This window comes from Oerskovia sp. USHLN155 (assembly GCF_037145535.1).
Taxonomy (GTDB): domain Bacteria; phylum Actinomycetota; class Actinomycetes; order Actinomycetales; family Cellulomonadaceae; genus Oerskovia; species Oerskovia rustica.
Map to the genome: position 1 here is coordinate 55,814 of NZ_JBBCXG010000007.1, position 229,959 is coordinate 285,772.

Below are 229,959 nucleotides of genomic sequence, written 5' to 3' on the forward strand. Positions count from 1 at the left end.
GCAGGAGACGACCATGTCGACGACGACCCAGCAGGCCGAGCCCTCAGGCCCCACCCCGCGCCTCGCGGTCCTCGGGACCGGGGTGATGGGGGAGACCGTCCTCGCGGGCGCGCTGCGCGCGGGGTGGCCCGCGTCGGAGGTGGTCGCGACCGTGCGGCGCCCCGAGCGTGGCGAGGAGCTGCACGAGCGCCACGGCGTGACCACGACGACCGACAACGGCGAGGCGGTGCGGGGCGCCGGGCTGGTCGTGGTCGCGGTCAAGCCCAAGGACGTGGCCGCGCTGCTCGGGCAGGTCTCGGAGCACCTGGGCGAGGGCGCGGTCGTGGTGAGCGTCGTCGTCGGGCTGACGACGCGCTTCTACGAGGACCGGCTTCCTGCCGGGACGTCGGTCGTGCGCGTCATGCCCAACACGCCGTCCGTGATCGGCGCCGGGGTCAGCGCGGTCAGCGGCGGCTCGGCAGCGAGCGACGACGACGTGACGCTCGTCGAGCGGCTCCTCGGGCAGACCGGCCTCGTGGTGCGGGTCGCGGAGAAGGACCAGGACGCGGTCGGTGCGCTGTCGGGCTCGGGCCCCGCCTACGTCTTCTACGTCGTCGACGCGCTCGCCGAGGCCGGCGTGCTGCTCGGCCTGACCCGGGCCGTGGCGCTCGAGCTCGCCACGGCGACCGTGCTCGGCTCGGCCCGGATGCTCGACGAGACGGGGGAGCACCCCGTGATCCTGCGCGAGAAGGTCTCCTCGCCCGGCGGAACCACGGTCGCGGCCCTGCGCGCGCTCGACGAGGGCGGCGTCCGGGCCGCGTTCCTGTCCGCGCTCGAGGCCGCCCGTGACCGGTCGCAGGAGCTGGCCGCCGCCCTCGAGGAACGGTCGTGACCGGGGAACCGGGGCGGGCCCGTCCCCCGGCGATGTCCGACGTCGCGGAGCTCGCGGGCGTCTCGCACCAGACGGTGTCACGGGTCCTCAACGACCACCCGAGCGTGCGACCGCAGACGCGCGAGCGGGTCATGGATGCGATCGCGACGCTCGGGTACCGGCGTAACAGCGCGGCCCGTGCGCTGGTCACGGCCCGTTCGGGGACGATCGGCGTCGTGACGACGGGCTCGGCGCTGTACGGGCCGACGAGCACGCTCATCGCGGTCGAGGGGGCGGCACGCGAGGAGGGCTACTTCGTGTCGGTGGCGACGATCCGCAGCTATGACGCCGCGACCATGCACACGGTCCTCGAGCACTTCATGGCACAGGGGGTCGAGGGGATCGTGGTCATCGCGCCCCAGACGGACGTGGCCGCCGCGGTGGACTCGTTCCGCGCGCCGGTGCCGGTCATCCTCATCGCGGCGCGCGAGCCCGGAGAGGTGCCGACCGTCGAGGAGCGGGTCGGTGCGGCGAGCATCCTGCCCATCGCGGTGGACCAGCGCCTCGGGGCGCGTCTGGCCACCGAGCACCTGCTGGACCTGGGGCACCGGACGGTCGTGCACCTCAGCGGCCCTCTCGACTGGTTCGACGCGCGGGAGCGCGCCACGGGCTGGAACGACGCCCTCGCCGCGCGGGCGGTCCCGGAGCAGGAGCGGGAGATGATCCGGTGCACGTGGTCGTCGGACGCGGGGTACGAGGTCGGGCGAGAACTGGCCGCGCGTGTCCTGGCCGGGGACGGGCCGACCGCGGTCTTCGCGGGGAACGACCACCTGGCCCTCGGTGTCCTGCAGGCGTTCTGGGAGGCGGGGGTCGTGGTCCCGCGCGACGTGTCGGTCGTGGGGTTCGACGACGTCGAGGGGGCGGCGCACTTCATCCCGCCGCTCACGACGGTCCGCCAGCCCTTCGCCGAGCTGGGGCGCCGGTGCATGGCGCTGCTGCTCGACGCCTTCGCGGGCGTGACGCCCGAGTCGACGCAGATCCCCCCGATCCTCGTGGTGCGGTCGAGCTCGGGGCCCGCCCCGACCGGGGCGGCCTCTGCGTAACGGTCCGGTCTCGGACCGGGCAGGTTCTTGACACGTCCAGATGTGAGCGCTAACAATGATCTCGTTCGACACGGAAGTTAGCGCTCACATCCTTGCGAGGTCGCAAGGGAGAACGACTGGAGAGACACACCAATGGCGGTGGAGCAGGCAGTGCAGCCCCCCTCGTACGTGATCGGCGTCGACTACGGGACGCTCTCGGGACGAGCGGTCGTGGTGCGCGTGAGCGACGGGGCCGAGATGGGCAGCGGGGTGCACGAGTACTCCCACGCCGTCATGGACACCGCGCTCGTCGCGGGACCCTTCGAGGGCACCGCCGGCCTGCCCCTCCCGCCCGAGTGGGCCCTGCAGGTGCCCTCCGACTACGTCGACGTCCTGCGCACCGCCGTCCCGGCCGCGCTGCTCGCGGCGGGGGTCGACCCCGCCGACGTGATCGGCATCGCGACCGACTTCACGGCCTGCACCATGGTCCCCACGACCGCCGACGGGACCCCGCTGTGCGAGCTCGAGCGGTTCGCGGGCCGTCCCCACGCCTACGTCAAGCTGTGGAAGCACCACGCGGCCCAGGCGCAGGCCGACCGCATCAACGCCCTGGCGCACGAGCGTGGCGAGCAGTGGATCTCACGCTACGGCGGCCTGATCTCGTCGGAGTGGGAGTTCGCCAAGGGGCTCCAGCTCCTCGAGGAGGACCCCGAGGTCTACGCCGCGACCGACCACTGGGTCGAGGCCGCCGACTGGATCGTGTGGCAGCTCGGCGGCGTCTACGTGCGCAACGCGTGCACCGCGGGCTACAAGGGCATCTACCAGGACGGCCGCTACCCCTCGACCGAGTTCCTCGAGGCGCTCAACCCCGAGTTCGCGGGCTTCGTGGCCGACAAGCTCGAGCACACGATCGGTCGGCTCGGCGAGGTCGCGGGCACGCTCACGGCCAAGGCGGCAGCCTGGACCGGACTGCCCGAGGGCATCGCGGTCGCGGTCGGCAACGTCGACGCGCACGTCACGGCTCCGGCCGCGCAGGCCGTCGAGCCCGGGCAGATGACCGCGATCATGGGCACGTCCACGTGCCACGTCATGAACGGCGAGGAGCTGCACGAGGTGCCCGGCATGTGCGGGGTCGTCGACGGCGGGATCGTCTCGGGCCTGTGGGGCTACGAGGCGGGGCAGAGCGGCGTCGGGGACATCTTCGGCTGGTTCGTCGACACCGCGGTCCCCGGCTCGTACGCGCAGGCGGCGGCGGACCGTGACCAGTCGGTGCACGAGTACCTCACCGATCTCGCGGCCGGCCAGGAGATCGGCGAGCACGGCCTCGTCGCGCTCGACTGGCACTCGGGCAACCGTTCGGTCCTGGTCGACCACGAGCTGTCGGGCCTGCTCGTCGGGCAGACGCTCGCGACCCGACCTGAGGACACCTACCGCGCGCTCCTGGAGGCCACGGCGTTCGGGACCCGGACCATCGTCGAGGAGTTCCAGCGCGCCGGCGTCCCGGTCGTCGAGCTGGTCGTCGCGGGCGGGCTGCTCAAGAACCGCCTGCTCATGCAGGTCTACGCGGACGTGACGCGACTGCCGCTCAGCACGATCGACTCCGAGCAGGGGCCGGCGCTCGGGTCGGCGATCCACGCGGCCGTCGCCGCGGGCGCCTACCCCGACGTGCGCGCCGCTGCCCAGGTCATGGGACGGCGCACGGTCGCGGCCTACCTCCCGATCGAGGAGAACGCGGTGCGCTACGACGAGCTGTTCGCGCTCTACTCCGGGCTGCACGACCACTTCGGACGGCTCGAGACCCCCGGTGCCGACCCGGTCATGCACCGCCTCAAGGCGATCCGCCGCGAGGCGCGCTCGCTGCGCGCGGGCGTGGCGCCGTCGGGTACCGGCGCGCAGGGCGTCGCTCTCGAGGGGGTCCCCGCATGAGCACCACCACCAGCCCGACGGCGGAGCTCGCCCCCGCGGTCCGCGCGGCGGTCGAGGCCTCGCGCGAGCGGGTCGCGGCCCTGCACCGCGAGCTGACCCGCTACGAGCTCGTCGTCTGGACCGCGGGGAACGTCTCCGAGCGCGTCGAGGGCGCCGACCTGTTCGTCATCAAGCCGTCCGGCGTCGCGTACGACGACCTGACCCCCGGGTCGATGGTCGTGTGCGACCTCGACGGGAACCTGGTCGAGGGGACGCGCGCACCGTCGTCGGACACCGCGGCGCACGCGTACGTCTACCGGCACATGCCGCACGTCGGGGGGGTCGTGCACACGCACTCGACGTACGCGACCGCCTGGGCCGCGCGCGCCGAGCCCGTGCCGTGCGTCCTGACGATGATGGCCGACGAGTTCGGCGGCGAGATCCCCGTAGGACCCTTCGCGCTGATCGGCGACGACTCGATCGGCAAGGGCATCGTCGACACGCTCCGCACCTCGCGGAGCCCCGCCGTCCTGATGCGCAACCACGGCCCCTTCACGATCGGCAAGGACGCGCGCGGCGCGGTCAAGGCCGCAGTGATGTGCGAGGAGGTCGCGCGGACCGTGCACGTCGCGCGCCAGCTCGGCGAGCCGCTGCCCATCGCGCAGGGCGACGTCGACTCGCTCTACGACCGCTACCAGAACGTGTACGGCCAGGCGCCCGCGGGCGGTTGACCCGCGGGCCCCGCCCACCCCACGACCAGAACCACCGCGTGCTATTTCAGTGAGGAAACGACGCACATGAAGAACCCCTTCGACACCAGGGAGATCTGGTTCCTGACCGGGAGCCAGGACCTCTACGGCGAGGAGACCCTGCGCCAGGTCGCCGCGCAGTCCCAGGAGATCGCCGCGGCGATCGACGCCTCGAGCGACGTCCCGGTACGTATCGTCTGGAAGCCCGTGCTCAAGGACTCGGACGCGATCCGGCGGGCCGCGCTCGACGCCAACGCGGACGACGCGTGCGTGGGGCTCGTCGTGTGGATGCACACGTTCTCCCCGGCGAAGATGTGGATCCGCGGGCTCGAGGCCCTCGGCACCCCGCTGCTCCACCTGCACACGCAGGCCAACGTCGAGCTGCCCTGGTCCGAGATCGACATGGACTTCATGAACCTCAACCAGGCCGCCCACGGCGACCGCGAGTTCGGGTACATCCAGTCGCGGCTCGGGGTCTCGCGCAAGACCGTCGTGGGTCACGTGAGCAACCCGGACGTCACCGCGAGGATCGGGACCTGGGCGCGCGCCGCGACGGCCTGGGCCGAGGTGGGCTCGCTGCGGCTCGCCCGGTTCGGCGACAACATGCGCGGCGTGGCCGTGACCGAGGGCGACAAGACCGAGGCCGAGGTCCGGTTCGGCGTCTCCGTCAACACGTGGGGTGTCAACGACCTCGTCGAACGGGTCGACGCGGTCGACGAGAGCGACGTCGACATCCTCGTCAAGGAGTACGTCGGGATGTACGACGTGGCCCCCGAGCTGCTCCCCGGTGCCGAGAGGCACGCGTCGCTGCGCTACGGGGCGCGCATCGAGCTGGGCCTGCGCTCCTTCCTCGAGGAGGGCGGGTTCGGCGCCTTCACGACGAACTTCGAGGACCTGGGCGGGCTCCGCCAGCTCCCGGGGCTCGCCGTCCAGCGCCTCATGGCCGACGGCTACGGGTTCGGCGCGGAGGGGGACTGGAAGACCGCGCTGCTCGTGCGCGCCGCGAAGGTCATGGGCCACGGGCTGCCCGGCGGCGCCTCGCTCATGGAGGACTACACCTACGACATGGTGCCCGGTGCCGAGCGGATCCTCGGGGCGCACATGCTCGAGGTCTGCCCGAGTCTCACGACGGCGCGGCCCCGCCTCGAGGTGCACGCGCTGGGGATCGGGGGCCGCGAGGACCCCGTGCGGCTCGTGTTCGACACCGACGCGGGTCCCGCACTCGTCGTCGCCCTGAGCGACATGCGCGAGCGGTTCCGCCTCGTGGCCAACGTGGTCGAGGTCGTGGCGCCGGAGTACGACCTGCCCAGGCTGCCCGTGGCACGTGCCCTGTGGGAGCCAGCGCCGAGCTTCGCGGTCTCGGCCGAGGCGTGGCTCACCGCGGGAGGCGCGCACCACACCGTCATGACCACGGCGCTGGGGCTCGAGGCCTTCGAGGACTTCGCCCAGATCGCCGGCACGGAGCTCGCCGTGATCGACGAGTCCACGACCACCCGGTCCTTCGCGCGAGAGCTGCGATGGAACCAGGCGTACTACCGGCTCGCGCAGGGCTTCTGAGGACGGACCTGCTCGTAGACCGGACGCAGTGTGGGGGGACCCGGGCGATGGGGAACACTTACCGCCCGGTAGCCCCGGTAGCCCCGGTAGGCCGAGTGCTCGTGTGAGCGCTCACCACGCACGACCGACCATCCAATCGACTGACAGGGCCCAGGCCCGCAAGAACCGTTCGACGCCCACGGCGGGCGCAGCGGGACATCTCAAGGAGGAGATCATGTTCAACAAGACCACGGCACGCGTGCGGTTCACCGGGATCCTCGCAGGCGCAGCGGTCCTCGCGCTCGCGGCCTGCAGCGGCGGCAGCACCGACTCGGCGGACGGCACCGCCGGAGCGGGCGGAGGCGGCGAGAACATCCGCGTCGGCTTCTCCCAGCTCGGCGCGGAGAGCGGCTGGCGCACCGCCAACACCGAGTCGGTCAAGGCCAACCTCACGGCCGAGAACGGCATCGACCTGACGTTCGTCGACGCGCAGCAGAAGCAGGAGAACCAGATCAAGGCCCTCCGCGACTTCATCGACCAGGACGTCGACGTCATCGCGTTCTCCCCGGTCATCGAGACCGGATGGGACGAGGTCCTCCAGGAGATCAAGGACGCCGAGATCCCCGTCGTCCTCGTGGACCGCACGGTCGACACAACGGTCGAGGACCCGTTCGTCACCTGGATCGGCGCCGACTTCACGGCAGAGGGAGTCACCGCGGGCGAGTGGGTCGCGGAGAACGCTCCCGACGCCAAGGTCTTCGAGCTCCAGGGCACCATGGGCTCGGGCGCCCAGACCAACCGTCAGGAAGGCTTCCGCTCGGTCGTCGAGGACCAGATCGTCGGCGAGGCGACCGGCAACTTCACGCGCGCCGAGGGCAAGGCGGCCACCGAGGCAGCGCTCCAGGCCTACCCCGACATGAACCTCATCTTCGCCCACAACGACGACATGGGCCTCGGCGCCATCGAGGCCATCGAGGCCGCGGGCAAGGTCCCGGGCAAGGACATCCAGATCGTCACGGTCGACGGGGTCAAGGACGGCCTGACCGCGCTCCTCGACGGCAAGTTCAACTTCGTGGTCGAGTGCAACCCGGCCTTCGGCGACCAGCTCCTCGAGCTCATCAAGCAGGTCGCGGCCGGCGAGGACGTCGAGAAGGAGACCATCGTCGTCGACCAGGCGTTCGACCAGACCATCACGCAGGACGTCATCGACGCCCGCTCGTTCTGACGCGCAGCACCTGACGGCCCGCCCGGCCGCCGCCCTCCGCGGTGCGGCGACCGGGGCGGGCGCACACACCGCGCGGCAGGGACGAGCCCCTCGTCCCTGCCGGCCGGTGCCTGAGCTCCAGCCCCTTCCCCAGGACGGAAGAACACATGTCAACGACGACCGCCGCGTACGCGGCGCCCGTGGTGGAGATGACCGGGATCACCATCGAGTTCCCGGGCGTCAAGGCTCTCGACGGCGTCGACCTCACCCTCCGCCCCGGCGAGGTCCACGCCCTCATGGGCGAGAACGGCGCCGGCAAGTCCACTCTCATCAAGGCCCTCACGGGGGTCTACCAGATCGACGCGGGCCGCATCGTGGTCTCCGGTGCCGAGCACCGGTTCACGCGGACCCGCGACTCCCAGGACGCGGGCATCAGCACCGTGTACCAGGAGGTCAACCTCTGCTCGAACCTCTCGGTCGCCGAGAACATCATGCTCGGGCACGAGATCCGGTTCGGTCCTTTCATCAACTGGCCCGCGACGCGCCGCAAGGCCCGCGAGCACCTCGCCCTCCTCAACCTGGACATCGACCCCTCGTCGGCCCTGTCCTCCCACTCGATCGCCGTGCAGCAGCTCTGCGCGATCGCGAGGGCCATGGTCGTCGACGCGAAGGTCCTGATCCTCGACGAGCCCACCTCGAGCCTCGACAAGGCCGAGGTCGCCGAGCTCTTCGACGTGATCCGCTCGCTGCGGGACAAGGGCGTCGCGATCCTCTTCGTGTCGCACTTCCTCGACCAGATCTACGAGATCACCGACCGCCTGACGATCCTGCGCAACGGACGGCTCATCTCCGAGCACCTCACGAAGGAGCTTCCGCGCATGGAGCTCATCTCCGCGATGATCGGCAGGTCCGGGGAGGCCCTGGCCGACGTCGAGGAGCGCGCGCACCGCGTCGCCTCCGAGCACGACGAGGAGCCTCTGCTCCGGGCCGTCGCGCTGGGACGCGACGGCTCGGTCGAACCGTTCGACCTCGACGTGCACGCGGGCGAGATCGTCGGCGTCGCGGGCCTGCTCGGCTCGGGCCGCACCGAGGTCGCCCGCCTCCTCTACGGTGCCGACAGGGCGGGCAGCGGAAAGCTGACCTTCGACGGCGCGACGCGTGGCGCGGCCCCCCTGACCTCGATCAAGCGAGGCGTCGCGTTCTCCTCGGAGGACCGCAAGAAGGAGGGCATCATCGGGGACCTCACGGTCCGCGAGAACATCGCCCTCGCGATGCAGGCGAGCCGCGGCCCGTGGCGCCCCGTCCCGGCCAAGGAGCTGGACGCGGTCGTCGACCGCTACATGAAGGCGCTCAACGTCTACCCGGCGAACCCGAACATGCTCATCAAGAACCTGTCGGGCGGCAACCAGCAGAAGGTCCTCCTGGCCCGCTGGCTCGCGACCGCACCGCGCCTCATCATCCTCGACGAGCCCACGCGCGGCATCGACGTGGGGGCCAAGGCCGAGATCCAGCGGCTCGTCGCCGAGCTGGCAGGCGACGGGATGGGCGTGGTCTTCATCTCGTCCGAGCTCGACGAGGTGCTGCGCCTGAGCCAGCGCGTCGTCGTCATGCGTGACCGCCAGAAGATCGGCGAGATCACCAACGGCCCGGACGTCACGTCCACCACGATCCTCGAGACGATCGCAGCGAGCGGGAGCGCATCATGAGCACGACCACCACGACTCCGACGACGCCGTCGGCGTCGCCGCCCGTGTCCGGCGGTCCCGCACCGCGTGCCGCCCAGGGCGCGCTGCGCCGCGTGACGCACCACCACCTGTTCTGGCCCGTCGTCGCGCTCGTCGTCATGCTCCTCGCGTGCGGCCTGCGCAGCCCCGGCTTCCTCGACGTGACGATCATGGACGGCCACCTGTTCGGCCAGCTGATCGACATCATGCGCGCGAGCGCGACCCCGCTCCTGCTCGGCATCGGCATGTGCCTCGTGATCGCGACGGGCGGGATCGACCTCTCGGTGGGTGCCGTCATGGCGATCTCGCTCGCGGTGTCGCTGACCTACATCGACGCGAGCGGCACGGGCGGGACGGTCGGCACCGCCCTGACCGCGGTCGCGATCGGCCTCCTGGTCGCCGCGGTGATCGGCGCCTTCAACGGCTTCCTGGTCACGGTCCTGGGCATCCAGCCGTTCATCGCGACCATGATCCTCATGGTCGCGGGTCGCGGCATCGCGATGCTCATCACCAAGGGCCAGATCACCACGACCACGAGCCCGCCCTTCAAGTCGATCGGCTCGGGCTTCGTCCTGGGCATCCCGACCCCCGTGGTCATCGCCGCGGTCGTGTTCGCGCTGGTCGCGCTGCTGGTGCGTCGGACGGCCCTCGGCATGCTGGTCGAGTCGATCGGCATCAACCGCGAGGCCAGCCGCCTCGCGGGCGTCCAGTCGCGCAACATCACGTGGTTCGTCTACCTGCTGTGCGGCCTCCTGGCCGGGCTCGCGGGCATCGTCTACGGCGCCCCGACGATGGCGGCCGACGCCAACAACATCGGCCTCATGAAGGAGCTCGACGCGATCATGGTCGTCGTCCTGGGCGGCACCAAGCTCGACGGCGGCAAGTTCAGCCTCGCGGGCGTGGTCGTCGGGGCGCTGCTCCTGTCGACGCTCGAGCGGGCCGTGGTCATCTTCCACATCAGCTCGCAGATCACGCCGCTGTTCAAGGCGCTCGTGCTGATCGTCGTGTGCATCGCGGCGTCCGAGCGTCTGCGCTCGCTCCTCACGTCCCGACGACCGAGGAAGCGACCCATGCCGAGCGCGGGCGCGGCGACGACGAGTGCGAAGGGGGCAGCAGCATGAGCACCGTCCAGACGGCGCCCCGGGCGTCGAGGAATCCCCAGCAGGGCAAGGGGCCGCGCGGAGGCCACGACACGGGCTTCGTCGCCCGCCTCATGACCAACCCCGTGGTCCGCAGGCTCTCGGACCGCCGGCTCCTGCCCGTCACGGGCACGCTCGTGGCCCTCGCGGTCATCCTGGTCGTGGGCCAGGTCCGCTACAGCACGGACCGCCGCGACTTCCTGAGCATGCGGCTCTTCTCCAACCTGCTGGTCGACAACTCGTACCTGATCGTCCTGGCGATCGGCATGACGTTCGTGATCATCACGGGTGGGATCGACCTGTCGGTCGGTGCCGTGGTCGCCCTCGTGGGCCTGGTCGTGGCCAAGCTCCTGATCGCGGGGGCGCCGCTCCCCGTGGTCCTGATCCTGGGCGTGCTGATCGGCACGACGTTCGGCCTGCTGATCGGCGTGATGGTCCAGTACTTCGACATACAACCCTTCATCGCCTCGCTCGCCGCGATGTTCCTCGCGCGCGGCCTGGCCAACGTCGTGAGCGTCCAGTCGCTCGCGATCAAGGACGAGGGCTTCGCGGCCCTGGCCTCGTGGAAGATCAAGTTCGGCGAGGGGCGTGAGGCCTGGAGCATCAACCTGAGCATGGTCGTCGCGTTCGTGGTCCTGTTGATCGCGATCTACCTGCTGCACTACACGCGCTTCGGCCGCACGGTCTACGGGCTCGGCACGGGCGACAACGGCACGGCCGTGAACCTCATGGGTCTCAAGGGCAGCTCGACCAAGGTGTGGGTCTACGTGATCAGCGGCACGTGCGCCGGGATCGCGGGCATCCTGTTCGCCCTCTACACCAAGTCGGGCTTCAACCTCACGGGCATCGGCATGGAGCTCGACGCGATCGCGGCGGTCGTGATCGGTGGCGCGCTCCTGACGGGTGGCGGCGGGTTCGTCCTGGGGTCGGTCGCGGGCGTGCTCGTCTACGGGCTGATCCAGGTGCTCATCGCCCGCGAGGGCCTGGACTCCTGGTGGACCAAGGTCTTCATCGGCGTGGTCCTGCTCGCGTTCGTCCTGCTGCAGCGGGCCATGACGTTCCGTCAGGGACGAGGGGCCGCCACCTAGCACCTCCCAGCACCACCGCCTCGCGCGGGTCGGCCATGGAGCCGGGCCCCGTGCGAGGCGTCACAGCGCGGACCGTCGAGGGTGACGGGCCGAGAAGGACCCGGAGGCCACCCCCTCCCGGTCGAGCAGGTCCCGGCTGGTACCCGGGACGGGCTCGGACGACCGGGAGGGCGTGGCTGCCGGGCGCACCCCGTACAGCAATGGAGCGCACGGGATACACCCGGCATCGCTCCCTTCCTCGTCGCAGCAAGGTTGGAGCAACGTGATCATCTCTGATTCCCCTGCCCGCAGCACGACCCGTGGTCGGACGTCCCGTCCGTCCCGCAGCCGGACGGCACGACCGTGGGCGGCCTCCGTCGCGGTCCTCGCGCTGGGGGCGACCACCGCCCTCGCGGTCACCCCGTCGGCCTTCGCGGCCGCCGAGCCGGTCCTGCCGGCCGGGGCCTGGGTCGACCAGTTCGACGCGGCCGAGCTCGGCTCGGCCTGGGACGTCGTCAACCCGGTCCCCTCGGCGTGGTCGCTCGCGACGACGCCCGGGTCGCTGACCCTGACGTCCCAGCCGGGCGACACCTACCAGGAGGCGAACACCGCGAAGAACGTCTTCATGGTGGACGTCCCCGTGGGCGACTTCACGGTCGTGACCAAGGTGTCGGCGCCGGTCGGCAAGGTCTACCAGGGCGCGGGCCTCATCGCGTGGAAGGACATGGACAACTACGTCCGTGCAGGTCTGACGTACGTGGGCAGCCTGTCGCCCTCGGCGCGCGCGATCGAGCTCGACAACGAGACGGGCGGGAAGTTCACCGCTGCGTCGTTCACCGACCGTGCGGGCTCGACGGGGGAGACGCTGCGCATGCAGCGCACCGGTGACACGCTCGCGGTGTCCTACTGGGACGCCACGGCGGGGGACTGGAAGCCCGCAGGCTCGACGACCGTGACGTTCGACGTCACGCAGGTCGGTCTCTACGCCCTCGCGGCGCAGGACGGCTCGACGCACGCCGCGACGTTCGACTACGTCGCGGTCGACGCGGCCGAGGGTCAGGACGTCGTCCCGGCGGGCACGTTCTCGCTCGTCGGTCCGGTCGACCACAAGCACCTCGTCCTGACGGACACGGGCCTGTCGTTCGTCGCGCAGCGCCCGGCGTCGCCGCTGGGCCTGGTGGCCACGGCGGTCGCCGGCGGGCCCGACGGCGCCGCGACGCTCGCGCAGGCGGGCACCGGTCTGCCGGTGGTCGTCGCGAGCGACGGGCGCCTCGCGCTCGGGGCCGCGGGCGCCGCCCCGGCCCAGGTGCGGCTGACCGACGTGGGCGGCGGCAGGCTCGCGCTGCGCGTGCCTGGCGCCGCTGCCGGGGAGTTCGCGGGAGTACGCGCCGCGGACGGAGCCCTGGTGCTCGGCGCCGAGGACGCGGCCGTCAGGCTCACGCTCACCGCGCTGTCGTCGGCCGAGCACACGCTCGCGATCGACGCCGCGGGCGAGAGCGTCGAGATGAGCGACGACCTGTACGGCATCTTCTACGAGGACATCAACTACGCCGCGGACGGCGGGCTGTACGCCGAGCTCGTGCGCAACCGCTCGTTCGAGTTCAACTCGTCGGACAGCTCGTCCTTCACGGGGCTCACGGCCTGGGAGCGGGTCGACCGCAACGGCGGCACCGCGACCACGACGGTGGTGACCGACGCGCAGCGCCTCAACGACAGCAACCGCTACTACCTCCGGCTCGACGCGACCGCGGCCGGCGCGGGCCTGCGCAACGCGGGCTTCAACACGGGCCTCTTCCTCGAGAAGGGCGAGAAGTACGACTTCTCGGTCTGGGCGCGCTCCGCCGTCGGGCAGGACCTGACCGTGCAGGTGGAGAACGCCGCGGCGGGGACCACCTACGCGACCGGGAAGGTGACCGTCGACGGCACCGACACCTGGAAGAAGTACTCGGTGACCCTCACCGCGACCGGGACCACCTCGGCCGGGCGCCTCGCGGTCCTCGCGGGTGCCGCAGGCACCGTGCGCCTCGACATGGTCTCGCTCATGCCGCAGGACACCTGGGTCGGGCCGGTCAACGGCAAGACCCACCTGCGCAAGGACCTCGCCGAGAAGATCGACGCCATGAACCCGCAGTTCCTGCGGTTCCCGGGCGGCTGCGTGACCAACGCGGGCACGTTCGACACCTACCTCGAGAGCAACGGCACCGACCGTCGGCGCACGTACCAGTGGAAGGAGACCATCGGGCCGGTCGAGGAGCGGGCCACGAACTGGAACTTCTGGGGCTACAACCAGTCGTACGGGATCGGGTACTACGAGTACTTCACGTTCGCCGAGGACCTCGGCGCGACGCCCCTGCCCGTCCTGTCGGTGGGCGCCAACGGCTGCGGCAGCACCATCCCCGAGATGAAGGACGACGTCCGGATCCAGCGCTGGGTCCAGGACACCCTCGACCTCATCGAGTTCGCCAACGGTGACGTCACGACCGAGTGGGGCGCTGTGCGCGCGGAGCTCGGCCACCCCGAGCCGTTCGGCCTGAAGTACCTGGGCCTCGGCAACGAGGAGAACACCAAGACGTTCGAGGCGAACTTCCCGAAGTTCAAGGACGCCGTGCGCGCCGCGTACCCCGACGTCCAGATCATCTCGAACTCGGGGCCGGACGACACGGGCCAGCGGTTCGACGAGCTCTGGGAGTTCAACCGTGCGCAGGAGGTCGACCTGGTCGACGAGCACTACTACAACGACCCGAGCTGGTTCCTCGAGAACGCCGACCGCTACGACGACTACGACCGCGAGGGCCCGCACGTGTTCCTCGGCGAGTATGCGTCGCGCGGCAACACGTTCTTCAACGCGCTGTCCGAGGCCGCCTTCATGACGGGCCTCGAGCGCAACTCCGACGTCGTCGAGCTCGCGTCCTACGCGCCGCTGCTCTCCAACGAGGCGTACGTGCAGTGGTCGCCCGACGCGATCTGGTTCGACAACGACGAGTCGTGGGGCACGCCCAACTACTACGTCCAGGAGCTGTTCGCGAACAACGTGGGTGACGAGGTCGTCCCGTCGGTGCACGGGGCCGACGCCTCCGCCGAGCCCGCACTGGACGGGGGCGTCTTCCTGTCCACGTGGTCGACCAGCGCCTCGTACGACAACGTCGTGGTCACCGACAACGCGAGCGGCGACGTCCTGTTCCAGGACGGGTTCGACGACGCCACCCGGTGGTCTCCCGTGACCGGGACGTGGGCCGCGCAGGACGGCGTCTACACGCAGTCCTCGACGTCCGTGACCGACGCGCGCTCGATCGTCACGGGCGCGTACGCCAAGGACTGGAAGAACTACACGCTCGAGCTCGACGCCCGCAAGATCGCCGGGTCCGAGGGCTTCCTCGTGGGCTTCGCCGCGGGCGGCCCGAACGACTACTACTGGTGGAACATCGGCGGCTGGAACAACACCCGCTCGGTTCTCCAGCGGGCCGACGGCGGCAGCGCCGCCGAGGTCGCCGCGGTCGAGAACATGAGCGTCGAGACGGGGCAGGGCTACAAGGTCAAGGTCGTGGTCCAGGGCAGCACCATCGAGCTCTACCTGGACGGCCAGCTCCAGATCTCGTACGAGCAGCCCGCCGCGAAGTCGCTCTACCAGGTCGTCACGCGCGACGAGGAGTCCGGCGACCTCGTGGTCAAGGTCGTCAACCCGACCGCGACCGCGGCGGACACGGCCGTGACGGTCGCGGGCCAGGAGATCGCGGCCCAGGCCACGGTCACCGAGATGGTCGGCGCGCCCACGGACACCAACACGAAGGCGAACCCGCGGGCGATCGTGCCCGTCGATCGGACCTGGGACGGGGCGTCCAACGCGTTCGACTACACGTTCCCGGCCTACTCGGTCACGTTCCTGCGCCTGCAGGCCGCCGGCACCGAGGCCGAGCCGGTGGACCTCGCGGTCACGGCCAAGGCCCAGTGCGTCGCGGGCCGCGCGAACCTCTCGGTGCGCGCGGTCAACGGCGAGGACGAGGCCGTGACCGTGGCGCTCACGACGCCGTTCGGGACCAAGACGTTCGCGTCGGTCGCACCGGGCAAGAGCGCGTCGCAGACGTTCAGCTCGCGTGCGGTCTCGGTCCCCGCGGGCTCCGCGACGGTCGTGGGGACGATCGGCACAGGACCCGGTGCCCGCTCGACGACGTTCGACGTCGAGTACCCGGCCACGACCTGCGGCTGACGGCCCGCACGACCAGCAGCACCTTCACGACGACCACGACCCAGCAGGCGGGGGACCGCCGGGCCACCCCCGTGGTCCGGCAGTCCCCGCCAGGGGGCGCTCAACGACGAGACGGCGAGAGGCCACGATCCACATGACCACCCGACACGACCCGGCGCAGACCGCGCCAACGGCCCGACGGAGGGCCACCCGCAGGGCGAGAGCCGCCCTCGGGGCAGCACTGAGCATCGCTCTGCTCGCCCCGATGGCCCTGGCGGGGCCGGCAGCGGCTCTGACCTCGGCCCCAGCACGCCCGACGACGGCGCTCGCCCCGGCCACGGCGCTCGCGGCCGGGGTGCCCGTCCCCACGACCGACGGCCTGAAGCTCTGGTACAGGCTCGACGAGCTGAGCGGCACGGTCGCCCACGACGCCTCGGGCTCGGGCCGTGACGGCACGCTCGTCGGCGGCGGAGACTGGACCGACGGGCAAGGCCTGACGTTCGGCGGCTCGAGCTACGTGGACCTGCCCGACGACCTCCTGGCCGGCTGGTCGGCCGTCACGGTCAGCGCCGACGTGTGGATCGACGCGTCGCTGAGCGGCAACTACTTCTTCTACAACCTGGGCAACACGGCCGTGGGCTCACCGCAGTCGGGCAACGGCTACCTCTTCTCCTCGGGCAACGCGACGTACCGCGCGTCCGTCTCGAACGCCGCGTGGGGGGCCGAGCAGAACACGGCCAAGTCGCCGTCCGCGGCCCTCGCGCGCGGCGTCTGGAAGACCGTCACCTACACGCAGGGCGCCGGCACGGGACGCCTCTACGAGGACGGCGCGCAGGTCGGCGTCAACACGGCCGTGACCCACACGCCGGGCTCGATCGGCAACGGGAAGACGACCGCGAACTACCTCGGCAGGTCCGCCTACGCGGCCGACAACCTCTTCAAGGGGCGCATCAAGGACTTCCGCCTCTACGACCGCGCGCTCACGGCCGCCGAGGTCGCCGACCTCAGCACCGCGAACGCCGCGGCGTCGCTCTCCGCCGACGCGGGCGCCCTGACCCTCGGGGACACGAGCGCCGTGGCCAAGAACCTCACGCTGCCCGCGAAGGGCGCGGGCGGCTCGACCGTCACCTGGGCGACGTCGGACGCGAGCGTCGTGACGTCGTCGGGCGTCATCACCCAGCCCGTCGGGCAGGCGCACACCGCGACCCTGACCGCGACGCTCTCGCTGCGCGGCCAGAGTGCCACCAGGACGTTCGACGTCACCGTGGTGCCCGGCACGGGCGACCAGGGCGTCGTCGACGCCGCGGCCGCCGCGCTCGAGGTCAAGAACCTCGACGACGTCCGCGGCAACCTCACGCTGCCGACCACGGGAGCCGAGGGCACCACGGTCACCTGGGCGACCACGGTCCCCACGGTCGTCACGCCGTCGGGCGAGGTCACGCGCCCCGCGCACGGCCAGGCCGACCGGACGGTCACGCTGACCGCGACCGTGAGCAAGGGGCAGGCCACGGCCACGCGCGCGTTCGACGCGACGGTCCCCGCGCTCCCCGAGCAGCAGGACTTCGCGGGCTACCTGTTCTCCTACTTCATCGGTGAGGGCTACGCGACCGGCGAGCAGGTCTACTTCGGCCTGAGCAAGGGCAACGACCCGCTCAGGTACCGGAACCTCAACGACAACCAGCCCGTGCTGACGTCGAGCCTGGGGGAGACGGGCCTGCGCGACCCCTTCGTCATCCGTTCTCCCGAGGGCGACAAGTTCTACCAGATCGCGACCGACCTCAAGATCCACGGCAACGGCAACTGGGACGCGTCCCAGCGCACGGGCTCCAGGTCGATCATGGTGTGGGAGTCGACCGACCTGGTGAGCTGGACCGACCAGCGCCTCGTCCAGGTCTCCCCGGAGACCGCGGGCAACACGTGGGCCCCCGAGGCCTACTACGACGCGACGATCGGCGCGTACGTCGTGTTCTGGGCCTCCAAGCTCTACGAGGAGGACGACCCGGGCCACACGGCCAACACGTACAACCGCATGATGTACACCACGACCCGCGACTTCTACACGTTCACCGAGCCGCAGGTGTGGGTCGACCCGGGCTACTCGGTCATCGACTCGACCGTGATCGAGCACGACGGCGAGTTCTACCGCTTCACCAAGGACGAGCGCAACAACACGTCCACGACGCCGTGCTCCAAGTTCGTGCTGGGCGAGAAGGCGAGCGAGCTGCGCTCGCTGAGCTACGACTTCATCACCGACTGCATCGGCAAGGCCAACTCGCTCGGCGGCGGCATCAACCAGGGCGAGGGCCCGACCATCTTCAAGTCGAACACCGAGGAGAAGTGGTACCTGTTCATCGACGAGTTCGGCGGCCGCGGCTACGTGCCCTTCGAGACGACCGACCTGAACGCCGACGAGTGGAAGATGTCCACGGGCTACGAGATGCCCTCGCGCCCGCGCCACGGCACGGTCCTGCCCGTGACGCAGACCGAGTACGACGCGCTGCTCAAGGGCTACCAGCCGGACGCGTTCGTCGAGTCGGCCGAGGACGTCACGGCCGTCGTGAGCGTCGGTGACGCACCGGTCCTGCCGGCCACGGTCGCCACGCGCACCGCAGCCGGCACGACCACGCAGACCGCGGTCACGTGGGACGCGATCGACCCCGCGAGCTACGCGCAGGCCGGGACCTTCGAGGTCACGGGCTCGCTCGGCGCCGGCGTGAGCGTGCGTGCCAAGGCCGTCGTGACCGTGGTCGAGGGCGACGTCCCCGTCACGGGCCTGGTGGTCTCGCCCACCTCGACGCAGGTCACGGTCGGATCGGCACGCTCGCTCACCGCGACCGTGACCCCCGCCAACGCCACGGCCCGCACCATCACCTGGACGAGCGCCGACCCGTCGGTCGCGACCGTCGTCTCCGACGGGCCCTCCGCAGGCACCGTGCGCGGCGTCGCGGCGGGCAGCACGACCGTGACCGCCACGACCGCGGACGGGTCGCGCACCGCGACCGTCGCGATCGACGTGACGAAGGAGATCCCGGGCCTGGTGGTCCAGTACCGCCTGGACGAGACGAGCGGCACGCAGGCCGTGAACTCGGCGCCGAGCAGCGCCGTCGGTCCCGCGACCGTCGTGGGCGGGGCCGCCCGCAACGGCACGGACGGCGTGCGCCTCGACGGGGTCGACGACCACGTCAGGCTGCCCGACGACGTGCTCAAGGGCCTGACGGAGATCACCGTCTCGCTCGACGTGCGCATCGACACCGCCCAGTCCACGCCCTACTTCATCTACGGCCTGGGCAACACGAGCGGGTCGAGCGGCAACGGCTACCTCTTCACGACGGGGGACGCGTACCGCACGGCCATCGCCTCGGGGAACTACACGACCGAGCAGAACACGACCAAGGGCTCGAACCTCGCCCGCGGCGTGTGGAAGCACCTGACGTACACGCAGTCGGGCACCACGGGCACTCTCTACGAGGACGGGATCCAGGTCGCGAGGAACACCGACGTGACGACGACGCCCGGCTCGATCGGGAACGGCACCACGGTCGCGAACTACATCGGCCGCTCGCTCTACTCGGGCGACAAGTACCTCAAGGGCGACGTCCGCGACTTCCGCGTCTACGACCACGCCCTGAGCGCCGAGGAGGTCAAGGACCTCGGTCAGGACCACTCGGCCGTCACGGGGGCCGAGCTCGCCGAGCTCGAGGTCGCCGCGATCGTCGACGGCGGGTCCAGCACGGTCACGCTCCCGGTGGTGCCCGGCACGGACCGCTCCGCGCTCGCACCTCGCCTGGTCGTGTCCGACCGTGCGACCGTGACGCCCGCCAACGGCTCGGTCCAGGACCTCACGCAGCCCGTGACCTACACCGTGACGGGCCCCGACGGGGCCGCGCGCACGTGGACCGTCCAGGCCAAGGAGATGCGGAGCCCGGTCCTGCCAGGCCTGTACGCGGACCCGAACATCGCGGTCTTCGACGGCGTGTACTACATCTACGCGACCACGGACGGCACGCCCGGCTGGGGTGGCAAGGACTTCTACGTGTGGAAGTCGACCGACCTGGCGAGCTGGGAGCGCTCGGCCGAGCCGTTCCTCACGCTCGACGGCGCAGCGGGCGACGTCCCGTGGGCCACGGGCAACGCGTGGGCGCCGACCATCATCGAGCGCGACGGGAAGTACTGGTTCTACTTCTCGGGCCACAACCCGACCTACGACCGCAAGACGATCGGTGTCGCGGTCGCGGACAGCCCCGAGGGGCCCTTCACCGCGCAGCCGACGGCCATGATCACCAACGGGGAGGCCGTCACGACGGGGCAGGCGATCGACCCGGCGGCGTTCGAGGACCCGCAGACCGGCACGTTCTACCTGTTCTGGGGCAACGGCAGCAACGCGCCGCTGTACGCCGAGCTGAACGACGACATGGTCTCGGTCAAGCAGGACACCATCACGAAGCTCGGTGGCCTGACGAACTTCCGTGAGGGCCTGTTCCTCAACTACCGCGAGGGGATCTACCACCTGACCTACTCGATCGACGACACGGGCTCGGAGAACTACCGGGTCGGGTACGCGACGTCGACGAGCATCGACGGGCCGTGGACCTACCGCGGCGTGATCCTCGAGAAGGACGTGTCCCAGGGCATCCTCGGGACCGGCCACAGCTCGATCGTCCAGGTCCCCGGGACCGACGAGTGGTACATCGCGTACCACCGCTTCGCGATCCCCGGCGGCGACGGGAACCACCGCGAGACGACCATCGACCGCCTCACGTTCGGTGAGGACGGGCTCATCCAGAAGGTCGTCCCGACCCTCGAGAGCGTGCCGCCGCTCGACGTGACCGAGCCCGCCCAGGTCGAGGTCGACGTCACGGTCGCGCCCAAGTGCGTGGCCGGCAAGGCCGCGCTCACGGTGCTCGTGCGGAACGCCGAGGAGGTGCCCGTCGACGTGGTCGTGACCACGCCGCTCGGGACCAAGACCTTCCTCCAGGTCGCGCCGGGCAAGCTCGCGTCGCAGACGTTCTCGGCCCGCGCGGTGACGCTCGCGGCCGGGAAGGTCAAGGTCACGGCCCAGGCCGTGCTCGACGGCGCCCCGGTCACCACGGCCTACGACGTCACCTACGCAGCGACCAGCTGCGGCTGACCTGCTGGTCGCCGCCTCGACGTGAGCAGACGCCCCTCCTGAGGGCCGATCAGGGGCGTCTGCTCACGTCGAGGTCAGGGCGCCGACGGCGCCCGCCCTGCCCGCACCACCCGCCCTGCCCGCACCACACGCACCACCGCACCACGACCCGAAGGAGCACATCGTGAGAAGAACCAGGGGGCGTCTCGTTGCGGCGAGCGTCGCCGTCGCCCTGACCACCGGGCTGACGACCACCGCCGTGGCAGCCGCCGATCCCGCCCCGCCGGAGGCCGGGCTCGTCGCCTGGTACAAGCTCGACGAGACGAGCGGCACGTCGGCCGCGAACTCGGCACCGGGCTCGACCTTCGGGGCCGCCACGGTCGCCGGGGCCGCGCGCAGCGCGAACGGCATCACGCTCGACGGGACCGACGACCACGTCAGGCTCCCCGACGGCCTGCTCAAGAACCTGACGTCGGTCACGGTCGACCTCGACGTGCTGGTCGACACGGCCCAGGCGACGCCCTACTTCATCTGGGGCATGGGGAACACGAGCGGCTCGAACGGCAACGGCTACCTGTTCACCACGGGCAACGCCTACCGGACCGGCATCGCGTCGGGCAACTGGTCGACCGAGCAGAACACGACCAAGGGGTCGAACCTCGCGCGCGGGGTCTGGAAGCACCTGACCTACACGCAGACCGGAACGACCGGGACCCTCTACGAGGACGGTGTCCAGGTCGCGCAGAACACCGCGGTCACCACGACCCCCGCCTCGATCGGTGCCGGGACGACGACCGCCAACTACATCGGGCGCTCGCTCTACTCGGGCGACAAGTACCTCAAGGGCCAGGTCCGCGACTTCCGCGTCTACGACCGGGCGCTGCCTGCGAACGACGTCGCGGCCCTCGCGCAGAAGACCTCGGCCGCGGCCGCGGGAGCCGACGCCGCCGCCCTCGACCTGGGCGACACGAGCGCCGTCACGAGAAACCTCACGCTCCCGGTCACGGGCGCGCAGGGCTCGACCATCGCGTGGGCGACCTCGCACGCGGACGTCGTGACGCCGTCGGGCAGGGTCACCCAGCCCGCCGCCGGACAGCCCGCCGCGAGCGTGACCCTGACGGCCTCGGTCACGCGCGGCGCCGTGACGCTCCCGCGGACCTTCACCGTGGTCGTCCCCCCGGCGCTCGACGACGCCCAGGCGGCCGCGTGGGACGCGCAGCACGCCGTCGTGACCAACATCGCCGACGTCCGCGGCAACCTCACGCTCCCGACCAAGGGGGCGCAGGGCTCGACCCTGACGTGGACGTCCTCGGCGCCCGGCACCGTGAGCGAGACGGGAGTGGTGCACCGCCCCGCGCACGGCGCGGGCGACACCGAGGTGACCCTCACGGTCACGGCGACCAAGGGCACCGCGACCTCGACCCAGCCCCGGACCGCGACGGTCCGCCAGGCCCCCGAGGCCCAGGAGCCCGCGGCGTACTTCTTCCCCTACTTCAAGGGCGAGAGCACGGCCGACGGTGAGGAGATCTACTTCGCCGCGAGCCAGGGCAACGACCCGCTCAGGTGGCAGGAGCTGAACGACGACAGGACCGTCCTGCGCTCGGGCCTGGGGGAGAAGGGCCTGCGCGACCCGTTCGTCATCCGTTCGCCCGAGGGCGACAGGTTCTTCCTCGTCGCGACCGACCTCAAGATCTACGGCGGCAACAACTTCGGCAACGCGCAGGAGCGCGGCTCGCTGAGCCTCATGATCTGGGAGTCGACCGACCTCGTGCACTGGTCCGACCAGCGCATGGTCAAGGTCTCGAGCGACTACGCGGGCAACACCTGGGCCCCCGAGGCGTTCTACGACGAGGCCGCGGGCGAGTACGTCGTGTACTGGGCATCCGCCCTCTACCCGACGACCGACAGCAGCGACCGCAAGATCGCCACGAGCTACCAGCGCATGATGTACGCCACGACGCGTGACTTCGTGACCTTCAGCGAGCCGCAGATCTGGGTCGACAACAAGCGCGGCACGGGCCTCGGCATCATCGATGCCTCGGTGACGAAGGTGGGCGACACGTATTACCGCTTCATCAAGGACGAGAAGTACATGACGGTCCGGAGCGAGAGGTCCACGGACCTGCGCGCCACGAGCTGGGACCTCATCACCGAGAACATCGGCGTGGGCCAGCCCAACGGCTACGGCGGCACCTTCACGGCGGGCGAGGGGCCCACGGTCTTCAAGTCCAACACCGAGGGGAAGTGGTACGTCTTCATGGACCAGCCCAGCTACCACGGCGGCAAGGGCTACGTCCCGTTCGAGTCGACCGACCTCGACTCGGGGGTCTGGACCAAGTCCGAGCCCGCGACCCTGCCCGTGAGCCCTCGCCACGGCACGGTGCTCCCGGTCACGCAGGCCGAGTACGACCGCCTGCTCTCGCACTACCAGCCCGACGCGTTCGTGGCCTCGGCCGCCCCGGTCACGGTCACGACGGCTGCGGGCACCGCGCCCGTCCTGCCGACGACGGTCGCCGCGACGTACGGCGACGGTGCGACCAAGGACCTCGCGGTCACGTGGGACGCGGTCGACCCCGCGTCCTGGGCGCAGGCCGGCACCTTCGCGGTCAGCGGGTCGTTCGGCCCGTCGATCACGGCGCGGGCCACCGCCACGGTCACCGTGACGGCCCCCGTCGACCCCGAACCCGACCCTGACCTCGCGGTCGAGGTCTCGGCCACGGCGAAGTGCGTGGCGGGCAAGGTCGCCGTGTCGGTGCGAGCGGTGAACGGCGAGGACGTGCCCGTCGACCTCAAGGTGACCTCTCCGTTCGGGTCCAAGACGTTCACCGGCGTGGCTCCGGGCAGGTCGGCGTCCCAGGCGTTCGCGACGCGCGCGGGCTCGGTCGAGACGGGGGTCGTCACGATCACCGCGAGCACGACGGGCGCCTCGCCCGTGACCGCGACGATCGAGGCCTCGTACCCGGCCCTCGCGTGCGGGTGATGCGCTGACCCGACGACTGCCGTGGGGCGAGGTGTCCTGCCTCGCCCCACGGTCCGCCCCTGGTCGCGCGATGGAGCGCCGGGGACGCTGCGCCCGGCCTGCCACGACGTCTCCTTGCGTCGCGGCGGGCCGGGCGTCGTCGTCCCCCCGCCCGACGGCGCAGCGCACCCGGGAGCGCGGGTGCGCTGCGCCGTCGGGCACAATCGGGGCATGAGCGCTGGTGCGGTGAGACGGGGCCGTCGGCCTGCGGGGGAGGACACCCGGGCGTCGATCGTGGCCGCGGCGCGCGAGGAGTTCGCCGCCAAGGGGTTCGACGCGGTGAGCATGCGCGGCGTGGCCCGGGCGGCCGGGGTGGACCCCGGGCTCATCCGGCACTACTTCGACGGCAAGGGTGAGCTGTTCGCGGCCTCGCTCGTCCCGGCGGGGGCGGACCCGCAGGCGCTCGCGGGCCGGTTCGCGCAGGGCGGGCTCGTCGGGCTGGGGGAGCGGCTGGCCCGCACGGTCCTCACGGTGTGGGACGCCCCGGACGGCCAGGTCCAGCTCCGGCTCGTGCTGTCGGGGATGCTCTCGGCGGACGAGCACGTGCAGGAGCTGCCGCGCTACCTCCAGCGGACGGTGTTCGACCAGGTCGCGGCACTCCTGCCGCGCGCGGTCGCGGCCCGTCGGGTGAGCCTGGTCGCGAGCCAGGTGCTCGGGGTGCTCGTCGCGCGTCACCTGCTGCGGATCGAGCCCGTGGCGTCGATGCCGGCCGACGAGCTGGCGCTCTCGATCGCCCCGACGCTCCAGCGCTTCCTCGAAGGGGTGGACGAGGGTCTTGCGCCGGGTCCGCACGAGGAGCACAATTCCTCACATGGGGAATAACGAGCCCGTCATCAGCGTCCAGGGCCTGCGTGTCGACCGCGGCGGGACCACGGTGCTGCACGCGCTCGACCTCACGGTGCCCGAGCGACAGGTCGTCGGGCTCCTCGGACCGAGCGGCAGCGGCAAGACCACGCTCCTGCGCACGCTCGTCGGGGTCCAGGTGGTCACGGCAGGGACCGCGCACGTGCTCGGGCGGCCCGCGGGGGACCCGACGCTGCGCCACCAGGTCGGGTACGTGACCCAGTCGCCCAGCGTCTACTCCGACCTCAGCGTGACCGAGAACCTGCGCTACTTCGCCTCGATCCTCGGGGTGGGGCCCCGCGACGTCTCGCGCGTGATCGACGCCGTGGACCTCGCTCGGCACGCACGCCGCCGGGTCGGCACGCTGTCAGGGGGCGAACGCTCGCGCGTCTCGCTCGCGGCCGCCCTCCTGGGCGAGCCGCGGCTGCTCGTGCTCGACGAGCCCACCGTCGGCCTCGACCCCGTCCTGCGCCGCGACCTGTGGGACCTGTTCGCCCGGCTGCGCGACGCCGGCACGTCGCTGCTCGTGTCGTCGCACGTCATGGACGAGGCGACGCGCTGCGACCGGCTCCTGCTGCTGCGCGACGGCCGCCTGCTCGCGGACGACACCCTGCCCGGGCTCCTGGAGCGCACGGGCGCGCACGACGTCGAGCACGCGTTCCTGCGCCTCGTCGAGGACGCGTCCGTGCCCGACGGCGCCGCACCCCTCAGGAGTCCGCGCCACCTCGGAGGGGAGGCGTCATGAGCACGCACGACGCACGCAGCGCCGCCGCTGTCGCGACGGGCGCGCCCCAGGGCGAGGGGGCGCGCACACCGGTGCAGCGGGCACCGAGCGCGGTCAGCCCGCGAGCGACCCTCGCGACCGCGGGCAGGGTGCTACGCCAGATCCGGCACGACCCGCGGACCATCGCGCTGCTCGTCGTGCTGCCGTGCGTGCTGCTGGGCCTCATCGCGTGGATGTTCGACGGCACACCCGTGCTCGACCAGTTCGGGCCGATCCTCGTAGGCCTGTTCCCCATGATCATCATGTTCCTCGTCACGAGCGTCACGACCCTGCGCGAGCGCCAGTCCGGGACGCTCGAACGGCTCATGACCATGCCGATCGGCAAGGGGGACTTCGTGGGCGGGTACGCCCTGGCGTTCGCGCTGCTCGCGACCGTGCAGGCGCTCGTCGTCGTCGCGTTCGCCGTGTGGGTCTGCGGCATGGACGTGTCCGGGCCCGTGTGGGTCGTCGTGCTCGTCGCGGTGCTCGACGCGATCCTCGGGTCGTGCCTGGGGCTCGCGGCCTCGGCCCTGGCCCGGTCGGAGTTCCAGGCCGTCCAGCTCATGCCCGTGATCCTCTTCCCGCAGCTCATCACGTGCGGGCTCCTCATGCCCCGCGACGAGATGCCTGCGGTGCTCGAGGCGATCAGCCGCGTGCTGCCCCTGACGTACGGCGTCTCGGCGCTGCAGGACGTCGCCGCGGGCGGGACCTTCGCGGACGTGAGCGGCGCCGTCGCCGTCATCGTCGCGTTCATCGTCGGCGCGATCGTGCTGGGCACGCTGACGCTGCGGCGCCGCACGGTCTAGCGGCCGAGCCGGGCTCGCGGTTCTCACCCGCTGCCCCCTTCCGGAGGGCCGCGCCCACGTGGGAGGATCGGCGCGCTCGGGGGCGAGAAGCGACGAAGGAGTTCGCGGGTGCGACGCATGGCCCCACGGGTAGGCACCCGTGTGTTCGCAGGGACGACAGCGGCGCTGCTGACGGTCGTCGGCCTGATCCTCGGTGCGCTGCCCGCGACCGCGGGCCCCGTGAGCTCGTCGGGCGCTCCCGACCATCAGGGCGTGGGCCTCGAGGTGGACGTCTCCGGGATCACCAGCCGGTCGCAGGTCGAGGCGGACCCCGGGACCGCGGTCGCGGGTGGGGAGCTGGTCGTGCGCGGGTACGGGCTGGTGCCCTTCGCGACGTACGACGTCGACCTCCGCTCGGCCTACGCCCCGCCCGTGCGGCTCGCCACCGTGGTCGCGCTCGCCGACGGCACGTTCGAGCTCTCGACGCGGCTGCCCGGTGCGGTGCGACCCGGGACGCACGTCGTCCGCGTGACCGACCCCGTGACGGGTACCTTCCTCGACACGGCCGGGTTCGAGGTGTCAGGACCGACGGGCCCTGGCACGGAACCCGGCGGCGGCACCGGTCCTGGCGGCGGCTCCGGTCCCGGCGGCGGGCCCGGCACAGGTCCGGATCCTGGCGCGCGCCCCGGCGGCGCCGAGCTGGCGGCCACGGGCCCACTCCCCGGGGCGGGTGGCGTCCAGGCGGGAGTCCCGGCGGCCGGCGACCTGGCGTTCACCGGCACGGCGGTCGTGGGCGTGCTCGCCGGCGCCGGTGCGCTGGTGGTCACGGGCGTCGTCGCGGTCACAGGTTCCCGACGACGACGGCGACGCGCGCGCTCGACCTGAGCGCCGCCGTCGGGCCGTTGGGGCGGGCGACGCCACCTGGGCAGCGCCGCGGCCGGACGCCTCAGGGGCGGGCCGCGAACCGTTCGAGCAGCTCGGCGTGCCCCGAGACGATGAGCAGGTCGTTCGCCGAGATACGTGTGGTCGGCTCCGCGTACACGAAGTCCTGCCCCGGGGACTTCACGCCGATGATCGTCACGCCGTAGCGTTCGCGGACCTTCGTCTGCTCGATCGTGAAGCCCTGCGTCTCCTTCGGGGGACGCATCTTGACGATCGTGAAGCCGTCCTCGACCTCGATGTAGTCGAGCAGCTTGCCCGAGACCAGGTGCGCGACGCGGCTGCCCGCGTCGGCCTCGGGGAAGACCACGTGGTGCGCGCCGATGCGCTGCAGGATGCGGCCGTGCTCGGCCGAGATGGCCTTGGCCCAGATCTGCGGGGTCCCGAGGTCCACCAGGTTGCCCGTGATGAGCACGCTCGCCTCGAGCGAGGTCCCCACGCCGACCACGGCCACGGGGAAGTCACGGGCGCCGAGCTGCTCCAGCGCGGTCGGGTTCGAGGCGTCGGCCTCGACCAGGGGGATCTGGCCCGACCACTGCGCGATGAGCTCGGGCGAGCGCTCGACCGCGAGCACGTCCTGGCCGAGCCGGTCGAGCGTCGCCGCGATCGCGGACCCGAACCGGCCGAGGCCGATCACGAGCACGCCCGCGTTCTTCTCGGGGGCCTTCTTGTCGGGCACCTGGGGGCCTTTCGTCGGGAGGGTTCTGAGAGGTTCTGAGGGATCTGTGCGGGGACCGGCCCGCGCCGGTCAGCCGATGATCGGGCGTTCCTCGGGGTAGCGGATGACGCGGCGCCGGTCGCGCAGCGCGAGCGCCGCCGCCAGCGTCATGGTCCCGGTCCGGCCGATGAACATCAACACGACGAGCACGTACTTGCCGGCGGTGGGCAGGTCCGCGGTCACGCCCGTCGAGAGTCCGACGGTCGCGAACGCCGAGATCGTCTCGAAGAGGATCACGTCGAGGGTCCAGCCCGTGATCTCCAGGAGCAGGAGGCTCGCGACGAGCACCGCGGTGGCGCCGATGAAGGACACGGCGACCGCGAGCCGCAGGGTCTCGCGCGGGACACGTCGCCCGAAGGCCTCCAGGTCGCGGTCACCGCGGGCCTCCGAGACGATCGCGAGCAGCATGACCGCGAGCGTCGTGACCTTGATACCGCCCGCGGTCGAGGCGCTGCCGCCTCCGACGAACATGAGCGCGTCGGTGATGAGCCAGCTCGACTCGTGCATGCCGTTGATGTCGATCGTCGAGAAGCCCGCGGACCGGGGCATGACCCCGGCGAAGAGCGAGGCGAGGATCTTCTCGTTGAGGCTCAGCGGCCCCAGGGTCTTCTCGTTGGTCCACTCGAACGCCGCGAACAGGACCACCGCCACGACGACCAGGACCGCGCTCGTCGTGAGCGTGAGCTTGGTGTGCAGGCTCCACCGCGCGGCGCGCCTGCGGTTGCGCATGATGTTGAGGATCACGGGGAAGCCGAGCGACCCGATGAAGACGCCGACGATGATCGGCATGAGCAGCATCCAGTCGCCCACGTAGGGCGTCAGGCCCTCGGCCGTCGGGATGAAGCCCGCGTTGTTGAACGCCGAGATCCCGTAGAACAGCCCGTGCCAGGCCGCCTCGCCGAACGTCTCCTCGAGCACGATGAACCGAGGCAGGAGCAGGAGCGCGATGGTCAGCTCGATGGTCGTCGAGGTGATGATGACGACCCGGACGAGCGAGCCGACCTCCCCGAGGCGCGTCGTCTTGGTCTCCGAGGCGGTGAGCAGCTTCTGCGTGAGGCCGATGCGGCGCGACACGGCCATGCCGAGGATCGAGGCGAGCGTCATGACGCCCAGGCCGCCGATCTTGATGCCCACGAGGATCACGACCTGCCCGTACGTGGACCAGTACGTCCCGGTCGGGACGACCACGAGGCCCGTGACGCACACGGCCGACGTCGCCGTGAACAGCGCGTCGATGAACGGCGCCGACCTCCCGGACGTCGTGGCCCACGGGGCCATGAGGAGCAGCGTGAACAGCGAGATCACGGCCGCGAAGACCGTCACGGCGAGGCGGGCGGGGGAGTGGCGGGCGAGGCGGTCGACCAGCTCGCGACCTGCGAAGAAACGCCCGGAGACGCCCTGGGCCATCGGTCCTCCGTCTCCCTGTCCGTGCGTCCTCGTCCGGGTGGACGGGTGGCGCCGGGTCCCCTGCGGGACCGAACCGGGCGCCGTGCGTGCCGATGTGTCGCCCAACTCTGCCACAGGAGCACGGGTGCCCACCGGCTGAACCGCGGGGCGCCGTCGGGCCGCTGGGGGGATACCGTGTCTCCTGCCCGCCACCGAGGCCGCCGCGCGCGGTTGCGGGACCGTGCGCCGGGCACCGGCCGCACGGACCGACGACCCGGACGACCCGCCGGACCGAGGAGCGCACGTGACCGAGCCAGACACCGTGCCGTTCGTCGCGCAGGTCGTGTGGAGCCCGGACCTGCTGGGCTACGACTTCGGGCACGGGCACCCCATGTCCCCGACGCGGCTCGACCTGACGATGCGCCTCGTGCGGGCGCTGGGGCTGCTCGACGCGCCGGGCGTCGAGGTCGTCGGCACCTCGCCCGCGTCCGACGAGGTGCTCGGCCTCGTCCACGACCCCGCCTACGTCGCCGCGGTCCACGCCGCCTCGGAGCACGGTGTCGAGAACCCCGCCCTGGGCCTGGGCACCGAGGACGACCCCGTCTTCGCGGGCATGCACGAAGCCGCGGCCCGCATCCTGTCCGGCTCGTACGAGGCCGCCGGCGCCGTGTGGTCGGGCCGTGCGCTGCACGCGGTCAACATCGCCGGGGGCATGCACCACGCCCAGCGCGGTGCGGCGTCGGGCTTCTGCATCTACAACGACGCCGCGGCAGCGGTCCGCCGGCTGCTCGACGACGGGGCCGAGCGTGTCGCGTACGTCGATCTCGACGCGCACCACGGCGACGGGGTCGAGCAGGCGTTCTGGGACGACCCGCGGGTCCTGACCGTCTCGGTGCACCAGAGCGGCGCGACGCTGTTCCCCGGCACGGGGCACGCCACCGACACCGGTGGGCCAGGGGCCACGGGGACCGCGGTCAACGTCGCCCTGCCTCGCCGCACCGACGGCGAGCGCTGGCTCCGGGCCGTGGACGCCGTGGTGCCGCCCGTGCTCCGGGCGTTCCGGCCCCAGGTGGTCGTGTCGCAGCACGGGTGCGACGCGCACGGGCACGACCCGCTGAGCGACCTCGACGTGAGCGTCGACGCGCAGCGTGCGGCCGTGCACTGGGTCCACGAGCTCGCGCACGAGCTCGCGGAGGGCCGCTGGGTAGCCCTGGGCGGGGGCGGGTACTCGGTCACGTCGGTCGTCCCGTACGCCTGGTCGAACGTCGTGGCCGAGGTCGTGCACGCGCCCGTCGCCCCCTCGACGCCCGTCCCGGGCGCGTGGCGGGACCACATCAGCGCGGTCGCGCACCGCGAGACGCCCGCGCTCATGGGGGACGGCGACGTCGACTTCACGCCGTGGGGCAAGGGTTACGACCCCGAGGACGAGGTGGACCGCGCCGTGGTCGCGACCCGCAAGGCCGTCTTCCCGCTCCTGGGGCTCGACGCGCACTTCGACTGACCTGCGCCTCGCCGGGTGCACCCCCGTGCGCGCGGCCCGACGACGTCACCCGGCGTCGATTTCGGGCCACCCGCCGGGAGCAGGTAGTCTAGGAGACGGACTTTTTCTCGTGTTGGTCGGTTCCCGATCAGCCGTGGACCACCATGATCGGGGCGATCCCGATCGCACACCGATCCAGCATTGTGAGGACCCATGGGCTCCGTCATCAAGAAGCGCCGCAAGCGTATGGCCAAGAAGAAGCACCGCAAGCTGCTTCGCAAGACGCGCCACCAGCGTCGCAACAAGAAGTAGCAGCGCTGCGCGGTCACGCGCAGGTTGTCGCGAGAGCCCGGAACCCCCAGGGGTGCCGGGCTCTTCGCATGCCTGGAGCACGCCGGCCGGGTGGCTGGCTCGCCGAGCGTGCAGCCCGGGTGGTCCTGGGAGGCCCGTGGCAGCCTGAACTGCACGCTCGGCGGGGCGCCCGGGCCGGGCGAGGGGGCCTCAGAGCCCGGCGCGGCCCTTGATCGAGCGTCGGATCGATCGCAGCACGAGGCCCAGGACCCACGCGGCCCCGGCCCAGCTCGCGGTCTTGAGCCCTCGGCCCGCGACCCGCCGCCGGCGCCCTCGGAACTCGCGGATCGGCCAGCCGACGTCCTTGGCGTGCCGGCGCAGGCGCGCGTCGGGGTTGATCGCGCACGGGTGGCCGACGGCCTGCATCATGGTCACGTCGTTGAGCGAGTCGCCGTACGCGTAGGACGCCGACAGGTCGATCCCGTGCCGTTCCGCGAGCTCCCGGACGCCCGCGGCCTTCGCCCGCCCGTGCATCATGTCGCCCACGAGCCGCCCGGTGTACAGGCCCTCCTCGTGCTCGGCGACCGTGCCCAGCGCCCCCGTCGCCCCGAGACGACGCGCGATGAGCTGCCCGATCTCGAGCGGGGTCGCGGACACGAGCCACACCTGGTGGCCGGCCGCGATGTGCTCGTCGAGGAGCTTCTGGGTGCCGGGGTAGATGCGCAGCGCGAGGACCTGGTCGTAGACCTCCTCGCCGATCGCGACGACCTCCGCGACCGAGCGGCCCGCGACGAGGTCGAGGGCCCGGGTGCGGACCTGGTCGATCTGGCGCTTGTTCTCCCCGAGCAGGAGGTAGCGCGCCTGGTGGAAGGCGAACGTCACGAGGTCCGGGGTGGAGAAGAAGCCCCGCTGGTACAGCGCCCGCGCCAGGTGGAACGAGCTGGCGCCGCGGATGATGGTGTTGTCGACGTCGAAGAAGGCTGCCGTGGGATGGGTGGACCCAGGAGCAGACGTCGGCATGTCGTCCACTCTATCGGCGCTCGCAGACCCTCGCCGACGGCGCCCACCGGGCAGGGTCGCCGGCCGGGCGGCGTGAGGGGGTGTCCGAGATGCGTAGGCTGGGGTCGTGAGCCCCGCAGATCCCGCCGCAGGACAGGTTCCTGAGACCGCCGCCGGACGTGACGCAGACCAGGCCGCGAGCGCGCCCGCGCGCGTCGTGCTCTACGGCCGCGTCGGGTGCCACCTGTGCGAGGAGGCCCGCGAGGTGGTCGGGGCGGTGTGCGCCGACCAGGGCGTGGGCTGGACCGAGGTCGACGTGGACTCCGACCCGTCCGGCGCCCTCGCGGCGCAGTACGGTGACTACGTCCCCGTCGTGACGGTGGACGGCGTCCAGCAGGGGTTCTGGCAGGTCGACGGAGCGAGGCTCGCCAGAGCGCTCTCGAGGCGACGCGCCACCGGCTGACGTTCCGTCCCCGGGCGCCGAGCCTGGGATGATCCGAGACAGCAGGACAGCGAGAGCGTCAGCGACGACGACACGACGAAGCATGGGTGGTTCGGGTGGCAGAGACCCTGGGTGATACCGGTATTCCTGGCGCGACCGTGGCGCGACTTCCCGCGTACCTGCGCGCGCTGCGCGACCTCGAGGGGCGAGGCGTCGAGACGACGTCGTCGACCGAGCTCGCGGAGCTCGCGGGCGTCGGGTCGGCGCAGCTGCGCAAGGACCTGTCGTTCCTGGGGTCCTACGGCACGCGCGGGGTGGGCTACGTCGTCGACTCGCTCGCGACCTACATCACCTCGGCCCTGGGGGTCGAGGACGAGCACCGGATCGCGATCGTCGGCATCGGTTCCCTCGGGCACGCGCTCGCGAACTACTCGGGCTACGGCACGCGCGGGTTCGAGGTCGCGGCTCTGCTGGACGCCTCGCCGGACGTGGTCGGCACCGAGGCCGCGGGGCTCGTGATCGAGCACGTCGACGCGCTCGAGGAGGTCTTCGCCCGCGAGAACGTGACGATCGTCGTCCTGGCGACTCCGGCGCACGTGGCGCAGGACGTCGCCGAGCGGGTCGTCGAGGCCGGTGTCCGGGAGATCCTGAACTTCGCGCCGCGTGCGCTCCAGCTCCCAGAGGACGTGATCGTGCGGTCGGTCGACGTGGGCAGCGAGCTGCAGATCCTGGCGTTCCACGCGCAGGCGCGCGCGCTCGCGAACCGCGGCAGGGGCGAGGAGGGCCAAGGAGCCGAGACGCGGAGCGCGGGCGCCTAGCCCGACCGCTCGTCACAGCACAGGAGCCGGGGGCCCCGGGCGGGGGGGCGGGGCGCGGGGGCCCCCGGCGCCGCGCCGCGCCGCGGGGGCGCCTCGCCCGCCCGCTCCACCCCCCACCGGCGCCGGCGCCCGGTCCGGGGCCGCCGGCTCCTGGCGTACCGGTCCGCGTCAGGGACGCGGAGGCCGGTCAGGGGCGGAGGCTCAGGCCTGCTTGATCGCCGAGAGGTCGAGCGCGATCTTGATCTTGTCGCCGACGAGCACGCCGCCGGCCTCGAGGGCCACGTTCCAGGTCAGGCCGAACTCCTTGCGGGAGATCTCGGTCTCGGCCTCGAACCCGGCGCGCGAGTTGCCGTACGCGTCGACGGCGGTGCCCGTGAACTCGGTCTCGAGCTTGACCGGCTTGGTCACGCCGTTGATGGTCAGGTCGCCCGCGATGACGAAGTCGTCGTCGTCGGCCTCGACGGCGGTCGAGACGAAGTTCCAGGTGGGGTTCTTCTCGGCGTCCCAGAAGTCGGCCGACTGGAGGTGGCCGTCGCGCCCTGCGTCGCCGGTGTTGACGGACTTGGCGTCGATCGCCGCGACGACGTTGGACGACTCGACGTCGTCACCGATGTTCAGCGTGCCCTCGGCGATCGCGAGCGAGCCGCGGACCTTGGAGATGCCTGCGTGGCGGACCGTGAAGGTCGCCTGCGAGTGCGAGGGGTCGATCGCGTAGGTGCCTGCGGTCAGTCCGGCGGGAAGGGTCGTGGCCATGGGTGTTCTCCTGTGGAAGTCGTGGTGCGTGTGCGTCAGGCGCGCCGTCCGACGAGCCATTAGTTGAAGATTCAACTTCATACGATCGCATCAACGCAAGCCCCCGTCCCTCTATTCCCTGGTGAGCGAACCTGTTCCCGGATGGGAGACTGGGGCGGTTGTTCGGACGGTGGGGGCGTGGCGGATGAAGGCGGAGATGACGGTTCAGCAGGACAGGCGCGCGGTCGCGCCGCAGGACGCACCCTGGCTCGACGAGGGCCAGCAGCACTCGTGGCGCCAGTACCTCGACGGCACGGCGCGGTTCGTCGAAGCCCTGAGCAGGGACCACGAGGAGCACTCGGGCCTCACGCTCGGCGAGTACGAGCTGCTCGTGCGGCTCTCCGAGGCCCGCGACCACACCATGCGGATGTCGGCCCTCGCCGACGGCCTCGCCCGGTCCCGGTCCCGCGTCACGCACACCGTCCACCGCATGGAACAGCGCGGGCTCGTCCGCCGGTCCGCGAGCGAGACCGACCGTCGCGGTGTGAACTGCGTCATGACCGACGCGGGCTACGCCGAGCTCGTCGCCTCCGCGCCAGGCCACGTGCGGGCCGTTCGCCGCTTCATGGTCGACGTCCTGACCCCCGAGCAGTTCCGCAACCTCGGCGAGGCCATGGCTGCGATCGCCGAGGCCTGCCGGGTCGTGGACGAGCGCGAGAACCAGTAGTCCGGGACTTCCCGGCGCCCGGCGGGCCTGTGTCCGGGAGCACGCCGCCCCGGTGCACCGCGCGCGGAAGAACTTTGGGACACTGGTCCCCATGGTCGCAACCACGGTCCACCTCATGCGTCACGGTGAAGTCTTCAACCCGGACGGCATCCTCTACGGTCGAATCCCCGGCTACCACCTCTCGGAGCTCGGGCACACGATGGCGCGTCGCGTCGCGGGACACCTGTCGGGCAAGCCTGCAGAGGGCTCGCCCGCGCTGCCCGACGACGTCGCCCCCGAGCCCTTCGACGTCGCCCTGGTCATCGCGTCCCCGCTCCAGCGGGCGCAGGAGACCGCGACGCCCGTCGCGGAGGCCTTCGGGCTGCCGCTCGGGACGGACGAGCGCCTCATCGAGGCCGGCAACCACTTCGAGGGGATGAAGTTCGGCGTGGGCGACGGCTCGCTGCGCCACCCGGGCCACTGGCCCTACCTGTGGAACCCGATGCGTCCGTCGTGGGGCGAGCCCTACAAGCAGCAGGTCGCGCGCATGCACGCCGCGATCCACGACGCCCGTGCCCAGGCCGAGGGGCGCGAGGTCGTGCTCGTGAGCCACCAGCTCCCGATCTGGATCTCCCGCCTGGCCTTCGAGGGCAAGCGCCTGTGGCACGACCCGCGCAACCGCCAGTGCTCGCTCGCGTCGCTCACGTCGCTGCGCTTCGACGGCGACCGCCTCGTCGGCATCCACTACACCGAGCCGGTCGCGGACCTGCTGCCCGGTGCCGCGAAGGTCTCGGGCGCGTGAGGCACCAGCGGCTTCTCAGGTTGTGCCCAGGCAGGTGGGAGACAGTGCTGCCATGATCCGCCCCTTCCGTGCCCGGCCGGGTCGCGCCCGCGCGACCTCCGGGATCGTCGCTCTCGTCTCGCTCGGCCTGGTCCTGTCCGCCTGCTCCCAGGAGTCGGGGGCCACGAGCCCCGACGACGTCGTGGGCCAGGGCTACGTCTCGGGCGACGGCTCGGTCAAGACGTGGGACGTCTCCGACCGGGACGAGCCCGTGGTCCTGACCGGCACGGACTACGAGGGCGGCGCGGTCGACACCTCGCAGTGGCTGGGCGACGTCGTCGTCATCAACACCTGGTACGCCTCGTGCGCCCCCTGCCGGGCCGAGGCGCCGGACCTGGTCGCGCTCGCGAAAGACCGCGCGGCCGACGGGGTGCACCTGCTCGGCATCAACAGCACCGACGACGCCGGGGCCGCGCTCGCGTTCGAGCGCACGTTCGAGGTGCCCTACCCCTCGATCGAGGACACGCGCGGCGAGGCCATCGCGACGCTCGAGGGCTCCGTCCCGCTCCAGGCCGTGCCGACGACCGTCGTGCTCGACCGCGAGGGCCGGGTCGCCGCGCGCGTCATCGGGCGCGCCGAGGGCTCGACGCTCGGCGCCCTCGTCGACGACCTGCTCGCCGAGAGCGCCTGACGCATGGGTCCCCTCTCGTTCGCCGGCGACGTCGGCAGCACGTTCGCCACGACCGCGTTCAGCGGCTCGATGCTGCTCGCCGTGCCCGTCGCCATCCTCGCGGGGCTCGTGTCGTTCGCCTCGCCCTGCGTCCTGCCCCTCGTCCCCGGCTACGTCGGCTACGTGAGCGGGCTCGCGGCCGCCAACGCCGGGGCGACCGGCGCGCGTGCGGGTGGCGGAGGAACCGCCCTGAAGACGGCCCGGACCACCGGGCGGTGGCGCGTCGTGACCGGCGTGGGCCTGTTCGTCGCGGGCTTCACGCTCGTGTTCGTGCTGCTCATGGTGGCTGCGGGCGCCGTGGGCGTGTACGTCAAGGAGTGGGAGGACGTCATCACGCGTGTCCTCGGGGTCGTCGTGATCCTCATGGGCTTCGCGTTCATGGGCGCCATGCCGTTCCTCCAGCGGGACCGTCGCCTCCACGTGAGCCCCACCGCCGGACTGTGGGGGGCACCCCTGCTCGGCATCGTGTTCGGCCTCGGCTGGGCGCCGTGCATCGGCCCGACCCTCACGGCCGTCGTGGCGCTCTCGCTCGACGAGGCCACGGCCGGCCGCGGCGCGATCCTGGGGATCGCCTACAGTCTCGGCCTGGGCATCCCGTTCCTGCTCATCGGGATCGGGCTCGAGCGCTCCAAGAAGGCCGTGGCCTTCCTCCGCCGCCACCGCGTCGCGATCATGCGCATCGGCGGCGGCATGCTCATCCTCATCGGCCTGGCCCTCGTGACGGGCGTCTGGGGCACCTGGACCGCGCGCCTCAGCGGGCTCATCACCGGCTTCGAGACGGTGATCTGATGAGCGACAAGGACCTGTACCGCCCCGAGGGCATCGACGACGCCTACAGCCACCCCGAGCCCGAGGCGAGCACCGCCGAGGAGGAGACCGCGCCCGCGCGGGGAGCGGCGCCGTCGGGCCGGAAGAGGCGCACGAAGACCGCCGATGCCGACACCCCCGGCGGCCCCACCCCACAGCTCCCCGCGCTCGGCCTGCGCGGCACGCTGCGCTGGACGTGGCGCCAGGTGACCAGCATGCGCGTCGCGCTCATGCTGCTCATGCTGCTCGCCGTCGCCGCCGTCCCCGGCTCGGTGCTGCCCCAGCGCCCCCAGGACCCGGCCGCCGTCCTGACGTACCTCCAGGACAACCCCGGCACGGGCGAGTGGCTCGACCGGCTCGGGTTCTTCGACGTCTACGCGTCGGTGTGGTTCTCCGCGATCTACATCCTGCTGTTCGTCTCGCTCGTGGGCTGCATCCTGCCGCGCACCAAGGCGCACCTGCAGGCCGTGCGCAACCGCCCGCCGCGGACACCACGCCGCTTCGACCGCTTCCCGGCCAAGGCCGAGACGTCCAGCACCGCGACGCCCGACGAGGTCGTGGACGCGGCGGTGAAGCACCTGCGTGGTCGGCTGCGCTGGCTGCCGACGTTCCGCGTCGACGTCGGGACAGAGCCCGCCGATCCGGCCCGTGGCCTGCCCGAGCGGCGCACGGTCGCGGCTGAGCGCGGCTACCTGCGCGAGACCGGGAACCTCGTCTTCCACCTGTCGCTGCTCGGGCTGCTCGTGGCGGTCGCCACGGGCCAGCTCCTGCACTTCCGCGGCCAGGCGATCATCACCGAGGGGCGCGGGTTCGCGAACGCGGTCGTCGACTACGACACGTTCGAGAACGGCTCGCTGTTCAGCCCCTCCTCGCTCGTCCCGTTCTCCATGACGCTCGACTCGTTCGACGCGCAGTTCGCGATGGACGCCGTGGCGTTCGCGCAGTCGCGCGACTTCACGGCCCACGTCACGGTGCGCGACCCCGACGGCACGTCCCAGCAGGAGCAGATCAAGGTCAACCACCCCATCGTGGCGGGCGGCGCCAAGATCTACCTCCAGGGCAACGGCTACGCGCCCGAGATCACCATCCACGACGCCGAGGGCCAGGTCGCGTTCGCCGGTCGCGTGCCCTTCCTGCCCGAGGACACCATGTACACCTCGCGGGGGGTCGTGAAGGTTCCCGACACGTCGCCGGGCCTCGACCAGATCGGGCTGGTCGGGTACTTCCTGCCCACGGCCGAGGTCGACGAGGTGGGCGCGCGCTCGACCTTCCCGCAACCGATCAACCCCCTGCTCGTCCTCGAGGTCTACCGGGGCGACCTGGGGCTCGACGAGGGCCTGCCGCAGAACGTGTACCGCCTCAACACCGACACGCTCACGCCCTCGGTCGACGCCGAGGGGGAGCGTGTCCGGGTGCTCGTCGCCCCGGGTGAGACCGTCGACCTGCCCGACGGCCTGGGCACCATCACGCTCGCCGAGGGCGAGGTCCCGCGCTACGTCGCGCTCGACCTGCGCCACGACCCGGCGCTCGTCTGGATCCTCGTCTTCGCGCTCGGTGCGCTCGGCGGGCTCGCCGTCTCGCTGTTCACGCCGCGCCGTCGCGTCTGGCTGCGCGTGTGGAGCGAGGAGCCGCCCGACGGCGCCACGCCCGCACGGCGTACCGTCGTGAGTGTCGCGGGCCTCGCCCGCGGTGACGACGCGGGCCTCCAGGGCGAGGTCGACCGCGTGGTGGAGTCGCTGCCCGGCACCCCGCCCACGACCGACCCACCCGCCGAGCGCCCCGCTGCGCCACGCACCCCGTCCTCCCCCCGCTCGACCGGTCAGGCTCGCACCGACCGACCACGAAAGGCTGACCGATGACCGTTGCCGACCTGAGCTCCGACCTGGTGTGGGCGGCCGCGACCGCCCTCACGGTCGCGTTCGTCGCGTTCGCGATCGACCTGTCCCGGTTGGGGGCCAAGGAGCCGGAACCGGCGTCGACGGCCGCGACCGACACGACCACCGACGCCCCGGTCGCCGTCGCCGTGGCCACCCCGCCCAAGCCGGTCTCGCGCAAGGCCGCGGGCATCGGCATCTCCACGGGCTGGCTCGGGACGATCCTGCTGCTCGCGGCGATCGTGACCCGCGGCATCGCGGCGGGCCGTGCGCCCTGGGCCAACATGTACGAGTTCACGCTCGTCGGCGCGTTCGTCGCGATGGCGGTCTTCCTCGGCGTGAGCCTGCGCCGCGACGTGCGGTTCCTCGGTGCGTTCGTCACGGGGCTCGCGGTGCTGTTCCTCGTGGTCGCGCAGAACTCGTTCTTCCTCGCGGCGACCGGGGTCAGCCCGGCCCTGCAGTCGTACTGGCTCGTCATCCACGTGGGCGTCGCGATCATCGCCACGGGCATCTTCACGGTCGCGTTCGTCATGTCCTCGATCCAGCTCCTGCGCGACTCGCGCGAGAACGGCAACGGCTTCCTGGGCCACCCGGCCTGGCGGTGGCTCGACACGACGCCGAGGCCCGCGCAGCTCGAGGCCCTGAGCTTCCGGCTCAACGCGGTCGCGTTCGTGCTCTGGACCTTCACGATCATCGGTGGCGCGATCTGGGCCGAGCACGCCTGGGGCCGCTACTGGGGCTGGGACCCCAAGGAGGTCTGGAGCTTCGTCGTCTGGGTCGTGTATGCGGCCTACCTGCACGCCCGCACCACGCGCGGCTGGTCCGGGCGCCGCGCGGCGTACTTCGTGCTCGTCGGCTACGCGTGCGTCCTGTTCAACTTCACGGGCGTCAACCTGATCTTCAACGGCAAGCACTCGTACTCGGGCATCACGACGCAGGAGTGAGCGCGTCGCGACGCCGCCGCACGCCTGCCCGCAGGGGCCGTCCCGTTCGCGGACGGCCCCTGCGGGCGTTCCCGGGCCCCGCACGAGCGGCGTCCCGTGAGGCTCACGGGACGCCGCTCCGCGGCCGGGTCCCCGGTGCGCGCAGGTGCGAGGGCTAGGCTCTGCCCTCGTGACTGACACCCAGGGGGACGACCGGCCGATCGACGGCGCCGACGGTGCAGGGGACGGGAACCGGGCGACGGCCGGCGGGAGCGGGGTCCGGCACGTCCGGACGCGGCGCGAGCACCGCGCCCTGCGGGCGGTCGGGCTCGTCACGACGGCGGTCCTCGCCTTCGGCGCCTCGGGTGCGACGGCCGTGCTCGTCAGGACGCTGGGGAACGTCGAGCAGGTCGACAACAAGGAGCTCGTGGCCCCCGAGACCGAGCGCCCGCCGGCTCCGGTACCGGACCCCGAGGACCCTCTCGCAGGGCTCCCCGTGAACCTGGTGCTGATCGGTTCGGACGACCGGTCCGGGGCGAACGCCGAGATCGGGGGAGCCGAGGAGGGCATGCGCTCGGACACCACGATGCTCCTGCACATCTCGGCCGACCGCTCGCGGGTCGAGCTGGTCTCGGTCCCGCGCGACCTGAGGATCGCCATCCCGTCGTGCACGGTCACGGGGGGCGGGACGACGCGGGCGTCGTCCCAGGCGACGTTCAACGAGGCGTTCTCCCGGGGCTGGGTCGGCGGCAAGGACCTCGCGTCGGCGGCGACGTGCACGCAGATGACGGTCGAGCAGATGTCAGGGGTGCGGACCGACGGCTTCATGGTCGTGGACTTCGCAGGCTTCCAGACCATGGTCGACGCCCTCGACGGGGTGCCGATGTGCATCCCCGAGGACATGGACGACAAGGAGTCGAACCTTCACCTCACCGCAGGGACGCAGACCCTGACGGGGGCTCAGGCGCTCGCGCTCGCACGAGCCCGGCACGGCCTGAGCGACGGGTCCGACACCTACCGCATGGGTCGTCAGCAGGCGCTGCTCGCGGCGATGACGAAGTCGGTCCTCTCCCAGAACATCCTCACGGACCTGTCCAACCTGCTTCAGTTCCTGGATGCCGCGACGAGCTCGCTCTCGATCAGCGGAGGGGTCGACCTCAAGGGGCTCGCGTTCTCGCTGCGGTCGGTGCGCCCCGACGCGGTGACGTTCCTGACGATCCCGTCCGGCCCCCAGCCGGGCAACGTCAACCGCGTGGTCCTGACGGCGGAGGCGGAGGACGTGTGGGCGCGGGTCGTGGCGGACCAGCCGGTCGTCCCGGAGGTGGAGGCGCCGCCCGCGCCCCAGGAGCCGTCCGCGCCGACCGGAGCCGACCCGGTCGTCCCACCGGTACCGACGACCCCGGAGCAGGCGGCGCCCGTCGACCCGCTGGCCGACCGCAAGCCTGGTGTGGCGATCACCTCGGCGGACGCCCAGGCTGCCTGCTGAGCGCGCGCGACGCTTGTCCCAGGCGTCGCGCAGGTCGTCGCTGCCGGAGACCGGCGTGCGGCCTCGCCCGGTGGGTGACTAGGAGGGGTCCGTGCTGCCCGACGACGGCGTGCCGGGCGCCCCGTCCGTCTCGCCCGACGGGTTCTCACGCGGGGCGTCGTCGTCCGACGTGCCGTCCGTCTTCCCTGAGGCGCCACCGGGGGTCGGGCCCGTCGTCGGGCCCTGGTCCGTGCCCTCGCCGCGCGCGTCGCGGCGCCGCTGCTGCTCGAGCTTCCACAGGAAGTCCGGGTCGTCGTCCGGGGCCAGCGGTGCGGCCGGGCGTCGTCGTGCTCCTGGGCGAGCACGCCCCGGGGCCGGGGCGCCGCCGGCGGTCGCGTGCCGGGCGCGCTGCGTGTGCGAGACGATGATCCAGGCGAGCGGCCCGACGAAGGGTAGGAAGATGATCATCACGATCCACAGGCCCTTGGGGATCCCGCTCCGGTCGTTCTCGTCGCTCGTGGCGCAGTCGGAGAGGGCGTAGACCGCGAGGCCTACGGCGAGCAGGGTCAGCAGGACGCGGGACATGACCCCAGCCTATGCGTCCTGGCAACCCGGAGGCACGAGAGGGCGCGGTTCTGTGCACCCAGCTCGGGCGCCTACCCTGGACGGGTGCCTATGGTCATCTACTCCGCGCTGCGCCTGGCGATCTTCGCGGTCCTCTTCGTCGTCCTGTACGCCCTGAACCTGGGCCACTGGGTCGTGTGCGCGGTCATCGCGGCCGTCCTCGCGTTCCTGGTCTCCTACCTCGCGCTGCGCGGCCCGCGCGAGCGCGCAGCGCAGTACCTCGCCGACCGCGCCGCACGGCGCAAGGCGACCGGCGAGCAGTTCTCGCGCGAGATCGAGGACGACGCGGCGTTCGAGGACGCCGTCGTGGAGGCGGCCGAGACGGCCGGAGCGGCCGACCCCGCAGAGTCGGCCGACCCTGCCGACCAGCATGCCGACCGCACGGGTCGCGCCCAGGCGCCGAACGCCTAGAGCGCGAGCCCCAGCCCCAGCAGCACCCCGTACCCGAGCTCGAACATCCCGGTCCCGGCGAGGACCGGGACGAGCAGCGGGCCGCGGGCGCCGGCGACCACGGGCAGCGTCAGCAGCACCGCGGGCAGCAGCAGGAGCAGCACGAGCAGCGACCACGGTGCGGCGAACGCGCACACCACGCCCAGCAGGAGCGGGACCCAGATCATGGCGACGTACGCGCGCCGGGCCCGGAAGTCGCCCAGGCGCACGGCGACGGTGCGCTTTCCCGCGAGCACGTCCGTGGGGATGTCCCGCACGTTGTTGATCATCAGGAGCGCGCACGCGAGCAGGCCCACGGCCACGGCCCCGACCCCCGCCACCCACGTCACCCGGTCGGCCTGCGTGTACGTGGTGCCGAGGACCGCGACGAGCCCGAAGAACACGAATACACCGACCTCGCCGAGGCCCCGGTACCCGTAGGGGTTCTTGCCTCCGGTGTAGAACCATGCGGCGACGATCGCGAGCGCCCCGACGGCCAGGAGCCACCAGTGCCCCGTGAGGGCCACGAGGCCCAGGCCCAGCACCGCGGCGACGCCGAAGCACGCGAACGCCGCGTTGCGCACCTGGGACGCGAGCGCCGCTCCCGACGCGGTGAGCCGCATGGGCCCGACCCGGTCGACGTCCGTCCCGCGCACCCCGTCCGAGTAGTCGTTCGCGTAGTTCACCCCGACCTGGAGCGCGAGCGCGACGCCCAGCGCCAGGAGGGCAGGCCAGAACGCGAAGGAGTCGACCTGGGCGGCAGCGCCCGAGCCGACGAGGACGGGTGCGGCCGCCGCGGGGAGGGTGCGCAGGCGTGCGCCTGCGACCCATTCGGCAGAGGTGGCCATGGTGCTCCGTTCAGTGGGTGCGTGGTGCTGTGCGGGTGGCGAGGTCGGTCACGGCCGCCCGGTCGATCTTGCCCGGCCCGCGGCGGGGCAGGTCCGCCACGACGAGCAGGTCGCGAGGTGCGGCGGGCGGTCCCAGCGTAGTCGCGACAGCGTGGCGGGCACGGGCCATCAGGTCGGGCGCGTGCGCACCGTCCCTGCCCGGCCCGGCCGCCGGGCGCACCTCCACGACCGCGACGACCCGCTGCCCCCACTCGTGGTCGGGGACACCGACCACGCAGACCTCGCCGAGGCCGTCGACGTCCGCGAGCGCACCCGCGAGCACGGCCTCGACCGCGGCCGGGGCCACGTTGACCCCGCCCGTCACGATCACGTCGTCCGCACGCCCGAGCACCGTGAGCGCCCCGTCGGGCGCGAGCGAGCCCAGGTCGCTCGTGCGCAGCCACCGGGTCCCGTCGGGGTCGGTGCGGAACGTGGCGGCCGTGAGCGCCTCGTCACCCAGGTACCCCGTGGCCAGCACGGGGCCCGAGATCTCGACGACCCCCGCGGCTTCCGGCGGGAGGCAGTGCCCCGTCGACCCGTCGACGACCCGCACCCGCACGCCCGCGAGCGTGACGCCGTCGTATACGCAGCCGCCGCTCGTCTCCGTCATGCCGTACGTGGTCACGACCAGGGCCCCCGCCTCGCGCGCGGACGTGAGGAGCGCGGGCGAGGCCGCGGCGCCACCGAGGAGGATCGCGTCGAACGAGAGCAGCGCGTCGAGCGCGGCGGCGCTCCCAGGGCCGGGGTGCAGGAGGCGGTGGAGCTGGGTCGGGACGAGGGAGACGTACCGACGGCCTGCGTCCATGCGGGCCGCGGCGGCGGCGAACCCGTGCGCGGTGAACGGGGAATCGAGGTCCGCGGTCACGAGCCTCGTCCCGGCGACGACCGACCGCAGCACGACCTGGAGCCCGGCGACATGAGCAGGGGGCAGAGCCAGGAGCCACTGCGCGTCCCCGCCGAGACGTTCGTGCGTCGCCCGCGCGGACGCGACGAGCGCGTCCGCGCTCAGGGCGACCTCGCGGGGCAGCCCGGTCGAGCCCGACGTGCGCAGCACGAGCGCGGTGCCGTCGGGCAGCGGACCCGAGAACGCGAGCGGGGAGGGTGCGATCGCCGGCCCGCGCCCGCTCAGTGCGGCCGAGACCGCGGCCCGCAGGTCCGCGACGTCAGCAGGTGCGGTTCCCTCGGCGCGTGGCATCCCTCCAGCGTAGATCGCGCCGTAGTGTGACGAGGAACCAGCGGGACCGACGAGCGTGAGGGCACGGATGGACAGGGTGAGGATGTCGCGAGCCTGGTGGGCAGCGACGGTGGTGACAGGACTGCTGGTGCTCTCCGGTTGCGGCAGCGGCGCGTCGACCGACGCCCCGACGAGGACCGTCCCGGCCGCGGTCGACGCGACCAAGGCCTCTCCGCCCGCGCCCGTCGTGCCTGTCGCGTGGCCGCTCACGGGAGTCCCCACCGAGACCGTGGACGAGCGTCCGGCCGTGGCCGTGAAGATCGAGAACCTTCCTGCGGCCCGCCCGCAGACCGGGCTGGACCAGGCCGACATGGTCTGGGAGGAGGTGGTCGAGGGCGGGATCACCCGGTTCGTCGCGGTCTTCCACTCCCAGGTCCCGGAGACCGTCGGGCCCATCCGGTCCGTGCGCCCCATGGACCCGTCGATCTTCGGCCCGACCGCGGGCGTCCTCGTGTACAGCGGTGGGCAGCCGCCCTTCGTCGCGGCGGTCGGCGACGCAGGCCTGCAGTCGATCGTCCACGACGAGGGCGACGACGGCTTCTTCCTCAAGAAGGGCAAGAGGGCGCCGCACAACCTGTACGGCACCATGGCCGACTTCCTCGCGCAGGCAGAGGGCGACCGCAAGGCGCCGCCCGCCCAGTTCGCGCACACCCGGACCCAGGGGCAGGGCACGGCCACGGTGGCCGGCGCGCCCTTCGCGCTCCTCGACGTCAGGCTGACCCACTCGAGCCGGGCCCAGTGGCAGTGGGGGACCGCGGAGAACGCGTTCCTCCGGAGCGAGGGCACGACCCCCGCCGTCTCGTCCGGGGGAGAGCGTTTCTCCGCCGCGAACGTGGTCGTGCTGAGCGTCGAGATGGTCAACACGAAGTTCGTGGACCCGGCGGGGACTCCCGTGCCGGAGACCAAGCTCGTCGGCACGGGGGAGGGGCTCGTGGCGAGCGGAGGCAAGCAGGTCGCGGTGACGTGGTCCAAGGACGCGGTCGAGTCGCCGTTGGTCCTCACGGGGCCCGACGGCGCCCCCGTCCTCCTGGAACAGGGCACGACCTGGGTCGAGCTCGTCCCGCGCGGGTCCGGGAGCTACGCGGTCAGCTGACGGTCGTCACGGGGCGCTCACCCGTCCAGGCGTCCAGGCGTCCAGGACGTCCTCGAGGGCCGGGAGCCGGTCGAAGCCACCGCCGGCGACGAAGTGTCCGCCTCCCTCGACGACCGTCAGGTCGGCGTCGAGGACGCGGGCGAGGGTCTCGGTGAGGCGTCGCGGGACGACAGGGTCGTCGTCTGCGACGACGACGTGCCGACGCCGGCTGCGGGCCGCGACGGCGTCCGGGGCGAGGGGACGCTCGACGAAGTGGTCGACCTCGGGGATGCCGGGGACCTCCTCGACGAAGCCGGCGACCAGGGCGAGACCGCCGAGCCGCCACTCGTCCTGCCGGGCGGCGAGGTGCTGGAGGATGGTGACGCAGCCCAGGCTGTGCCCCACGAGCACGGTCCCCTCGTCGAGGGGACCGATCGCGTCGGCGAGGACGTCGAGCCACGTGTCGAGGTCCGGCGCCTGCGAGCGTGGCAGGTCGGGCACGAGGACCTCGACGCCGTGAGGCGTGTAGCGGTCGCGGACCGCTCCGAACCAGTGGTTGTCGGACGAGGCCCCCAGGCCGTGCACGACCACGATCCGGGTCACGGGCGGGGGAGCGTCCAGGGGCTGCGCGGCGGGCAGGTCGGTCGTCGCGGCGTCGTCGTCGAGAACGGTCATGCTCGGAACGGTATCGCCTGTCGCGTCGGCCGCGGGCCGCCCGCCGCAGGCCGGGGTCGCGACCCACGGGTCCGCAGCTCATCCTCCCGGGGGAGGACCCGCTCACCCCTGAGGCTGACCACGAGGGCGCGAGGTCGAGCCGGTGGGCCGATGTGGTCGCCGGGGGGTACGCGGGAACGTAGAGGCATGGCAACGATGAACCCCACCCAGAGCCCGTTCGAGCCCACGTCCACGGTCACCCCGTTCCCGCCCTCGATCGCCCCCACCCGCCCTGCCCTGCGCTCCGAGGACCAGGACGACGACGAGACCGGCGCACGTCCGGCCGCGTCCGTCGGACCGGTCGTCGTCTCGATCGTCCTGCTGTTCGGGCTGGCGGTCGCGGTGGCCTTCGCGGGCCGCGGCATCGTCGAGATGCTCGCCACGTTCGCGTCCGGGTCCTGACCCTCGTCCCGGCCGCGCGGTCCGGCGACGGACGTCCCCGTCCCGTGCCGTCCGACCCGGCCCTCGCGTCAGAAGTAGTACGGGAAGTCGTCCCACTGCGGGTCCCGGCGCTCGAGGAACGCGTCGCGCCCCTCGACGGCCTCGTCGGTCATGTACGCCAGGCGTGTGGCCTCGCCGGCGAAGACCTGCTGGCCCGCGAGCCCGTCGTCCGCGAGGTTGAACGCGAACTTGAGCATGCGGATCGCCTGCGGTGACTTGGTCGCGACGATCCGTGCGTACTCGAGCGCGAGCGGTTCGAGGTCCGCGTGGTCCGCGACCTCGTTCACCGCGCCCCACTCGTAGGCGTCCTGGGCCGAGTACTCGCGGGCGAGGAAGAAGACCTCGCGGGCGCGCTTCTGGCCGACCTGCCGAGCGAAGAGCGCCGACCCGTAGCCCGCGTCGAACGAGCCCACGTTGGCGTCGGTCTGCTTGAACCGGGCGTGCTCGCGGCTCGCGATCGACAGGTCCGCGACGACGTGCAACGAGTGCCCGCCGCCCGCGGCCCAGCCGTTGACCACGGCGATGACGACCTTGGGCATGGTCCGGATGAGGCGCTGGACCTCGAGGATGTGGAGCCGCCCGGCCTTGGCGGGGTCGATCGCGTCGGCCGTCTGGGCGTCCTCGCTCGTCGTGTACCGGTAGCCGTCGCGCCCCCGGATGCGCTGGTCGCCGCCCGAGCAGAACGCCCAGCCGCCGTCCTTGGCCGAGGGGCCGTTGCCCGTGAGGAGGACCGTGCCGACGTCAGAGGTCATGCGTGCGTGGTCGAGGACCCGGTAGAGCTCGTCCACGGTGTGCGGGCGGAACGCGTTGCGCACCTCGGGCCGGTGGAACGCGACGCGGACCACGGGCAGGTCGCGCTCGTGCGCCTGGCCGTCGCGCGTGCCTCGTTCGACGCCGCGGTGGTACGTGATGTCGGTGAGCCCCTCGAACCCGGCGACGGTGCGCCAGGCCTGGGGGTCGAACGTCTCGGACACCTGTGCGGGGATGCTGCTCACGACCGTCACCCTAGCCGCCCGGGCCGAGGAAGAGGGGCCCGGGCCGCGGTCGTGGGGGCCGGATACGGGCGCCAGCGGCGGTCCTCGTGCCCTACGGTGTGGTGGTGAGGACCTTGGGGTCTTGACGGCAATGCGCGCAGTCGTGTAATTCGGTGGAGCCCTTTCTGTGCTCAAGATCATGTCGCAGGTCCTCGTGGGGGATCGTCGGCCTCGAAACCTCCCGAAGGAAGTCACTGATGGCTCCAGAGACCGAGAAGCACGTCCCCCGCAGGCAGGCCCGGGGCACGCAGCGCCGCGACACCATCGTGTCGGCCGCCGCCGAGCTGATCCTGCGCGACGGTCCGTCGAGCGTGACGCACAGGTCCGTGGCCGCGCAGGCGGACGTCCCCCTCGCGGCGACGACGTACTACTTCTCGGGCCTCGACGACCTGCTCGCGGCGGCGGGGCAGCGCATCGTCCGGGACTGGGCGGACCGCGCCCAGGCGATCGGCCACGCGGTCGCGGACGCGGTCGCCGACGGCGGGGTCGACGCGCTGAGCACGCGGTCGCGCGCACTCCTGCTCGTGGACGCCGTGCTCCCGCCGGGGGACCACGGAGAGCTGCTCGGCTTCTACGAGCACGTGGTCAGCGCGGGACGCAGCCCGGTGCTCGCGACCGCGTTCGCGCAGGGCCGAGGAGAGCTCGACGTCGTCGTCGACGAGCTGCTCGCGCAGCTCGGTGTCCGGTTCTCCGCGGTCCTGCTGATCGCGGTCGTGGACGGCGCGGCGGTCACCGCGCTGTGCGAGGGGCGCAACGTCCGCGACCTCGCCGTGGACTGCGTCACCGAGCTGCTCGGCACCTCCTGACGCGCGGCTCGCGCGGCCCCTGGGCCCGGTGCGGAGATAGCCTGTGACCGTGCCTTCCACGTCCCTCTCGACCCCGAGCCCTCGTCTCGTCGCCTGGTCGACGCCCCTGCGCACCCGCTTCCGCGGCCTCGACGCGCGCGACGGTCTGCTCGTGCGGGGCGAGGCCGGCTGGGCCGAGTTCTCGCCCTTCTGGGAGTACGACGACGCCGAGTCCGGCGCGTGGTTGCGGGCGGCGCGGGAGGCGGCGGACGTCGGCTGGCCGGCGCCCGTCCGGTCGAGCGTGCCGGTCAACGTCACGGTCCCGGCGACGGACCCCCAGCGCGCGCACGACATCGTGACGTCGTCCGACGGCTGCCGGACCGCGAAGGTCAAGGTCGCGCAGCGCGGCGGGGACGGTGTCGTCGAACCCGTCGACCGGGAGATCGCGCGCCTCGAGGCCGTCCGGGACGCCCTGGGGCCGGGCGGTCGGATCCGGGTCGACGCCAACGGTGGCTGGGAGCTCGACGAGGCCCTGCGGAGACTGCCCCTGCTCGACCGCGCCGCCGGCGGGCTCGAGTACGTCGAGCAGCCGTGCGCGAGCGTCGAGGACCTCGCCGCGGTGCGCCGCGCGACGTCGGTCCTGGTGGCCGCCGACGAGTCGATCCGCCGCGCCGAGGACCCCTTCGCGGTGCTGCGGGCCGAGGCCGCGGACGTCGTCGTGCTCAAGGTCCAGCCGCTCGGCGGTGTCCGGGCCTGCCTCGACCTGGCCGAGCGGGTCGGGCTGCCCGTGGTCGTCTCGTCCGCGCTCGAGTCCTCGGTCGGGCTGGCTGCCGGGCTGGCGCTCGCGGCAGCCCTTCCCGAGCTGCCCTTCGCATGCGGTCTCGCGACGTCCCAGCTCCTGACGCGCGACGTGGTCGACGAGCCGCTGCTGCCCGTGGGCGGTGAGATCGTGGTCCGTCGCCCGGAGCCGTCGGCCGCCGCTCTCGCGCGTGCGTCCGCGGACCAGGTCACGGCCGACCGGTGGGTCGAGCGGTACCGGCGCGTGGGCGCCCTCCTGGACGGAGCAGCGGCATGAGCGCCGCCGCGTCGGTCCCCCCGGCCCTGCCCCCTGCGGTCGCGGCGGCCCGCGAGATCGTCGCGGGCCTCGTCGCGGACGGGGTGCGTGACGTCGTCGTGTCGCCAGGGTCCCGCAGCGCGGCGCTCGCCTACGCGTTCGCCGCGGCCGACGCGGCGGGCCTGCTCACGCTGCACGTGCGCATCGACGAGCGGGCGGCCGCGTTCCTGGCCCTGGGCCTGTCGCGCGGGTCGCGGACGGCCGAGGGACCGGGCGGGCTGCTCCCCGTCGCCGTGGTGACCACGTCGGGGACGGCCGCCGCCAACCTGCACCCGGCGGTGCTCGAGGCGCACCACGCGGGGGTCCCGCTCGTGCTGCTCACGGCCGACCGGCCGCACGAGCTGCGCGGCACGGGGGCGAACCAGACGACGGACCAGGTCGGGCTGTACGGGTCCGCGGTCCGCCAGGCGGCCGACGTCCCGGCACCGGACGGGCGGCAGGGGGAGCTGGGGGACCTGCGCGCGGTCCTCGTCCGGGCGCTCGCCGCGGCCCGGGGGACCCGTTCCCGCTATCCGGGCCCGGTGCACCTCAACCTGGCGTTCCGTGAGCCCCTCGTTCCTCCAGCGGCGCTGGGAGCGATCCCGGCCGGTGCCTCCGCGAGCCACCCCTCGCCCGACCGGACCCTCGTGGCGGGGGTGCGCGACGACGTCGGGCCGTGGCCGCTCGACACGTCGCCGGCCACCGTCCTCGTCGCGGGCGACGGCGCGGGGGCGGACGCGCGACGGCTCGCCGAGGCGCGGGGCTGGCCCCTGCTCGCCGAGGCGTCGTCGGGGGCCGCTGCGGGCAGCCACGCGATCGCGGCGCACCGGCTCGTGCTGGGCGTGCTGGGGGAGCAGGTCGAGCGCGTCGTCGTCATGGGGCGCCCCACGCTCTCGCGCCCCGTCCAGCGGCTCCTCGCGCGCGCGGACGTCGAGGTGCTCGTCGTCGCGCCCGGCGGAGGGCCCTGGCCCGACGCGGCGCGCTCGGCGAGCACGATCCTGCCCGGCGTCCCGGTCGAGTGGTGGTCGGGGCCCGCGGGCGACCCGACCTGGCTGGACCTCTGGCGCGGCGCGGGGGAGGCAGCGCGCAAGGTCGTCGCCGACCGGGCGTCGGCCGCAGGCCCGACGACGCCGCTCGCGGTCGCGGCAGCGGTCGCCGAGGCCTCGGGCCCCGACGACGTGCTCGTGGTCGGGTCGAGCAACCCGGCGCGCGACCTCGACCTCGTGGTCGACTGGGACGTCTCGCCGCTCGTGCTCGCCAACCGCGGGCTCGCGGGCATCGACGGGATGCTCTCGACGGCGACGGGGGTCGCGCTCGCCGCGGCGCGCGCGGGTCGGCGCACGCGCGCGGTCGTCGGTGACCTCACGTTCCTGCACGACGTGGGAGGCCTCCTGCGCGGACCGCACGAGCCGGCCGCCGACCTCCAGGTCGTCGTGGTCAACGACGACGGCGGCTCGATCTTCGCGACGCTCGAGTACGGGGCGCTCGCCGAGGACGCCCCCGAGACGGCGACGGCGTTCGAGCGCGTGTTCTCGACGCCGCACGGCGCCGACCTGGCCGCGGTCTGCGCGGGGTACGGGGTCCGGCACCGGCTCGTCGCGGGCACAGCGGACCTCCGGGCCGAGCTAGCGCGCGCGCCCCGGGGGGTCGAGGTCGTCGAGGTCCGCGTCGAGCGTGCGGGACGCCGGGCCGAGGGCGCGGCGCTCGCCGCCGACGTCGCCGAGGCCGTGCAGCGCGCGCTGCCGCGGGGACACGGCGGCCGCGACCGCGCAGGACGGGACTCCTGAGAACCCTCCCAGGAGCGGTCGGGAACTCGCAGCGAACTCACAGGGACGTTCAAGGCACGTTCCAGCGCCGGGGTGTGAAGTAGTCCTCAGAACGAACGAGGAGGGAACACCCCATGACCGAGAACACCCCGCAGGTCCCCGAGCCCCAGGCTCCCCGCGACGGCGACACCCAGCGCATCGAGGCGCAGCCCACGCAGCAGCTCCCCGTCACCCCGACGGCCCCGGTCACCCCGGCGCCGCAGGCCCCCGGGCAGCAGCACTTCGCGGCCCCGCACCCGGCCCCCGTGCCCGCGCCGCCGGCGCAGCACGCGCCGCAGCAGCACGCGCCCTACGGCGCGCAGACGCCGTACGCCCCGCACGCCCCCTGTGCCGCGCAGGGGCAGCACGGCGCCCCGACGAGCACCGCGTACTCCGCGGCCGGCATGCCGCCCGCACCGCACGCCCCGGAGCAGGCTCCGGTCGCGACCAGGCGCAGCAAGACGTGGATCCCCGTGGTCGGCGCCGCAGCCGCGGCCGCGGTCCTCGCGAGCGCCGGCACGGCCGGGCTGCTCGGCGTCCTCGACGGCAACGGCTCGACCCGCAGCTCGCTCGCGTCGGTCGGGGAGACCAAGGAGAACTCGACGGTCCCGGTCTCGGACTCGACGTCGGAGAATCCGAACTGGCAGGCCGTGACGAGCGCCGTCGCACCGTCGGTCGTCTCGATCCAGGTCACCACGGCCGCGGGCGGTGCCGAGGGCTCGGGCGTCGTGATCGACACCGAGGGCCACGTCCTGACGAACAACCACGTCGTCGAGGGCGCGCAGGACGACACCGTCCAGGTCACGCTCAGCGACGGTCGTCTCTACGAGGCGAAGATCGTGGGTCTCGACCCGACGACCGACCTCGCGGTGGTCGAGCTCGTCGACCCGCCGAGCAACCTCACGCCTGCTTCGTTCGGTGACTCCGACGACGTCACCGTGGGCGAGTCGGTCCTGGCCGTCGGCAACCCGCTCGGCCTGGCCAACACGGCTACGACCGGCATCGTGTCCGCGCTCGACCGCCCGGTCGCCGCGTCGGGCTCCGACGGCGGCAGCACCGTGGTCACGAACGCGATCCAGATCGACGCCGCGATCAACCCGGGCAACTCCGGCGGGCCGCTGTTCAACGCGCAGGGAGAGGTCATCGGCATCACCTCGTCGATCGCGACCACGTCGAACCAGTCCGGTTCGATCGGTCTGGGCTTCGCCATCCCGGTGAACCTCGCGAAGAACATCAGCGCCCAGCTCATCGAGAACGGCACGGCCGAGCACGCGTTCCTGGGCGTGAGCATGACGGACGCGACGGCCACGGCCGACGGCGTCACGCGCCGCGGTGCCGAGGTCAAGTCCGTCTCGGACGGCTCCCCGGCCGCAGAGGCCGGCATCAAGACCGGTGACGTGATCGTCGCGATCGACGACAATCCCGTGAGCGGCGCCGAGTCGCTGACCGGGTTCGTGCGTGAGCGTGCGACCGGTGACGTCGCGAAGGTCACGCTGGTCCGGGACGGCAAGACGGTCGACGTCGACGTGACGCTCGCCGCGAAGCCGACGACCACGGACGGTCAGAGCGGCTCGGGCCAGCAGGGCTCGGGCTCCGACCAGGGTGGTTCCGGCCAGCAGCTCCCGGGCTCCGGCCAGGACGGTTCGAGCCAGGACGGCTCGGGCCAGGGCCAGTCCGACCAGACCAGCCCGAACAACCTGCCCAACCCCTTCGACTGGTTCAACGGTCAGGGCTGAGGCAGCACGAGCCGGACCCGGTGGCGTCGGCGGTGACGGTGGGAACCTCCCCCCGTGCCCGCCGTCGGCCGACGCCACTGCGGTCCTTCGACCGTCCCCCGGTCCGCGTTCCCCCCTGTCGACCGGCGGGACCACCGAGGTGAGGCCCTGTTCCCCTGCGGGTGCCCCTCGGATGCCCCGGTCCGTACGGTTCGCCGTACGGACCGGGGCATCGTCGCGTCCGGGGCCGGGCCGCGCGGGCCCTGAGACTCGGCGGGGCCGGGCTGCTCCAGGCCTACTGGTCGCGGACCGGCAGCGCCTCGTCGTCCGGGGTGGGCTGGGCGGGCACGGCCGGCCCGTCCCACGGAGACGTGAGGACGGGGTCGGCGTCGAGCAGCGCGAGAGTCTTGGTGGACCGCACCTCGGTGGTCGTGTACCCGAGCCCGTCGGCCACGTCGCGGGGCAGGACGTCGGCGAGCGTCACGCGCGTCGCGCGGAACTCCTGGCCCCAGGCCTCGACGGCGGCGACGAGCTGACCGGCGACGGTCGTACGGTCGGCGGCGGGGTCGACCGCGATCTCGTCGATCTCGACGACCGCGCCGTTGGCCGTGAACGTCAGGCGCTGGCTGGCCAGGAGGTAGCCGACGACGCCGGTCGTGTCCTCGGCGACCAGCAGCAAGGTGTCGAGCGCCCGCAGCAGGGGCCCGACGACGCGGTCGTGCGTGGCCCGGTCCGGTGCGTCCGGCTGGAGGCGGACGACGAGGAGCCAGAGGTCCTCGCGGTCTGCGGTCGTGGCGCGGCGTACGGCGACGTCGCTTTGCGTGGGGGCCAGAGTCATCGTCGTCGCATCGGTCACCGGGTGAACTTAACAGGCGGAACCGAACACTTCCGGGACGTGTCCGTCGAACGGTCCATTCGTCGCGTACTTCACGAAACCACGGGTGGAGTCCGGCGTCCTGGCGCCGTTCCAGCGGTGGCTACGCGTCCAGCGTGCGGACGCCCGTCTCACTCCCCGAGCGCGTACCGCATGGGTTCGAGCTTGGCCTCGGACTCCGCGAGCTCGGCCGCAGGGTCGGAGGCCGCGACGATGCCGCAGCCCGCGAAGAGACGCACGTGGTGCGGGTCCCGGGAGGACAGCTCGGCCGAGCGCAGCGCGATGCCCCACTCGCCGTCGCCGTCCGCGCCGAACCAGCCCACGGGGGCGGCGTAGCGAGCACGGTCCATGCCCTCGATCTCGCGGATGAGGTCACGAGCCGCGAGGGTCGGCGTCCCGCACACCGCGGCCGAGGGGTGCAGCGCGGCCGCGAGCGCCAGGCTCGTGGGTGCCGGTCGCCCGTCGGCCCCGGCCACGAGGACCCCCGTGACGTCGGAGGCCAGGTGCAGCACGTTGGGCAGGTGCAGCACGAACGGCGCGTCGGGGACGTTCATCGACGAGCAGAAGGGTGCGAGCGCGTCGGCCACCGACGCGACCGCGTACTCGTGCTCCTCGAGGTCCTTGGACGAGCGGGCCAGGTGGGCGGCGCGCAGCAGCGAGTCGTCGTCGGCCTCGGCCCCGCCCGACCGGCGGATCGTCCCGGCCAGGACGCGCGAGGTCACGAGGCCCTTCTCGCTGCGCACGAGCAGCTCGGGGGTCGCGCCGACCATGCCGTCGACCGAGAACGTCCAGCACGCGTCGTACGCGGTCGCGAGACGTCCGAGCATCCAGCGGGGGTCCACGGGGTGCTCGGCGGTCGCGACCACGTCCCGTGCGAGCACGACCTTCTCGAGGTCGCCCCGGCGGATGCGCTCGACGCCCTCGGCGACGACCGCGGTCCAGTCGTCCGCGCTGAGCGAGCCGTCGACCGTGGTCACGCGGCCGGGTGCGGCCACGGGCGTGCGGTGGGCCGGGTCGAGGACGGACGCGACGTCGTCGGGCAGGGCGTCGCCCTCCGAGATGCTCGTGACCCACGCCGTGCCTCCGGGACCGCCCCTGCGACCGACGACGACGCGCGGGACCAGGATCGTGCCGCCCGGGCGGGCGTCCCCCGTGGTGCCGGACGCGTCGTCGAACGCGAACGACCCGAACGCGACGAGCCCGCTGCCGGGCAGGGACACGTCGTCGTGCACGACGGCCGCACCCAGGACCTCCTGCCACGCGGCCTCGGCGTCGGCGAAGCGGCCGGGCCCCCAGGCCTCGAGCCGCAGGGTCTCGCCCCAGCCGACGATGCCGTCGCCGCGCCGCACCCAGGCGAGCGGCCGGGCGTCGGGCAGGAGGTCTGTCAGGGCCGTGAGGTCGTCCGGCAGCCCGTCGGGCAGCCTCGTCGTGCGCACGACGAGGCGAGGGACGGCGGGGGAGCCGGGGGAGCCGGTGCGGGGGGACCCTGCCGGGGCGGTGCCGAGGTCGTCGGGGCCTGCCGGGAGGTGGGAGTGCTCAGTCATCGTCTCCAGCGTAGGCGTGAAACGATGGGCGGCATGTCGCGAGCCAGCCTGGACAAGAAGCCCACCGAGGTCGCCTCCATGTTCGACGGGATCGCCCGTCGCTACGACCTCACGAACGACCTCATCTCCCTGGGGCAGGACCGGCGGTGGCGCAAGCACACGGTCGACGCCGTCGCGGCGCTGCCGGGTGAGCGTGTCCTGGACCTCGCGGCCGGGACGGGCACGTCGAGCGAGCCGTTCGCGGACGAGGGCGTCGAGGTCGTGCCGTGCGACTTCTCGGTCGGCATGCTCCAGGTCGGCAAGCGCCGACGCCCCGACATGCCCTTCGTCGCGGGGGACGCCACGGCGCTGCCCTTCGCCGACGCCTCGTTCGACGCCGTGACGATCTCGTTCGGTCTGCGCAACGTCGTGGACACGAGCGCCGCCCTGCGCGAGATGCTGCGCGTGACACGCCCGGGCGGGCGCCTGGTCGTGTGCGAGTTCTCCGAGCCGACGTGGAAGCCGTTCCGCGTGCTCTACACCGACGTCTTCATGCGGATGCTGCCGGTCGTGGCGGGGGCCGTGACCAAGGAGAAGGGCTCCTACGAGTACCTCGTCGAGTCCATCAAGACCTGGCCCACGCAGCCCGAGCTCGCGCACCTCATGCTCGACGCCGGCTGGGAGGGTGTCGCGTACCGGAACCTCAGCGGCGGCCTCGTCGCGCTGCACCGCGGGATCCGCCCCGCCTGACACGCCACACCGAGCGAGGTGCGCCCCGACACGCGGGTCGCGCCTCGCTCCGTGCTGCCCTCCTGCCCCTGCGAGCAGGGTGTTCGTCGCGCAACGAAGGGTTGCCTTGCTACACAATCGCGAGCATGTGTGGCTAGAGTGGCGATGTCCATTGTGAGCGACTTCACAAGGGTGTTACTGAGGCATGCCCGAGGGCGGATCGAGGTGAGAACGTGCGTGACAGGACCGACGACGCGGACGTCATCATCGTGGGTGCGGGCCCTGCAGGTGCCACCGCGGCCCACTACTGCGCCGCCGCCGGACTGAGCGTCCTCCTCCTCGAGAAGGCCTCCTTCCCCCGGGACAAGATCTGCGGCGACGGCCTCACGCCGCGCGCCGTGGGAGAGCTCGTCCGCATGGGGGTCCCCACGCGCGCCGAGGACGGCTGGATCCGCAACAAGGGCCTGCGCGTCGTCGCGAGCGGTCGCCGGTGGGAGCTGCCCTGGCCCGAGCTCAAGGCGTACCCCTCCTACGGGCTCGCCCGCTCCCGCATGAACCTCGACCAGACCCTCGCCGAGCACGCCCAGCGCACGGGCGCCAAGCTCCTCGAGCGCACCAACGTGACCGGCCCGATCCTCGATGAGCGCACCGGCCGGGTCGTGGGCGTCACGGCACGCCCCCTCGACGAGAACGGTCGCCGCGCGGGCGACGAGTACGAGCTGCGCGCCCCGGTCGTCATCGCGGCCGACGGCGTCTCGTCCCGCTTCGCGCTCGCGCTCGGCCTCGAGAAGCGCCAGGACCGGCCCATGGGGGTCGCCGTCCGCACCTACTTCAAGACCCCGCGGCACGACGACGCCTGGATGGAGTCGCACCTCGAGCTGTGGGACGGGCCGGCCGGGAGGTCGAACCTGCTCCCCGGCTACGGCTGGATCTTCGCGCTCGGCGACGGCACCGCGAACGTCGGCCTCGGGTCGGTCAACTCGACCCCCGCCCGCCAGTCCGCCGCGAACGTGGACTACAAGGACCTGTTCGCCAGGTGGATGGCCAACGCCCCCGCCGAGTGGGAGTTCACGCCGGAGAACCAGCTCGGCCCCGTGCGCGGCGCCGCGCTGCCCATGGGCTTCAACCGCAAGCCGCTCTACTCGCGCGGCGTCGTGCTCGTGGGTGACTCGGGCGGCATGGTCAGCCCCTTCAACGGCGAGGGCATCGCGTACGCGATGCAGGCCGCGCGCGTCGCCGCGGACGTCGTCGCGCAGTCCCGGGCCCGCAGCACCGACGCTGCCCGCGAGCGCACGCTCGCGACCTACCCCGAGATCATGCGCCGGGACCTGGGGGGCTACTACACGCTCGGCCGGTACTTCGTGCGGCTCATCGAGCACCCCGAGATCATGCGGCTGTGCACCAAGTACGGGCTGCCTCGACCGCTCGTCATGCGCTTCGTCCTCAAGCTGCTGTCCGACTGTTACGAACCCCGCGGTGGCGACGTCGTCGACCGCGTCATCGCAGGCCTGACGAGGGTGGTGCCATCGGCATGAGAGTCCTCGGTGCGACGGCAACGACGCCGTCCTCGCTGTACCTGCAGTCACCACCCTCACCCCCCTCGGACCCGGGCCCCCGCCGTCTCACGCGGTCGCCCGCCGGCAGCACTCTCGACACGCCCCCGCGCACCCCCCGGAGAGCAGACCGATGACCAACCCGTACGTGCCCGTCCTCGTCCTGATGGGTATCGGCGCCGTCCTCGCTCTCGGCGGAGTCGCCGCGAGCGCCGTGATCGGCCCCAAGCGGTACAACCGCGCCAAGCTCGACGCCTACGAGTGCGGCATCGAGCCCACTCCGCACGCGATCGGCGGAGGGCGCTTCCCGATCAAGTACTACCTCGTCGCGATGACCTTCATCATCTTCGACATCGAGGTGGTCTTCCTCTACCCGTGGGCGGTGGACTTCACGGTCCTTGCCACCTTCGGGCTCGTCGCCATGCTGAGCTTCCTCGCCCTGATCACCGTGCCGTTCGTCTACGAATGGCGCCGTGGCGGGTTCGAGTGGGACTAGCCGGAACCAGTTAGGGAGAACGCAGATGGGGATCGAGGAAGCTCCCTCGGGCTTCTTGCTCACGAGCGTGGAGAACCTCGCGGGGTACTTCCGCAAGGCGTCGCTGTGGCCGGTGACGTTCGGCCTGGCGTGCTGCGCCATCGAGATGATGGCGGCCGGCGCGTCGCGCTACGACCTGTCCCGCTTCGGCATGGAGGTCTTCCGCGCGTCGCCGCGGCAGGCCGACCTGATGATCGTCGCAGGTCGCGTGAGCCAGAAGATGGCGCCGGTGGTGCGCCAGGTCTACGACCAGATGTCCGAGCCCAAGTGGGTGCTGTCGATGGGCGTGTGCGCGTCGAGCGGCGGAATGTTCAACAACTACGCGATCGTCCAGGGCGTCGACCACATCGTGCCGGTGGACATCTACCTGCCCGGCTGCCCGCCGCGCCCGGAGATGCTCATCAACGCGATCCTCGCGCTGCACGACCAGATCCAGGCCGAGCCGCTCGGTGTGAACCGGCGCGAGGCGGCCAAGGCCGCCGAGGCCGCGGCGCTCGAGGCGACCCCGACGTTCCAGATGAAGGGACTGCTGCGGTGACGAGCACCAACGACGGACCGGGCGGTCGTCCGGCCGACGACGTCGCACGCGAGAAGGTCGCCAAGGGAGACGTGCCCGGCGACGAGCTCGTGGCGGGACCCGAGGCGGGCGGCCGCGAGCCGCTCGAGGTCGTCGAGGTCCGCACGGGCATGTTCGGGGCCAAGGGCTCGGGCGACACCTCCGGGTACGGCGGGCTCGTGCGGCCCGTGGTGCTGCCCGGGCCGAGCGCGCGCCCGTACGGCGGCTGGTTCGACGAGGCCGTCGACGTCCTGACCGAGGTCCTCGCCGAGGGCGGCGTGCGGTTCGAGGACGCGGTCGAGCAGGTCGTGGTGGACCCTCCGGGGCGCCACGCCGAGCTCACGCTGCACGTGCGCCGCGACCACGTCGTGACGGTCGCCCGCGCGCTGCGCGACGAGCAGGACCTGCGCTTCGAGCTGAGCATGGGCGTGAGCGGCGTGCACTACCCGCACGACGTGGGCCGCGAGCTGCACGCCGTCTACCACCTGACGTCGGTGACCCACGGGCGCAGCCTGCGCCTCGAGGTCTCCGTCCCGGACGCGGACCCGCACATCCCGTCGACCACGTCGGTCTACCCGTCCAACGACTGGCACGAGCGCGAGACGTGGGACTTCTTCGGCATCGTGTTCGACGGCCACCCGGCCCTCGCCCGCATCGAGATGCCCGACGACTGGCCCGGCCACCCGCAGCGCAAGGACTACCCGCTCGGCGGCATCCCGGTCGAGTACAAGGGCGCCACGGTGCCCCCGCCGGACCAGAGGAGGTCGTACTCGTGAGCACTTCCACCCCCCACGCCACGAAGGCGCCGTACGGGGACTTCGACCCGAGCATCCCCAGCTACGAGGCTGCGGGCGGGGACTGGGCGGACATCGCCGCCGAGGCCACCCAGCTCGGCGAGGAACGCATCGTCGTCAACATGGGCCCCCAGCACCCGTCCACGCACGGCGTGCTGCGGCTCATGCTCGAGATCGACGGCGAGACGGTCACCGAGGCCCGCTGCGGCGTCGGCTACCTGCACACGGGCATCGAGAAGAACATGGAGTACAGGACCTGGACCCAGGGGGTCACGTTCTGCACCCGCATGGACTACCTCGCCCCCCTGTTCCAGGAGACGGCGTACTGCCTCGCGGTCGAGAAGCTCCTCGGGATCACGGACGACGTGCCCGAGCGCGCGAGCATCATCCGCGTCCTCATGATGGAGCTCAACCGGATCGCCTCCCACCTGGTCTGCCTGGGCACGGGCGGCAACGAGATGGGCGCGACGACCGTCATGACCATCTCCTTCACGGCGCGAGAGGAGATCCTGCGGGTCTTCGAGGCCGTCACGGGCCTGCGCATGAACCACGCGTACGTGCGTCCGGGCGGCGTGGCGCAGGACGTCCCGCCGGACGTCGTGGCGCAGATCCGCAAGGCCGACCCGCTGATCCGCGGCTACCTCGGTCAGCTCGGCGACCTCATGCTCGCCAACCCGATCTTCAAGGGGCGCCTCCAGGGCGTCGGGCACCTCAACCTCTCGGGCTGCATGGCGCTCGCGATCACGGGCCCGGTGCTGCGCTCGACGGGCCTGCCGTACGACGTGCGCAAGGCCGCCCCGTACTGCGGCTACGAGACCTACGACTTCGACGTCCCCACCTCGGACGAGGCCGACTGCTACTCGCGGGTCGTGCTGCGCCTCGAGGAGTGCTACCAGTCGCTGCGCATCGTCGAGCAGTGCCTCGAACGCCTCGAGGCCACGGCGGGTCAGCCCGTCATGGTCGCCGACAAGAAGATCGCGTGGCCCGCTCAGCTCGCGGTCGGCGCGGACGGCCAGGGCAACTCGCTCGACCACATCCGCGAGATCATGGGCACCTCGATGGAGGCCCTGATCCACCACTTCAAGCTGGTCACCGAGGGTTTCCGGGTCCCGGTCGGCCAGGTGTTCCAGTCGGTCGAGCACCCTCGTGGCGAGCTCGGCGTGCACCTGGTGTCCGACGGCGGCACGCGCCCCTACCGGGCCCACTTCCGTGATCCTTCGTTCAACAACCTGCAGGCGGTCGCCGTGATGTGCGAGGGCGGCCAGGTCGCCGACGTCGTCGTCGCGGTCGCCTCGCTCGACCCGGTGCTGGGAGGGGTGGACCGATGACGCTCGAGGCTCACAGGTCCGGATACGACGAGGCGACGTACGCGCGTCTCGCCACGGACACCGCGGCGATCGTCGCCCGGTACCCGGAGAAGAGGTCCGCGCTGCTGCCCATGCTGCACCTGGTGCAGTCGGAGGACGGCTACGTCTCGCGCGACGGCATCGCGTTCTGCGCCGAGCAGCTCGGCATCACGGCCGCCGAGGTGTCGGCCGTCGCGACCTTCTACACGCAGTACAAGCGCCACCCCAACGGGACGTACACCGTGGGCGTGTGCACCAACACGCTGTGCGCGATCATGGGCGGCGACGAGATCTTCGACGAGCTCTCGGAGCACCTGGGCGTCGGGCACGACGAGACGACCGACGACGGGGCCATCACCCTCGAGCGGGTCGAGTGCAACGCGGCGTGCGACTACGCACCCGTCGTGATGGTCAACTGGGAGTTCTTCGACAACCAGACGCCCGCGGGCGCCACGCAGCTGGCTGACCGGCTCCGGGCGGGCGAGGACGTCGCCCCCACGCGCGGCGCCGCCTCGGTCTGCACGTTCAAGCAGATGAGCCGCGTGCTCGCCGGGTTCTCGGACGGCCGCGCGGACGAGGGCGTCGGGGCCGGCGGGCCCACGCTCGCCGGGCTCCGCCTGGCCCGTGAGCACGACTGGACCGCGCCCGCCGGTGCGGCTCCGGAGCAGGTCGACGGGTCGGCCACGGACGCGGGCGCGGCGGCCGCGGAGGGCGCCTCCGCCGTCGGGCAGGAGCAGTCCAGCGCCGAGCGCAGGCCCACCACGCCCGCCGACGCCACGGGCGCCACGCCCGACGCCTCGAAGGGGAAGCAGCCGTGAGCGAGAAGACGATCGACCCGCTGACCCCGATCCTCAGCGAGACCTGGGACGCGGACCGCTCCTGGACCCTCGACGCCTACGTCGCCGGCGGCGGCTGGAAGGGCCTCGCGAAGGCCCTCGCACAGCCGCCCGCGGACGTCGTGCAGGTCGTCAAGGACTCGGGCCTGCGCGGCCGAGGCGGCGCCGGGTTCCCCACGGGCATGAAGTGGGGCTTCCTGCCCGCGCCCGACGGCGGACCCCGCTACCTCGTCGTCAACGCCGACGAGTCCGAACCGGGGACCTGCAAGGACATCCCGCTCATGCTCGCGAGCCCCCAGCTCCTGATCGAGGGCGTGGCCATCACGTCGTACGCGATCGGGTGCGACCACGCGTTCATCTACGTGCGCGGCGAGGTCCTGCACGTGTACCGCCGCCTGCTGCGGGCCGTCGAGGAGGCCTACGCGGCCGGGTACCTGGGCAAGGACATCCAGGGCTCGGGCTTCGACCTCGACGTCACGGTCCACGCGGGCGCCGGGGCGTACATCTGCGGCGAGGAGACCGCGCTGCTCGACTCGCTCGAGGGCCTGCGCGGCCAGCCGCGCCTCAAGCCCCCGTTCCCCGCGGTCGCGGGCCTGTACGCGAGGCCCACCGTGGTCAACAACGTCGAGTCGGTCGCGAGCGTCCCGGCGATCGTCACCGAGGGCGCCGACTGGTTCAAGAGCATGGGCACCGAGCGCTCGGCGGGCCACGGGCTGTTCTCCCTGTCGGGCCACGTGGTGCGTCCGGGCCAGTACGAGGCGCCGCTCGGCGTCACGCTGCGCGAGCTCCTCGACATGGCCGGCGGGATCCGCGGCGGCAACCGCCTCAAGTTCTGGACTCCCGGCGGGTCCTCGACGCCGCTGTTCACCGACGCGCACCTCGACACCCCGCTCGACTACGAGTCGGTCGCGGCGGCGGGCTCCATGCTGGGCACGCGCGCGCTGCAGATCTTCGACGAGACCACGTGCGTGGTGCGGGCCGTGAGCCGGTGGATGGACTTCTACGCGCACGAGTCGTGCGGCAAGTGCACGCCGTGCCGCGAGGGGACCTACTGGCTCAAGCAGATCCTGCGCCGCATCGAGACGGGCTCCGGCACCGAGGGCGACCTCGACGTCCTGCTCGACACGTGCGACAACATCCTCGGCCGCGCGTTCTGCGCGCTCGGGGACGGCGCCACCTCGCCCGTCACGAGCAGCATCGCGCTGTTCCGCGAGGAGTTCGAGGCGCACATCACCGGGCGCGGCTGCCCGTTCGACCCGTCGGCCGCGGCCCTGTTCGACTACACGCCCCGGCGTGCCCCGCAGGCCCTGACAGCAGGAGCGCACTGATGACGACCACGACGCCCGGCCCGTCGAGCGCGGTCGCGGCGGGAGGCGCGAAGCCCCCCGCCCGCCCCGACGACGTGTCGTTCACGATCGACGGCATCGAGATGGCCGTGCCCAAGGGCACCCTCGTCATCCGTGCCGCCGAGCAGGTCGGCATCCAGATCCCGCGGTTCTGCGACCACCCGCTGCTCGCCCCCGCGGGCGCGTGCCGCCAGTGCCTCGTCGAGGTCGCGACCCCCGACCGCGAGGGCAACGTCCGCCCCATGCCCAAGCCGCAGGCCTCGTGCACGCTCGAGGCGACGCCCGGCATGGTCGTCAAGACCCAGCACACGTCCGCGGTGGCCGACAAGGCGCAGCACGGCGTCATGGAGCTCCTGCTCATCAACCACCCGCTCGACTGCCCGGTGTGCGACAAGGGCGGCGAGTGCCCCCTGCAGAACCAGGCCATGAGCAACGGGCGCGCGACGAGCCGCTTCGTCGACGTCAAGCGCACGTTCCCCAAGCCCATCGCGATCTCGACCGAGATCCTGCTCGACCGCGAGCGCTGTGTCCTGTGCCAGCGCTGCACGCGGTTCTCCGCGGAGATCGCAGGCGACGCGTTCATCGACCTGCAGAAGCGCGGCGCGCAGCAGCAGATCGGCCGCTACGACGCGCGGGTCCTGGGCTTCGCCGACGGTGAGACCGAGCAGACCGCCCCCGCGGGCGCACTGCCCTACGGCGCGCAGTCCGGCTTCGAGGCCCCCGTCGGGGCCGCGCTCGAGGACGAGTCGGGTCGCCCGTTCGCGTCCTACTTCAGCGGCAACACCGTGCAGATCTGCCCGGTGGGCGCGCTGACGGGCGCCGCGTACCGGTTCCGGTCGCGGCCCTTCGACCTGGTCTCGACCCCGGGCGTGGGAGAGCACGACGCCTGCGGGTCCGCGATCCGCGTCGACCACCGCCGCGGCGTGGTGCTGCGACGCCTGGCGGGCGAGGACCCGCTCGTCAACGAGGAGTGGATCACCGACAAGGACCGCTTCGCGTTCCACTGGCAGGACGCGCCGGACCGACTGACCCACCCGCTCGTGCGCGACCGCGAGGTCGACGCCGAGGGCCGGGTCACGCGCGGCGAGCTGCGCCCCGCGAGCTGGGCCGAGGCCCTCGAGGTCGCGGCCGACGGGCTCGCGCAGGCCCGCGCGGCGGGTGGCGTCGGGGTGCTCCCCGGTGGTCGCCTGACGGTCGAGGACGCCTACGCGTACGGCAAGTTCGCACGCGTCGTCCTGGGCACCAACGACGTCGACCACCGCGCCCGCGTGCACTCGGCCGAGGAGGCCGACTTCCTGGCCCACCGCGTCGCGGGCACGGGCCTGGGCGTGACGTTCGACGAGCTCGAGAAGGCCCCCGCGGTGCTCCTCGTGGCCCTCGAGGCCGAGGAGGAGGCGGGCGTCACGTTCCTGCGCCTGCGCAAGGGCGTCCAGAAGCGGGGCCTGCGGGTCTTCTCGCTCGCCCCCTTCGCGAGCCGGGGCGTGCAGCGCCTCGACGGCACGCTGCTGCGGGCCGCTCCGGGCACCGAGGCCGAGTGGCTCACGGTGCTCGCCTCGGGCGCGCAGACGCTGTTCGGCCATGACGGGGCCGTAGGCCCCGACGTACCCGAGTCGGTCGACGAGCCCGCCGAGGTCGCGGCCCTGCGGGACGCGCTCGCGCAGCCCGGCGCCGTGATCCTGGTCGGCGAACGTCTCGCCGGGGTGCCCGGCGGGTACTCGGCGCTCGTGCGCCTCGCCGAGGGCACCGGGGCACGCCTCGCGTGGGTCCCCCGCCGGGCGGGGGAGCGCGGCGCGGTCGAGGCAGGGACGCTGCCGGGTCTCCTCCCGGGCGGACGCCCCGTGCCCGACGCCGCAGCGCGGGTCGACGTGTCCGTCGCCTGGGGTGTCGAGCACCTTCCGGAGGCGCCCGGCCGCGACACGAGCGGCATCCTCGACGCCCTGTCCGTGGGCCAGCTCGACGGCGTGCTCGTCGGTGGTCTGCACACCGACGACCTGCCCGACCCCGACCACGCCCGCAGGGCGCTGGGCGCCGCCGGGTTCGTCGTGTCCCTCGAGGTCCGCGCCTCGGACGTCACGGAGCTCGCGGACGTGGTCCTGCCCGTGGCACCACCGGTCGAGAAGGCCGGGGCGTTCGTGAGCTGGGAGGGCCGCGTGCGGACCTTCGAGGCCGCGCTCGCCACGACCGCGATGCCCGACCACCGCGTCCTCGACGCGCTCGCCGACGCAGCGGGCGTCTCGCTCGGTACCCGCACGCTCGGCGAGGTCCGGGACGAGATCGACCAGCTCGGCACCTGGGACGGCGAGCGCTCGGCGGCGCCCGTCGAGCCCGCCGCCGAGCCGCCGGCCGTCGCACCGGGCACCGCGGTGCTCGCAGGGTGGCGCCTGCTCCTGGACGCCGGACGCGGGCAGGACGGCGAGCGGTTCCTCGCCGGCACCGCCAAGCGGCCCGTCGCCCGGCTGTCCGCGACGACCGCCGCTGCGGCCGACCTCTTCGAGGGCGACGTCGTGCGGGTCTCGACCGACCGCGGGTCGATCGAGCTGCCGGTCGTGATCACCGACATGGTCGAGCACGTCGTGTGGCTCCCGCTCGGCTCGCAGGGGTCGAAGGTCCACCGCGACCTCGGGATCACCCCGGGGACGCTCGTCCGCATCGAGCCCGCCGCCGGGTCCGCGTCCGTCGCACGGGCCGCGGAGTCCGCAGAACCCACCCAGCGCACCGACGGGGGAGCATCATGACAGGCCTGCTGAACCTGGTCTCCGGGGCGGTCCTGGTCTCCGAGACCCCGGGCGTGCCCGGGATCAAGGCCGACTTCTCGCAGGACAACGGCTGGACCTACCTGGTCAAGGCCGTGCTCATCATCGTGTTCCTGCTCACGAGCGTGCTCATCGCGATCTGGTTCGAGCGCAAGGTCGTGGCCCGCATGCAGGTCCGCCCCGGACCCAACGTGCACGGTCCCTTCGGCCTGCTCCAGTCGCTCGCGGACGCCATGAAGCTGCTGCTCAAGGAGGACCTCACGGTCTCCGCGGCGGACAAGTTCGTGTACATCCTGGCGCCCATGATCGCGGTGTTCTGCTCGCTGCTGACGTTCGCCGTCATCCCGTTCGGGCCGAACGTCACGATCCCGTTCACCGACTACTCGACGCCCGCGCAGCTCACCGACTTCCCGGTCGCGGTGCTCTACATCCTGGCGTGCGCCTCGGTGGGCGTGTACGGGATCGTCCTCGGCGGCTGGTCGTCGGGCTCCACCTACCCGCTGCTCGGCGCGGTCCGCTCGACGGCCCAGGTCATCAGCTACGAGCTCGCGATGGGCCTCGCCCTGGTCAGCGTCTTCATCATGGCCGGCTCGATGTCGACCTCGGAGATCGTCGACTCCCAGACGAGGGTCTGGTGGGCGCTCATCCTCATCCCGAGCTTCATCATCTACATCATCGCGATGATCGGTGAGACCAACCGCCTGCCGTTCGACCTCCCGGAGGCCGAGGGCGAGCTCGTGTCGGGCTACATGACCGAGTACTCGTCCATGAAGTTCGCCTGGTTCTTCCTCGCCGAGTACATCAACATGATCAACGTCTCGGCCGTGGCGACCACGCTCTTCCTGGGCGGGTGGCGCGCCCCCTGGCCGCTGTCCGCGATCAACGACGGCATGTTCAACGAGGGCTGGTGGCCCATCCTCTGGTTCCTCGCCAAGGTCTGGGCCTTCATGTTCGTGTTCGTGTGGGTCCGCGGGACGCTCCTGCGCCTGCGCTACGACCAGTTCATGAAGTTCGGCTGGAAGATCCTCATCCCGGCCGCGCTCGCCTGGATCGTCGTGCTCGCGGTCGTCCAGGGCATGATCCGCTTCGGCGACGTCGACAACCGCACGATCCTGATCGCCGCCGGCGCGCTGTTCGCCGTCGCGCTGCTCGCGATCTTCCTGTGGCCCGCGCGCAAGGACCCCGGAGGGGGAGCCGACAAGGCCGGGGGAGCGACGCCGTCGGGCACCTCGCCCTACCGCAAGGCGGCCACCGCCTCGCCCGAGCCCTTCGACGCCTTCGCGGGCGGATTCCCCGTCCCGCCGCTGCCCGGCCAGTCCCTGCCCAGCGCCTCGCGCCGAGCCCGGCGCCTGGTCCCCGAGGGCAGCCCGCCACCCGGCGGCGGCCCCGCAGCTCCCGACGCCCAGGACGAGGAGGCCCCCCGTGGCTGACTACGAGTCGTTGATCCCCCAGCGCAAGGGGCTCGGCGGGCTGCTCGCACCCGTCGCCGGATTCGGGGTCACGTTCTCCTCGATGTTCAAGCCGACCGTGACCGAGCAGTACCCGTTCGAGAAGGTGCCGACCAAGCCGCGCTACCACGGTCGCCACCAGCTCAACCGGTACGAGGACGGCCTCGAGAAGTGCATCGGGTGCGAGCTGTGCGCCTGGGCGTGCCCCGCGGACGCGATCTACGTCGAGGGCGCGGACAACTCCGCGCTCCCCGACGGCGCGCACCGCTCGCCCGGCGAGCGGTACGGCAGCGTCTACCAGATCAACTACCTGCGCTGCATCTTCTGCGGGCTGTGCATCGAGGCGTGCCCCACGCGGGCCCTGACGATGACCAACGAGTACGAGCTCACCGGACCGACCCGCGAAGGGCTCATCTGGGAGAAGGAAGACCTCCTCGCGCCGCTGCGCGAGGGCATGCTCGCCGCCCCGCACCCCATGGTGCCCGGGACGACCGACACCGACTACTACCGGGGAGAGGTGACCGGGCCCGTGCCCGAGCAGATCGACTGGGTGCGCGAGCACCGGCCCGACGACCCCACCCTGCCGCCCGTCGAGGACCCCGCCGCCGCACGGCGCCCCGAGGTCCGGAAGGTGGTCCGGTGACCGTCAGCGGGGGAGAGGTCGTCCTGTTCTGGGTCCTCGCCCCTCTCATGGTGCTGGCCGCGCTCGGCCTGCTGTTCGCCCGCAAGGCGGTGCACGCCGCGATCTGCGTCGTGTTCGTCATGATCAGCCTCGCGATCCTCTACATCGCGCAGGAGGCGGCGTTCCTGGGCGTCGTGCAGATCGTGGTCTACACGGGCGCCGTCATGATGCTCTTCCTGTTCGTGCTCATGCTCGTGGGCGTCGACGCGTCGGACTCGCTCGTCGAGACCATCCGCGGCCAGCGCGTCATCGGTGTGCTGCTCGGGCTGGGCCTCGGCTCGATCCTGGTGGGCGTCATCGCGCAGGCGACGTTCCCGCCCTCGGTGGGGCTCACGGCGGCCAACGCCGAGTCCAACCCGGTCGCGCTCGCCCGCATCCTGTTCGCCGACTACGTGTTCGCGCTCGAGGTCGTCGGCATCCTGCTCGTGACCGCGGCGATCGCGGCGCTCGTCCTGACGCACCGGCGCCGGCTGGTGCCGCGCGTCGGGCAGCGGCAGATCTCCGACGCCAAGGTCGCGGCGCTCGCCGAGGGCGGGCTCCTGACCCCCCTGCCGGCGCCGGGCGTGTACGCGCAGAACAACGCGATGGACACCCCCGCGCTCGACCCGCAGGGGCGGCCCATCGAGCACTCCGTCTCGCGCATCCTGCGCATCCGTGGGCAGGAGCGCTCCGCGGGTCACATCCTCGCCAGGGAGCGGGCCGTGCTCGTCGAGCACGAGCCCGAGCTGACGGCCCGGCGCTTCCCCGAGCTCACGGCGCCCACCGACGAGGAGGCCGCCGCGGACCTGTCGGGCGAGGCTCCGGTGCCCGCGGCCGTGCCCGGGGCGTTCCCGACCGACACCACGTCCGGGGCGACCGGGCCGACGACCGATCCGGCGACCGGGCCGACGACCGGGCCGACGACCGAGCACGGGAAGGAGAGCTGACATGGAGCTGACCAACTACCTGGTGCTCGCCGCGATCCTCTTCGCGATCGGCGCGACGACCGTGCTGCTGCGACGCAACGCGATCATCGTCTTCATGGGCATCGAGCTCATGCTCAACGCCACCAACCTGACGTTCGTGACGTTCGCCCGCATGCACGGGGACCTCCACGGCCAGGTCATCGCCTTCTTCGTGATGGTGGTGGCCGCGGCCGAGGTCGTCGTGGGGCTCGCGATCATCGTGGCCATCTTCCGTACCCGCCGCTCGGCCTCGGTCGACGACGTCAACCTGCTGAAGAACTGAGAGGGCAGGCATGCCAACGGTGACTCTGCTTCCTGCCCTCGCGCACCTGGTGCCGGCCTCGCTGCCGACCCAGGAGATCGTCCCGGCCTCGACCGTCGTGCCCGGGCCGTTCCTGCTGGCCCCGCTGCTGATCCTGCTGCCGCTCCTGGGGGCCGCGATCCTGCTGCTCGCGGGGCGTCGCAGCGACCGCTGGGGCGCGTGGTTCGGGGTGCTCATGTCGGGCGGCGCGTTCGTCGTCGCACTCGTCGTGTTCTTCTCGATGCTGGGCCTGCCCGCCGACGAGCGGGTGGTCGACCACCGGCTCTTCGACTGGATCGCGGCGGGCGGGCTCGACGTGGGCGTGGGCCTGCGGATCGACCCGCTGTCCATGACGTTCGTGCTGCTCGTGACGTTCGTCGGCACGCTCATCCACGTCTACGCGGTCGCGTACATGGAGCACGACACGGACAAGCGCCGGTTCTTCGCCTACCTCAACCTGTTCGTCGCGGCCATGCTGGTCCTGGTCCTCGCGGACTCCTACCTCGTGCTGTTCGTCGGCTGGGAGGGCGTGGGCCTGGCCTCGTACCTGCTCATCGGGTTCTGGAACCACGAGCGGGCCAACGCCGTGGCCGCCAAGAAGGCGTTCATCATGAACCGCGTGGGCGACCTCGGCCTGATCGTCGCGCTCATGCTCATGTTCGCGGGCTTCGGCGCGGTCGACTTCGCGACGGTCTTCGCCGACGCCCCGGAGGCGGGCACTGCCCTGCTGACCGCGATCGCCCTCGCGCTCCTGGTCGCCGCGTGCGGCAAGTCGGCGCAGTTCCCGCTCCAGGCGTGGCTCGGTGACGCCATGGCGGGCCCCACACCCGTCTCGGCGCTCATCCACGCGGCCACCATGGTCACCGCGGGCGTCTACCTGGTCGTCCGCTCGGCGCCGATCTTCGACGGAGCCCCGACGGCGCAGCTCGTCGTGGTCCTCGTCGGTGCGGTCACGCTCCTGTTCGGGGCGATCGTCGGCTGCGCCAAGGACGACATCAAGAAGGTCCTGGCCGCCTCGACCATGTCGCAGATCGGCTACATGATGCTCGCGGCCGGGCTGGGGCCCATCGGGTACGCGTTCGCGATCTTCCACCTCGTGACGCACGGCTTCTTCAAGGCCGGGATGTTCCTCGGCGCGGGCTCGGTCATGCACGGCATGGACGACGGGGTCGACATGCGTCGCTTCGGTGCGCTGTCGAGGTACATGAAGGTCACGTGGATCACGTTCGGCCTGGGGTGGCTCGCGATCCTGGGGATCCCACCCTTCTCCGGGTTCTGGTCGAAGGACAAGATCATCGAGGCGGCGTTCGTGCCGATCGACGGTCAGGAGTGGCGCGCGTGGGTCTTCGGCGGCGTCGCGCTGCTGGGCGCGGGCATCACGGCGTTCTACATGTCGCGCCTGTTCTTCATGACGTTCCACGGGCACAAGCGCTGGAACGACGGGTCGGGCAGCCCCACGGGGCCGCTCTCGACCGACGGGCCCGTGCAGCATCCGCACGAGTCACCCGTCCTCATGACGGCGCCCATGATCGTCCTCGCGGTGGGCTCTGTGGCCCTGGGCGGGCTGCTCGCGATCGGCAACGTGTTCGTCGACTGGCTCTCGCCCGTGACGGGACACGCCGAGCACGCCGAACCGGTGCTGCCGGTGTGGTCGCTCATCACGCTGACACTGGTCCTCGTCCTGCTGGGCGTGCTCCTGGCCTGGCGCCAGTTCGCGGTGTCCCGTGTCCCGATCGTCCCGCCGCACGGTTCGGTCCTGACCCGCGCGGCCCGCAAGGACCTCTACCAGGACCAGGTCAACGAGGCCGTGTTCATGCGGCCCGGGCAGTACCTCACGCGGTCCCTCGTCTACGGGGACCGGCAGATGGTCGACGGCGGCTGGATGGGTCTTGCCGGCCTCGTCGGCGCGACAGGGGAGAAGTTGCGCGGCATGCAGAACGGATTCGTCAGGTCGTACGCGGCGACGATGCTCGCCGGCCTGATCGTGATCGTCGCGGTGGTCCTCGCCGTGACCACCGGAACAGGGAGCTGAGGGACCGATGACCACCGAGATTCCCTGGCTGACACTCCTGATCGTCCTGCCGCTCGTCGGTGCGGCCGCGGTCTGGGGGCTGGGCGCCACGTCGGCACGCAAGCACCTGCGGACCGTGGCGGTCGTGTTCGGTCTCGCCGAGCTCGTGCTCCTGGGCCTGGCGATCAGCGCGTTCGACACCTCGGACGCGGGCACGTACCAGCTCACCGAGACGCACGCATGGATCCCGCAGCTCGGCGTGAGCTACGCGGTGGGGGCCGACGGCGTCGCGCTCCTGCTGGTCGGGCTGGCAGTCCTGCTCGTCCCGCTCGTGATCCTGGCGGCGTGGCGCGAGCAGGACGGCGACCTCGCCAAGCTCCGCCACTACCTGGGGCTCGTGCTGCTGCTCGAGGCGTTCATGGTCGCGGTCTTCGTGGCCCGCGACGTGTTCTTCTTCTACGTGCTGTTCGAGGCCATGCTGATCCCGGTGTACTTCATGATCGGCGGTTTCGGGGGCGGGGCGCAGCGGCGCTACGCGGCCGTGAAGTTCCTGCTGTTCTCGCTCGCGGGCGGGCTCGTCATGCTCGTCGCGGTCATCGCCCTGTACCTCAACGGGCCGGGCGGCGAGCAGGGCTTCCTGACGCAGAACCTGGTCGACCACTTCGCGGCGAACCCGCTGGCGGTGAGCACCGAGAGGCTGCTCTTCCTGGGCTTCTTCCTGGCCTTCGCGATCAAGGCGCCGCTCTTCCCGGTCCACACCTGGTTGCCCGACGCCGCCGAGCACGCCCCTGCGGGCACCTCGACGCTGCTCGTGGGCGTCCTGGACAAGGTGGGCACGTTCGGCATGCTGACCCTGTGCCTGCCGCTCTTCCCGAACGCGAGCCAGTGGGCAGCCCCCGTGGTCGTGGTGCTCGCGGTCGTCTCGATCCTGTACGGCGCGCTCATGGCGATCGGCCAGAGCGACATCATGCGGCTCATCGCGTACACGTCGGTGTCGCACTTCGGATTCATCGTCCTCGGGATCTTCTCGTTCACGTCGCTCAGCGTCTCCGGGGCCTCGTTCTACATGTTCAACCACGGGATCTCGACGGGCGCGCTGTTCCTGCTCGCCGGGTTCCTCGTCGCGCGGCACCCGTCGCGCTCGCAGCGCCTGGCCGACTACGGCGGGCTCCAGCGGGTCACGCCGGTCCTCGCGGGGACGTTCCTCGTGGCGGGTCTCTCGGCCCTGTCGCTGCCCGGCCTGTCGACGTTCGTCTCGGAGATCATGGTGCTCGTCGGGACGTTCTCCCGCAGCCACCCCGCAGCTCTCGTGGCCGTCCTCGGCGTGGTCCTCGCCGCGCTGTACGTCCTGCTGACCTACCAGAAGGTCTTCACGGGCAAGGCCCCGCAAAACCTCGTGGGGACCCCGGACCTCGGGGCGCGCGAGAAGTGGGTCGTCGCCCCCCTGGTCGTGGCCCTGCTCGTCCTGGGCTTCTACCCGGCTCCCGCGCTCGACCTGGTGCGCGAGCCCGCGGACGCGACCATGACGGCCGTGGGGGTCGAGAACCCGCCCACCACCCCTGATCTCCTCAGCGTTGAAGGGAGCGACTCGTGACCCCCGCAGCCGCCTTCGTGGCCCCCGTGATCGAGTGGGCCTACCTGGTCCCGGTCCTCGTCGTCCTGGGCGCCGGTGTCGTCGGGGTGCTCGTCGAGGCCTTCGTGCCCGACCGCGCCCGCCGCGTCGTGCAGGTCGTGCTCGCGCTCGCCGCGCTGGCCGGGGCGCTCACGTCGATCGTGCTGCTCTGGCCCGACGTGCTCGCGCAGAACGGCGTGCGGGTCCTGGGCGGCGCGCTCGTCGTCGACCCTTTCGGGCTCGCGGTGCAGGGGATCGTCGTGGTCCTCGCGCTCCTGGCGACGCTCGTGATCGCGGACCGCACCTCGACCAAGCAGGACGCGTTCGCGCCCACGGCCGCGGCCGTGCCGGGCTCGGCGTACGAGGACCTCGCGCGCCGTCGTGGCCTCGAGCAGACCGAGGTGTTCCCGCTCGTGCTCTTCGCGGTCGGCGGCATGATGATCTTCCCCGCGACGGGCGACCTGCTCACGATGTTCGTCGCGCTCGAGGTGCTCTCGCTCCCGCTGTACGTGCTCACGGCGCTCGCGCGGCGCCGTCGGCTCCTGTCGCAGGAGGCGTCGTTCAAGTACTTCCTCCTGGGAGCCTTCGCGTCGGCGATCTTCATCTTCGGCGTGGCGCTCGTGTACGGCTTCGCCGGATCGGTGCGGCTCGCGGACGTCCGCGGCGCGCTCCTGGAGGGCGGCGGCCTCGACGGGATGACGGGTCTCGTGCTGCTCGGCCTCGTCATGGTGCTCACGGGGCTGCTGTTCAAGGTCGGCGCCGCCCCGTTCCACTCGTGGACGCCTGACGTCTACCAGGGCGCCCCCACGCCCGTCACGGGCTTCATGGCGGCCTGCACCAAGGCGGCGGCTTTCGGGGCGCTCCTGCGCGTGCTGTACGTCGTCGGGCAGGCGCTGCCCGCCGACCTCCAGGAGAAGCTCGTGATCGCGCTGTGGGTCGTCGCGATCCTCACGATGATCGTCGGGACGGTGATCGGTGTCATCCAGACCGACATGAAGCGCCTGCTCGCGTACTCGTCGATCGCGCACGCGGGCTTCCTGGTCGTGGCGCTCGTCGGGTTCGGGGAGCTGAGCGGGTTCGGGGTCCGGGCGCTGCTGTTCTACCTCCTGGCGTACGGTCTGGCGACCGTGGGCGCGTTCGCGGTCGTGACGCTCGTGCGCGAGCGTGTCCCGCAGCCCGTCGTGGTTCCCGCCGAGGCGGAGCTCGCGACGGTCGGCGCGGTGTCGGGCGCCGGGACGGGCGGGTCGGCAGGCCCCTCCAGCACCTCGCCCGACGGCGGTGTCGTCCTGGGCGAGGCCACGCACCTCACGGAGTGGGCCGGGCTGGGCAAGCGGAGCCCTTGGCTCGCGGGCGCGTTCGCGCTCTTCCTGCTGTCGATGGCCGGGATCCCGCTCACGGCGGGCTTCATCGCGAAGTTCACGGCCTTCCAGTCGGCGGTCGCGGTGGGCGCCTGGCCGCTCGCCCTGATCGGTGTGCTGGCCTCGGCAGTCGCGGTCTTCTTCTACGTGCGGGTCATCGTGCTGATGTTCTTCACGCCCTCCCCGCGGGCGGCGGCGGAGGGTACGTCGGAGGCCCCCTCGGATGCGGCGGAGGTCGCAGGCCCGGACCTGGGGACGACCGGAGGGACCGCAGGACCGGGGAGCGCCGTGGCCGCGCTTGCGAGCCGTGTCACGGTCGTCCGGTCGGAGGGATTCACGACGATCGCGATCACGATCTGTGTGATCGGCGTCATCCTTCTCGGCGTTTTGCCCTCCTCGGTTCTCGATCTGGCCTTCGAGGCGGCTAAGTTCAGACCGTGACCACTGTGCCACCCGTCTCCACGACGGCGATCCCCCTGACCGATCCGGAGCTCGCCGCGACGCTCACCGCCCGCCTCACGACAGTCGAGGCGAGGCTGAGCGACGCCGTCGCGCACTCCGACGGGCTCGCGGACTCCGCGTCCCGCCACCTCGTCAACGCCGGCGGCAAGCGCCTGCGCCCGCTCCTCGCGCTGCTGTGCGCGGAGCTCGGCGACGGCGCCAGGCCCGAGGTGGTGGAGGCGGCCGTCGTCGTCGAGCTCACCCACCTGGCCTCGCTCTACCACGACGACGTGATGGACTCCGCGCCGGTGCGCCGCGGTGCTCCGTCGGCGCACGCCGTGTGGGGCAACTCCGTCGCGATCCTCATCGGCGACCTGCTCTTCGCCCGCGCGGCGTCGACGGTCGCGGCGCTGGGTCCCGAGGCCGTGCTCATCCAGGCGCGCACCTTCGAGCGCCTGTGCCTCGGCCAGCTCCACGAGACGACGGGTCCCTCGGCGTCCGACGACCCCGTCGAGCACTACCTGGGCGTCCTCGCGGACAAGACCGCGTCGCTGCTGGCGACCTCGGCCCGTCTCGGCGCGATGTTCGGCGGGTGCGACCAGGCCGTCGTCGAGGTCGTCGCGGAGTACGGCGAGAAGCTCGGCGTCGCCTTCCAGCTCGCCGACGACGTGCTCGACCTCGCGTCGTCGGGGGCCGAGTCCGGCAAGACCCCGGGCACGGACCTGCGGGAGAAGGTGCCGACCATGCCGGCACTGCTGCTGCGCGCCCGTGTCGCGGCCGGGTCGGGCACGGTGGCCGACGCCGCGCTGGTCGACCTCCTGGACTCGGACCTGTCGGGGGACGAGGAGCTCGCGGCCGCGGTCGCGGCCCTGCGGGCCCACGAGGTCCTCGGTGAGACCAGGGCGCTCGCCGTCGGGTGGGCGCGCGCAGCGATCGACGAGCTCGAGCCGCTGCCCGCCGGGCCGGTCAAGGAGGCCCTGGTCGCCTTCGCCCAGGCGCTGGCGGACCGCGCGGCCTGACGGCCCCGTCGGGGCACGGAACACGACGGAGGGCGGTGCGCAGGACCCACGGGTCCGGCGCACCGCCCTCCGTCGTCCCCGGTGCGGGGTGCGCGACACCCCGCGGACTGCGACCGCTCCGTCGTGGGTGTCCGGGAAGAGGGACCCAGCGTCTCGGTTCGTGGACGTGCTGCGGGGTGCCCCCCGCTTCTCGGACGGCACGCCGTGACGTCGCGACGGGCACCGCTGCCTGCTGCGATACCTCGCGGCAACTACTGCCAGTAGAGAGATGGGGAGTTCTCTCCATCCAGTGGATGACAGAGCTTCCTCCGCGTGCCGCTATCCTTTCACCCGCGACGGGTAGGGGCACCTGGCAGGAGGGGCCCTGGGGACACCGGTGGCACCACTCGCACCCACGGAGATTCTGTGACCTTTCTAGCCCGGCTCCACGACAAGCGACGGTCGATCGCCTCGGTGAGCACCGTGTCGGTCTTCTCAGCGCTCCTCGTCGCCTTCGCGGTCACGTACGACGGTCAGGCGACGGCCGACGTCGAGCTCAACGACTCCGGTGTATGGGTCACCCGGACCTCGGGCGGTGCGCTGGGGCGGTTCAACTTCGAGTCCCAGGCGCTCGACGGCTCGATGCTCGCAGGTTCCGCGTCGTTCGACGTGCTGCAGAACGCGGGCAAGGTGCTCCTGGTCGACGACGGCGCAGGCTCCGTGAGCCCCGTGGACGTGGCACGCCTCAAGCTCGTCGGCTCGGTGCGTCCCCCGACGGGGGCGGAGGTGGCGATGGGCGGCTCGAGCGTCGCGGTCCTCGACGGCGAGGAGGGGCTGCTGTGGGTGCTGCCGTTCGCCGGCGCGACCTCGTTCGACCCCGAGACCACCAAGCCGGTCGCCGAGGTCGGCGGCAAGGGCGTCGTGCAGGTGTCCCAGGACGGCACGGTCTACGCGCTGGTCCCGGCGACGGGCGAGCTGACGAAGGTCTCGACCGCGGCCACCGGCACGTCGCAGGAGGTCACGACCTCGAAGGTGCCGGTCGCGAAGGGGGACGAGGTCGAGCTCACGACCGTCGGGTCGGCGCCCGTCGTCCTGAACCGGACGCAGTCGGAGCTCGTCCTGCCGAGCGGTGACGTCGTCCCGCTCGAGGACGGGTCGCAGGCGCGGCTCCAGCAGCCGGGCCCCCAGACCGCCGACGTCGCCGTGGCGACCGCCTCGGGTCTCGTGCTGCAACCGGTGGACGGAGGGGACTCGGTCACGCGTGCGGCGTCGGGGGTGCCCTCGGCGCCCATCCAGCTCAACGGGTGCACCTACGGCGCCTGGTCGCAGACCGGCCAGGTGCTGCGCGACTGCGACGGCACGGACAACGACCTCGACAAGCGCCTCGAGGGCGTGGACCCGCAGAGCCGCCTGGAGTACCGGGTCAACCGCAAGGCGATCGTGCTGAACGACCTGTCGGCGGGCACCGTGTGGATGGCCGCCGAGGAGTACCAGAAGGTCGACGACTGGGACCTCGTCCTTCCCGAGCAGGCGGAGGGCGAGGAGTCCGACGCCGAGCTGACGACCCCGGAGCAGGTCGACCAGTTCGTCCTGGACCGCTCGCAGCCCAACCAGCCGCCGCTGCCCCAGGACGACGTCTTCGGTGCACGACCCGGACGGACCACCCTGCTGCCCGTGCTGGGCAACGACATCGATCCGGACGGCGACGTCATGACGGCGACGCTTGCGGGCGAGAGCCCCGACGGCGCCCAGGTGCAGTCGGTCCTGGGTGGCGCTGCGCTGCAGGCGATCGTCCCGGAGGACGCAGGGAAGGGTGCCTCCTCGTTCCGGTACGCGGTCTCGGACGGCCGCGGTGGCGTGGCCGAGGCGAGCGTGCGGCTCAACGTCTCGCCGTGGAGCGAGAACGCGCCCCCCGAGCAGACCGGTGAACCGGTCCTCGTGGTCGAGCAGGGCAAGACCGCCGAGATCAAGGTGCTCCCCTTCTTCCGCGACCCGGACGGCGACGACCTGTACCTCGCGGCGGCGACGGCGACCTCGGCGGGCGACGAGGTGCGTTCGCGCCCGGACGGGACCGTGGTGTTCCGCGACGGCGCGGGCTCGACGGGACGCAAGACGGTCACCGTGACCGTCGCCGACGGCATGGGCGGGGTCTTCGAAGGAGTCCTGCACGTCGACGTGTCGGGTGCGGGCCAGCTGCCGCCCGTCGCGGTGGCGGACCACGTCGTGGTGCCCGCCGGCCAGCCGGTGCTGGTCGAGCCGCTCCTCAACGACTACGACGCGAACGGTGACGAGCTGCGTCTCGCGAGCGTCTCGGAGTCCGCTCCCGCGCAGATCACGCCCAACTACGGGTCCGGGACGTTCCAGTTCCTCTCGAACGAACCGCGGTCCTACGACCTGACGTACCAGGTCTCGGACGGCCCCAACGCGACGACGGGGCTGGTCCGCGTGGACGTCCTGCCCGCCTCGGCGGCCGAAGGCCCGCCGATCGTGGTCTCGGACACCGCGCTGCTGCCCTCTGGCGGCAAGACGCTGGTCGACGTGCTCGCCAACGACACCGATCCCGGCGGCGGCGTGCTCGTGGTCCAGTCGGTCAGCGTCCCCGACGACGCGGGGGTCTCGGTCGCGGTCCTGGCCCACCAGATGCTCCGGATCACCGAGATCCGCCGTCTCGACGCACCCGTGACGATCGAGTACACGGTCTCCAACGGGACCCAGACCACGGTCGGGCAGGTCCGCGTCGTGCCCGTGCCGTCGCCGACCAGGCTGCAGCCGCCGAACGCGGTCGCCGACGAGGCCACGGTGCGCGTGGGGGACGTCGTCACGATCCCGGTCCTCAAGAACGACACGCACCCGGACGGGCTCGAGCTGTTCCTCCAGGACGAGTTCGAGCAGGGCGTCCCACCCGAGCAGGGTGAGCTCTTCGTGTCCGAGGGACAGGTGCGGTTCAAGGCGGGTGCCGAGGCAGGAACCGCCTATGCCATCTACCGGGTCCGGGACAAGAACGGCCAGGAGGACTCCGCCCAGCTCACGATCCACATCCGGGACGGCAAGGAGAACTCGCCGCCGCAACCGCAGACGCTGCAGGCTCGCGTGCTCACCGGTGCGACCGTCCGGATCGCGGTCCCGCTCGACGGGATCGACCCTGACGGCGACTCGGTCCAGCTCACGGGCGTCGCGACCCCGCCGGCCAAGGGCACCGCGGAGGTCACGGACCGCTTCATCGACTACAAGGCCGCCGACGGCGCGACAGGGTCGGACTCCTTCACCTACTCGGTGCTCGACGCGCGAGGCATGGTCGCCACGGGGACGGTCCAGGTGGGCATCTCCGCGCCTCCTGCCACGAACCAGAGCCCCGTCGCGGTCGACGACCTGGTCACCGTGCGCCCCGGCCGGACCGTCGCGGTCCCTGCGCTCGCCAACGACACCGACCCCGACGGGGACCAGATCTCCCTGGTCCCGGCCGCGCTCGAGGCCGACAAGTCGCTCGACGCCGAGGTCGTGGGTAACGACCGCGTCGTCCTGACGAGCCCCACCGAGGCGGGCAGCACGACGTTCTACTACGGGATCCAGGACTCCAAGGGGGCGCGCGCCGCGGCGGCGATCACGGTCCTCGTGGACCAGGACGCTCCGCTGCTGGCCCCCGTCGCCCGTGACGACACGGTCCCGATGTCCGCGGTCCTGGGGCAGACGAGCGTCGAGGTCGCGGTGCTCGACAACGACGACGACCTGGACGGCGCCGCCTCCGAGCTCACGGTCAGCACCGACGCAGGGACGGCGAAGGCCAACCCCGACGGCACCCTGAGCGTGACGTTGACCGAACAGCGCCAGGTCCTCACGTACGTCGTGACCGACGTCGACGGCCTCTCCTCCAAGGCGTTCGTCCACGTCCCCGGTCTGACCGAGCAGGTCCCCGTCCTGCGTCCCGGCATCGTGCCGCTCGAGGTCCCCTCGGGCGAGCCGCTGCCGATCGACATCACCGACTACGTCCTGGTCAAGGAGGGGAGCACCCCTCGCCTGACCGACGAGAAGAAGGTCGTGCCGCTCAACGGCACCGCAGCGGTCACGGACGCCACGAACCTCGTCTACACCTCCGACCCCGAGTACGTGGGAACGGCGTCGGTCACGTTCGAGGTCACCGACGGCTCCGGACCCGACGACCCCGAGGGGCACAAGGCGTTGCTGACGCTGCCGATCTCGGTGCTGCCCCCCGCCAACCTGCCTCCCGAGCTCGGTGCGCCCAACGTCGACGTGGCGGCCGGCGAGGAGGGATCGGTCGACCTCGGCCGGTTCGCGACCGACCCCGACGGTGACTCGCTGACGTACAAGGTGGGCGCGGTGCCGGCCGGACTCACGGTCAGCGTGAGCGGCTCGACCGCGACCGTCCAGGCCACCCCGGAGGTCGCCAAGGGCACCACGCTCTCCGTCCCGATCTCGGTGACCGACGGTGGGCACCCGCCCGTCGACGGGTCGCTCACGGTCAAGGTCGTGGCGTCCACGCGCCCGTTGGCCAAGGCCAACGACGACACGGTCGAGAAGGCCCACCAGGGCAAGGCGGTGCCGGTCGACGTCCTCGCCAACGACAGCAACCCGTTCCCGGAGACCCCGCTCAAGATCACCGCGGTGACCGTCGACACGGGCGAGGGCACGCCCGCGATCAACGGCGACAAGATCACCGTCACGCCCAAGGACACGTTCTTCGGCGTCATGGTCGTCCGGTACCGCGTCCAGGACGCGACCAAGGACCCCGACCGCGAGGTCGAGGGACGCATCCAGATCAACGTCCAGGGACGCCCCGACGCGCCGGGCAAGCCGACCGTCGAGGAGGTCCGGTCCAAGACGGTCGTCCTGAGCTGGGAGCCGCCTGCCAACAACGGGGCCGAGATCACGGGGTACACCGTGAAGTCGAACAACGGCTACAGCAAGGCGTGCGGCACCACGACGTGCACCCTCGACGGCCTGACGAACAACGTCAGGTACACCTTCACGGTGGTCGCGACGAACGAGGTCAACGACTCGGACGCGTCGGTCCCGTCGGCCGAGGCGCGTCCGGACGAGAAGCCCGACCCGCCGGCGCCCCCGACCGTCGAGTTCGGTGACAAGTCGCTCAAGATCTCGTGGGTCAACAAGACGTACACCGACCGGTCGCCGATCCAGTGCGTCAACCTCCGGATCTCGCCCTCGGTCGGAGGCAAGGACCAGGCGTGCGTGACCGGCACCCAGTTCGAGTGGACCGGCCTGAAGAACGGCACGTCCTACACGGTCGAGGTCCAGGCCGTGAACGCCGCAGAGCTCAACGGCGCACCGGATCCCTCGGACTGGTCCGGCCCTTCGGCGGCCATGGTCCCCGCAGGCGTGCCGTTCGCGTCCGCCGCTCCTCAGGCCGAGCGGCGCACGTCGTCGGTCAACGGTGGCGTCCTCGACGTCACCTGGTCCAAGCCGGACGACGAGAACGGCGACGCGGTCTCCGTGTATTACGTCGACCGGTACAAGAACGGGGCCAAGGACGGGGGGACCGTCACCGTCACCGGCGCGACCAGCCTCCCGGTGAGCGGCCTCGACAACGAGGCGTCGTACACCTTCACCGTCACAGGGCAGAACAAGGCGGGGCGGGGGGCCACGAGCGCCGCGTCCGCGGCAGTGATCCCGTTCGGGATCCCGGGGGCCCCGGGCAGACCGGGAGTCTCGGAGTCGAAGGGTGACATCACCGTCACGTGGCCTGCGGCCGACGCCAACGGCAGCCCGGTCTCGAGCTACACCGTCACGGCGAGCAACGGCACGGCCAAGACCGTGGGCGCAGGGACGCTGTCGGCCGGGTTCGACCTGCCCACGGGTGCCTACACCTTCACGGTCACGGCCAAGAACGCTGCGGGCGACTCCCCGGCGAGCGTCGCCTCGGCCGCGATCAACGCCTACACGGTGCCCGCACCGCCGTCCGTGTCGGGACGGAAGAACGGTGCGACGAACCTGATCTTCGACCTGTCGGGTCCCGCGGACAACGGTGGCAGCCCCGTCACGAGCTACCTGTGGAGCTCGGGCGAGGGGGGCACCAGCATCTCCGTGGGCAACGGCTACAGCCAGACGCACAGCCGGTCCGCGAAGGCCTGCAACCCGGCCGGTTGCAGCGGGAGCAGCAACACCGTCACGCTGACCACGGACCCCCAGCCCAACATCAAGGTCGTCCGTGGCTCGAGCGCGGGGGGCGGCATGAACTACTTCCGCGTGGCCTACACGAACCTGCCGGCCGGGAACTACGGGTTCGTCTGCCGGGACCAGCAGCCTGACGGCTCCTGGACCACGATCGGCGGTGGCTACGTCTACTCCTTCAGCCTGAGCGGCTCGGGGACGACGCCCGACTTCGGCTGCTGGTACGGCTGGCCGGGTCGACTCGTCAGCGTCAACCTCAGCGGCGCGGGCGACCAGGCCTGGGTGACCCCCGTGCCGTGGTGACCAGGCAGGCGCCCGACCCGACTCCGACCTTCTGCACGACCTCACGAGAGAGCAGCACCCCATGACCTCCATGACCCCCGAGCAGGCCGCCTGGTTCGCTCAGACCTTCGACCGTCTGGTCTCCAACGTGGGCCAGGCCGTCCTGGGCAAGGCCCACGTGGTGCGCCTGGTCCTGACCTGCATGCTGTCCGAGGGCCACATCCTCCTGGAGGACGCGCCGGGCACGGGCAAGACCTCGCTCGCCCGCGCGCTCGCCGCGAGCGTCCAGGGCACCCAGAACCGCATCCAGTTCACGCCGGACCTGCTGCCGTCCGACGTGACGGGCGTGACGATCTACGACCAGAAGACGGCGAAGTTCGAGTTCCACCAGGGACCGATCTTCGCGTCGATCGTGCTCGCGGACGAGATCAACCGGGCCTCGCCCAAGACGCAGTCCGCGCTCCTGGAGGTCATGGAGGAGGGGCAGATCACGGTCGACGGCGTGACGCACTCGGTGGGGCGCCCGTTCATGGTCATCGCGACGCAGAACCCGATCGAGCAGGCCGGCACGTACCGCCTGCCCGAGGCGCAGCTCGACCGCTTCCTCATGAAGACCTCGCTCGGCTACCCGGACCACGCGGCCACGGTCGAGATCCTCCAGGGCGCCTCGGTGCGGGACCGCAGCGCGACCCTGCAGGCGCTCATCACGACGCAGGCCGTCGCGGAGATGGCGGACCTCGCCGCGGGCGTCCACGTCGACGGCGCGGTGCTCGAGTACATCTCGCGCCTGGCCGAGGAGACGCGCAACGCGGCGGAGTGCCGTGTCGGGGTCTCCGTCCGTGGGGCGCTCGCCCTGGTGCGTTGCGCCAAGGTGTGGGCGGCCGCGCACGGGCGCAACTACGTCCTGCCCGACGACGTCAAGGAGCTCGCGCTACCCGCCTGGGCGCACCGCCTGGTCCTCGACCCCGAGGCCGAGTTCGCCGGCGCGACGAACGAGGGCGTGCTCGCGCGCATCCTCGCGGACGTCGCCGCGCCGCAGGAACGTCGGTCGGCCTGACGCGATGACCACGACCGAACCCGCTGTCGCCGCGCGCAGCAACCCGACCGGACCGGGCGCCTCGGCCGACGCCCCGGCGAGCGGCTCCGGCCCGACGACGTCGCGCCCCGGCCAGGCCCCGGCCCCGGCGCCGGGCGCACCCTCGGGACGCCGTCGACGGAAGGCCAGGGCCGCGTCGGACGACGGCTCGGCGGCACCCGCACGTCCAGGGTTCGTGACGCCGTCGGGCGACGGTGGGGAAGGACCGGGCCGGCGCCTGCGCGCGCTGCTCGTCCCGGTGACCGGGCAGGTCGCCAAGGGGTTGTCCATGGCGGCCTCGGTCGTGAGCCCCTTCGGGTGGGCGGTCCTCGTCGGCCTCGTCGCGGCGTGGTGGACCGGACTGGTTTTCTCGTGGGTCGAGCTGCTCGCGGTCGCGATCGTCGCGACCGTCGCGATGCTCGGCGCGGTCGCGTTCGTCCGCGGGACCTTCCGGTACTCCGTGCAGCTCGACCTGGGGCAGCGGCGCGTCACGGTGGGGGACCGGGCCGTCGGCACGCTCGAGGTGAGCAACCAGTCCCCGCGCCCCTTGCTGCCCGCCGTGATGGAGCTGCCCGTCGGCGCCGGTGTCGCGTCGTTCCCCGTGCCGCGACTGCGGTCGGGGGCGAGCCACGAGGAGATCTTCACGATCCCGACGCACCGCCGCTCGGTCATCCCCGTCGGCCCGGTGCGCTCGGTGCGCGCGGACCCGCTGGGCCTGCTGCGCCGCGAGGTGGTCTGGACGAACCCCGAGGAGCTGTTCGTGCACCCGCGGACGAAGAACCTGTCGGGCTCCTCGACGGGCTTCCTGCGCGACCTCGAGGGACGTGTCACCCAGGACATCTCCAACTCCGACGTGTCGTTCCACGCGCTGCGCGACTACGTCCCCGGCGACGACCGTCGTCACATCCACTGGAAGACCACCGCCCGCACGGGGCAGCTCATGGTCCGGCAGTTCGAGGAGACGCGGCGTTCGCACCTCGCGGTCGTGCTCTCGACCCGTGCCGAGGACTACGCGCACCCCGACGAGTTCGAGCTCGCGGTGAGCTCGTGCGGTTCGCTCGGCCTCCAGGCCATCAAGGAGGACCGCGGGCTGACCGTCCTCGTCAACGACGGCAGCCTGCGCGGTGACAACCGGGTACGGCTCCTCGACGACCTGGCTCGGGTCGAGACGAGGTCGTTGCGCACGAGCCTCGTCGACCTGGCTCGCGTGGCCGGCACGAGCGTCACGGACGCGTCGGTCGTCGCGCTCGTCGTGGGGAGCGCCGTCTCGCCCACCGAGCTGCGCGCCGCCTCGGCCCGGCTTCCCCAGGACGTACGGGTCATGGCGATCCAGTGCGTGCCGGGCGCGAAGGTCAGCCGCCACCGGATCGCCGAGCTCGTCGTGCTCACCATCGGGGAGCTCGGCGACCTCCCCCTCGCGCTGCGGAGGCTGAACGACTGATGACCGAGAACGACACGCGGGGCCGACTGGCCCCGCCGACCGGTCCCGGTGCGGAGCCCGGCCACACGGACGGGACCGGCACACGGTCGAACCTGACCACCGCACGCTCGTCGACCCGCCTGCGTGGCACCGACGGGCCGCGCGCGCTGCGGGCGACGGGGGCGGTCGACGCCCTCGCGCTCGTCGTGATGCTGGGGGCCGCCGTGGTCGGCCTCGGCCCGGCGTGGGGCTCGACGGCCTACCTCCTGCCCGCGCTCGGGGGCCTCGTGCTGGGGTTGGGCGTCGCCTGGCTCGGCGCCTGGCGGCGCTGGGGCACGGTCACCGTGACCGCCGTGGCCATGGTGGCGTACCTGGTCCTCGGCGGACCGTTCGCCCTGCCGGGCACGACGGTCGCGGGGGTCCTGCCGACCCTCGAGACGTTCCGCGGTCTGCTGCTGGGGGCGATCACCGGGTGGAAGGAGATCGTCACCTCGGTGCCGCCGCTCCAGTCCTTCCCGGAGCTGGCCGTCGTCCCCTTCCTGCTGCTCTTCCTGACCGCCCTCGTCGCCGGCACGCTCGCCTGGCGCGTCCGTGCGGGGCAGTGGGCGCTGGTCCCCGTCGTGGTCGCGTTCGTCGGGGTGGTCCTGCTGGGCACGCTCGTGCCCGCGTTCCCCCTCGCCCAGGGGCTCGTGCTCGTCGTCGTCGGGCTCCTGTGGGGCTCGTGGCGCGCGACCGAGGCGCGCCTCGGGGAGCGTCAGGTCCTGACGGCCGCGAGCGTCGTCGCGACGCGGCGCCTGCGCTGGCACCGGGCGCGCGGCGGCGCCGCGATGCTCGCGCTCGGTGCGGTCGCCGCGGTCGTGCTCGTCCCCGTCGTGACCCCGGACACCGAGCGGATGGTCCTGCGCGAGCAGATCGTCCCCCCGCTCGATCTCCACGAGTACGTGAGCCCGCTCGCGTCGTTCCGCAAGTACGCCAAGGAGATGACGGACGACGAGCTGTTCACGGTCGACGGACTGCCCGCCGGAGCTCGTGTACGTCTAGCGACCCTCGATACGTACAACGGCGTGGTCTACGACGTCTCGAGCGGTGCGGGCTCGGGGGTCTTCACGCGCGCCGGCGACCAGATCGCGACGGTCGCGAAGGGCACCCCGACCGACCTGACGGTCACCATCGGCGACTACCGGGGCGTGTGGCTGCCCGACGTCGGGGCGCTCGCGGGTGTCCGGTACACGGGGGAGCGCGGTGAGGCGCTGAGCACCACGACGTACTACAACTCGGAGACCGGCACGGGCGTCGTGACCGCAGGCCTGCGCCCCGGTGACACGTTCCGGCTCGACGCGATCGTCGCACCGACCCCCTCGGTCGAGGACCTGGAGTCCTCGCACATCCTCGACGCGGAGCTCCCGAGGCCGCGCAACGTCCCGGACTCGGTCGGGGGCAAGGCCGCGCAGTTCATGGCCGAGGAGACGGACCCGCTGGTCCAGCTCAAGAACCTCGAGGTGGGGCTCGAGGCGAGCGGGATCTTCTCGAGCGGGCTCGAGACCCAGCTTCCCTCCCGACCGGGCCACTCGGCCGAGCGCATCGACACGCTGCTCGCGGCCGACGAGATGATCGGCGACGACGAGCAGTTCGCGGTGGCGCTCGCCCTCATGGCGCAGTCGGCGGGCATCCCGGCCCGCGTCGTCATGGGCTTCTACCCGGACCCGGAGGCATGGGAGGCGGGTACGCCGTTCGTGGCCACGGGGGCCGACGTGCACGCCTGGGTCGAGGTCCCGTTCGCGGGCTACGGCTGGGTCCCGATCGACGCGATCCCCGAGGAGGACAACAAGATCGAGCCCGAGCCCAAGAGCGACCAGGTGCCCAAGCCCCCGGTCCTCGAGGACCCGGAACCGCCCGAGGAGCCGGCCGACGCCGAGGCCGGGACGGTCGACGACGAGGAGAAGAAGGACGACGCCGAGTCGAGCGCGTTCGACTGGGGCCGTGCCGCGCTGGTCGCGGTCGCGGTGACCGTCCCGCTCCTGGTCCTCGCCCTGCCCCTGCTCCTGGTCCTCCTGCTCAAGTCGCGACGCAGGAAGAGGCGACGGTCGGCCGACCGTCCGGTCGACCGCATCAGCGGCGGCTGGCGCGAGGTGCTCGACGCCGCCACGGACCTGGGCGCTCCGGTCCCCGCGGGCGCGACCCGCCGCGAGGGCGCGGGCACGCTGGCCGAGGCGTTCCCTGTGGCCGCCGCGCCGACCGTGACGCTCGCACGCTCGGCCGACGCGACGGTGTTCGGCACCGGCGACCCGAGCCCTCAGCAGGTCGACGCCTTCTGGAGCGAGGTGGACTCGGTCCTGGTGGGCATGAGGTCCACCAGGCCGCGCGGGCAGCGCTTCCGCGCGGCGGTGTCGCTACGATCCCTGCGGGGTGCTCGACCGGCATGGGTCTCCTCCTGGGTCCCGGCGCTGCGTCGATCGGCCCGGTCGTCCGCCCGGACCGTGACGAGACCACCGACCGGTTCCGGCCCGAAGCCAGGGGAGTCCTGATGTCCGAGCAGCTGAGCTGCAGCGCCTGCGGTACGGCACAGCCGGCGGGTTCGTCGTTCTGCGCCGTCTGCGGGACGAAGATGCCCAGCACGGCGGTGCCGTACGGCGCGCCCGTCGGCGGCGCACCGTCGTCGGGCCGCGAGCCGTCGATCGCGATCACGACCGAGCGCGACGTCGCTGCGGCGACCCAGCGCGCGGTGCCGTTCCTGCGACGGACGGACGCTGCCGCGCCGCAGACGGGGCTCGACGGCGCGCCGGTGGCCGGCACGGGACGCAGGTTCGTCGCGTTCCTCGTCGACGCCGCCGCGGTCTCCCTGGTCTTCGCGGCCGTGCTGCTCGGTGGTGGCGCGGTGGCCGGGGTGTCTCCGACCGCGCTGGCCTCGGTCACGACCCCGGCCGAGGCCCAGGAGCTGCTCGGCCGCCTGCTGTTCGCGTACGCGGTGGCCGGAGCGGTGTCGCTCGCGTGCTGGGTCGGCATCTGGTTCTGGGAGGGGCGCACGGGCCGGACGCTCGGCAACCTCGCGACCGGCGTCCGGTCCGTCCGGGCCGAGGACCGGTCGCCCCTGGGCTTCGGGCGGGCAGCGCTCCGCTGGATCATCACCTTCCTCGGGGCCCTCGCCCTGGGGATCGGCGAGCTGCTCGTCGTCCTCTCCCCGGCCTTCGACAGCTCGGGACGGAACCAGGGATGGCAGGACAAGGCCGCCAAGGCGCTCGTGCTCGACGTCCGAGGACTCCACGACGGGAACGCCGAGGTCGGCGCCGTCGGGCAGCCGAGCACCCACCAGGTCGCGACGCCCCCGAGCGGGTACCGCGGCCCCTCGCCGTCGGGGCCCCTCCCCGCCGGGTCGTTCGCCGCGCAGACCGCCGGCCAGGCGCCGGGGGCCGGTGCTGCCCCCGTCGGTGACCCGTGGGCCTTCCCGCAGCAGCCGCAGCAGCCGCAGCAGCCCTCGGTCACGCCCGTGGGCGGGCTGATCACGGGCGTGCCAGGCGCTGCGTCACCCTCGGGCTCCGCGCCGGTCACGCCGTCCCCGGCCCCCGTGCCCCTCGTGGTCCCTCCGACCACGACGACGCCGGCGCCTGCCCACGAGGAACCCGACTGGGACTCGACGCGCCTGAGCGCCCGGGAGATCCGGCACGAGGCGCACGAGGCGACACCCACGCCCGGGGCCGTGCTCGAGCTCGAGTCGGGTCAGCGGGTCCCCCTCTCCGGCCCCGCGCTCGTCGGACGCAACCCGCAGGCGTCGGGGGGCGAGGCCAGGACCCTCGTCCGGGTCGAGGACCCGACGCGGTCGGTCTCCAAGACGCACGTCGAGCTGGGGTTCGACGCCGGCGGCCTGTGGGTGCAGGACCGCGGGTCGACGAACGGGACGGTCCTCCTCCGTCCCGGCGGGGCGCCCGTGGCGCTCGACCCGGGTGTGCGCGTGCCCGTGCCCGTCGGCTCGGTGATCACCGTCGGGGACCGGCGCATCGTCGTCCACCCGGGGTCCGGCGCATGAGCCGATGGCCCGCCGGGGTGAGCCTGGTCTGGGGCGCGAGCTCGCACCGGGGGGCACGGCGGCTCCTCAACGAGGACAGCTTCCTCGCCGACAGCTCGGTCTTCTTCGTCGCCGACGGCATGGGCGGGCACGACGCCGGCGAGGTCGCGAGCTCCGCGACCATCGACGCCCTCCGTCCGCTCGGCGCGCTGGCCACGGTCTCGCCCGAGGACGTGCGTGACCGGCTCGTCGTGGCGCAGGACGACGTCCGCGCCATCAGCACCGAACCCGGCCGGGGCGCCGGGACGACCGTGACCGGCGTCGTCGTGGCCCAGATGGAGGGCATGCCGTACTGGCTCGTGGTCAACATCGGTGACTCGCGGACCTACCAGATGTCGCACGGGGTGCTCGAGCAGCTGAGCGTGGACCACTCGGAGGTCCAGGAGATGGTGGACGCGGGGTTGCTCACGGCGACCGAGGCGTTGACCCACCCGCGACGCCACGTCGTCACGCGCGCCGTCGGGGCCTCGCTCCCGCCCGAGCCCGACTTCTGCTGGGTGCCCATCGCCGCGCGGGACCGGATGCTCGTGTGCTCCGACGGCCTGACGGGCGAGCTCTCGGACGAACGGATCACGGAGATCCTGCTCGCTCAGCCGGACCCCCAGGCCGCAGCCGACCGTCTGGTCAACGAGGCCATCGTCGCCGGAGGGCGGGATAACATCACTGTCGTCGTCGTCGACGCGACCGGGGCCTGGGGGGACACCAGCGACGGTTCCACGGCCCCCCGCGAGAACCTGGGGTACGCCGACGAGGACACCTTGCCGCGAGAGATTCGCCTTCAGATGGGGGACAGGTCGTGAGACTGCGCTACGACACCGGGAGCGCGTTCGGGTTCGTCCGGGGCGGTGCGATCGTCGTCCTCCCGGAGGGGGCGACGAGCGAGCTCGTCGGACGCCTGTGGGACGGCCTCGACGCGGCAGGAGACACCGACGTCGAGGTCATCGAGGTCATCCAGCTCCTGACCGTGGTCCTCGGGGCGACCTTGCGGACGATGCCGCCGTTCGCCGTCGCGGTCGTGTCGGGGCGGCGCGCCCAGGTCGCCGTCCGTGGCGAGGTCTCCGTCACGTTGAGCACGTCCTCGGCCCGGGTCCACGTGGACGGCGACGACGTGACCACCTGGTCCGAGCGTCTCGTGGACGACGTCGAGGAGGTCTCCGTCCAGCTCGGGGTCGAGGACGCCCCTGCTCTGGAGGCGGGCCCGGGACAGGTGGCGCTCGTCGGCCTCCCGCTCCACGAGGGCGTGGTGCTGGTGTCGCGGATCGTCCGGCACCTCGTCGGGACGTCCGCCGTGCCCACGGCCACCCCCCGTGGTGAGCACACAGGGACGCCGGCCGCCGTCGAGGCCCGTGCCGTCCCTGGTGCCCGCCCGGCGTCCGCGTTCGAGCCGGTCCTGGTGGGGAGCGCGGTGCCGACCGAGGACCTGGACCCGCCCCTCGCCTCGGTACCGAGCCTCTTCGCCGTCGACGTCGTCCCCGACGAGGACGCCGCCCCGGTCGCCCTGGTCGCAGCGGTACCGGGCCTCGACGCAGCAGCCGAGGAGGTCGTACCGACGCGCTCACCGGTCGACGAGCGGTCGGCAGAGACGATCGTCTCGATGGAGACGATCGCGCCCGAGCTCACGGTCGTCCCCCCGGCCGACGACCTCGACGCCGACGACGGCCTCGAGCACATCGACGACCTCGACGACCTCGACGACCTCGACGACGCGGTGGCGGCCGTCGACGACGGCTACGGGCACCTGTGGGAGTCCACCGTCCTGCGGACCGTCGAGGATGCAGCGATCCGCACCGACGAGGAGGACGAGGTCGACGCGGCTCCCGCCCCGGCTCCCGCCCCGGCTCCCGCCGCCGTGCCGTCGGTCGAGGACGCGACTCCCGTCCCCGCGCCGCCCGCCGGTACTCCCCAGCCCGTCGCCAGCATGATCGACGGGATCCCTCGGGAGTGGACCGGGTCGACGCCCGCCGCGTCGGTGCGCGCGGCCACGGTCACGGGCGACCAGGCCCAGCGACCGGGCCCGCCCGTCGACCTCGCGCACCTCGTCGGGCAGTCCTCGACGGTCGGGTACGAGATGGCCGCCGGGGAGGACCAGGAGGGAGACGACCACGACGGGCACACCGTCTTCTCCTCGGTCATCGCCGACCTCCGCGCCCAGGTGTCCGGTGCCGGAGCGGCCACCGCCGTCCCTGCGCCGCCCGCACCCCTCGAGCTGCCCGGAGCGGCCGCACCGCTCGGTGTCGTGCCCGTCCCTGCCGTCGGCGCTGCGGCAGGTCCCGCACCGGTCGGCAGCCCGGCCGCAGGGCCGACCTTCGCGCCGCCCGCTCCTCCGGGCTCCCAGCAGATCCTGGCCCGCACGTGCGTGGACGGTCACGCGAACCCCCCGTCGCGGGAGAACTGCGGGAGCTGCGCGCACGTCCTGGTGGGGGATGCCCACCTCGTGACCCGACCCTCGCTGGGCCGCTTCACGCTCTCCAACGGTCAGGTCGTGGAGCTCGACCGCCCGGTGGTGCTCGGACGCCGCCCTCGCACGACGCGAGCGCAGAGCAACGACCTGCCGCGCCTGGTCGCGGTGCCGAGCCCGGAGCAGGACATCTCGCGCTCGCACGTCGAGATCCAGCTCGAGGGCTGGCACGTGCTGGTGTGCGACCTCAACACGACCAACGGCACCACGCTCCTGCGCCCCGGTCAGCCGCCTCGGCGCCTGCACCCCGGGGAGCCCACGATGGTCGTGTCGCACGACGTCGTCGACGTGGGTGACGGCGTGACGTTCACCTTCGAAGGGTTGCTATGAGCAGCAAGCGTGCCCCGTCGCCGCCGCCGCTGATCGACGGGTACGAGTACGTGTCGGTCGTCGGTTCCGGCGGGTTCTCCGACGTCTTCCTCTACCAGCAGCAGCGCCCCCGGCGTCGGGTGGCGATCAAGGTCCTGCTGCACGAGTGGTCGAGCGAGTCGCAGCGTGCCGCGTTCGACGTCGAGGCCGACCTCATGGCGACCCTCTCGACCCACCCGTCCATCGTGACCATGTACGAGGCGAACGTGACGTCCGACGGACGCCCCTACCTCGCGATGGAGTACTGCTCGCGGCCCAACCTGGGGGCCCGCTACCGGTCCGAGCGGCTCAGCGTCGCCGAGGCGCTGCGTGTCGCCGTGCAGATCGCGGGAGCGGTCGAGACCGCGCACCGGGCCGGGATCCTGCACCGGGACATCAAGCCCGCGAACATCCTCGTGACCGAGTACGGCCACCCGGCGCTCACCGACTTCGGTATCTCCTCGACCATGGACGACGCCTCCCGGGCCGAGGGCATGTCGATCCCGTGGTCGCCCCCGGAGTCCTTCGCCGAGGACCCGTGGGCGGGCAAGGAGACGGACGTCTGGGCGCTCGCCGCCACGACGTTCACCCTGCTTGCCGGGCGGGCGCCGTTCGAGCTGCCAGGAGGGTCCAACTCGAGCGCGAGCCTCATCACGCGCATCGAGTCGACGCCGCTGGCTCCGACCGGACGTACCGACGTGCCGCCCTCGCTCGAGCGGGTGCTCGGCACCGCCATGGCCAAGAACCCTGCCTCGCGCTACCCGACGATGCTCGCCTTCGCGCGGGCGCTCCAGCAGGTCCAGAACGAGCTCTCGCTCGCGGTGACCCCCATCGACGTGCTCGCCGACGCGGGGATCACGCAGGAGGAGGAGGCCGACGACGACGGCGGTACGCGGCTGCGCGCGGTCGTCTCGATCGACCCCCGTGGAGGAGGTGCTGGCGGGGCCTACCCGACCGGCGCTCCGTCGACGACGAGCGGCACCGCCCCGGTCCAGCGGCACGTGACCGTCGGAGCGTCGACGGGCGGTTCCGCTCCCGTGGCGCAGGCTCCCGCACCGCATGCTCCTGCGGCGCCCGGTGCCTACGCCGGGCAGCCCGGGGCGGGGGCTCCCGCCCAGGTCGGGTACTACGCGCCCGCACCCGCGCGCCCGGCCCAGGCTCCGGCGTCGGGCCCCGGGTACGTCCCGCCGCGCCCCGCTGCCGGCCCGGGGAGCACCGGGACCGGGACCGCCGTGTGGGGGCCGCCGACCGACGACACCGTGCACCGCGCCCCGGGCGCCTCGCCCGAGCCCGAGCAGGCACGACCGCGGACGCGGCGTGCCCTCTGGACGTTCCTCGCAGGCGCCGGGATCCTCGTGCTCGTGGTGGTCGGGATCTACGCGCTCCTCCCGGACGGGACCGCGACCGACACGGACACGGGGGGCGGTACGACCTCGGCGGACGAGCCGGACGACGTGCCGAACGACAACCTCGGTGACCTGGTCCCGCCCCCCGAGGACCTGCAGGCGCAGTACGACGTCACGAGCGGGAGCGCCTTCTTCACCTGGTCGGCCCCCGAGGACGTCGAGGTCGGCGACACCTACGCGTGGCAGCACATCGACCCGACCAAGGAGACGTGGTCGGCCCCGGTGCCCGCGGGGAGGGAGTACGTGAAGGTCCCCGCAGGGGAGACCGACACCGTCTGCGTCGAGATCCGTACCGTCCGGGACGGGAAGCCGTCCGTCCCGGTGAAGGGCTGCGTGAACCCATGAGCGACCTGGCGATCGAGTTCTGCGGCGAGTGGTTCCGCCCCGTCCCCGGCGGGACGTTCGACATCGGGCGCGACGGCGACCTCGAGATCGAGGACAACCCGTACCTGCACCGGCACTTCCTGCGCATCTCGCACGAGAACGGCATCTGGTGGCTGGCGAACGTCGGCTCGCTGATCTCCGCGACCGTCTGCGACGCCGGCGGCGGCGTCCAGTCGTGGCTGTCGCCCGGCAACCGCCTGCCGCTGGTGTTCCCGTCGATGTCGGTCGTCTTCACGGCCGGGCCGACCACCTACGAGATGCGGGTCCGGCTTCAGGGCGCGCCCTACCAGGAGATCCGCTCCGAGGAGCCGTCCGACGGCGCGACCACGATCGGGGCCATCCCTTTCACGATCAGCCAGAAGCAGCTCATCCTGGCGCTCGCCGAGCCCGTGCTGCGGCGGGACGGGACGGGACTCTCCGAGATCCCGACCTCCGCCGACGCCGCACGCCGCCTCGGCTGGGCCACGACCCGCTTCAACCGCAAGCTCGACAACGTGTGCGAGCGGCTGGACCGCATCGGCGTCAAAGGTCTGCGCGGTGGAGTCGGGGCGCTCGCCACGAACCGTCGTGCACGGCTCGTGGAGTACGCGGTGGCCTCACGCCTCGTGACGACCGAGGACCTGCCCCTGCTCGACCTGGTGGACGAGAGCTCCTGAACCCCGTCCACGCACCTGCTACGAAGGACACGTCCCTGTGCGTCTCAAGATGACTCTCGTGCGCCACGACGGCACGAGCGACGACATCGTCGTCACGGCCGACGCCGGAAGCACGGTCGGCGACGTCGCCCGCGCGATCGCCGTGCGCGACCCCCGGAACATGGGGTCGCTGGTCGACGTCCCACCGCTCACCCTGCGCGCCCAGCTCCCCGCGCAGGAGCAGTCGGTCGTCCTCGACCCCGACGTCCCCATCGCGGAGGCGTGGCTCGGTTCCGGTGCGGTCGTGCACCTCCTGGACGCGGCCCGCGCCGCCAGCACGATGCAGGACGTCCAGAACGTGCTGGCCCGCGTCCGGGTCGTGGCCGGGCCGGACGCCGGGCTGCAGCGCGACCTCGTCGCGGGGCGCTACGTCGTGGGACGGGAGCCGGGGTGCGACCTCGTCCTGTCCGACCCCCTCGTCTCGAAGAAGCACGCCCGGATCGACGTGTCCGACCGTACCGAGGTCGTCGACCTGGGCTCGGCCAACGGGATCGTGGTCGACGGCGGTCTGGTCACCCGGCTGCGCGTCGACCGGCAGCAGACCCTCGTGCTCGGCGACACCGTCGTCGTGGTCGACCCGCTCGGCAGCGCCGCCGGCGGTCCGGTCGCAGGTCCCGTCCCGTTCAACCGCTCGCCCAAGGTCGAGCCGCGCTACGCGGGGGAGAAGTTCACGGCGCCCAGCGCCAACCGTGAGGAGGAGCCCCAGACCTTCCCGGCGCTGGCCCTCGTCGCCCCGGTGGTGATGGGCCTCCTGATGTTCTTCGTCACGCAGCGCCCGACCGCGCTCCTGTTCATCCTCATGAGCCCCCTCATGCTCGTCGGCAGCTACGTGACCGAGCGTCAGCGGCGCCGTCGTCGCCTGGAGCGCGACGTCAAGAGGTTCGACGAGCGGCTCGAGGGCCTGCGGTCCGCGCTGCGCGACGAGGAGGTCGCCGAACGGTCGGCGCGGCTCCAGGAGGCGCCGGCGACCCCGCTCACGCTGGCCGAGGGGCTGCGTCGCGGTCCGCTGCTGTGGACGCGCCGCCCCGAGCACTGGTCCTTCCTCAACGTGCGGCTCGGGCTCGGCTCGATGCCCTCGCGCAACGAGGTCGAGACGCCGGGGCGCGGTGAGATGGTCCCTGAGCTCCAGGGGCGCCTCGACGAGCTGGTCGACCGGCACGAGCTCGTCTCGGGCGTCCCCGTCGTCGAGAACCTGCACGACGCCGGTGCGCTGGGGCTGGCCGGGGCCAAGAACCTCGTGGAGCCCGTGGTCAACTCCGTGCTCGTCCAGCTCACGGTGCTGCACTCGCCCACCGACCTCGTGGTCTGCTCCCTCGTGACGCCGACCTGGTCGCGCTCGCTCGAGTGGCTCAAGTGGATGCCGCACACCTCGGCTTCGACGAGCCCGATCGAGGGCAACCACCTCGCCGACAGCGCCAGCAGCGGCGCCGTGCTCCTGGCCCAGCTCGAGGAGCTGATCCGGACCCGGCTCAAGAGCCAGCGCGCCACGCGTCGAGGCGCGGCCCGGACCCGCGACGCCGCGCTCGAGCGCGGTGCGAGCGTCGGCGAGGGCGGTGGCGGACCCGTCGAGGGGACGAGCTCGCCGCTGCCCGCGGTCGTGGTCCTCGTGTCCTCCGAGGTCGACGTGGACCGTGCACGCCTCGCACAGCTCGCCGAGACGGGGCCCGACGCGGGGGTGTTCCCCGTGTGGGTCGCCGACAGCGTCCGGGGGCTGCCGGCCGCGTGCCGCACCTACGTCGAGGTCGGTCCCGACCGCACCTCGGTGGGCATGGTGCGGCTCGGCCTGTCGGTCGACGACGTCGTGCTCGAGACGGTCGACGCGGCCGACGCGGTCGAGTACGGCCGTCGCATGGCACCGGTGTTCGACGCGGGGGTCGTCGACGAGGACGCGAGCGACCTGCCGCGCGCCGTCTCCCTGCTGACGCTCCTCGGCCCCGACATGGCGACGTCCGGCGAGGCCGTGATCGACCGGTGGAACCAGAACCTCTCGATCACCGACCGCACGCCAGGCGCCGTCCCGAGGCGACGCCGCGCCGGGGGGCTGCGGGCGCTCGTCGGCTCGGCCGGGTCGGAGGCGATGCAGCTCGACCTGCGCACGCACGGCCCGCACGCGCTCGTGGGCGGGACGACCGGCTCGGGCAAGAGCGAGTTCCTCCAGGCGTGGGTGCTCGGCATGGCGGCCGAGTACAGCCCGGACCGGGTCACGTTCCTGTTCGTGGACTACAAGGGCGGCTCCGCGTTCGCGGACTGCGTCCAGCTCCCGCACTGCGTGGGGCTCGTGACCGACCTGTCGCAGCACCTCGTGCGGCGCGCACTGACGAGCCTGCGGGCCGAGCTCCACCACCGCGAGCACCTGTTCAACCGCAAGAAGGCCAAGGACATCCTCGAGCTCGAGAAGCGGGGCGACCCCGACGCGCCGCCGGCCCTGGTGATCGTCATCGACGAGTTCGCGGCGCTCGTCTCCGACGTGCCCGACTTCGTGGACGGCGTCGTCGACATCGCGCAGCGGGGGCGCTCGCTCGGGATCCACCTCATCATGGCGACCCAGCGCCCGGCGGGCGTCATCCGCGACAACCTGCGGGCGAACACGAACCTTCGCGTCGCCCTGCGGATGGCCGACGAGTCCGACTCGTCCGACGTCGTCGGGACCCCCGACGCGGCCCACTTCGATCCCGGGCTCCCGGGGCGTGGGCTGGCCAAGACGGGCCCCGGCAGGGTGCGCCCGTTCCAGTCGGCCTACGCAGGCGGCTGGACCTCGGACGAGGCGCAGCCGCTGCGCATCGAGGTCGCGGCACTGCGGTTCGGCGGCGAGATCCGCTGGGACGCGCCGCAGCCCGCGGTCGTGCCCGAGGAGACGGACCTCGGTCCCAACGACCAGCAACGCCTCGTGGCGTGCATCGGGGCGGCGAGCCGGCACGCCGAGATCCCGAGCCCGCGTCGCCCGTGGCTCGACTCGCTCGCCGGGGTCTACGACCTCGCCCGCCTGCGTCAGCGCACCGACACCGAGCTGTTGATCGGCGTCGCCGACCTGCCCGAGGTGCAGGCCCAGCGGCCGACGTACTTCCGCCCGGACGCCGACGGACACCTCGCCGTGTACGGCACGGGCGGTGCGGGCAAGAGCACCGCGCTGCGCACCCTGGGCATCGCGGCGGGGATCACGCCCCGGGGCGGAGCGGTCCAGGTCTACGGCCTCGACTTCGCGGGCGGCAGCCTGCGGATGCTCGAGTCCCTGCCTCACGTCGGGTCCGTGATCATGGGCGACGACGTCGAGCGCGTGGTCCGCCTGCTCCGTATGCTGCGCGCCGAGCTCGACCGCCGCGGCCCGCTCTTCGCCGACGCCTCCGCGTCGAGCGTCACCGAGTTCCGGGCGCTCACGGGCAGGACGGACGTGGCGCGCATCCTCGTGCTCGTCGACGGCTTCGGCGCGTTCCGCGACGACTTCGAGCAGGGTGCTGGCCGGGCCGTGTGGTTCGACGTGTTCCGCGACGTGCTCGCCGAGGGGCGACAGCTCGGCATCCACGTGGCGCTCACGGCCGACCGTGCGGGCGCCGTGCCGACCGCGGTCCGCTCGGCCGTGCAGCGCAACGTCGTGCTCCGCCTCTCGGACGACGGGTACGGCCTGCTCGACGTGCCCGGCGACGTGCTCACCCCGTCGTCTCCGCCCGGCCGCGCGGTGGTCGACGGTGCGGAGACCCAGGTCGCGGTCATCGGCGGGACGACCTCTGCCGCCGAGCAGGCGCGTTCCTGCGTGCGGCTGGGTGACTCGATGCGTAAGGCCGGGGTGCTCCAGGCACCGAGGATCGGCGCGCTCCCGCAGGAGTACACGGCCGACATGCTGCCGGACGAGGTCGACGGACAGCCCGTGCTGGGGATCGGCGACGAGACGCTCGACGCCCTCGGCTGGGCCCCCGAGGGGACGTTCCTCGTGTCGGGGCCTGTCGGCAGCGGTCGGACGACGGCGCTCGCGGCGCTCGCGAGGTCCCTGGTCCGGGCCGCCCCGAAGACCCGGATCGTCCTCGCGGCGCATCCCGGTTCCTCGCTGGTGTCGGCGGTGCCCTGGGACCGGGTCGCGCAGAGCGTCGACGAGGTCGTCGCCCTCGCCCAGGACGTCGCCGAGGACCTGGCGGCGGGACCCGTCGCCGTCTTCGTCGAGGGCGTCGACGAGTACCTGCAGTCACCCGCGGACGCACCGCTCGTCGCGCTCATGAAGGCGGCCCAGCGCGGCTCGTGCCTCGTGGTCGCGGAGGCCGAGTCCTCCCGCTGGGGCTCGCCGTGGCCCCTGCTCGCCGAGATGAAGAACGGTCGCCGTGGGCTGCTGCTGCAGCCCGAGGCGCTCGAGGGCGACTCGTTGCTCAAGACCTCCCTGCCGAGGGTCTCCCGTGCGGAGTTCCCCCCTGGCCGGGGCTACTACATCGCGCGCGGAAGCACTACCCGGGTACACGTCCCGATGGGCTGACGCACGCGTGGGGAGTTCTCCCCATACCCAGGCGACCGCACCTTCGGTACGGTTGCGACGACAACGGGCCGCGAGGCCGACGATGGATCAAGAGAGCGGGAATCGACATGGCGAACGTCAACGTCACCTACAGCGAGATGCGGGACGCAGCGGGCCGTCTGGAGATCGGCAAGGGGCACCTCGACGAGATCCTCGCGGATCTGATGAAGCAGGTCACGGCGCTCGTGTCGTCCGGCTTCGTGACGGACCAGGCCTCGACGCAGTTCATGGCCTCCTACGACCAGTTCAACCTCGGCGCGAAGAACGCGGTCGAGGGACTCGTCGAGATGCACACGTTCCTCGCGCGCGCCGCGGACTCGATGGAGGAGCTCGACGCGCGTCTCGGCTCCGCGATCGCCCGGTGACGACTGCTGGACCCTCGGACGGCCGCCCCGACGTCGGGGCGGCCGTCCTGCCGTACCGGGAGTCGGGCGGCGGGTACGGCCGGGCGGCGACGTGGGTCGCGGTGCCGACGGCCGTCGCGTTCCTCGTGGACACCGTGGTCCGTGGCTGGTGGGACGCGCTCGTGTGGCCCATGATCGGCGTGATCGTCGGATTCTTCGTGCTGTTGACGGTGTACTCCACCCGGCGGTACCAGAAGATCGTCGTCGACCACACGGGTCTGCGGGCCGGCAGGGACCACTTCCCCGCCACCACGATCGACCCGGGCGTGGTCGCGCACGTCGCCGCTCAGGGTCCGCTCCACGAGGGCGAACGCCTGCCGGACGGCACGACGGTCGTCGGGGGCAAGCTCGTCGGCGGGGCCTACGCCCCCACCCTGGGCGCCGGGCTCCTCCTGCTGCGCCTCACGGACGGAAGCTGGATCCGAGTGCAGTGCAACAAGCCGCAGCAGGTCGCCGCTGCCCTGCAGGTCTGCCTCGCGGGGGCGGCCGGCGCGCAGGTCTGAGCGACCGAGGGCCGTCTGGCTGGTGGGTCAGACGAGGCCGCCGCCCCACCAGGAGAGCACCCCGGCCCACACGAGAAGGGCGTCGTCGTCGCCGTCGAGGTCGCCGATCGTGAGCGAACGGTTGGTGCCCTCGGTGCGGATCGAGGCGAGCTCGTCGGGTCCGCGCCACACGCGCGCTGCGGTCGGCAGGCTCGGATCCAGGTCCCGTGGGTCCGTGGACGCGGTGGCGGCGCGGACCGCCCCGACGGGCACGAGCTCACCGACGCGTGCCCGGCGCTGTGGCTTCACGATCTCGGCGACGGGTGAACCGTCCGCGAGGGTCACGTCGCGCACGCTCCAGCCACCCTCGTCCCGACGACGCCACCCGGGGGTGCTCCGCAGGAGTACCTGACCCTCGAGGTCGAGCAGCTCGACGACACGCAGGTCCTCGCCGGCCACGGACGTGTCGGTGACGAGCTCGTCCACGATTCCCCAGGCGAGCTTGCCCTTCGAGACGGGCTTCGCCGGGAGGCGGCGGACGAAGGCGAAGGGGGTGTCGTCGCCGATCAGATAGATGTCACCGGTCCAGCCGAGCGGGGCGACGGAGCCACGCGCCCGGGGGGCGGGGACCTCGAGGGCGCGCGGGAGGAGCGCCGCGGTCCCTGACTGGCTCCGGTGCAGGGGACTCTCGGGAGCGCGGGGGACGCCGACCGCTGGCCGTGGGGGGCCGACGAGGGCGCCGGGGGCGCGGAGTCGGCGTGTGGCGTCGCGGACGGTCTCGCGGGCGTCCGTGATGCCCGCCCGGGCGTCGTCGAGACGGGAGAGGGCGGCTCGGCCACGGTCGGCCAGCTGGTCCGGGACGAGGGAGTCCAGCCGGGGAAGGCGGCTCCAGCGTGAGAAGCGTGGTGCCGAGGGCCCGCGATCAGGGTCGGCAGGCTCGCCGGCCGGGGCTTGCTCCTCGTCCTGCGGGCGGGGGATCGGGGCGGCCCCGTCGTCGTCGTTGTGCGCCACGGGGCCCAGGGTACTGGAGCAGGTTCCGGAGGGCGCCGGGCCGGTCGGCCGATCCCGCGTCGGGACTGACGTGCCAGCGCCGCTCCGAGACGCCGGCGCGGACCGGGGACAACTCCCCATGGTCGGGGGGGTCCTGCGTCTGGCAGCATGGCGACGCGCGGTGGAGAGCCGCGCGGACGAGAGGACATGACGATGACGCTTCGCGTCGACACCGAGGCCATCGATGCGGCGGCGATCTCGCTCGGAACCACCGCGGGGACGCTGGGGGACCTGGCAGGCGACATCGCTCAGCAGGCAGCAGCTGCCTCGGCAGCAGGGGGCCACCCGCACGTCGTTGCGGGCGCGAGCGAGTTCGGAGACTACTGGGGCGCTGGTCTCGGCGCCCTGGCGGTGGCGCTGGGTGAGCTCGCGACGCAGTTCGGCGACGCTGCGGCGGCCTATGCGGAGCAGGACCAGGTGCTGGCCAACGGTGCGAGGGAGCTCCGATGACCTACTTCGTCGACGCACCGGCGCCGTCCGCTCCCCGGCTCGCCCCGGTCGAAGGTGACCCGGAGGGGGTACGTACTGCCGCCCGCGGCCTCGACACGGTGCACGACGGCCTCGGCGACGCGCTGCGTGCGCTGCGAGCCCGAGCCCGTGCACTCGGCGACGACTGGGTCGGGGTCGCCGGCGAGGCGGCACCCGTCGCTGTCGAGGGTGTCGCGCTGCTCGTCGAGAACGTGCAGGGGGCGATGAGCACGGGAGCCGGCGCGCTGCGGACCTATGCCGACGCGCTCGAGACGGCGCGCGCGACCGTCGCCACGGCACAGGGGTTCGCCGACGACGCGGCCGCGTCGTGCGGCTCGGCGCTGCGGACGATCGACACGACGGCGAGTCCCGACATGGCCTTCTACACCGGCCAGCAGCGCCAGGCGGCGATCTGGGACGCGCAGGTGGCGTTCCAGGCGCAGACCGCCGCGGCGGACCGGGCTCGGGAGACGCTCGAGGCCGCGGCGCTCGCGTGCCGCCGCGCGCTCGAGGACACCCGTTCGGTGCTGGTGCGGGGGCACCGGGAGTCGTTCGAGGACTACGTCAACGGCATCGTCACCAACGGTCTGAGCCGGCTTCCCGGCATGGCCGGGCACGAGGGGACTCTGGGCTCGACGGTGTGGGCGGCGACGGCGGCAGGCGGGGTCGCCTACTCGGGCTTCTACACGGCGAAGTACGGCGCGGCGCTGTGGATGCACTGGGCCAGGGACAAGATGCTGACCCAGAACTCGGTCTCGAGCCTGATCGTCAAGGCTCTGAGCCCGCGGCTCGACGCTCTCGGGCTCCGGCTGGGCCTCGGCGCCGGTGTCGGCGCGAACACGTTCAACGGGCTCAACGCCTTCGGACGGGTCATGTTCGGCACGTCCGGGGTGACCGGGACGGTCGGTGGGGTGACGCCGTGGGCAGCCGGTCGGGCGGCTGCCGCGGCCGCTGACACCGGCGCTCTGCGCGCCGGCCTCAGTGCAGGCGCGAAGGCTTCGGGCGTCCTGCGTGGCCTGGGCGTGGTCGGTGCCGTCGGCGCGACAGGCATGAGCCTCGTGAACGTGGCCTCCCAGGGCAACCCGATCGATGCGTTCCAGGAGAACGGCATCGACTACGTCGCGGACGTCGCGGAGCTCGGTTTCAACGTGAGCCTCACGGCTGCGATGATCGCCCCGAACCCCGTGACGATCGGTGCCGCCGTCATCACGGGAGCGATCTACGGCACGACCGAGATCATCGCGCACTGGGACGAGATCGAGGACCTCGCCGCGAACGGCGCGGAGATGGTCGCTGACGGATGGAACGCCACGACCGAGGTCGTGGGCGACGCGGTGGACGCCGGCGTCGAGAAGGCAAAGGAGTTCGGCTCGTGGCTCAACCCGTTCGACTGACCGAGGGGCTTCCCGCGGCGATGGACCGTCGCCGCCGGCGCTTCCTGCTCTTCCCCGACCACCTCGCGGTCCTGGGCCAGCTGGCCCAGGAGGGCGTGGCGGAGGAGGGGCTGGAGGTCGCCGTCGAGGCGCTGCGTGAGGCCGGTGTGATCGGTGCCGACGGCGCGGTCGACCCTGCGGCCGCGGAGCTCGCCCAGGCGCTGGCGGGGAGCTCGCTCCTCGTCGACGTCGAGACGAGCAGCGACGACGGGATCGTCTACCACGGCCTCGCCTTCGCCTCGATCGGCGGCGTGGCCGTGTGCTGGGCGCGCTCGGGCTGGCCCGGGACGGCGCAGGCCGAGTACCTCCCGGTCGACGTCGGCATGGTCGTGCCGTGGATCGCCACGACGGTCGGGCTCGGGCGGGAGGGAGCCGCAGGGGACGGATCCCTGCCCGACGTCCTCACCACGACGGTCGGCGCGCTGTCGCCGTCCGACGACACGGGGGCGCCCGACGACTCGGCGTCACCCGGCGGGGCAGGGGCCGCTGCGGTTCTCGACGCCGCCAGGCTCACCTGGCGCGTGACGGTCCACGGGCCCGGCCGGTCCACGGTCCGCGCGCTCGCGGTCGTCGACGCGGGGCCGCTCGGCCTGTGGGAGCGAGTCGCGCCCGCCGAGCCGTTCGGGCTCGACGTCCCGGATCCCGCGACGCCCGTGGTCCTCGAACGGCGGAGCCCCGGTGACGTGTGGCGTGCCCTCGTCGGCCTGCTGCAGGACGTGGGCGAGGTCGCGGCGTCCTGACGGCCTGCGGGGGCCCGGACCGTCTGGACGCGTCGCCGCCTAGACTGTCCGGGCCCTGTGGACCCCGAAGAGGAGTGACCGTGCCGTCGACCCTGCAGTTCCCGAGCGAGCAGTTCCCCGCCTACCCCGGGGTGAGCCTCGACCAGCCGGACGGCTGGCAGCCGCTCCCCGAGGTGGGCCTGCCGCTCGCGCTCGCGAAGGACGCCGACGGCGGGGAGTTTCGCGCGAACGTCATCACGGTCCTCAACCGGGTCCGGGCCGAGCACACGCTCGAGCAGGCGACCGGCGAGGTCGTCGCACGACTGACCGCGCTGCCCCAGTACAAGGAGCTCGGCCGGTCGGAGATCGAGGTCCAGGGGCACGCCGGGTTCCGGATCGAGGGGATCTTCGCCGAGCCGACCCTCGGAGCACTCGTCCAGGCAGTGCGGATCGTGCTCGTCGACCGCGGCCCGGTCAAGGACCTGGTCCAGGTGACGGGGTCGTGCACGGGTGCACAGATGCCGGGCACGCTGCCGGAGATCCGTGCGATCCAGGACAGCCTGCGCGTCGTCCTGTGAACGGAGAGGTGACGACGGACGCGGCACCGCTCGACGACGTGCTCGCGGCCCTGCTGGATCTCGGCTCCGGCGACCTGCCGTACTCGACATCCGTCGAGGAGTGGAAGCACGGTGCCCAGGTCACGCTGACCTGGACGGGCTGGGAGGCCCGGTGGCGCTCGTTGCTCGGGGCGGGGCAGACGGCCAGGTCGTACCGGCTCGTGGTGCGGCTCGACGCCCGACGCGCGGTCTACCGGTTCACGGAGATCAGCGGGAGGTCGGGCAGGAGCGTGGCCGCCTCGCCGGTCGGTGTCCACGCCGAGGCGCGCTGGGACGGCCACCGCGGCAAGACCTTCGGTGCGCGGTCGGGGAGCCTGGTGGTCGCGCAGCGAGTGACCTCGTCGGGGGACCGGGCCTACGAGGTCGCGCACCTCGCCGCCGTGTCGGCGAGCCCGTCGACCATCAAGGTCCCGGTCTTCTCGACGCTCCGGTCGCTCGGCTGGCGGCCTCGCGTCGACAACCGCTTCCTGCGCCTCTTCGAGAGGTGAGGCTCACCGAGCGGAGGCTGCCCCTGACCGCCGCCACCCGCCCCGCCGCGCCGTAACATTCGGCCGGATCATGAGACGCCATTCCACTAGGCGAGATTCGCTGGCAGTGTGAAGGTTCACCTCAGTCGTACAATCGAGTGGTTCTCCCGTTGGCGGCCGCGGACTCACCCGGACAGCCCGCGTGACCGGTCCGCCCACCTCCTGCGGGCCGACCTCCCCTCCTCGACCGGAAGGCGTTCTTTCCTGTGAGCAGCTCTCGTCCTTTGCGTGTCGCCATTGTTGGCGCTGGTCCTGCTGGTATCTATGCGGCGGACATTCTGTCGAAGACGGGTGTCGAGGTCGGTATCGACTTGTTCGAGCGTCTTCCTGCGCCGTTCGGGTTGGTGCGGTACGGGGTGGCTCCGGATCATCCGCGGATCAAGCAGATCATCGTGGCGTTGCACAAGGTGTTGGCGCGTGGTGATGTGCGGTTGTTGGCGAACGTGGAGTACGGGGTGGATCTCAAGCTGGATGATCTGCGGCAGTTCTATGACGCGGTGATCTTCTCGACGGGGTCGATCCGGGATGCGGCGTTGGCGGTCGAGGGGATCGATCTGCCGGGTTCGTTCGGTGCGGCGGACTTCGTGTCCTGGTACGACGGTCACCCTGACGTGGCGCGCACGTGGCCGTTGGAGGCGCAGCAGGTCGCGGTGCTGGGGGCGGGGAACGTGGCGTTGGACGTGGCGCGGGTGTTGGCCAAGCATGCTGATGATCTTCTTCCGACGGAGATCCCGGAGAACGTGTACCGGGGGCTCAAGGAGTCGCCGGTCACGGACGTGCACGTGTTCGCGCGCCGTGGTCCGGCGCAGGCGAAGTTCTCCCCGCTCGAGCTGCGTGAGCTGGGGCATGTGCCGGACGTGGACGTGATCGTGTATCCGGAGGACTTCGAGTTCGACGAGGGGTCGATGGCGGCGATCAACTCGTCGAACCAGACGAAGCAGGTCGTCAAGACCCTGACGGACTGGACGTTGAAGGACCCGTCGGAGTTCACGGCGTCGCGGCGGTTGCACCTGCACTTCTTGCACGCGCCGGTCGCGGTGCTGGGGGATGGCAGGGTCGAGGGGTTGCGCACGGAGCGGACCCGGTTGAACGGGGACGGGACCGTCAGCGGGACGGGGGAGTTCTTCGAGTGGCCGGTGCAGGCGGTGTATCGGGCGGTGGGGTACTTCGGGTCGCCGTTGCCCGAGATCCCGTTCGACGATCTCAAGGGTGTGATCCCCAACCGTGAGGGTCGGGTGATCGACATCGACGGTGCGCAGATCCCGGGTGTGTACGCGACGGGGTGGATCAAGCGTGGCCCGGTCGGGTTGATCGGGCACACCAAGTCCGACGCGTCCGAGACCGTCCGCCACCTCGTCGAGGACGTCACCGGCGCCGTCGCCGCGTCCGAGGGCGTCGAGGCGGTCGACGGTGACCTCGAGGCCGGTCGCGTCGCGCCGCACGGTTCGCCCGAGGCCGTCCTGGAGTTCCTGACCGAGCGCGGGGTGGACGTGGTCCAGTGGGCCGACTGGGAGGTCCTGGACGCCCACGAGCGCACCCTCGGGGAGCCGCACGGGCGCGAGCGCATCAAGGTCGTGCCCCGCGAGGACATGATCCGCATCGCCCGCCGCCAGACCGAGGCGGCTACCGAAGCCTGAGGCAGCCACGCACCTCGACGGCGCCCCGCCCACCCGGGCCGGGCGCCGTCGTCGTCCCCGGATGACCTGCGAGGCAGCAGGGCGGCGCACCACCGCTGCTGCGAGGCCGGAGGGAACCCCCCGCGTGCGCCGAGCGTTCTCCCGGTGGATGCTCGCACCACGGCATCCTGTGCTCGACGGAAGGGGCTGAGCGTGGGTCATCAGCATTTCAACGGTCTGAAGACCGCAGGGCTCTTCGGGATCATGTGGGTCGTGATCCTGGGCCTGTGGGCCGTGTTCGGACGGTCGGCCAGCACGTTGTGGATCTTCGTCGCGATCGGTCTCGTGACCACGGCGTACGGCTACTGGAACTCCGACAAGATCGCGATCAGGGCCATGCACGCGCGGCCCGTGAGCGAGCTCGAGCAGCCCGTGATGTACAGGATCGTGCGTGAGCTCTCGACCGCCGCTCGCCAACCCATGCCCAAGCTGTACGTCTCGCCCACGCAGGCCCCCAACGCGTTCGCGACGGGCCGCAACCCCAAGAACGCCGCAGTGTGCTGCACCGAGGGCATCCTGGTCCTCCTCGACGAGCGCGAGCTCCGCGGCGTCCTGGGGCACGAGCTCATGCACGTGTACAACCGCGACATCCTCACGTCGTCAGTGGCGAGCGCCATGGCCGGCGTCATCACGTCGCTCGCCCAGTTCCTGCTGATCTTCGGCGGCAACCGCGAACGGGGCGGCAACCCCTTGGCGGCCCTCGCGATGGCGGTCCTCGCGCCCGTGGCGGCGATGGTGATCCAGCTCGCGATCTCCCGGACGCGCGAGTACGACGCCGACGAGGACGGGGCCAAGCTCACGGGCGACCCGCTCGCGCTCGCGTCCGCGCTGCGCAAGCTCGAGCAGGGGACGGCGCGGGCTCCGCTGCCGCAGAACCGCGACCTGGTCGACGTCTCGCACGTCATGATCGCCAACCCGTTCCGCGGCGCGGGCGTCGCGAAGATGTTCGCGACGCACCCGCCCATGGCCGACCGCATCCAGCGCCTCGAGCGCATGGCGGGCCAGCAGGGCGGCATCACGCGCTACTGAGCCCGTGTCGCCGGAGGTCTCTGCCGCCGAGGGAGCGCCGTGTCGACGAGCTCCCTCTATCTCGCGGCCCCGGCCGGTGCGATGCCACGCTCGGCCAGCCAGTCGCGCACCGCGGCCCACGCGCCCGAGCGGGGGTTCTGGGGCGACAGGTGGTCCTCGCCGGGGATGACCGCGAGCGTCACGTCGTCCCCGGCCGCCCGCGCCGCCTCGGCGTAGTCGGTCGCGACCGAGGGCAGGACGACGGCGTCCAGGTCGCCGGTCGTGACGAGCGTCGGGACACCGAGCGGGAGCCGTGCGGTGGGGGACGCCAGGTCGTACCGGTCGTCCGTGACCTCGCTCGTCGAGCCGCCCATGAGGGCCTCGACCGGCCCCCGCGACCCGTGCACGGCCCCTGCGTCCAGCAGGTCGTTCACGCCCGCCTGGGTGACCACGAGGTCGGGCCGGACGAGCGGGGAGGCGCCGGGGGCGCCGTCGGGCAGGGTGTGCCGGGCCGCGAGCCACAGTGCCATGGTCCCGCCCGCGGAGTGCCCGACGACGGCCACGCGCCCGGGTGTCAGGCCCACGGTCGCGAGAGCCTCGGGGAGCAGGTCGAGACCCGCCGCCACGTCCTCGAACGTGCCTGGCCACCCGCCCTCGTCGGCGGGGTCGGCCGCGCCCACCCCGCGGTAGTCGAGGTTCCACACCACGATGCCGTCGTCGGTGAGGTCGCGGGCCACCGGGGCCTCGGACGAACGGTCGTACTCGGCGGCCCAGCCGCCGCCGTGGACCAGGACGACGACGTCGACGCTCTCTCCCGCCCCCTCGACCTCCGTGGTCTCGGACGGCGTACGCAGTTCCTCGGTGCTCGCGGCGAGCGACGCGGGCAGGATCAGGTCGGCCGTCTGGGCCGGGCGCGGGCCGTAGGAGAACGTGGTGAGCATCGCGCCGTCGGGCGCGGTGGTCGGCGCGGGCACCTGCGTATCCGCAGGGGCGGGGCTCGTGCACCCGGTGGTCGCGAGCGCGAGCGCGAGGATGAGCGCTGCCGCCCGGCCTCGTCGGCGGTTCGCGGCCGAGGACGCCTGCCGGCGCCCGGTGCCCTGTCGAGCGCCCATCAGATGCCCTGCCGACCGGTCGCCGTCGGGTTGCTCGCCGACGGGCTCGACCCGTCGAGCAGCCGCTCCAGGGCGACGGCGACACCGTCCTCGTCGTTCGACGCCGTCACGTGGGTCGCGGCCTCGAGCACCTCCGGGTGCGCGTTCGCTACGGCGTACGAGGTTCCTGCCCAGGTGAGCATCGGGAGGTCGTTGGGCATGTCGCCGAACGCCCAGACCTCGTGGGCCCCGATGCCGTGGGACGAGGACCAGGCGGCCAGGGCGCCGGCCTTGGTCACGTCGGGAGGGAGGAGCTCTGCGAGCCCCGCGGCCCCGGAGAACGCGAGCAGGGCACGGTCGCCCACGACGTCGAGCACCTGCTCGAAGAACTCGTCCTGGCCCAGGGCGTCCGTGCGCGCGAGCAGCTTGGCGACGGGGGAGCCGAGCGCGCGCTCGACCGGCCCGCGCCAGGAGTCCGGCATGTCCTCCTCGTGCCGGAACGTCGCGTCGAACACCGGGCCGTCGACCTGCTCGACGGCGAGCGCGACACCGGGCACCGCGGCGCGCAGGTCGCGGACCACGTCACGCAGCGCGGGCAGGGCGAAGCCGCGGGACTCGACGACCTGGCGCGTGCCGACGTCGTACACGCACGCGCCACCCAGGCAGATGATCACGCCGTGGCCGCCCACCAGGCGCCCGACCTCGGTCAGCCAGCGGGGCGGGCGGGCCGTGACGAACACGACCTGCGTCCCGGCCTCGTCCAGAGCCTCCAAGACCTCGCGCGTGCGCGCCGAGACCGTGCCGTCCGAGCGCAGGAGCGTCCCGTCGAGGTCCGTCGCGACCACACGGGGCCGGCGCAGGGGGCTGGTCATGCGGGGTGTCCAGCAGTGCGGGCCGGGACGGCGCGGGGGACCCCGTGGCTCAGCACGGGCGTCGCCGGGAGTCGGAGAGTGTCCACGCCGTGAGTCTAGGTCCGCGCTGGAGCGACACGCCCGCACGCTGCGGGCGTGACACGGCGGGGCCCGGCACGCGGACGGGCGCGCCGCCGTCGGGCAGGAGCCCGAGCAGCGACGCGCCCGTCAGGAGGTGGTCAGCGGTAGTTCGTGTAGTGGTGAACACCGAGGTCAGCGGTCTGTTAGGTGGCCTGAGTCCGCACAGAGTCCGCAGAATCCTCCACAGCGGCCGCCATGAGCTCGGCCGCCGCGCTGCGAGTTCGGTCCTCGGCGGTCGGCCATAGGTGCGAGTACGTTCCCAACGTGATCGTCGGCGACGAGTGACCCAAGGCGCGCTGAACCGTCACGACGTCGCAGCCGTCCGCGATCAGGCCCGACGCGTAGAAGTGCCGCAGGTCGTGCAGCGTGTGCGCTCCGAGCCCCACGGCATCTCGGATCTGTCGCCACTGGTTGCCGGCCGAGTTCCGGTTCCACAGGTCTCCGGACGGGGCGCAGAACAACCACTCCTCCTCACCGCGCGTGCCGAACACCTCGACGTGGCGAGCGAGCATCTTCGTCAGCGCCTCTGGCGCGTAGACCGTGCGTTCGGACCCGTACTTGGGTGGCACGATCTCGACCGCCTTGGACGTGGCGCCCTGCACCTGACGATCGATGCGGATCGTCCGCCGTAGGAAGTCGATGTCCGCGAGTTGGAGGCCCGCCGCTTCGCCCAGTCGAAGGCCGGCGAACGCGCACACCCCGATGAACGGCGCGAACCACTCCGGCGCCTCTCGGAGCGCCTCCCCAACGCCACGGGCGGTGGGGATCGCCATGCTTGCCTCGGCCTTGCGGATCCGGGGGAGTGGCACCCTGGACGACGGGTCTTCGGGGATCACACGGTCACGCACGGCCGCACTCAACGCCATGCGCACGTAAGTCACCCGCGTCTTGATCGTGGACGCCGCCAGGCCGCCCTTGCGGGATGCGGCAGGCTGGGACATCGACTTCACCCACACCTCGACGTGTGAGGCCCTCAGAGCGCTCATAGGCAGGTCCCCGAACGTTACAGAGGCCGCGGCCTGCTGAGCCGCTTCGAGCGTGCCCCTGGCCCACACCTGTCGTGCGGACCAATCAGCCCACCATGTGTCGAACGTAATCCGACCGGCTCGAGGATCCACGTACCTGCCGGTGACGAGGGACGCCGTGACCTCGTCCAGCCACGCCTGAGCGTCGACCTTCCGAGGAAAGTGCTTGGCGTGCTCCTTGCCCGCCGCATCGCGGTACCGGGCTCGCCAAGAGCCATTGTCACGCCTCTTGATGCTCGCCATCGTCCGGCCTCCTCAGGTAGCGCTCAATCTGGTTCGTTAGCTCGGTGCCGCTGTACGTCCGTTGATCCCGAGCACTCCCGTCGGTTGTACGAATCCCGAAAGCCTGGCGATCTGTCGCGTACTCGGCTTCGATCGCGGCCACGACATCCGCTAGCGGCACACTGAGTAGCCTCTCGACAAACTCCCGCTGGGGGTGCGCATGCGCATGGGGCATCAGTTCCCACTTCTCCCGCAGTTCGTCCCGGGCTCGCAGGACCTGGTGGACCTCGCCCTGCAAGGCGACCTGCTGTCGTAGAAGCGAGCCAAGGGCGAGTAGCGCGAGCGAGCCTCGAACGTCCTCAACTGTCGGGTCGTACAGGTCGGCGGGCTTTACCTCAAGGATCTTGGCGAGCGCAAGGCCCTCGTGGAACTTCAGCGACCGAGTGCCCTTCTCGATCTTGAGGATCGTCTGGGGATACATCCCGTCGACCCCTGCTGCGGACATCCTCTCGGCAAGCTGCGCCTGCGACAGGCCCCGCGCCTTCCGGAACACCTGGACGCTCTCGCCAACCCTCTCGTCTCTGTTCACACTAAGACGGTACCGGATCGGCACCGGTTGCGCATAACCAAGTTGGCAAGTACTGTTTTGGTTGTACGGCGAAGGTGCCAAGTTGGTACCGGGTGCGAAGAGGGGAACAGACAGATGACGAAGCTCCTGAGGACAGTCGAGGTGGCCGACCTTCTCGGCCTACCGGAAGGCACGCTCCGGTACTGGCGACACTGCGGCACCGGACCCGCCTCGTTCCGTCTCGGCCCCCGCCGGGTCGTCTACAAGGAGGCGGACGTCCTGGCGTGGGTCGAGGCGCAGTACCAGCAGGCCTCGTGACCGATCTCCATCCCGCTCTGCCGGCCGCTGTCCAGCCGGAAAGGTCGGGAGAACTCCACCTCGGCCCGATCGTCGCCGCGGTGGATCGGGCGGCAACGGAGAACGACGCCATCCGGCTACTGACCCAGCGCTTCCCAGAATGGTCGATCTCCAAGGCTCGGAAGCTTGCGCGAGAGATTCGCACCGATCAGGAGATTGCACGCGAGAGGGCCGTCCTGCCACCTGTGGCGGGCGACCGTTTGGGGCGCGCGGCGGGGGAACGGCAGATGAGGGTGTCGAGGCGGCGTGTCCACGATCTCCCAGACCGTACTGGTGATCGCGCGACCTTCAACCTCGACGAACTAGCTGCGATGCCGCGGCTAGCCAAGAAGAATGCCCCCGGCAGCGATGGCAGTCGCTCCGAGGGCAGGTGTTCCACCAACCCGGAAGAAGGAAGAACCATGACCATCATCTCAGATGTCACTCACACAGGAGAGAGTGACACCACCACGGTTCGTGACATCGCCACGCTGCCCCAGCACCCGAGCTGGTGCGACGGCGCCGACGAGTGGGAGGCGGCCAACGTCCCCGGCGACACTGACGACCGCTTCCACCACTTCCGCACCGCGTGGTTCCAGGCATTCCGGGTCGACTCCCGCGACCCGGTGACGGGCCAGATCAACCCTGGGCCGGCCGAGATCGAGTGCACTGTTGGAAGCCTCGGTGTCGAGGACGTCGAGAGTGCCATTTCACAGCTCGCCGAGATCAAGCGACGGCTCGACCAGGACCGGGCATGAACACGTCCGACACGATCCGGGCGTGGATCCACGACCGCGACCAGATGCACATCTGGGTAGCGATCTCGGTCGGCCTCGCGGGCGACGAGTTCTCTGCCCGCATGACGGACAAGGTTCCGTGGGAACCGGAGATCGTCGAGGACGTCCGCCGAGACCTCGCAGTTCCCGAGGAACAGTTCTGGCAGCCGCCCGCCCCGCTCCGTTCCAGGCATCGCAACCACGCCTCGCACGCCCTCTGACAACTAACAACTGAACCCCGCCTAAGGCCGGTCTCCCCAACGGGACGCCGGCCTTTCGCGTGCCCACGGACAGCGCCTTACAGGAGGACGCGTGACCGAAGATCAGCAGCAGTGGTACGAATCCGGCTTGCTTCACGGCATCGAGATCGGCCGTAGCCAGCTCGAAGCCGAGTACCAGGAGTCACACGCGACGGTGGTCGCCATCATTCACCGACTCGGCTCGCCAGTCGACGAACTGGCCACCAAGCGAGGAGAGCACGCGCGCGCTTCCCGGCACCGCGAACTCATGGAAGCCCGCGGCATCAAGGCGGTGACGGCATGATGCGTAACCGTGTAACCGATGTAACCGAGGAATCCGACGGCGCGCGTGTGCTCAACGCTGTCGAGAGGTTCCTCTCTCGCTTCGTGGTCTATCCCGGTGAGGACGAGCGGGTCGCACACGTCCTCTGGATCGCACACACCTGGTTCATGGACACCTGGGAGTCGACGCCCCGCATCGCCTTCCTCTCACCAGAGCCCGGCTCTGGAAAGTCGCGGGCGCTCGAGGTCACGGAACCCCTCGTGCCGCGTCCAGTACATGCCGTGAACGCAACCCCGGCTTACCTGTTCAGGAAGGTCTCTGACCCTGAGGGGGCTCCGACCATCCTCTTCGACGAGATCGACACGATCTTCGGCCCGAAGGCGAAGGACAACGAGGAGCTCCGCGGCATGCTCAACGCCGGACACAGGAAGGGAGCGCTCGCCGGCCGATGCGTTATCCGTGGGAAGGAGATCATGACCGAGGAACTCCCGTCATACGCCGCGGTTGCCCTAGCGGGCCTCGACGACCTGCCTGACACGATCATGACCAGATCGGTAGTCGTTCGGATGCGACGTCGAAGCCCGGGGGAGAGGGTCGAGCCCTGGCGGCTCCGAACCTGTGGGCCTGATGCAGAGGCCCTATATGCCTCCATTGAGGAATGGGCGGGATCGGTTGCCGACCGCGTGGGCGGTGTTTGGCCCGAGATGCCTGAAGGCGTGGAGGACCGCAACGCGGACGTCTGGGAAGCCCTGCTCGCGGTCGCAGACCTAGCGGGAGGGGACTGGCCTTCTCGCTCGCGCGAGGCTGCCGTCACCCTTGTGAACCGGTCCCGGCAGCGTCCGCCGAGCCTTGGGCTACTCCTGCTCAGCGACATTCGGCAGGTCTTCGCCGCGCAGCAAGTCGACAGGCTCGCGACCGATGAATTGCTGGACGGGCTTCTCGATCTCGACGAGTCCCCATGGGCCGACCTCAAAGGCAAGCCGCTCGAGTCTCGCAAGCTCTCGTTCCTCCTGAAGAAGTACGAGATCGGGCCCAGGTCACTCCGTGACGGTTCGCGGGTCTTCAAGGGCTACGCCGCGAGTGACTTCGCAGATGCGTGGGGTCGGTACCTCACCGCCGATGCCCGGCAGTCAGGCGATTCCTCGGTTACATCGGTTACAGCGCTACACCGCGCCGCGTGCGTGGTCTGCGGCGAGCCTGTCGACCCGGCTGTGGGAGAGCGGCACCCGAACTGCGAGGAGGCGGCGGCATGACCGAGAACCAGCGGCTCGCACGCCGCCTCCGACGCCTCGCATGGGCCACCGAGAACATGCAGGACGACGAGCTCCAAGCCCTGGACGAGTACTTGAACGCCTTCTCCTGGGAAGCGAAAAGGCGGTGGCCCCGGCCGCCACGAGAGAGGAACAGGGACCCCCGATGACCACAAAGACCCGGCCGGAAGCCGTCGACCGACACGGCACACGACACCGCTACGGCTGCGACACCCCAGAACCAACGACCACCCCGGCATCACTCCGCGGGTGGTCATTCCACATCTGCCCCACCTGCGGGGCAACCCGACTCGAACGGAGCACCAGATGACCCACACCCCCGGACTCTGCCGAAACTGCGGGCGACCCGCCTCCGCCCGCGGCGACTGGTACTGCACACCATGCCGACTCACGCCCCGCCGAAGTACGACGCCCGCAACCAAGGAACCGGCCAGCACGAGCCTGCCCACCCTCATCGCCCTCGCCAACAAGCGCGGCCTCCGAGTCTGGCGCGTCAACGAGCTCGGCAACCTCACCCCCATCAACTAGACCCAACCACCGTGCGCCCGCCAGCAACCATCGGGCGCACACCACCCAGCCACAACCACGCGGCCAAGCCGCGAAAAGGAGAAACACCATGGCAACCATCACCGCCGGCAACACGCCCCAGGAACTCAAGGCCATCGAAGCCGTAGACACCTACCAGCGACAGATCGTCACCATCCGCACCGACCCCACACTCTCCGACACCGGCCGCCGACAGAAGCTCGCAGCCGCCTACATCAGCACCCGCGACACCGTCACCAAGCTCCAGAACGACGCCACCACCAACGCCGACGCACGCCGAGACACGCTGACCAGCAGCCTCTTCGGCCTCACCACCACCGCCGATCCCACTGCCGCGATCTCCCTCCGCGACGCCCAGGACCGAGCAACAGCACTCACGGACCCCCGCGAGGCCCAGCGACTCCTCGAGCAGGCCAGCCGCACCGGAGACGACCACCTCGCGAAGGCCATCGCGCACCGCGCCTACGAAGATGGCTGGTACGACGTCCTCAACACCTACGCAGCGACCAGGACCAACGTCGAAGCGCAGATCGGCGAACTCCGAAACCTTGAACCCAACATCGCCCACACTATCGGCGCCGCGATGTCCTACGCCGTCATCAAGCCGACCGAACTCGCATCACTCAGCGACCCAGCCATCGCAGACCTCGCCGCCGGACGCTCAACCGAAGATGACGCCCGCCACGGCTGGTAGCTAGGAGAGCAGGGCGGGCAGGCGCTGAATCACTGACAGGAGGGACTTGGGGTCGTAGGACCCCCGGCCCAGGCGGACCGTGTGACTGTCACCGAAAACTAGGGTCGCGGTCGGGAAGCCCGGCCACAGCACGACGCCCTCGCCATCGTTCGGGGGAAAGGTTGCGCGGACGTCAACTCGCTCAATGGAGCTCAGGGCACGGGTCTGTACGACGAATTCCGCATCATCCTTACCGGAGGTCACCGCGAACTCGAAACTCACCACGAGATTCGCGGTGACCACCGCGCCCCTCACCCATCCGTTGGCATCGTCTTCGATCTCAAAGCGGGTCTCAAGGTGCTCGATGTCCTCGCCTGCAGTTGCCAGGGCGATTGACGACGCGAGCTCGCCCCTCCACCGGGGGATACGCCCACCGTTGAGCCGCCCCCCGTGTGCATCGAACGCCGTCATGAGCTGGTCGTAAACGTACTTCGCATGTTCTTTGCTGGTCATGCCGCACAGCCAAGCACACCCCACTGACAGGCGGTGGCGCCCGGGATCAACCGGCCTCCTATCCACCCCTTCGCACCGTCGTGCACTGCGCACGATGCGGACGCGAGCTCGACCCTTCCGAACCCTGGGACCTCGGACACAGTGAGGACCGTGCCACATGGACAGGACCCGAGTGCCTGCCATGCAACCGCAGTGACGGTGGCCGCAGAGGACGAGTAACACAAATGTGAAGCCGCGCCCGAAGCCCGCGACATGCCATCGTACGAAGACCCTGCGAAACGGAGAAGCCCGACATCGAGGGGCGCACAAACTACCCCAGGGGGGTACCCCAAACCCCCTCACCACCCGACCGCCGGTGAGGGCGCTCGGTAGTGCGGAGATGCCACGCGCTCAGTTTGTTGTGTCACTAGAGAGGAAGACAGCCATGAGTAGTACAGACGCGCACGCCAGGCGACGTGCGCCCGATGGTCTCAGGGGGCGCGGCAAACGCTTCTGGAGGGCTACAACAGCGGCTTATGAGTTCACTGACGCCGAGTTCGCTCTCCTGGAGGAGGCGTGCCGGACGCTCGACAGTCTCGACCTACTCGCCGCCGCGATCTCCACAGATGGCGCGATGGCGACCGGGTCGACTGGACAGCCCGTCGTCCACCCCGCCCTGACCGAGGCTCGGGGGCAACGCTTAGTCCTGCACAGGCTGATTGCCGCATTGGCGTTGCCTGACGAGGACGGACAGGCGGTGCCGACAGGACGCGCTCTAGCTGCTGGTGCCGCCGCTAGGGTCCGCTGGGGAGCGGCACAAGCAGCGGTTCGGGGCGCCTAGTGGCCCGGGTTCGGCGCCTGGTAGCACCTGTGATCGGCGGGGTCCCAGAAGCGCTGGGTTCGCGAGATCACCCGGCGTGGGAGGACGCCCGCGAAGTGGCCGCGCTCTCCGCAGCATTCGGCCTGGCGGTCCAATGCCCCAGAGGGGAACCGCTGCAGGAAGCGCCTGCATGGGCGCGGTTTGAAGCCTTCCGGGAGGCCTGGTGCGTGGCGAACGGGTTCATGCATCCCCGTTGGGCGGAGCTGATCGATTATCGCCGCGCGCGGGAAGCGGGCATTGACACTTCGTCCTCGTCACGCAACCGGCTCAGGCGAGCACGCTAGCGACACTCGGACCTATGAAAGCACGACGGAGCGCGACGCTCTGGCGTGGAGACAGCGCGATGCTGACAATTGAATAGCTTTACAAGCCAGGCCCATCGGAACTGACCGGTGGGCCGTTTTCATGCCCAATGGGCGGTGAAAGCAGGTGGTCCCTTTGGCGGACCGGACTATCAAAATTGTTCTTGACGCGAGTGTGACTGGCCTGGTGAACGGGTTCAAGACGGCGTCTACGGCGGCGTCGGACTTCGGGAACCGGCTGTCGGATGGCATCTCGAAGAACGAGCAGCACATCAACACCCTGTCGAACACGCTGGGTGGGATTGGTCTGGCGGCGACGGCTGGTGCTGGCCTGGCCGTGAAGACGTTCATGGACTTCGACGCGGCCATGTCGAACGTGGCGGCGACTGGTGACGATGCGCGCGGGTCGATCCAACAGCTGCGTGAGGCTGCGATCCAGGCCGGCGCTGACACGTCGTTCTCCGCGACCGAGGCTGCCGGTGCGATCGAGGAGCTCGCAAAGGCTGGCCTGTCGGCCGCGGACATCCTTGGTGGTGGCCTGGACGGCGCCCTGGACCTGGCCGCGGCTGGTGGGCTGTCGGTGGCTGATGCGGCGCAGTACGCGTCGACGGCGATGGCTCAGTTTGGTCTGTCGGGTCGGGACGTGACGCACATCGCTGACCTGCTGGCGGCGGGTGCTGGTAAGGCGAACGGTGAGGTCTCCGACATGGGGGCGGCGCTGAACCAGGCCGGTCTGGTCGCGTCTCAGACGGGTCTGTCGATTGAGGAGACGACGGGTTCGCTGGCGGCGTTTGCTCAGGCGGGTCTGCTGGGTTCGGACGCGGGTACGTCTCTGAAGACGATGCTTCAGCGCCTGTCTGCGCCTTCGGGTGAGGCCGCTGGGCTGATGGCCGAGCTGGGCATCTCGGCGTATGACGCGTCGGGGAACTTCGTCGGGATGGCGGAGTTCGCGGGGCAGCTTACGACCGCCCTTGGCGCGATGACGCCGGCGCAGCGTAACGCGACGATGGCGACGATCTTCGGTGCCGATGCCGTGCGTGCGGCTGGTGTGATCTACCAGAACGGTGAGGCTGGGATCCGCGATTGGATCACGGCTGTTGATGACCAGGGGTACGCGGCTGAGACGGCGCGCGTGAAGCTGGACAACCTGAAGGGTGACCTTGAAGGCCTGGGCGGTTCCCTCGAGACGGCGTTCATCAACGGCGGCTCGGCGGCGAACGACATGCTCCGCGGCATCGTTCAGGGCGCGGATGCGGCCGTGGACGCGATCGGTGGTCTGCCGGCGCCGATCTTGAACGCGACGACCATGCTTGTCGGTGGTGGCGGCCTGGTGGCACTGGGGGTCGCCGGGGTCGGCAAGCTGACTATCGGCTTGAACAACGCGCGCATCGCTGCGAACGCCCTCGGTGTCTCGACCAAGGCCGCCGCGCTGTCCGCGGGGGCCATCGGCGGCGCAATCGCGATCGCTGCGGTTGGGTTGACGGCGTGGGCGTCGAAGGCTGCTGAGGCTCGTGCCCGTACGGATGAGTACAAGGACACGTTGGACGAGCTCGGCAACACGACCGACGAGACCGTTAAGAAGTTCAACACGGACCTCGTCGAGGCGTCGTCGTCGTGGATGTCTGGGTCACGTGACCTCATGGGCGTCGCCGACGAGCTCGGGCTGTCGTTCCAGGATCTTCAGGGGTACGTGCAGGGCAACGCGGACGCGATTGAGCGGGTCAAGCAGGCAACGTCCGACTATGTGAGCGAGGGCAACCTCTTCGAGAAGGCCGTCGGTACGCGCGGTCAGCTGATGAACGATTTCAGCGGGTTCCTGGATGACAACGCGCGGGCGATCGCGAACGGTAAGACAGAGACCGAGCTGGCGGCCGCGGCGAACGAGGCTGCTGGTGTTGCTACTGGTGTTGCGTCTGAGGCGACGGCTGCGTTCACGAAGGAGCTTGAGGCTTCTGCTGCTGCGTCTCAGGAGTGGATTGATGCGACGTCGGAGATTTACTCGTCGTTCGTGAACCTTGGCGAGGCGTATCAGGGTGCGATCGATAAGAACATCGAGCTTGCAACGTCGACTGCGGATGCAACGTCATCTTCTGAGGATTCGTGGGAGGACTTCTACGACGGCGTGTCTGTATCGGCGGCGGACTACATCGGTTCGTTGTCGGCTCAGGTCGCGGCGCAGGAGGCATGGGCTGCGAACATGACGAACCTGTCGTCGCGCGTGAATACGACCATGACTGGTGATATGCGCACGGCTGCGAACAACATGATCGATGAGTTGATGCAGTTGGGTCCGGAGGGCGCGGCGCAGGTTCAGTTGCTGCACGACATGTCCGATGGCGAGCTTCAGCAGGTTGTGGAGTTGTACCAGCGTAAGGGGCGTGCGTCTGGTGATGAGTTCGCGGGGCAGATCAACAAGACGCGCCCGAACGACATCATCGTGGACGCGGATACGAGTCCGGCGATGGCTGCGGCTCGGGCGTTGTGGCAGAGCTTGGAGAACAGGCGCTTCACGGCGTACATCGATGTCGTCACGCGGGGCGGCAACCCCGGTGGCGGCACCCCGATGGAAGCTCGAGCGATGGGCGGTCCAGTGGTCGCTGGTCGTCCGTACCTGGTTGGCGAGGAGGGCATGGAGATCTTCGTCCCGGCACGGTCGGGGACGATCTTGAACGCGTCGGACACGGCACGGGCCATGCAGGCTCAGCCGCCTGCGTACGTGGCCCCGCCTGCGTGGTCATACGCGATCGGCCCAGCAGCGACGGGCGGTGGCCCGACCATCAACAACACCATCTCTGCGGATGGTCTTGTTGCGCGTGGTTACGCGGAGCAGATCGCTTCCCGGGTCGTGACTAAGCAGCGCGACACGATGGCGCTCTACGGCATCGGAGGCGCCCCGTGACAGAGGCGACTGTCAAGATGGCAGTAGCAGCAGCCCCCTATAAGGACGGATTCATCCAATGACCGACGAGTCGATTACACCAGACGAACTCTGGCTCTTCTTCCAGGAGCCAGCGCAAGTGGCCGGACTGCTCTTCGCTGGCCTCGCGGACGAGTCGTTCGAAGGTTCGCTCGATCAACTTGTCACTCCGGAGTCAGCCCCAGGCTGGGGCGACTTCTCCGAGGTCCGCGGCGCGCTCAAGTCGATCGTTAAGCCCGGAATTGTCTCAAGAGGGAGCCGTGCCCTTGGTGCTGAGAATCTCGTTGCATACATTGGCGTGATCCCAAACGTCGTCGAGGGGTATTGGGTGGAGGAGGAGTCCGTCGTAGAGTTCGCTGGAGTCTTCACCATGGTCTACTACGATTCGAACCGCTGGCTCGCGCACAGTTTCGGGCAGTACGTGCGACCGGAACAGATCCAGTACCTCCAATAAGCGAAGGCCCCGACCTCCCGGTCCGGAGATCGGGGCCTTCGCCGTTCCCCCGCTAGTCCATCTGCTCGCACTTCTTACAGCGGTCGTAGCCACCCTTGCCGGCCGCGCGGTTGTGGGCAGGGATCTGGCTTCCGGGCGGGCAGTCCGAGTGGTCGTGGTAGACGTCCGGGTCGGAGGGGTTGGTGGAGTGGTATGCGCTGACCTTTGCCATGTCGGCTCCTTTGCCGCTTGGGCTCCCCCTGATGGAAGCCGTGGCCCAGAGGCTAGGCCTGCCAGGCACTCACGTACCAGGGCGCCAGCGATACTTCACCCGCAGCACCCTGGCGGCGGGTCCGATACTGGGGCACTCTGGGCGTATGGGATGGAAAGAGCAGCCGAACGGTGACCACAAACTAACCACCAAGAACGACAAGGTCTACATCCTTCGCAGGCTTGGCCATGGGTCCTACGAACTCGTCGACCACTATGACGCCATCGTTGGCACGTTCTCGCTGGGCGAGGGCAAGCGAGTTGCCGAGCTTCGTGCCCACGACAACGGCGATCCTGTTTAGGGCTGTACACGTTTTTGTAGGTGTGTGGAGACGTCGTCGGCGCGGAACCAGCAGGAGAGCTCGGAGCGAGGGTCGGCTGGGCCTGTGAGCCAGGACACGCGCGGCCAGGTGGTTCAACTACGAAGGACGTGGCGAGCGTGAGAGGATCGCCGCCATCCCTGCAGCGCTGTCCACGATCGTATGCTCGGTGGCCTTGTCAAGCACCCCGGTGTCGGCTGAGGTGAAGACCGCACGCACGAGTTCCGCGAGGACTAGTTCCTTCGCATCGTCCCCCGCAGCGTCAACGAGCAACTTGAACGTCTGTAGGGCCTTCGCCTTCTGCTCGTACACCGCCTGCAAGTGGCTATTCGTTCGGTAGATCTTCGATGCGAAGGCGACGCCGAAGGACAATGAGCCAAGTATGAATACCTTTGCAAGCAGTTGGCGAGCGAACTCGCTCCAAACTTCTGCCTCATTCGAACTATCCGGCATGCCCGCCCATTTCCAGTCTGTCGCAGGAAGAACCCAGAATAGTGCGATGCCCACTAGGGCGAGAGTCACCGCCAAGGTGATCATTACCAAAAGGGCCCTGCGAGCAGCCAAGCCGTGAGTGGTTGCTTGATCTGAGTAGAAATGCGCGATCGTGCTCGTGGCCGTTGCGCCCGAAGCGATTTCGGCTTTCGTGACGAGCTCTTCCGCGTGCTTTTCGAGAGCCTTTGCGTTCTCATGGAGCTTCTCCGCGGAACGCCAGAGAGTCGCGATGTCTTGGGCCATGGATGCGGCCTCAATCCTGTCGTGCGCAACCTGAGGTCGCAGATGCGCAAGCGCAAACTCTCGGTTATTCCGAAATGCGTCGGCAATTTGTGCGGCATGATGGGCCGCGTCGACGTGCGCGAGCTGATCGAACATCTCGACGCGGGAAAGGTCGGAGTAGATTTCTTCGCAAAAGTCCCGCGCCGCTTGTAGTGATTTACTGGGCAGGTCTGCTTCTTGTTCCTTGCTGTATCTTTCTATCCATCGAAGCGTGACCGTGTAGTCGCCCATAATGTTCGGCGCGCCGAAGTCGGCGAGCCGCTTCAAGTTTCCGAGGTCTTCGGGGCGAGGCAGTGCGCCCACGTTGAGTAGTTCCATGCGGAGATCATTGCGCAAACTGGCGGGTGTTCGAGTCCTTGACGGGGTGAAGTTCACGCGGTCAAGTGACGATTGGCCGCCATGTACGATCCGGCTATGCGAGGGACTTGGACGGTACATGCCGTACATCGCCCAGTCCTCAGCCACCAAGGAGTAGAGCCTCGCGCAGCGGTGGCCGACACTGGACGCGTCGCCTGCCGCCCTCGAAATGTGAACCCGCAGACCGCTGTCCGCGAGCCCGAGTCGCTTCGTCGTTGCCAGATGACGCAGGCCAGGTTGGGGGTGCTGCGGTGACTTGCGTCATGTAGTCACTCTTCGAGGTGACTACCTCCGGACGCAACTGAGGGACCCGATAGAATCGGGTCCCTCAGTTGGCCAGACGCATTAGGCGTTGTGGACCCGCCTGGCTGGGTGTGCACATCGCATCGATGGGTAGAGCATACCGAGATCCGAGCGCTTCGCAAGCCGGTCAGCGAGTACCGTGTGTCACATGCTCCCCGTGGACCCGGCCCATTCGGCCCGCCTGAACGCAGTGCCGCACCTGGTCACGCACCTGTCCCCGGAGCGGATCGCGCCCTACGAGACTGACGCCACCGCACGGGGAGTGGACGCGATCACGCTCTACTCGTACAACCTGTCTCTGGCCGCGTCGTTGCTAGGCCCGCTCAACGTGGCGGAGATCGTCGTCCGCAACGCGATGCAGGGGGCGCTCAGCGCGCACTTCGGCCGGGACGACTGGTGGGAGGATGCTCGCGTCGAACTCCCCACCTACCAAGAGAACTCCTTGAGGGACGTCCAAGAGAAGCTGCGCAAGAAGTTCGCGCGCGAAGGCGGGCGCCCAGTGCTTCCGTGCGACGTCGTCGCTGCGCTTGAGTTTGGCTTCTGGACGGGGCTCCTAGGGGATGGACCCGAGGGGTACAGCTTCGAGCGGCAGCTGTGGCAGCCTGCGTTGCGGCGGGGCTTCCCCTACAACCGCCGGGATCGCGACGGCTTCCGGAAGCTGGTCGACGGCGTGCGACGCCTCCGGAATCGCGTGATGCACCACGAGCCTCTGTATCGGGACAAGCACAAGACGGCGCTTCGATACGAGGACATCCTGTACGTGATCGCGTCCGTGAGCCCCGAACTGAGGACGTGGGTCGATCAGACCGGAAGCGCTCGGCACAGGCTTGCCGCGCAGCCCACTGACTACAAGGGGCTGCGGTTCTAGACCGTCGTCATGAGACAACGCCACGTGCTGATCGCGGTCTTTTCGGTAGGTGTGTGGAGACGTCGTCGGCGCGGAACCAGCAGGAGAGCTCGGAGCGAGGGTCGGCTGGGTCTGCGAGCCAGGAGACCATGACGTGCGTGCGGGTCCAGCGGATCGCACGTCCCGGGGTGAACTCTTCGCGGTCGAGCCACAGCATGCGCGCGATGACCGGCCGGCTACCCTGTGGCTTGAGGGGGACCTTGGGCGGCATCTCGGAGTTCACAGGCATGTAGGGATCGAACATGTGTTCGAGTCTAAATTGGCTTCCTGGGAACGAACGCGTCAGGGATAGCCCTCCCTGCTGCTGCCGCCATCTCTTCATCCGCGCCGGGCATCAGGTGGCCGTACGTGTCGACAGTGACCTTGATCGACGAGTGACCGAGGCGGTTCCTGATCTGGTCCAGAGGTCTCCCGGCCGCGAGCATCCACGCGACGTGCGAGTGGCGCAGGTCGTGCACGCGTGGCCTCTTCTCGAGGCCAGCGGCGGCGATCCACTTCCGCCAGTTCGAGTAGAGGGTCGCCTGGACGATCGGCAAGACACCATCCTTGCGAGTGAACACCCACGAGTCTCGTTCACGGTCGACCGTGTGCTCCCTGAGGTGCGCTGCAAGACCAGCCCCTAGCGCTACGGCCCTTCGCCCTGAAGCAGTCTTCGGAGCGCCTGTCTTGCGCGCCGTGCCATCGATGTAAGTCCAGGTGCGCGCCACCCGCAGTGACGGTACGCGGTCGTTCAGGGACAGGTCAGAGACCTTCAAGGCCGTCGCCTCACCGAACCGGAGGCCGGTGCCGGCGAGCGTGTGGATGAGCGGCCGCCACTCATCGGGGATGACTGCGTACAACTGCATGAACTCTTCCGGCGTGAGGAACGTCCGCTCCCGCTGCTCGGTGCGGGGGATCCTGGCGCCTCGGGCAGGGTTGCGGATCACGAGCTCGTCGTCGATGGCAGTTCTGTAGGCAGCTGACAACAGCTGGTGGCGCATCTGTATGGTCTTGCCGCTCTTGCCAGTCTGCTCGAGCTCCCGGATCCACAACGCCACATCCGTTCGGGAGACTCCATTGAGGGGCAACCTCGAGATGCGGTACCCGTCGGTCTCTCGGGCGATCAACTCATAGCGCCGGCGTGTCCCTTCAGTGATGCCTGACAGGGTGTCCAGGTGGTGACGTAGCAGTTGGGAGACGGTCAGTGCCTCGTCGACCGGCTCATCGTCGGCGCGTTTCACCTTCCTGGCCGCCTCCGCACCGAGCCGTTCGACGTCACGCATGAATGCCCTTGCTGCCGCAAGATCGTCGCGGAAGGTCTCCGACGTCTGCTTGCCGCCGCATCGGAAAGCAACCGTGTAGGACGTTGAACCGTCCAGGAGGGCGCGGGTGCGCAGGCTGGGCATCTCCTACCAACTTCCGCGTTCGCGCCGCTCCTTGGTGGCTTGCCGCTTCGCCGAGAGCTCCGTTGGTGCCATCGGGTCGACCCGCTTTCGACGGTTCTCGTACGACTCGATGTCGGTCAGGTCGAACCGCCACTCGCGGCCGATCTTGAAGCCGAAGAACGAGCGGGCGTTCTGCTGCACCCACTCGGGGCGGCGCTTCCACCGCTCGGCCAGTTCCACGACGGTCAAGTGTTGCTTGGGGGTCTCTGCTCTCGTCATGGCGTGAAGGATATGGTGGTTTTGTAGAGAATCGCACCAACCGCGTCCAGACGGATCTTGAAGTTCCCGAACGGCTATCGTGCCGCGAACTGGGGCTTTGATCGGGTCTACAACCGTGCAACGCTGCCCGACATGGAAACCGGCGAGAGCGATACCCAGGAACCTACGAGACTTACCCTGACATTCCATGGTCCAGCTTGGTTCGCAGAGCAGCTCGACGTGTCGGAGTCCTGGGTGCGGAAGAACGCCAAGAGCCTCCCGCATCACCGCGTCGGGTCGCTCCTCAAGTTCGACGACCACTGCGTCGAGATCTTCCGCGACCGCACGGCAGTCGCCCCGTCCGACTCGATGCTGCGCACAGAACGCTCGCGGAACCGCCGGCGCAAGTAGCCGCACACGGCGGCGCAGTCCGCAGCCAGTCCGCAGGAGTCGTGAAAGGCGCACCTGCTAGCCAACGCAACCAGGGCCGGAGATCGCTGACATTCCAACGATCTCCGGCCCTGTCGATACTGGCCTGCCCCTGGCTACCGGTAGTTCGTGAACTGCACCGCGAAGTCCAGGTCGGCACCCTTGAGCAGCGTCTGGACGGCCTGGAGGTCGTCGCGCGACTTGCTCGTCGCGCGGACCTCGTCGCCCGTGATCTGGGTCTTGACGCCCTTGGGGCCTTCCTCGCGGATGATCTTGGTGACCTTCTTCGCGTTCTCGCCCGCGAGGCCCTCCTTGAGCACGCCCTCGAGGCGGTACTCCTTGCCCGACAGCTTGGGCTCGTTCTCGCCCGTGTCGAACGCCTTGAGCGAGATGCCGCGCTTGATGAGCTTGGTCTGGAAGACGTCGAGGATCGCGAGGACGCGCTCCTCGGAGTTCGCGATCATGACGATCTTCTCGCCGCTCCAGGCGATCGACGCGCCGATGTTCTTGAAGTCGTAGCGCGTCTGGATCTCCTTGATCGCCTGGTTGAGGGCGTTGTCGACCTCCTGGCGGTCGACCTTGCTGACGATGTCCATCGATGAATCGGCCACGGTGCTCTCCTGACGCGGTAGGTGGGGTGGTCTGGGGTCAACGGTAGTGGGCGGGTGCCCGGGGCGTCGCCTCGGGCACGGCACCGGGTGATCCGGCGGCGGCCCCCGCCGCGGTCAGCGGGGAGCCGCGAGCCGGGACGCGCGCATCGCGCGCAGGCCGTCGACGCTGAGCACGATCAGCGCGAGCCACACGAGCGAGAAGCCGGCCCACCGTGCGGGCGGCATGGACTCGTGGAACACGAGCAGCCCGACGAGGAACTGGAGCACGGGTGCGAGGTACTGGAGCATGCCCACGAGGCTCAGCGGCAGCCGGCGGGCCGCCGCGCCGAACAGCAGGAGGGGCAGGGCCGTGACGACGCCGCTCGACGCGAGCAGGAGGGCGTGACCGGTGCCCTCGGCGGCGAACGTTCCCTCGCCCGTGATCCCGAGGAAGACCAGGTAGCCGAGCGCCACGGGGAACAGCAGCGTCGTCTCGACCGCGAGGCCGGGCAGGGCCTCGACGTCGCGCCCGACGCGGTTCTTGACGAGGCCGTACAGGCCGAACGAGGCCGCGAGGGTCAGCGCGATCCACGGGAGCCGGCCCACGCCGATCGTGAGGACGACCACGGCGGCGGTGCCGATCCCGAGCGCGACCCACTGCGCGGGGCGCAGCCGCTCCTTGAGCACGAGCACCGCGAGCAGCACCGTGACGAGCGGGTTGATGAAGTACCCGAGGGCCGCGTCGAGCACGTGCCCGGACAGCACGCCGTAGACGTACACGGTCCAGTTCGTGGCCACGAGCACCGCGGCGATCGCGAGCAGCCCCACGGTCCGGCGCACGCGGAACGCGGCCCGGAACGCGGGCAGCTTGCGCATCACCAGCAGCAGGAAGAGGCAGAACAGCAGGCTCCACACCACGCGGTGGGAGATGATCTCGAGCGGTCCGGCCGGCTGGAGCAGCGGGAAGAAGAGGGGCATCGCGCCCCACAGGAAGTACGCGCTCGCACCGAGGACCACACCGAGGCGGTCGATCGGGGCCGACGCGCCGGGGGTGCCCGGAGCGCCCGGACGGGAGGGGTCCGGTGGCGCGGAGAGGTCGTTCACGGGGTGCTGGGGGGCCTGGCTCACGGTCCACTGTAAGCGGGTGAGGGCCGATCGTGAGGGGTCGATTTTCCTCCGGGGCCGGATTCGCTGTACTGTTGCCACGCTCCCGCAGTTCGGAAGCGCCCGCTGGTTGCGCCTTGGTGCGGCCCGGTCGTCACGGATCGAGAGTTCATCACCCAGCACGGCAGGTTGCCCGAGCGGCCAAAGGGATCTGACTGTAAATCAGACGGCTCAGCCTTCGGGGGTTCGAATCCCTCACCTGCCACGCGATCGAGCGAGGCGTCACCCATCGGGTGGCGCCTCGTTCGCGTTTCCGGGGGTCGACGTGAGGGGGGGCGTGTGGTCACCAGGGCACTTCAGGGGCCAGGTCGCCGGCCCGACGGCGGTGCCGACCGCGGGCGGTCGGCCTCCGGTGCACCTCCGGGGCGCCCCCAGGTCGCGGGCGGTGCGGACAGCCGGGGGGTGAAGTCGTGACATGTCGGACCGGTTCCGCTCGCCCGGCGCACGTCCGCAGAGCGAGGGTCCCGCTCTCGCACGGGCCGCAGAATCGGCCTGATCACTGGGGTTTCGGGTGGTCGTCGAGGCCGATTTCGCACCACGGCCGAACCCGTGTAATCTTTTCACCGCTGCCCCGATAGCTCAGTCGGCAGAGCGTCTCCATGGTAAGGAGAAGGTCAAGGGTTCGATTCCCTTTCGGGGCTCTGTGAAGTGACGCGGGGTCGTCTCGCTGGAATACTGGCGACACGACCCCGCGTTCATCACGCGGCGGGGTAGCTCAGCTGGTCAGAGCGCACGGCTCATAATCGTGAGGTCGCGGGTTCGAGCCCCGCCCCCGCTACCACTTCCTGACAACACACCGTACGGCGGCCGGCGCCGTGCGGCCTAGCAAGCACGTAGCGCCCTCCGGAGGCGCGAGAGGTGGCACTACCGTGGCAAGCAAGAGCTCAGACGTTCGCCCGAAGATCACGCTCGCATGCGTGGACTGCAAGGAGCGGAACTACATCACCAAGAAGAACCGCCGCAACGACCCCGACCGTCTCGAGCTGGCGAAGTTCTGCCCGCGCTGCGGCAAGCACACCGCTCACCGCGAGACCCGCTGATCCAGCGGCTCCGCTGAGCATCTCCGCACGCATGGCGATCAACGCTGACTACGCCGGTCGTGAGTACCCGGCCACCGCCCCGTACTCGGTCGGCCGCGAGAAGATCCGCGAGTTCGCCGCTGCTGTCGGTTCGTCCCACCCCGCGCACCACGATGTGGCCACTGCGCGGGGTTTGGGCTATCCGGACCTGATCGCACCGCCCACGTTCGCGGTGATCGTCGCGCAGCGCGCCGAGGCGCCCTTCATCCAGGACCCTGAGGCCCGTGTCGACTTCACGCGGGTCGTCCACGCGGACGAGCGGTTCGTGCACCACCGTCCGATCGTCGCCGGCGACGAGCTCGTGACCGTGCTGCACGTCGACTCGATCACGCAGCGGACGGGCATCTCGATGGTCACGACCCGCGCCGAGATCGGCGCCCTGGCGGCGGACGGCTCCGGAACCGTCGAGCCCGTCGCGACCGTCACGTCGAGCCTCGTCGTCCGCGGGGAGGACGCATGACCGAGCACATCGCCTCTCCGGTGGGCACCACGCGACCGGACCTCTCCGCCCTCGCGGTGGGTGACGTCGTCGGGACGCGTGAGGTCCTCGTCGACCGGGCCTGCCTCGTCCGTTACGCCGGCGCGAGCGGCGACTTCAACCCGATCCACTGGAACGACGCCTTCGCGCAGAGCGTGGACCTGCCGGGCGTGATCGCGCACGGCATGTTCACCATGGGCGCGGCCGTCGCGCTGGTCGAGGACTGGGCCGGCGACCCTGGCGCGGTCGTGGACTACCAGACGCGCTTCACGCGCCCGGTCCCGGTGCCGAACCCCGGCGAGGCCGCGATCTCGGTGTCGGGCGCGATCGGCGCGATCGACCTCGAGGCGCGCACGGTCCGCATCGACCTCACGGTCACGTTCGAGGGCGCCAAGGTCCTCATGAAGGCGCAGGCGGTCGTCCGCCTCTAGGCCGCCTGGCCGCCTCAGGTCGCCGTACCGGCGACCCCAGCACGTCGAAGGGCGCCTCTCCCGGAGGGGAGAGGCGCCCTTCGTGCGTCGCGGGCCGCGTCGTGGGAGGGCGGAGGGTCAGGCGCTCGGCGCGGGCCCGGTCGTGGTGCCGGGCACGAGCTCGACGTCGAGCATGACGGTCTCCGGCTCCTTCCCGGCGAGGAGTGCGACGACCGCGTTCCCCAGCTGCGCGCCCTTCTCGGCGAGGGGCTGATGGACGCTCGTGAGGGTGTCGGGGCTGAGCCAGGGGAGGTCGAGCCCGTCGAAGCCGGCGACCGACAGGTCTTCGGGCACGCGCAGCCCGAGCTCCTTGGCGCCGAGGATCGCGCCCGCGGCGAGCAGGTCCGAGTGGGCGATGATCGCGGTCGGGCGCTCGTCGGCGGGGACCCACGTGCCGAGGATCTCGACGGCGGCCGCGTGCCCGTGCTCGACGAGCGACGCCTCGGTCTCCCAGGAGATGAGAGGCTCGACGACGTCGCGCACCCCGGTGAGCCGGTTGAGGGTGGGGGTGCGGTCTGCCTGGGCGAGGCGCTCGGCGTCGATGACTCCGCTGCGCCGCGAGTTGTCGAGGGGGAGCGAGATCTCGGCGATGCGCGTGTGGCCGAGGTCGACGAGGTGGCGGACGACCTCGGCGGTGCCGCGCCGGTCCTCGATGCCGACGAGCGGCGTGCCGGGGACGGGGCGTCCTTCGCCGATCACGACGGGCACGCCGCGGCGCTGGAGGGCGGCGAGGGTCGCGTCGTCGGTGCCGACCCCCCACACGAGGACCGCGACGTCCATCGCTGCGCTCTCGATGAGGGGGTCAACCGCGCGGGACGGGTCGTCCGAGGGGATGCCGGGGATGAGGAGCACGCCGAGGCCGCTGGTACCGAGCGTGGAGACCAGCCCGTCGAGCACCTGGACGGCGACGGGGTCGCGGAACGCGCGCTTGAGCTGGTCGCCGATCACGACGCCGACGATCCCGGACTTCCCGGAGCGCAGCTGGCGTCCGAGCGGGTTGGGGCCGGTGTAGCCGAGCTCGTCGGCCGCGGCCATGACGCGGTCGCGGGTCTCGGGGGTGATGGGGCCCGCGCCGGAGAAGGCGAGGGACGCGGTGGAGACGGACACCCCGGCGAGCGCGGCGACGCGGGCGAGGGTCGGGCGGCCTGGTGGCCTGGGTGCCTGCTCGGTCTCGGTCATCGTTGCCCCTCTGCCGGTCTTCTGGACGTTCTCGGATCCGGCGTGGCGCGCGGAAAGGTGTTTGACGGCGCGGCCAGACTACCCGCAGAATTGACCCCATGTCTCGAATCGTTTCGAAGGCCACCCCCGACGCAGGAATCGAATCGATTCGACCCGTGCTCGACCCCGGCCTCTCCCGTGCCCGTTGGTCCCTCCTGGGGATCTTCCTGCTCAACGGCATCACCATGTCGAGCTGGCTCGCCCGCATCCCGTCCGTCCGCGACGCGCTCGACATGACGCCCAAGGACCTGGGCTTCGTGCTGCTCGCCGGCGCGATCGGCGCCCTGATGACCGTCACGCTGGCCGGCCCGATCGTCAACCGCTTCGGCGGCAAGGTGACCATGCTCGCCTCGACGGCCTTCTTCGCCGCGGCCCTCGTGCTGCTCGGCGTCGGCCCGGCGACGGGCTCGGTCGCGCTGCTCGCCGCGGGCATCTTCCTCAACGGGGTGGCCTTCTCGCTCGGCAACGTCCCCATGAACGTCGAGAGCGCGAGCGTCGAGCGCCGCACGGGGCGCACGATCCTGCCCCAGTTCCACGCGGCCTTCAGCATCGGCGCGGTCGTCGGGTCGCTCGTTGGTGCGGCGTGCGCCGCGGGCGACGTCCCGGTCCTCGTGCAGTTCGTGGGCACGGCGGTCGTCGCGACGGTCTGGCGCCTCGTGAGCATCCCGCTGTTCATCCACGCGACGCCGCCGCGCCCCCGCGTCGACGGCCGCCTGGGCGACGCGAGCCCCGACGGCGTCGAGGCCGCCGCCGCCCTGCACCCGCGCTCGCGGCGCGTGCGCCTGGGCGCCGCGCTGAGCGCGTGGCGCGAGCCGCGCACCCTGCTGATCGGCCTGGTCATCATGGCCGCGGCGCTCTCCGAGGGCTCCGCGAACGACTGGCTGTCCCTCGCGGTCGTCGACGGGTTCGACCAGACCGAGGCCGTCGGCGCCGTGGTGTTCGGCGCGTTCGTCGGGGCCATGACGGTCATGCGACTGCTGGGGACGCGCCTCATCGACCGCTACGGGCGCGTCGTCGTGCTGCGCTTCTCGGGTGTGGCCTCGATCGGCGGCCTGCTGCTCTTCGGTTTTGCCCCCAACCTGCCGCTGGCCGGGGTCGGCGTGCTCGCGTGGGGCCTGGGGGCGGCCCTCGCGGTCCCGATCGGCATCGCCGCGGCGTCCGACGAGCCGCTCCAGGCTGCGAGCCGCGTCTCGGTCGTCTCGGCGTTCTCGTCGATGGCCTCGCTCGCCGCGCCGCCGCTGCTCGGCATCGCCGCGGAGACCATGGGGGCGCGGCACGCGCTCGTGCTCATCGTGGTCGCGATGGTCGTCAGCGTGCTCCTCTCGACCAAGGTCGCGCCGCTCTCCCCGAGCGCCTCGTCGCACCCCCTGCCCGACGACGGCGCGCCCGGCCCCGGGCCGGGTCGCGTCGTGCGGACGGTCGGCGAGGGCGGCCACACCTCCGACGTCCAGCGAGCGGAGTCTGACCGCGTGGTAAGCAATCACCCGGTACCGTCGACCGTGCGCGCCCGCCGGCGCCGGTCGGTCCGACGGCACACCGCTGCCGACCCCGCTCCGACGGCTCCGCCCGCACCGACCAGCCCGACCTCCCACCGACGCGAGGAGACCTCCGCATGACCACCCCGCCCTCGCCGCTCCCCGGCCAGAGCACCGTGAGCGCTGGCCGAGCCGTCCAGGCGGCCACCTGGTCCGTCTTCGCGGTGTTCTTCCTCAACGGGTTCAACTTCGCGAGCTGGGCCTCGCGCCTGCCGGCGGTCCGCGACGCGCTCGGGCTCAGCGAGGGCAGCATGGGCCTCCTGCTGCTCTTCGCCGCCGTCGGGTCGCTCCTCGCGCTGCCGCTCGCGGGCATGGTCGTGCAACGCATCGGCGCGTCGCGTGCGGTCCTGCTCTTCGCCGCGGTCAACGTGGCCGGTCTCGTCGTCGCCGTGACCGGGGTGTCCCAGGGCTCGGTCGACGTCGTGCGAGCCGGACTGTTCCTCTTCGGGATCGGGACCGGCGTCTGGGACGCCGCCATGAACATCGAGGGAGCGGCGGTCGAGCAGCGTCTCGGCAAGGCGATCATGCCCCGCTTCCACGCGGGCTTCTCGTTCGGCACCATGGCGGGAGCCGGCGTCGGCGCCCTGGCCGCGTTGGCGGCCGTGCCCGTCCAGTGGCACCTCGCAGCCGCGCTCGCGCTCAGCCTCCTGGGCGTCGTGTGGTGCGTGCGTTCCTTCCTGCCCGCAGGCGACGTCCAGACCGACGCGCCGCCGTCGGGCGCTGAGGACGCCGCGGGCGAGGACCCGGCGACCGCCGTCCACTCGTCGAAGGGCGCGCGGAGCGCCCTCGCGGCCTGGCGCGAGCCCCGGACCCTGCTGATCGGCCTCGTCGTCCTGGCCGCGGCCCTGACCGAGGGCGCGGCGAACGACTGGGTCGGGCTCGCGGTCGTCGACGGCTTCGGCACGTCGGACGCGATGGGCGCCGTGGGGCTCGGGATCTTCCTGACGGCCATGACGGGCATGCGACTGCTCGGCACGGGCCTGCTCGACCGCTTCGGACGCGTGGCCGTGCTGCGCATCTCCGCGGGCCTCGCGTTCGTGGGCCTGCTCGTGTTCACGCTCGTGCCCACCCTGTGGGTCGCGCTCGTCGGCGTGGTCCTGTGGGGCATGGGCGCGGCGCTCGGCTTCCCCGTCGGGATGAGCGCGGCCTCGGACGACCCCGCGCACGCCGCGGTCCGGGTCAGCGTCGTCTCGACGATCGGCTACTCGGCCTTCTTCGTCGGGCCCCCGCTCATCGGGTTCCTCGCCGAGCACATCGGCGGCTACCGTCCGGCGCTGCTGGTCATCGCGGTGCCGCTCGTGATCGGGCTGCTCGTCGTCAACGCGGCCAAGCCGCTGCCGACGGCCGCGGGCGGCGGGGGCGCAGCGGCGCACTGAGCACCCCGGGTCCTGCCCGCCGGACGGCGAGACCCGGCGAACTAGGCTGGACCCATGACCGCCACCCCCGCACGCCGCGTGTCCGCCGTCGAAGCCGTCGCCGAGGGCGGCGCCTCCGGGGCAGGTGAGGTGCTCGACCAACCGGCGCTCGCCGAGCTCACGACCCTGCGCGTCGGCGGCCCGGCGGACGCCTACGTCGAGGCCACGACCGAGGCAGAGCTCGTCGACGCCGTGCGCGCGGCCGACGACGCGGGCGAGCCGCTCCTCGTGATCGGCGGCGGGTCCAACCTGCTCGTGAGCGACGAGGGCTTCGGCGGCGTCGTGGTGCGGGACGTGCGCGCCGAGATCCGCATCGACGCCGAGGACACGTGCGGCGGCGGGAGCATGACCGTCACCGCGGGCCAGGACTGGGACCAGCTCGTGGAGCGGGCAGTGGCCCAGGAGTGGGTCGGGATCGAGGCGCTGTCCGGCATCCCCGGCACGGTCGGGGCGGCCCCGGTCCAGAACATCGGCGCGTACGGCCAGGAGGTCGCCGGGGTCGTGGCCTCGGTGCGGGTGTGGGACCGCGCGGAGTCGAGGATCCGGAACCTGCCGCTGATCGACCTCGCCTTCGGCTACCGCACCTCGCTGCTCAAGCGGAGCATGCACGCCTCGCCCGAGGGCGGCGACATCTGGTACCCGTCCCCGCGCTACGTCGTGCTCGAGGTCAACCTCCAGATGCGGCTCGGGACCCTGTCCGCCCCGATCGCCTACCCCGAGCTCGCGCGCCGCCTGGGCGTCCAGGTGGGCGAGCGGGCGCCGAGCGCCGAGGTGCGCGCCGCGGTGCTCGAGCTGCGCGGGGGCAAGGGCATGCTGCTCGACGACCCCACGGCCCCCGACCACGACCGCTGGAGCGCGGGCTCGTTCTTCACCAACCCGGTCGTCGCCGCGGACCAGGCCGACCTGCTGCCGGCCGACGCGCCACGCTTCCCGGTCCGCTCCGCGCTCCCGTCCCGCACGACCGGCCCGAGCCTGGGCGAGATCGACCCGACGCTCGTCAAGACGTCGGCGGCTTGGCTCATCGAGCACGCCGGCTTCACGAAGGGCTTCGGGGTGCACGGCCCGGCGAGCGCTGCGACGCTCTCGACCAAGCACACGCTCGCGCTCACCAACCGTGGCGGGGCGAGCGCGGCGGAGATCGTCGAGCTCGCGCGGGCAGTGCGCGACGGCGTGCTCGACACCTTCGGGATCGAGCTCGTCCCCGAGCCCGTGCTGGTGGGCGTCGCGCTCTGAGGCCTCGCGCGGACACCGCGAGGTAGCGGGAGCCCGTCGAGAGTGAGGGCCATGACCTCCTCCCTCGGCGCCGACCCTCTACCTGGCGGACCGCGGTCTCAGTAGACGAGCACCGTCGTGCCCTGCGGCGCGCCCCACGAGTCCCAGATCCAGTTCATCGCGCCGTTCGTGACGCGCACGCACCCGTGCGACGCGGGGCTCGGCGGCACCGAGCCGGAGCCGTGCACCGCGATGCCGCCCGTGAAGAACTTCGGCCGCCACATGCTGCCGAGCTCGAGCGACGACTCGTAGTTCGCGTCGACCTGCCGCCCCACCTGGAACGTGCCGCGGGGCGTCCGGGCCGTGTACGTCCTGCCCTTGGCCTCGTACCGCTCACCGTTGCCCGAGGATGCGTTGAAGACCTTGGTGACGTGCCCGTCGTCGACCGCGAGGACGAGCTGGCGGTCGATGTCGATCTCGATGACGTGGCCCGACGTGCTCTGCGCCGAGGGCCGGACGCCCTGGTCGAGCGCGGCCTGTGTCGCGGGGCCCACACGGCCGTCCCGGCTGATGCCCGCGGCCTTCTGCAGCGCCCACACGGCCTGCTGGGTGCCGGGGCCGAAGTCGCCGTCCGGGGTGGCGCCCCAGTAGCCCAGGTCGACGAGCCGCTGCTGGAGCGCCGTCACCCGTTCCCCCGTGCTCCCGCGGACGAGCTCGACGGTCGCCGGGTCCGGCGCGGGCTCGACCGGGGGCGGCTCGACGGGCGGTGGCTCGACGGGCGGTGGCTCGACCGCGGGAGGGGCAGGCTCGACCGTCGGGGTGGGGGTCGGGGCGAGGACCTCGGGGGACGGCGAGGGCGGCGCGCTCGGTGTCGTGGTGGGCCGTGGAGTCGCGCGGGGGGAGGCTTCCGGGGAAACCGATCCTGCCGCGCCCGGCCCGCCGTCGACCCGCGGTCCGAGCGCGTCGCACCCGCTGACGAGCAGCATCGCGAGCAGCGCGGCCGTCGCGGCTGCCCAGGTCTTCCGGGTCGATCGATCCCTCATGCACGTTCCCCCTCGACGTGGGGTCCTCCGCGAACCCGCTGTGACCACGGTCCCACGGCGTCGCGGGGCGTGGCGTGCCCAGGGAGCAGGGGTTGCGGAATCGTTGTGAACCCGGCCCGGGGTGCGGTGCGGCGGACCCGGGCCCGCTGCCGGGCCGCCCGGCACGCGGGCGTCGCCGGGACCCGCGCGACTCAGTCGCCGTGCCGGTGCAGGAGCTCCCCGCGCACGAGGTCGAGGATCGCGTCGTCGTCCAGACCTGCCTCGCGCACGGACACCACGAAAGCACGCGCGGCCTGCCGGGTGACGACGTCGGCGGGCGCCACGCCGTCGGACACGACCGTTCCCGCGCGCCGGTTCGTCGTGGTGACGCCCGCCGCCTCGAGCTCGCGATAGGCGCGCGCGACGGTGCCCGCCGCGAGCCCGAGGTCGGCCGCGAGCGCACGGATCGTCGGGAGGCGGTCGCCGACGAGGAGGCGCTCGGAGGCGACGTGCGCGACGATCTGCGACCGGATCTGCTCGTACGGCGGCACGCCCGAGGCGAGGTCGATCTCGAGGTGCAGCCCGCCGCCCACGGGCGGGCGCTCGGTGGAGGACACGTTCAGGCCTCCTGGGGGGCCCGGGCCGGGGCGATCCACGAGCACCCGACCACGGGCTCCTCGGCAACGGCAGTTATTTGTATCATCATGCCGATACAATGACAGGATGCTGCGGCCGGTGTCAACGGTTGCGTGAGAGGACTCTCACGCAGTCCTCATGTGGGCATCACTCCCGGCCGATGTCCTTGCTCCCATGGACACCGCCGCGCAGCTCCTCACCGGCCCCCGGGCGGGTGACCTCCTGGAGGCGGCGCTCGCGATCGACCACGTGACCCTCGGGTCGTGGCGGGTGCACCAGGTGCACGCCCGCCCTGGCGCGGAGGTGAGCGTGGGGTACGAGGTCACGGTCCGTGGCGAGACCGACGGCGCCCGCACACCGCCCGGGCGCCCCGAGTACCTCGTGGCCACCACCGCGGACCTCCCTCCGGACGTCGTCGAGCGGCGCGGGATCCTGCGCCTCGTGGACGGTGAGCAGACCGTCCACGTGTGGCGTCACCCCGTGGACCCGCTGCTCCCCGGTCTGGCGACGGCCTGTGACCCCGCGGTGCTCACCGACCGGTGGCGCTCGCTCGACCCGCACGCGCCCCTCGTCCTGGGGCTCGACCTCGTGACCTACCGTCCGCTGCGACGCGCGGTGCTCCGCGCACGCACCACCGACGGTGACGTCTACCTCAAGGTGGTCCGCCCGGACCGGGTGACGGACCTCCGCATCCGCCACGACCTCTTCCTCGTCGCGGAGGCGGCCCCCATGGGCTACACGCTGTCGGCGCCGCCCGCGGCCCCGCGCGTGCTCGCCTCGCTCGGCGAGGGGATCCTCGTGCTCGCCGCACGGCCCGAGGAGACGCTGGCCTCCGCGATCGCATCCACCCCGCGGCACGAGCAGCCGCTGACGATCGACCCGCACGAGCTCCTTCGCGCCCTCGTCGCTCTCCCGCAGGACGCGGCCCTGCTCGAGCGCCGGGTCGCGTGGGCCGAACGGTCCGAGCACTACGCGCGCGCCGCCGTCGGGCGACTTCCTGGCCATACCGGGCGCATCGAGGCCCTCGAACGCTCCCTGCGCCGGATCGTGGCCGACCGCGACCCCGGACCCGTGGTCGCGACGCACGGCGACTTCTACGAGGCCAACGTCCTGCTCGTCGGCGGAGCCGGGTGCCGTCGTGTCGCCGCAGTCCTGGACGTCGACACCCTGGGCCCCGGCCACCGCATCGACGACCTGGCGTGCATGACGGGCCACCTCGCGGTCCTGGAGACCCTCGCACCCCAGGTCTACCCGGGCGTCCAGGGCCTGGTCGACCGCTGCCTCGCGGTGTTCGGCGAGGCCACCGACCCGATCGGGCTGCGTGCGCGCAGCGCCGGCGTCGTCCTGTCGCTCCTGCCGGGCGCTCCCCGCGAGGCGCTCGCGGAGGCCTGGCTCGGTGTGGCCGAGGAGCTCCTCGCGGGAGCAGAGACGCGTCTGAGAGTCCTCTCACGTCCGGCTCCTGCTCCTCTCACGTCGGGCAGCGACTGTCGTGACGACGGGGCGGCAGCTCGGCCGCTCATCGTCTGAGGAGGTTGGAAGACATGGACGCACGCAGGATCTGGATCGCCACGGGAACGCTCGGAGTGCTCGGCGTCGGACTCGGCGCGACGATGGCCGCAGCGGAAGCGCGCGCCGACGTCGACGCCCCGGCGGCCGTCGAGTCCGGTGACGACGCGACGACGGCGCCAGGCGCAAGCCCGAGCCCGAGCCCGAGCCCTTCGGACCTGGACCCGTCGAGCTCCACGACGACGGTGTCCACCAGCACCGCGGTCTCCGCACAGACCGCGAACACGGCACCGAGCCCGGTGAGCGCGCAGAGCCCGGTCTCGGCACAGACGTCCCCGTCGGCGCCGACCCCCTAGGGGGAGGCGCCCTGACGGGGCGACTCGGCGGTCGGCGCGTCACCGACCGTACGCGAGAGGGCGGAGGCACACGGGCCTCCGCCCTCTCGTCGTCCTGTGCTCCTGTGCTCCTGTGCTCCGGTGCTCCGGTGCTCCCGCCAGGCCGACCACGCGACCCCGCAGGGCTCAGGCCGCGGGATCCGCCAGCCGGTAGCCCATGCCACGCACCGTGACCACGCGCTCGGCACCGAGCTTGTTGCGCAGGTACCGCACGTACACGTCCACGACGTTGGAACCGGGGTCGAAGTCGTAGCCCCACACGCGCGACAGCAGCTGCTCACGGCTCAGGACCTGACCGGGGTTCCGCAGGAACGTCTCGGCCAGCGCGAACTCGCGGGCGGACAGGTCGACCTCGCGATCCTCGGTGCGGGCCCGGCGGGTGCGCAGGTCGAGGCTGAGCGAACCGTGCGAGAGCACCGTGACCTCCCCGGCGGGTTCCGTGCGCAGACGCAGCCGGATGCGGGCCAGGAGCTCCTCGAAGCGGAACGGCTTGACCATGTAGTCGTCGGCGCCCCCCTCGAGACCGGCGACGGTGTCCGTCACGGACGAGCGGGCCGTGAGGATGATGACCGGGATGGTGCTGCGGGACGCGCGCAGGCGGCGCAGGACGGTGAAGCCGTCCTGGTCGGGCAGGCCCAGGTCGAGGATCATCAGGTCGTACTCCCCGGTCTGGGCCAGGTCGTACCCCTCTCGACCGGTGGTCACGGACGCGCTTGCGTAGCCGGCGGCACGCAGCCCCTTGGTCACGAACGACGAGATCCGGGTCTCGTCCTCGACGACGAGGATCTGGCTCACAACGATGTCCTTTCACCCTGACGTGCCCGAGAGGTGACCGGGATCTCCATGGTGAGAGGGGTCTCGGTCGTGGTGGCGAGCGGCGGCCTCGGGACGACGGGGGCTCCCCCCGTGCTGCCGTGGTCGGCCGGTTCGGGGACCGGAGGAGCGTGCCCGGGGTCGAGCGGGAGGTCGAGCGTGAAGGTCGAACCGAACCCCCGGGTCGAGGAGACCTCGACCCGTCCCTCGTGCCCTCCGGCGATCGCGCTGACGATCGCGAGGCCGAGCCCCGCGCCGTCGCGGAACGCCGGCTCACGCTCGGCCTGCGCGAAGCGGACGAAGATGCGTTCGAGCTGGTCGGGGGAGACGCCGATGCCCTCGTCGCGCACCCACAGGCGTATCCGACCGTCGCGGACCGAGGACCCCAGGGTGATCCTGGTGCCGGGCGCGGAGAACTTCACGGCGTTGGACGCGAGCTGCAACCAGGCCTGCGTGAGGCGCTGCTCGTCGACGTGGGCCGTGGCCCCGGTGCGCGCGTCGACGGTCCACCGGCGGTCGCCCAGGAGGCGCGCCTTGTCGAGGATGTCGTCCGTGAGCCGACCGAGGTCGGTCTCCTCGAGCCGCACGAACCCGGGGCTGCCCGCCGTGGCGAGGGTCATGAGGTCGTCGACGAGCCGGTGCATACGGTCGAGCTCGTCGAGAGCGAGGTCGCGCGTGCTCGCGGCGTCCTCCGGGTCGTCGGGGTCCATGAGCTCGAGGTGCCCCCGCACGATCGTCAGGGGAGTGCGCAGCTCGTGCCCGACGTCGTCGAGGAGCTCGTGCTCGGCGTCGAAGGCCGCGGCCAGGCGGTCCAGCATCTCGTTGAAGGCGTGCGTGAGCTCCGAGACGTCGTCGTTGCCCGTGACGGGGATGCGCTCGGACGTGTGGGTGTCGCTGATCCGCCGGGCGGTCTGGCCCAGTAGCCGCACGGGGCGCAGGAGGCGGCCTGCGACGAGCCAGCCCACCCCGGCGATCAGCAGCAGGGCCACGACGGCGATGACCGCGTAGGTGCGGAAGACCTGGTCGAACTCGGCGTGCTCGGCGCTGCGGTCGAACGCCAGGACGAGCGCGGACGGGACGTCGCCGTCGGTCACGGGCACGACGAGGACGCGGTAGCTCGAGCGCGGGGTCGTGATCTCGCGCAGCACCACCTTCTGCCCGGTCGTGAGGGGTTTGAGCGCGTCCATGAGGACCTCGTCGTCCTCGAGCCGCAGCGGCACGGGCGACGCCGCGATCCACTGGGCGCGTCCCGCGCGGAAGCCCACCATGCCCTCGTGCGGGGCGGGGACGGTCTGTCGCATCGCGGTGTTCACGAGGTCGTCCGACGACGTGAAGCGCTCACCGGTCGCGGGGTGCACGCCTTCGTGGGCGAGCGCCTCGAACTCCTCGAGGGAGCGCATGAGCGACTGGTCCATGCGGTCGTCCACGTGCGCGCGCTGGGCCGTGTAGGCGACCCCGCCCGCGATGATCAGGCCGAGCGCGGCCAGGGCCAGGACCGCCCCGAGGATCCGGGCGCGGACCGTCTGGAGCCTGGACGGCGCCCGGCGGGGCGCGGGCTCGGTGCCCTGGGTGTGCTGCGCCATCATCCGTTCCCTGTGTCTGGGGTCCACATGCCGTCGTCGTACTCGTCGGACGGGCGGTACATGCCGTCGTCGTACTGGTCGCCCGGGTGGTACATGCCGTCGTCGTAGGGCTGTTCGGGGGTCTTGCCGACCGTGTCCGTCCCGCTGCGGGGCGGCGCGGGCTGCACGGGGACGAGCGGCGAGCTCGGGGTCACCGGCTCGTCCTCGCCACCGCCGTCGTTGTCGTCGTCGTCCGGCTCGTCGTCGGTCTCGTCGGGCGGCGGCGTAGGGGTCGGAGACGGCAGGGTGGTCTCCTGGGGGGTGGGTGCGGGAGCGAGGACGACGAGCCCCCGCAGGTCACGGTCCGGGGGGCTCGCGGAGACGATGGCGACGGCGCCCGCGCCCGCACCGAGTGCGACCAGCACGAGCGTGATCACCCACACCGTCGTCCGTCGCATGGCGCGAGTATCTCGGGTACGCATGAGAGACGGATGAGAGCGTGTGTCACCCGGGGCCGCGCCGTCCGCCCCGTCGCCGGCCCCTCGTGTCACCGCACCGACCGCCCGCCACCTGAGGCGGGGACGCCCGCCGGCGCTGCGGGGTCCTGCGCGAGCCAGGAGTCGACGCCCGCGAGCAGCCGGGCCCGCGTGGCAGCGCCGGCGCGGCTCGCGCGGATCGAGGACCGGGCCAGGTCTGCGAGGTCCTCGTCGGAGAACCCGTGCTCGGTCCGCGCGGACTCGTACTGCGCCACGAGGCGCGAGCCGAAGAGCAACGGGTCGTCGGCGCCGAGCGCGACCTGGGCGCCCGCGTCGACGAGCGCCCCGAGCGGGACCTGCGCGCCGTCGTCGTACACCCCGAGGGACACGTTCGAGGCCGGGCACACCTCGAGCGCGACCCCGCGCTCGACGACCTGCTCCAGGACCCGCGGGTCCTCGACCGAACGCACCCCGTGCCCGATCCGGTCGGGGTCGAGGTCCGTGAGCACCTCGGACACGTGGTCGGGGCCGAGCAGCTCGCCCCCGTGCGGGACGAGCGCGAGTCCCGCACGACGTGCGATCGCGAACGCCGGGGCGAAGGCAGCGGTGTCCCCGCGCCGCTCGTCGTTGCTCAGCCCGAAGCCCAGGACCTCGCCCGGTCCGTCGCCCACGTACTGGGCCGCGAGACGTGCGAGGGTCCGCGCGTCGAGCGGGTGGCGCATGCGCGACGCCGCGACGATCACGCCCACCTCCGTCCCGGTCGCCGCGCTGGCCTCCCGCGCCGCGTCGAGCACGATCTCCACGGCGGGCGAGATGCCGCCCACGAAGGGTGCGTACGACGTCGGGTCGACCTGGATCTCGAGACGACCCGACCCCTCGGCGGCGTCGTCCTGCGCGGCCTCGAGCACGATCCGGCGCATGTCGGCCTCGGAGCGGACGCACGCGCGCGCCGCGTCGTACAGGCGCTGGAACCGGAACCAGCCGCGCTCGGTCGCGGGCAGGCGCAACGGGTCTCCGTCGAGCAGGGCCGAGGGGAGCCGTACGCCGTACTGCGCGGCGAGGTCGTGCAGCGTCGCCGGTCGCATGGAACCGGTGAAGTGCAGGTGGAGGTGGGCCTTGGGGAGCTTCGCCAGATCACGCACAGAGGCAGTCTCGCACCCTGCAGTCACCGGCCGAGGGCCCGGTCCGGCCGTCGGTCGGCCCTGACCGGGTGAGATCACGCCCCCGGCAGGATGCCCCGTTCGATCGCGACCGTGACGGCGCGCGTGCGGTCGTCGACCCCGAGCTTGGCGAACGCCCGCAGCAGGTGCGTCTTGACCGTGGCCTCGGAGATGAAGAGCTCGCGCCCGATCGCCGGGTTGCTCAGACCACGCGCGACGAGGGCCAGGACCTGGGCCTCGCGCGCCGTCAGGCGCTCGCCCGCGCCCCGCACGGTCGTGACGAGCCGCGTCGCGACCGTGGGTGCGAGGACCGTCTCGCCGCGGGCCGCGGCGCGGATGCCCGCGACGAGCACGTCGCGCGGAGTGTCCTTGAGCAGATAGCCCGTCGCGCCTGCCTCGACGGCGCGCAGGATGTCGGTGTCGGTCTCGTACGTCGTGAGCACGACGACGCGCGGGCGCCTCGCCCCCGGCGCGGAGGAGGCGAGGATCTCGGTCGTCGCGCCCACGCCGTCGAGCACGGGCATGCGCAGGTCCATGAGCACGACGTCGGGTCCCAGCTCGCGCGCGAGCGCCACGCCCTCGCGGCCGTCGCCCGCCTCGCCGACGACGACGAGGTCCGGCTCGCCCGTGAGCATCCCGACGAGCCCCGAACGCACCACGGGATGGTCGTCGACCACGAGGACGCGGACCCTGGGAGCCGACGAGGGCGCACCGGTCCCGGTCGCCGAGACGGTCGTCCTGGGTCGGGTGGGCGACGAGGACGGACGGTCGGCGGTCGAGGTCACGGGTGGCTCCGGGGGAGAGGGGCGGGATGGGGCGGGGCGCCGGCAGGCACGGGCAGCTCGACCCGGACGCTCGTCCCACCCCCAGGCGGTGACGCGACCCGTACCGTGCCGTCGCCCGCGGCGACGCGCTCACGCATGCCGTGCAGACCGAACCCTTCCACGACGCCCGGTCCCAGCCCCCGACCGTCGTCCGTGACGTCGAGGACGACCGTCGCGCCGTCGGGCACGGTGCCCTCCGGGCGGCCAGGCCCCAGGGAGACGACGACGGAGCTCGCCTGCGCGTGCCGGCGCACGTTCGCCAGGGCCTCCTGCGCGGACCGCAGCAGGACCACGTCCTCGGCGCTGCCCAGCCCCGGGACGGCGGACAGCCGCAGCGTCACCGCGACCCCCGACTCGTCCTCGAAGCGGGCTGCGAGGCGCTCGACCGCCTCGACGAGCGTCGCGCCCTGCAACGGCAGGGGAGAGAACGCCGTGACGAGGGACCGGGCCTCGGCCAGGTTGTCGCGCGCCGTCGCCTCGACCAGCGCGAGCCGGTCCCGGACCGCGCCCACGTCCTCGCGGTCGAGGTCGGCGCTCGCGGCCTGGGCGAGCATGACGACGCTCGTGAAGCCCTGCGCGAGGGTGTCGTGGATCTCGCGGGCCATGCGCTCGCGCTCGGCCGCGACCCCGGCCGCGTGGTGGACGGTCCCGAGCTCGGCCTGCGCGGCGTGGAGGTCGTCGACGAGCTGGGCATGGCGTGCGGTCTGGAGCATCGTCTGGCCGACCCAGATCCCGAGCATGGTCGAGAAGGCCAGGGCGACACCCATCTGCGGAGCCGTCTCGACGAGGGCCTCGCGGGAGAACCCCGACGGAGCCGTGAGCGCGAAGGTCGTGCCCACGGCGAGCAGGGTCGACAGCACGAGGCTCACCCAGCGGCGCTCCGACAGCATCCAGATCTGGGTGAACGCGACGAACAGCAGGAACGTCCCGAGCTGGTTCTGGATCACCGCGAAGTCGGTCGCGACGATCAGGATCAGCAGGTAGGCGACGGCCAGGCGCTGGTCCCGGTTCCGGGCGGCCCGCCGGCCCAGGACCGTGTAGGCGACCACGATCACGGCCATCGCGCCCAGAGCCCGGGCGAGCCGGTCCGGCTCGACCCCGGCAGAGAGCAGGGCCAGCGCGCTCAGTGCCACGACCACGTAGAAGCCGACGTCCCACCACACGACGATCCGGTCCCACGAGCCCTCGACGCTGTCGAGGGCCGAGCCGGGGGCGGTGGCCGAGCCGGGGGCGAGGGGGGCGGGCGCGCCCATTGCGGCCGGGCCCGAGGGCCCCGCCGCCACGGGCCCCGCCGCCGGACGGTCCACCGGGCTCTCAGCCGTCGTCACGCCGCCTCCACCTGAACGTCCGGACCCCCACCACGAGGCCCACGACGAGCCACGCCACCAGTACAGCAGCCGTCGCGCCGTGCTGCCACGACCCGTCCACCTCGAGGACCACGGCCTCGGGCGGCAGGAACACCGAGCGCATGCCCTGCGCGAGCCACTTGAGGGGGAACACCGAGGCGATCTGCTGCATCCACGACGGGAGGGCGAAGAACGCGAAGAACACGCCCGAGATGAACTGCAGGACCAGGACCACGGGCGTCACGACGGCGCTCGCGGACTTCCCGGACCGCGGGACCGAGGAGAACGCGACGCCGAGCACCGACCCGGTCGCGGTGCCGAGCACGAACACCCACGCGAAGGTCCACCAGGCGGAGGCCGTGGTCGGCATCGGGACGTCGAACGCGGTCGCGGCGAGCAGCAGCAGCGCGGCGGTCTGCACGGTCACGGCGATCAGGACCTGCCCGATCTTCCCCAGGAAGTACGCGGTCGCCGGCAGCGGGGTCGCGCGCAGGCGCTTGAGCGTGCCGTCGTCGCGTTCGACCGCGATCGAGATCGCGAGGTTCTGGAAGCTCGTGAGCATGACACCCGTCGCGACCATGCCCGGCAGGAAGTACTGCGTGAACGGGACCGAGCCGGCCCCGTCGCCCTGGTCCTGCTGCCCGAACACCGTCGCGAAGATCGCCATCATGATGAGCGGGTAGGCCAGGATGAAGATGACCGCGTCACGCTCGCGCAGGAACGCGACCATCTCGATCCAGGTCCGCCGCAGGCCGGTGCCGAGGACGCCGGGCAGGGCGCTCCCGGCGGGTAGCGCACGGGTGGGGGCGGTCTGGGTGCTCATCGGGAGGCCTCCTCGGCGACGGGAGCGGACGGGACGGCAGAGTTCGGGGCGTCGCGTGGGGAACCGGGCGGCGCCGCGGCGGACGGGGCCGATCCGGAGGGGACCGAGGGCGCGGCCCCGATGAGCTCGAGGTACACGTCCTCGAGGCTCGGCTGGAGCACCCGCAGGCCGGGCACCTCGCCGTCGGGTCCGGCCAGGCGTGCCGCGAGCGAGGTGACCAGCGCGGTCGGGTGGTCGGTGCGCTCGACGTGCGTGACGCCGTCCGACTCCCACCGCACGACGGGGCGCAGCGCACCTGGCCCGCCCAGGTCGGCCGGCGCCCCGAGGGCGACGACCTTCCCGTCGCGCACGACGGCGGCGCGGTCGGCCAGGTGCGCGGCCTCGTCGAGGTAGTGGGTCGTCAGGAGGATCGTGGTGCCGCCCTCGCGCAGGGCCAGGACGAGGTCCCAGAAGCTGCGACGCGCCTGCGGGTCGAACCCGGTCGTGGGCTCGTCGAGGAACAGCAGCTCGGGGTCGCCCACGATCCCGAGGGCGACGTCGAGGCGGCGGCGCTGACCGCCCGAGAGCTGGCGGGCACGCGTGGACGCCTTCTCCAGCAGCCCGACGGCGGCGATCACCTCCTCGGGGTCCCGCGGGGCCGGGTAGAAGGTCGCGAAGTGGTGCACGAGCTCGCGCACCGTGAGCTCGGCCTGGTCGCGCGAGTCCTGCAGGACGACGCCGATCCGGCTGCGCCATGCGCGCCCTGCGAGCGCGGGGTCCTCGCCCAGGACCTGGATCTCGCCGCCGTCGCGCTTGCGGAAGCCCTCGAGGATCTCGACCGTCGTGGTCTTGCCCGCACCGTTGGGTCCCAGGACCGCGAAGATCTCGCCGCGCTCGACCGTGAGGTCCAGGCCGTCGACGGCCTGCTTCACGACGCCGCCGCGCTGCACGTACCGCTTGGTGAGCCCCCGGACCTCGATGGCCGGGGTGCCCGTTCCTGCTCGGGGAGGTGTCCTGTCTCTGCTCATGGCTCCAGCCTGGTCGGCGAGGTCCCTGCGGCGCGACGACCGGTCGGGGGGACGTGGGGTCCACCGACCGGTGGACGCCGAGGGTGACGCTCCCGCCTGCCGAGGGCGACGCTCCCGCCCGCCGAGAGTGACGGCGGGCCCGAACCGTGGACGCCGGGGGTGACAGGACAGGAGGGTCCTCTACGCTGGGGGTGAAGGAACAGCGACGAAGGTCGCTGGACGCGGCGCCGGGAGGTGCACGCCGAGGCCGGTTCGACCACGGCGCTCGGTTCGCGTACAGTATTCCTTCGGTGGCAGGTGTCCACCCGATGTTCTCTGCCTTCACGGCAGGTGCACGGGCGGTGCCGATCACGAAGGGCAGTGGCGCAATTGGTAGCGCAGCGGTCTCCAAAACCGCAGGTTGCAGGTTCGAGCCCTGTCTGCCCTGCAAGGCGTCGTCCCTCCCGGGACGTGCGCGTAGTCCGGTAACGGGTTACACCACGAGAGGTCAGCATCGGTTTCGGTTTCAACGTCACGTAGTGGGGATGAACAGTGAGCGAATCGCCATCAGAGGCGCTGGGTGCTGAAGGCGTGCGCGCCGGCGGTGACAAGAAGAAGGGCGACGCGAAGAAGGGCAACATCTTCTCGCGCATCGCGCTCTTCGTCCGCCAGGTGATCGCCGAGCTCAAGAAGGTCGTCACCCCCACTCGTTCCGAGCTGATCACCTACACCACCGTCGTCCTCGTCTTCGTGGCCGTGGTCATGGCGTTCGTGACGGTGCTCGACTTCGGGATCGGCAAGGCCGTCCTGTGGGTCTTCGGGGGCTGATCCCCGGAGGGCGCCCCGTGCCGCGAGCTTCTCGCAGCACCGGAGCAGTTCGCGCCCGGAGCGTATGGACCGGTACCGGTCCCGTCAGTTGCATGTTCGCGTAGTCAGCAGAAAGCAGGTTCGTTCGTGTCCCAGGAGTCGCTGGACCAGGCGGAGAACGTCGATCCCACCGAGCCCGTCGCCGAAGGCGCCGAGGCCGAGCTCGACGCGCCCGAGGCTGCCATCGACGAGGTCGAGGCGGACGCAGAGGCGCAGGACACCCCGGACGTCGAGGTGGAGGACGAGGAGTCGGCCGAGGCTGACGACGAGTCCCGCGTCGACGAGGACGGCGACGTCCTCGACGACCTGGACCCGGTCGAGGAGTTCAAGAAGGACCTGCGCACCAAGCCTGGCGACTGGTTCGTCATCCACTCCTACGCGGGCTACGAGAACCGTGTGAAGGCCAACCTGGAGAACCGCATCCAGAGCCTGAACATGGAGGACTTCATCTTCCAGATCGAGGTCCCCATGGAAGAGGTCGCGGAGATCAAGAACGCGCAGAAGAAGATCGTCCGTCGCGTCCGCATCCCCGGCTACGTCCTGGTACGCATGGACCTGACCGACGAGTCGTGGGGCGCGGTGCGCCACACGCCCGGTGTCACCGGCTTCGTGGGGCACACCCACCAGCCCGTGCCGCTGACGCACGACGAGGTCTTCTCCATGCTGGCCCCGACGATCGAGCCCAAGGCCGAGGCGGGCAAGCCTGCCGCGACGGCCAAGGCGCCCTTCGAGGTCGACTTCCAGGTCGGCGAGTCGGTCACCGTCACGGACGGTCCGTTCGACACGCTCCCCGCGACGATCTCCGAGATCAACGCCGAGGGCCAGAAGCTCAAGGTCCTCGTCTCCATCTTCGGCCGGGAGACCCCGGTCGAGCTGTCGTTCAACCAGGTCGCCAAGATCTGATCCTGCTCGACAGCACCTGCAACCGGGTCATCGCCCACGGCGTCGGCCCAGACACAGAAAGCACGGAACACTCATGCCTCCCAAGAAGAAGGTCTCTGGGCTGATCAAGCTCCAGATCCAGGCCGGTGCTGCAACTCCCGCCCCGCCGATCGGCCCCGCGCTCGGTCAGCACGGCGTCAACATCATGGAGTTCTGCAAGGCCTACAACGCGGCGACCGAGTCGCAGCGCGGCAACGTCATCCCCGTGGAGATCACGGTCTACGAGGACCGTTCCTTCACCTTCATCACGAAGACGCCGCCGGCCGCCGAGCTCATCAAGAAGGCTGCGGGCGTCGACAAGGGTTCGCCCACGCCGCACACGGTCAAGGTCGCGAAGCTGACCTCTGCGCAGGTGCGCGAGATCGCTCAGACCAAGCTCGAGGACCTCAACGCGAACGACCTCGACGCTGCGTCGCTCATCATCGCGGGCACCGCCCGTTCGATGGGCATCACGGTCGAGGGCTGAGCACCACCCCCTCCGGACCGGTCCTGACCGGTCCTCCGGTCGGCCTCCTGGCCGGCCAGTCATGAATCATCATGTCCCGGCGGGTTCGCCCGCCGGGACAGTGGCAGGGTCCGCGCGGACCCGTAGACCACGACTGCTCGAGAAGGAGAAGCAGATGGCAACGCGCAGCAAGGCGTACCGCGCCGCAGCGGAGAAGATCGACCGCGACGAGCTCTACACGCCGCTCGAGGCGGTTCGTCTCGCCAAGGAGACCTCGCCCACCAAGTACGACGCAACCGTCGAGGTCGCGTTCCGTCTCGGTGTCGACCCCCGCAAGGCGGACCAGATGGTCCGTGGCACGGTCAACCTCCCCCACGGCACGGGCAAGACCGCTCGCGTCCTGGTCTTCGCGAACGGCGAGAAGGCGGAGCAGGCTCGTGCAGCCGGCGCCGACATCGTCGGTGGCGACGAGCTCATCGAGAAGGTGGCCGCTGGCTTCACGGACTTCGACTCCGCTGTCGCGACCCCGGACCTCATGGGCAAGGTCGGTCGTCTCGGTAAGGTCCTCGGCCCCCGTGGTCTGATGCCGAACCCGAAGACCGGCACCGTCACGATGGACGTCGCGAAGGCCGTCGAGGACATCAAGGGCGGAAAGATCGAGTTCCGCGTCGACAAGCACGCGAACCTCCACTTCATCATCGGCAAGGTCTCGTTCGACGAGAAGGCGCTCGTGGAGAACTACGCCGCAGCGATCGAAGAGGTCCTGCGTCTGAAGCCGTCCTCCTCGAAGGGCCGCTACATCACCAAGGCGACGCTCTCGACCACGATGGGCCCCGGCATTCCGCTGGACCAGTCCAAGGTCTCGAAGCTCCTCGAGGACGACGCGGCCTGATCGCCTCGCTCTTCTGCCCGACGGCGTCTCTCCCCTTCACGGGGAGGGGCGCCGTCGGTCTTTTGTCGTCCTGGTGCCTGCAGGTGGTCTGCCGGGCGCGGTGACCTGGGCACCGGAGGATCGATATGCCGGGTCTGTCCCTCCGGTGACGCGATCTGCAGGGTGTCGGCCGGAGACGTTCACTGTCCCGATCGTCCCGGTTCATCACCGGTCTGCTTGGTGCGGTCAGAGTGATGCCTGTCTGGACAAGTGAGTCTCGCGACGCCGTCCGGACATCACATCCATGACGTGCACCATGACGACTGAAGGGTTGGACATGCGCAAGATCGCACACCTGGCACTCGCCGGGAGCCTGGCGGCGGGGACGTTCCTCGTGCCGGCGGCCGCGTTCGCGGCCGAGGGAGACGCCCCCGTCCTGCAGGGAACTCGTACGGACAAGACGCTCGTGATCGGCCTGGACGGCGCACGGCTCGACAAGATCGAGTCCGCCTCGACTCCGAACCTCCACGCGCTCATGCGGCGCGGGACGTACGGGCACAGCCTCCTGTACGCCACGAGCGACGCGCCGGAGGTGAGCCAGCGTGGGGCTCAGACCGTGTCGGGCGCGGGATGGTCGACGATCCTCACGGGCGTGTGGACGGACAAGCACAACGTCCGGGACAACTCGTTCACGGGCAAGAACTACGCGCAGTACCCGAGCTTCCTCGACCGTCTCGAGCAGGTCGACCCGAGCATCGCGACGTTCGCGGCCTCGACCTGGGCACCGATCACGTCGTCGGCGAGCAACGGGGACATCGTCTCGGCCGGGATCGACCTGCGGCTCGCGACAGGGTCGGACGTCAAGACCGAGCAGGCCGCGGTCACGTACCTCGGGACGCAGAACCCGGACGTGAGCTTCATCCACCTCGACGACATCGACGGCGCGGGCCACAGCCACGGCGCTGACGCCGCGCAGTACACGGCCGAGCTCGAGGTGCAGGACGCTCGCATCGGGCGGATCCTCGCCGCCATCGAGGCTCGCCCCTCCCGCGCGGCGGAGAACTGGAACGTCATCGTGACGGCCGACCACGGGCACCTTCCCACGGGTGGTCACGGCGGCCGGGCCCAGACCGAGCGCGCGACGTTCGTCATCGCGGCGGGTGACGGCATCGAGGCGCGGGGCAGGCAGGAGAACCTCGCGATCACCGACATCGCCCCGACCGTGATGCGTCAGGCAGGCGTGACCGTGGACCCCGCATGGGGCCTCGACGGCACCTCCATCGGCGACGACGTCACGGACGACTTCGACAGCCTGCGCCCCGCACTCTCGGGACGCGTCGACGAGACGGGCGTCCCCGCGGGGACGCCCGGCTTCACGACCACGCCGCCGTCCGGCTGGAGCGTGGACAACTCGGCCATGCCGTCAGGTGGTGTGACCGAGTGGCGCGGCTGGTCGTTCACGACGCAGCCCTTCTGGTCCGCGGCGGAGCCAGGTCAGGCGCGCGAGAACTTCACGCGCGGACGTGACGTGATCGCGGTCGCGGACTCCGACGAGTGGGACGACAAGAGCCACGGTGCGGGAAGGTTCGACTCGACGCTCGTGACGCCGGCGTACTCGGTGGCGGGCAAGGAGCAGGCCGTGCTGAGCTTCGAGCACTCCTACCGTCACGACCGTGTGCAGGTCGCCGAGGTCCTCGTGAGCTTCGACGGCGGTGCACCGGTCCAGGTGGCGGCGTTCCCTGCGAGCGACAACGGGCAGCGCACGATCGTGACGGACGTCCCGGCCGGGACGAGGACCGCGCAGTACCGGTTCCACTACAGCGGGACGAACGACTGGTTCTGGGCCCTCGACCAGGTGCGTTTCGCGGCGCAGGGCGAGACCGACCCTGCCGGTTCGGAGGGCGTCGCGCTCCAGGCGGTCGTCGAGGAGCCCGTCGCCGAGGGCAGGCTCTCGATGACGGTGGCGAGCGACGGTGCGCCCGTGACGCTCGAAGGCGGCCTCGACGGTGACCACCTGACCTACACCGCGGCCCTGCCCGTGGTGAGCGTCTCCGACACCCGCCTCGAGGCCGCGGGCTGGGCGGTGTCCGGGCAGTCGACCGCGTTCTCCACGGGGACGACGACGTTCGGTGCCGAGCAGCTCGGCTGGACGCCGCGCCTGGTGCTGGGCAAGCCGGGTGTCGTCGTCGGGCAGCGTGTCACCTCGGTGCTGGGCGGGGGAGCGGGGCTGTCGGTCCCGCAGACCCTCGTCGGCGCCGACGCGATCGGTCGCAAGGGCACGTCCGACGTCACGGCCGACCTCGCTCTCGAGCTCCCGGCCGACACGGCGCCGGGTGCGTACGGTGCGACGCTGACGATGTCGCTCTTCCCCGTCGACTGACCTGCTGTTCGCGGGGTCCCGGCTCACTGGCCACGGGTCGGCGAACAAGCACCGAGCCGTTCGGCTCTCCACTCCCTGGGCGGGGGTGGAGAGCCGCACGGCTCGGGTCGTACGAGGGGGCCGTCGGCCTCCCGAGGGGCCTCAGCAGGCGCCGAGGTCCTTCCACACGCCCCAGTCGCTGGGGGCGGGAGCGTCGCCGCGGGTCCACCACTTGGCCTGCCACGTGCGGCCGTTGTGGGAGACGGTGTTGCCGCCCGTGTAGATGGTCGTCGCGCTCCAGGGGGCGGCCGAGCAGGTGGCGCCGGTCGTGCCACCGGTGGTGCCGCCGGTCGTGCCGCCGGTCGTTCCGCCCGTGGTCCCGCCCGTGGTGCCGCCGGTCGTGCCGCCGGTCGTTCCGCCCGTGGTCCCGCCGGTCGTGCCGCCGGTGGTGCCGCCGGTCGTTCCGCCCGTGGTCCCACCCGTGGTGCCGCCGGTCGTTCCGCCCGTCGTGCCCCCGCCGGAGCCCGTGCCGAGGCGCGCACCGACGGCCGTCGCGAGCGCGTAGTTGTTCTTCTTGTCCCAGTTGATCGACCAGGTCATGACACCGCCGATCTTGCCGTACGGCGTCGCGGGCTTGAAGGCGCCACAGTTCGTCCCCGTCTCGAGGCAGTCGACGGCCTTGATGACGTTCGCGACGGGCTGGTAGCCGCCGCCGGCCGCGGCCTGGACGGCGGGGACGCCGATGCCGACCTGGTCGGGCCGCAGGCCCATCTCGAGCTGGATGCAGGAGAGCGAGGTGAGGAAGTCGATGCTGCCCTGGCTGTAGACCTGCTGGTTGCAGCCCATCATCGCGCCCGAGTTGTAGTACTGGGTGTTGACGATCGTGAGGATGTCCTTGATGGCGAGCGTGAGCTGGTAGTAGCCCATCGAGGTGGCCTGGTAGTCGATGGTCTGGGGGGCCATCGCGATGATGAGGTTCGGGCCCGCCTTGGCCGAGAGCTGGTGCAGCGCGCTCGACATGTACGTGGCGTTGATGCCGTGCTCGAGGTCGATGTCGACGCCGTCGAAGCCGTACTCCTGCATGAGGGCGTACGCGGTGTCGGCGAAGTTCTTCGCCTCGGTCGCGTTGGAGACGATGACGTTCCCCTTCTCGCCGCCGACCGACAGGATGACCTTGCGGCCCTGGGCCCGGATCGCGGCGATGTCGGCCTTGAACTGGGGCACGGTGTACCCGTTCAGCTCGGCGGTCGAGAGGTTGAAGGTGATCCCGCCGGGCGTGCCGGTCAGGTTGTCGGCGAACGCGACGGCGACCAGGTTGTAGGCGGGCGGGATGTCGCTCAGCGGCATGACGACCGAGCCGTTGTTGAAGTTGTGCCAGTAGCCCGTGAGCCACTGGTGGCCCGGGGCGGCGGCTGCTGCGACGGTCGCGGGCTGGGCGGCGGGCTGCGGGGCGGCCTGAGCGCTCGTGCCGGCGAGCGCGAGCCCGCCGAGGGCGACCGTGGCGGCGGTCAGTGCCGCGAGCAGGCGGGCCGGACGGCGGGCGCCGTCGGCGGGGTGGCGATGGGTTCTCACGTGGTGCTCCTCTAGCAAGGGGTCCGGGACGTCGTCGTCTCACCGGGACCGTCCGAGTGGCCGATCTGGGTCGGCCATGCCGACGCTACGTGAGCCGCGTCACGCCTGTGATGAGGGGTTTCACCACTCTCTGCCTGCGGACGGTACGGGGATCCCCCTACGTGTCGCGTACCCGTACGTGCGGGTTCCCGTCGCCCGACGTCGTCGCGCGGGTCGCGTGGTGCGGGTCGCCGAAGCACACGACGGACGTCCGGGAAGAACCTCCGGACGCGTGTATCAAACGCGGCGCCCGTTCCTCTCTCCCGGCAGGAAGGGGTCCGGTGCACCACCGGCCCGGTGCGTCGAGCGTGCGTGAGCACGGGCCGGAGGGAGGTCCTGCGGTGGCGGAAATGCTTGTCCCACCTGGGCAGACGCCCCTAGACTCGGGTTCCCCCGAAGTACCCGAGCACGACCGAGAGCAGACGGCGCACCCAGCCATGACACGGATCACCGAGGACGTCCCGGAAGTCGACGAGCCGGAGGTGAGCCTCGGGGATCGTGCCGCGGCCGCCCTGCTCGACTACCGCGAGGGCAAGCACCAGGCACTGGCCGACTTCGTGAGAGAGGCCACGCCGTTGCTGTGGCACACGGTCAGGGCCCAGGGAGTCGTCCGCGAGCAGGCGGACGACATCGTCCAGAACACCTGGATGGCCCTCGTACGCAACGCTCACACCATCCAGGAGCCGCACGCCGTGCTCAAGTGGCTCCTCGTGACCGCCAAGCGCGGCGCGTGGGAGGCCGTCCGCAAGCACCGTGACGACCAGAAGCGCCGGACCGAGCTGCCCGACGACATGCTCGACGGGCCCACGGGCACCCTTCCCTCTTCCGACCCCACCCCCGAGACCCAGGTCCTCGAGGTGGAGCGCGACCGCTACCTGTGGCGCGCTGTCCTCCAGCTGCCGGACCGCTGTCAGCAGCTCCTCCGGCTGATCTCGTTGGCGGACCGACCCGACTACAAGTACATCTCGAGCGCCATCGGCATGCCGGTGGGCAGCATCGGGTCCAACCGTGGGCGGTGCTTGGCAAAGCTCCGCGACATCATCGAGAGCGAGCAGGGGGACAGGACATGGGAAACATCATGAGCGCACCGTCGGGGTACAGCCCCGAGGAACCACTGGACGCCGTCGACCTCGAGATCCTGGCGGATCTCGCCCGTATCCACACGATGCTCGACCCGGTACCGGACGGGCTCGTCGAGCGGTCGCTGTTCGCGATCACGCTCGCAGGCCTGGAGGCCGAGGTCATGGAGCTCGAGTACGTCCGTGTGCCGGAGATGTCGGTCCGGGGCGAGGCGCCGCCGATCGAGGCGCGCACCATCACCTTCACGGCCGAGTCCCTGACCGTCATGATCACGCTGTCCGCTCGTGACGACGGCCGGATCCGCATCGACGGATGGGCCGCCCCGGCCGGCGAGCTGACGGTCGAGCTGCACCGCCCGGACGGGATGGTCTCGACCGTCGCCGACGAGGACGGCCGGTTCGTGTTCGACGCCGTCGGGCCTGGTCCGGCGAGCCTGCTGCTGCGAGCCCCGGGTGCTGGCGGCGACGCCGTGACGACACCGATCATCGAGCTCTAGCCGCCCCGCCCCTTCGTCATCTCGGCACGCCGGGCCGATCGACCCGACGGTAGTCCCCTTCGTGCATTGGAGCACCGATGAGTGAGACCCCTGAGCAGTCGGCCACGCCGCCTGTCCCGCCGGGCGGGCGGCCCTTCGGAGACCGACCGAACCGGCTGCAGTGGCGGACGCGGACCCTCGACCCGATCACCGCACCGCGTCGGGCCGGGCAGTCCTCGCCGCACCCCACCTGGTACGTGGGGGACCGGGTCCTGGTTCCCGAGTCTCCGGACGACCTGACCGGCAACCGCTCGCTGCGCTGGCTCGAGGAGGCCGCGGCGAAGTTCGACCTGACGGTCGAGGTCGAGGAGGCCAGCAGGAGTGACGCGGAGCTCATCACCCGGGCGGGGCTGGACCGCGAGACGACCCGTGACCTGCGACGCGTCTTCGGGCTGTCGGCGCGCCTGCGGCAGAAGGGCGGCAGCGAGGGGGAGCTCCCCGACGCCTGGAAGGTCATCGAGAAGCTCGGTGGACGCCTGTGTCCCGATGACAGGTGCAGCCCGCGGGTGGGCCTCGACCACATGATCGCGCCCGCGGCGGGGCCCGCCATCGGTGGCCAGCCGTACACGCAGCCGTTCCCGTACACGCAGCCCTTCCCCTACACCCAGCCGTTCCCGTACACGCAGCCGTTCCCCTACACCCAGCCGTTCCCCTACACCCAGCCCTTCCCCGTCACGGGAACCGCGGAGTACGCGACACCCGGCTCGGGCGGGCGGACCCCCGTGAACTGGGTCGGTCCCGTCCCCGCACGGCGGCTCGCCGTCGGTGCCGACGACTTCACCGCCGCGGACGGGACCCGCCGACCCGTCGTGGCGGTCCTGGACACCGGGGTGGGCGCGCACCCCTGGTTCGACGCCGCCCCGGAGACTCGAGGGACGATCGTCGTGCGAGACCCCGAGCTCCTCGGAGAGCCGCTGTCCGTCCTCCCGGAGACGGAGTACGAGTACGAGGACCCCGAGATCGGAGGGGTGTCGATCTCTCCCTTGACGGGCCCGCTCGACCCGGTCGCCGGGCACGGCACGTTCATCGCCGGGCTCGTCCACCAGAAGTGCCCCGACGCGGTCATCCTGGCTCCTCGTCTCTACGGCGGTGCCGGGGTCATCCCCGAACGAGACCTCCTGCGCTCCCTGCGTCGTGTGCTTCTGTGGCACGTGCTGGGACTCGTCGGGCGGGACGGCTACGCGCCGATCGACGTCCTGGTCCTCTCGCTCGGGTACTACCACGAGCGCCCCGAGGACGCGGACTTCGACGCTCCCTTCGGCACCGTCCTGCGGGCGCTCCGGCGCTACGGGGTGCTGGTCGTCGTCTCGTCCGGGAACGACGGGCAGACCAGGCCGAGCTACCCTGCGGCGTTCGCGCCGCGCATCGACCGTCGGCAGACGCCGCCCGTGCCGCTGCAGGGTGTCACGCTCCTGCGCGACGAGCCGCCGGTGCTCACGGTCGGGGCGCAGAACCCGGACGGGACCACCGCCCTGTTCAGCAACGACGGGCCATGGGTCACGTGCGTGCGTCCCGGCGCCGCTCTCGTCTCGACGGCGCCGACGACGATGGACGGCGCGGTGGCCCCCAGCCGATGGCTCAAGGAGCTCTGGTCGGACGGCAACCGGGCCACGATCGACCCCGAGGGGTTTCAGGGCGGGTTCGCTACCTGGAGCGGTACGTCCTTCGCAGGGCCCGTGCTGGCCGGCGAGCTCGCGTCCTACCTGCTCGACGACGCCGCGGCCGACCCGACGTCGCCGAGCGCCGTGGTACCGGGTGAAGGAGCGCCCGGACGCTGCGCATGGCTGTGGCAGTCCATTACCCTGGCCACTGGACTGGTCCCCACGGAGGTGACCGCGGAATGAGGTGACGGCGTGGCGCGCAGCGGTGGCCGGACCCTGCGCGCACGCCTCGAGTTCGCGTCGGGGACCAACGCGCGGGGGCGTCATGCCCGGGCCGCCCAGCTCTTCCGCACCATCCTCGCGGATCTCGAGGAACCGACCTTCGCGGACGACCCGGACAACAGCTACGCCCACGTCCGTGCGCTGATCGGTCTGGCGATCTCCAGGTTCGAGTACGAGGGTGACGTCGATCGCTCGCTCGAGCTGCTCGAGCAGGCCCAGGCGTGGGTAGAGGCCCATGGGCCCGAGGACCTGCAGCTCGTGGTCGGCGGACAGCGTGGCCTGCTCCGGCTGCGCACCGGCCGGGTCGTCGAGGCGGTCGAGGAGATGGACGCTGCCGCTCGGTTCATCGACGTGGCGACGCCGCTCGACGCCGCCGTCCTCCTCCTGAACCGGGGGTCGCTGCACCTCGAGCTGGGCAACCTCGATCGGGCCGAGGCGGACCTTGCCGAGGTGGTGCGGCGCGCGGAGGACATGGGGGACGCGCTGCTCGCGTCCAAGGCGCAGCACAACCTCGGCTACGCGAAGTACCTCGGCGGCGACCTGCCGACAGCCCTGCGCGCCATGGAGGAGGCGGAGCGCGGTGCTCCCGAACGGCACGCCTCCGTGGGCCTCATCGACAAGGCGCAGGTTCTTCTCGAGGCCGGACTGCTCTCGGACGCCGACTCGACGCTCGCCGAGGCGCGCGAGCACCTCGTCCGCAACCGGATGGTCAGGGACGTCGCCGAGGTCGAGCTGCTGCGTGCACAGTGCCTCGTGGGGCTCCGCCGCTACACCGAGGCGCAGCGTCAGGCCCGCGCGGCCGCGGCCAGGTTCGACCGGATCGGCAACGACCCCTGGGCTGCCCGGGCTCGGGTCGCCGAGCTCCAGGCGCGGCTCGCCGAGGACCGTTCGGCGGGCCTCTCGGTCGGCGTGGCACGCCGTCGGGCGGCCCGTGCGCTCGCTCTCGCGGACGTGGGGGCCGCGCTCGGTGAGGCCGGTGGGCGTGGGGTGACCGTCCCCGCACAGCTCCTCGCGGCAGAGTGGCTCCTGGCGGCGAAGGACCCGGCGGGCGCGCGCGAGGTCCTCTCGCGGGTCCCGGGGCACCTCGGGCGGGTGGCGCTGCCGCTGCGTCTGCAGCACCAGGCAGTGGCGGCCCAGCTGGCGTTCGCCACCGGGGAGCGTGGCGCTGCGCTCCGTGCCGTGCGCAAGGGGCAGCGCATGCTGGCGGAGCACCGCGAAGGGCTGGGGTCGGTCGACGCCGTGACGGCTTCCGCGGTCCACGGGGTGCGCCTGGGGCACGTGGACGTGGCCGCGGCCCTGCGTACCGGCCGCGCCGCGGCGCTGCTCGACGCCGTCGAGCGTGGACGTGCGACCGTCGCCGGCAGCGGGAGGGTCGTGCCGCCGTCCGACGCCGAGTCCGCCGAGCTCCTCACCCGTGCGCGCCAGGAGATCGAGTCTGCGAGGCTCCTGGGGGCGAACCCCTCGGGTGAACGTCTCGAGCGCCGGCGTGCGCACCTGAGCGAGGCGCGACGGCTGCAGGAGGCTGCTCGGCGTCGGGCCTGGCAGGACGGAGGGGGAGCGCAGACGCCGACCGCGGTCACCGCACGCCGCCTGCGCCGCGCGCTGTCGACGGCGAGCGCGTCGACGGTCGTCGCGGACTTCGTCGTCGCGGACGAGACGCTCCGCGTCCTGCGGGCGGACGCCTCGGGGCTGAGCATGATCCGGCTGGCCCCGATGGTGGAGGTCGGCGAGCGCATCCGGCGTGCGCGTGCGGACCTCGACGTCCTGTCGAACGGGCTGATCCCGGCGCCCATGCGGGCCGCCGCCCGGGCGTCGCTCGACCGGAGCCTGGCGTGGCTCGACCGCGAGGTCCTCGCGCCGATCGACGCGCAGGGCGACCTGCACATCGCCGCGCGCGACCTGCTGCTCGCCGTGCCGTGGTCCTCGTTGCCCTCACGCGCGGGACGCCGGACGTGGGTCAACTCGTGGATCGACCTGCAGGAGTCGACGGTCGAGCAGACCAAGCCCGACGTCGTGGTCGTGGCGGGACCGGGACTACGGGCGGCGGAGGCCGAGGCCGAGGCCGTGGCGAGGACGTGGGAGAGCGCCACGGTCCTGACCGGCGAGGAGGCCACCTGCTCGGCCACGGTCGAGAGGCTCCCGTCGGCCGCGGTCGTCCACCTCGCGACGCACGGCCGGCACGAGACCGACAACCCGTTGTTCTCCTCGCTGCGGCTCGCGGACGGCCCCCTGTTCGCGCACGAGCTCGACGGCGTGGACCTCCGAGGCGCCGTGGTCGTCCTCTCGGCCTGCGAGGCGGGGCTGTCGACGGTCCGGATCGGTGGTGAGCCGCTGGGGCTCACGAGCGTCCTGCTCCGGCTGGGGGCAGCGGCCGTCGTGTCGAGCGTCGCCCCGCTGCGGGACGACGTCGCCGCGCGGGTCATGCCCGAGTTTCACGGCGAGCTGCGGGCGGGGGCCACGCCGGGGGACGCGCTCGCGGCCGCGGTCGCGAGCGAGGAGGAACCGGTTCCCCTGGTCTGCTTCGGGCCGCTCGCGGTCTGAGGGGGCCTGCGCGGAGGCGTGTCCTTCGGCGCCCCGACTGCGGGCGCTGCGCCGCACAGCGCGGCGCCCTGCGGCGCTGTCGGACCGGATTTGGACCAGGCGCCGACCTCACGTACCCTGTTCCAGTACCCAAGACCGCCGGTCGTACCGTCCTGCCCGCTGACTCGTCAGCTGCAGTCCGGACCGAAGTCCCGCAGAAGTGCGGAGGCCAGCGCAGGTGAGAGTTCACGGAGCGGGCGAGAGCCTGCACTTCGAGCCCCGCGCCTGCGCGGGGCTCTTCTCGTCTCCGCAGGACCTCACCCCCCAGGGCCCCCGCCCTGCGGAGACCGGTGGCACCACCACCGGAAGGATTGCCATGGCGAGGCCGGACAAGGCAGCCGCAGTCGCAGAGCTCACGGAGAACTTCCGCGAGTCGAACGCGGCCGTGCTGACCGAGTACCGCGGGCTCACCGTCGCGCAGCTCAAGCAGCTGCGTCGGTCGCTCAGCGGCAACGCAACCTACGCCGTGGTGAAGAACACGCTGACCGCCATCGCGGCCAAGGAAGCCGGCATCGAGATCGACGCCGACTTCAAGGGCCCCTCGGCCATCGCCTTCGTGACCGGTGACCCGGTCGAGGCGGCCAAGGGCCTGCGTGACTTCGCCAAGGCGAACCCCGCACTGGTCATCAAGGGCGGTGTCCTCGACGGACGCTCCCTGACCGCTGCGGACATCACCAAGCTCGCGGACCTCGAGTCCCGCGAGGTCCTGCTGGCCAAGCTGGCCGGCGCGTTCAAGCAGCCGCTCTACCAGGCGGCATACCTGTTCAACGCGCCCGCTTCGCAGGCCGTCCGCACCATCGATGCCCTGCGCCTCAAGCAGGAATCGGAGAGCGCTGCCGCCTGACCCTCCTCGGAGGATCACGCAGCACGCACCCACCCCCTCTGCTTCCAGCAGGGCTCTGTGGATCGTTGACAGGGCTGCTGCCGAGCACCAACCGAAAGGACCGCCATCATGGCGAAGCTCAGCACCGAAGAGCTCATCGAGCAGTTCAAGGGCCTCTCCCTCATCGAGCTCTCCGAGTTCGTGAAGGCGTTCGAGGACGCTTTTGAGGTCACCGCGGCCGCTCCGGCCGCCGTCGCCGTTGCAGGCCCCGCGGCCGCTGCCGCCGAGGAGGTCGAGGAGAAGACGGAGTTCGACGTCATCCTCGAGGCTGCCGGCGACAAGAAGATCCAGGTCATCAAGGAGGTGCGTGCCCTCACGAGCCTCGGCCTGAAGGAGGCCAAGGACCTCGTTGACGGCGCCCCCAAGCCCGTCCTGGAGAACGTTGCCAAGGACGCTGCTGACAAGGCCAAGGCTGCCCTCGAGGGCGCCGGCGCAACCGTCACCGTCAAGTGATCACTGCCCTTCGGGGCGGTATCGCATGACAGGTCGCCTCGCGCGGCCTGACAGGTAGCACAGGCGACGAGGCCCGTACCCCCCGGGGTGCGGGCCTCTCGTCGCCTCTTCGTCTCCCGGCCCGACGCCGGAGCTCACCTTCCACGGGAAGGTGGCGGACGCCGTCGGGCAGGGAGTTTCTTCGTGTTCTTGGGCGGCATATGGCGGCCACCGAGAAGATGTCCTCACCGGCCCGGTGGGGGAGTGCAGTGGGCGTGACGACGGTCTTGACAGGCCGCGATTTCGCGTCGCTGGACACGCTTGACTGGGCCGGGTATGCTAGCGCTTTGCGCTCGCGTGTGCCCTCGGCACCCTCTGAACTGCCCGGACCGTCTTCGGTGTGCGTCCATCGTGCACCACGGCAGCCTCAGGGGGAAGAGGTCCTCCAGCCACGCAGCGTACAGCGTGCAATCGATCTGCAGGGAAGGACCCCTCTTGGCTGCCTCGCGCACCCCTTCTGCTCCGTCCGCCGACGCTATCGCGAACCGCACCGCTTCCCGGCGCGTATCTTTCGCCAAGATCTACGAGCCTCTCGAGGTGCCCGACCTGCTCGGGCTCCAGACCGAGAGCTTCGACTGGCTGCTGGGCAACCCGGCGTGGCGCGCACGCGTCGACGCCGCGGCCGCCGCCGGTCGCCAGGACGTCCCCGCGACGTCGGGTCTCGAGGAGATCTTCGAGGAGATCTCCCCGATCGAGGACTTCGGCTCCTCCATGTCTCTCTCCTTCTCCAACCACCGCTTCGAGCCCCCGAAGTACTCGGCCGAGGAGTGCAAGGAGAAGGACTTCACCTTCGCCGCGCCGCTCTTCGTCACCGCGGAGTTCGTGAACTACAACACCGGTGAGATCAAGAGCCAGACGGTCTTCATGGGCGACTTCCCGCTCATGACCGCACGCGGCACCTTCATCATCAACGGCACCGAGCGCGTCGTCGTCTCGCAGCTCGTCCGTTCGCCCGGTGTGTACTTCGAGCGCCAGGCCGACAAGACCAGCGACAAGGACATCTACTCCGCGAAGATCATCCCGTCGCGCGGTGCGTGGCTGGAGTTCGAGATCGACAAGCGCGACGCCGTCGGCGTCCGCGTCGACCGCAAGCGCAAGCAGTCCGTCACGGTCCTGCTCAAGGCCCTCGGCCTGACCGAGTCGCAGATCCGCGAGGAGTTCGCTGACTTCCCGTCGGTGCTCGACACGCTCGAGAAGGACCATGTCCACACCGAGGAAGAGGCGCTCGTCGACCTCTACCGCAAGATCCGTCCGGGCGAGCCGCCCACGGTCGAGGCCGGTCGCTCGCTCCTCGAGAACTTCTACTTCAACCCCAAGCGCTACGACTTCGCGAAGGTCGGCCGCTACAAGGCGAACAAGAAGCTCGGCGTCGACGCGCCCCTGGGTGACTCCACGCTGTCCGTCACGGACATCGTCGCGACGATCAAGTACCTCGCGGCCCTGCACGCCGAGGTCACGACCCTCCCCGGCACGCGTGCCGGCGAGCCCGTCGAGATCCGCGTCGAGACCGACGACATCGACCACTTCGGCAACCGTCGTATCCGCGCCGTGGGCGAGCTCATCCAGAACCAGGTCCGTACCGGCCTGTCCCGCATGGAGCGCGTCGTGCGTGAGCGCATGACGACCCAGGACGTCGAGGCGATCACGCCGCAGACCCTGATCAACATCCGCCCCGTGGTGGCGTCGATCAAGGAGTTCTTCGGCACCTCGCAGCTCTCGCAGTTCATGGACCAGAACAACCCGCTCGCCGGCCTGACGCACAAGCGTCGTCTGTCCGCGCTGGGCCCGGGTGGTCTGTCCCGTGACCGTGCCGGCATGGAGGTCCGTGACGTCCACCCGTCGCACTACGGCCGCATGTGCCCCATCGAGACCCCTGAGGGCCCGAACATCGGTCTGATCGGCTCGCTCGCCTCCTACGGGCGCATCAACCCGTTCGGGTTCATCGAGACGCCGTACCGCAAGGTCGAGGCGGGCAAGGTCTCCGACGAGGTCGTCTACCTGACGGCCGACGACGAGGACCGCTACGTCATCGCCCAGGCGAACACCGAGCTCAACGCCGACGGCTCGTTCCGTGCCGAGCGCGTCCTGGTCCGCACCAAGGGTGGCGAGACGGCTGACGTCCTCGGCACCGAGGTCGACTACATGGACGTCTCGCCGCGCCAGATGGTGTCGGTCGCGACCGCCCTCATCCCGTTCCTCGAGCACGACGACGCGAACCGCGCACTCATGGGTGCCAACATGCAGCGTCAGGCCGTGCCCCTGGTCCGTTCCGAGGCCCCGCTCGTGGGTACCGGCATGGAGCGTCGTGCAGCCATCGACGCCGGTGACGTCATCGTCGCCACCAAGCCCGGTGTCGTCACCGAGGTCTCCGCGGACCTGATCGTCGTCGCGAACGACGACGCGACCACGACGAGCTACCGCGCGGCGAAGTTCCGCCGCTCGAACCAGGGCACGTCGTACAACCAGCGCGTCGTCGTCGACGAGGGCGCTCGCGTCGAGGTCGGCTCCGTGCTGGCCGACGGCCCCGCGACGGACGAGGGCGAGCTCTCGCTCGGCCGCAACCTGCTCGTCGCGTTCATGTCCTGGGAAGGCCACAACTACGAGGACGCGATCATCCTGTCGCAGCGCCTCGTGCAGGACGACGTCCTGTCCTCGATCCACATCGAGGAGCACGAGGTCGACGCCCGCGACACGAAGCTCGGCCCCGAGGAGATCACGCGGGACATCCCGAACGTCTCCGAGGACGTCCTGGCGGACCTCGACGAGCGCGGTGTCATCCGCATCGGTGCAGAGGTCGGCGCGGGCGACGTGCTCGTCGGCAAGGTCACGCCCAAGGGCGAGACCGAGCTGACCCCCGAGGAGCGCCTCCTGCGCGCCATCTTCGGTGAGAAGGCCCGCGAGGTCCGCGACACGTCGCTCAAGGTTCCCCACGGCGAGTCCGGCACCGTCATCGGCGTCCGCGAGTTCAACCGCGAGGACGGCGACGAGCTGCCCGCCGGCGTGAACCAGCTGGTCCGCGTGTACATCGCGCAGCGACGCAAGATCACGGACGGCGACAAGCTCGCCGGCCGTCACGGCAACAAGGGTGTCATCTCGAAGATCCTCCCCGTCGAGGACATGCCCTTCCTCGAGGACGGCACCCCGGTGGACGTCATCCTCAACCCGCTGGGTGTCCCCGGTCGTATGAACGTCGGCCAGGTCCTCGAGACCCACCTCGGGTGGGTCGCGAAGCAGGGCTGGGACATCTCGCAGACCGACGGCGCAGCCGGCGAGGGCGACCTGTCCTGGAAGGAGCACGTCCCTGCGGTCGCTGCTTCGTCCGAGCCGGGCCGCCCCGTGGCGACGCCGGTCTTCGACGGGCTCGAGGAGGAGGCCCTCACGGGTCTGCTCTCCACGACGCTCCCGAACCGTGACGGCAACCGCATGGTCGGCCGCGACGGCAAGGCACGTCTGTTCGACGGCCGCTCCGGCGAGCCGTTCCCGGAGCCGGTCTCCGTGGGCTACATGTACATCCTGAAGCTCCACCACCTGGTGGACGACAAGATCCACGCCCGCTCGACCGGCCCGTACTCGATGATCACGCAGCAGCCGCTGGGTGGTAAGGCACAGTTCGGTGGACAGCGTTTCGGCGAGATGGAGGTGTGGGCGCTCGAGGCATACGGCGCGGCGTACACCCTCCAGGAGCTGCTGACGATCAAGTCCGACGACGTCCCGGGCCGCGTGAAGGTCTACGAGGCGATCGTCAAGGGCGAGAACATCCCCGACTCGGGCATCCCGGAGTCCTTCAAGGTTCTCCTGAAGGAGATGCAGTCGCTGTGCCTGAACGTCGAGGTGCTCTCGAGCGACGGTGTCTCCATCGAGATGCGTGAGTCCGACGACGACGTGTACCGCGCTGCCGAGGAGCTCGGCATCGACCTGTCGCGTCGCCCCAACGCAGCATCCACGATCGACGAGATCTGATCTCGGAAGCGGTGGGGGCGTCCGTGAACGAACGCCCCCACCGCCACCCGACACTCTGTAGCACCTCCACCGCGCCGGCCGGGACGAACCCCGGACAGGCCGGCAGACGAAGGAAGTAGGACCACCTTGCTCGACGTCAATGTCTTCGACGAGCTGCGTATCGGACTGGCCACGGCAGACGACATCCGTGACTGGTCTCACGGCGAGGTCAAGAAGCCTGAGACCATCAACTACCGCACCCTCAAGCCCGAGAAGGACGGACTCTTCTGCGAGAAGATCTTCGGCCCCACCCGGGACTGGGAGTGCTACTGCGGCAAGTACAAGCGCGTGCGCTTCAAGGGCATCATCTGCGAGCGCTGCGGCGTCGAGGTGACGCGCTCGAAGGTGCGCCGTGAGCGTATGGGCCACATCGAGCTCGCCGCCCCCGTCACGCACATCTGGTTCTTCAAGGGTGTGCCCTCCCGCCTCGGTTACCTCCTCGACCTGGCGCCGAAGGACCTCGAGAAGGTCATCTACTTCGCCGCCTACATGATCACGTCGGTCGACGTCGAGGGCCGTCAGGAAGACCTCCCCAACCTCCAGAACGAGATCGACCTGGAGAAGAAGGAGATCACGGACCGTCGCGACAACGACATCAACACCCGTGCCCAGAAGCTCGAGGCCGACCTGGCCGCGCTCGAGGCCGAGGGCGCTCGCGCCGACGCCCGCCGCAAGGTCCGCGACTCGGCCGAGCGCGAGATGGCGTCGATCCGCAAGCGGTCCGACGCCGAGCTCGACCGCCTGGACCAGGTCTGGGACCGCTTCAAGAACCTCAAGGTCGCCGACCTCGAGGGCGACGAGATGCTCTACCGCGCCCTCCAGGACCGTTACGGCAACTACTTCGAGGGCTCGATGGGCGCCGCGGCGATCCAGAAGCGTCTCCAGGACTTCGACCTGGTCGCCGAGGCCGAGCTCCTGCGCGAGATCATCCGCAGCGGCAAGGGCCAGAAGAAGACCCGTGCGCTCAAGCGCCTCAAGGTCGTCAACGCGTTCCTGACCACCACCAACTCGCCCACGGGCATGGTGCTGGACGCCGTCCCGGTCATCCCGCCGGACCTGCGCCCCATGGTGCAGCTCGACGGTGGCCGCTTCGCGACCTCGGACCTGAACGACCTGTACCGCCGCGTGATCAACCGGAACAACCGCCTCAAGCGTCTGCTCGACCTGGGCGCTCCGGAGATCATCGTCAACAACGAGAAGCGCATGCTGCAGGAAGCTGTGGACTCGCTCTTCGACAACGGCCGTCGTGGTCGCCCGGTCACGGGCCCCGGCAACCGTCCGTTGAAGTCGATCTCCGACATGCTCAAGGGCAAGCAGGGTCGTTTCCGTCAGAACCTGCTCGGCAAGCGTGTCGACTACTCGGGCCGTTCGGTCATCGTGGTCGGCCCGCAGCTCAAGCTGCACCAGTGCGGTCTGCCCAAGCAGATGGCCCTCGAGCTCTTCAAGCCCTTCGTGATGAAGCGCCTCGTGGACCTGAACCACGCGCAGAACATCAAGAGCGCCAAGCGCATGGTCGAGCGTGCCCGTCCGGTCGTGTGGGACGTCCTCGAAGAGGTCATCACCGAGCACCCCGTGCTGCTCAACCGTGCACCCACGCTGCACCGTCTCGGCATCCAGGCCTTCGAGCCCCAGCTGGTCGAGGGCAAGGCCATCCACCTGCACCCGCTCGTGTGTGCCGCGTTCAACGCGGACTTCGACGGTGACCAGATGGCCGTGCACCTGCCGCTGTCGGCCGAGGCCCAGGCCGAGGCGCGCATCCTCATGCTCTCGAGCAACAACATCCTGAAGCCGTCGGACGGCCGTCCGGTGACCATGCCCTCGCAGGACATGATCATCGGTCTGTACCACCTGACGAACGACAAGAAGGACGCCGAGGGCGCGGGGCGCGCGTTCAGCTCGGTCGCCGAGGCCATCATGGCCTTCGACGCCGGCTCGCTGGACCTGAACGCCGAGGTCAGCATCCGCATGGACGGTCTGGTCTTCGCCGAGGGCGAGGCCCCCGAGGGCTTCGTCCCCGGAGAGCCTTTCGTCTTCGGGACGACCCTCGGCCGCGCGCTCTTCAACGAGACGCTGCCCGTCAGCTACGGCTACGTGAACGGCATCGTCGACAAGAAGAAGCTCTCGACGATCGTCAACGAGCTCGCCGAGACCTACCCCAAGGTCGAGGTCGCAGCCTCGCTCGACGCGCTCAAGGAGGCCGGCTTCCGCTGGGCCACCCGTTCGGGTGTCACCATCGCCATCTCCGACGTCGCGACCCCTGCGGCGAAGGCGGCGATCCTGGAGGAGCACGAGGCTCGTGCCCTGAAGGTGCAGCAGGAGTACGACCGCGGTCTGATCACCGACGACGAGCGTCGCCAGGAGCTCATCGAGATCTGGACGCAGGCCACCGACAAGGTCGCGACCGCGATGCGTGCGAGCTTCCCGGAGCGCAACACCGTCTACACGATGGTCGGCTCGGGAGCCCGTGGTAACTGGATGCAGGTCCGTCAGATCGCCGGTATGCGCGGCCTCGTGGCGAACCCGAAGGGTGAGATCATCCCTCGCCCGATCAAGTCCAACTACCGCGAGGGCCTCTCGGTCCTCGAGTACTTCATCGCGACGCACGGTGCCCGCAAGGGCCTCGCCGACACCGCTCTGCGCACCGCCGACTCGGGCTACCTGACCCGTCGTCTGGTCGACGTGTCGCAGGACGTCATCGTCCGCGAGGAGGACTGCGGCACCGAGCGTGGCCTGACGCTGCCCGTGGGCGAGAAGATCGGCGACCGTCTGGTCCGTCACGACAAGGTCGAGACGAGCATCTACTCGCGCACCCTCGCCTCCGACGTGGAGGACGCGGACGGCAACGTCATCGCCAAGGCGGGGGACGACGCCGGTGACCTGGTCATCGACGCCCTGCTCGCGGCCGGGATCGACACGGTCAAGGTCCGCTCGGTCCTGACCTGCGAGTCCCGCGTCGGCACGTGCGCGAAGTGCTACGGCCGCTCGCTGGCCACCGGCAAGCTCGTCGACATCGGCGAGGCCGTCGGCATCATCGCGGCCCAGTCGATCGGTGAGCCCGGCACGCAGCTGACGATGCGTACCTTCCACACCGGTGGTGTGGCCTCCGCGGACGACATCACGCAGGGTCTGCCCCGTGTGACCGAGCTCTTCGAGGCACGTACCCCGAAGGGTGAGGGCCCCATCGCGGAGTTCTCGGGTCGCATCACGATCGACGAGGCGGAGCGCACGCGCCGCATCGTCCTGACCCCCGACGACGGCTCCGAGGAGCTGGCCTACCCGGTGACGAAGCGTTCGCGCCTCCTCGTCAGCGACGGCGACCACGTCGAGGTCGGCACCCAGCTCGTCCAGGGCGCCGTCGACCCGAAGAAGGTCCTGCGCATCCTCGGCCCCCGCGCCACCCAGAAGCACCTGGTGGACGAGGTCCAGGAGGTCTACCGCTCCCAGGGCGTGGACATCCACGACAAGCACATCGAGGTCATCGTGCGGCAGATGCTGCGTCGCGTGACCGTGCTGGACTCGGGCGACTCGCAGCTCCTGCCGGGCGAGCTCGCCGAGCGTGGCCGCTTCGAGGACGCCAACCGTCGCGCGGTGTCGGAAGGTGGCCAGCCGGCTTCCGGCCGTCCCGAGCTGATGGGCATCACGAAGGCGTCGCTCGCGACGGACTCGTGGCTGTCGGCGGCCTCCTTCCAGGAGACGACGCGCGTCCTCACCGAGGCGGCGATGAGCGGTCGTCGTGACCCGCTCCTCGGCCTCAAGGAGAACGTCATCCTCGGTAAGCTCATCCCGGCCGGTACGGGTCTGCCCCGCTACCGCAACGTCGAGGTCGAGCCGACCGAGCAGGCCAAGACGGAGCTCTACCCGAGCTTCGGCTACGACGAGATCGACTTCCAGGGGCTCGGCATGGGCTCCGGCGAGGCGATCCCGCTCGAGGACCTGGACTTCGGCGACTACCGCTGATCCCGGTGCCATGACCCGGCGACCCTGCGTCGTCGGGTCACGACGGACCGAGTAGCACAGGGGGTGGTCCCGGCGCGCAGGACGCGCCGGGATCACCCCCTCGCTCTTTGACTACCTGCCACGTGGCAGGTAACGTAGTAGACCGTGCCCGCGCCGTCGTGCACGCTGTGTCAATTCCAGCGTGCCGATGTGAGTGCGCGAGCATTCCGGAGCTGATCTCTTCGGCCGATCCTCGGATCGGTCGCGAGCCCAGCCCGGACCATCGAGCCGGTGGTACGTGGCGATTGCGACGCTCTGCGTCGCAGGTGCCGTTTGCCGTCGGCGCCCACAGCCCGTTGAGACCACCGCCGGGGATCACCCCGGTCCAGCTCGAGAAGACACGGAGACGTAGTGCCTACGATCCAGCAGCTCGTCCGCAAGGGGCGGACCTCGAAGGCAGGGAAGTCCAAGACTCCCGCCCTCAAGGGTTCCCCGCAGCGGCGTGGTGTGTGCACGCGTGTGTACACCACCACCCCCAAGAAGCCGAACTCCGCACTGCGCAAGGTCGCACGCGTGAAGCTCTCGTCCCAGATCGAGGTCACCGCGTACATCCCCGGTGTCGGCCACAACCTCCAGGAGCACTCCATCGTGCTCGTCCGCGGCGGTCGTGTGAAGGACCTCCCCGGTGTCCGCTACAAGATCGTCCGTGGCGCACTCGACACCCAGGGCGTCAAGAACCGCAAGCAGGCTCGCAGCCGCTACGGTGCCAAGAAGGAGAAGAGCTAATGCCTCGTAAGGGCCCCGCCCCGAAGCGGCCGCTCATCGTCGACCCTGTCTACGGTTCCCCGGTCGTCACCCAGCTCATCAACAAGGTCCTCCTGGACGGCAAGAAGTCGACCGCCGAGGCGATCGTCTACGGTGCCCTCGAGGGTGTCCGCGCGAAGACCGACGGCGACCCCGTCGTCGTCCTCAAGCGTGCTCTCGAGAACGTGCGCCCGGCCCTCGAGGTCCGTTCGCGCCGTGTCGGTGGCGCGACCTACCAGGTCCCCGTCGAGGTGCGCCCCACGCGTTCCACGACGCTGGCGCTGCGCTGGCTCACGGACTACTCGCGCGCTCGTCGCGAGAAGACCATGACCGAGCGCCTCATGAACGAGATCCTCGACGCCAGCAACGGCCTCGGTGCCGCGGTCAAGCGTCGTGAGGACATGCACAAGATGGCCGAGTCCAACAAGGCCTTCGCGCACTACCGCTGGTAGTCCGCCCGACCGGCCCTGGGGGTTCACCCCCGGGGCCGTCGGCGGGTCCGGCCGGCTTCGGTAGAAGCAGCGCCCCCGACTCAACCCACACAAAGGGGAAGTACCCGTGGCACTTGACGTGCTGACCGACCTGAACAAGGTCCGCAACATCGGCATCATGGCCCACATCGATGCCGGTAAGACCACGACCACCGAGCGCATCCTGTTCTACACCGGGGTGAACTACAAGATCGGTGAGACGCACGACGGCGCATCGACGACCGACTGGATGGAGCAGGAGAAGGAGCGCGGCATCACGATCACGTCTGCCGCCGTGACCTGCTTCTGGAACAAGAACCAGATCAACATCATCGACACCCCCGGCCACGTGGACTTCACGGTCGAGGTCGAGCGCTCCCTGCGTGTGCTCGACGGCGCTGTTGCTGTCTTCGACGGCAAGGAGGGCGTCGAGCCCCAGTCCGAGACCGTCTGGCGCCAGGCCGACAAGTACAACGTCCCGCGCATCTGCTTCGTCAACAAGATGGACAAGCTCGGCGCGGACTTCTACTTCACGGTCGACACCATCGTGAACCGCCTCAAGGCCAAGCCGCTGGTCATCCAGCTGCCGATCGGCTCCGAGAGCGAGTTCACGGGCGTCGTCGACCTGCTCGAGATGCGCGCACTCGTGTGGCGCGGCGAGACGAAGATGGGCGAGGCCTACGAGATCGAGGAGATCCCCGCGGACCTCCTCGAGAAGGCGCAGACCTACCGTGCCGAGCTCGTCGAGAACGTCGCCGAGGCCGACGAGGAGCTCCTCGAGAAGTACCTCAACGGCGAAGAGCTGACGGTCGCGGAGATCAAGTCCGCGATCCGCAAGCTCACCGTCTCGGGCGAGGCCTTCCCGGTGCTCTGCGGCTCCGCGTTCAAGAACAAGGGCGTCCAGCCCATGCTCGACGCGGTCATCGACTTCCTGCCGTCGCCCCTCGACGTCCCGGCCATCAACGGCCACGACGTCAAGGACGAGGAGAAGGTCGTCGAGCGCCACCCCGACGCCACGGAGCCGTTCTCGGCCCTCGCGTTCAAGGTCGCCTCGCACCCGTTCTTCGGCAAGCTGACGTACGTCCGCGTCTACTCCGGCCAGGTCACGCCGGGCACCCAGGTGCTCAACGCGACCAAGGGCAAGAAGGAGCGTCTGGGCAAGATCTTCCAGATGCACTCCAACAAGGAGAACGCGGTCGAGCTCGGCAGCGCCGGCCACATCTACGCGTTCATCGGCCTCAAGGACACGACGACCGGTGACACCCTGTGTGACATCGCGAACCCCGTCGTCCTCGAGTCGATGACCTTCCCGGAGCCCGTCATCGACGTGGCCATCGAGCCCAAGACGAAGGCCGACCAGGAGAAGCTCTCGGTCGCCATCCAGAAGCTCGCCGAGGAGGACCCGACCTTCCGCGTCAAGCTCGACGAGGAGACCGGCCAGACCGTCATCGGCGGCATGGGCGAGCTCCACCTCGACATCCTCGTCGACCGCATGCGTCGCGAGTTCAACGTCGAGGCCAACGTCGGCAAGCCGCAGGTCGCGTACCGCGAGACCATCCGCCGTACCGCGGAGAAGATCGACTACACGCACAAGAAGCAGACCGGTGGTTCGGGTCAGTTCGCCAAGGTGCAGGTCACCTTCGAGCCTCTCGACCTGACCGAGGGCGGCGAGCTCTACGAGTTCAAGAACGCCGTCACCGGTGGTCGCATCCCGCGTGAGTACATCCCGTCGGTCGACGCCGGTATCCAGGCCGCCCTCCAGCTGGGTGTCCTCGCCGGCTTCCCGCTCGTGGGCGTGAAGGCTACGCTCATCGACGGCGCGTACCATGATGTCGACTCTTCGGAGATGGCGTTCAAGATTGCCGGCTCGATGGTCCTCAAGGAGGGCGTCAAGCGGGCGGACCCGGTTCTGCTGGAGCCGGTCATGGCGGTCGAGGTGCGTACGCCCGAGGAGTACATGGGCGACGTGATCGGCGACCTCAACTCTCGTCGCGGCATGATCCAGTCCATGGAGGACGCGACGGGTGTCAAGGTCGTCCGTGCTCAAGTACCGTTGTCCGAGATGTTCGGGTACATCGGTGACCTGCGGTCGAAGACCCAGGGTCGCGCTGTGTACTCGATGTCATTCGACAGCTACGCCGAGGTCCCTCGGAACGTTGCCGAAGAGATCATCAAGAAGACCCGGGGCGAGTGAGTCCCCACAGGTCGAAGACCCTGTAACAACCATCAACCTGTAGCGACCCGCACGCCCCGCAGATGTCTTGCGCATCTGCATCGTTCGGCACAACTACCCAAGTCCCAGGAGGACCCCAGTGGCGAAGGCCAAGTTCGAGCGGACCAAGCCGCACGTCAACGTCGGAACCATCGGTCACGTCGACCACGGTAAGACCACGCTGACGGCAGCGATCTCCAAGGTGCTGCACGACAAGTACCCGGACGTGAACCCCGAGTTCAAGTTCGACGAGATCGACAAGGCTCCGGAAGAGAAGCAGCGCGGTATCACGATCAACATCGCGCACATCGAGTACGAGACGGAGAAGCGTCACTACGCTCACGTCGACGCTCCCGGTCACGCCGACTACATCAAGAACATGATCACCGGTGCTGCTCAGATGGACGGCGCGATCCTCGTGGTCGCCGCCACCGACGGCCCGATGGCTCAGACGCGTGAGCACGTTCTGCTCGCCCGCCAGGTGGGTGTCCCCTACCTGCTGGTCGCGCTGAACAAGTCCGACATGGTCGAGGACGAGGAAATCCTCGAGCTCGTCGAGATGGAGGTGCGCGAGCTCCTCTCCTCGCAGGGCTTCGACGGTGACGAGGCCCCCGTGGTCCGCGTCTCCGGTCTGAAGGCTCTCGAGGGCGACCCCGAGTGGGTCAAGTCCGTCGAGGCGCTCATGGAGGCCGTGGACGAGAACGTCCCCGAGCCCGTCCGTGAGCTCGACAAGCCCTTCCTCATGCCCGTCGAGGACGTCTTCACGATCACCGGTCGTGGAACCGTCGTCACCGGCAAGGTCGAGCGCGGCACCCTCGCGGTCAACTCCGAGGTCGAGATCGTCGGCATCCGTAACCCGCAGAAGACCACGGTCACGGGTATCGAGACGTTCCACAAGCAGATGGACGAGGCTCAGGCCGGCGACAACACCGGTCTGCTGCTCCGCGGCATCAAGCGCGAGGACGTCGAGCGCGGCCAGGTCGTCGTCAAGCCGGGTTCGATCACCCCGCACACCGACTTCGAGGCTCAGGTCTACATCCTGGGCAAGGACGAGGGTGGGCGTCACAACCCGTTCTTCTCGAACTACCGCCCGCAGTTCTACTTCCGCACCACGGACGTCACCGGCGTCATCACGCTGCCCGAGGGCACCGAGATGGTCATGCCCGGCGACAACACCGAGATGACGGTCGAGCTGATCCAGCCGATCGCCATGGAGGAGGGCCTCGGCTTCGCCATCCGTGAGGGCGGCCGTACGGTCGGATCGGGCCGTGTCACGAAGATCATCAAGTGATCTTCTGATCTCCTGATCCATCCCGGCAGCACCTGAGCCTCGCGCTCGGGGGCCCGGGGAGGATGGACCGAAGGGCCCGGGTACCGCAAGGTACCCGGGCCCTTCGGCGTACCCGGGGGAGCAGGACGCGGTCGGGGCGGGGGCTCCCGCGGGGTCGCGCCGGACGGGAGGCGCGGCAGCGAGGGCGCGGGGCCGCTCGTCGCCACGGGGAGTGCCCTCGTGGTGCACGGACGCCGCGCGTCTCGTGGCCTGCCCTGCCCTGCCCTGCCCTGCCGGGCGGCGGCACGGAGGGCTGCGGGGGAGTGGCACCCGTTCCGGGGCGGACGCGTGCCCGACGGCGCCGCTCGCCGAGGTCTTCGGGTGCGCCCGCGGCGGTCGCAGGGTCGAGCGGCGCACGGGGCTCGCTCGGTGCTCGCCAGATCGGGCGCTTCCCGGGCGGAGGAGCGAGCGGAGCGAGGTCCGGTCGAGCCGAGAGTCTGTGATCGGCGAAGTGCTTCAGCGTGGTGACGCCCGGAAAGCGCCCCGAGCGGGCATCCGTGCTGGTGAGGGGTGTGCGGACCGCCGTGCCGGAGTGAGCCGGCAGGTCTTGCCGCGTCCCGTCGGCCGGTGGTTCTGGTCACAGAGTTCGGCGAGAGCGCCACGTGCGGTTACCCTGGATGAACGACGTGCCCCGCTTGACGCGTGAGCACGTCGGTCGCCGCGTGACGGTCGGCCCGAGCGGCTGGTGCCTCACGCACGACGATTGGTCTTCCACGGATTCCTGTGGCAGACTGTTCAGGTTGCCTGTTACGGGTGCGCTCTTTCATGTGTCGAACAGTGTGTTGAACCGCTAAGCATGCGGACCTCGGTGTTCCGAGGTTGCCGCGGGTTGAACTCTCTGTCGACACAGATCGAGGACCCCGCGGAGCTCAGGTTCTGCACAGGCTCGACAACGTTGTGAACGGCGGTGACGCCGTCGGGCGCCAGCAGTTGGCCCGACGTGTCAGCGGTTCACATATCCAACGGCCCTGCACCGTTCTCGGTGCGTGCGCTCGGTAGGTCGCGATAGGCGACACGCCCGAGCGCGGGGGTCGGACAGCTAGCGGTTCGAGAGAGAGAGTCAGACGACGCCATGGCGGGACAGAAGATCCGCATCCGGCTCAAGTCCTACGACCACGAGGTGATTGACAGCTCGGCGCGCAAGATCGTCGACACTGTCACCCGCGCTGGTGCAACGGTCGTGGGCCCGGTGCCGCTGCCGACGGAGAAGAACGTCTTCTGCGTCATCCGGTCGCCTCACAAGTACAAGGACAGCCGCGAGCACTTCGAGATGCGCACGCACAAGCGGCTTATCGACATCATCGATCCCACGCCGAAGGCCGTCGACTCGCTCATGCGTCTCGACCTGCCTGCGGACGTGAACATCGAGATCAAGCTCTGAGGCGGGAGGACAACATGACTACGCCCCAGCAGAACGAGCGGCCCGTCACGGCCGTGCTCGGCACGAAGCTCGGCATGACCCAGCTCTGGGACGAGGCAGGCCGCCTGGTCCCCGTCACGGTCGTCGCCGTGGGCACGAACGTCGTGACCCAGGTCCGCACCGCGGAGACCGACGGTTACGCCGCGGTCCAGCTGGCCGCAGGCCAGATCGACCCGCGCAAGGTCACGAAGCCCCTCAAGGGCCACTTCGAGAAGGCCGGCGTCACGCCGCGCCGTCACGTGACCGAGATCCGCACCACCGATGCCGGTGAGTACACCCTCGGCCAGGAGATCACCGCGGAGGCCTTCGAGGCCGGCGCGAAGGTCGACGTCGTGGGCACCACCAAGGGCAAGGGCACCGCCGGTGTCATGAAGCGTCACGGCTTCCACGGCGTGGGTGCCTCCCACGGTGCGCACCGCAACCACCGCAAGCCTGGTTCGATCGGTGGGGCCTCGACCCCGTCGCGAGTCTTCAAGGGCGTGCGCATGGCTGGTCGGATGGGCTTCGACCGTCAGACCACGCAGAACCTGACCGTCCACGCGGTCGACGCAGAGAAGGGTCTGCTGCTCGTCAAGGGCGCAGTGCCCGGCCCCAAGGGCGGCGTCGTCCTCGTGCGTAGCGCCGTGAAGGGAGCATGACACTCATGGCAGCTCTCACTGTCGACGTCCTCGACGCCACGGGCAAGAAGGCCGGCACCACCGACCTTCCCGCCGAGGTGTTCGACGTCCAGACGAACGTCCCGCTGATCCACCAGGTTGTCGTCGCGCAGCTCGCTGCAGCCCGTCAGGGCACGCACGACACCAAGAGCCGCGGCGAGGTCCGCGGTGGTGGACGCAAGCCGTACAAGCAGAAGGGCACCGGCCGCGCCCGTCAGGGTTCGACCCGTGCACCTCAGTTCGCCGGTGGTGGGGTCGTTCACGGCCCGACGCCGCGCGACTACAGCCAGCGCACCCCCAAGAAGATGAAGGCTGCTGCACTGCGCGGCGCCCTCTCCGACCGGGCTCGTGCCGGCCGTGTCCACGTCGTGACCGGCTTCGGGATCGACGGCCAGCCGTCGACCAAGGCCGCGATCAACTCGCTCGCCAACCTCTCTCCCCGCAAGCACGTGCTCGTGGTGCTGGAGCGCGGCGACGAGCTGACGAGCAAGTCCCTCCGCAACGCGGAGCAGGTGCACCTCCTGGTCGCTGACCAGCTGAACACCTACGACGTGCTCGTCTCCGACGACGTGGTCTTCACCGAGGGCGCACTCGCTGCGTTCCTCGCCGGACCCGCCACGGGCTCTTCGGTCAAGGCCGTCGCGTCCGAGTCGGAAGCAGCTGACGAGGCCGAGGAGGCCGCGAAGTGACCGCCGTGACGAAGGACCCCCGCGACATCCTGCTCGCGCCGGTGGTCTCCGAGAAGAGCTACGGGCTCCTCGACGAGGGTAAGTACACCTTCCTCGTGGACCCGCGGGCCAACAAGACCGAGATCAAGATCGCCGTCGAGCAGATCTTCTCGGTCAAGGTTGCCTCCGTGAACACGATCAACCGCAAGGGCAAGACCCGGCGGACGCGTTTCGGGCTGGGCAAGCGCAAGGACACCAAGCGTGCGATCGTCACCCTCCGCGAGGGCACGATCGACATCTTCGGCGGGCCGGTCGGCTGAGGCCGGACGAGAGCAGATTGAGGACAGATCCCCATGGGAATCCGTAAGTACAAGCCGACGACGCCCGGCCGCCGCGGCTCGAGCGTTGCCGACTTCGTCGAGATCACGCGCTCGCAGCCGGAGAAGTCGCTGGTCCGTCCGCTCACCAAGAGCGGTGGCCGCAACAGCACCGGTCGCATCACCACCCGTCACAAGGGTGGTGGCCACAAGCGCGCATACCGAGTCATCGACTTCCGTCGTCACGACAAGGACGGCGTGCCCGCGAAGGTCGCTCACATCGAGTACGACCCCAACCGCACGGCACGCATCGCGCTCCTGCACTACGCGGACGGCGAGAAGCGCTACATCATCGCGCCGAACAAGCTGAAGCAGGGCGACGTCATCGAGAACGGCGCAGGCGCCGACATCAAGCCCGGCAACAACCTGCCGCTGCGCAACATCCCGACCGGTACGGTCATCCACGCCATCGAGCTCAAGCCCGGTGGCGGCGCGAAGATCGCCCGTTCGGCTGGTGCGTCGGTGCAGCTCGTCGCCAAGGACGGTCCCTACGCCCAGCTGCGTATGCCGTCCGGTGAGATCCGCAACGTCGACCTGCGCTGCCGCGCCACGGTCGGCGAGGTGGGCAACGCCGAGCAGTCGAACATCAACTGGGGCAAGGCCGGCCGTATGCGTTGGAAGGGCAAGCGCCCCTCCGTCCGTGGTGTCGCCATGAACCCGATCGACCACCCGCACGGTGGTGGTGAAGGCAAGACCTCCGGTGGACGCCACCCGGTGAGCCCCTGGGGCCAGCCTGAAGGCCGTACCCGCCGTCCCAACAAGCCGAGCGACAAGCTGATCGTGCGTCGTCGCCGTACCGGCAAGAAGCGCTGATAGGAGCCTGACAGATGCCACGCAGCCTGAAGAAGGGCCCCTTCGTCGACGGACACCTTCAGAAGAAGGTGGACGTCCAGAACGAGAAGGGGACCAAGAACGTCATCAAGACCTGGTCCCGTCGGTCGGTCATCACGCCCGACTTCCTCGGTCACACTTTTGCCGTGCACGACGGGCGCAAGCACACTCCGGTGTTCGTCACCGAGTCGATGGTTGGCCACAAGCTCGGCGAGTTCGCACCCACCCGGACCTTCCGCGGCCACGTGAAGGACGACAAGAAGGGCCGTCGTCGCTGATCTGCGTGCAGACGCAGATCACGAGACGACGACTCCGAACGTCATGACGAGACAAGAAGGCAGGACAGCAATGGAAGCCAAGGCGCAGGCGCGGTTCGTCCGTGTCACGCCCCAGAAGGCCCGGCGCGTCGTGGACCTCATCCGTGGCAAGCAGGCCACCGAGGCCGTCGCGGTGCTGAAGTTCGCACCGCAGGCCGCGAGTGAGCCGATCCGCAAGGTCGTGGAGAGCGCGATCGCGAACGCACGGGTGAAGGCCGACCGCGCGAGCGTGGCATTCGACGAGCAGGAGCTCGTCGTTGCCCAGGCGTTCGTGGACGAGGGCCCGACCCTCAAGCGGTTCCGGCCTCGCGCTCAGGGGCGCGCGAGCCAGATCCTCAAGCGGACGAGCCACATCACCGTGGTTCTCGTTCCGCGCGAAGACACGAAGGGAAGGGCCCGATAGTGGGACAGAAGGTTCACCCGCACGGGTACCGCCTCGGCATCACCACCGACCACCGGTCGCGTTGGTTCGCCGACAGCACCAAGCCCGGACAGCGGTACCGCGACTACGTCCGTGAGGACGTGCAGATCCGCAAGCTCATGGCCACCGGCCTCGAGCGTGCCGGCATCTCCAAGGTCGAGATCGAGCGCACCCGTGACCGTGTGCGTGTGGACATCCACACGGCACGCCCGGGCATCGTCATCGGCCGCCGTGGCGCAGAGGCAGACCGCATCCGCGGCGAGCTCGAGAAGCTCACGGGCAAGCAGGTCCAGCTCAACATCCTCGAGGTCAAGAACGCTGAGATCGATGCTCAGCTCGTGGCCCAGGGGATCGCCGAGCAGCTCGCGAGCCGCGTGTCCTTCCGCCGTGCGATGCGCAAGGGCATGCAGTCCGCGCAGCGCGCCGGCGCCAAGGGCATCCGTGTCCAGTGCTCGGGCCGTCTCGGCGGCGCCGAGATGAGCCGCTCCGAGTTCTACCGCGAAGGCCGTGTGCCGCTGCACACGCTCCGCGCGAACATCGACTACGGCTTCTTCGAGGCCCGCACCACGTTCGGCCGTATCGGCGTCAAGGTGTGGATCTACAAGGGCGACATGACCGAGAAGGAGTTCGCTGCGCAGCAGGCGACCGCCGCTCCCCGCCAGGGCCGTGGTGGCCCCCGCGGTGGCGACCGTCCTGACCGTGGTGGAGACCGTCGTGGCGCCGGCCGTCGCAACGAGCGTCCGGCACAGTCCGAGGCACCTGCAGCTGCAGGGGCGGAGGCACCTGTCGCCGAGAAGGCTCCTGAGTCCGGAACGGAGGCCTGAGCATGCTGATCCCGCGCAGGCTGAAGCACCGTAAGCAGCACCACCCCTCGCGCTCCGGCGCCTCGAAGGGTGGCAACCAGATCGCGTTCGGCGAGTTCGGCATCCAGGCTCTCGAGCCTGCGTACGTCACGAACCGCCAGATCGAGGCTGCTCGTATCGCGATGACCCGTCACATCAAGCGAGGCGGAAAGGTCTGGATCAACATCTACCCGGACCGCCCGCTGACCAAGAAGCCGGCGGAGACCCGCATGGGTTCTGGTAAGGGTTCGCCCGAGTGGTGGATCGCCAACGTCAAGCCCGGCCGCATCGTCTTCGAGCTGGCCGGTGTCCCGGAGCCCCTGGCTCGCGAGGCCATGCGCCGCGCGATCCACAAGCTCCCGATGAAGTGCCGTTTCGTGGTGCGCGAGGGTGGTGGCAACTGATGGCTATCGGAACCAAGGAACTGGCTTCGAGCGAGCTTGACACGTTCGACGACGAGAAGCTCGTCGCCGAGCTGAAGAAGGCCAAGGAGGAGCTTTTCAACCTCCGCTTCCAGTCGGCCACCGGCCAGCTGGAGAGCCACGGTCGCCTGAAGGCCGTGCGCCGCGACATCGCGCGGATCTACACGATCCTGCGCGAGCGCGAGCTCGGTATCCGTACCGCACCGAGCGTGAGTGAGTGAGGCTGGAATGAGCGAGAACGCAACGAACGCCGCACCGGTGACCGAGACGGCCGCTGAGCAGCGCGCCAACCGCAAGACGCGGCGCGGCTACGTGGTGAGCGACAAGATGGACAAGACCGTCGTGATCGAGGTCGAGGACCGGGTCAAGCACCCGCTCTACGGCAAGGTCATCCGACGCACGAGCAAGGTCAAGGTCCACGACGAGCAGAACGCTGCTGGTGTCGGTGACCTCGTCCTTATCATGGAGACCCGCCCGCTGTCCGCGACCAAGCGGTGGCGCCTGGTGGAGATCCTCGAGAAGGCCAAGTAGGCCCTGCGGCCTACCAGGTCGGGGGGGGGGGGGGGGGGGGGCGCCCCCCCCCCCCCCCCCCCGCGCGCGGGGGGCCCCCCCGGGGGGGCGGGGGGGGCCCCCCCCCCCCCCCCCCACCGGTCTCGGGCCGCACCAAGGTGCGGCAACCAGTAGACAGGACGGCGGGACCCCGCCGCGCCTGGCCGGTTCACCCGCAAGGGACCCGGCACTGACAGCTATCCGTTCGGCAAGGCTCGCTCCGCGAGAACCAGCTCGACGACAGGAGTTCACTACATGATCCAGCAGGAGTCGCGACTTCGCGTCGCCGACAACACGGGTGCCAAGGAGATTCTCTGCATCCGTGTTCTCGGTGGTTCGGGCCGTCGCTACGCCGGAATCGGCGACGTCATCGTCGCAACCGTCAAGGACGCTATCCCCGGCGGCAACGTGAAGAAGGGCGACGTCGTCAAGGCGGTCGTCGTTCGCACCGCCAAGGAGCGCCGTCGTCCGGACGGTTCCTACATCAAGTTTGACGAGAACGCGGCCGTGATCCTCAAGAACGACGGCGAGCCCCGTGGCACGCGTATCTTCGGCCCCGTGGGCCGCGAGCTGCGTGACAAGCGGTTCATGAAGATCATCTCGCTGGCTCCGGAGGTGCTCTGAACATGGCGAAGATCAAGAAGGGCGACCTGGTGGTCGTCATCTCTGGCAAGGACCGCGCAAGCCAGGGTCGCGTGCTCGAGGTCCTCACGGACTCCGACCGCGTGATCGTCGAGGGCATCAACCGCGTCACGAAGCACACCAAGGTGGGTCAGTCCCAGCGTGGGACGCGTACCGGTGGCATCGAGGTCGTCGAGGCGCCGATCCACGTGAGCAACGTGATGGTCGTCGACCCGGAGACCAAGAAGGGCACCCGCGTCGGGTACCGCACCGAAGAGGTCGAGCGTGACGGCCGTACGCGCAAGGTTCGCGTGCGCGTCGCCAAGCGTTCCGGTAAGGACATCTGATGAGCACTGAACTGCAAGCCCCTGAGATCGCGCGTCTCAAGCAGCGCTACCGCGACGAGATCGTCGCCGGCCTCCTCGAGGAGTTCGGTCACGAGAACGTCAACCAGGTTGCACGACTGACGAAGATCGTCGTCAACATGGGTGTCGGCGACGCCGCCAAGGACTCGAAGCTCATCGAGGGTGCCATCCGCGACCTCTCGGCCATCACCGGCCAGAAGCCGCAGGTCACGAAGGCCCGCAAGTCCATCGCTCAGTTCAAGCTGCGTGAGGGCATGCCGATCGGCGCGCACGTCACGCTGCGCGGCGACCGCATGTGGGAGTTCCTCGACCGCCTGCTGTCCATCGCGCTGCCGCGTATCCGCGACTTCCGCGGCCTGTCGCCCAAGCAGTTCGACGGACACGGCAACTACACCTTCGGTCTCACGGAGCAGTCGATGTTCCACGAGATCGACCAGGACAAGATCGATCGCGTCCGCGGTATGGACATCACGATCGTGACGACGGCGACGACCGATGACGAGGGCCGCTCCCTGCTGCGCCGTCTCGGCTTCCCCTTCAAGGAGCAGAACTGATATGGCGAAGAAGGCCCTGGTCAACAAGGCAGCCGCAAAGCCTAAGTTCGCGGTTCGCGCCTACACTCGCTGCCAGAAGTGCGGTCGCCCGCACTCCGTGTACCGCAAGTTCGGCCTGTGCCGTATCTGCGTTCGCGAGATGGCACACCGTGGCGAGCTTCCCGGCGTCACCAAGAGCAGCTGGTAACAACTACGTCGTAGGTCTGGCACGGCTCCCCTCGGGGAACCGGCCAGATACCCCGGCGAGGAAGGGCTGAAGCCCAATGACGATGACCGACCCGATCGCAGACATGCTGACCCGTCTGCGTAACGCGAACTCGGCTTACCACGAGACGGTTCAGATGCCGTTCTCGAAGCTGAAGTCGCACATTGCTGAAATTCTGCAGGCCGAGGGTTACATCTCCGGCTGGACCGTCGAGGACGCGCCCGTGGGCAAGTACCTCACCATCCAGCTGAAGTTCGGCCCGAACCGTGAGCGCTCCCTTGCCGGTGTGCGCCGCGTGTCGAAGCCCGGACTGCGTGTGTACGCGAAGTCGACCAACCTGCCCAAGGTTCTCGGTGGCCTCGGCGTGGCGATCCTGTCCACGTCCTCCGGCCTCCTGACCGACCGTCAGGCAGCCAAGAAGGGCGTGGGCGGAGAAGTCCTCGCCTACGTCTGGTAATCGGAAAGGAGAGATACGCCATGTCTCGTATCGGCAAGATCCCCGTTCCGGTTCCCGCCGGAGTGGATGTCACGATCAGCGGCGCACTGGTGACGGTCAAGGGCCCGAAGGGTTCCTTGGAGCACACCATCCCCGCCCCCATCGAGGTCTCCCAGGACGCCGACACCCTCGTGGTGACGCGCCCGAACGACGAGCGTGCATCGCGCGCTCTGCACGGCCTGACCCGCACCCTTCTCGCGAACCTGGTGACCGGTGTCACCCAGGGCTACGAGAAGAAGCTCGAGATCGTCGGTACCGGTTACCGCGTGACCGCGAAGGGCACTGACCTGGAGTTCGCTCTCGGTTTCAGCCACCCCGTCGTGGTCGCCGCACCGGCCGGCATCACCTTCGCTGTCGAGTCCCCGACCAAGTTCTCGGTCGCGGGCATCGACAAGCAGCAGGTCGGCGAGGTCGCTGCGAACATCCGCAAGATCCGCAAGCCCGAGCCGTACAAGGGCAAGGGTGTGCGTTACGCCGGCGAGGTCGTCCGCCGCAAGGTCGGAAAGGCTGGTAAGTAACGATGGCTCTCAAGGTTCTCGGCAAGGGCAAGGCAGTCTCGCGCAAGCGTCGCCACCTCCGCCTGCGCAAGAAGATCGCTGGCACGGCTGCTCGTCCCCGTCTCGTCGTGACGCGCTCCGCGCGCCACATCACGGCGCAGATCGTGGACGACACGATCGGTCAGACCGTTGCTTCCGCATCGACCATCGAGGGCGACCTGCGGTCGTTCGACGGTGACAAGAGCGCGAAGGCCCGCAAGGTCGGCGAGCTCGTCGCCGAGCGTGCCAAGGCCGCTGGTGTCGACTCGGTCGTCTTCGACCGCGGTGGCAACAAGTACCACGGCCGGGTGGCTGCAGTCGCCGACGGGGCCCGCGAAGGCGGTCTGTCCCTGTGATGATGGCCGAAACCACCACCGTGTACACGGTACGGAAGCAAAGGATTCTCTGATGGCTGCAGGGCAGCGCAGCAACACCGGCGCCCCTACGGGTGCCGCCAACGAGTCGACCGACCGCAACTCCGGAGGCCGCGGCGACGCTCGTCGCGACGGTCGCCGTGGTGACGGTCGCCGTGGTGACGCCGCCGAGAAGAACGCCTTCGTCGAGCGCGTCGTCACCATCAACCGCGTGTCCAAGGTCGTCAAGGGCGGCCGTCGCTTCAGCTTCACCGCGCTCGTCGTGGTGGGCGATGGCGACGGTACCGTCGGTGTCGGCTACGGCAAGGCGAAGGAAGTCCCCGCGGCGATCGCCAAGGGTGTCGAGGAGGCCAAGAAGAACTTCTTCAAGGTTCCCCGCATCCAGGGCACCATCCCTCACCCCATCCAGGGCGAGGCAGCCGCCGGTGTCGTCTTCCTGCGTCCGGCAGCCCCGGGTACCGGTGTTATCGCCGGTGGTCCGGTGCGCGCCGTGCTGGAGTGCGCGGGCATCCACGACGTCCTGAGCAAGTCGCTCGGTTCGTCCAACGCGATCAACATCGTGCACGCGACGGTCGAGGCCCTGCGCAACCTGGAGCAGCCTGAGGCTGTTGCAGCGCGTCGTGGCCTGCCGCTCGAGGCCGTGGCTCCGGCCGCGCTCCTGCGTGCACGTGCAGCTGGGGTAGGTGCGTGATGGCTCGACTCAAGGTGACCCAGACGAAGTCCGCCATCGGCGGCAAGCAGAATCAGCGCGACACGCTGCGCACTCTGGGCCTCAAGCGGATCGGCGACACCGCCGTGAAGGAGGACCGCCCGGAGATCCGCGGCATGGTCGCAACGGTGGCGCACCTCGTCGCCGTTGAGGAGGTCGAGTGATCATGGCTGAGAAGGCCAAGAAGGAGACCGCGGTCGAGGCTTCGACCGACGCTCCGAAGAAGAAGGCTCCCGCCAAGAAGGCAGCTGCGACCGAGGCCCCCAAGGCCGAGGCGCAGCAGACCGTCGGCGCTGGTGGCACCCTCAAGGTCCACCACCTCCGTCCCGCCCCCGGCGCCAAGAAGGCCAAGACCCGTGTGGGTCGTGGTGAGGCGTCGAAGGGTAAGACGGCCGGCCGTGGTACCAAGGGCCAGAAGGCTCGTTACCAGGTGCCGGAGCGCTTCGAAGGTGGACAGATGCCGCTGCACATGCGTCTGCCCAAGCTTCGTGGCTTCAAGAACCCGTTCCGCACGGAGTACCAGGTCGTGAACCTGGACAAGCTCTCCGCGCTGTACCCCGAGGGTGGCTCCGTCACCGTCGAGGACCTGGTCGCCAAGGGAGCCGTCCGCAAGGGCGAGCTCGTCAAGGTGCTGGGCACGGGTGAGGTCACCGTCAAGCTCGAGGTCGCGGTCGACGCGTTCTCGGCTTCCGCCAAGGACAAGATCCTTGCGGCCGGTGGCTCCGTCTCGGAGGACTGACACGTAGGACAGGGCCGATAGCGCGATGCGCTGTCGGCCCTGTCTGCGTCTGGGGGTGGTCCGCCGGTGCCGCCGCTGCTCGGGGGAACGTAGAATCATCGCCGGTTGTCTCAATTTGCCGTCCATCGCGGCGCAGCGGCTAAGGTGCCCCATGGCGTCCCGTGCCGGGTGCGTCACATCTCGCCGACCAACCGGCGACACGACATCCCGCCTCGGCGGGCCAGGAGGATAGGTGCTCAGCGCATTCGCCCGGGCTTTCCGGACACCTGACCTGCGGCGCAAGCTGCTGTTCACGATCGCCATCATGGCGATCTTCCGTGTGGGCTCGTTCATCCCGACCCCTGGTGTGGACTACGCCAACGTCCAGCAGTGCATCGACACGCAGGGCCAGAACAACCTCCTGGGCATGGTGAACCTGTTCAGCGGTGGCGCCCTGCTCCAGCTCTCGATCTTCGCGCTCGGCATCATGCCGTACATCACCGCGAGCATCATCGTGCAGCTGCTCCGTGTGGTCATCCCTCACTTCGAGGCTCTGCACAAGGAGGGCCAGTCCGGTACCGCGAAGCTCACGCAGTACACGCGCTACCTGACGATCGCCCTCGCGGTCCTGCAGTCGACGACCGTCATCACGACGGCCCGCAGCGGGCTGCTCTTCCCGGGCTGCCCCGTCCCGGTCATCCCGGACAACAGCTTCCTGACGTCCGCGATCATGGTCATCACCATGACGGCGGGTACCGGCCTCATCATGTGGCTCGGCGAGCTGATCTCCGAGCGCGGTGTCGGCAACGGCATGTCGCTCCTCATCTTCACGTCGATCGCGGCCAGCTTCCCGCTCGCTCTCTGGTCGATCGCGGGCGGCTCGAACGGCGCGATCAACTTCACGATCATGATCGCCGTCATCGTCCTGGTCATCGGCCTGGTCGTCTTCGTCGAGCAGTCCCAGCGCCGTGTGCCGGTCCAGTACGCGAAGCGGATGGTCGGACGCAAGATGTATGGCGGCTCGAGCACCTACATCCCGATCAAGATCAACATGTCCGGCGTCATCCCGGTCATCTTCGCGTCGTCGCTGCTCGCGGTCCCCGGCCTCATCGCCCAGTTCGGCGACACGACGGCCGGGTGGGTCCAGTGGGTCACCAAGTACCTCGCGGACCCGGCCTCGCCGATCCACATCTCGATCTACGTGGTCCTCATCGTCTTCTTCTGCTTCTTCTACACGGCCATCACGTTCAACCCGGACGAGGTCGCGGACAACATGAAGAAGTACGGCGGCTTCATCCCGGGCATCCGGGCCGGCCGCCCCACGGCGGAGTACCTCGACTACGTCATCACCCGCATCACCTCTGCGGGTGCCATCTACCTCGCGCTCGTTGCGCTCATCCCGACGCTCGTCCTGGTCCTGCTGGGGGTGAGCACCAACATCCCGTTCGGTGGTAGCTCGATCCTCATCGTGGTGGGCGTCGGCCTCGAGACGGTCAAGCAGATCGACTCGCAGCTGCAGCAGCGTCACTACGAAGGGTTCTTGCGTTGACCGACACGACTCCCGTTGCGGGTACCTCGTCCGAGGGCTCCGCGCGCTTGATCATCATGGGTCCCCAGGGGGCCGGCAAGGGCACCCAGGCGGCTCGCCTGGCGGCGCACTACGGCATCCCGGCGATCTCCACGGGCGACATCTTCCGTGCGAACATCAAGGGCGGCACCGAGCTGGGCAAGCTGGTGCAGGAGTACACGGCGAAGGGTGAGCTCGTCCCCGACTCGGTGACGAACGACATGGTCCGTGACCGCCTCGCGCAGGACGACGTCGCGCGCGGCTTCATCCTCGACGGCTACCCGCGCAACGCTGCCCAGGTCGTCGAGCTCGACGGTATCCTCGCCGACCTCGGTATCGAGCTGGACGCCGTCCTCGAGCTCACCGCGGACCGCGACGAGCTCCTCGCCCGCCTGCGCAAGCGTGCGGAGATCGAGGGTCGTGAGGACGACACCGAGGAGGCGATCGCCCGCCGTCTCGACATCTACGCCGAGCAGACCGCTCCGCTGACGTCCGCGTACGCCGAGCGGGGCCTCCTGGCCCAGGTCGACGGCATCGGTGAGATCGACGACGTGACCAAGCGTCTCGTCGAGGCGCTCGCGCCTCTCGTCGGCTGACCCGGGGACGGTAGGAACGCGAAGTGTTCGGTCGCGAGAAGATCGAGTACAAGACGGTCGACCAGGTGCGCACGATGCGCCGGGCGGGGCTGGTGGTCGCCGACGCGCTCGCCACGGTCCGCTCGGCGGTGCGTCCCGGCATGACGACCGCGGACCTGGACGCGCTGGCGGCGGCCGTGATCGGCGATGCCGGCGCGACGCCGTCGTTCCTGGGGTACCACGGGTACCCGGCGACGCTGTGCGTCTCGGTGAACGACGAGGTCGTCCACGGCATCCCGGGGACGCGTGAGCTGCTCCCGGGCGACGTCGTGTCGGTGGACTGCGGCGCGATCGTCGACGGCTGGCACGGGGACTCCGCGTTCTCGTTCGTCCTGCCCGAGGCCGACGCGGCGGACGTCGCACTCGTCGAGGCGACCGAGCGGGCGCTCTGGGCCGGCATCGCCGCCCTGGCGACCGGCGAGCGTCTGGGGGACGTCGGCAACGCGGTCGAGGACTCGATCGAGGCGTCGGCCGCGACCGACGGCGTCCCCTACGGGATCATCGAGGAGTACGTCGGGCACGGCATCGGTACGTCGATGCACCAGCCGCCGGACGTCCTGAACTACCGGACACGTGAGCGTGGGCCGCGGCTCAAGCCGGGCATGTGCCTGGCCATCGAGCCCATGGTGACCCGTGGCGAGCGCTTCACGCAGGTGCTCGAGGACGACTGGACGGTCGTGACCGACGACGGCGCGCGTGCGGCCCACTGGGAGCACAGCGTCGCCATCCTCGAGGGCGGCATCTGGGTCCTGACGGCCCCCGACGGCGGTGCCGCGAAGCTCGCAGAGCTCGGCGTGACCGTCGCCCCGCTCGACGTCTGAGGCTCGCCCGGCACGGCGACGGCCCGCCCCTGGCCTCATGAGGCCGGGAGCGGGCCGTCGCCGTGCCGGGCGAGCGGCGGCGTCGGGACGCCCGTGCGGGCACCTGGTGCCGCGGGCGTCGCAGGACCGTGCCAGCGGGCGGCGCAGAGGCGTCCCACGCGTGCGCAGGCATGCCGGGGCTCGTCGTCGGTCCCTGCGTCCACGACGCCGTCTGCGACGCCCTACGGGCGCCGCAGACGGTCCCCTGCGGTGCCCTCACGCGCACGTGTCCGGGGGCACACCGCCCCCGGTTCCTTCTGACGGATCGATGCCGTAGGATAGTCCGCTGGGTGTAGTCCGCGTTCCCTGTTCGAGTTCAACCGACCGGGCAGCAGGGCGGAATGCACACGACGTCCACTCACCGGTCCTCGTAGAGCACGGGTGCGTGGGAAGCAGTTCGGACGAGAGTTAGCGGAGGATATGGCAAAGAAGGACGGTGTCATCGAGATCGAGGGCAGCGTGGTCGAGGCCCTGCCGAACGCGATGTTCCGCGTGGAGCTGGCCAACGGGCACAAGGTTCTGGCTCACATCTCGGGCAAGATGCGACAGCACTACATCCGGATCCTCCCCGAGGACCGAGTGGTGGTGGAGCTGAGCCCGTACGACCTGTCCCGTGGCCGGATCGTCTACCGCTACAAGTAGTCGTCAAGAATCCACCACTCGAAACAACTGCTGCCGCAGGCCTGGGTTCGCCCGCGCGTGCGTGCGGCGGCGGAGGAACAGACTGATGAAGGTCAAGCCCAGCGTCAAGAAGATCTGCGACAAGTGCAAGGTGATCCGCCGGCACGGTCGCGTCATGGTGATCTGCGAGAACCTGCGTCACAAGCAGCGCCAGGGCTGAGTCCCCGGCGCTCCGGCGCACGGTGATGCAGGTCCGCGAGAGCGGACCGATCGCCGGCACCCTCGGGTGCCAACCAGCGCACCACCACGAACCTCACGGTCGGGCCGCACAGGCCCACTGAGGGGAACCCCCGGCTCGGAGGCCGGGGCCCGCAGCTCCGCGGGAAGATGGTGCGGTAGACCTCCGAACGAAGTAACAGGAGCCGGAAGGCACATGGCACGTCTTGTCGGCGTCGACCTCCCCCGCGAGAAGCGGCTCGAGATCGCGCTCACCTACATCTACGGCGTCGGCCGTACCCGCGCCCAGCAGACGCTGGCCGCCACCGGGATCTCCCCGGACGTTCGCGTGAAGGACCTCGGTGACACCGAGCTCGTCGCGCTGCGTGACTACCTCGAGGGCAACTACAAGCTCGAGGGTGACCTCCGCCGTGAGGTGGCTGCTGACATTCGCCGCAAGGTCGAGATCGGCTGCTACGAGGGCCTGCGTCACCGCCGCGGCCTGCCCGTCCGCGGGCAGCGCACCAAGACCAACGCGCGTACCCGCAAGGGACCCAAGCGCACCGTGGCCGGCAAGAAGAAGGCCCGCTAAGCAGTAGTCCGTGGAACGCGTGCAGCGCGCCTGAGCCTCGAGCTCACCCGCGCGGCGCACGCCGACCCGGTCCGAACACCTCAGACCAGGAGAAGATCCAGAAATGCCTCCCAAGACTCGCGCCACCGCGGCCCGCAAGCCGCGCCGCAAGGACAAGAAGAACGTCCCCCACGGCCAGGCGCACATCAAGAGCACGTTCAACAACACGATCGTGTCGATCACCGACCCGACCGGTGCCGTCATCGCCTGGGCCTCGGCCGGGCACGTCGGCTTCAAGGGCTCGCGCAAGTCGACGCCGTTCGCCGCGCAGCTCGCTGCTGAGTCCGCGGCCCGCCGCGCCCAGGAGCACGGCGTCAAGAAGGTCGACGTCTTCGTCAAGGGCCCCGGCTCCGGCCGTGAGACCGCGATCCGTTCGCTCACCGCGACGGGCCTCGAGGTCGGCTCGATCCAGGACGTGACGCCCCAGGCTCACAACGGCTGCCGCCCCCCCAAGCGTCGCCGCGTCTGATCCTCTGCTCCGCTCGTCGTCGCGCTGCCCCCGGCCCTGCCGGCCGGCGCGACGACGGGCGCAGCACCCTGGGCGGGTGGACAGAGTCCCGCCCAGGAGCACGCGTTGCCCGTGATGCGTCATATAGCGGACGCACACCGAAAGGAACACACCAGTGCTGATCGCACAGCGCCCCACCCTGACCGAAGAGGTCATCTCGGAGAACCGTTCGCGCTTCTCCATCGAGCCGCTCGAGCCTGGCTTCGGCTACACCCTCGGCAACTCGCTTCGTCGCACGCTGCTCTCGTCCATCCCGGGCGCTGCAGTGACCTCGATCCGCATCGACGGTGTCCTCCACGAGTTCACCACCGTTGCCGGTGTCAAGGAAGACGTCACCGAGATCATCCTCAACATCAAGAACCTCGTGGTCTCCTCGGAGAACGACGAGCCGGTCGTGATGTACCTGCGCAAGCAGGGTGCTGGCGCGGTCACCGCCGCGGACATCGTCCCGCCGGCGGGCGTGGAGGTCCACAACCCGGACCTGCACATCGCCACCCTCAACGACAAGGGCAAGCTCGAGATCGAGCTGACGGTCGAGCGTGGACGTGGCTACGTCTCCGCGAACCAGAACAAGTCCTTCGACGCCGAGATCGGCCGTGTTCCCGTCGACTCGATCTACTCGCCGGTCCTCAAGGTCACGTACAAGGTCGAGGCGACCCGCGTCGAGCAGCGCACCGACTTCGACAAGCTGATCGTCGACGTCGAGACGAAGCAGGCGATCTCCCCGCGCGACGCGCTGGCCTCGGCCGGCAAGACGCTCGTCGAGCTCTTCGGCCTCGCCCGTGAGCTCAACGTCGAGGCCGAGGGCATCGAGATCGGCCCGTCCCCGACGGACGCCGCGCTCGCTGCGGACCTCGCGCTCCCGATCGAGGAGCTCAACCTCACGATCCGTTCGTACAACTGCCTCAAGCGCGAGGGCATCCACCAGGTCGGCGAGCTCGTCGCTCGCAGCGAGGCAGACCTGCTGGACATCCGGAACTTCGGCGCGAAGTCCATCAACGAGGTCAAGGAGAAGCTCGCAGAGCTCGGCCTGAACCTCAAGGACTCGCCGCTGGACTTCGACCCCTCCACGGCGGACTACTACGAGGCCGACGAGGACGAGGCGACGTTCTCCGACGGGCAGCAGCAGTTCTGACCTTCCGTGCTCGCGGCTCGGCCGCACGCACGATCCACTTCTAAGGAGCAAGATCAATGCCTACCCCCACCAAGGGTCCGCGGCTCGGCGGTGGCCCGGCTCACGAGCGTCTCATCCTCGCGAACCTGTCCACGCAGCTCTTCGAGCACGGCCGCATCACGACGACCGAGACCAAGGCCAAGCGCCTGCGTCCGGTGGCCGAGCGCCTCATCACGTTCGCGAAGCGCGGTGACCTGGCGGCTCGTCGTCGCGTCATGACCGTCGTCCGCGACAAGTCCGTCGTGCACACGCTGTTCACCGAGATCGCCCCGCAGATGGCGGAGCGCAACGGTGGCTACACGCGCATCACGAAGGTCGGCAACCGCAAGGGCGACAACGCCCCCATGGCCGTCATCGAGCTCGTGACCGAGCCCGTCAGCCCCAAGCAGGCCGTCGTCCGCGAGGCCGAGAAGGCCACGAAGAAGACCAGCAAGCCCAAGGCCGCCAAGGTCGAGGACGCTCCCGTCGAGGACGCCACGATCGAGGACGCACCCGTCGTCGAGGACGCCCCCGTCGTGGAGGACGCCCCCGTCGAGGACGCCAAGGACTCGAAGGAGAAGTGATCCCGCCCCGGCTCTGCCGGACGGGTTCCTCCTGAAGGGCCCGGCACCATCTGGTGCCGGGCCCTTCGCCGTGCCCGGCGGCGGGCGCTCGACCGCGGACGCGCGGCCACGGCAGGCCCGACGCCGGCCGCCGGTCACCCCGGCGCCGGCCGCCGGTGGTCGGTGGCCCCCGGGTGCCTGCGGTACGCCAGGCGCTGGGTGCCTCTAGATTGGTCCGTATGGGTCTGCCGGTGCTGTTCGTCCACGGTTCGCGTACGTCCCGCACGATGTGGCGGGCGCAGCTCGAGGCCATGGACCGTGCGGACATCGTGGCCGAGGCCGTGGACCTGCCGGGTCACGGCGAGCGGACGGGCGAGTCGTTCACCCTCGACGGTGCCGTGGCGACCGTCTCCGGGGCTGTGGACGACCTGGGGGGCCGGGCGCTCGTCGTCGGGCTCTCGCTCGGTGGGTACGTGGGGATCGAGCACCGCGCGCGCTTTCCCGAGCAGGCCGCGGGTCTTGTCGCGGCGAGCTGTTGCACGGTGCCGGCGTCCCGGTTGCGCGTCGCCTGGCGCGTCGCGGCGGACCGTATCGAGAGGCTGCCCGACAACGGTGCGGCCCTCAACCAGGCGCTCGTGCGCAGGACCTTGCCCGCGGCCGGCGTCGAGGACATCGGTGCGGGCGGCTTCGCGCTGACGACCATGACGGCGATCCTCGACGAGGTCGGGCGCACGGAGCCCCTGGCGGCGCTGTCGGCGACGGACTCTCCCGTGTGGTTCGTCAACGGGCGGTGGGACCACTTCCGGTTCGGGGAGCGCGCCTACCTCGCGGCCGCGCACTCGGGTGGCGCGCGGGCCGAGCTCGTCGTGGTTCCGGGGGCCAAGCACCTCGTGAGCCTCGACCGGCCCGTGGCGTTCACCCGGGCCGTCCTCGCAGCCCACCACGAGCTGGACCCGTCCTAGCTCAGACGAGCGTCAGGTCCCACGCCCTGGCACCGCCCACGAGCGCCGCCGAGTTGGGGACGACCACGACGTCGTCGCCCAGGCGTTCGAGCGCGGACGGCGTGATCTGGCGCGAGTTGCCCCCGCCCAGGTAGAGCCGGTCCCACCAGAACACGGGGCGCAGTCCTTCGACGAGAGCGACGACGCGCCGTGACCAGAGGCCGTTCCCGAGCCGCCGCCGCTCGACCTCGCCGATGTACTCGTCGTACGTCGTGCCGCGCCGCACGGGCGCGTGCGACCACTCGAGGTGCGGGGCGAGGCGTCCGCCGTGGAACAGTGCCGACCCCAGCCCGGTCCCGAGCGTGAGCACGAGCTCGAGGCCCGACGCCGCGACGACACCGGCCCCGTGCACCTCCGCGTCGTTGAGGACGAGCGCAGGCATCCCGAGGCGTTCGCTCACCGCCGCCTGGACGTCGAAGCTGGCCCACTGCTCGGCCAGGGCGGGGTCGACCCTGCTGCGCGGTCCCGAGCGCGTGATGTAGTGCGGGGTGTGCACGACGACGCCGCGGCGGATCATGCCCGGCATGCCGACGGTGACGCGGACCGCGGGGGGCAGGCGGTCGGCGATCTGCGCGATGACGTCGACCAGGAGGGACGGCGGCAGCGGGTAGGGCGTCGGGACCCGGACGGCGGCGGCGTGCGCGGTCCCCGCGGCGTCGAGCACGTTGGCCTTGATGCCGCCCCCGCCGCAGTCCACCGCGAGGGTGCGCAGCTCGGGGGAGTCGGGGTCGGAGGAGCGTTCGGGCATGCCAGCACAGTATCGGGCGCTAGCGTAGGTGCACGTGACGAACGAGCAGCCGGTCCGTGTCCGCCTGGACCTCGCCTACCAGGGCACGGCCTTCGCCGGGTGGGCCCGCCAGCCCGGCCTGCGGACGGTCGAGGGTGCGCTCGAGGACGGGCTGGGACAGATCCTGCGGGGCGACCCGCCGCGCCTGACGGTCGCGGGCCGCACCGACGCGGGGGTCCATGCGCGGGGTCAGGTGGCGCACGTCGACCTGCCGAGGGCCGCGTGGGACGCGATGCCGGGCCGCTCGGACCGCACCCCGGGCGACGCGCTCGTCGCGCGCCTCGGGGGAGTGCTGCCGGGGGACGTCGTGGTGCACCGGGCCACGCCCGCTCCGGAGGGGTTCGACGCGCGCTTCTCGGCGCTGTACCGCAGCTACACGTTCCGCATCGTCGACGACCCTGCCCTGCGCGACCCCCTGCGCCGTGAGTGGGTCCTGTGGAACCGGAAGCCGCTCGACGCCGACGCCATGCACGAGGCGCTCCAGCCGCTGCTCGGGGTCAGGGACTTCGCGGCCTTCTGCAAGCCGCGGCCGGGTGCGACCACGATCCGCGAGCTCCAGCACCTGTCGTGGGAGCGGGCGACCGACGGGCCCGACGCGGGGCTCGTCGTCGCGCACGTCCGTGCGGACGCGTTCTGCCACAACATGGTCCGTGCGCTGGTCGGCGCGTCGGTCGCCGTGGGGGAGGGGCGTCGTCCCGTCTCCTGGCCGACCGAGGTCCTGGCGGCGAGGCGCCGGGACGCGGGGGCCGGCGTCGTGCCGCCGCACGGCCTGGTCCTCGAGGCCGTCACGTACCCGCCCGACGACGAGCTCGCGGCCAGGGCCGAGCGCGTCCGCGCGGTCCGCATGGACGAGGACGTCTGGGACGCCGCGACCGAGGGGGCGCCGGAGGCCCGCCGGTCGTAGCGCCTACGGCTCCTCGACGATGTGGATCGCGGCCTCCTCCGCGCTCGCCGCGGCGCCGTCGATCCCGGCGTCGTCGGCGTACGTGTCGTTGACGCGGCCGTCGAGCGCGTCAGGGTCCGCCACGAGGCGGCCCGACCGCGTGGTGTCCGGCCGGTCGAGCGGGTCGGCGTCCCAGTCCTCGGGCTCCTCGTCGGCGAGGCGCTGGTCGAGCGACTCGCCGTCCTCCTCGAGGCGCTCAGGGTGCGCGTAGGTCAGGGGGGCGCGCTCGGGCGGCGCGTACCCCTCGTCGAGCACGTCGTCGACGCCGCGGTCGACCAGGGTGTCGTCGCGCTGGAGCTGGTCGGAGTCGCCCTCGGTGCCGAGGGCGGGATCGGTCCGGGTGGCGGGGGTGTCGTCGCTCATCCCTCCACACTGTCACCGGCGGGGCGTTCTCGCAGCCCGCGTGGGGCACCGGACGGGTGCTGCGCTGCCCGACGGCGGAGCGCGCCGGGGTGCGGCGGTGCGCTCGGCAGGCGGGCACCCTGGGCGGTCATACGCGTCACCGTCGGTCGGCGGGTGCGTCACCGTCGGCGGTCAGGTACGTCACCGTCGGCGAAAGGAGTCGTCAACAGGGGCCGCGGGCAGGGAGGATGAGCCCGTGGGTCACATCGACATCAGCGACATCAGCTACTTCCTGCCCGACGGGCGCCCCCTCCTCGCCGGGGCGACCCTGCGCGTCGCGGACGGGGCCAAGGTCGCGCTCGTCGGGCCCAACGGCGCCGGCAAGACGACGCTCCTGCGCATCGTCGCGGGCGACCTGTCCGCCCACGGGGGCACCGTGGGGCGCAGCGGCGGGCTCGGCGTGATGCGCCAGTTCGTCGGCCGGATCGACGACGAGCGCACGGTCCGCGACCTGCTCGTCGACCTCGCGCAGCCCTCGATCCGCGACGCCGCGCGCGAGCTCGCCGCGGCCGAGCTCGACATCATGACGGTCGACGACACCCCGTCCCAGATGCGCTACGCCCAGGCGCTCGCCGACTGGGCCGACGCCCGTGGGTACGAGGCAGAGGCCGAGTGGGACAAGGTCACCGACGAGGTCCTGTCGATCCCGTTCGAGCAGGCGCAGTTCCGCGAGGTCCGCACGCTGTCCGGCGGCGAGCAGAAGCGACTGGTGCTCACGGCGCTGTTCCGGGGGCCCGAGGAGGTCCTGCTCCTCGACGAGCCGGACAACTACCTCGACGTGCCGACCAAGCGCTGGCTCGAGGAGAAGCTCGCGGCCTCGCCCAAGACGGTGCTGTTCATCAGCCACGACCGCGAGCTCCTGGCGCGGACCGCGACCCAGGTCGCGACCGTCGAGCCCACGGCCGCGGGTGGGACGATCTGGGTGCACGGCGGCGGCTTCGGCACCTATGCCGAGGCCCGCGCCGACCGCCGCAGCCGGCTCGAGGAGCTCCTGCGTCGTTGGGAGGAGGAGCACGCCAAGCTCAAGGACCTCGTCAACACCCTCAAGAACAAGGCGGCCTTCAACGACGGGCTCGCGAGCCGCTACCAGGCCGCCCAGACGCGCCTGCGCAAGTTCGAGGAGGCCGGGCCGCCGCAGGTCCTGGCGCACGAGCAGAACGTCAAGGTCCGCCTCACGGGCGGGCGCACGGCCAAGCGGGCCGTGACGTGCGAGCAGCTCGAGCTGACCGGGCTCATGGAGCCGTTCGACCTCGAGGTCTTCTTCGGGGAGCGCGTCGCGATCCTGGGGTCCAACGGTTCGGGCAAGTCGCACTTCATGCGGCTCCTGGCTCGCGGCGGGTCGGACCCGGACCTCGAGCACCGTCCGGTCTACGAAAACGCCGAGAACGCCGTGGGCGCCGTGGGCACATCTGGTGCTTCGGGCGACGTAGCAGTCGTCCCACCCGTGGCGCACACGGGCCGGGCCGCGCTCGGCTCGCGCGTGCGCCCCGGGTGGTTCGCGCAGAACCACGCGCACCCCGAGTTCGAGGGCCGGACGCTGCTCGAGATCCTGCACCGCGGCGACGGCGCGCGCTCGGGCATGGGCCGGGAGCCGGCGAGCAAGGCGCTCGACCGCTACGAGCTCGTCGGTCAGGCCGAGCAGCGTTTCGAGACGCTGTCCGGCGGGCAGCAGGCGCGCTTCCAGATCCTGCTGCTCGAGCTCGGGGGAGCGACGCTCCTGCTGCTCGACGAGCCCACGGACAACCTCGACCTGCACTCGGCCGAGGCGCTCGAGTCGGGGCTCGCGGCGTTCGAGGGCACGGTTCTGGCCGTCACGCACGACCGGTGGTTCGCGCGCGGCTTCGACCGGTTCGTGGTGTTCGGCTCGGACGGGCGGGTCGTCGAGACACCCGAGCCGGTCTGGGACGTCGAGCGGGTCAAGCGTCAGCGGTGACCGGCAGGTGCCGGACCGGCCGGCCCGCGGCGAGTGGGCGGTGAGGAAGACCACACGCACGGCGGCGGGCCGGTAGCACGACCTGCGCGCCGCCGTCGGGCTCCTAAAATGGAGCAATGGCCGTCCCCAAGATCATCCTCTTCTACGCCTTCACACCGCTCGCCGACCCGCGCGCGGTGCAGCTGTGGCAACGCTCCCTCGGGGAGCAGTGGGGGCTGACGGGACGCGTCATCGTCTCCGAGCACGGCATCAACGCGACGCTGGGCGGGACGGTCGAGAACCTCAAGCAGTACGTCAAGACCACCAAGCAGTACCCGGGGTTCGCGGAGATCGACGTCAAGTGGTCGGACGGCACGGGCCGTGACTTCCCGCGCCTGTCGGTCAAGGTGCGCCCCGAGCTCGTGAGCTTCGGCGCGGCCGACGAGCTCACGGTCGACCAGGACGGCGTGGTCGCCGGCGGCGCACGCCTCGACCCCGAGGCCCTGCACGAGCTCGTGGCCGAGCGCGGCGACGACGTCGTGTTCTTCGACGGCCGCAACGCGTTCGAGGCCGCGATCGGCAGGTTCCGCGGCGCCGTCGTGCCGGCGGTCGAGACGACCCGCGACTTCGTGGCCGAGCTCGACTCGGGCGCGTACGACGACCTCAAGGGCCGCCCCGTCGTGACCTACTGCACGGGCGGCGTGCGCTGCGAGGTCCTGTCCTCGCTCATGCTCGCGCGCGGCTTCGAGGAGGTCTACCAGCTCGACGGCGGGATCGTGCGCTACGGCGAGACGTTCGGCGACCAAGGGCTGTGGGAAGGGTCGCTCTACGTGTTCGACGAGCGCATGCACGTCGAGTTCGGGACCGAGACCGTCCCGCTCGGCGCGTGCAGCGAGTGCGGCGGCGCGACCGCCAAGTACGAGAACTGCGTCGACCCGGGCTGCCAGACGCTGCGCCTGTTCTGCGCCGACTGCGCGGGCGTCGCGCGCACGCTCCAGTGCGACGCGTGCGCCGACCTGCGCCCCGGCGCGTATCCTCGTCCTCGGGAAGGCGCGTCCATCGGCCTCTCCCGCGACAACCACCGGGCAACCGCCTGAACCGGCGCTCTGGCGCCCGTGCGTGCGCCGTCGGGCACGCTGCTCACCGAGGTCGACATCACCCTCGGTGTGACGCAGCATGTTTTGACCCTGCATGGGCCGTCCAGGTAGTCTGTTGAGTCGTTGTGCTTCCCCTTCGGTATCTCGTCACTTGTGCGCCCACTCGCTCCGTGACCTGGACACCTGTCAACCGAAGGCCAAACGACTTGTCGGACGCAGGCTCCTGCGCCGAAGACACCGAAGACACGAAACGAAGGCTACGACCGTGCGTACGTACACCCCGAAGCCCGGCGACGTCCAGCGTGACTGGTACGTCATCGACGCGACCGACGTCGTCCTGGGCCGTCTCGCCACCCACGTGGCGACCCTGCTCCGTGGCAAGCACAAGGCCACCTTTGCTCCGCACGTCGACGGCGGTGACTTCGTCATCGTCATCAACGCCGGCAAGGTCGCCCTGACCGGCAACAAGCGCGAGCAGAAGCTTGCCTACACCCACTCCGGTTACCCGGGTGGTCTTCGGGCGGTCGCGTACAGCGACCTGCTGGAGAAGCACCCCGAGCGTGCTGTGGAGAAGGCCGTCCGCGGCATGATCCCCAAGACCTCGCTCGGCCGCGCCCAGTTCGGCAAGCTCAAGGTCTACGCAGGCTCTGAGCACCCGCACGCCGCGCAGCAGCCGAAGACTTTCGAGATCACCCAGGTCGCGCAGTAGGCTCCGCCTGCTCGTAGACGAGAACTTAGGACGCGAGGACACACCAGTGGCCGAGACCACCGTCGACATCGACGTGCTGGACGAAGAGACCCCCAGCAACTACACCTCTGAGAGCGCAGCCCCCACGGGCCGTGGCCAGAGCATCACCGCCCCCGCGCAGGCCCTGGGCCGTCGCAAGGAGGCCATCGCCCGCGTGCGCCTGGTGCCCGGCACCGGCCAGTGGAAGATCAACGGCCGCACCCTCGAGGGGTACTTCCCCAACAAGGTGCACCAGCAGCTCGTGAACTCCCCGCTGAAGCTGGTCGACGTCGAGGGTCGTTTCGACGTCATCGCCCGCATCAACGGTGGCGGCACGTCCGGCCAGGCCGGCGCCCTGCGCCTCGGCATCGCCCGTGCGCTCAACGAGGTCGACGCCGAGCACAACCGCCCGGCGCTCAAGAAGGCCGGCTTCCTGACTCGCGACGCACGCGTCGTCGAGCGCAAGAAGGCCGGGCTCAAGAAGGCCCGTAAGGCTCCGCAGTACTCCAAGCGCTGATCCAGCGCTTGCGCACGACGGCCCCGGTGGACACAGTCCACCGGGGCCGTCGTCTTTTGTCAGGGATGCTGACGAGCGACCGGACCGGTCGGCTCGCAGCGGGGGCGGGGCAGGCCCTGGGGCCTGTACCGTCCCGTTGAGGGAGGAAAACTCATGGGACGACTGTTCGGCACCGACGGCGTGCGGGGGCTGGCGAACAGGGACGTCACGGCCGAGCTCGCGCTCGGCCTGGGCGTGGCTGCTGCGAACGTGCTGGGACGCACCGGGCAACCCGACGGGCACCGCCCGCGAGCCGTGATCGGCAGGGACCCCCGGGCCTCGGGCGAGTTCCTGGGCGCCGCGGTGACCGCGGGCCTCGCGAGCGCAGGCGTCAACGTGCTCGACGTCGGCGTCCTGCCGACCCCGGCCGTCGCGTTCCTCACGAGCACGCTCGACGTCGACTTCGGCGTCATGATCTCGGCCTCGCACAACCCGATGGCCGACAACGGCATCAAGTTCCTGGCCCGTGGTGGCATCAAGCTCGAGGACTCGCTCGAGGACGAGATGGAGCGCCAGCTCCACGCCGAGTGGGACCGTCCGCTCGGCGCCGAGGTCGGTCGAGTGCGCCGCGACACCGGGAGCGCCGGGGCCGACTACGTCGAGCACCTCATCTCGAGCATCGGTGCGACGGGCGACGCCCTGCCCCTCTCCGGCCTGCGGATCGCGGTCGACTGCGCGAACGGCGCCGCGAGCGACGTGGGCCCGGCGGCGCTGCGCGCGGCGGGTGCCGACGTCGTCGTGATGAACGCGAGCCCCGACGGGCGCAACATCAACGAGAAGTGCGGGTCCAACCATCCCGAGCAGCTCCAGGCCGTCGTCGTGGCGTCCGAGGCCGACTTCGGCGTGGCGTTCGACGGCGACGCCGACCGCTGCATCGCGGTCGACCACCGCGGGGTCCTGGTGGACGGCGACCAGATCATGGGGGTGCTCGCCCTCGCCGAGAAGGAGAAGGGCCGCCTCGCCGACGACACCCTCGTGGTGACCGTCATGAGCAACCTCGGACTGATCCTCGCGATGCGCGACGCCGGGATCCGCACCGTCCAGACGGGGGTCGGCGACCGCTACGTGCTCGAGGAGATGCGCGCCAAGGGCTACACGCTCGGTGGCGAGCAGTCCGGGCACATCATCCTGTCCCAGTTCGCGACGACGGGGGACGGCGTGCTGACCGCGCTCCAGCTCGCCGCGCGCATCCAGCAGTCGGGCGCCAAGCTGGCCGACCTCGCGGGCGCCGTGCCGAAGCTGCCCCAGACGCTGCTCAACGTGCGCGGCGTGGACAAGGCCCGGGCTGCGACCGACGGGGTGCTCCAGGAGGCCGTCGCGGCCGCCGAGGCGCGTCTGGGGGAGACGGGGCGCGTCGTCCTGCGCTCCTCGGGCACCGAGCCGCTCGTGCGGGTCATGGTCGAGGCCGCGACGCAGGCCACGGCCGACGCCGTCGCCGAATCCCTCGCGGGCGTCGTCCGGGACCGGCTGGCCCTGTGACGGCTCGACCTGCTGCCGGGACGGGGGCCGGTTTCGCCGGTCCCGTCGACGAGTCGCTGAGGGACCAGGTCGCGGAGCACCTCGCGCGGTACGACGACGGCGTGCTCCCCATCGTGCAGGCCGGGCACCCCGTCCTGCGACGTCCCGCCGCGCCCTACACCGGACAGCTCGGGGACCTCTTCCCCCGACTGGTCGAGGCGATGCGCACGACCATGCACGCGGCCCCGGGGGTCGGGCTCGCCGCCCCCCAGATCGGGCTCGGGCTCGCGGTCGCCGTGGTCCAGGACGCCGGCGTCACCGACCCCGAGGACGCGGACCTGCGGGAGCGGTACCCCGTGCCGTTCCGGGTGCTCGTCAACCCGTCCTACGCGCCGGTGGGGGACGAGCAGCGAGCCTTCTTCGAGGGCTGCCTGAGCGTCAGCGGGTGGCAGGCCGTCGTCGCGCGGCACCGGTCGGTACGCCTGACCGGGCAGGACGAGCTCGGCGGACAGGTGGACGACGTCCTGACGGGGTGGCCCGCGCGGATCGTCCAGCACGAGACCGACCACCTGCGGGGCGAGCTCTACCTCGACCACGCGGAGCTGCGGTCGCTCGCCTCGAACGACAACATGATGCGGTTCTGGGGCGGCACCCCGGACCCCGCCGAGGCGTCAGAGGTCCTGGGTTTCCGGCTGCCCTGACGTCGCGGGGACCTGGGCCCGGACCCCATGGCCCGGGAGCGCGGAACACATCGTCCGGAGGACGTCACAGCATCCCTCCGGGGGACCTCCCTAGGGGTGGATCTCCTTCCGGAGGATGACGTGACCGGCCTGACGATCCGGCAGAATCGTCCTCGGAAGGTGGGGGTCGACATCAGGGCAGACTGGGGGGTTTCCCCGATGGTGTCGGGCCTCCGTATCCGTAGGCTGGTCACAGGCGTCGACACGACGTCTGTGACCAGCCTGGTCCGCCCCGCCAGCCGACGAACAGAGGACCCGTGATCGAGGCCGTTTCGACCTTCTTGGAGAACCTGGAGATCTGGGTCCTCGCACTCGCGGCGTCCGCATGGATCTACCCCGCCCTGTACGCCTTCGCGACGATCGACGGCTTCTTCCCGCCGATCCCGAGCGAGTCCGTGGTCATCACGCTCGCCGTCGCGGCCAGCGCCTCGGGGAACCCGAACCTCCTGCTCGTCCTGGTCATCGCCGCGGCGGGAGCCTGGACGGGCGACCAGATCGCCTACTCGTTGGGCCGCGGGATCGGCACCGAACGCATCCGCTTCCTCCGGACCGTCCGAGGACGCAAGGCCGTCGCCTGGGCCGACCAGGCGCTCAAGGCCCGCGGCGCCGCCTTCATCCTGGCGGCGCGCTACGTCCCGATCGGCCGTGTCGCGGTCAACATGACCGCAGGTGCCGTGGGGTACCCGCGCCGCCGCTTCATGGCCTACTCGGGCCTGGCGGCCGTGACCTGGGCCCTCTACTCCGTGCTCATCGGCCTCGTCGCGGCACAGTGGCTCGGGCACCAGCCGCTGCTCGCCATGGTCATCGGCGTCGTGATGGGAGTGCTGTCCGGCGTGATCGTCGACCGGATCATGAACAGCATGGCCCGCAGGCGCCGAGCCCGGGAAGCGGTCCGAGAGGCCACCCAGGACGCAGCGGGGGCGACCTCGATCCACGGCGAGGCGGCCGCCCGGCCGGTGGCGACGTCGTCGGGCGTCGAGGGCGACCAGGACGCCGTCCGCCGCGCCTCCTGACCGCCCCCGCTCACACCTTGCGCAGGCGGGCGCGCTGGACCGAGTGGTCCGATCCCTTCGTCAGCACGAGCGTCGCGCGACCTCGCGTCGGCAGGATGTTCTCCTCGAGGTTCGGCGCGTTGATCGAGTCCCAGATCGACTTGGCCTTCTCGACGGCCTCCTCGTCCGTGAGGGTCGCGTAGCGCTTGAAGTACGACTCGGGGCGGGCGAACGCCGTCCGGCGCAGCGACAGGAACCGGTCCACGTACCACTGGCGGATGTTGCGCGTACGCGCGTCGACGTAGATCGAGAAGTCGAAGAAGTCGCTCACCGCGACCGCCTGATCGTCGGACGGCCCCGGGCGGGCCGGCTGGAGGACGTTGAGGCCCTCCACGATCAGGACGTCCGGTCTGCGGACGACGGTCTCGGCCCCCGGGACGATGTCGTAGGTCAGGTGGTCGTAGACCGGGCTGCGGACCTCGGGTGCGCCCGCCTTGACGCGGGACAGGAACCGGACGAGTGCGCGCCGGTCGTACGACTCGGGAAACCCCTTGCGCTCCATGAGGCCGCGACGGGCGAGCTCGGCGTTCGGGTACAGGAAGCCGTCCGTCGTGAGGAGCTCGACCCGAGGCGTCTCGGGCCAGCGAGCGAGCATCTCGCGCAGGATGCGCGACGTCGTCGACTTGCCCACCGCGACCGACCCCGCGACCCCGATCACGTACGGCGTGCGGGTCGAGTTCTCGCGCAGGAACGTCGAGGTGGCCTCGTGCAGGCCGCTCGTCGCCGTCACGTAGAGGTTGAGCAGCCGCGAGATGGGGCGGTAGATCGCGTCGACCTCCGCCAGGTCGATCGGGTCGCCCAGCCCGCGGAGCTTGACGACGTCGGCGTCCGTCAGCGGCAGCGGCGTCGACTCGGAGAGCCTGCTCCACGCCGCGCGATCCAGGTCGACGTACGGGGACGACGTCGAGAGGTCGGGCAGGCGTCCGGAACCGGGCGAGGCGTCCTGATCGGTCGCGGGAGCACCCTCGAGCGGAGGGACGGGCAGGTCGGAGGAAGGAACCACTCGGACGATTCTGCCGGACGCCGAGCCGCACCGTGAACACGAACAGGCCGGACCACTAACAAAGAACCGCAAGATGTCGCGGCTGCGAAGGCCCCAGAACGTCCGGCTAGACTCCGAAACCATGTGTGGAATCGTGGGTTACGCAGGCCCCCTTGAAGCGTCGGGGCGACCCCTCGACGTCGTCCTCGAAGGACTCGGCAGGCTCGAGTACCGCGGCTACGACTCGGCCGGGGTCGCGCTCGTCGCGCCCGACCGGACGGACGTCGCGACGGCCAAGAAGTCCGGGAAGCTCGTCAAGCTCGTCGACGAGCTCCAGTCTCGTCCGCTGCCCGCGGCCTCCGCGGCGATCGGGCACACGCGGTGGGCCACGCACGGCGCGCCGAACGACACCAACGCGCACCCGCACGTCGCGGACGAGGGCCGCCTCGCCGTGATCCACAACGGGATCGTCGAAAACTTTGCCGTCCTCAAGGAGGAGCTGCTCGCCGACGGCGCGACCTTCCTCTCCGAGACGGACACCGAGGTCGCGGCCCAGCTCCTCGCCCGCGCGTACCGCCGCACCGGGGACCTGACCGAGGCGATGGCCTACGTCGCGCGCCAGCTCGAAGGCACGTTCACCCTGCTCGCCGTCCACGCGGACGCCCCGACCACCGTCGTCGGCGCCCGGCACGACTCGCCGCTCGTCGTCGGGCTCGGAGACGGCGAGAACTTCCTCGGCTCCGACGTCGCCGCGTTCATCGCGTCGACCAAGGACGCGCTCGAGCTCGGCCAGGACCAGATCGTCACCATCACCCCCGACAGCGTCGAGGTCGTCGACTTCCACGGCAAGCCCGCCGAGGCGACGCGCTTCACGGTCGACTGGGACGCGGCCGCGGCGGAGAAGGGCGGCTTCACGTCCTTCATGGACAAGGAGATCCACGACCAGCCGCAGGCCGTCGCGGACACCCTGCTCGGACGCACCGACGCCGAGGGACGCCTGGTCCTCGACGACCTGCGCATCGACGAGGCCGTGCTGCGGACCGTCGACAAGATCATCGTCGTGGCGTGCGGCACGGCCGCCTACTCCGGGCACGTCGCCAAGTACGCGATCGAGCACTGGTGCCGCATCCCCGTCGAGGTCGAGCTCGCGCACGAGTTCCGGTATCGCGACCCGATCGTGAACGAGAAGACGCTCGTCGTCGCCGTCACGCAGTCCGGCGAGACCATGGACACCCTCATGGCCGTGCGCCACGCCCGTGAGCAGGGCGCCAAGGTCATCTCGATCGTCAACACGCACGGGTCGACCATCCCGCGCGAGTCCGACGCCGTCCTGTACACGCATGCCGGGCCCGAGATCGCCGTCGCCTCGACCAAGGCGTTCCTGTCGCAGATCACCGCGGCCTACCTCCTGGGCCTCTACCTCGCGCAGCTGCGCGGCAACAAGTTCCCCGACGAGATCCGCGAGATCCTCGACGACCTGCGCGAGATGCCGCGCAAGATCCAGACCGTCATCGAGCGCGGCGAGTACGTCAGCGCCGTGGCCCGCTCCATGAAGGACGCGAAGTCGGTGCTCTTCCTGGGGCGCCACGTCGGGTTCCCCGTCGCCCTCGAGGGTGCGCTCAAGCTCAAGGAGCTCGCCTACATCCACGCCGAGGGCTTCGCCGCGGGCGAGCTCAAGCACGGGCCCATCGCGCTCATCGACGAGGGACAGCCGGTCTTCGTCGTCGTGCCGTCGCCGCGCGGACGCGACTCGCTGCACTCCAAGGTCGTCTCCAACATCCAGGAGATCCGCGCCCGCGGCGCACGCACGCTCGTGATCGCCGAGGACGGCGACGACGCGGTGCTGCCGTACGCCGACGAGATCTTCTGGATCCCGCAGTCGCCCACGCTGCTCTCGCCGCTGCTCGCGGTCGTCCCGCTGCAGATCTTCGCCATGGCCCTCGCCACGGCCAAGGGGCTCGACGTCGACCAGCCGCGCAACCTCGCGAAGTCGGTCACGGTCGAGTAGCCGACCGTCCCGCTCTCCGACCGAAGCCCGCCGTGCCCTCGCACGGCGGGCTTCCGTCGTCCAGGGCTGGCCGGGGCCGGCCCTGGGCTTGCCGCCGGGCGCCGTGCGAGGTGTGCCAGGTCTGCGCACCCGGCCGTCCGCCAGGTTCTCGCGGCCGTCGGTACGCCCGGGCCAGCGCATAGGGTGAGCGCATGATCATCGGGGTGGGTATCGACGTGGTGGACGTCGCGCGGTTCATGGACACGCTCGAACGGACGCCGCGCCTGCGCGAGAAGCTGTTCACCCCGGCCGAGCGGGACCTGCCCGCCTCGTCGCTCGCGGCCCGGTTCGCCGCCAAGGAGGCCATCGCGAAGGCGCTCGGTGCACCCGGCGGCATGCGCTGGCAGGACGCGACGGTGCACCGCGTCGTCGGGGGAGCGCCCCAGGTCGAGATCACGGGGACGGTCCAGGCACGGGCGACGGAGCTGGGGATCGCGACCTTCCACCTGTCGATCTCGCACGACGCCGGGATCGCGTCGGCCATGGTGGTCGCAGAAGGCTGAGGGGGTCCGCCGTCGAGCATGCGGTTCGTGTCGGTCGAGCATGCGGTGGGCGTCGCGCAACGCGTCGAGACGAACGCCGACCGCATGCTCGGCACCGGGCCCGCCCACCGGGCCCGCCCACCGGGCCCGCGCACCGGGCCCGCCCACCGGGACGGGCCAGGGAGCGGCTCAGCCCTGCAGGGCCGGGATCACCTCGCGCTCGAACAGCTCGATGCCGGTGCGGTCGTACGCGGCCTCGGCGAAGTACGTGATCGCGTACGTCATGCCCGCGCCCTCGAGCTTCTGCAGGTTCTCGACGATCTGCTCGGGCGTGCCGACGAGCGGTCCCGAGCGGAAGTCGGCCACGGTCTCCTCGGCCTTCGCGGGGACGGTCTTGGCGTAGTGCTCGCCGATCCACCGGAGGCGGTCCTCGACGTCGGCCTCGGTCGCCCCGATGACCACGTTGTAGTTGGACGAGCGCGTGATCTCGTCGAACGGGCGCCCGATCGCCTCGCAGTGCCCGCGCAGCACCTCCGACTTGTGCGTGAAACCCTCGAGCCGGCCGTCGAAGTTCGTGTACTGCGCGTGCCGGGCCGCGATGCGCAGCGTCTTCTTCTCGCCGCCTCCCGCGATCCACAGCGGGATGCTCGGTGCGCCGGCGCCCTCCGGTCCCACGCCGTCGAGGACCTGGAGCGGCTGCGGGTGGCACAGCGCGCCGTCGACCTGGAAGTACGTGCCGTCGAGCGTCGCCGAGCCCGTGCGCCACATCTGCTCCATGACCTGCACGCCCTCGTCGAGCGCTCCCAGGCGCGCACCGGCTCCCGGGAAGCCGTAGCCGTACGCACGCCACTCGTGCTCGTACCAGCCGGCGCCGATGCCCATCTCGGTGCGGCCACCGCTCACGATGTCGACGGTCGCCGCGACCTTCGCGAGGTAGGCGGGGTTGCGGTACGCGATGCACGTGCACATCTGGCCCAGGCGTACGCGCTCGGTCGAGGCGGCGAACGCGGCCATGAGCGTCCACGCCTCGTGCGTGGCCTCGCCCGTGGGTTCGGGCACGGTGTGGAAGTGGTCGTAGACCCACGCCGACTCCCACGCGTGGCGCGCGCCCGGGAGGCGCTCGCCGGCCAGCGCGGTGTCCGCGTGGCGCGCGAGGGAGCGCATGGTCTCCCACTGCTCGGAAGGGTCGATGCCGACGAGGTCCTGACGCCAGCCTTGCGGGATGAAGAGTCCGAATCGCATGGTCGCCAATCTAGCCCGGCGGGTCGGGGGCGCGTCGTGCCGGGTGCACCGGTGGTCCGGCGGGGAGCGTGGCAGCGGGGCAGGATGGGCCCATGATCGAAGCGTTCACCGCCGCCCAGGTCCGTGCCGCCGAGGAGCCGCTGCTCGCCCGCGGGGTCCCGCTCATGGAGCGCGCTGCGTTCGCGCTCGCGACGGTCGTGGCGCAGGACCTTCGGCGAGGCGCGCGCGGGAGGACGCCCGACGGCGCAGCGCGGCCTCGGCGGGTCACCGGACGACGGGCGGTGCTCCTCGTGGGATCGGGCAACAACGGCGGCGACGCCCTGTTCGCGGGGGCGTACCTGGCCCGGCGCGGTGTCGTGGTCGAGGCGGTGTGCACGAGCGAGCATCCGCACGCCGAGGGGTTGGCCGCGCTGCGTCGCGCGGGCGGGCGGGTGATCGACCTCGCGGCCCCGGCCGGGCGCGCGCCCTGGTCGCACGTCGTCGCCACGGTCCTCTCGGCCGACGTGGTCGTCGACGGGCTGGTCGGGATCGGCGCGACCGGGGCGCTGCGAGGTGTGGCCGGGGACCTGGTCGGGGCGCTCGTGGCCGAGCGGTCGCGGCGGTCTCCGGGCTGGTCCGGGCCCGGCTCCGGCCCCTGGGTCGTCGCGGTCGACGCCCCGAGCGGCACCGGGGTCGACGACGGCTCGGTCCCCGGGCCCGTCCTCCGCGCCGACCGGACGGTCACGTTCGGCGCGCTCAAGCCCGGTCTGCTGCTGCCCCCGGCGACGCATCTCGCCGGGGCCGTGACGCTCGTCGACGTCGGGCTGGAGGACGTGGGCGGCGCGGCGGGACCGCGGGTGCGGCGCCTCGAGCGCGCGGACGTCGCTCGGCTGTGGCCCGTCCCCGGGCCGACGGACCAGAAGTACACGCGCGGTGTCCTGGGCGTCGTCGCGGGCACGCCCACGTTCCCGGGGGCCGCGGTCCTGGCCGTGACGGCGGCGGTCCGCGCGGGCGCAGGCATGGTGCGCTACCGCGGGCCCGACGACGTCGCTCACGTCGTCGTCTCGGCACGCCCCGAGGCGGTGCCCGCCGAGGGCAGGGTGCAGGCCTGGGCGCTCGGTTCGGGGATCCCGGCGGCCGAGGATCGGCCGATCGCACGGGAAGGCGGCGGGGACGGGGGTGGCGGGCGGAGCGCGGACGCCGGGCAGCACGAACGGATCCGGTACGCGCTCGCGGTCGCGTGCGGGTTGCTGTCCGAGGACGTCACCGGACCGAGGGTCCCCGCGGTGGTCGACGCCGGAGCCCTGTCGTTGCTCCCGGACCGTTGCCCGCCGTCGGTCGTCCTGACGCCGCACGCGGGCGAGCTCGCGACCCTTCTGAGCGCTCGGGGCGAGGACGTCGACCGCGAGGGGGTCGAGGCCGAGCCGTTGCGCTGGGCGCGCAGGTCGCACGACCTCACGGGCGCGACCGTGCTGCTCAAGGGGGCGGCGACGGTGGTCGTCGGTCCGGACGGGGCGTGGTCGCAGGCCGACGGACCCGCGTGGCTCGCCACGGCGGGGGCAGGAGACGTGCTCACGGGCCTTCTGGGCGCCCTGCTGGCGGCGTACGGCGAGCGCGTGGTGCAGGAGCCCGGCCTGGCGGCAGAGCTCGCTGCTGCGGCTGCTACGGTCCACGGGTGGGCGGGCGCCCGGGCGAACCCTGGCGGGCCGGTCGCGGCCCTGGACGTGGCCGAGGCGCTGCCGGGCGTGGTCGCGAACCTGCTCCGCCGAGGGTGAGACGCAACCTCGCCGAGGGTGACGGGCGAACCCGCCGAGGGTGACAAGACGAGAGACCGAGGGTGACGCGTGCAGAACGAGGGTGACCAGATCCTGGTCGAGGGTGACGTCACGGCGGACCTCGTGGCGCGGTGCCGATCACTCGTCGACACGGCCCGGCGTGCGCAGAGGACGGGCGGTCCCGTGCGGGTGCTCGTCGGGATCGTGGGTGCGCCGGGAGCCGGCAAGTCGACGCTCGCCGACGAGGTCCTCGCGTCGCTCGCCCACCCGGTCTCCGAGGCGCCCGCGGTGCGCGCCGTCGTCGTGCCGATGGACGGGTTCCACCTCGCCGACGCCGAGCTCGGGCGACTGGGGCGCCGCGACCGGAAGGGCGCGCCGGACACGTTCGACGCGCACGGCTATGTGGCGCTCCTCGAACGGCTCCGGTCGCCGCGCCCGGGAGTCACGGTCTACGCCCCGGCGTTCGACCGGGACCTCGAGGAGCCCGTCGCCGGGTCGATCCCCGTGGCGCCCGGCGTCGAGCTCGTGCTGACCGAGGGCAACTACCTGCTGCTCGGCGAGGGCGACGACGAGGGGCGTTGGGACGCGGTCCGCGGACTCCTCGACGAGGCGTGGTTCGTGGAGCTTCCCGACGAGACCCGGATCGAGCGGCTCGTGGCCCGGCACGTCCGTCACGGCAGGACGCCCGCCGCCGCGCGCGACTGGGTGCTCGGCTCCGACGAGACCAACGCCCGGCTGGTGGCCTCTACCCGGGACCGGGCCGACGTCGTCGTGCATCCCTGAGCGCCGCCCCGGTCCACCGCGGAGGCTAGCGCGGGGGCAACGGCTACCGTGGTGGCCGTGCCCACCCCGACGACCCCCCATGACCCGCCGCGCCGCCGGCGGATCCCGTTCCAGCCGCTGCCCGTGCGGGACGGGCTCAACGCGACGCGCGTCGTCCTGCCGGAGAACGGGGACGGCAGCGAGGGGTCGCCCCGCTGGGAGACCGTCCTCGACCACCTGGTCCACCGCTTCCCCGACGACGAGCCGCGCCTGCGCGAGAAGGTCGCCGCGGGCGAGGTCGTCGACCACCTGGGGCGGGCGGTGACCGCGGAGACCGCCTTCGCGCAGCACGCGCGCGTGTTCCTCTACCGGGACCCGCCCGTCGAGACGCGCGTACCTTTCGAGATCGAGATCCTGTACCAGGACGACGACCTGGTCGTCGTCGACAAGCCGCACTTCCTCGCGAGCATCCCGCGAGGGGCGTTCATCGCGGAGTCGGCCCTCGTGCGGCTGCGCCGGGACCTGGAGCTGCCCGAGCTCTCGCCCGCCCACCGCCTCGACCGCGTGACCGGCGGGGTCCTCGTGCTGACCGTACGACCCGAGGTCCGCGGCCCGTACCAGACGCTCTTCGCCGAGCGGCGCGTGACCAAGGTCTACGAGGCGGTCGCGGGCGTCGACCCGGGTCTCGAGCTCCCGCGCGTCGTGCGCAGCCGCATCCACAAGGAGCGCGGCGTCATGCGCGCCTTCGAGGTGCCCGGCGAGCCGAACTCCGAGAGTCTCGTCGAGCTCGTGGACACCCGGGAGGTCGCGGCCGACCCAGGTCAGGGGGAACCCAGCACGCTCGGCCTCTACCGTCTGACGCCGCACACCGGCAAGACCCACCAGCTCCGGCTGCACATGAACTCGCTCGGTCTGCCGATCCTGCACGACAACTTCTACCCGACGTTCTACGACGTGCGCCCTGACGACTTCAGCCGCCCGCTCCAGCTCGTCTCGCGCTCGATCGAGTTCGTCGACCCGCTCAGCGGGAAGCAGCGGCGGTTCGAGACGACCCGCCCCCTGCAGGAGTGGTCCTAGGCCCGACGGCGTCACCGTCGGCGGGTGCCACCGCAGGCGGGTGAAGGAACCGGTGAGAGAATCGGTGACCGTGAGCCCCTTCAGCGACCCCAGGCACGGATCCGCGGACGACTTCACCCCTCTCACGGCGGCCGGTACCCCGCACCCCGCCGACTACTTCCCTGCGCGTGCGGTGATCGACCTGGGCGCGATCCGCTCGAACGTCGAGGCGCTCGCGTCCCGTGCGAGCACCGCGCAGGTCATGGCGGTCGTCAAGGCCGACGCATACGGTCACGGCCTGCTGCCGAGCGCCCGCGCGGCGCTCGCGGGCGGTGCGACGTGGCTCGGCACGGCCCAGGTCTCCGAGGCGCTCGCGCTGCGTGCCGCCGGCATCGGCCCGGACCAGGCGCGGGTCCTCACGTGGCTCTACGCACCGGGCGCTCCGCTCCGGGCGCTGGTCGAGGCCGAGATCGACGTCTCGGTCGCCTCGGTGTGGGCCGTCGAGGAGGTCGCCGACGCGGCCCGCGCGGCCGGGCGCCCGGCCCGCGTGCACCTCAAGATCGACACGGGTCTGGGACGCAACGGGATCATGCCGGACCAGCTCCCGGCAGCGCTCGACGCGGCGCTGCGGGCCGAGTCGGCGGGAGTGCTGAGCGTCGTCGGGATCTGGTCCCACTTCGCGTTCGCGGACGAGCCCGAGCACCCGACGGTCCTGCACCAGGTCGAGGTCTTCGACGAGGCGGTCCGCACGGCCGAGGGCGCGGGCGCCCGGTTCGAGGTGCGCCACCTCGCGAACTCCGCGGCGACCCTGACGAACCCGAGCGTGCACTACGACCTCGTGCGTCCGGGCCTCGCCGTCTACGGTCTGTCGCCGGTCCCGCAGCTCGGGACGCCCGACGACTTCGGTCTGATCCCGGCCATGACGCTCGAGGCCGAGCTCGCGACGGTCAAGCGCGTCCCGGAGGGCCAGGGCGTGTCGTACGCGCACGCCTACACGACGTCGCAGGCGACGGTCCTCGGTGTGGTGCCCCTCGGGTATGCGGACGGCATCCCGCGGCACGCGTCGGGCGCCCTGCCCGAGCGTCCGGGCGGTCCGGTGCTGGTCGGCGGCCCGGTCGACGAGGCGGGCGGGATCGACGGCACGGGCCGCGTCCTGCACGTCGCGGGGCGGGTCTGCATGGACCAGTTCGTGCTGGACCTGGGACCCTACGCCGCCGAGCAGGCGGGCGACGTCGTGACGCTCTTCGGTCCCGGCGCGGGCCTCGCGCGCGGCGGGGCCCCGACCGCGGAGGACTGGGCGCTGGCCGCCGGGACCATCAGCTACGAGATCACGACGCGCCTGGGCGCGCGCGTCCCGCGCGTCTACCGGGACGGCGGCGCGTCGGGCCCGACGGCGGAGCTCACCTCGGGCGGTGACGCCACCCTCGGGAGGCCCGCCCCGGCGCGGGCGGACCGCGCACAGGACCACACGCTGCGTGAGCGCACGCACGACGACCAGGAGTGGCTGTCATGACCGATCTGACCTTCGACCTGCCCGACGCGGACGCGACCCGCGCGTTCGGTCTGGCCCTGGCGCGCGAGCTGCGCGCGGGCGACCTCGTGATGCTCACGGGCGACCTGGGCGCGGGCAAGACGACCCTGACCCAGGGCATCGGCACGGGGCTGGGGGTGCGCGGTCAGGTCGCGTCGCCGACCTTCATCATCGCGCGGGTCCACCCGCCGCTCGCGGACGGCCCGTACCTGGTCCACGTCGACGCCTACCGGCTCGGCTCGCTCGACGAGGTGGAGGCCCTCGACCTCGACGCGAGCCTCGACGAGTCGGTCACGGTCGTCGAGTGGGGGCAGGACCTCGTGGAGTCGCTCGCGGAGGACCGCCTGGAGATCACGATCGAGCGCCCGCGGGGTGGTGTCGACACGTCTGCCACGGACGAGGCGCCCCGGTCCGGCGAGACCGACGAGCCGGTCGACCCGGACGACGAGCACGAGTCGCCCGAGGCCGGCGTCCGGCACGTGACCGTGCGAGCCCTGGGCGACCGGTGGGTCGAGGTCGCCGGCCTCGCCGACGGGCTGCGTGCGGCGGTCGAGGCCGCTGCGGAGCACGCCGCAGCGGACCCGGCCGCCGGCGGCTCGGCCCAGGACCTGGCCGCGCACCGGCCCGCGGATCAGTAGGCTGGGACAGTGGCAGTTCTCGCGCTCGATACGTCAGCCGCCGTCGCGGTCGCCCTCGTCGGGGACGGCGGTGAACGGCTCGCTGTGCGCTCTGCGGACGAGCGCCGTCGGCACGCCGAGACCCTGGCCCCGCTGATCAGCGAGGTGCTCGCCGAGGCCGGGGTGGACCGCACCGCGCTGACGGCCGTCGTCGCGGGCACGGGGCCCGCTCCCTTCACGGGCCTGCGGGTCGGGCTGGTCACGGCGCGCACGCTCGCGCTGTCGCTCGGCATCCCGGCGTTCGGCGTCTCGGGGCTCGACGCGATCGCCGCGCAGGCCGTGAGCGACCTGGGGCTGACCCCGGGCGAGGAGGTCCTCGCGACGGCCGACGCGCGCCGGCGGGAGGTCTACTGGGCGCGCTACCGCGTCGTGGCGCACGAGGGGCCGCACGCGACGCCGGTGGTCGAGCTCGTCGCCGGACCGGACGTCGGTCCGGCCGCCGGACTGGCCGACCAGGTGGAGGGCGCCGTGGTCGTGGGCGAGGGCGCCGTGCTCTACCCCGATCACCTGCCGCTCGCCGAGGACGCCCCGCTCGTCCCCGACGCGGTCGTGCTGGCGCGGCTCGCGATCGCGCGACGCGACGCGGGAGACGAGCAGCCCACCGAGCCGTTGTACCTGCGCCGCCCCGACGTCCAGGAGCCCGCGGCCCGCAAGCGCGCGACCGACGCGCTCCCGGCGGACCGGAAGGCGAGCGGGGCGTGAGCGCGCACTACGAGGTCAAGCTGCGGCCGCTGCGCGCGGCGGACCTGCCGCGCGTCGTGCGTCTGGAGCAGGAGCTGTTCGGCCCGAGCGCCTGGACGTACGGGATGCTGGCCGAGGAGCTCGGCGCGCTGGGTCGTTGGTACGTCGCGGCCGAGCCCGTCCGGATCTACGCGGCCGGTCCGCAGGAGCTCGTCGGCTACGCGGGGCTGTGGTTCGACGGTGACGTCACGCAGGTCATGACGATCGGGGTGGACCCGCAGTACCACCACCTCGGCATCGGGTCGGTGCTCCTGACGGCGCTGATCGACCGTTCTCGCCAGGTCGGTGCGAGCGCCGTCCTGCTGGAGGTCGCGGTCGACAACGACGCGGCGCTGGCCATGTACGGGAAGTTCGGGTTCGAGCAGCTCGGTATCCGCAAGCGGTACTACCAGCCCGAGGACGTCGACGCCTACACCATGCGTCTCGAGCTGACCGACGACGCCACCGCACCTGTCCCTGCGGGCAGGGAGGGCGACGTGCTGCCCGACGAGCCGGGCGTCGCGTGAGCGCTCGGGACGCGGTGCTCGTCTCGGCGCGGGCGCTGCGCGACGAGCTCGCCGCGGGCACGGGGGACCTGGTCCTGCTCGACGTCCGCTGGGCGCTCGGCGTGACCGACGGCCACGAGCAGTACCTCGCGGGGCACCTGCCGGGTGCGGTGTTCGTGGACCTCGAGACCGAGCTCGCGGCGCCACCGTCGCCCGCGCGAGGTCGTCACCCGCTGCCGGACCTCGCCGACCTCCAGGCGGCGGCTCGCCGCTGGGGCCTGCGTGCGGGGTCGCGCGTGGTCGCGTACGACGCCGTGGGGGCCACGTCGGCCGCGCGCGCCTGGTGGCTGCTGCGCTGGGCCGGTCTCGCGGACGTCCGCCTGCTCGACGGCGGCCTCGGCGCCTGGACGGGCGCGGGCCTCGCCCTCGACACGGGGGAGGTGCTCCCGGTCCCGGGCGACGTCGTGCTGTCCCAGGGTGCGCTCCCCATGCTCACGCCCGACGACGCGGCGCACCTGGCGTCGTCGGGCGACGGGCTGCTCCTGGACGCCCGGGCGGGCGAACGCTTCCGGGGCGAGGTCGAGCCCGTGGACCCGCGTGCGGGGCACGTACCGGGCGCGGTGAGCGCACCGACCACCGGCAACCTGGGTCCCGACGGGCGCTTCCTCGACGAGGCGGCGCTGCGCGAGCGCTTCGCGGGCCTGGGCGTGCAGGGTGGCGCGAGCCGGCAGGTCGGCGTGTACTGCGGCTCGGGCGTCACGGCTGCGCACGAGGTCGCGGCCCTCGCGACGATCGGGGTCGACGCCGCGCTGTACGCGGGGTCGTGGTCGCAGTGGTCGAACGACGAGACCCGCCCGGTGGCCACGGGGGCCTGACCGGACGGGTCTGGGGTCGTGCGCAGGGCGGGTGCGACGAGCGGGGCGTCAGAGCACGGGTGACGCCGCGCCGCGCGAGGCCCGGGGTGCCTCAGCGCCTTCGGCGCTGCGACCTCAGAGGGTCTGCGACGCCTGGTCGAACGTGAGGCGCGTCTGGCGCGGGTACGTCGCGCCCTCGCCGGCCGGGGTGCCGACGTTGATGACGACGAGCGACTTCCAGCCGTTCTCGCCGAAGAACTCGGCGTCGATGCCGGCAGCGTCGAACCCGCCCATGGGGCCGACGTGCAGACCGGCAGCACGCAGGCCCACGATGAAGTAGCCGACCTGGATCAGCGCGGACGTGCGGGACATGCCCGCGCGGGTCTCGACGCCGGCCGCCTCGAGGTTCTCCTTGGCGCCCTCCATGTGCGGGGCGAGGACCGGGAGGTACTCGTGGAAGTTGGTGTCGGCCGCGGCGACGATCGTGAGCGGCGCGGCGAGGGTCTTGGCCTTGTTGCCGTCGGCCATGTGCTCGACGAGGCGCGCACGGGCCGCGGGGTCGCGGACCACGAGGAGGCGCAGCGGCACGGTGTTCATGGCGGTCGGGCCCCAGCGGACCAGGTCGTAGGCGGCCTGGATCTTCTCGTCGGGCACCGCCTCGTCCTCGAACGCGTGCACGGTCCGAGCCTCGCGGAACAGGAGGTCGGCGGTCGAGGCGTCGATCTCGAGCAGGTCGTCGAAGGCGGCGTCGATGGGGGTGAAGGTCTCGGTGCTCATGCCTCGGTCAACAGTTGAAGGATCAATCACTCTTCCCGGTCGGGGCCGTGACGTGCGACACATCCGGGCCCGGGTGCCCTCCCGGGGGCTGGACACGGCACCGCCTCGCCGGGCCGGCGCCGCGGCGCGCACGACGACCGCCGCCACGCGACTACCCTGGGAACCATGGTTTCTGGCGGTTCCTCTGACACCCTCGGTGCGCCCCTGGTCCTCGGGATCGAGTCGTCCTGCGACGAGACGGGCGTCGCGCTCGTGCGCGGTCGCGAGCTCCTCGTCGACGCGGTCGCGAGCTCGATGGACGAGCACGCCCGCTACGGCGGCATCATCCCCGAGGTCGCCTCGCGCGCCCACCTCGAGGCGATGATCCCCACGATCCAGCGCGCGCTCGGCGAGGCCGACGTCGACCTGTCCGAGGTCGACGCGATCGCCGTGACCGCCGGGCCCGGCCTCGTGGGCCCGCTCACGATCGGCGCCTCGGCCGCCAAGGCGCTCTCGATCGGCTTGAACAAGCCCCTGTACGGCGTGAACCACGTGATCGGCCACGCCGCCGTGGACGAGCTCGTCCACGGCGAGTTCCCCGAGCGCGTCATGGCGCTCGTGGTCTCGGGCGGGCACTCGTCGCTGCTCCTGGTCGACGACATCGCGACCGACGTGACCGAGCTCGGCTCGACGCTCGACGACGCCGCGGGCGAGGCCTTCGACAAGGTCGGCCGCCTCCTCGGCCTGCCGTACCCGGGCGGCCCGCACATCGACCGCCTCGCACGCGAGGGCGACCCGACCGCGATCCGGTTCCCGCGCGGCCTCACGGCCCGCAAGGACCAGGAGAAGCACGCGTACGACTTCTCGTTCTCGGGGCTCAAGACCGCGGTGGCGCGGTGGGTCGAGGCCCGGGTCGACAGCGGCCTCGAGGTGCCACTCAACGACGTCGCTGCCTCGTTCGCCGAGGCCGTCGCCGACGTCCTCACGGCCAAGACCATCGCGGCCTGCCAGCGGCACGGCGTCGAGACCCTCGTGGTCGGCGGAGGCTTCAGCGCGAACTCCCAGCTGCGCGACATGGCCGCCGAGCGCTGCGCCGAGGCCGGCATCGACCTGCGGATCCCGCCGATCCGCTACTGCACCGACAACGGCGCGATGATCGCCGCGCTCGGGTCCGCCGTCGTACGGGCCGGTGTGGCGCCGTCGGGACTGGACATCCCCGTCGACTCCTCGATGCCGCTCACGACCGTCTCGGTCTGAACCGGGGCCGGGCTCGGCCCAGAACGGGATCGAGGTCGCCATCTCCTCGATGACGACCTCGATCCCGTTCTCGTCGCGCTGCCCGCTGAAGCGTGCCGCGCCTCAGCGGGCCGGGCGCAGCAGGAACGTGAACTCGTCGGCGTCCGCCGCGGCGTGGTGCCCGTCCTCGTCCTGGACGGCGACCGTCTCCAGGCCCGCAGCCGTGGCGAGCGCCCGGAACCCGTCCTGGGTGTACCAGTGGATCGTCCAGAGCCGCTCCTCGACCGTGGTCGCGCCGTCGAGGAGCCGCTCGTAGCGCAGCGCGCTGCGCTGGGTCCGCGTGTGCTCGTCGCGCTCCTCGGCCACGACCGCGACCCGCAGGACGGCGCCGTCCTCACGCGTCGTCTCGCGGGGGACGCCCACCGCGTCGGGGGGAGTGGGCGACGGGACGAACAGCGGGACCAGGGCGGTCCCGTCGTCGGTCAGGTGGGAACGGATGCCGCGCAGCGCCGCGAGGGCCGTGTCGTCGTCGGGCAGGAGGCAGAACGTGGGCCCCGCGAGGAAGACCGAACGGTACGTGTGCGGCAGGTCGAGGGACTCCATGCGCTGGTGGTGGAGCGTCACGTCGAGCCCCTGGACGGCCGCGAGCTCGCGGCACCGCCCGAGCATGTCGGCCGACGAGTCCACGCCCTCGACGTCCAGGCCCAGCGAGCGCAGGACCAGGAGCGGGTCCCCGTCGCCGCAGCCCAGCTCGAGGGCCGGCTCGCCCGAGTCGAGCACGAAGCGCGCATAACGCTCCGGATCCTCGTAGCCCGACTTCAGGGGAGCGTAGAGCTCGGCGACGATGCCCGTGTAGAAGTCCGCAGGATCCATGCGTCCCATGGTCTCAGCAGGGGCAACGCAATTTCCGGACCGGCGCGCGGGGCGCTGCGGGACGGCCGTGGCCCAGGCGCGGTCGGGCCACCCGAGCGGGCGACGTGGCGACCTGCGGTGCCCCGCGCTCCGCCGTCGGGCACCGTCAGAGCGGGCGGCCCGCCCGCATCTCCGCGACGAGCGCCCGCACGACGGCGTCGAGCTCGCCCCCGTTGCGCCGTGCCACGGCCCGCTGCCGCTGGTAGGAGGCGCCCCGGCGCAGGATGAGGCGTACGTCGTCGAGCTCGGCGAGGCACCCGAGGCGCGCGGCGACCGGCTCGAGCTCGACGAGCAGCTTGCTCACGGCTTCGGTCACGAGCTCCTCGTTGCCCGCGCGGTCGAGGATGATGATCGCGTCCATGCCGTAGCGCGCCGACCGCCACTTGTTCTCCTGCGCGAACCACGCCGGGATCGTGGGGAGCTCCTTGCCCTCGTCGAGCAGCGTCGACAGGTGCTCGACCAGGCAGTGGTTGAGCGCGGCGAGCGCGAGGACCTCGGTCAGGTTGGTCGCGCCGTCGCAGATGCGTGTCTCGAGCGTCCCGAAGCGTGGGGACGGCCGCAGGTCCCAGCGGACCTCGTCGAACTGGTCGATCACGCCCGTGTGCATCATGTCGCCCACGTAGCCCTCGAGCTGCTCCCACGTCTCGAACTGAAAGCCCAGGCCCGCGGTCGGCAGCTGCTGGAACATGAGCGCACGGTTCGACGCGTATCCCGTGTCCTTTCCGCCCCAGAAGGGCGACGACGCCGAGAGCGACTGCAGGTGCGCGAAGTACCCCAGCATGGCGCGCGAGATGGGCAGCACCTTGGCGCGGTCCTCGATCCCGACGTGCACGTGCACGCCGTAGATGAGCATCTGCCGCCCCCACCACTGCGTGCGGTCGATGAGGGTCGCGTAGCGCTCCTTGTCCGTGACCTTCTGCTGGGCCCAGCGCGCGAACGGGTGCGTGCCCGCGCTCATGAGCTCGACGCGCAGCGGGTCGGTCAGGACGCGGATCTCCTCGATCGCGGCCTCGAGGTCGCGGCCGGCGTCGCCGACCGTGCGGCACACGCCGCTCACGACCTCGACCGTGTTGAGGAGCAGCTCCTGGCGGATGTGCGGGTGCTGGGTCCCGTCGGTGGGCTCGACGGCGTCCAGCACGGTCTGGGCGACCTGGCGCAGGTCGCCCGAGTCCTTGTCGACGAGCGCGAGCTCCCACTCGATGCCGACGGACGAGCGTTCGGACCGGGCGAAGGGAAGGTGCACCGATCAGCCCCTTTCAGGAGGCGTGGGGGAGTCGAGGACGCTCGTGCCGTCGGGCCGGGTCAACGGCTCGACGACCAGGACCTGCTGCGATCCGCCGACCCGGGTCAGGACGACGGTCGCCTCCGCGGTACCGCGCAGGTCGAGCTGCTTGCGGAGCTGCTCCGGCACGACGGCCGTGCCCCGCTTCTTGATGGTCAGCCGCCCGACGCCCCGCTCGCGCAGGTACGCCTTGAGCTTCTTGAGACTGAAGGGCATGACGTCCAGGACGCGGTACCCGGTCGCAAGATCAGCACTGTCGGCGCTGCCCACGACCGCGCGCGGCGCGGGGTGGTCCGTCGTGACGTACGCGATGGTCCGGTCCAGCTGCCGACCGCCGAGCTCCTCGGCGGCGTGGGCCACGAGCCCGGCCCGGATGATCGCGCCGTCGGGCTCGTACAGGTAGTGCCCGACGGCGCCGACGTCCGGCACGGGCTCGTCGTCGCCCTGGTCGTGGCGCAGGGTGCGCGACACGGTGCGGTGGTTGCCGTCCGCGTCGGTCGTGGTGCGCAGCACGAGGGCCGTGCGCCCGGGGCCGTCAGGGGCCAGGGGGCCGAACCACAGCGCGGCCTCGACGACGTCGCCGTCGACCGAGACCCACTGGGTCTCCGCGTCGGTGGGCAGGCCGGCGTGCGGGATGCCCGGGCCGACCTTGATCCCGACCGCGGGCACGACCGAGCGCAACGCCCACACGTCGTCGAGTGGGGGAGCGTACGAGCGCGGGTCGAAGATGCGGGTGCCCGAACGCGTGCGCCGGGCCGGGTCGGCGAACACGCCGTCGACGCCCTCGGCGACGAGGTCGATGCTCAGGCCGTCGGCGTGGCGGACCTCGGCCTCGGGGAAGTGGCGCAGGTTGACCGTCGCGATCGAGGCGGTGACCTCGTCGATGTCGGTCGCGAGGACCTGGAGGCCGGTCCCGGCGAAGGTCATGGAGTCCGCGCCGATGCCGCACGTCAGGTCGGCGACCTTGGTGACCCCTGCCGCGTGGTAGCGCTGCGCGTGGTGGGCCGCGACCACGAGCCGGGTCGCCTGCTCGAGGCCGTCCTGGGTGAAGAGCATTCCGTCGGCGAACGCGTCGAACTTGAGGTGCGCCTTGGCGCGCAGGCGGGACTGGGTGAGGGCCGCCGCGGCGAGCTCGGGGTCGACGCCCTGGGCGCGCAGGCCGGTCGCGAGCACCATGGCCTGGCGCTCGTCGTAGGGCGGGAGCGCGCTGAGGAGCGACCATCCCGCGGGGCTGAGCAGCTTGGTCAGTGCCGACGCGTCCATGCATCGATCTTTCCACGCCCGGTGCTCGTTGGCACTCGCCTTGACCGAGTGCTAATGCGGACCTAGATTGAGCGTAGGTCGTCCACACCCTCGGGTGAGGGCGACAAGAGCGACACCCGCCGGTCCGGCACCCGCGACGACGGACGGCAGGCAGCGCTCGACACCTACCCGTTGCAGTTCTCACAGCGAAACGGAGGTCCGACGTGTCGGTCCCCATCAAGCCGCTCGAGGACCGGATCGTCGTGAAGGCCCTCGAGGCCGAGACCACGACCGCATCCGGCCTGGTCATTCCGGACACCGCCAAGGAGAAGCCCCAGGAGGGCGAGGTCCTGGCCGTTGGTCCGGGTCGTATCGACGACAACGGCAACCGCGTCCCGCTGGACGTCGTCGTCGGCGACAAGGTCATCTACAGCAAGTACGGCGGCACCGAGGTCAAGTACGGGGGCCAGGAGTACCTGGTGCTCTCCGCGCGCGACATCCTCGCCGTGGTCGTCTCCTGATCTTCTGATCACAGGCTGACGTCCAGCAGCTCTGCTGGTGACGAAGGGCCCCGCAACCTCTGGGTTGCGGGGCCCTTCGTCTGTCCGGTGCCGGCGGGATCTCGAGGCCGGCGCGGGCGCCGGGGACGGGTGGTGGGTGCGGTGATACGGGGTGGTGCCGGGTGCTGCGCGGGCGGGGGCCCGCAGGCCTGCGGGCCGGAAGGTCAGCCGGTCTTCGCGACGCCGGCCAGGATCGCGGCGCGCTCGTCCTCGCTGAGGCCGCCCCAGACCCCGTAGGGCTCGCGGACCTTGAGCGACTGCTCGCGGCACTGCATCATCACCGGGCACGAGGCGCAGATCGCCTTGGCCGCTTCGGCGCGTCGTCGTCGGGTCGAGCCTCGCTCGCCCTCCGGGTGGAAGAACAGGGTGTCGTCCTGGTCACGGCACGAGCCCTGGTACTGCCATTCCCACAGTTCCATGACCGGTCCGGGGAGCCTCGAGATCTCTGTCATGGAGCACAACCTACAAGCGTTGCAGAAGTTGTTCAAGTGGCTGAGGTGGGCAACTTCATGAACCGGTTCTTGGTGGTCTGCATCGATTTGCGTCCGGAGTGGCGCGAACCGCACTCGTTTCAGGAGTGATTCAGCCGATCCGGTCATCACGGACTGAGACACGCCGCGTCCGAAGTGGCGAGCGGCTGGACCGGTCGGCAGAATCGGGTGCATGACTTCACTCCGGTCCGCCCCGAACCCCGGCGGGCCCCGACGGAAGGCGACCGAGGCACCAGCTCTCGCCGTCGCGGCCGTCGCCAAGAGGCTGGGCGTCGCCCCGGCCACCCTCCGCACCTGGGACCGTCGGTACGGTCTCGGGCCCTCCGAGCACACCGCCGGTTCCCACCGGCGGTACACCGCCGACGACGTCGCACGGCTCGTCATCATGCGTCGCCTGACACTCGAGGGGGTCGCCCCGGTCGACGCCGCGCGCGCAGCGCTCGACGCCGACGAGGCCGAGCTGGCCCTCGAGATCGAGGTCGGGGACAGCGACGACGCCGACGACGCCGACGGCGCCGAACGTTCCGACGACGGCGACGGCGACCCCGAGCCGGGTGCAGCCCCCTCCCCGGCGGCCGAGACCCCGTCCGGAGGGGTGCGGCTCCTGCGCGCCGTGCCACGGGCGTCCGACGACGAGCCCGTGCGTCTCGGTGCTCCGCGCCCGACGAGCGTGTCCGACGTCGTGGACGCCGCCATCGCCTTCGACCAGAAGAAGTGCGACCAGCTGCTGCGCATCGCCCCCGGCGCCGACCCCGGCCACTGGTGGTCGACGCTCGTCGAGCCGGCGCTGCACCGCATCGCCGAGCGGACGTTCCTCGCGTCGCCCGGCGAGATGCCCGAGGTCGTGTTCTCCAACGCGACGCTCGCCGCCCTGCGCGAGTACACGCACGCGTCCGAGGAGGCGCTCGTCGCGGGAGGCGGTCCGCCGCCCAACCACCCGAGCCGCATGCGCCGGATCGTCCTGATCTTCGCCGCCCCGGGGGAGCAGGTGCCGCTCGCGGCGCACGCCTTGGCCGCGGCGCTCGGCGCCCAGGGGGCCATGGCGCGCATCGTCACGGGCTCGGCCACGGCGCACCGCTCGCTCGAGCTGGTCACCATGGTCCGCCCCGCGGCCATCGCGGTGGTCACCATGCAGCCCAGGCCCGTGCTCGACGTCGTGCACACGTTGCACGAGGCCAACCCGGACCTGCCGATCTTCGTGGGTCTCGCGAACGACGAGGCCGCGGCGAGCCTGCCCTACGCCTCGACCGTCCAGCGCGTGCGCAGCTTCACCGGGTTGCTCCACGAGGCCCTCGCCGTCGTGCGGTGACCTGCGCCACGCGCAGGCTCCTGGCCATCACCCGGCCGTCCCGGTGGCGGGACGGCCGGGAATATGCAGGAGGGCCTGAGCGTAGAATCTTGATGTGACCGACTCTCTCGCAGCCCCCGCACACGACCCCTTCGGCTTCACCGGACTGACGTACGACGACGTCCTCCTGCTCCCGAACGAGACGGACGTCATCCCGAGCGAGGTCGACACGACCGCCCGGCTGACGCGCGAGATCACCATGTCCGCACCGCTGCTCTCGGCCGCGATGGACACCGTGACCGAGTCGCGCATGGCGATCGCGATGGCCCGTCAGGGTGGTATCGGCATCATCCACCGCAACCTGTCGATCGAGGCGCAGGCCAAGGAGGTCGACCTCGTCAAGCGGTCCGAGTCCGGCATGATCACCGATCCGGTCACGGTCGGCCCCGAGGCCACGCTCGCCGAGCTCGACGCGCTGTGCGGCCAGTACCGGGTGTCCGGTCTGCCCGTCGTCGAGCCTGACGGCACGCTCGTCGGCATCATCACGAACAGGGACCTGCGGTTCGTCAACCCCGCGGACTTCGCCGAGCGGCGCGTGTTCGAGATCATGACGCCCATGCCCCTCGTGACGGCTCCGATCGGCATCGCGCGCGACGACGCCGCCGCGCTCCTGGCCAAGCACAAGATCGAGAAGCTCCCGCTCATCGACGCCGAGGGGCGCTTGGGCGGTCTCATCACGGTCAAGGACTTCGTCAAGACCGAGCAGTACCCCGGCGCGACCAAGGACGGCGAGGGTCGCCTGCGCGTGGGCGCCGCGATCGGGTTCTTCGGCGACGCGTGGACCCGTGCGACCGCGCTCGCCGAGGCCGGCGTGGACGTCCTGGTCGCCGACACCGCGAACGGCCACGCACGCCTCCTGCTCGACATGATCCGCAAGCTCAAGGCGGACCCGGCGTTCAAGGACGTCCAGGTCGTCGGCGGCAACGTCGCGACCCGCGCGGGCGCGCAGGCGCTCGTCGACGCCGGGGCGGACGGCGTCAAGGTCGGTGTCGGACCGGGCTCGATCTGCACGACCCGCGTCGTCGCGGGCGTCGGCGTACCGCAGGTCACCGCGATCTACGAGGCCTCGCTCGCGTGCCGCCCGGCCGGTGTCCCGGTCATCGGCGACGGCGGCCTGCAGTACTCGGGCGACATCGCGAAGGCGCTCGTCGCGGGCGCGGACACGGTCATGCTCGGCTCGCTCCTCGCAGGCTGCGACGAGAGCCCCGGCGACCTCGTGTTCGTCAACGGCAAGCAGTACAAGCTCTACCGCGGCATGGGCTCGATCGGGGCCATGGCCTCGCGCGGCAAGAAGGTGTCCTACTCCAAGGACCGCTACTTCCAGGCAGACGTCGCGAGCGACGACAAGATCGTCCCCGAGGGCATCGAGGGACAGGTGCCCTACCGTGGCCCGCTCGGTGCCGTCGCGCACCAGCTCGTCGGCGGCCTGCACCAGTCGATGTTCTACGTCGGCGCGCACACCATCCCGCAGCTCCAGGAGCGCGGCAAGTTCGTGCGCATCACGCCGGCCGGGCTCAAGGAGTCGCACCCGCACGACATCCAGATGACGGTCGAGGCACCCAACTACACGGGGCGCTGACCTCGCGGCCCGGCAGGACCCGGGCGCGGGACGAGACGACAGGACGGGCGCGACCCGCGCGGGGGGCGCGCCCCGCCGGTCGTGCCGCGCCGGCGAGGTGCGGCGCGGGCCGGCGCGCTCCGCGCGCCGAGCTCGATGAGCCGCGCCTGGAGCTGCTCGTAGCCGCGCGAGATGATGTCGACGTTGCGCAGCACCGAGGTGCCCTTCGCGGCGAGCATCGCGAGCAGGATCACGACGGCGGGCCGCAGCGCCGGCGGGCAGCTCACCTCGGCGCCCGACCAGTGGGTCGGGCCCGTGATGTCGAGCCGGTGCGAGTCGAGCAGCCGGACGTCGGCGCCGAGGCGCGTGAGGTCCGTCAGGTGGATCGCGCGTCCCTCGTACACCCAGTCGTGGATGAGGGTGTGCCCGCTCGCGCACGCCGCGATGACGGCGAAGAACGGCAGGTTGTCGATGTTGAGCCCCGGGAACGGCATGGGGTGGATCTTGTCGATCGGCGCGTGCAGCTCGCTCGGGTGGACGGTGACGTCGACCAGGCGGGTGCGGCCGTTGAGGGCCAGGTACTCGGGGGAGAGCGAGTAGCGCAGGCCCATCTCGGACAGCGTCGCGAGCTCGATCTCCATGAACTCGATCGGCACCCGCGCGACCGTGATCTCGGAGCCCGTGACGATGCCGGCGGTCAGGAGGCTCATGGCCTCGACGGGGTCCTCGGACACCGCGTACTCGACGTCGGCGTCGATGTCGGTGCGTCCGTGGATGCGCAGCGTCGTGGTGCCGATGCCCTCGATGCGCACGCCCAGGAGCTCCAGGTAGAAGCAGAGGTCCTGGACCATGTAGTTGGGGCTCGCGTTCCGGATCGTCGTCACGCCGTCGCGAGACGCGGCGGCCATGATCGCGTTCTCCGTGACGGTGTCGCCGCGCTCGGTCAGCACGACGCTGAGGTCCTGGGCGCCTGGGGTCGCGACGACCGCCTCGTAGTTGCCCGAGGCCGCGGTGACCGACAGCCCGAACGGGCGCAGCGCGATCATGTGGGGCTCGACGGTCCGGGTGCCCAGGTCGCAGCCGCCCGCGTAGGGGAGCGAGAACTCGTCCTGGAGACCGAGCAGCGGGCCGAGGAACATGATGATCGACCGGGTGCGGCGGGCTGCGTCGACGTCGATCGAGGCGAGGTCGAGCTGCTCGGGCACGATGATCTCGAGGTCGCGACCGTCGGCGGACCACGTGGCCTGCACGCCGATGCTGCGCAGGACGTCGACGATGCGGTCGACCTCCACGATGCGGGCGACGCGGCGCAACGTGGTGCGCCCGCGGTTGAGGAGCGACGCGCACAGCAGGGCGACAGCGCCGTTCTTCGAGGAGTTGACCTCGATGCGGCCCGAGAGCACGTGGCCGCCGCTGACCCGCAGGTGGGAGTGCTTGGGGGCTCCGAACGAGATGATCTCCGAGTCGAGCGCGGCGCTGATCCGGGCGAGCATGTCGAGGCTCACGTTCTGCGAGCCCTGCTCGATCCGGTGGATCGCGCTCTGGCTCGTCCCGAGGCGCTCGGCGAGCTGGGCCTGGGTGAGGCCCTTGTTCTGGCGTGCGCCGCGGATGAGGGCGGCGACCTGTGCGAGGTGCTGGGGTGCTTCGTCGACCATGGTCATGAGCCGACGATAACTCATGGATGAGATAACAGCGCGTCGATCCCGTGGGCTCGGCGGGACTTCACGGGATCATCACGAGCGGCCCATATGTTCTATGAGGTTTTGCGGTCCGACGACCGTGGCTCAGGACGGCCAGGCGGTGCTGGCCCCCGCGCCGACGTACCCCTGCCCGGCGCGCCACGTGTTGAAGTTCTCCGCCCAGGCCCGGTGAGCCGTGATCTGGTGGCGGTGCAGCGAGTCGAGGTCCCGTTCGGCGAGCTCGGGGAAGACGCGGGTCATGGCCTCGAGCACGTCGAGCGTCGCGAGGACGTCGACGTCCGCGGTGTGGAGGTTGCCGCCGTCGGTCACGCCGTAGTGCACGCACAGGTCGCCGAGCTTGCGCTTCCCCTTGCGGAAGCGGTCGAGCGAGCGGTCGAGCACGAGCGGGTCGATCACGGGCGTGACCTCGCGCCCCAGCCGTTCGCCCAGGGTCGGCAGCGCGTGGCGTGCGAGCTCGGCGTCGAGCAGGGACAGGTCGAACGCCGCGTTGAACGCGACGACCGGCACGCCGATCGCGAGGTCCGCGGCGATGAGCGACGCGATCTCCTCGAGGGCCGGTCCCGGGGCCACCCCGTGCGCGACCGCGTGCTCGGTCGAGATGCCGTGGATCGCGGCCGCCTCCGCGGGGATGGGGACGCCGGGATCGACGAGCCAGGTCCGGACCTCGGTGCTCCGGCCCGGGACGCGCCGCACGAGCGCCGCGGTCACGATGCGGTCGTTCGTGACGTCGACCCCGGTGGTCTCGGTGTCGAAGCCCAGCAGCGGTCCGGTCGTCCAGCTCATCGTCGTGCTCCTTGCAGTCGTCCTGTGGGTGGTGGCCCGGCGGTCCTCGCCGTTCACGACCGTCCCTGGTCTCTGCTGGTGAGCATGCCAGCGGCCACTGACAGCCCTGACAGCCCCTCACAGCCCTGGCGGGCGGCGCTGCTGGGACGTCGCGGTCCACCGCGTGGCGCGCGAGGGCGTTCCCCTGCCCGGGCCCGGTATCCTCGTCGGGTGAGCAACGAGATCGAGATCGGTCGTGGCAAGCGCGGACGGCGCGCCTTCTCCTTCGACGACATCGCCGTGGTCCCCTCCCGGCGTACGCGTGACCCGGAGGACGTGTCGGTCGGGTGGCAGATCGACGCCTACCACTTCGACCTGCCGATCCTGGCGGCCCCCATGGACTCCGTGATGAGCCCGGCGACCGCGGTCGCCCTGGGCAACGCGGGCGGCCTGGGCGTGCTGGACCTCGAGGGCCTGTGGACGCGGTACGAGAACCCGGAGCCGATCCTCGCGGAGATCGCGACGCTCGACGCCGTGAGCGCGACGCGTCGCATGCAGGAGGTGTACGCCGAGCCGATCAAGGCCGAGCTGATCACCCAGCGCCTCAAGGAGATCCGGGAGTCCGGCGTCACGGTCGCGGGCGCCCTGTCGCCGCAGCGCACGCAGGAGTTCTACAAGACGGTCGTGGACGCCGGGGTCGACCTGTTCGTCATCCGTGGCACCACGGTCTCGGCCGAGCACGTGTCGGGCAACGCGGAGCCGCTCAACCTCAAGCGCTTCATCTACGAGCTCGACGTCCCGGTCATCGTGGGAGGGGCCTCGACCTACACCGCGGCCCTGCACCTGATGCGCACGGGAGCTGCGGGCGTCCTCGTCGGCTTCGGTGGCGGCGCGGCGCACACCACGCGTGTGAGCCTCGGCATCCACGCGCCCATGGCGACGGCTGTCGCGGACGTCGCGGCCGCGCGTCGCGACTACCTGGACGAGTCGGGTGGCCGTTACGTGCACGTCATCGCGGACGGCGGCGTGGGGCGTTCGGGCGACCTGGTCAAGGCCGTCGCGTGCGGCGCGGACGCCGTGATGCTCGGCGCCGCGCTGGCGCGTGCCACCGAGGCCCCGGGCAAGGGCTGGCACTGGGGCTCCGAGGCCCACCACCCGCAGCTTCCCCGTGGCGAGCGCGTGAGCGTCGGCACGGCGGGCTCCCTCGACGAGATCCTGTTCGGCCCGGGCCGCCAGGCTGACGGCACCCTCAACCTCGTGGGCGCGCTCAAGCGCGCGATGGCCACGACGGGCTACTCGGACCTCAAGGAGTTCCAGCGCGTCGAGGTCGTCGTCTCGCCCTACCAGCCGCGCTGATGGCTCCGGGCCGCATCCGCGACGGGGTCGGGTTGACGAACGCCCTCGGCGCGGGTGCGCCCGCCGGCGGCGAGCCTGGACCCGCGCGGGCTGCTCCTGACGGTGCCGTCGAGCCGGTGCGGGACGGCGTCGTCGGGACGTTCTCCGTGGGCGGCGTCGACTTCCGGGAGATCACCGACGACGACGTCGAGCAGGTCGTCGCCCTGTGGGAGGCGTGCGGCCTCGCGCGGCCCTGGAACGACCCGCACCTGGACGTGGCGGACGCCCGGACGGCCCCGTCCTCGGCGATCCTCGTCGCGCGCTCGGGTGCTCCGGGCGGCGGGGCGGGCCCCGTCGTCGCGACGGCGATGGCCGGGTTCGACGGGCATCGCGGCTGGATCTACTACGTCGCGGTGGCGCCGGACCTGCAGGGCTCGGGGCTCGGCCGGGACGCGGTGGTCGCCGCGGAGGCGTGGCTCGCGTCGCAGGGCGTGCGCAAGGTACGCCTCATGGTGCGCACGACCAACACGCAGGTCCTGGGCTTCTACGAGCGGCTCGGGTACGTCGACGCCGAGTGCACCGTCCTCGGCCGCGACCTCGGCTGAGACACCAGGGCAGCGGGACCCGAGGCGGATCGGGCGCGGCGAGCAGCCCGACCGGCCTCGGGTCCACGACCCGGGACGGGCCGTCAGATGGTCGACCAGCCGCCGTCCGACATGAGGAGCACGCCGTTCACGTTCGCCGAGTCCTCCGAGAGCAGCCACGTGATCGAGGCCGCGAGCTGCTCGGCGGTCGCGGGGGCGGGCACGGTCGCCTGCATGATCGGCCCGAGTCGCTTGGCGCCGAGCTCGGAGCGGAACTGCGCCTCGATGTTGGTCGCGACGGCGCCCGGCGCCACGGCGTTGACGCGCACTCCTGCGGGGCCGTAGAAGAGCGCGGTGCTCTTGGTCAGGCCCACGACCGCGTGCTTCGAGGTCGCGTACGGGGTGCCCGAGGCGCCGGCGCGCACGCTGGCCTCGCTCGCGACGTTGACGATCCGGCCGTGGCCCGCGTCGACCATCGCGGGCAGCACGGCGCGCATGAGCTTCATGGGTGCGGTCACGTTGATGCGCATGACGCGCTCCCACAGGGCGTCGTCGATCTCGGCCGTGGGGACGAACGAGTCCATGATCCCGGCGTTGTTGACGAGTCCCGTGATGCGACCCTCGCCGGCCTCGACGATGCGGGCGATCACGGCGTCGTCGGACACGTCGCCCTCGATGGTCAGGAGGGGGGCCTCGCCGCTCTCGGCGACGAGCGCGGTGAGGCGGTCGGCGTCGAGGTCGCTCGCGATGACGCGGGCGCCCTCGGCGAGGAGCCGGGTCGCGGTGGCCTTGCCGATGCCGGAGCCTGCGCCGGTGACGACGACGGTCGCGCCGGAGAATCGGTTCGGGATGGTCGACGTGCTCATGATGGGGGTCCTTCCGCCGGGTCGAGGTGCCTGGATTCGGCTCCTGCTACCTTTATAACACTCAGTGCCATAAACCTGTTTCGCGAGGAGATGTGATGTCGCAGACACCCGCACGCCGGGGACGCCCCGCCACGGTCGATCCGGCGCACGTCGCCGCCACGGCCCTGCGCCTGTTCACCGAGCAGGGCTTCGGGAACGTCACGATGGACGACGTCGCGAGCGCGTGCGGCGTCGGGCGGCGGACCCTCTTCCGTCTCTTCCCGTCCAAGGCCGCGATGGTCTGGGGCGGCTCGGGCGAGGCGCGCGACGCGATCACCGAGGTGCTGGGCGCGAGCAGTCCCGCAGGCCTGGCCGAGGCGCTCGACGTGGTGCGCGCCGCCTTCGTCGCGTCCTCGACCTTCCCCGACGACGCCCTCGAGGTCACACGCCAGCGGCTGCGGCTCATCGGCTCGGACGACGAGCTGCTCGCCTGGGGAACGTCGCGCATCGGCACGTCGGCCGCGCTCGTCGAGTCCTTCCTGGCCCGCGCCGAGGGCGGGCCTCAGCCGTCGCTGCGCGCGCGGTCGCTCGCCGCGGCGTGCTCGGCCGCGAACTTCGCGGCTCTCGTCTGGTGGGCCGAGGCCGCCGCCGAGCGGGACCCGGCCCAGGTCGTCGACGACGCCCTCGCGCACCTCCTCGACGGAGCGCGCAACTGGGCGGCGCAGGGCTGAGCGGGGCAACCCGGCGCCCTCTCGGCGCGGCCCCGGCTCGGCCCGCGCCCGTCGGCCCCGGCCGACGTCATTCCCGGCACGCCGGGCGAGACCTACCAAAGGGGATTGTGTGAAGGGTGTTCTGCCCGGGGGTGCTGCCGCGTAACCTGTCACGCATGGCAAGCGAAACATCGGACGGCAGCGCCGCCATCGACGGCCTCCTGGATCCGGAGCACCCCTCCGCCACGTACGTCCTGGAGCCCGACGTCGTCGCTCCCCTCGTGGCCCGCGTCGTCACCTCCCACACGGCGGGCGAGCACCGCTCGGTCCTCCCGTTCACGGGGGCGCCGCTCGCGTCGATCCCTCTGTCCTCGGTCGAGGACGTCGCGGTCGCGGTCGCGCGTGCGCGTCGCGCCCAGCGTTCCTGGGCGCACACCACGGTCGGCGAGCGCGCAGCGGTGCTCCTGCGCTTCCACGACCTGGTCCTCGAGCGGCAGACCGAGATCCTGGACCTGCTCCAGATGGAGACGGGCAAGTCGCGTCGCAGCGCGTTCGAGGAGGTCGGTGACATCGCCCAGGTCACGCGCCACTACGGCGTGCGGGCCGCGCACTACCTCGCCGAGCGTCGCGTGGGCGGGATGCTGCCCGTCCTGACGCGCGCGAGCGTGCACCGCCGTCCGGTCGGCGTGGTCGGTGCGATCGCGCCCTGGAACTACCCCCTCACGCTGGCCCTCGCCGAGGCCCTGCCCGCCCTGGTCGCAGGCAACGCCGTGGTGGTCAAGCCGGACCCCCAGACCACGCTGACTG

Annotated in this window: 212 protein-coding genes and 4 tRNA genes (1 of these 216 running past the window's edge); 168 read left to right on the top strand and 48 right to left on the bottom strand. The window is 71.2% G+C overall.

The annotated features are described in order from the left end of the window. Positions 1–13 precede the first annotated feature (13 nt). From proC to WFH32_RS11410, 16 genes are all read left to right on the top strand, one after another. On the top strand, positions 14–871 hold the full coding sequence (gene proC, locus WFH32_RS11335) for a pyrroline-5-carboxylate reductase (protein WP_336707485.1): 858 nt from the start codon (positions 14–16) through the stop codon (positions 869–871). Between the two features lie 32 nt (positions 872–903). Next, positions 904–1,953, top strand: a complete 1,050-nt coding sequence (locus WFH32_RS11340) for a LacI family DNA-binding transcriptional regulator (RefSeq protein WP_191796701.1) — start codon at positions 904–906, stop codon at positions 1,951–1,953. Between the two features lie 150 nt (positions 1,954–2,103). Continuing rightward, positions 2,104–3,858: a ribulokinase gene (gene araB / locus WFH32_RS11345; RefSeq protein ID WP_336707486.1), complete on the top strand. Its 1,755-nt coding sequence runs from the start codon at positions 2,104–2,106 to the stop codon at positions 3,856–3,858. Then, positions 3,855–4,568 (top strand): L-ribulose-5-phosphate 4-epimerase, encoded by a 714-nt coding sequence (locus WFH32_RS11350; protein ID WP_191796662.1) that lies wholly within the window; start codon positions 3,855–3,857, stop codon positions 4,566–4,568. The genes araB and WFH32_RS11350 overlap by 4 nt, the downstream gene beginning before the upstream one ends. A 66-nt stretch (positions 4,569–4,634) precedes the next feature. Then, the gene (gene araA / locus WFH32_RS11355; protein WP_336707489.1) at positions 4,635–6,143 is read left to right on the top strand and encodes an L-arabinose isomerase; all 1,509 of its coding nucleotides are present in this window, start codon (positions 4,635–4,637) and stop codon (positions 6,141–6,143) included. Between the two features lie 214 nt (positions 6,144–6,357). Further along, positions 6,358–7,347, top strand: a complete 990-nt coding sequence (locus WFH32_RS11360; protein ID WP_191791700.1) for an ABC transporter substrate-binding protein — start codon at positions 6,358–6,360, stop codon at positions 7,345–7,347. A gap of 146 nt (positions 7,348–7,493) precedes the next feature. Next, a complete protein-coding gene (locus tag WFH32_RS11365; RefSeq protein WP_191796660.1) occupies positions 7,494–9,032 on the top strand; it encodes a sugar ABC transporter ATP-binding protein in 1,539 nt (512 codons plus the stop codon). Next, a complete protein-coding gene (locus tag WFH32_RS11370; RefSeq protein ID WP_191796659.1) occupies positions 9,029–10,171 on the top strand; it encodes an ABC transporter permease in 1,143 nt (380 codons plus the stop codon). The genes WFH32_RS11365 and WFH32_RS11370 overlap by 4 nt, the downstream gene beginning before the upstream one ends. Further along, positions 10,168–11,277, top strand: coding sequence for an ABC transporter permease subunit (locus tag WFH32_RS11375; protein WP_225228216.1), 1,110 nt, complete (start codon positions 10,168–10,170; stop codon positions 11,275–11,277). Before WFH32_RS11370 ends, WFH32_RS11375 begins: the two co-directional genes overlap by 4 nt. Positions 11,278–11,539: 262 nt before the next feature. Next, complete coding sequence (locus WFH32_RS11380) at positions 11,540–15,460, top strand: alpha-L-arabinofuranosidase C-terminal domain-containing protein (RefSeq protein WP_336707491.1); 3,921 nt, start codon at positions 11,540–11,542, stop codon at positions 15,458–15,460. Positions 15,461–15,704: 244 nt separating this feature from the next. Next, positions 15,705–20,567, top strand: coding sequence for a family 43 glycosylhydrolase (locus tag WFH32_RS11385; protein ID WP_336707493.1), 4,863 nt, complete (start codon positions 15,705–15,707; stop codon positions 20,565–20,567). Between the two features lie 163 nt (positions 20,568–20,730). Then, entirely contained in the window at positions 20,731–23,526 is a 2,796-nt protein-coding gene (locus WFH32_RS11390; RefSeq protein WP_336707495.1) for an immunoglobulin-like domain-containing protein, read from the top strand. 210 nt (positions 23,527–23,736) lie between these two features. Further along, on the top strand, positions 23,737–24,387 hold the full coding sequence (locus WFH32_RS11395; RefSeq protein ID WP_336707497.1) for a TetR/AcrR family transcriptional regulator: 651 nt from the start codon (positions 23,737–23,739) through the stop codon (positions 24,385–24,387). Next, positions 24,377–25,153, top strand: coding sequence for an ABC transporter ATP-binding protein (locus WFH32_RS11400; protein WP_191798388.1), 777 nt, complete (start codon positions 24,377–24,379; stop codon positions 25,151–25,153). The genes WFH32_RS11395 and WFH32_RS11400 overlap by 11 nt, the downstream gene beginning before the upstream one ends. Then, on the top strand, positions 25,150–25,977 hold the full coding sequence (locus WFH32_RS11405) for an ABC transporter permease (RefSeq protein ID WP_191798386.1): 828 nt from the start codon (positions 25,150–25,152) through the stop codon (positions 25,975–25,977). The genes WFH32_RS11400 and WFH32_RS11405 overlap by 4 nt, the downstream gene beginning before the upstream one ends. A 117-nt stretch (positions 25,978–26,094) precedes the next feature. After that, positions 26,095–26,841 carry a hypothetical protein gene (locus WFH32_RS11410; RefSeq protein ID WP_336707500.1) on the top strand — a complete coding sequence of 249 codons (747 nt, stop codon included), beginning with the start codon at positions 26,095–26,097 and terminating at the stop codon, positions 26,839–26,841. Between the two features lie 61 nt (positions 26,842–26,902). Here WFH32_RS11410 and WFH32_RS11415 read toward each other — a convergent pair whose 3' ends face one another. After that, on the bottom strand, positions 26,903–27,574 hold the full coding sequence (locus tag WFH32_RS11415; RefSeq protein WP_191798382.1) for a potassium channel family protein: 672 nt from the start codon (positions 27,572–27,574) through the stop codon (positions 26,903–26,905). Between the two features lie 69 nt (positions 27,575–27,643). Next, the gene (locus WFH32_RS11420) at positions 27,644–29,020 is read right to left on the bottom strand and encodes a TrkH family potassium uptake protein (RefSeq protein ID WP_191798380.1); all 1,377 of its coding nucleotides are present in this window, start codon (positions 29,018–29,020) and stop codon (positions 27,644–27,646) included. Between the two features lie 283 nt (positions 29,021–29,303). Here WFH32_RS11420 and WFH32_RS11425 point away from each other — a divergent pair, with 283 nt between their 5' ends. Beyond that, complete coding sequence (locus tag WFH32_RS11425; RefSeq protein WP_336707501.1) at positions 29,304–30,500, top strand: acetoin utilization protein AcuC; 1,197 nt, start codon at positions 29,304–29,306, stop codon at positions 30,498–30,500. 192 nt (positions 30,501–30,692) lie between these two features. Continuing rightward, a complete protein-coding gene (locus tag WFH32_RS11430; protein WP_003792170.1) occupies positions 30,693–30,791 on the top strand; it encodes a 30S ribosomal protein bS22 in 99 nt (32 codons plus the stop codon). Positions 30,792–30,980: 189 nt separating this feature from the next. On the opposite strand, the gene WFH32_RS11435 is transcribed toward WFH32_RS11430, so the two are convergent. Continuing rightward, on the bottom strand, positions 30,981–31,790 hold the full coding sequence (locus WFH32_RS11435) for an HAD family hydrolase (protein ID WP_138825704.1): 810 nt from the start codon (positions 31,788–31,790) through the stop codon (positions 30,981–30,983). Positions 31,791–31,896: 106 nt separating this feature from the next. Here WFH32_RS11435 and WFH32_RS11440 point away from each other — a divergent pair, with 106 nt between their 5' ends. Next, positions 31,897–32,232 (top strand): glutaredoxin family protein, encoded by a 336-nt coding sequence (locus WFH32_RS11440; protein ID WP_318244281.1) that lies wholly within the window; start codon positions 31,897–31,899, stop codon positions 32,230–32,232. A 95-nt stretch (positions 32,233–32,327) separates the two neighbouring features. Next, positions 32,328–33,029 carry a redox-sensing transcriptional repressor Rex gene (locus WFH32_RS11445; protein ID WP_191798379.1) on the top strand — a complete coding sequence of 234 codons (702 nt, stop codon included), beginning with the start codon at positions 32,328–32,330 and terminating at the stop codon, positions 33,027–33,029. A gap of 201 nt (positions 33,030–33,230) precedes the next feature. Here WFH32_RS11445 and WFH32_RS11450 read toward each other — a convergent pair whose 3' ends face one another. Next, positions 33,231–33,782, bottom strand: coding sequence for a YceI family protein (locus WFH32_RS11450; RefSeq protein WP_191791712.1), 552 nt, complete (start codon positions 33,780–33,782; stop codon positions 33,231–33,233). A 196-nt stretch (positions 33,783–33,978) separates the two neighbouring features. Between WFH32_RS11450 and WFH32_RS11455 the strand changes: the two genes are divergently transcribed. From WFH32_RS11455 to WFH32_RS11485, 7 genes are all read left to right on the top strand, one after another. Further along, the gene (locus tag WFH32_RS11455; RefSeq protein WP_191798434.1) at positions 33,979–34,488 is read left to right on the top strand and encodes a MarR family winged helix-turn-helix transcriptional regulator; all 510 of its coding nucleotides are present in this window, start codon (positions 33,979–33,981) and stop codon (positions 34,486–34,488) included. Positions 34,489–34,579: 91 nt separating this feature from the next. Continuing rightward, entirely contained in the window at positions 34,580–35,269 is a 690-nt protein-coding gene (locus WFH32_RS11460; RefSeq protein WP_336707502.1) for a histidine phosphatase family protein, read from the top strand. 52 nt (positions 35,270–35,321) lie between these two features. After that, positions 35,322–35,939 (top strand): TlpA family protein disulfide reductase, encoded by a 618-nt coding sequence (locus WFH32_RS11465; protein ID WP_336707503.1) that lies wholly within the window; start codon positions 35,322–35,324, stop codon positions 35,937–35,939. 3 nt (positions 35,940–35,942) lie between these two features. Next, positions 35,943–36,767 (top strand): cytochrome c biogenesis CcdA family protein, encoded by an 825-nt coding sequence (locus tag WFH32_RS11470; RefSeq protein WP_336707504.1) that lies wholly within the window; start codon positions 35,943–35,945, stop codon positions 36,765–36,767. After that, a complete protein-coding gene (gene resB, locus WFH32_RS11475) occupies positions 36,767–38,644 on the top strand; it encodes a cytochrome c biogenesis protein ResB (RefSeq protein WP_191798440.1) in 1,878 nt (625 codons plus the stop codon). Before WFH32_RS11470 ends, resB begins: the two co-directional genes overlap by 1 nt. Further along, positions 38,641–39,603, top strand: a complete 963-nt coding sequence (gene ccsB / locus WFH32_RS11480) for a c-type cytochrome biogenesis protein CcsB (RefSeq protein WP_336707505.1) — start codon at positions 38,641–38,643, stop codon at positions 39,601–39,603. Before resB ends, ccsB begins: the two co-directional genes overlap by 4 nt. Before the next feature lie 169 nt (positions 39,604–39,772). Further along, the gene (locus WFH32_RS11485; protein ID WP_336707506.1) at positions 39,773–41,068 is read left to right on the top strand and encodes an LCP family protein; all 1,296 of its coding nucleotides are present in this window, start codon (positions 39,773–39,775) and stop codon (positions 41,066–41,068) included. A 78-nt stretch (positions 41,069–41,146) separates the two neighbouring features. On the opposite strand, the gene WFH32_RS11490 is transcribed toward WFH32_RS11485, so the two are convergent. Beyond that, positions 41,147–41,632, bottom strand: coding sequence for a PLD nuclease N-terminal domain-containing protein (locus tag WFH32_RS11490; RefSeq protein WP_336707507.1), 486 nt, complete (start codon positions 41,630–41,632; stop codon positions 41,147–41,149). A 90-nt stretch (positions 41,633–41,722) separates the two neighbouring features. Here WFH32_RS11490 and WFH32_RS11495 point away from each other — a divergent pair, with 90 nt between their 5' ends. Further along, positions 41,723–42,082 (top strand): DUF4229 domain-containing protein, encoded by a 360-nt coding sequence (locus tag WFH32_RS11495; protein ID WP_225228390.1) that lies wholly within the window; start codon positions 41,723–41,725, stop codon positions 42,080–42,082. Here the strand turns inward: WFH32_RS11495 and WFH32_RS11500 are convergent. Both WFH32_RS11500 and WFH32_RS11505 read right to left on the bottom strand, forming a co-directional pair. Next, positions 42,079–42,948, bottom strand: coding sequence for a 1,4-dihydroxy-2-naphthoate polyprenyltransferase (locus WFH32_RS11500; protein WP_138825685.1), 870 nt, complete (start codon positions 42,946–42,948; stop codon positions 42,079–42,081). The genes WFH32_RS11495 and WFH32_RS11500 overlap by 4 nt on opposite strands. 10 nt (positions 42,949–42,958) lie before the next feature. Next, the gene (locus WFH32_RS11505; RefSeq protein WP_336707511.1) at positions 42,959–44,182 is read right to left on the bottom strand and encodes an AMP-binding protein; all 1,224 of its coding nucleotides are present in this window, start codon (positions 44,180–44,182) and stop codon (positions 42,959–42,961) included. 82 nt (positions 44,183–44,264) lie between these two features. Between WFH32_RS11505 and WFH32_RS11510 the strand changes: the two genes are divergently transcribed. Then, positions 44,265–45,314, top strand: coding sequence for a DUF3048 domain-containing protein (locus tag WFH32_RS11510; protein ID WP_336707684.1), 1,050 nt, complete (start codon positions 44,265–44,267; stop codon positions 45,312–45,314). A 6-nt stretch (positions 45,315–45,320) separates the two neighbouring features. Here WFH32_RS11510 and WFH32_RS11515 read toward each other — a convergent pair whose 3' ends face one another. Continuing rightward, positions 45,321–45,968, bottom strand: a complete 648-nt coding sequence (locus tag WFH32_RS11515) for an RBBP9/YdeN family alpha/beta hydrolase (RefSeq protein ID WP_336707512.1) — start codon at positions 45,966–45,968, stop codon at positions 45,321–45,323. Between the two features lie 186 nt (positions 45,969–46,154). Between WFH32_RS11515 and WFH32_RS11520 the strand changes: the two genes are divergently transcribed. Further along, positions 46,155–46,409 (top strand): hypothetical protein, encoded by a 255-nt coding sequence (locus WFH32_RS11520; RefSeq protein WP_168210054.1) that lies wholly within the window; start codon positions 46,155–46,157, stop codon positions 46,407–46,409. Between the two features lie 68 nt (positions 46,410–46,477). Here WFH32_RS11520 and WFH32_RS11525 read toward each other — a convergent pair whose 3' ends face one another. Then, positions 46,478–47,443: a 1,4-dihydroxy-2-naphthoyl-CoA synthase gene (locus WFH32_RS11525; RefSeq protein ID WP_191797505.1), complete on the bottom strand. Its 966-nt coding sequence runs from the start codon at positions 47,441–47,443 to the stop codon at positions 46,478–46,480. Positions 47,444–47,679: 236 nt separating this feature from the next. Between WFH32_RS11525 and WFH32_RS11530 the strand changes: the two genes are divergently transcribed. The 4 genes from WFH32_RS11530 (at position 47,680) to WFH32_RS11545 (ending at position 52,901) form a co-directional block, all read left to right on the top strand. Beyond that, positions 47,680–48,288, top strand: a complete 609-nt coding sequence (locus WFH32_RS11530; protein ID WP_191797507.1) for a TetR/AcrR family transcriptional regulator — start codon at positions 47,680–47,682, stop codon at positions 48,286–48,288. Positions 48,289–48,331: 43 nt separating this feature from the next. Then, positions 48,332–49,342: an o-succinylbenzoate synthase gene (locus WFH32_RS11535; protein ID WP_442946331.1), complete on the top strand. Its 1,011-nt coding sequence runs from the start codon at positions 48,332–48,334 to the stop codon at positions 49,340–49,342. Then, on the top strand, positions 49,339–51,147 hold the full coding sequence (gene menD, locus WFH32_RS11540; protein WP_336707514.1) for a 2-succinyl-5-enolpyruvyl-6-hydroxy-3-cyclohexene-1-carboxylic-acid synthase: 1,809 nt from the start codon (positions 49,339–49,341) through the stop codon (positions 51,145–51,147). Before WFH32_RS11535 ends, menD begins: the two co-directional genes overlap by 4 nt. A 113-nt stretch (positions 51,148–51,260) precedes the next feature. Beyond that, positions 51,261–52,901 carry a S1C family serine protease gene (locus tag WFH32_RS11545; RefSeq protein ID WP_336707515.1) on the top strand — a complete coding sequence of 547 codons (1,641 nt, stop codon included), beginning with the start codon at positions 51,261–51,263 and terminating at the stop codon, positions 52,899–52,901. A 274-nt stretch (positions 52,902–53,175) separates the two neighbouring features. Here WFH32_RS11545 and WFH32_RS11550 read toward each other — a convergent pair whose 3' ends face one another. Together WFH32_RS11550 and WFH32_RS11555 are read right to left on the bottom strand one after the other, a co-directional pair. After that, the gene (locus tag WFH32_RS11550) at positions 53,176–53,718 is read right to left on the bottom strand and encodes a GNAT family N-acetyltransferase (protein WP_336707516.1); all 543 of its coding nucleotides are present in this window, start codon (positions 53,716–53,718) and stop codon (positions 53,176–53,178) included. A 167-nt stretch (positions 53,719–53,885) separates the two neighbouring features. Beyond that, positions 53,886–55,298 carry an isochorismate synthase gene (locus WFH32_RS11555; protein ID WP_336707518.1) on the bottom strand — a complete coding sequence of 471 codons (1,413 nt, stop codon included), beginning with the start codon at positions 55,296–55,298 and terminating at the stop codon, positions 53,886–53,888. A 33-nt stretch (positions 55,299–55,331) separates the two neighbouring features. Between WFH32_RS11555 and WFH32_RS11560 the strand changes: the two genes are divergently transcribed. The 29 genes from WFH32_RS11560 (at position 55,332) to WFH32_RS11700 (ending at position 99,194) form a co-directional block, all read left to right on the top strand. After that, the gene (locus WFH32_RS11560; RefSeq protein WP_138825663.1) at positions 55,332–56,027 is read left to right on the top strand and encodes a demethylmenaquinone methyltransferase; all 696 of its coding nucleotides are present in this window, start codon (positions 55,332–55,334) and stop codon (positions 56,025–56,027) included. 212 nt (positions 56,028–56,239) lie between these two features. Next, complete coding sequence (locus WFH32_RS11565) at positions 56,240–57,541, top strand: geranylgeranyl reductase family protein (protein WP_336707519.1); 1,302 nt, start codon at positions 56,240–56,242, stop codon at positions 57,539–57,541. 151 nt (positions 57,542–57,692) lie between these two features. Next, on the top strand, positions 57,693–58,055 hold the full coding sequence (locus WFH32_RS11570) for an NADH-quinone oxidoreductase subunit A (protein WP_056649801.1): 363 nt from the start codon (positions 57,693–57,695) through the stop codon (positions 58,053–58,055). A 25-nt stretch (positions 58,056–58,080) separates the two neighbouring features. Then, on the top strand, positions 58,081–58,632 hold the full coding sequence (locus WFH32_RS11575; RefSeq protein ID WP_138825659.1) for a NuoB/complex I 20 kDa subunit family protein: 552 nt from the start codon (positions 58,081–58,083) through the stop codon (positions 58,630–58,632). 71 nt (positions 58,633–58,703) lie between these two features. Further along, the gene (locus WFH32_RS11580; protein ID WP_318244197.1) at positions 58,704–59,426 is read left to right on the top strand and encodes an NADH-quinone oxidoreductase subunit C; all 723 of its coding nucleotides are present in this window, start codon (positions 58,704–58,706) and stop codon (positions 59,424–59,426) included. Then, entirely contained in the window at positions 59,423–60,772 is a 1,350-nt protein-coding gene (locus WFH32_RS11585) for an NADH-quinone oxidoreductase subunit D (protein WP_191796951.1), read from the top strand. The genes WFH32_RS11580 and WFH32_RS11585 overlap by 4 nt, the downstream gene beginning before the upstream one ends. Beyond that, positions 60,769–61,608 (top strand): NADH-quinone oxidoreductase subunit NuoE, encoded by an 840-nt coding sequence (gene nuoE / locus WFH32_RS11590; RefSeq protein WP_336707520.1) that lies wholly within the window; start codon positions 60,769–60,771, stop codon positions 61,606–61,608. Before WFH32_RS11585 ends, nuoE begins: the two co-directional genes overlap by 4 nt. A gap of 11 nt (positions 61,609–61,619) precedes the next feature. Beyond that, positions 61,620–62,954, top strand: coding sequence for an NADH-quinone oxidoreductase subunit NuoF (nuoF, locus tag WFH32_RS11595; RefSeq protein WP_191796974.1), 1,335 nt, complete (start codon positions 61,620–61,622; stop codon positions 62,952–62,954). After that, complete coding sequence (locus WFH32_RS11600) at positions 62,954–65,707, top strand: NADH-quinone oxidoreductase subunit G (RefSeq protein WP_191796953.1); 2,754 nt, start codon at positions 62,954–62,956, stop codon at positions 65,705–65,707. Before nuoF ends, WFH32_RS11600 begins: the two co-directional genes overlap by 1 nt. Continuing rightward, positions 65,704–67,155, top strand: coding sequence for an NADH-quinone oxidoreductase subunit NuoH (gene nuoH / locus WFH32_RS11605; RefSeq protein ID WP_336707523.1), 1,452 nt, complete (start codon positions 65,704–65,706; stop codon positions 67,153–67,155). The genes WFH32_RS11600 and nuoH overlap by 4 nt, the downstream gene beginning before the upstream one ends. Beyond that, on the top strand, positions 67,148–67,816 hold the full coding sequence (nuoI, locus tag WFH32_RS11610; protein WP_051703076.1) for an NADH-quinone oxidoreductase subunit NuoI: 669 nt from the start codon (positions 67,148–67,150) through the stop codon (positions 67,814–67,816). The genes nuoH and nuoI overlap by 8 nt, the downstream gene beginning before the upstream one ends. Next, complete coding sequence (locus WFH32_RS11615) at positions 67,813–68,781, top strand: NADH-quinone oxidoreductase subunit J (protein ID WP_191796955.1); 969 nt, start codon at positions 67,813–67,815, stop codon at positions 68,779–68,781. The genes nuoI and WFH32_RS11615 overlap by 4 nt, the downstream gene beginning before the upstream one ends. 1 nt (position 68,782) lies before the next feature. Further along, positions 68,783–69,082, top strand: coding sequence for an NADH-quinone oxidoreductase subunit NuoK (gene nuoK, locus WFH32_RS11620; protein WP_138825647.1), 300 nt, complete (start codon positions 68,783–68,785; stop codon positions 69,080–69,082). Positions 69,083–69,092: 10 nt separating this feature from the next. Further along, positions 69,093–71,132, top strand: a complete 2,040-nt coding sequence (nuoL, locus tag WFH32_RS11625) for an NADH-quinone oxidoreductase subunit L (protein ID WP_336707526.1) — start codon at positions 69,093–69,095, stop codon at positions 71,130–71,132. 7 nt (positions 71,133–71,139) lie between these two features. Then, entirely contained in the window at positions 71,140–72,705 is a 1,566-nt protein-coding gene (locus tag WFH32_RS11630) for an NADH-quinone oxidoreductase subunit M (protein ID WP_191796957.1), read from the top strand. Next, on the top strand, positions 72,702–74,522 hold the full coding sequence (gene nuoN, locus WFH32_RS11635; RefSeq protein WP_336707527.1) for an NADH-quinone oxidoreductase subunit NuoN: 1,821 nt from the start codon (positions 72,702–72,704) through the stop codon (positions 74,520–74,522). The genes WFH32_RS11630 and nuoN overlap by 4 nt, the downstream gene beginning before the upstream one ends. Beyond that, the gene (locus WFH32_RS11640; RefSeq protein WP_318244195.1) at positions 74,519–75,541 is read left to right on the top strand and encodes a polyprenyl synthetase family protein; all 1,023 of its coding nucleotides are present in this window, start codon (positions 74,519–74,521) and stop codon (positions 75,539–75,541) included. Before nuoN ends, WFH32_RS11640 begins: the two co-directional genes overlap by 4 nt. A 453-nt stretch (positions 75,542–75,994) precedes the next feature. Then, on the top strand, positions 75,995–81,967 hold the full coding sequence (locus WFH32_RS11645) for an Ig-like domain-containing protein (protein ID WP_336707529.1): 5,973 nt from the start codon (positions 75,995–75,997) through the stop codon (positions 81,965–81,967). A 61-nt stretch (positions 81,968–82,028) separates the two neighbouring features. After that, a complete protein-coding gene (locus WFH32_RS11650) occupies positions 82,029–83,003 on the top strand; it encodes an AAA family ATPase (RefSeq protein ID WP_191796960.1) in 975 nt (324 codons plus the stop codon). 4 nt (positions 83,004–83,007) lie between these two features. After that, positions 83,008–84,462 (top strand): DUF58 domain-containing protein, encoded by a 1,455-nt coding sequence (locus WFH32_RS11655; RefSeq protein WP_336707531.1) that lies wholly within the window; start codon positions 83,008–83,010, stop codon positions 84,460–84,462. Further along, a complete protein-coding gene (locus WFH32_RS11660) occupies positions 84,462–86,966 on the top strand; it encodes a transglutaminase-like domain-containing protein (RefSeq protein WP_336707533.1) in 2,505 nt (834 codons plus the stop codon). Before WFH32_RS11655 ends, WFH32_RS11660 begins: the two co-directional genes overlap by 1 nt. Further along, entirely contained in the window at positions 86,966–88,462 is a 1,497-nt protein-coding gene (locus WFH32_RS11665; RefSeq protein ID WP_191796963.1) for an RDD family protein, read from the top strand. Before WFH32_RS11660 ends, WFH32_RS11665 begins: the two co-directional genes overlap by 1 nt. Further along, the gene (locus WFH32_RS11670) at positions 88,459–89,301 is read left to right on the top strand and encodes a PP2C family protein-serine/threonine phosphatase (protein ID WP_191796964.1); all 843 of its coding nucleotides are present in this window, start codon (positions 88,459–88,461) and stop codon (positions 89,299–89,301) included. The genes WFH32_RS11665 and WFH32_RS11670 overlap by 4 nt, the downstream gene beginning before the upstream one ends. Beyond that, positions 89,298–91,289: an FHA domain-containing protein gene (locus tag WFH32_RS11675; RefSeq protein ID WP_336707536.1), complete on the top strand. Its 1,992-nt coding sequence runs from the start codon at positions 89,298–89,300 to the stop codon at positions 91,287–91,289. Before WFH32_RS11670 ends, WFH32_RS11675 begins: the two co-directional genes overlap by 4 nt. Then, positions 91,286–93,058 carry a serine/threonine-protein kinase gene (locus tag WFH32_RS11680; protein ID WP_336707537.1) on the top strand — a complete coding sequence of 591 codons (1,773 nt, stop codon included), beginning with the start codon at positions 91,286–91,288 and terminating at the stop codon, positions 93,056–93,058. The genes WFH32_RS11675 and WFH32_RS11680 overlap by 4 nt, the downstream gene beginning before the upstream one ends. Beyond that, positions 93,055–93,753, top strand: a complete 699-nt coding sequence (locus tag WFH32_RS11685) for a hypothetical protein (RefSeq protein ID WP_191796966.1) — start codon at positions 93,055–93,057, stop codon at positions 93,751–93,753. Before WFH32_RS11680 ends, WFH32_RS11685 begins: the two co-directional genes overlap by 4 nt. A gap of 37 nt (positions 93,754–93,790) precedes the next feature. Continuing rightward, a complete protein-coding gene (locus tag WFH32_RS11690) occupies positions 93,791–98,248 on the top strand; it encodes an FtsK/SpoIIIE domain-containing protein (RefSeq protein ID WP_336707539.1) in 4,458 nt (1,485 codons plus the stop codon). 107 nt (positions 98,249–98,355) lie between these two features. Continuing rightward, positions 98,356–98,652 carry a WXG100 family type VII secretion target gene (locus WFH32_RS11695; RefSeq protein ID WP_030151988.1) on the top strand — a complete coding sequence of 99 codons (297 nt, stop codon included), beginning with the start codon at positions 98,356–98,358 and terminating at the stop codon, positions 98,650–98,652. Next, positions 98,649–99,194 carry a hypothetical protein gene (locus WFH32_RS11700; RefSeq protein WP_336707541.1) on the top strand — a complete coding sequence of 182 codons (546 nt, stop codon included), beginning with the start codon at positions 98,649–98,651 and terminating at the stop codon, positions 99,192–99,194. The genes WFH32_RS11695 and WFH32_RS11700 overlap by 4 nt, the downstream gene beginning before the upstream one ends. 27 nt (positions 99,195–99,221) lie before the next feature. Here the strand turns inward: WFH32_RS11700 and WFH32_RS11705 are convergent, their stop codons facing one another. Next, positions 99,222–100,184: a hypothetical protein gene (locus WFH32_RS11705; protein WP_336707542.1), complete on the bottom strand. Its 963-nt coding sequence runs from the start codon at positions 100,182–100,184 to the stop codon at positions 99,222–99,224. A 186-nt stretch (positions 100,185–100,370) separates the two neighbouring features. Between WFH32_RS11705 and WFH32_RS11710 the strand changes: the two genes are divergently transcribed. The 7 genes from WFH32_RS11710 to htpX all read left to right on the top strand — a co-directional run bounded on the left by WFH32_RS11710 (position 100,371) and on the right by htpX (position 106,692). Beyond that, positions 100,371–100,673, top strand: coding sequence for a hypothetical protein (locus WFH32_RS11710; RefSeq protein ID WP_191791755.1), 303 nt, complete (start codon positions 100,371–100,373; stop codon positions 100,671–100,673). After that, complete coding sequence (locus WFH32_RS11715) at positions 100,670–102,085, top strand: hypothetical protein (RefSeq protein ID WP_191796970.1); 1,416 nt, start codon at positions 100,670–100,672, stop codon at positions 102,083–102,085. The genes WFH32_RS11710 and WFH32_RS11715 overlap by 4 nt, the downstream gene beginning before the upstream one ends. Further along, positions 102,064–102,864 (top strand): hypothetical protein, encoded by an 801-nt coding sequence (locus tag WFH32_RS11720; protein WP_336707543.1) that lies wholly within the window; start codon positions 102,064–102,066, stop codon positions 102,862–102,864. The genes WFH32_RS11715 and WFH32_RS11720 overlap by 22 nt, the downstream gene beginning before the upstream one ends. Before the next feature lie 80 nt (positions 102,865–102,944). Then, complete coding sequence (locus tag WFH32_RS11725) at positions 102,945–103,421, top strand: LpqN/LpqT family lipoprotein (RefSeq protein ID WP_191796972.1); 477 nt, start codon at positions 102,945–102,947, stop codon at positions 103,419–103,421. Between the two features lie 8 nt (positions 103,422–103,429). Beyond that, a complete protein-coding gene (locus tag WFH32_RS11730) occupies positions 103,430–103,948 on the top strand; it encodes a hypothetical protein (RefSeq protein WP_336707544.1) in 519 nt (172 codons plus the stop codon). A gap of 245 nt (positions 103,949–104,193) precedes the next feature. Continuing rightward, complete coding sequence (locus tag WFH32_RS11735; RefSeq protein WP_336707545.1) at positions 104,194–105,624, top strand: FAD-dependent oxidoreductase; 1,431 nt, start codon at positions 104,194–104,196, stop codon at positions 105,622–105,624. A 192-nt stretch (positions 105,625–105,816) separates the two neighbouring features. Beyond that, a complete protein-coding gene (gene htpX / locus WFH32_RS11740; protein WP_191796706.1) occupies positions 105,817–106,692 on the top strand; it encodes a zinc metalloprotease HtpX in 876 nt (291 codons plus the stop codon). Between the two features lie 56 nt (positions 106,693–106,748). Here the strand turns inward: htpX and WFH32_RS11745 are convergent, their stop codons facing one another. The 4 genes from WFH32_RS11745 to WFH32_RS11760 all read right to left on the bottom strand — a co-directional run bounded on the left by WFH32_RS11745 (position 106,749) and on the right by WFH32_RS11760 (position 110,590). Continuing rightward, entirely contained in the window at positions 106,749–107,783 is a 1,035-nt protein-coding gene (locus tag WFH32_RS11745) for an alpha/beta hydrolase family protein (RefSeq protein ID WP_191796707.1), read from the bottom strand. Further along, positions 107,783–108,634 (bottom strand): HAD family hydrolase, encoded by an 852-nt coding sequence (locus WFH32_RS11750; protein WP_191796708.1) that lies wholly within the window; start codon positions 108,632–108,634, stop codon positions 107,783–107,785. Before WFH32_RS11750 ends, WFH32_RS11745 begins: the two co-directional genes overlap by 1 nt. 263 nt (positions 108,635–108,897) lie before the next feature. Beyond that, entirely contained in the window at positions 108,898–110,022 is a 1,125-nt protein-coding gene (locus WFH32_RS11755) for a tyrosine-type recombinase/integrase (protein WP_336707547.1), read from the bottom strand. After that, positions 110,000–110,590, bottom strand: coding sequence for a helix-turn-helix transcriptional regulator (locus WFH32_RS11760; protein ID WP_336707548.1), 591 nt, complete (start codon positions 110,588–110,590; stop codon positions 110,000–110,002). Before WFH32_RS11760 ends, WFH32_RS11755 begins: the two co-directional genes overlap by 23 nt. A gap of 114 nt (positions 110,591–110,704) precedes the next feature. Here WFH32_RS11760 and WFH32_RS11765 point away from each other — a divergent pair, with 114 nt between their 5' ends. The 7 genes from WFH32_RS11765 (at position 110,705) to WFH32_RS11795 (ending at position 114,714) form a co-directional block, all read left to right on the top strand. After that, on the top strand, positions 110,705–110,887 hold the full coding sequence (locus WFH32_RS11765) for a helix-turn-helix transcriptional regulator (RefSeq protein WP_336707550.1): 183 nt from the start codon (positions 110,705–110,707) through the stop codon (positions 110,885–110,887). Continuing rightward, a complete protein-coding gene (locus WFH32_RS11770) occupies positions 110,884–111,663 on the top strand; it encodes a hypothetical protein (RefSeq protein WP_336707551.1) in 780 nt (259 codons plus the stop codon). The genes WFH32_RS11765 and WFH32_RS11770 overlap by 4 nt, the downstream gene beginning before the upstream one ends. Then, on the top strand, positions 111,660–111,902 hold the full coding sequence (locus WFH32_RS11775) for a hypothetical protein (RefSeq protein ID WP_336707552.1): 243 nt from the start codon (positions 111,660–111,662) through the stop codon (positions 111,900–111,902). The genes WFH32_RS11770 and WFH32_RS11775 overlap by 4 nt, the downstream gene beginning before the upstream one ends. Positions 111,903–111,993: 91 nt before the next feature. After that, complete coding sequence (locus tag WFH32_RS11780) at positions 111,994–112,224, top strand: hypothetical protein (protein WP_336707553.1); 231 nt, start codon at positions 111,994–111,996, stop codon at positions 112,222–112,224. Then, positions 112,221–113,456, top strand: a complete 1,236-nt coding sequence (locus WFH32_RS11785; RefSeq protein ID WP_336707555.1) for a DUF3631 domain-containing protein — start codon at positions 112,221–112,223, stop codon at positions 113,454–113,456. Before WFH32_RS11780 ends, WFH32_RS11785 begins: the two co-directional genes overlap by 4 nt. Continuing rightward, on the top strand, positions 113,453–113,623 hold the full coding sequence (locus WFH32_RS11790) for a hypothetical protein (RefSeq protein ID WP_336707557.1): 171 nt from the start codon (positions 113,453–113,455) through the stop codon (positions 113,621–113,623). The genes WFH32_RS11785 and WFH32_RS11790 overlap by 4 nt, the downstream gene beginning before the upstream one ends. Positions 113,624–114,090: 467 nt before the next feature. Beyond that, positions 114,091–114,714, top strand: coding sequence for a hypothetical protein (locus WFH32_RS11795; protein WP_336707559.1), 624 nt, complete (start codon positions 114,091–114,093; stop codon positions 114,712–114,714). On the opposite strand, the gene WFH32_RS11800 is transcribed toward WFH32_RS11795, so the two are convergent. Next, positions 114,715–115,206 carry a hypothetical protein gene (locus WFH32_RS11800; RefSeq protein WP_336707561.1) on the bottom strand — a complete coding sequence of 164 codons (492 nt, stop codon included), beginning with the start codon at positions 115,204–115,206 and terminating at the stop codon, positions 114,715–114,717. It abuts the gene before it with no gap. A 1,348-nt stretch (positions 115,207–116,554) separates the two neighbouring features. Between WFH32_RS11800 and WFH32_RS11805 the strand changes: the two genes are divergently transcribed. Continuing rightward, positions 116,555–119,266, top strand: coding sequence for a phage tail tape measure protein (locus WFH32_RS11805; protein ID WP_336707563.1), 2,712 nt, complete (start codon positions 116,555–116,557; stop codon positions 119,264–119,266). A 58-nt stretch (positions 119,267–119,324) separates the two neighbouring features. Then, on the top strand, positions 119,325–119,738 hold the full coding sequence (locus WFH32_RS11810) for a hypothetical protein (protein WP_336707564.1): 414 nt from the start codon (positions 119,325–119,327) through the stop codon (positions 119,736–119,738). Positions 119,739–119,790: 52 nt separating this feature from the next. Here the strand turns inward: WFH32_RS11810 and WFH32_RS11815 are convergent, their stop codons facing one another. Further along, positions 119,791–119,949 (bottom strand): hypothetical protein, encoded by a 159-nt coding sequence (locus WFH32_RS11815; RefSeq protein WP_336707566.1) that lies wholly within the window; start codon positions 119,947–119,949, stop codon positions 119,791–119,793. Between the two features lie 145 nt (positions 119,950–120,094). Between WFH32_RS11815 and WFH32_RS11820 the strand changes: the two genes are divergently transcribed. Further along, entirely contained in the window at positions 120,095–120,289 is a 195-nt protein-coding gene (locus WFH32_RS11820) for a hypothetical protein (protein ID WP_336707567.1), read from the top strand. 117 nt (positions 120,290–120,406) lie between these two features. On the opposite strand, the gene WFH32_RS11825 is transcribed toward WFH32_RS11820, so the two are convergent. Continuing rightward, positions 120,407–121,399: a hypothetical protein gene (locus tag WFH32_RS11825; RefSeq protein ID WP_336707568.1), complete on the bottom strand. Its 993-nt coding sequence runs from the start codon at positions 121,397–121,399 to the stop codon at positions 120,407–120,409. A 490-nt stretch (positions 121,400–121,889) separates the two neighbouring features. On the opposite strand from WFH32_RS11825, the gene WFH32_RS11830 reads away from it, so the two are divergent. Further along, a complete protein-coding gene (locus WFH32_RS11830; protein ID WP_336707569.1) occupies positions 121,890–122,609 on the top strand; it encodes a hypothetical protein in 720 nt (239 codons plus the stop codon). Positions 122,610–122,616: 7 nt separating this feature from the next. Here WFH32_RS11830 and WFH32_RS11835 read toward each other — a convergent pair whose 3' ends face one another. The 3 genes from WFH32_RS11835 to WFH32_RS11845 form a co-directional block, all read right to left on the bottom strand. Further along, positions 122,617–122,892, bottom strand: coding sequence for a hypothetical protein (locus WFH32_RS11835; protein WP_336707570.1), 276 nt, complete (start codon positions 122,890–122,892; stop codon positions 122,617–122,619). Between the two features lie 10 nt (positions 122,893–122,902). Then, on the bottom strand, positions 122,903–123,910 hold the full coding sequence (locus WFH32_RS11840; protein ID WP_336707572.1) for a tyrosine-type recombinase/integrase: 1,008 nt from the start codon (positions 123,908–123,910) through the stop codon (positions 122,903–122,905). Positions 123,911–124,036: 126 nt separating this feature from the next. Further along, positions 124,037–124,291, bottom strand: coding sequence for a hypothetical protein (locus WFH32_RS11845; protein WP_336707574.1), 255 nt, complete (start codon positions 124,289–124,291; stop codon positions 124,037–124,039). Positions 124,292–124,348: 57 nt separating this feature from the next. Between WFH32_RS11845 and WFH32_RS11850 the strand changes: the two genes are divergently transcribed. Next, positions 124,349–124,681 carry a hypothetical protein gene (locus WFH32_RS11850; RefSeq protein WP_336707576.1) on the top strand — a complete coding sequence of 111 codons (333 nt, stop codon included), beginning with the start codon at positions 124,349–124,351 and terminating at the stop codon, positions 124,679–124,681. Between the two features lie 134 nt (positions 124,682–124,815). On the opposite strand, the gene WFH32_RS11855 is transcribed toward WFH32_RS11850, so the two are convergent. Together WFH32_RS11855 and rarD are read right to left on the bottom strand one after the other, a co-directional pair. Beyond that, complete coding sequence (locus WFH32_RS11855; protein ID WP_191796709.1) at positions 124,816–125,310, bottom strand: YajQ family cyclic di-GMP-binding protein; 495 nt, start codon at positions 125,308–125,310, stop codon at positions 124,816–124,818. Between the two features lie 114 nt (positions 125,311–125,424). Then, positions 125,425–126,417, bottom strand: a complete 993-nt coding sequence (rarD, locus tag WFH32_RS11860; RefSeq protein ID WP_442946332.1) for an EamA family transporter RarD — start codon at positions 126,415–126,417, stop codon at positions 125,425–125,427. 159 nt (positions 126,418–126,576) lie between these two features. Here rarD and WFH32_RS11865 point away from each other — a divergent pair. The 6 genes from WFH32_RS11865 to WFH32_RS11890 all read left to right on the top strand — a co-directional run bounded on the left by WFH32_RS11865 (position 126,577) and on the right by WFH32_RS11890 (position 128,441). Beyond that, a tRNA-Tyr gene (locus WFH32_RS11865) sits at positions 126,577–126,658 on the top strand. 363 nt (positions 126,659–127,021) lie between these two features. After that, positions 127,022–127,094, top strand: a tRNA-Thr gene (locus WFH32_RS11870). A 63-nt stretch (positions 127,095–127,157) separates the two neighbouring features. Next, positions 127,158–127,234 (top strand) — tRNA-Met (locus tag WFH32_RS11875). 88 nt (positions 127,235–127,322) lie between these two features. Next, positions 127,323–127,493, top strand: coding sequence for a 50S ribosomal protein L33 (gene rpmG, locus WFH32_RS11880; RefSeq protein WP_030151977.1), 171 nt, complete (start codon positions 127,323–127,325; stop codon positions 127,491–127,493). 31 nt (positions 127,494–127,524) lie between these two features. Continuing rightward, the gene (locus WFH32_RS11885) at positions 127,525–127,992 is read left to right on the top strand and encodes an FAS1-like dehydratase domain-containing protein (protein WP_336707579.1); all 468 of its coding nucleotides are present in this window, start codon (positions 127,525–127,527) and stop codon (positions 127,990–127,992) included. Beyond that, positions 127,989–128,441, top strand: coding sequence for a MaoC family dehydratase (locus WFH32_RS11890; protein ID WP_336707581.1), 453 nt, complete (start codon positions 127,989–127,991; stop codon positions 128,439–128,441). Before WFH32_RS11885 ends, WFH32_RS11890 begins: the two co-directional genes overlap by 4 nt. Positions 128,442–128,558: 117 nt before the next feature. On the opposite strand, the gene WFH32_RS11895 is transcribed toward WFH32_RS11890, so the two are convergent. Then, a complete protein-coding gene (locus tag WFH32_RS11895; protein ID WP_138825600.1) occupies positions 128,559–129,659 on the bottom strand; it encodes a LacI family DNA-binding transcriptional regulator in 1,101 nt (366 codons plus the stop codon). A 155-nt stretch (positions 129,660–129,814) separates the two neighbouring features. Between WFH32_RS11895 and WFH32_RS11900 the strand changes: the two genes are divergently transcribed. Genes WFH32_RS11900 through WFH32_RS11910 form a run of 3 tightly spaced genes read left to right on the top strand, consistent with a single transcriptional unit; the run spans position 129,815 to position 133,881 of the window. After that, positions 129,815–131,314, top strand: a complete 1,500-nt coding sequence (locus WFH32_RS11900; RefSeq protein ID WP_336707582.1) for an MFS transporter — start codon at positions 129,815–129,817, stop codon at positions 131,312–131,314. Further along, positions 131,311–132,609 carry an MFS transporter gene (locus tag WFH32_RS11905; RefSeq protein ID WP_336707584.1) on the top strand — a complete coding sequence of 433 codons (1,299 nt, stop codon included), beginning with the start codon at positions 131,311–131,313 and terminating at the stop codon, positions 132,607–132,609. The genes WFH32_RS11900 and WFH32_RS11905 overlap by 4 nt, the downstream gene beginning before the upstream one ends. Positions 132,610–132,663: 54 nt before the next feature. Next, the gene (locus WFH32_RS11910) at positions 132,664–133,881 is read left to right on the top strand and encodes a UDP-N-acetylmuramate dehydrogenase (protein ID WP_191795902.1); all 1,218 of its coding nucleotides are present in this window, start codon (positions 132,664–132,666) and stop codon (positions 133,879–133,881) included. A 98-nt stretch (positions 133,882–133,979) separates the two neighbouring features. Here WFH32_RS11910 and WFH32_RS11915 read toward each other — a convergent pair whose 3' ends face one another. Both WFH32_RS11915 and WFH32_RS11920 read right to left on the bottom strand, forming a co-directional pair. Then, on the bottom strand, positions 133,980–134,903 hold the full coding sequence (locus WFH32_RS11915) for a L,D-transpeptidase family protein (protein WP_336707586.1): 924 nt from the start codon (positions 134,901–134,903) through the stop codon (positions 133,980–133,982). Between the two features lie 191 nt (positions 134,904–135,094). Beyond that, positions 135,095–135,499: a GntR family transcriptional regulator gene (locus WFH32_RS11920; protein ID WP_318244060.1), complete on the bottom strand. Its 405-nt coding sequence runs from the start codon at positions 135,497–135,499 to the stop codon at positions 135,095–135,097. 193 nt (positions 135,500–135,692) lie between these two features. On the opposite strand from WFH32_RS11920, the gene WFH32_RS11925 reads away from it, so the two are divergent. Next, positions 135,693–137,045: a phosphotransferase family protein gene (locus WFH32_RS11925; protein ID WP_336707587.1), complete on the top strand. Its 1,353-nt coding sequence runs from the start codon at positions 135,693–135,695 to the stop codon at positions 137,043–137,045. Positions 137,046–137,059: 14 nt separating this feature from the next. After that, complete coding sequence (locus WFH32_RS11930; RefSeq protein WP_336707589.1) at positions 137,060–137,380, top strand: hypothetical protein; 321 nt, start codon at positions 137,060–137,062, stop codon at positions 137,378–137,380. 165 nt (positions 137,381–137,545) lie between these two features. Here WFH32_RS11930 and WFH32_RS11935 read toward each other — a convergent pair whose 3' ends face one another. The 8 genes from WFH32_RS11935 to WFH32_RS11970 all read right to left on the bottom strand — a co-directional run bounded on the left by WFH32_RS11935 (position 137,546) and on the right by WFH32_RS11970 (position 145,430). Beyond that, positions 137,546–138,214: a response regulator transcription factor gene (locus tag WFH32_RS11935; RefSeq protein ID WP_336707590.1), complete on the bottom strand. Its 669-nt coding sequence runs from the start codon at positions 138,212–138,214 to the stop codon at positions 137,546–137,548. Further along, on the bottom strand, positions 138,211–139,815 hold the full coding sequence (locus WFH32_RS11940) for a sensor histidine kinase (protein WP_336707591.1): 1,605 nt from the start codon (positions 139,813–139,815) through the stop codon (positions 138,211–138,213). Before WFH32_RS11940 ends, WFH32_RS11935 begins: the two co-directional genes overlap by 4 nt. Beyond that, positions 139,815–140,252, bottom strand: coding sequence for a hypothetical protein (locus WFH32_RS11945; protein WP_336707592.1), 438 nt, complete (start codon positions 140,250–140,252; stop codon positions 139,815–139,817). The genes WFH32_RS11940 and WFH32_RS11945 overlap by 1 nt, the downstream gene beginning before the upstream one ends. An 89-nt stretch (positions 140,253–140,341) precedes the next feature. Continuing rightward, positions 140,342–141,412, bottom strand: a complete 1,071-nt coding sequence (locus WFH32_RS11950; protein WP_336707594.1) for an adenosine deaminase — start codon at positions 141,410–141,412, stop codon at positions 140,342–140,344. A gap of 74 nt (positions 141,413–141,486) precedes the next feature. Then, positions 141,487–142,107: a response regulator transcription factor gene (locus tag WFH32_RS11955; protein ID WP_336707688.1), complete on the bottom strand. Its 621-nt coding sequence runs from the start codon at positions 142,105–142,107 to the stop codon at positions 141,487–141,489. A 104-nt stretch (positions 142,108–142,211) separates the two neighbouring features. Next, positions 142,212–143,582 carry a sensor histidine kinase gene (locus WFH32_RS11960; protein WP_336707595.1) on the bottom strand — a complete coding sequence of 457 codons (1,371 nt, stop codon included), beginning with the start codon at positions 143,580–143,582 and terminating at the stop codon, positions 142,212–142,214. Beyond that, positions 143,569–144,423 carry an ABC transporter permease gene (locus WFH32_RS11965; protein WP_336707596.1) on the bottom strand — a complete coding sequence of 285 codons (855 nt, stop codon included), beginning with the start codon at positions 144,421–144,423 and terminating at the stop codon, positions 143,569–143,571. The genes WFH32_RS11960 and WFH32_RS11965 overlap by 14 nt, the downstream gene beginning before the upstream one ends. Beyond that, positions 144,420–145,430 (bottom strand): ABC transporter ATP-binding protein, encoded by a 1,011-nt coding sequence (locus tag WFH32_RS11970; protein ID WP_336707597.1) that lies wholly within the window; start codon positions 145,428–145,430, stop codon positions 144,420–144,422. Before WFH32_RS11970 ends, WFH32_RS11965 begins: the two co-directional genes overlap by 4 nt. Before the next feature lie 354 nt (positions 145,431–145,784). Here WFH32_RS11970 and WFH32_RS11975 point away from each other — a divergent pair. The 6 genes from WFH32_RS11975 (at position 145,785) to WFH32_RS12000 (ending at position 150,914) form a co-directional block, all read left to right on the top strand. Further along, positions 145,785–145,857: transfer RNA gene (locus tag WFH32_RS11975), tRNA-Trp, on the top strand. Positions 145,858–145,961: 104 nt separating this feature from the next. Further along, the gene (gene secE / locus WFH32_RS11980) at positions 145,962–146,237 is read left to right on the top strand and encodes a preprotein translocase subunit SecE (RefSeq protein ID WP_138825573.1); all 276 of its coding nucleotides are present in this window, start codon (positions 145,962–145,964) and stop codon (positions 146,235–146,237) included. Between the two features lie 126 nt (positions 146,238–146,363). Beyond that, on the top strand, positions 146,364–147,179 hold the full coding sequence (nusG, locus tag WFH32_RS11985; RefSeq protein WP_138825571.1) for a transcription termination/antitermination protein NusG: 816 nt from the start codon (positions 146,364–146,366) through the stop codon (positions 147,177–147,179). Between the two features lie 73 nt (positions 147,180–147,252). Beyond that, positions 147,253–147,684, top strand: a complete 432-nt coding sequence (gene rplK / locus WFH32_RS11990; protein WP_056653726.1) for a 50S ribosomal protein L11 — start codon at positions 147,253–147,255, stop codon at positions 147,682–147,684. Positions 147,685–147,838: 154 nt separating this feature from the next. Continuing rightward, a complete protein-coding gene (rplA, locus tag WFH32_RS11995; RefSeq protein ID WP_191795911.1) occupies positions 147,839–148,555 on the top strand; it encodes a 50S ribosomal protein L1 in 717 nt (238 codons plus the stop codon). A 316-nt stretch (positions 148,556–148,871) separates the two neighbouring features. Continuing rightward, positions 148,872–150,914: an alkaline phosphatase family protein gene (locus WFH32_RS12000; protein ID WP_336707599.1), complete on the top strand. Its 2,043-nt coding sequence runs from the start codon at positions 148,872–148,874 to the stop codon at positions 150,912–150,914. 141 nt (positions 150,915–151,055) lie between these two features. Here WFH32_RS12000 and WFH32_RS12005 read toward each other — a convergent pair whose 3' ends face one another. Then, on the bottom strand, positions 151,056–152,465 hold the full coding sequence (locus tag WFH32_RS12005; protein ID WP_318244062.1) for a glycosyl hydrolase family 18 protein: 1,410 nt from the start codon (positions 152,463–152,465) through the stop codon (positions 151,056–151,058). 476 nt (positions 152,466–152,941) lie between these two features. Between WFH32_RS12005 and WFH32_RS12010 the strand changes: the two genes are divergently transcribed. From WFH32_RS12010 to WFH32_RS12220, 43 genes are all read left to right on the top strand, one after another. Then, the gene (locus tag WFH32_RS12010) at positions 152,942–153,586 is read left to right on the top strand and encodes an RNA polymerase sigma factor (RefSeq protein WP_138825563.1); all 645 of its coding nucleotides are present in this window, start codon (positions 152,942–152,944) and stop codon (positions 153,584–153,586) included. Then, positions 153,583–154,080: a carboxypeptidase-like regulatory domain-containing protein gene (locus tag WFH32_RS12015; RefSeq protein WP_191795913.1), complete on the top strand. Its 498-nt coding sequence runs from the start codon at positions 153,583–153,585 to the stop codon at positions 154,078–154,080. Before WFH32_RS12010 ends, WFH32_RS12015 begins: the two co-directional genes overlap by 4 nt. 77 nt (positions 154,081–154,157) lie before the next feature. Further along, positions 154,158–155,963, top strand: a complete 1,806-nt coding sequence (locus WFH32_RS12020; protein ID WP_191795914.1) for a S8/S53 family peptidase — start codon at positions 154,158–154,160, stop codon at positions 155,961–155,963. A gap of 9 nt (positions 155,964–155,972) precedes the next feature. Further along, positions 155,973–158,543, top strand: coding sequence for a CHAT domain-containing protein (locus tag WFH32_RS12025; protein WP_191795915.1), 2,571 nt, complete (start codon positions 155,973–155,975; stop codon positions 158,541–158,543). Positions 158,544–158,898: 355 nt separating this feature from the next. After that, complete coding sequence (gene rplJ / locus WFH32_RS12030; protein ID WP_030151947.1) at positions 158,899–159,426, top strand: 50S ribosomal protein L10; 528 nt, start codon at positions 158,899–158,901, stop codon at positions 159,424–159,426. Positions 159,427–159,534: 108 nt separating this feature from the next. Further along, positions 159,535–159,918 carry a 50S ribosomal protein L7/L12 gene (gene rplL / locus WFH32_RS12035; protein ID WP_030151946.1) on the top strand — a complete coding sequence of 128 codons (384 nt, stop codon included), beginning with the start codon at positions 159,535–159,537 and terminating at the stop codon, positions 159,916–159,918. Between the two features lie 474 nt (positions 159,919–160,392). Then, a complete protein-coding gene (rpoB, locus tag WFH32_RS12040) occupies positions 160,393–163,917 on the top strand; it encodes a DNA-directed RNA polymerase subunit beta (protein ID WP_191795916.1) in 3,525 nt (1,174 codons plus the stop codon). A 126-nt stretch (positions 163,918–164,043) separates the two neighbouring features. Beyond that, positions 164,044–167,913 carry a DNA-directed RNA polymerase subunit beta' gene (locus tag WFH32_RS12045; protein ID WP_138825553.1) on the top strand — a complete coding sequence of 1,290 codons (3,870 nt, stop codon included), beginning with the start codon at positions 164,044–164,046 and terminating at the stop codon, positions 167,911–167,913. Between the two features lie 390 nt (positions 167,914–168,303). Beyond that, the gene (rpsL, locus tag WFH32_RS12050) at positions 168,304–168,678 is read left to right on the top strand and encodes a 30S ribosomal protein S12 (protein ID WP_030151943.1); all 375 of its coding nucleotides are present in this window, start codon (positions 168,304–168,306) and stop codon (positions 168,676–168,678) included. After that, the gene (rpsG, locus tag WFH32_RS12055) at positions 168,678–169,148 is read left to right on the top strand and encodes a 30S ribosomal protein S7 (RefSeq protein WP_030151942.1); all 471 of its coding nucleotides are present in this window, start codon (positions 168,678–168,680) and stop codon (positions 169,146–169,148) included. The genes rpsL and rpsG overlap by 1 nt, the downstream gene beginning before the upstream one ends. 106 nt (positions 169,149–169,254) lie before the next feature. Next, the gene (gene fusA / locus WFH32_RS12060) at positions 169,255–171,360 is read left to right on the top strand and encodes an elongation factor G (RefSeq protein WP_191795917.1); all 2,106 of its coding nucleotides are present in this window, start codon (positions 169,255–169,257) and stop codon (positions 171,358–171,360) included. Between the two features lie 118 nt (positions 171,361–171,478). Next, the gene (tuf, locus tag WFH32_RS12065) at positions 171,479–172,669 is read left to right on the top strand and encodes an elongation factor Tu (RefSeq protein ID WP_138825549.1); all 1,191 of its coding nucleotides are present in this window, start codon (positions 171,479–171,481) and stop codon (positions 172,667–172,669) included. A gap of 1,111 nt (positions 172,670–173,780) precedes the next feature. Next, positions 173,781–174,089, top strand: a complete 309-nt coding sequence (gene rpsJ / locus WFH32_RS12070; RefSeq protein WP_012867945.1) for a 30S ribosomal protein S10 — start codon at positions 173,781–173,783, stop codon at positions 174,087–174,089. Positions 174,090–174,103: 14 nt separating this feature from the next. Beyond that, positions 174,104–174,766, top strand: coding sequence for a 50S ribosomal protein L3 (gene rplC, locus WFH32_RS12075; protein ID WP_030151939.1), 663 nt, complete (start codon positions 174,104–174,106; stop codon positions 174,764–174,766). 5 nt (positions 174,767–174,771) lie between these two features. Then, the gene (rplD, locus tag WFH32_RS12080) at positions 174,772–175,473 is read left to right on the top strand and encodes a 50S ribosomal protein L4 (RefSeq protein ID WP_138825547.1); all 702 of its coding nucleotides are present in this window, start codon (positions 174,772–174,774) and stop codon (positions 175,471–175,473) included. After that, on the top strand, positions 175,470–175,772 hold the full coding sequence (gene rplW / locus WFH32_RS12085) for a 50S ribosomal protein L23 (protein ID WP_030151937.1): 303 nt from the start codon (positions 175,470–175,472) through the stop codon (positions 175,770–175,772). The genes rplD and rplW overlap by 4 nt, the downstream gene beginning before the upstream one ends. A gap of 33 nt (positions 175,773–175,805) precedes the next feature. After that, positions 175,806–176,642, top strand: coding sequence for a 50S ribosomal protein L2 (rplB, locus tag WFH32_RS12090; protein WP_030151936.1), 837 nt, complete (start codon positions 175,806–175,808; stop codon positions 176,640–176,642). Between the two features lie 14 nt (positions 176,643–176,656). Further along, on the top strand, positions 176,657–176,938 hold the full coding sequence (gene rpsS, locus WFH32_RS12095) for a 30S ribosomal protein S19 (protein WP_012867940.1): 282 nt from the start codon (positions 176,657–176,659) through the stop codon (positions 176,936–176,938). A gap of 70 nt (positions 176,939–177,008) precedes the next feature. Further along, the gene (rplV, locus tag WFH32_RS12100; protein ID WP_030151935.1) at positions 177,009–177,380 is read left to right on the top strand and encodes a 50S ribosomal protein L22; all 372 of its coding nucleotides are present in this window, start codon (positions 177,009–177,011) and stop codon (positions 177,378–177,380) included. After that, entirely contained in the window at positions 177,380–178,222 is an 843-nt protein-coding gene (gene rpsC, locus WFH32_RS12105; protein ID WP_030151934.1) for a 30S ribosomal protein S3, read from the top strand. Before rplV ends, rpsC begins: the two co-directional genes overlap by 1 nt. A gap of 2 nt (positions 178,223–178,224) precedes the next feature. After that, a complete protein-coding gene (gene rplP / locus WFH32_RS12110; RefSeq protein ID WP_030151933.1) occupies positions 178,225–178,644 on the top strand; it encodes a 50S ribosomal protein L16 in 420 nt (139 codons plus the stop codon). Then, a complete protein-coding gene (gene rpmC, locus WFH32_RS12115) occupies positions 178,644–178,883 on the top strand; it encodes a 50S ribosomal protein L29 (RefSeq protein WP_030151932.1) in 240 nt (79 codons plus the stop codon). Before rplP ends, rpmC begins: the two co-directional genes overlap by 1 nt. A 7-nt stretch (positions 178,884–178,890) precedes the next feature. Continuing rightward, positions 178,891–179,193 (top strand): 30S ribosomal protein S17, encoded by a 303-nt coding sequence (gene rpsQ, locus WFH32_RS12120; protein WP_030151931.1) that lies wholly within the window; start codon positions 178,891–178,893, stop codon positions 179,191–179,193. 273 nt (positions 179,194–179,466) lie between these two features. Continuing rightward, positions 179,467–179,835, top strand: a complete 369-nt coding sequence (gene rplN, locus WFH32_RS12125; protein ID WP_021480431.1) for a 50S ribosomal protein L14 — start codon at positions 179,467–179,469, stop codon at positions 179,833–179,835. Between the two features lie 2 nt (positions 179,836–179,837). Continuing rightward, entirely contained in the window at positions 179,838–180,179 is a 342-nt protein-coding gene (rplX, locus tag WFH32_RS12130) for a 50S ribosomal protein L24 (protein WP_030151930.1), read from the top strand. Beyond that, positions 180,179–180,751, top strand: coding sequence for a 50S ribosomal protein L5 (rplE, locus tag WFH32_RS12135; RefSeq protein WP_225227967.1), 573 nt, complete (start codon positions 180,179–180,181; stop codon positions 180,749–180,751). The genes rplX and rplE overlap by 1 nt, the downstream gene beginning before the upstream one ends. A 1-nt stretch (position 180,752) precedes the next feature. Then, on the top strand, positions 180,753–180,938 hold the full coding sequence (locus WFH32_RS12140) for a type Z 30S ribosomal protein S14 (protein ID WP_012867931.1): 186 nt from the start codon (positions 180,753–180,755) through the stop codon (positions 180,936–180,938). Positions 180,939–181,014: 76 nt separating this feature from the next. After that, positions 181,015–181,413 (top strand): 30S ribosomal protein S8, encoded by a 399-nt coding sequence (gene rpsH, locus WFH32_RS12145; protein WP_030151928.1) that lies wholly within the window; start codon positions 181,015–181,017, stop codon positions 181,411–181,413. 20 nt (positions 181,414–181,433) lie between these two features. Beyond that, positions 181,434–181,970 (top strand): 50S ribosomal protein L6, encoded by a 537-nt coding sequence (rplF, locus tag WFH32_RS12150; protein ID WP_138825545.1) that lies wholly within the window; start codon positions 181,434–181,436, stop codon positions 181,968–181,970. 2 nt (positions 181,971–181,972) lie between these two features. Beyond that, positions 181,973–182,344, top strand: coding sequence for a 50S ribosomal protein L18 (gene rplR, locus WFH32_RS12155; RefSeq protein ID WP_030151926.1), 372 nt, complete (start codon positions 181,973–181,975; stop codon positions 182,342–182,344). Positions 182,345–182,396: 52 nt separating this feature from the next. Then, positions 182,397–183,053 carry a 30S ribosomal protein S5 gene (rpsE, locus tag WFH32_RS12160; protein WP_030151925.1) on the top strand — a complete coding sequence of 219 codons (657 nt, stop codon included), beginning with the start codon at positions 182,397–182,399 and terminating at the stop codon, positions 183,051–183,053. Continuing rightward, the gene (gene rpmD, locus WFH32_RS12165; RefSeq protein WP_030151924.1) at positions 183,053–183,235 is read left to right on the top strand and encodes a 50S ribosomal protein L30; all 183 of its coding nucleotides are present in this window, start codon (positions 183,053–183,055) and stop codon (positions 183,233–183,235) included. The genes rpsE and rpmD overlap by 1 nt, the downstream gene beginning before the upstream one ends. Before the next feature lie 2 nt (positions 183,236–183,237). Further along, entirely contained in the window at positions 183,238–183,810 is a 573-nt protein-coding gene (gene rplO / locus WFH32_RS12170; RefSeq protein ID WP_138825543.1) for a 50S ribosomal protein L15, read from the top strand. Positions 183,811–184,042: 232 nt separating this feature from the next. Beyond that, positions 184,043–185,338 (top strand): preprotein translocase subunit SecY, encoded by a 1,296-nt coding sequence (gene secY, locus WFH32_RS12175; protein WP_138825541.1) that lies wholly within the window; start codon positions 184,043–184,045, stop codon positions 185,336–185,338. Positions 185,339–185,394: 56 nt separating this feature from the next. Further along, positions 185,395–185,952: an adenylate kinase gene (locus WFH32_RS12180; RefSeq protein ID WP_336707691.1), complete on the top strand. Its 558-nt coding sequence runs from the start codon at positions 185,395–185,397 to the stop codon at positions 185,950–185,952. Between the two features lie 23 nt (positions 185,953–185,975). Beyond that, the gene (map, locus tag WFH32_RS12185; protein WP_191795918.1) at positions 185,976–186,812 is read left to right on the top strand and encodes a type I methionyl aminopeptidase; all 837 of its coding nucleotides are present in this window, start codon (positions 185,976–185,978) and stop codon (positions 186,810–186,812) included. 459 nt (positions 186,813–187,271) lie between these two features. Beyond that, positions 187,272–187,493, top strand: a complete 222-nt coding sequence (gene infA, locus WFH32_RS12190; RefSeq protein ID WP_012867920.1) for a translation initiation factor IF-1 — start codon at positions 187,272–187,274, stop codon at positions 187,491–187,493. 85 nt (positions 187,494–187,578) lie between these two features. Continuing rightward, complete coding sequence (gene rpmJ / locus WFH32_RS12195; protein WP_009740505.1) at positions 187,579–187,692, top strand: 50S ribosomal protein L36; 114 nt, start codon at positions 187,579–187,581, stop codon at positions 187,690–187,692. Positions 187,693–187,905: 213 nt separating this feature from the next. Next, positions 187,906–188,280 (top strand): 30S ribosomal protein S13, encoded by a 375-nt coding sequence (gene rpsM / locus WFH32_RS12200; protein WP_030151919.1) that lies wholly within the window; start codon positions 187,906–187,908, stop codon positions 188,278–188,280. Between the two features lie 103 nt (positions 188,281–188,383). After that, positions 188,384–188,788, top strand: coding sequence for a 30S ribosomal protein S11 (gene rpsK, locus WFH32_RS12205; protein WP_030151918.1), 405 nt, complete (start codon positions 188,384–188,386; stop codon positions 188,786–188,788). 154 nt (positions 188,789–188,942) lie between these two features. Then, the gene (locus tag WFH32_RS12210) at positions 188,943–189,962 is read left to right on the top strand and encodes a DNA-directed RNA polymerase subunit alpha (RefSeq protein WP_030151917.1); all 1,020 of its coding nucleotides are present in this window, start codon (positions 188,943–188,945) and stop codon (positions 189,960–189,962) included. A gap of 56 nt (positions 189,963–190,018) precedes the next feature. After that, positions 190,019–190,564, top strand: coding sequence for a 50S ribosomal protein L17 (gene rplQ / locus WFH32_RS12215; protein ID WP_191795919.1), 546 nt, complete (start codon positions 190,019–190,021; stop codon positions 190,562–190,564). 218 nt (positions 190,565–190,782) lie between these two features. Continuing rightward, entirely contained in the window at positions 190,783–191,505 is a 723-nt protein-coding gene (locus tag WFH32_RS12220; protein WP_336707636.1) for an alpha/beta fold hydrolase, read from the top strand. Between the two features lies 1 nt (position 191,506). Here the strand turns inward: WFH32_RS12220 and WFH32_RS12225 are convergent, their stop codons facing one another. Next, a complete protein-coding gene (locus tag WFH32_RS12225) occupies positions 191,507–192,292 on the bottom strand; it encodes an ROK family protein (protein ID WP_191795921.1) in 786 nt (261 codons plus the stop codon). A gap of 34 nt (positions 192,293–192,326) precedes the next feature. Between WFH32_RS12225 and truA the strand changes: the two genes are divergently transcribed. Next, entirely contained in the window at positions 192,327–193,235 is a 909-nt protein-coding gene (gene truA, locus WFH32_RS12230; RefSeq protein WP_336707638.1) for a tRNA pseudouridine(38-40) synthase TruA, read from the top strand. Between the two features lie 3 nt (positions 193,236–193,238). Here truA and WFH32_RS12235 read toward each other — a convergent pair whose 3' ends face one another. Further along, on the bottom strand, positions 193,239–193,637 hold the full coding sequence (locus WFH32_RS12235; protein ID WP_138825529.1) for a DUF5709 domain-containing protein: 399 nt from the start codon (positions 193,635–193,637) through the stop codon (positions 193,239–193,241). 235 nt (positions 193,638–193,872) lie between these two features. Here WFH32_RS12235 and WFH32_RS12240 point away from each other — a divergent pair, with 235 nt between their 5' ends. The 7 genes from WFH32_RS12240 to WFH32_RS12270 all read left to right on the top strand — a co-directional run bounded on the left by WFH32_RS12240 (position 193,873) and on the right by WFH32_RS12270 (position 201,179). Beyond that, a complete protein-coding gene (locus tag WFH32_RS12240) occupies positions 193,873–195,609 on the top strand; it encodes an ABC-F family ATP-binding cassette domain-containing protein (protein WP_336707639.1) in 1,737 nt (578 codons plus the stop codon). Positions 195,610–195,725: 116 nt separating this feature from the next. Beyond that, positions 195,726–196,685 (top strand): oxygen-dependent tRNA uridine(34) hydroxylase TrhO, encoded by a 960-nt coding sequence (gene trhO / locus WFH32_RS12245; protein WP_191795924.1) that lies wholly within the window; start codon positions 195,726–195,728, stop codon positions 196,683–196,685. A gap of 265 nt (positions 196,686–196,950) precedes the next feature. Beyond that, the gene (gene rplM / locus WFH32_RS12250) at positions 196,951–197,394 is read left to right on the top strand and encodes a 50S ribosomal protein L13 (protein WP_030151909.1); all 444 of its coding nucleotides are present in this window, start codon (positions 196,951–196,953) and stop codon (positions 197,392–197,394) included. A 46-nt stretch (positions 197,395–197,440) separates the two neighbouring features. Next, complete coding sequence (gene rpsI, locus WFH32_RS12255) at positions 197,441–197,929, top strand: 30S ribosomal protein S9 (RefSeq protein ID WP_036571959.1); 489 nt, start codon at positions 197,441–197,443, stop codon at positions 197,927–197,929. Between the two features lie 153 nt (positions 197,930–198,082). Then, positions 198,083–199,447 (top strand): phosphoglucosamine mutase, encoded by a 1,365-nt coding sequence (gene glmM, locus WFH32_RS12260; protein ID WP_336707643.1) that lies wholly within the window; start codon positions 198,083–198,085, stop codon positions 199,445–199,447. Further along, positions 199,444–200,127, top strand: coding sequence for a peptide deformylase (locus WFH32_RS12265; RefSeq protein WP_336707645.1), 684 nt, complete (start codon positions 199,444–199,446; stop codon positions 200,125–200,127). The genes glmM and WFH32_RS12265 overlap by 4 nt, the downstream gene beginning before the upstream one ends. A 296-nt stretch (positions 200,128–200,423) precedes the next feature. Further along, entirely contained in the window at positions 200,424–201,179 is a 756-nt protein-coding gene (locus WFH32_RS12270) for a DedA family protein (protein ID WP_191795926.1), read from the top strand. Positions 201,180–201,189: 10 nt separating this feature from the next. On the opposite strand, the gene coaA is transcribed toward WFH32_RS12270, so the two are convergent. Beyond that, positions 201,190–202,137, bottom strand: coding sequence for a type I pantothenate kinase (gene coaA, locus WFH32_RS12275; protein ID WP_191795961.1), 948 nt, complete (start codon positions 202,135–202,137; stop codon positions 201,190–201,192). Positions 202,138–202,342: 205 nt separating this feature from the next. Here coaA and glmS point away from each other — a divergent pair, with 205 nt between their 5' ends. Both glmS and WFH32_RS12285 read left to right on the top strand, forming a co-directional pair. Further along, positions 202,343–204,208: a glutamine--fructose-6-phosphate transaminase (isomerizing) gene (gene glmS / locus WFH32_RS12280; protein ID WP_138825513.1), complete on the top strand. Its 1,866-nt coding sequence runs from the start codon at positions 202,343–202,345 to the stop codon at positions 204,206–204,208. Positions 204,209–204,399: 191 nt separating this feature from the next. Further along, positions 204,400–204,750, top strand: a complete 351-nt coding sequence (locus WFH32_RS12285) for a holo-ACP synthase (RefSeq protein ID WP_138825510.1) — start codon at positions 204,400–204,402, stop codon at positions 204,748–204,750. Positions 204,751–204,918: 168 nt separating this feature from the next. Here WFH32_RS12285 and WFH32_RS12290 read toward each other — a convergent pair whose 3' ends face one another. Then, entirely contained in the window at positions 204,919–205,971 is a 1,053-nt protein-coding gene (locus WFH32_RS12290; protein WP_191795927.1) for an LLM class F420-dependent oxidoreductase, read from the bottom strand. A 92-nt stretch (positions 205,972–206,063) separates the two neighbouring features. Here WFH32_RS12290 and WFH32_RS12295 point away from each other — a divergent pair, with 92 nt between their 5' ends. The 8 genes from WFH32_RS12295 (at position 206,064) to WFH32_RS12330 (ending at position 213,852) form a co-directional block, all read left to right on the top strand. After that, positions 206,064–207,725 (top strand): bifunctional ADP-dependent NAD(P)H-hydrate dehydratase/NAD(P)H-hydrate epimerase, encoded by a 1,662-nt coding sequence (locus tag WFH32_RS12295; RefSeq protein WP_336707648.1) that lies wholly within the window; start codon positions 206,064–206,066, stop codon positions 207,723–207,725. A gap of 69 nt (positions 207,726–207,794) precedes the next feature. Further along, the gene (locus tag WFH32_RS12300; protein ID WP_442946333.1) at positions 207,795–208,508 is read left to right on the top strand and encodes a nucleoside/nucleotide kinase family protein; all 714 of its coding nucleotides are present in this window, start codon (positions 207,795–207,797) and stop codon (positions 208,506–208,508) included. A gap of 57 nt (positions 208,509–208,565) precedes the next feature. Next, positions 208,566–209,564: a pseudouridine synthase gene (locus tag WFH32_RS12305; protein WP_318244063.1), complete on the top strand. Its 999-nt coding sequence runs from the start codon at positions 208,566–208,568 to the stop codon at positions 209,562–209,564. A 172-nt stretch (positions 209,565–209,736) separates the two neighbouring features. Continuing rightward, positions 209,737–211,056 (top strand): alanine racemase, encoded by a 1,320-nt coding sequence (gene alr, locus WFH32_RS12310; RefSeq protein ID WP_336707693.1) that lies wholly within the window; start codon positions 209,737–209,739, stop codon positions 211,054–211,056. Continuing rightward, the gene (gene tsaE, locus WFH32_RS12315; protein WP_191795930.1) at positions 211,053–211,712 is read left to right on the top strand and encodes a tRNA (adenosine(37)-N6)-threonylcarbamoyltransferase complex ATPase subunit type 1 TsaE; all 660 of its coding nucleotides are present in this window, start codon (positions 211,053–211,055) and stop codon (positions 211,710–211,712) included. The genes alr and tsaE overlap by 4 nt, the downstream gene beginning before the upstream one ends. Before the next feature lie 9 nt (positions 211,713–211,721). Next, complete coding sequence (tsaB, locus tag WFH32_RS12320; RefSeq protein ID WP_191795931.1) at positions 211,722–212,453, top strand: tRNA (adenosine(37)-N6)-threonylcarbamoyltransferase complex dimerization subunit type 1 TsaB; 732 nt, start codon at positions 211,722–211,724, stop codon at positions 212,451–212,453. Continuing rightward, positions 212,450–212,998, top strand: coding sequence for a ribosomal protein S18-alanine N-acetyltransferase (gene rimI / locus WFH32_RS12325; protein WP_191795932.1), 549 nt, complete (start codon positions 212,450–212,452; stop codon positions 212,996–212,998). The genes tsaB and rimI overlap by 4 nt, the downstream gene beginning before the upstream one ends. Beyond that, complete coding sequence (locus WFH32_RS12330) at positions 212,995–213,852, top strand: sulfurtransferase (protein WP_442946334.1); 858 nt, start codon at positions 212,995–212,997, stop codon at positions 213,850–213,852. The genes rimI and WFH32_RS12330 overlap by 4 nt, the downstream gene beginning before the upstream one ends. Positions 213,853–213,966: 114 nt before the next feature. Here the strand turns inward: WFH32_RS12330 and WFH32_RS12335 are convergent, their stop codons facing one another. After that, positions 213,967–214,608 (bottom strand): malonic semialdehyde reductase, encoded by a 642-nt coding sequence (locus WFH32_RS12335; protein WP_191795934.1) that lies wholly within the window; start codon positions 214,606–214,608, stop codon positions 213,967–213,969. 165 nt (positions 214,609–214,773) lie between these two features. On the opposite strand from WFH32_RS12335, the gene tsaD reads away from it, so the two are divergent. Further along, positions 214,774–215,844: a tRNA (adenosine(37)-N6)-threonylcarbamoyltransferase complex transferase subunit TsaD gene (gene tsaD, locus WFH32_RS12340; protein ID WP_191795935.1), complete on the top strand. Its 1,071-nt coding sequence runs from the start codon at positions 214,774–214,776 to the stop codon at positions 215,842–215,844. A gap of 102 nt (positions 215,845–215,946) precedes the next feature. Here the strand turns inward: tsaD and WFH32_RS12345 are convergent, their stop codons facing one another. From WFH32_RS12345 to WFH32_RS12355, 3 genes are all read right to left on the bottom strand, one after another. Beyond that, positions 215,947–216,696, bottom strand: a complete 750-nt coding sequence (locus WFH32_RS12345) for a class I SAM-dependent methyltransferase (RefSeq protein ID WP_191795936.1) — start codon at positions 216,694–216,696, stop codon at positions 215,947–215,949. A 145-nt stretch (positions 216,697–216,841) separates the two neighbouring features. Continuing rightward, positions 216,842–217,978: a glutamate--cysteine ligase gene (locus WFH32_RS12350; RefSeq protein WP_138825488.1), complete on the bottom strand. Its 1,137-nt coding sequence runs from the start codon at positions 217,976–217,978 to the stop codon at positions 216,842–216,844. Positions 217,979–217,981: 3 nt separating this feature from the next. After that, the gene (locus tag WFH32_RS12355; RefSeq protein ID WP_336707654.1) at positions 217,982–219,280 is read right to left on the bottom strand and encodes a class I SAM-dependent methyltransferase; all 1,299 of its coding nucleotides are present in this window, start codon (positions 219,278–219,280) and stop codon (positions 217,982–217,984) included. Positions 219,281–219,483: 203 nt separating this feature from the next. Between WFH32_RS12355 and groES the strand changes: the two genes are divergently transcribed. Next, positions 219,484–219,780, top strand: a complete 297-nt coding sequence (groES, locus tag WFH32_RS12360) for a co-chaperone GroES (RefSeq protein ID WP_030151887.1) — start codon at positions 219,484–219,486, stop codon at positions 219,778–219,780. A 203-nt stretch (positions 219,781–219,983) separates the two neighbouring features. On the opposite strand, the gene WFH32_RS12365 is transcribed toward groES, so the two are convergent. Next, complete coding sequence (locus WFH32_RS12365) at positions 219,984–220,271, bottom strand: WhiB family transcriptional regulator (protein ID WP_030151886.1); 288 nt, start codon at positions 220,269–220,271, stop codon at positions 219,984–219,986. A 211-nt stretch (positions 220,272–220,482) separates the two neighbouring features. Here WFH32_RS12365 and WFH32_RS12370 point away from each other — a divergent pair, with 211 nt between their 5' ends. Together WFH32_RS12370 and guaB are read left to right on the top strand one after the other, a co-directional pair. Further along, positions 220,483–221,619, top strand: coding sequence for a MerR family transcriptional regulator (locus WFH32_RS12370; protein WP_336707655.1), 1,137 nt, complete (start codon positions 220,483–220,485; stop codon positions 221,617–221,619). Between the two features lie 94 nt (positions 221,620–221,713). Then, entirely contained in the window at positions 221,714–223,237 is a 1,524-nt protein-coding gene (gene guaB / locus WFH32_RS12375) for an IMP dehydrogenase (protein WP_191795939.1), read from the top strand. Here the strand turns inward: guaB and WFH32_RS12380 are convergent. Both WFH32_RS12380 and WFH32_RS12385 read right to left on the bottom strand, forming a co-directional pair. Further along, positions 223,222–224,871 (bottom strand): UDP-N-acetylglucosamine 1-carboxyvinyltransferase, encoded by a 1,650-nt coding sequence (locus WFH32_RS12380; protein ID WP_442946335.1) that lies wholly within the window; start codon positions 224,869–224,871, stop codon positions 223,222–223,224. The two genes, guaB and WFH32_RS12380, sit on opposite strands and share 16 nt — an antisense overlap. 129 nt (positions 224,872–225,000) lie before the next feature. After that, on the bottom strand, positions 225,001–225,699 hold the full coding sequence (locus WFH32_RS12385) for an exonuclease domain-containing protein (RefSeq protein WP_191795940.1): 699 nt from the start codon (positions 225,697–225,699) through the stop codon (positions 225,001–225,003). Positions 225,700–225,909: 210 nt separating this feature from the next. Between WFH32_RS12385 and WFH32_RS12390 the strand changes: the two genes are divergently transcribed. After that, complete coding sequence (locus WFH32_RS12390) at positions 225,910–227,034, top strand: GuaB3 family IMP dehydrogenase-related protein (protein WP_138825476.1); 1,125 nt, start codon at positions 225,910–225,912, stop codon at positions 227,032–227,034. Further along, on the top strand, positions 227,034–227,618 hold the full coding sequence (locus tag WFH32_RS12395) for a GNAT family acetyltransferase (RefSeq protein ID WP_191795941.1): 585 nt from the start codon (positions 227,034–227,036) through the stop codon (positions 227,616–227,618). Before WFH32_RS12390 ends, WFH32_RS12395 begins: the two co-directional genes overlap by 1 nt. 83 nt (positions 227,619–227,701) lie before the next feature. Here WFH32_RS12395 and WFH32_RS12400 read toward each other — a convergent pair whose 3' ends face one another. Then, a complete protein-coding gene (locus tag WFH32_RS12400) occupies positions 227,702–228,463 on the bottom strand; it encodes an SDR family NAD(P)-dependent oxidoreductase (protein ID WP_191795942.1) in 762 nt (253 codons plus the stop codon). Between the two features lie 95 nt (positions 228,464–228,558). Between WFH32_RS12400 and WFH32_RS12405 the strand changes: the two genes are divergently transcribed. Beyond that, the gene (locus WFH32_RS12405; protein ID WP_191795943.1) at positions 228,559–229,173 is read left to right on the top strand and encodes a TetR family transcriptional regulator; all 615 of its coding nucleotides are present in this window, start codon (positions 228,559–228,561) and stop codon (positions 229,171–229,173) included. A gap of 155 nt (positions 229,174–229,328) precedes the next feature. Next, positions 229,329–229,959, top strand: partial view of a succinic semialdehyde dehydrogenase gene (locus tag WFH32_RS12410; protein ID WP_336707659.1) — the 5' portion only. The gene runs 995 nt beyond the window's last position; only the first 631 of its 1,626 coding nucleotides appear in the window; its start codon is at positions 229,329–229,331; its stop codon lies beyond the right edge, outside the window.

Excerpts from the sequence above, each read along its gene's own strand:
- proC (WP_336707485.1), top strand. The coding sequence starts at position 14 with ATGTCGACGACGACCCAGCAGGCCGAGCCCTCAGGCCCCACCCCGCGC.
- WFH32_RS11340 (WP_191796701.1), top strand. The coding sequence starts at position 904 with ATGTCCGACGTCGCGGAGCTCGCGGGCGTCTCGCACCAGACGGTGTCA.
- WFH32_RS11350 (WP_191796662.1), top strand. The coding sequence starts at position 3,855 with ATGAGCACCACCACCAGCCCGACGGCGGAGCTCGCCCCCGCGGTCCGC.
- araA (WP_336707489.1), top strand. The coding sequence starts at position 4,635 with ATGAAGAACCCCTTCGACACCAGGGAGATCTGGTTCCTGACCGGGAGC.
- WFH32_RS11360 (WP_191791700.1), top strand. The coding sequence starts at position 6,358 with ATGTTCAACAAGACCACGGCACGCGTGCGGTTCACCGGGATCCTCGCA.
- WFH32_RS11365 (WP_191796660.1), top strand. The coding sequence starts at position 7,494 with ATGTCAACGACGACCGCCGCGTACGCGGCGCCCGTGGTGGAGATGACC.
- WFH32_RS11370 (WP_191796659.1), top strand. The coding sequence starts at position 9,029 with ATGAGCACGACCACCACGACTCCGACGACGCCGTCGGCGTCGCCGCCC.
- WFH32_RS11375 (WP_225228216.1), top strand. The coding sequence starts at position 10,168 with ATGAGCACCGTCCAGACGGCGCCCCGGGCGTCGAGGAATCCCCAGCAG.
- WFH32_RS11385 (WP_336707493.1), top strand. The coding sequence starts at position 15,705 with ATGGCCCTGGCGGGGCCGGCAGCGGCTCTGACCTCGGCCCCAGCACGC.
- WFH32_RS11395 (WP_336707497.1), top strand. The coding sequence starts at position 23,737 with ATGAGCGCTGGTGCGGTGAGACGGGGCCGTCGGCCTGCGGGGGAGGAC.
- WFH32_RS11400 (WP_191798388.1), top strand. The coding sequence starts at position 24,377 with ATGGGGAATAACGAGCCCGTCATCAGCGTCCAGGGCCTGCGTGTCGAC.
- WFH32_RS11405 (WP_191798386.1), top strand. The coding sequence starts at position 25,150 with ATGAGCACGCACGACGCACGCAGCGCCGCCGCTGTCGCGACGGGCGCG.
- WFH32_RS11410 (WP_336707500.1), top strand. The coding sequence starts at position 26,095 with ATGGCCCCACGGGTAGGCACCCGTGTGTTCGCAGGGACGACAGCGGCG.
- WFH32_RS11420 (WP_191798380.1), bottom strand. The coding sequence starts at position 29,020 with ATGGCCCAGGGCGTCTCCGGGCGTTTCTTCGCAGGTCGCGAGCTGGTC.
- WFH32_RS11430 (WP_003792170.1), top strand. The coding sequence starts at position 30,693 with ATGGGCTCCGTCATCAAGAAGCGCCGCAAGCGTATGGCCAAGAAGAAG.
- WFH32_RS11435 (WP_138825704.1), bottom strand. The coding sequence starts at position 31,790 with ATGCCGACGTCTGCTCCTGGGTCCACCCATCCCACGGCAGCCTTCTTC.
- WFH32_RS11450 (WP_191791712.1), bottom strand. The coding sequence starts at position 33,782 with ATGGCCACGACCCTTCCCGCCGGACTGACCGCAGGCACCTACGCGATC.
- WFH32_RS11455 (WP_191798434.1), top strand. The coding sequence starts at position 33,979 with ATGACGGTTCAGCAGGACAGGCGCGCGGTCGCGCCGCAGGACGCACCC.
- WFH32_RS11460 (WP_336707502.1), top strand. The coding sequence starts at position 34,580 with ATGGTCGCAACCACGGTCCACCTCATGCGTCACGGTGAAGTCTTCAAC.
- WFH32_RS11465 (WP_336707503.1), top strand. The coding sequence starts at position 35,322 with ATGATCCGCCCCTTCCGTGCCCGGCCGGGTCGCGCCCGCGCGACCTCC.
- WFH32_RS11470 (WP_336707504.1), top strand. The coding sequence starts at position 35,943 with ATGGGTCCCCTCTCGTTCGCCGGCGACGTCGGCAGCACGTTCGCCACG.
- resB (WP_191798440.1), top strand. The coding sequence starts at position 36,767 with ATGAGCGACAAGGACCTGTACCGCCCCGAGGGCATCGACGACGCCTAC.
- ccsB (WP_336707505.1), top strand. The coding sequence starts at position 38,641 with ATGACCGTTGCCGACCTGAGCTCCGACCTGGTGTGGGCGGCCGCGACC.
- WFH32_RS11490 (WP_336707507.1), bottom strand. The coding sequence starts at position 41,632 with ATGTCCCGCGTCCTGCTGACCCTGCTCGCCGTAGGCCTCGCGGTCTAC.
- WFH32_RS11495 (WP_225228390.1), top strand. The coding sequence starts at position 41,723 with ATGGTCATCTACTCCGCGCTGCGCCTGGCGATCTTCGCGGTCCTCTTC.
- WFH32_RS11500 (WP_138825685.1), bottom strand. The coding sequence starts at position 42,948 with ATGGCCACCTCTGCCGAATGGGTCGCAGGCGCACGCCTGCGCACCCTC.
- WFH32_RS11505 (WP_336707511.1), bottom strand. The coding sequence starts at position 44,182 with ATGCCACGCGCCGAGGGAACCGCACCTGCTGACGTCGCGGACCTGCGG.
- WFH32_RS11510 (WP_336707684.1), top strand. The coding sequence starts at position 44,265 with ATGTCGCGAGCCTGGTGGGCAGCGACGGTGGTGACAGGACTGCTGGTG.
- WFH32_RS11515 (WP_336707512.1), bottom strand. The coding sequence starts at position 45,968 with ATGACCGTTCTCGACGACGACGCCGCGACGACCGACCTGCCCGCCGCG.
- WFH32_RS11520 (WP_168210054.1), top strand. The coding sequence starts at position 46,155 with ATGGCAACGATGAACCCCACCCAGAGCCCGTTCGAGCCCACGTCCACG.
- WFH32_RS11530 (WP_191797507.1), top strand. The coding sequence starts at position 47,680 with ATGGCTCCAGAGACCGAGAAGCACGTCCCCCGCAGGCAGGCCCGGGGC.
- menD (WP_336707514.1), top strand. The coding sequence starts at position 49,339 with ATGAGCGCCGCCGCGTCGGTCCCCCCGGCCCTGCCCCCTGCGGTCGCG.
- WFH32_RS11545 (WP_336707515.1), top strand. The coding sequence starts at position 51,261 with ATGACCGAGAACACCCCGCAGGTCCCCGAGCCCCAGGCTCCCCGCGAC.
- WFH32_RS11550 (WP_336707516.1), bottom strand. The coding sequence starts at position 53,718 with ATGACTCTGGCCCCCACGCAAAGCGACGTCGCCGTACGCCGCGCCACG.
- WFH32_RS11555 (WP_336707518.1), bottom strand. The coding sequence starts at position 55,298 with ATGACTGAGCACTCCCACCTCCCGGCAGGCCCCGACGACCTCGGCACC.
- WFH32_RS11560 (WP_138825663.1), top strand. The coding sequence starts at position 55,332 with ATGTCGCGAGCCAGCCTGGACAAGAAGCCCACCGAGGTCGCCTCCATG.
- WFH32_RS11570 (WP_056649801.1), top strand. The coding sequence starts at position 57,693 with ATGACCAACCCGTACGTGCCCGTCCTCGTCCTGATGGGTATCGGCGCC.
- WFH32_RS11575 (WP_138825659.1), top strand. The coding sequence starts at position 58,081 with ATGGGGATCGAGGAAGCTCCCTCGGGCTTCTTGCTCACGAGCGTGGAG.
- nuoE (WP_336707520.1), top strand. The coding sequence starts at position 60,769 with ATGACGCTCGAGGCTCACAGGTCCGGATACGACGAGGCGACGTACGCG.
- WFH32_RS11600 (WP_191796953.1), top strand. The coding sequence starts at position 62,954 with ATGACGACCACGACGCCCGGCCCGTCGAGCGCGGTCGCGGCGGGAGGC.
- nuoH (WP_336707523.1), top strand. The coding sequence starts at position 65,704 with ATGACAGGCCTGCTGAACCTGGTCTCCGGGGCGGTCCTGGTCTCCGAG.
- nuoK (WP_138825647.1), top strand. The coding sequence starts at position 68,783 with ATGGAGCTGACCAACTACCTGGTGCTCGCCGCGATCCTCTTCGCGATC.
- nuoL (WP_336707526.1), top strand. The coding sequence starts at position 69,093 with ATGCCAACGGTGACTCTGCTTCCTGCCCTCGCGCACCTGGTGCCGGCC.
- WFH32_RS11630 (WP_191796957.1), top strand. The coding sequence starts at position 71,140 with ATGACCACCGAGATTCCCTGGCTGACACTCCTGATCGTCCTGCCGCTC.
- WFH32_RS11650 (WP_191796960.1), top strand. The coding sequence starts at position 82,029 with ATGACCTCCATGACCCCCGAGCAGGCCGCCTGGTTCGCTCAGACCTTC.
- WFH32_RS11655 (WP_336707531.1), top strand. The coding sequence starts at position 83,008 with ATGACCACGACCGAACCCGCTGTCGCCGCGCGCAGCAACCCGACCGGA.
- WFH32_RS11660 (WP_336707533.1), top strand. The coding sequence starts at position 84,462 with ATGACCGAGAACGACACGCGGGGCCGACTGGCCCCGCCGACCGGTCCC.
- WFH32_RS11665 (WP_191796963.1), top strand. The coding sequence starts at position 86,966 with ATGTCCGAGCAGCTGAGCTGCAGCGCCTGCGGTACGGCACAGCCGGCG.
- WFH32_RS11670 (WP_191796964.1), top strand. The coding sequence starts at position 88,459 with ATGAGCCGATGGCCCGCCGGGGTGAGCCTGGTCTGGGGCGCGAGCTCG.
- WFH32_RS11680 (WP_336707537.1), top strand. The coding sequence starts at position 91,286 with ATGAGCAGCAAGCGTGCCCCGTCGCCGCCGCCGCTGATCGACGGGTAC.
- WFH32_RS11685 (WP_191796966.1), top strand. The coding sequence starts at position 93,055 with ATGAGCGACCTGGCGATCGAGTTCTGCGGCGAGTGGTTCCGCCCCGTC.
- WFH32_RS11695 (WP_030151988.1), top strand. The coding sequence starts at position 98,356 with ATGGCGAACGTCAACGTCACCTACAGCGAGATGCGGGACGCAGCGGGC.
- WFH32_RS11710 (WP_191791755.1), top strand. The coding sequence starts at position 100,371 with ATGACGATGACGCTTCGCGTCGACACCGAGGCCATCGATGCGGCGGCG.
- WFH32_RS11715 (WP_191796970.1), top strand. The coding sequence starts at position 100,670 with ATGACCTACTTCGTCGACGCACCGGCGCCGTCCGCTCCCCGGCTCGCC.
- WFH32_RS11745 (WP_191796707.1), bottom strand. The coding sequence starts at position 107,783 with ATGGGCGCTCGACAGGGCACCGGGCGCCGGCAGGCGTCCTCGGCCGCG.
- WFH32_RS11750 (WP_191796708.1), bottom strand. The coding sequence starts at position 108,634 with ATGACCAGCCCCCTGCGCCGGCCCCGTGTGGTCGCGACGGACCTCGAC.
- WFH32_RS11755 (WP_336707547.1), bottom strand. The coding sequence starts at position 110,022 with ATGGCGAGCATCAAGAGGCGTGACAATGGCTCTTGGCGAGCCCGGTAC.
- WFH32_RS11765 (WP_336707550.1), top strand. The coding sequence starts at position 110,705 with ATGACGAAGCTCCTGAGGACAGTCGAGGTGGCCGACCTTCTCGGCCTA.
- WFH32_RS11775 (WP_336707552.1), top strand. The coding sequence starts at position 111,660 with ATGAACACGTCCGACACGATCCGGGCGTGGATCCACGACCGCGACCAG.
- WFH32_RS11785 (WP_336707555.1), top strand. The coding sequence starts at position 112,221 with ATGATGCGTAACCGTGTAACCGATGTAACCGAGGAATCCGACGGCGCG.
- WFH32_RS11790 (WP_336707557.1), top strand. The coding sequence starts at position 113,453 with ATGACCGAGAACCAGCGGCTCGCACGCCGCCTCCGACGCCTCGCATGG.
- WFH32_RS11795 (WP_336707559.1), top strand. The coding sequence starts at position 114,091 with ATGGCAACCATCACCGCCGGCAACACGCCCCAGGAACTCAAGGCCATC.
- WFH32_RS11800 (WP_336707561.1), bottom strand. The coding sequence starts at position 115,206 with ATGACCAGCAAAGAACATGCGAAGTACGTTTACGACCAGCTCATGACG.
- WFH32_RS11810 (WP_336707564.1), top strand. The coding sequence starts at position 119,325 with ATGACCGACGAGTCGATTACACCAGACGAACTCTGGCTCTTCTTCCAG.
- WFH32_RS11815 (WP_336707566.1), bottom strand. The coding sequence starts at position 119,949 with ATGGCAAAGGTCAGCGCATACCACTCCACCAACCCCTCCGACCCGGAC.
- WFH32_RS11820 (WP_336707567.1), top strand. The coding sequence starts at position 120,095 with ATGGGATGGAAAGAGCAGCCGAACGGTGACCACAAACTAACCACCAAG.
- WFH32_RS11825 (WP_336707568.1), bottom strand. The coding sequence starts at position 121,399 with ATGGAACTACTCAACGTGGGCGCACTGCCTCGCCCCGAAGACCTCGGA.
- WFH32_RS11830 (WP_336707569.1), top strand. The coding sequence starts at position 121,890 with ATGCTCCCCGTGGACCCGGCCCATTCGGCCCGCCTGAACGCAGTGCCG.
- WFH32_RS11835 (WP_336707570.1), bottom strand. The coding sequence starts at position 122,892 with ATGTTCGATCCCTACATGCCTGTGAACTCCGAGATGCCGCCCAAGGTC.
- WFH32_RS11840 (WP_336707572.1), bottom strand. The coding sequence starts at position 123,910 with ATGCGTGACGTCGAACGGCTCGGTGCGGAGGCGGCCAGGAAGGTGAAA.
- WFH32_RS11845 (WP_336707574.1), bottom strand. The coding sequence starts at position 124,291 with ATGACGAGAGCAGAGACCCCCAAGCAACACTTGACCGTCGTGGAACTG.
- WFH32_RS11885 (WP_336707579.1), top strand. The coding sequence starts at position 127,525 with ATGGCGATCAACGCTGACTACGCCGGTCGTGAGTACCCGGCCACCGCC.
- WFH32_RS11890 (WP_336707581.1), top strand. The coding sequence starts at position 127,989 with ATGACCGAGCACATCGCCTCTCCGGTGGGCACCACGCGACCGGACCTC.
- WFH32_RS11895 (WP_138825600.1), bottom strand. The coding sequence starts at position 129,659 with ATGACCGAGACCGAGCAGGCACCCAGGCCACCAGGCCGCCCGACCCTC.
- WFH32_RS11905 (WP_336707584.1), top strand. The coding sequence starts at position 131,311 with ATGACCACCCCGCCCTCGCCGCTCCCCGGCCAGAGCACCGTGAGCGCT.
- WFH32_RS11910 (WP_191795902.1), top strand. The coding sequence starts at position 132,664 with ATGACCGCCACCCCCGCACGCCGCGTGTCCGCCGTCGAAGCCGTCGCC.
- WFH32_RS11915 (WP_336707586.1), bottom strand. The coding sequence starts at position 134,903 with ATGAGGGATCGATCGACCCGGAAGACCTGGGCAGCCGCGACGGCCGCG.
- WFH32_RS11925 (WP_336707587.1), top strand. The coding sequence starts at position 135,693 with ATGGACACCGCCGCGCAGCTCCTCACCGGCCCCCGGGCGGGTGACCTC.
- WFH32_RS11930 (WP_336707589.1), top strand. The coding sequence starts at position 137,060 with ATGGACGCACGCAGGATCTGGATCGCCACGGGAACGCTCGGAGTGCTC.
- WFH32_RS11940 (WP_336707591.1), bottom strand. The coding sequence starts at position 139,815 with ATGGCGCAGCACACCCAGGGCACCGAGCCCGCGCCCCGCCGGGCGCCG.
- WFH32_RS11945 (WP_336707592.1), bottom strand. The coding sequence starts at position 140,252 with ATGCGACGGACGACGGTGTGGGTGATCACGCTCGTGCTGGTCGCACTC.
- WFH32_RS11965 (WP_336707596.1), bottom strand. The coding sequence starts at position 144,423 with ATGAGCACCCAGACCGCCCCCACCCGTGCGCTACCCGCCGGGAGCGCC.
- WFH32_RS11970 (WP_336707597.1), bottom strand. The coding sequence starts at position 145,430 with ATGAGCAGAGACAGGACACCTCCCCGAGCAGGAACGGGCACCCCGGCC.
- rplK (WP_056653726.1), top strand. The coding sequence starts at position 147,253 with ATGCCTCCCAAGAAGAAGGTCTCTGGGCTGATCAAGCTCCAGATCCAG.
- rplA (WP_191795911.1), top strand. The coding sequence starts at position 147,839 with ATGGCAACGCGCAGCAAGGCGTACCGCGCCGCAGCGGAGAAGATCGAC.
- WFH32_RS12000 (WP_336707599.1), top strand. The coding sequence starts at position 148,872 with ATGCGCAAGATCGCACACCTGGCACTCGCCGGGAGCCTGGCGGCGGGG.
- WFH32_RS12010 (WP_138825563.1), top strand. The coding sequence starts at position 152,942 with ATGACACGGATCACCGAGGACGTCCCGGAAGTCGACGAGCCGGAGGTG.
- WFH32_RS12015 (WP_191795913.1), top strand. The coding sequence starts at position 153,583 with ATGAGCGCACCGTCGGGGTACAGCCCCGAGGAACCACTGGACGCCGTC.
- WFH32_RS12020 (WP_191795914.1), top strand. The coding sequence starts at position 154,158 with ATGAGTGAGACCCCTGAGCAGTCGGCCACGCCGCCTGTCCCGCCGGGC.
- rplJ (WP_030151947.1), top strand. The coding sequence starts at position 158,899 with ATGGCGAGGCCGGACAAGGCAGCCGCAGTCGCAGAGCTCACGGAGAAC.
- rplL (WP_030151946.1), top strand. The coding sequence starts at position 159,535 with ATGGCGAAGCTCAGCACCGAAGAGCTCATCGAGCAGTTCAAGGGCCTC.
- rpsG (WP_030151942.1), top strand. The coding sequence starts at position 168,678 with ATGCCTCGTAAGGGCCCCGCCCCGAAGCGGCCGCTCATCGTCGACCCT.
- rpsJ (WP_012867945.1), top strand. The coding sequence starts at position 173,781 with ATGGCGGGACAGAAGATCCGCATCCGGCTCAAGTCCTACGACCACGAG.
- rplC (WP_030151939.1), top strand. The coding sequence starts at position 174,104 with ATGACTACGCCCCAGCAGAACGAGCGGCCCGTCACGGCCGTGCTCGGC.
- rplD (WP_138825547.1), top strand. The coding sequence starts at position 174,772 with ATGGCAGCTCTCACTGTCGACGTCCTCGACGCCACGGGCAAGAAGGCC.
- rplB (WP_030151936.1), top strand. The coding sequence starts at position 175,806 with ATGGGAATCCGTAAGTACAAGCCGACGACGCCCGGCCGCCGCGGCTCG.
- rpsS (WP_012867940.1), top strand. The coding sequence starts at position 176,657 with ATGCCACGCAGCCTGAAGAAGGGCCCCTTCGTCGACGGACACCTTCAG.
- rplV (WP_030151935.1), top strand. The coding sequence starts at position 177,009 with ATGGAAGCCAAGGCGCAGGCGCGGTTCGTCCGTGTCACGCCCCAGAAG.
- rplP (WP_030151933.1), top strand. The coding sequence starts at position 178,225 with ATGCTGATCCCGCGCAGGCTGAAGCACCGTAAGCAGCACCACCCCTCG.
- rpmC (WP_030151932.1), top strand. The coding sequence starts at position 178,644 with ATGGCTATCGGAACCAAGGAACTGGCTTCGAGCGAGCTTGACACGTTC.
- rpsQ (WP_030151931.1), top strand. The coding sequence starts at position 178,891 with ATGAGCGAGAACGCAACGAACGCCGCACCGGTGACCGAGACGGCCGCT.
- rplN (WP_021480431.1), top strand. The coding sequence starts at position 179,467 with ATGATCCAGCAGGAGTCGCGACTTCGCGTCGCCGACAACACGGGTGCC.
- rplX (WP_030151930.1), top strand. The coding sequence starts at position 179,838 with ATGGCGAAGATCAAGAAGGGCGACCTGGTGGTCGTCATCTCTGGCAAG.
- rplE (WP_225227967.1), top strand. The coding sequence starts at position 180,179 with ATGAGCACTGAACTGCAAGCCCCTGAGATCGCGCGTCTCAAGCAGCGC.
- WFH32_RS12140 (WP_012867931.1), top strand. The coding sequence starts at position 180,753 with ATGGCGAAGAAGGCCCTGGTCAACAAGGCAGCCGCAAAGCCTAAGTTC.
- rpsH (WP_030151928.1), top strand. The coding sequence starts at position 181,015 with ATGACGATGACCGACCCGATCGCAGACATGCTGACCCGTCTGCGTAAC.
- rplF (WP_138825545.1), top strand. The coding sequence starts at position 181,434 with ATGTCTCGTATCGGCAAGATCCCCGTTCCGGTTCCCGCCGGAGTGGAT.
- rplR (WP_030151926.1), top strand. The coding sequence starts at position 181,973 with ATGGCTCTCAAGGTTCTCGGCAAGGGCAAGGCAGTCTCGCGCAAGCGT.
- rpsE (WP_030151925.1), top strand. The coding sequence starts at position 182,397 with ATGGCTGCAGGGCAGCGCAGCAACACCGGCGCCCCTACGGGTGCCGCC.
- rpmD (WP_030151924.1), top strand. The coding sequence starts at position 183,053 with ATGGCTCGACTCAAGGTGACCCAGACGAAGTCCGCCATCGGCGGCAAG.
- rplO (WP_138825543.1), top strand. The coding sequence starts at position 183,238 with ATGGCTGAGAAGGCCAAGAAGGAGACCGCGGTCGAGGCTTCGACCGAC.
- WFH32_RS12180 (WP_336707691.1), top strand. The coding sequence starts at position 185,395 with ATGGGTCCCCAGGGGGCCGGCAAGGGCACCCAGGCGGCTCGCCTGGCG.
- infA (WP_012867920.1), top strand. The coding sequence starts at position 187,272 with ATGGCAAAGAAGGACGGTGTCATCGAGATCGAGGGCAGCGTGGTCGAG.
- rpmJ (WP_009740505.1), top strand. The coding sequence starts at position 187,579 with ATGAAGGTCAAGCCCAGCGTCAAGAAGATCTGCGACAAGTGCAAGGTG.
- rpsM (WP_030151919.1), top strand. The coding sequence starts at position 187,906 with ATGGCACGTCTTGTCGGCGTCGACCTCCCCCGCGAGAAGCGGCTCGAG.
- rpsK (WP_030151918.1), top strand. The coding sequence starts at position 188,384 with ATGCCTCCCAAGACTCGCGCCACCGCGGCCCGCAAGCCGCGCCGCAAG.
- rplQ (WP_191795919.1), top strand. The coding sequence starts at position 190,019 with ATGCCTACCCCCACCAAGGGTCCGCGGCTCGGCGGTGGCCCGGCTCAC.
- WFH32_RS12220 (WP_336707636.1), top strand. The coding sequence starts at position 190,783 with ATGGGTCTGCCGGTGCTGTTCGTCCACGGTTCGCGTACGTCCCGCACG.
- WFH32_RS12225 (WP_191795921.1), bottom strand. The coding sequence starts at position 192,292 with ATGCCCGAACGCTCCTCCGACCCCGACTCCCCCGAGCTGCGCACCCTC.
- WFH32_RS12235 (WP_138825529.1), bottom strand. The coding sequence starts at position 193,637 with ATGAGCGACGACACCCCCGCCACCCGGACCGATCCCGCCCTCGGCACC.
- trhO (WP_191795924.1), top strand. The coding sequence starts at position 195,726 with ATGGCCGTCCCCAAGATCATCCTCTTCTACGCCTTCACACCGCTCGCC.
- glmM (WP_336707643.1), top strand. The coding sequence starts at position 198,083 with ATGGGACGACTGTTCGGCACCGACGGCGTGCGGGGGCTGGCGAACAGG.
- glmS (WP_138825513.1), top strand. The coding sequence starts at position 202,343 with ATGTGTGGAATCGTGGGTTACGCAGGCCCCCTTGAAGCGTCGGGGCGA.
- WFH32_RS12285 (WP_138825510.1), top strand. The coding sequence starts at position 204,400 with ATGATCATCGGGGTGGGTATCGACGTGGTGGACGTCGCGCGGTTCATG.
- WFH32_RS12290 (WP_191795927.1), bottom strand. The coding sequence starts at position 205,971 with ATGCGATTCGGACTCTTCATCCCGCAAGGCTGGCGTCAGGACCTCGTC.
- WFH32_RS12295 (WP_336707648.1), top strand. The coding sequence starts at position 206,064 with ATGATCGAAGCGTTCACCGCCGCCCAGGTCCGTGCCGCCGAGGAGCCG.
- tsaE (WP_191795930.1), top strand. The coding sequence starts at position 211,053 with ATGACCGATCTGACCTTCGACCTGCCCGACGCGGACGCGACCCGCGCG.
- WFH32_RS12335 (WP_191795934.1), bottom strand. The coding sequence starts at position 214,608 with ATGAGCACCGAGACCTTCACCCCCATCGACGCCGCCTTCGACGACCTG.
- tsaD (WP_191795935.1), top strand. The coding sequence starts at position 214,774 with ATGGTTTCTGGCGGTTCCTCTGACACCCTCGGTGCGCCCCTGGTCCTC.
- WFH32_RS12345 (WP_191795936.1), bottom strand. The coding sequence starts at position 216,696 with ATGGATCCTGCGGACTTCTACACGGGCATCGTCGCCGAGCTCTACGCT.
- WFH32_RS12355 (WP_336707654.1), bottom strand. The coding sequence starts at position 219,280 with ATGGACGCGTCGGCACTGACCAAGCTGCTCAGCCCCGCGGGATGGTCG.
- WFH32_RS12365 (WP_030151886.1), bottom strand. The coding sequence starts at position 220,271 with ATGACAGAGATCTCGAGGCTCCCCGGACCGGTCATGGAACTGTGGGAA.
- WFH32_RS12370 (WP_336707655.1), top strand. The coding sequence starts at position 220,483 with ATGACTTCACTCCGGTCCGCCCCGAACCCCGGCGGGCCCCGACGGAAG.
- WFH32_RS12380 (WP_442946335.1), bottom strand. The coding sequence starts at position 224,871 with ATGGTCGACGAAGCACCCCAGCACCTCGCACAGGTCGCCGCCCTCATC.
- WFH32_RS12385 (WP_191795940.1), bottom strand. The coding sequence starts at position 225,699 with ATGAGCTGGACGACCGGACCGCTGCTGGGCTTCGACACCGAGACCACC.
- WFH32_RS12395 (WP_191795941.1), top strand. The coding sequence starts at position 227,034 with ATGGCTCCGGGCCGCATCCGCGACGGGGTCGGGTTGACGAACGCCCTC.
- WFH32_RS12400 (WP_191795942.1), bottom strand. The coding sequence starts at position 228,463 with ATGAGCACGTCGACCATCCCGAACCGATTCTCCGGCGCGACCGTCGTC.
- WFH32_RS12405 (WP_191795943.1), top strand. The coding sequence starts at position 228,559 with ATGTCGCAGACACCCGCACGCCGGGGACGCCCCGCCACGGTCGATCCG.